Here is a 230686-nt window from a genome sequence, read left to right on the forward strand (position 1 = left end):
CTTCCTTTCTTTTCTCTCTCCCTTCCCTTTTCTTTCTTTCACACCCGGGGGGGGTGTTGCGCAGGAGGGTTTTTTTTTTTTTGTGTTGGGGGGGGGGGGGGGGTTCTTTAAGAAGGCGCCCCCCACCCTTGGTTTCCCGGGTTTTTTTTAATTTTTTAAAGAGAAAATTGGAGGAGATATGGAATTCGCGCCAATTTTTTCGGGGAAAATGGGGGGTGTTAGAAATTGGGGAGCCTTTTCCCCCCCAAAATTTAGAAGAGTTTTATTTTAAAATAAAATCCCAAAGCCTTGGCTGTGTTTATGAGGGCTTAGAAACTTTTTTTAGATAAAGACTAGGGTTTTCAGGACACCCCCCCCAGGGTTCATTTTGGGGGGGGAAAGTAAAAAGCCGAATTTTTCCTAAAATTAAGGGCCCTTAAACATAGCAATCCATGATGGCAATGGGTGAAGACAATCGGCATTGCTGGTGACCGAGTAATCCTAGGATGATGGTCAATTTTAACGCCGCCCTAGTATAAGGGACGGGTTTTGACTAGCTGGTGAATGTCGTATCCGTTTCCGATGCGAATGTCCATGGGGCCCTCTCTACTGCTACGGTTTTTATTATCGGCTAGTTTGTTGATTAGATGCGATCGCCCATCAGTCCCGCTAGAGGATAAACCCTTGATTTGACTCGGTTTCGGCGGTTGGCGAATTTTTTTTTCAGAAAAGCGTAAAGAAATGTTGCAAAGTTGGTGGTAAGTGTGTTAAGTTTTCTTTAGTTGAATCAAGCAAACCTATCTAGGAGTAACTCACAATGGAAAATCAAGGAACTAAGGTGGGGTTCAAAGAATACGCGGAAACCTGGAACGGTCGCCTCGCTATGCTTGGTTTCGTCATCGGTGTTGGTACCGAGTTACTGACCGGCCAAGGTATTCTGTCTCAATTAGGATTAATGTAGTTTTCCTCAAGTGACGGGGATCTATTTTTCCTAATTCTGGGGATTCGGCTCTATAATTAACTTCTAAGGATTCTGAGGCTATAGCTTCGGAATCCTTTAATTTTTGTGGTTTTTGGTATCAATGAAGCTCACCCCACCTGCCCAAGGCAGGTGGGGGTGTCAGTGCTAACCTGAGACTGTACGAGTCCACAGGTCACACAAACAAGCCCAGCTTCTAGGCGAGGAGCCCTCGAACGTTGGATCGAGGGCTCCTCGCTGTCCTTTCGGCGAGTGAGCTGAAGAATACCTCGTGCAGCAATATTGAGCGCCCCATTGAGGTCTGCATTGTATCGCTTGCCCGAGGAAAATTTAGCCAGAGCATAGTTGTTGGAGTCTCGCCCTTTCGACTCCACTACCGTCATAAGCCAACTTTTAGGTGGAGCTACGACATCAATGACCTTACCGCCTATCTCTTGCCACTTCATCTCAGTCAAATCTCGAATCATCCCTTTGAGCCATCCATGAAAGCGTTGGCGCAGTAAGGAGCGTTTTCGCCCTCCCTTAGCCTTCCATCCTTTCAGGTTCTCAAAGACAATAGCATCGGCATTGAACTGTTGGGCAATCTGCACGATACGCTTCGAGACAATCTGCCCAATTTGACGGTTGATATTACGGCATTTACGGTAGGTATGAGAGCAAAAGCCTTTCTGGAGACTTCCGCCATGTCCCATCGTTTGGCTGGCTCGTTTAGATACCGATTTCAGCCACTTATCCCGACGGTCGCCGTTCCGCTGGACGCAGGTTCCAGCGGCTGCGGCGACTTCGTCTATGTCTCTGGCTGGGTGAATAAACTCCCGATAGGTTACAGTGCCGTCAAAATTCACGACTGCCACAGTAGCGGTGGTGTTGATACCCAGGTCAACACTGACGACTCTACCCTCTCCTTCCCGTTGAGGTGGATGGCACTCAAATGGAACTGAGAGATGACAGGCCGAATTTGGCTCATTGAAGATAAGGGACGGTGACAGCAGCTTGTTGCTGTCCACGGTATGCCGTTCTCGTAGGCTGGGTATGCCAACGTTTGTCCAGACCCAATCAGTTCCGTTAAAGACCTTGATTTCGATGCGGTCATAGCCATGGAGTTTATAGCACTGACCCTTATACAGGGTCGGATAACAGCCACTGTTGGGATTGAGGGCGGGAGGTTTGGCATCCCGACGTTGACGAGTTCCCGATTGCCATTTCCGATATCGGGTCATGTAGCTACTGACTTGGCCAGAGCGCGAAGACGATGGCAGCCCTCCGGTAATAGCTGGGGAACTTGTAAAAGGTTTGGTCAGATTGCCGGTATTTGGGGTTGGGGTTCTTCGCGGTTTGGTGAATGAGTTTTTCGACGGCTAGAACCCGTTTTTGAGTCGATAACCCTCCTAGAGATGGCCAATGAGTTAAGAGAATTCCCATCAAATGCCGACAGACACCTAGGGAGACCTCAACCGTTTGGATTAGCAGCACTCGCGCTGCTGCTGTCGGGTTAAGATTCCATCGGTCTGTATGGATGATTGATGTGGGTTTGTTGGTTAGCATGGTGTCATGTTAACCCATGGTGAACTAAATGTCAAAAGCTCTCAGGTCTTTCTCTCACACCGTTGCCAGCATCAAGATTCATATAGTGTTTGTCACCAAATACCGTCATCCCGTCATCTCTGGGGAGATAGAAGAGGACATGAGCGAACTTTGTCGGAGCATCTGCGAGAAGAATGATTGTCTCCTAGAAGAGGCGAAGGCAGATTTAGGGACTAATGACCATATTCATTTATTGGTTGACCTAGCTCTAATGGTCTCTATTTCTAAGCTCTGCAATACTATGAAGACCGTTACCAGCCGCGAAATCAGGAAGCGTTTTGTGCGACAATTGAAACCGTACTATGGTCGTCCGGTTTTTGGGAAGCGTGGATTTAGTGTCGTCTCGGCTGGTTGCGCCTCGTTGGATGTCCTCAAAGCTTACATAGAGGGGCAAGGCTACGATGATTGACCTGACCGATCCTTGACCACCACCTGCTGACGCGAGGTGGGGGAATGCGTCGCTATTTTTGTTCAATGAAAAGGAGAGATTAGCAAATTGCCAAAAAATGAGCAAACCAGCTTCCGAGATTATCAAGAAGATGGTCATCTTTGGATCACGTTATTTGCTGGTGAATACTATCCAGATATCCTATCATTAGCCTGTGAACTTTATCAACCTGTACTGGTCACATTTGGTCATCTGTTAAAGTCGTCCCATTCTTCAACGGATCTATTTTTGGCAATTACACAAATCCAACCCGTTTAGATGCGGATACAACTTGGTCGAGTATTCAGAAAATATGTGAGTCCAGAAACACCTGTAGAAATGCTCAAAAAAAAATCAAATGCTGATCAAATATGTAATCGATTTGGCAAGGGATTTCGTTTAATTACAGAAGTTCAATCCCAATTTTTGTCGAGACCTATGCCTGATGAGGCTTTATGTGCCGTGCTTTGGGAATATAAGGAGCGTGGTAAAAAAGGATATGATCTAACAGAAAGGCTATTTAAAATCGTTCGTGAACAATATTCAAAACTGGAGATTATCGGCCCTCAACGTGCTGGCAAAGATGTAATATTAGGAGAATTTTTGTGATAATTATCCTCGACCAAATCGCCCAGTAGACTTTGTTTTATTACATAATAATCAGCCAGTTGCTGTGGGTTTAGCTAGGTATGATTCAGACCGAGGTGGTACTCAAGAAGATGATCGAACAGGCCAGTATCGTGATTGTGCTAGTGAGATTCTGAAATATGCTCAAACTAATGGATTAAATCTTAAAGTCATATTCCTTAACGATGGCCCCGGCTTACTTCTGGGTTCAATGTGGCGAGATTATGCGGATCTTGAGGATGCTTGGTATGGTAAAGTTAAGGTGGTTACTCTCCGAATGTTTCCAGAACGCATAAACATCGAGTGGTTAGTATCATAACAGTTAATTTATGGCAATTGGAATACCTAAAAAAGATAAATTGCTTGACGATAATCAAGTTGAGCTGGTCTATGCCCATAAAAAATCATACCAGGAAATTATTAATAGTGATTTAGTCGAATATCAAAGTATTTATTCTCATGCTTCACCTAAAAGGTTATATTTTGGCGATAATTTAGATGTTCTTCGTTTACTGGCTACGGAACCCGAAATATGCGGGAGTATTAATTTAATCTATATAGACCCACCCTTTGCGACAGAAAGCCATTTTTTGTCACGAAAACAGTCGAAGGCTTATGATGATACCTTAACGGGTGCTATGTTCGTGGAATTTTTACGAGAACGTCTGATATGGCTGCATCAATTACTGTCAAATCATGGCTCAATTTATTTACATCTTGATGAAAAGATGATTTTTCATATCAAGCTAATAATGGATGAAATTTTTGGTGCTGAAAACTATCGAAATATGATAGTCAGACAAAAATGCAATCCCCAAAATTATACTCGTAGAACTTATGGGAAAACCGCAGATTTTATATTATTTTATACCAAGTCAGATACATATATATGGAATCAACCCAAAGTCCCCTTGTCGGAAAATAGTAAAAAGGAGTATCAATATATTGAACCAGAAACTGGTCGTCAATTTATGAAGGTTCCACTCCATGCACCAGGTGTGCGTCATGGTGAAACTGGGAAGCCTTGGCGGGGTAAAATGCCGCCTCCGGGTAAACATTGGCAATATCCCCCAAAGACTCTGGATGAAATGGACGCACGAGGTGAAATCTTCTGGTCTAAAAATGGTAATCCTAGAAGGAAGGTTGATCTCAATGAACATTCAGGGGTGGGAGTTCAGGATATTTGGCTAGAGTTCCGGGATGCTTATAATCAAAATGTTAAAATTACGGGATATCCAACTGAAAAAAATCCTGATTTATTGAGAATAATAATTGCGGCTTCATCGAATCCAGGAGATTTGATACTTGATGGTTTTGCCGGTTCGGGGACAAGTTTAGCGATCGCTGATGAAATGCAACGTAATTGGATTGGTGTAGATCATAGTATAGAAGCGTTTAAGACAATTTTAAATCGATTTGAACATGGTATTAAACCTATGGGTGATTTTGTCAAAAGTAGTGGGAGTAATTCAGAGGAAGTTTATATACAACCAACATTATTTGACCAAGGCGCTTCTGACCAATTAGATAATCGGGCTAAAAGATTAGATAATCAGGACACTAAAATCACGGATTTCTCAATTTTTGTACCTAGCCCCATCCCCGCACAAATTGAGGATATTGTGAAGACATGGCAGGGTAATGGATAATTATTCTGGTTAGATGGAATCAGGGTCATGGGAGATAATTTGCTATCACTAGAAAATTAATTAGTTTGGGTAAGACGATCGCGGTCATGGGGTTGATGTAGATCCAGGTCAGGACCGAGGGGGATAATTCCGCCGGGGTTGAGGGGAAATAAATTGCCGTAATAGTCTCGTTTAATAACTTCTAAGTTGCAGGTTTCGGCGACTTCGGGAAGTTGATATATATCGCGCAAATAGGGGTAGAGATTTTGATAATCCACTAGGCGGCGACGGTGGCATTTAAACAGGCTATAATAAACGGTATCAAATCGAAAGAGGGTGGTAAATAATCGGACATCTGCCAAGGTAATGCGATCGCCACATAAATAACGGGAATTGGCTAGGGTTTGGTCGATTAAATCGAGGGTATCAAATAGCTGATTACAGGCGGTTTCATAGGCGGTCTGGGTTTGGGCAAAACCACAGCGATAGACACCATTATTAACATATTGATAAATTTGCTCATTCCAAGAGTCGATCGCTTCTTTTAAGGCGGGAGGATATAAATCTAGATCGGGGTATTTCGCGAACTGCTGAAACTCGGAATTTAACATAACAATAATTTCGGCGCTTTCATTATTGACGATCGCCTTTTGCTGCGTGTCCCACAAGAGGGGGACAGTAGCTCGCCCCTGATAACCCGGTTTAGCATTATGATAGAATTCAGGTAGGGTGTTAAATTCGACTTCTGGCTGGTCAAAAACCCACATTCCCGAGTCGGGGGAAGGAGAAACGATATTTATGGATATCGCAGAGGACAACCCCTTTAAAGCCCGGACAACTAGGGTTCTGTGGGCCCAAGGACAACCCCAGCCCACAATTAACTGATAGCGTCCCGCCTCTGGGGGATAGGCTGCTGTCCCTACCTGGTGGCGAAATTGGCTTTCGGGGCGGATATATTCCCCAGAAGAATTACGGGGGGCTAACTTTGACATCATCAACCGCCACATAGTAGTCCAGGCGAACTTTCCTAAACGGACGATCGCCCCTGGGGGGAGGGGGCTACCGCTTTTTTTGGTGGGAGTGGGAGTGGGGGCCATAATTAGTGAACAGGAATTGTTGTAGTGAGACTAATTTAACTATTATAACCAAGTTAGAGATTATGGAAAATAGCGATTGGTTAAAACAACTGAAAACCCATAAAGCGATCGCTGTAATTCGCCCCCCCAGTTGGGAACTAGGTTTACAAATGGCTGGGGCTGTTAGCCGGGGCGGTATTCGCTTAATTGAAATTACCTGGAATGGTGAAAAGGCACCGGAAATCATTAGTAAACTTAGGTCCGAGTTGCCGGATTGTTTAATTGGGACTGGCACAATTTTAACTGAGCAAAATTTACGGGATGCTGTCAATTGTGGCGCACAATTTATATTTTCTCCCCACATTAATTTATCATTAATTCAATTAGCACAAGCCAGGACAATTCCGATAATTCCGGGGGCTTTATCGCCGACGGAAATTGTGACTGCGTGGCAAAATGGGGCGAGTTGTGTTAAAGTTTTTCCGATTTCAGCGGTGGGAGGTGTTGATTATATTAAAAGTTTACAGGGTCCCCTAGGTCAAATACCCTTGATTCCTACTGGGGGAGTAACTTTAAACAATGCTATGAAGTTTATTCAAGGGGGGGCTATAGCGGTGGGATTATCAGGAGATTTATTCCCTAAACAGGCGATATCCCAGGGTAACTGGCAGGAAATTACTGGGCGCGCGCAACATTTAATAGATATCCTGAACTCTGGGGATAAATCAGAAAACGGGGACAAATCCCATGATTCAGAAGGGGTAAAATTCTTCTAAAATGGATTTAGTCATGCACAGACTCTAGGAAGGTGAAATCATGAAAAGTTCAATTCCATGGCGTAAGCTGGGACTATTGGTAGCGGGGCTGAGTCTAGGGGTAACACTGCTTTACGGGGACTCAACTCCGGTACAAGCCCAAGAATTTCATAACATGATAGCGCGGCGGATGTTGGATTTACAACAGTCTTCGGAACGTTGGATTCAAATTGATCTGACTCGCCAACGGTTGATCGCTTGGGAGGGAAATAAAGCCGTTTATGCGGTGATTGTTTCTACTGGAAAACCCTCAACTCCTACCCGTGTTGGTAATTTTAGGGTTCAAACTAAGTATCGTAGTACCCGTATGACTGGCCCTGGTTATGATGTGCCGGATGTTCCTTATACAATGTACTACGATGGCGGCATGGCAATTCATGGCGCTTATTGGCATAATATGTTTGGAACTCCAGTTAGCCACGGTTGCACAAATGTTGCTGTAGACCATGCTAGATGGCTGTTTGAGTGGGCATCAGTTGGCACACCTGTTATAGTACATGAGTAATAGGATTTACAAGCCTAAACGAACTTTGGCAATTGGTGATATTCACGGTTGTTCGGTGGCTTTTGATACCCTAATTAGGGCGATTAAACTGCAACCAAATGACCAGATTATCACCTTGGGTGACTATGTGGATCGCGGCCCAGACTCGAAGGGAATTATCGATCGCCTCATCGATTTACATGACCGAGGACAATTGATTGCTTTGCGGGGAAATCATGAAATTTTGATGTTGCGATCGCGTTCTTTGGGTTGGGATGCCTGGTATCATTGGCAGGCTTCTGGAGGGGAAGAAACTATCGCTTCTTATGGTCATAATGGCGGGTATAAGGCGATTAATTCTATCCCTGAAAAACACTGGTATTTTCTCGAAAAGGTGTGTCGAAATTGGTGGGAAAACCGATCGCATTTTTTTGTTCATGCTAATGTGTATCCCAATTTACCTTTAAATAAACAACCGGAAAGGATGCTATTTTGGCAATCATTTGATCATCCTTCTCCTCACTATTCTGGAAAAACTATGGTTTGCGGTCATACTACCCAAAAAACTGGTCAACCTCTTAATATTGGTCATGCTATCTGCATTGATACTTGGGTTTGTGGTCAGGGTTGGTTAACTTGTTTAGATGTCAATAGTGGCAGAATTTGGCAAGCTAATCAAAAGGGGGAAAAACAAACTGGCTGGATTGATGATTTTGAGATTCCCTACGTCCCGATTCGATTTAGGATGCGCCTAAATCGGCGTTAAAATAGTAGCAAAATATCTCAATTAATGTTTATGCGAATTTTGGCGATTGGTGATATTCATGGCTGTTCAAAAGCCTTTGATACTCTCATAGATATGGTGAGTATTCAACCAGATGACCGCGTGATTACTCTGGGGGATTATGTCGATCGCGGTCCTGACTCTAAGGGGGTAATTGATAGGTTAATTTATCTGTATAATCAGGGTCAGTTAATCCCTCTACGGGGAAATCATGAAATTATGATGTTAGCAGCGCGATCGCATCCTAATAGTTTAGATACCTGGAAAATTTGTGGCGGTCAACAAACTATATTATCTTACCAAAATTCATCCCGAAAAAAACCTAAAATTAACCATATTTTACCTGAACATTGGGAATTTGTCGAACAAACCTGTTTAGACTATTGGGAAGAAGAAACTCATTTTTTTGTTCATGCTAATGTTGCGCCCAATATCCCCCTATCTAAACAATCCAATGACCATTTATTTTGGGAAAAGTTTTATAGTGCTAAACCTCACTATTCTGGTAAAATTATGGTATGTGGTCATACTAGCCAGAAAAGCGGAAAACCTGTAAATTTTGGCTATGCAATTTGTCTTGATACACGGGTATATAGCCCTAAAGGGTGGCTAACTTGTTTGGATATCAACACAGGTAAAATTTGGCAAGCTAATCAACAGGGAAAACGACGGGAAAGCTGGATTAATGAATTTCTATCTAGCCCCCGCCATTTTAATTATGCACCGTGAAAGATAATCACTAGCCTAACTCCCTGGTGTCAGCTTAATTGGACGACTGTTTGATTATTTAATAAGGTTTGACTGGTCAATATATCCTCGACTGTAATTCGTAAAAAACGCTGTTCATCAATCTGAAATTGTACCCGAATACGATCGCTACCAGGATTTCCCGGAGGGGTTAATTTAGCAATACTGCGTCCGGTGTCAGTATCATTTAAAGGTTGGACAGTAGCTTTTCCAGTGTTGAGACTGCGAGTAACTAGGCGATCGCCATCAAAAAAGACTTCTGTTCCCCCAGTTTCGTCGCCTAATTCACCAATAACTAATTCAATACTGGGTTGATTTTCTAAGGAAGCGCCTAACAATAATTCTACCGCTTCTGTCATGGGGTAGGGTTGACCAGATTTAATAATTGGATGCCAATCATGACAATTATCCCGGCGATTCCAATAGCGAACACCATAGCTATGATAAAGAAAGTCCTCAATTTTAGTGCCTAAACTTAGTTGTAATGCACCATGAGAAATCGCCTCAAAGGGTTTTTCGCTGCGAATTTGACTAGGGTTAAAATATTGCTTTACCCAGTCTTGAACAGCCGGAATTTGTACAGTCCCCCCTACTAATAAAACCGCGTCAATATCCCCCACTTCTATCCCTTGGCGACGCGCCTGCTGTAAAACCTGACCCATGGATTTATCTAGGTTCTCAAAAAATTGGTTTTGTGTCAAGATTTCATTGAAGCGATCGCGAGTCATTTCTAACTCGTAACTCTCGAAGGTTTCCTCATTAAAATAAACTTCACTGGCTTGGGTTTTTAGGGATAACTGAATTTTCAGCTTTTCGGCTAAACGGGTGGTTAAAGCATTTTTGACTAATCCCTGGGTTTGGGCGAAATCATCTACCAGCCAATAGTCGATATCTGAACCTCCTAAATTCTGACCTGATTTGGCGATAACTCTCGCGGTTTTGGCTTTTTGTCCAGAAGATTCCGCTAAGGATTTTTGACCCCATTTCAGAATAAAACCTAGGGGATTTTTGGCGGTCGTGGCATCTAAACGGACTAGGGATAAATCCAGGGTGCCACCACCAAAATCTATGACTAGCAATAATTGGCGATCGCCTAATCCATAACCCAACGCCGCCGCTGTCGGTTCATCTATCATCCTCACTTGTGGGACTTCCAAGGACTCGCAGATACGACCTAACCAGTTGCGATAGGTTTCAAAACTATCTACGGGTACTGTAAAAATTAGGGAATCTACCGTTAGGGGAATGTTGCTGATAGCGGCGATCGCATTTTTTAAAAACCATTCTCCTGCGGTTTCAAAGGTGATTATCTCACCGTCAATTTCTGGTAAAAATCCCTGAATATTACTACCAATTCCCCGTTTAAAGTTACGGAAAAAACGCGGATCGTTGGCTAAATCATAACCGCGATCGCGCACTTGTTGACCTAATAAAACTTGTTTTTCCTTGGCATTTTCTACATAAAGCAGACTAGGAATTAATGGGGGATTTTGGGCTGAAATTTGTGACAAACCAGGTAATTTTAGGGTTTCCGGTTGTTCAGTAACTGGGTTCCAACGGGAAATTACTGTGTTACTGGTTCCCAAATCGATCGCGATCGTCATTGGATACTATATCAATAATATTGGCCTATAGTATATTATAGGACAATCAACCCCTACAGATAATTGTTATCCCCTAACCCACCCTCACCAAACCATACAGACCAGTATGCGGTAGTAAAATGTGACATTTCTCTTGTAACCTTGTTACAATGCTGGGCAAAATTTGTAATGGGAGTCGAACCCAGAATACGCCCAGTATCCAACCATGTTTTTTTTGTTTGATGTTCCCAACTTACCGAGTTGGCGGTTCACACTCGCTTCTGAAGGTTTGGCTACCAACAATTATCCGGGTTTATTCAAGTCTCAATTAGATCGGTTGCCCAATTTAAAGCCTGAATTTTTGTATCTAGTTGTCGATGATTTTGGGCTAAACTATCGGTCAATTTTTGCACCTCAGCCACATTAATCGTAGTTAATACTTTCAGTTCTCCTCTGGTATAGCGATCGTAGCGTTCTGATGCTGCTTCAACTGCCGCTTTATAAACACTGCGCTTGAGTTTGAGTGTATCCCTTTCTGCTAAAGCATCTGATAGAGATTTTCCCTCTAATTGCGTGACTGAGTTAGTCCGATTGATTTGCTGAATTAAACGCAGCAGTTCAGCGCTTAGATTTTCTAACTCCCCCATTAAGTCTTGGGGATCTTCGGGAGGTTCTTCGCCTTCCTGAACTTTCAGAGTTCGCAACAACCGCTGTTGTAATTGAGCGATTCGCTTCTGCAGATCAGCGCGTAAAATTAAGGCTTCTGCTAATTTCACAACCATCACCTCCCCCAAATTAACGGTATATGGTTTAGGACATTTTCCGACAATACCCCCATTTTAAATCTAAAATCAATTTTTGTCAAGACTTAATTTTGCTCTCTAGCAGTCATGGTTACTGTGACAACCTCAAGCCCGACTGAACTCGCCATAAGCCGTTATAAACTCCCTGTTTTTCCAGCAATTCCTCATGTCTTCCCCACTCGACTAATTGACCATCTTCCATCACATAAATACAGTCAGCATTGCGGATAGTGGAAAGACGATGAGCGATCGCAATAGTAGTACGATTTTGGGTGATGTATTCCAGCGATCGCTGAATGGCTGCTTCCGTTTCATTATCTACCGCTGATGTCGCTTCATCTAATATCAAAATGGGGGGATTTTTCAAAACAGCACGAGCGATCGCAATTCGTTGTCGCTGTCCTCCCGATAGTTTCTGACCTCTTTCTCCCACAATTGTATCATATCCTAGGGGAAAACTATTTATAAAACCATCAGCCTCAGCCACTTTCGCTGCACTAACAATCTCATCAAAACTGGCATCAAAAGTGCCATAGGCGATATTTTCGGCTACAGTCCCATGAAACAGAAACACATCCTGACTGACTAAACCGATCGCTTTTCGTAAGTCCTCCAGTTTAATTTGTTGTAATTCTATGCCATCTATCAAAATGGTTCCTGACTGGATTTCATATAACCTTAATAACAGTTTGACCAACGTACTTTTACCAGACCCAGTAGCCCCGACAATAGCAATGGTATCTCCCGCAGGAATATATAGGGATAGGTTTTTAATGACTGGCATTTGAGGGTTATAGGAAAAAGTGATATTTTTAATGTCAATTTCTCCCCTAACTTCCTGACTATTTAAGGCAATATTTCCGGGGTGAGTAGCAATGGGGGTATCTAGTAAATTCATCACCCGATTGGTAGAAGCCATCGCCCGTTGATATTGGTCAAAAGTTTCTCCTAGGCGAGTTAAAGGCCACAGCAGACGCTGAGTAATAAACACCAAAACACTATAGCTGCCTACTGCTAACCGTCCTTCTATGGTTTGTAAACCGCCAACAATTAAGGTGGCAGTAAAACCAAAGAAAATCAAGAATCTAATCAGGGGAATAAAGGCGGCAGAAAAAGCGATCGCACGTCGATTAGCTAGTCTATAGCCTTGACTTTGCTTGCCAATTCTTTCCGCTTCATATTCTTCGGCGGTAAAACTTTTAATGGTGGTAATACCCGTCAAATTATTAGACAATTGACCATTCAGAAAACCAACTTTTTCGCGGACTTCTGCATAACGGGGCGCTAACCTTTTTTGAAACAGTATGGAACCCCCAACAATAAACGGCATCGGTAGCATAGCCAACCAAGCCACTTCGGGAGATATAATGAAAAAACCACCGCCGACAATTAATATTGTGGTCACTACTTGCAGAATTTCATTAGCCCCAACATCTAAAAATCTTTCCAGTTGATTAATGTCATCATTCAGGATAGACATTAAACTGCCGGTGCTGCGTTCTTCAAAATAGGATAACTCCAGATTTTGCAGGTGTCGATAAGCATCTAAACGCAGTTCATGTTGAATGGTTTGGGCGAGGTTACGCCACAGTAGTTTATAAATATATTCAAATAGGGATTCTAAACCCCAAATTATGCCACTGATAATCGATAAAACAATTAGTTGACTTTGGACATTTTCAATACCCCATCCGGCGATAAATGAGTCCTGTTCATTAACTACCACATCCACCGCCGCACCAATGAGAACCGGAGGCGCTAGGTCGAAGATTTTATTGAGAATTGAGCAAATACTGGCCTGCCAAATTTGCAGACGATAGCGATCGGCATATTCAAATAACCGCCTCAGAGGGGACTTAGAAATAGTAGGATTTTTGGTCACAATTTAAAGGTTGTTAAGTTTTGTAGAGATATGATAATTTTTTATTTTATGCACATAGCCAGCTTTTTGTCAAGGGTATCTGGGGATGGTCCAAATATTCTGGGATGTGGTAGTAGCCTAAAAAAAGGTGGGTTTTGGAGGTTTTGGGGGGAGGCAAAAGATTTATAAAGTGGGTTTTGTGGGTAATTTTATTAATCAGTTGATTATCTTGGTAAGCTGGGTTTAAATGGTAGGGCAATTATTAATCATTAGCCTTAGTGAAAATTGAGGGAGGATTGAATATTCAGTATATTTGATCACTGTTTATAGCTGGGTCTAAGTGATTTTTAATGCGATCGAATATTTATTTTTAGCCAATCATCATCAAGATTAATTGGATTGGCTTGCATAGCCTGGAGTGATTGAGATGAAATACCGTCAATTGGAAATCCAAGAAACGCTCGAAGACCTGAATTGTTTAATGTCTCAAACCATAGCAACTGAGGGGTTTGCGAAAGTTAAAGCACTTTATCTGCTCAAGTCTAATAAGGTTAGTAGTATTACTAAATTAGCGGTAGTATTAGGGGTGAACCGAATTACGATCCATCGCTGGTTAAATCGCTATAAACAAGGTGGAATAGATCGTTTAATTTTTAATGAATATAAAAAAGGACGTAGGCAAAAAATTCCCCCGGATGCGTTACAGGAACTCAAGTATAAGCTGACTCGCCAAGACTCTGGCTTTAAAACTTATTGTGATGTCCAAAGCTGGCTACAAGAAAAATATGGGTTACAAGTCTCATATAATGTGGTTTATGCTACTATTAGATATAGGCTCAATATGCAAATTTAGTCTGGCTAAATTGTGGAGAGCTGAAACTGGCAGTGCGGGCTTATCCTAGGGGGCTTTCATGAACAAATTGCCGATTCCGGTTTTCTTTGATAGTCATAAACTTGAGGAAGTGTGGAAAGTACCCTATCAGCAGCGGGAGAGAGAGGCACGGCTTTGGGCGCAGGAACATGACATTCAACCTGCAGCTAGGGATACTAAACGGATCGGTTTATTACTAATTGATGTTCAGAATACATTTTGTCTTCCCGGATTTGAGTTATTTGTAAGGGGTGCAGTACAAGATAATCAACGATTATGTGAGTTTATTTATCGCCATTTGGGTGTAATTACTGGAATTATAGCCACCCTAGATACTCACACTGCTATGCAGATTTTTCATCCGATTTTTTGGGTGAATGATAGTGGTGAATATCCCGAACCGGGAAGGACTATTACTGATGAGGATATCGCTAAAGGTCGATGGCGGGTTAATCCAACGATCGCCCCAAATTTTAGGGGTTGGGATGAACAAACCTTAGCACAACACGCCCGCTATTATACCCATCAATTGACGGAAGGGGGGCGCTATCCTCTGACGATTTGGCCCTATCATGGTATGGTGGGCGGTATTAGTCATGCTTTAGTTTCAGGAGTAGAAGAAGCCCTATTTTTTCATAATATCGCCCGTTACAGTCAAACTCACCTAGAATTAAAAGGTCAACATCCCCTCACGGAAAATTATTCAGCCCTAAAGCCAGAGGTTTCAGTGGCTAGTAATGGCGTGAGTATTGGTAACACAAATAAGGGGCTAATTGAGCAACTGCTGAACTTTGATCTGCTATTTATTGCGGGTCAAGCTAAGAGTCACTGTGTCGCCTGGACTGTGGAGGATTTACTGACAGAAATTCAACAGCGCGATCGCACTTTAGCGCAACGGGTTTATGTGTTAGAAGATTGTACTTCTCCGGTAATAGTTCCAGGTGTAGTCGATTTCACAGAAGCCGCAGAAGCCGCATTTCAAAGGTTTTCTGCCGCCGGAATTAATCTAGTTAAATCCACCGATGCGATCGCCTTATAATGGTTGTGCGGTAATAGCTTCCCAGAAGTGGAGGGAGAAGGCTTGAGGAGTAGCTGTAACCCGCATTTTTTGACCCCAACTGTAAACTTGAAAATCAATTAATTGGGGAGAATTAGTATCAGTGAAATCCATAGCACTGACCACCGCCACCCAATGACTAGGATAAGGTATTAAAGGCGGCTTATTTTTGAGTAAAGCCTCAGCATTTATCAAAGCCAACACCACCCCACCTTGGTCTAAAACAGCAGTGGCATTTTCCATAGCTTGGAGATGACCAAATAAATAAGGTTTGGTGAAATTAACATCAGCAAAGCCGAGAAGTTCCTGAGTCCATCCCACAATTTCCCAGGGCTTAGTAATTCCCGCCAAGTTACGGAGAATATCCGGCGCATTAGGCTCAATAGGAAGCCATAAATTTTGAGATTCTCGCAGGGTAGAAAGTAGCATCCAATCAGCTTGAGGCATCAGAAAGTTGCCGTGGGTATTTCGCAGACGTTCCGACGCAGAAATCCAGGTATTTTTGAGGGTATGAAAGCCGCCGATTTGAAACAAGTTACGACAAATTTTGACATATTGTTGGGGGTGATGTCTAATCAGTTCAAAAATCATCACCGCCGGACCACAAAAAGGCTGTCCTCCCTGACTGAGACTAAAGGGGTTTTGAAGGCGCGATCGCATTTCACTAATCACCTGTTCCCGATCCAAGCCTAGCCAGACCCCAGGAACAGGAGAGGCCTCAAATTGAGCGATCGCATCCATAGCCATTTGTAACTGTTGAGGGTCTGGAAATACCTGCACCCGTCGTCTATCCTCCCTTACCGACACCAATCAAATATAATAAAGCCATCCTGACCGCAATACCGTTAGTAACTTGCTGAGAAATCAAACTGCGATCGGGATTATCCATCAACTCCGAACTAATTTCCACACCGCGATTAACCGGACCGGGATGGAGAATTTTGACATCAGGACGACATAACTTTAAGCGTTCTGTAGTCATCCCATAGAGTTGATGATACTCTCGCAGACTCGGCAATAAATAATTAGTCATCCGTTCTTTTTGCAAGCGCAAAGTCATGACAAAATCAGCATCAGCCAGAGCCTCATCTAAACTCCAATGTAAAAACAATTTTCCCGGGCGATCGCTACCCAACCCCGCAAACCATTTAGGTAGCAAAGTCGGCGGACCAGCTAAATGCAACTCCATTTCCGTAGCCGTCAAACTCCAGATATTAGACCGCGCCACCCGAGAATGCAAAATATCCCCAACCACCGCAATTTTCTTACCCCGCAATAAATCCAGGCGGGGATTTTCCGGGTCAAAAACCCGACAAATAGTAAACAAATCCAATAATCCCTGGGATGGGTGTTCATGTTGACCATCTCCCGCATTCAAAATCGCCACCTGAGTATTAAGGCGATCCATCTCCGAGGCGATCGCCAAAGGAACCCCCGCTTCACGATGTCGGATCACCATCATATCCGTTCCCATAGCCAAATAAGTTTTAGCCGTATCCAAGATAGTTTCACCCTTAGTAAGCGAAGAAGTCCCCGGCGCAAAATTCAACGTATCCGCCGACAGACGTTTCGCGGCCAATTCAAAACTATTGCGAGTCCGGGTCGAAGGTTCAAAGAACAAATTAGCCACCACCTGACCCTGTAAAGCCGGGACTTTTTTAGTCCTACGTCCGAGAACCTCCCGGAAACTAGCAGCAGTTTGCAAAACCGTATCATATTCAGCAGCAGTGAAATCAGCCAGAGATAGGATATGTCGGCGATTCCAGTTTGTCGTAACCATTTAGCCTCATTCAAGAAATATTTATCGATCGCGCCGGAGAACGGGGACAGGTGACTGCTATTCGGAGTCAAGCCTTTTAGCCTTGAATGATTAACTATACCCCATACCCATATACCAGCCATGATTAGTATCCAACATTTGTTACCCCCTGTTTTGACTACAGTGATGATTGTCGCCTTGACAAGCTGTAGTGTCCCCGTTGAGGAAAGTTCCGAAACCCCCATCAACCAACCCGACCCCCAAACCAGCAGCGCCCAAAGCAAACCAGAAACCCCTCCCGTGCCGCCGCCCCTAAAAGAACCCACCGTCCCCACAGCAAACACTATCCCAGTCACCCTTTATCAAGCCGACAGCACCTGTCAAAACCTAGTACCAAGAAGCATTACACTTCCGGCGGAACAGTCCCTAGAATTGGCAGTCAAGCAGGTTTTAGACAACCAGGAATCCGCCGACTTTTCCTTGGGGTATCGAATTATCCGCCATCAGCATACCATCACCATAGATTTTCGGGTTCCCAGCAATAGCCCCCGCGTGTTTACCTCCCTGTCCTCCTGTGAACAACTAGCGCTGTTCGGTAGTTTACGCCAAACCCTAACTAGCAACCCCGTTTGGCAAATCCAACAAGTCCACTTTACCAATAGGGGCCAGGAAATTGTACTGTAACTGTGACCCGTTGTATGGTATAATTGGATCCGACAAAAAACACCACTAACTTGGGGTTAACCAGTTGGTATCATTAACTACAGTTCCCGGACGGACTCAGCCCCTTATCATCAGAGGTGTTAGAGCAGTTGGGGCTACAATTTGTGCTATTTGATTCTTACGATCCAGGTGATTTCTACGATGAACTATTTGCCTCTCCAGGGGAACCGAGACCCGAAGGCAAACTGTTAATAGATAGGCTTAATTCCCTGTCCCCAGAAGAAATTAGGATGCGACAACAGGCGGCGAAAACCGCCATGATGAAACTAGGGGCAACGTTTAACGTTTATAGCGATAGTGAGGGGACCGAGAGGATTTTGCCCTTTGATATGATTCCTCGTATTGTTTCCGCGCAGGAATGGGCGTATTTAGAACGAGGACTAATCCAGAGAATTCAGGCTCTCAATTTGTTTATATCTGACATTTACAGTGATCAGAAAATAGTCAAAGATGGTGTGATTCCTGAAGATTTGATTAACTCATCTAAAGGCTTTCTTAAACCCTGTATGGGAATTGAAGCCCCTAAAAATATTTGGTGTCATATCACGGGGACGGATTTAGTACGCGATCGCGATGGTCAATGGTATGTTTTAGAAGATAACCTACGCTGTCCCTCTGGGGTTTCCTATGTTCTGGAAAACCGCCGGGTAATGAAAAGCACCTTTCCCCAAATCTTCGCTACCCTAGGGATTCAACCCGTTGATGAATATCCCAGTCATCTCCTAGATACCCTGCTGAATTTAGCCCCTTCCCACATCGATGACCCGACCGTGGTGGTTCTGACTCCGGGGATTTATAATTCTGCCTATTTTGAACATTCTTTCCTCGCCCAACAAATGGGAGTAGAATTGGTGGAAGGACGGGATTTGGTGATAGCAGATGGTTATGTGCAAATGCGAACCACAAAAGGTTTACAGCGGGTTGATGTAATTTACCGCCGCATTGATGATACCTTTATTGACCCCCTGACCTTTAATCCTGAATCACTTTTAGGAGTTCCTGGTATCACTGAGGTCTATCGCAATGGTCGCGTCGCCCTGGCTAATGCTTTGGGTACCGGTGTCGCTGATGATAAGGTAATTTATGCCTATGTCCCCCAGATGATTCGCTACTATCTGGGAGAAGATCAGATTTTGGCTAATGTTCCTACTTACCTATGTTGGGAACCTCAGCAACTTGAATATGTGGTGGCTAACCTTGATAAATTAGTCGTTAAAGCCGCTAACGAAGCTGGTGGCTATGGGATGCTAGTTGGGACTCAAGCCACAGAAGAAGAACGACTAGAGTTTGCTGGACGCATTAAGGCGAACCCCCGCAATTATATCGCTCAACCTACCCTTTCTTTATCCCGCGTTCCTACCCTGCTAGGCGATAGCTTTGAGGGATGTCATGTCGATTTACGACCCTATATCCTTTACGGTCCTCAAGGGGTTTATGTTCATCCAGGCGGCTTGACCCGCGTGGCTATGAAAAAAGGTTCTTTGGTGGTGAACTCTTCCCAAGGGGGCGGCAGTAAGGATACTTGGGTTTTATTCTAATCTTGGCGGTAACTTTGTTAGCCACAATTGTCGTTACATTTTGAGTCGAAAAAACTATGCTCAGTCGTGTTGCTGATTCTATCTATTGGCTGAATTGCTATATAGAAAGGGCCGAAAATATTGCCCGGTTTGTTGATGTTAACCAAAATTTGTTGTTGGATTCTCCCTCGGGAATGAAGCAACAATGGCGACCTTTGGTGTTAACTACTGGGGATTTAGAACTGTTTAAAGAACGCTACGGAGAGGCGACCGCTGAAAATGTGATTCAATTCCTGACTTTTGATAATCAGTATCCTAACTCGATTTTATCTTGTCTGCGGTTGGCGCGACAAAATGCGCGCTCTGTCCGGGAAATTATTTCCTCGGAAATGTGGGAACAGGTCAATGAGTTCTATATGATGGTGCGCGATGCTGCTATGGGAGATAGTTCCTATTATTTGCCAGAGTTTTTTAATCAGGTGAAGCAGCAAGCCCATTTATTTGCTGGGGTTATGGATGCGACTATGACTCACAATGAGGGCTGGCATTTTGGACGTATGGCCAGAATGCTAGAAAGGGCTGATAAAACTTCTCGGATTCTGGATGTTAAGTATTTTATTTTGCTGCCTTCTGTGGAGGATGTCGGAACTACATTAGATGAAATTCAGTGGATCGCTTTGCTGAAATCTGCTAGTGCTTATGAGATGTATCGTAAACGCAGACAACACCGGATTACCCCTTTTGGTGTGGTAGAATTTTTGATTTTGGATCGGGAATTTCCGCGCTCGATTCAGTATTGCATACTACAGGCAGAGCGATCGCTTCAACATATTACCGGAACTAGACCGGGAACTTGGAAAAATCCTGTAGACCTGGAGTTGGGACGTTTGCGATCGGAGTTGGACTATATCATGATTGATGAGATTATGAATCGAGGATTACATGAATTTCTCGATAATTTGCAAACCCGGGTTAATGGGATTCAAGAGAGAATGTTTGAAACATTTTTTGCCCTGGAACCTATACCGGAGACAGTCAGTCAAAGTCAAGTAGGTTGACATTGACATAAGTATTCCTCTCTCCTTCCCCACCTATTCCTACTAACTGGTAGGTGGGGTGCGGCTGTACCTCGTCAGCCCTATTGCTCGTTGAAATACCCCGGACACAGTGATGATTTATCAGATTGCTCATACCACTACATACACTTATACTAAGTATGTAGAATTAACCCCCCATATCGTCAGGTTACGACCCCGTTCAGATGCCTTTCAGACTCTACAGGATTTTGCTATTGATGTGGTTCCCGAACCTAAAGGAATTTCGGCAATTGTTGACCTCAATGGTAATGATGTCCTGAAATTGTGGTTTGATGAACCGACGAAAGAATTAAAGATTAAAGTCAGTTCCCAAGTAGAAACTCATTGTCATAACCCCTTTAACTATTTGCTGGAACCTTGGGCGATGAAATTGCCGATCGCTGACTATCCCGCACCGATTTTAAGGCATTTACAGCCTTATATGGAAGGCAGAGTTGACCCGGCGGCTGTGCAATTGGCCCAAGAAATTTGGCATGGTTCCCGGGGGGAGATTCTCACGTTTTTAAGTGATTTAAATCAACGCATTTATCGGACTTGTCGCTATACTATTCGGGAAACTGGGGCGGCTTTCCCCCCTGGGATTACTTGGAGACAGCAAGCGGGTTCCTGTCGAGATCTGACGGTTTTGTTTATGGAGGCTTGTCGGGCCATGGGTTTGGCCACTCGGTTTGTTAGTGGCTACCAGGAAGGGGACCTAAATAATAGCGATCGCCATCTTCACGCCTGGGCTGAGGTTTATCTTCCGGGGGGGGGATGGCGCGGTTATGACCCGACTCAGAATTTAGCTATCAGCGATCGCAATATCGCCCTGGTTTCTAGTGCTATTCCTGAATATGCTAGTCCCATAAACGGCAGTTTTCGAGGGCGAGGAGCATATTCTCAGATGAAATATGATTTATCCATTGAAAAACTCTGTTGATTAAGTATCTTAGCGGTCACATCAACAACCGATACCACTGCTATACTAGATAAGGAATTCAATTGTCCTGAACTTTTCCATCCTTTTCGCCTCTAAATGGGCATCAGATACCATAGCCATCACCTGAAAATCCTGAACTTATTGCGATCGACAGAATCAGTGGAATAGAAGATGCTAATCATATAGCCTGTATGTTGAGTCACTATAATTCTGCAAATGAGGGTGAAAATATGAAAACTGTTTTAGTAGTTGAAGATAATCCGATTAATTGGCAGATATTTAAAAGAATTATCACCCGTAAAGGTGGGATGCTTGCCTGTCATACTGAGGATGTGGAAACTGTGATCAATATGGCAACCTCTAAACAAGCTGATCTGATTTTGATGGATATTTATCTAAACAATAGTTATTATGAGGGTCAACCCATTGATGGCATTAAAATTACCCAAATGCTCAAAGCTAATCCTGAAACTGCTAATTTACCAGTGATTTTGGTGACCGCCCAAGGGGATGAAAGCGATCGCGAATATTTCTTAGCCCAAAGTGGCGCTGATGGTTACATCCCCAAACCTATTATAGATCATCAAGCCTTTATTGACCAAATTAAAGCCAAAATAGCGGGGGATGTCCTAGCCGAAAATGACCCCAAATAGAGGTCGCCAAATACTCCATTAATCCACCTGTTGAGCATTACGAATAGCCGTATCCGGTAAAATGCTAGGGGGTGGAGAAATCTCGATCGCCTGTATATTTTCCATGGGAATTACTAACAAACGATCCTCCAACTCTATAATAATTTCATGGGAACCCAAAATCTGTTGCAGAGGACTGACAGCGCTACCCTGCAAAGTTTGCTGAGGCATAAACTCAAACTCGTAGGACTCCCCATTAATATAATGAACCGTTAAGGAAATCGGAGTTAATTTACTCATTGACGACGTGCTTCTAACTGTTCATAAACTTTCCGTAAATCCACCTGATGATAAGCCAGAGCCACCAGGGAATGATAGAATAAATCGGCTACTTCCGAGGCGATCGCCTGCGGCTCATCATCCTTACAAGCCATAACTACTTCCGCCGCCTCTTCTCCGATTTTCTTGAGAATCTTATTATCTCCACCGGCGAATAACTGACAGGTATAGGATTGGGAATTTGGATGATCACGGCGATCGCAAATTACCCGAAACAAACCCGCCAAGGTATGTCCACCAGAGCCATTTAACTCCGAGGGACAATAGGCCACTCCAGCCACCAGAAAATTGCCCCGGTAGTCATAGCTAATGGACTCCAGTATAATATCAGGATGCCAAAGTTCAATCTGTGACTGTTGAACCCACCACAGTTGTTGAGTCGCCAGGGTTTTCTGTAGTGCTTCCCGGTTCATCGACCCCAAAGCCAAAACCCCACCATTTAAGATATCTTGAATGGCGATCGCTACCAGGCCCTGATCATCGTAACGAATTTTATCAATATCAATCAGATTCCCCAATTCTGGGGGTTTCCCGGCTGCCATAACTCCACTAAATTTCATAAAAAACACCACTACTGTTTAGAATATCATTTTGTGTCTCACCGTTAGCAAATTTGGCACCACAGCATCCAAACATATTCAGCATAAGGAGATTAAAGTGGTAAGCACCCCATTAAAAACAACAAAATCTGAGGAAATCTTTAGCGCCGCCCAAAAAATCATGCCAGGGGGGGTTAGCTCCCCAGTGCGTGCATTCAAATCCGTTGGCGGTCAACCCATAGTTTTCGATCGCGTCAAAGGAGCATACGTTTGGGACGTTGACGGGAACCAATATATTGACTATGTTGGCACTTGGGGGCCAGCTATTTGCGGTCATGCTCACCCAGAAGTAATCGCCGCTCTCCACGAAGCGCTAGAAAAAGGGACCAGTTTCGGCGCACCCTGCGCCCTAGAAAACGTTTTAGCGGAAATGGTGATCGACGCTGTTCCCAGCATCGAAATGGTAAGGTTTGTCAACTCTGGTACGGAAGCCTGTATGTCCGTACTGCGACTAATGCGAGCCTTTACGGGTCGCGAAAAAATCATCAAATTTGAGGGCTGCTACCACGGCCACGCGGATATGTTCCTAGTCAAAGCCGGATCGGGTGTGGCGACTCTCGGCTTACCCGATTCTCCCGGCGTACCTAAAAACGTGACTGTAAACACTCTCAACGCCCCCTACAATGACCTAGAAGCGGTCAAAAAACTATTTTCGGAAAATCCAGGTCAAATCGCAGGTATCATCCTAGAAGCCGTTGTAGGCAACTCTGGCTTTATTCCTCCTGATGCGGGTTTCCTGGAAGGTTTGCGGATGCTGACCGAGGAAAATGGCGCTTTACTGGTATTTGATGAGGTGATGACTGGCTTCCGCATTGCTTACGGTGGCGCTCAAGAAAAATTTGGTGTTACCCCAGATTTAACTACTTTGGGTAAAATTATCGGTGGTGGCTTACCTGTGGGAGCCTATGGCGGTCGTCAGGATATTATGGCTATGGTCGCGCCAGCAGGTCCCATGTACCAAGCGGGAACCCTATCAGGAAATCCCCTAGCCATGACGGCGGGAATTAAGACTTTGGAACTATTGCAAAAGCCGGGGACTTATGAATATCTCGACCAAATTACCAAAAAGCTGAGTAATGGCTTATTGGAAATTGCTAAAGAAACAGGTCATGCAGCCTGTGGTGGCCAAATTAGCGCGATGTTTGGGTTCTTTTTTACGGAGGGACCTGTTCATAATTATGATCATGCTAAAAAGTCGGATTTGGCGAAGTTTGGTCGCTTCCATCGAGGTATGTTAGAACGGGGTATTTATTTGGCTCCTTCACAATTTGAGGCTGGTTTTACTTCTTTTGTGCATACTGAGGAAGATATTGATCAAACTCTGGCGGCGGCGCGGGAAGTTTTATCTGGTCTGTAGATAATTCTGACAGTCAAGAACTGGGTTTTTTATGGAATTGATGGTTAAGTCTGTCTGGAATTCCCATAGAAAACCTGGTTTTTGCTGGGGTTTATCGGGCTAATCTTAACCTATTAATTTGGATGAGTAATTACTGTAAAAAAATCTTGATTTTGGGAGGAACGGCGGAAGCGACAGCCCTATATGATAGGGTTCAAACTATGGCGAATATAGAGGCGATCGCTTCTTTTGCGGGTCGCACTCAACAGCCAGTTACCCCGAAAGACCCGGCGGCTTTTCGGATTGGCGGTTTTGGCGGTGTTCAGGGTTTAATCGACTATTTAAAACAACAAAAAATTGATATTTTAATTGATGTTACCCACCCCTTTGCTGCCCAAATTTCTGACCATGCGGCTATAGCAGCTAATGAATGTGGAATTAAACGGTTAATGGTTGTCCGTCCGGCTTGGGAAAAAGTCCCCGGCGATAACTGGGTTGAGGTGGATAGTCACTCACAGGCTACTATGGTTTTATCAGGGTTAGCTGAACGGGTATTTTTAACTATTGGTCGTCAGGAACTTTCCGCCTATGCTGAACTAAAAGATATCTGGTTTTTAATGCGGATGATTGACCCACCTCAGCCGAATTTACCTATACCTAGGGGGGAATTATTGTTACAAAGGGGGCCTTTTTCGGTGATAGATGAACTGTCAATTTTACGGGAATATCAACTGGGTGCAATTGTTAGTAAAAATAGCGGCGGTGATGCTACCTACGCCAAAATTGTGGCGGCGCGAGAGTTGAAATTACCTGTGGTTATGGTGCAACGTCCTCCCATTCCTATGGGGGAAACAGTGGCTGATATTGAGTCGGCGATCGCTTGGTTACACCAACAATAAACCGCCTTTTTAGTTATGGTTTCAGCACTGACCATTGAGTGACAGTAGCTAAGGGTTTCCAGCCTAAAAAATTGCCAATGGCTGCAGTTCTTTCAATGCCAATTCGGGTAAGTTCCCCCCCTAATTGATTATGCCATTGTAACAGAATTAACTCACTCTCAACTGTGACTGTATTAGCCACTAGACGACCTCCCGATCGCAATTTTTTCCAACAGGTTTCTAATAGACCTGGGGTGGTAATACCACCACCAATAAAAATGGCATCAGGGGAAGGTAAATTAATTAATGATTCGGGTGCTTTTCCGGCTATTATTTGCAGGTCTGGAGTCCCTAAAGCTGTGGCATTATCAGCAATATATTCTAAGCGTCTGGGATGCTGTTCTATGGCGATACTTTGACAACGGCGATCACTTCTCATCCACTCAATACCAATGGACCCACAACCTGCACCGACATCCCATAAAAGTTGTCCCGGTAGGGGAGATAATCGACTGAGAGTAATCGCTCGGACCTCCTGTTTAGTTAACTGTCCGTCGTGGTGGTAGGCGCTGTCAGGAAGTCCCGGGAAACTAGGGGAAAAGTTAACGGGATTAGAACTAATACACTCTACGGCGATCGCATTTAAATCAGCCACTTCGTCAACATCCCAAGAGGAAGCGATACCCGAAATTTGTCTCTCTTTTTTGCCTCCCAAATGTTCCAACACCACGATTAAACTATCACCAAATCCTTGATGTGTTAGGAGTTCAGCCACGGCGGCGGGAGTGCGACGATTAGCACTTAAAATTAACAGATGCGCACCCCCATAAATTACCCGATTTAATAAAGCCAGGGGACGACCACATAAACTCAGGGTTTCTACATCGGTTACAGACCAACCCAAACGACTACAAATTAGGCTAAATGTAGAGGGAGAAGGAATTATAGTAATTTCCTCAAGGGGTAGGCGACGGGTAAGGGTAACGCCAATACCATACCACATCGGATCGCCACTAGCTAAAACACAGACGGGTTGACCACGGCGGCGGATAATTTCTGCGATCGACTCATCCAGAGGAGAAGTCCAGAGGAGTTTTTCTCGTTTATCCTCCGGGGGTAACATTGCTAAATGACGTTGACCACCGACAACTACTGAAGCCATAGATAAAAGCGATCGCGCCGTGGCGCTTAACCCTTCTAACCCATCTTCCCCAATTCCTACAATTGATAACCATTTGTGGGAAAAATCCCTGCTGACCATGATTTATAGTTAAAATACCAGTATTCATGATATAGTATTTGGGCTTGTAGTTGGGAAAGTTCGGTGAGATTCCGACACTGTGCCGCAACTGTAATACAATTTTCTGAGTCAGAATGCCAACTACAAGTTATTGATGAGTTGTCAAAATCAGCTAATTTTGCGGCTCATTCTCTGCGTCGCATGGAGAAACAAATCACCATGAATTGGTTAGTTAAAGCAAATGTTTGTCCGGGTCTATTTTATGGAACCCACGCCCAGGATGGTTTTTTAATCCGCATTCGGACTCCGGGCGGATTAATTAATAGTAAACAGGGTAAATTATTGGGTTATTTATTAACGGAGTGGGGAGGGACGCTACAAGTAACTAATCGCGCTAATTTACAAATTCGGGGAGTGCAAAAACCACCAACTAGCGCCGTTTTTGAGATGCTGCAAAAATTAAATTTAGCTGCTCAAAATCCCCACATAGACCACCTACGCAATATTATGGGTAGTCCGACGGCGGGAATTGATAGCCAGGAGTTAATTGATACTAGTCCCCTGATTAAAGCCCTGGATAATCTGATTCAAAATCACCCGTTAATTGGCGAACTTAGTCCTAAGTTTAGCATCGGAGTTGATGGGGGGGGGACTGTGGGAATTGGTATCCGTTCTCCGGTGGCTTGGGAACATCGATATAATGAGATTCAGCTTAATGCGATCTCGGTAGATGATGGGAATAATAGCATTAATTTTCAGTTGGCGATCGCCGGAGATAAAAAGCTATATAATACCCAACTTGTCATCACGCCAGAACAATGTTTATCTGTAGTCGCTACCCTTATTAATGTCTATGGGGAGTATGTCCGAAACAACCCCTTAGATACCGGGAAAAAGCCTCGGATGAAACAGCTAATTGACCATCTAGGATTAGATACATATATCCAGCAAGTCAACAGCCAACTAACCCAGCCCTTGCCGATATTGTCCGCTGAACCTACCCCCAGCCAACCCTATCATCATTTAGGAATTTATCCCCAAAAAAACGCCGAATTGTGTTATATTGGGATATCATTACACCTAGGACAAATTAATGCACAACAATGGTTAGGATTAGTCGAACTTTCAGAAACCTTTGGTAATGCCGAGTTAAGATTAACCCCTTGGCAAACAATTATAATGCCAGATATTCCCCATCAACAAATCAGCCAATTATTGCCGAAACTATCTTTATTAGGCTTCGCGGAAATTGAGTCAAATCAAGTGGCGATCGCTGCTTGTGGTGGTAAGCCTGGCTGTGCCGCATCACTTACCCACACTCAAACTCACGCTTCCCAATTAGCAGAATATCTCCACCAGCGATTAAATTTAGATACTCCTATTAATATTCATGTAACTGGTTGCCCTAAATTTTGCGCTCAACCCAGTCCCGCAGAAATCACCCTTTTAGGGCATACAATTAATCAAAATGGGAAAACTATCGAAGGCTACCAAGTGTATCTTGGGGATGGTGAACAATCCTTAAAACAAAAAATTTTTGAGGGAGTATTTACCGAAATACCCGAATTTTTAGCCAATTTTTTGACCCAAAATCGCCCACTTAATTAATCACTAATTACCTGCAAATTTGCTGATGATAGACTACCTGCGTGACGGCAACCAAATATATCAGAAATCCTTTGGAATAATTCGGGATGAAACCAACTTTCAAGGTTTATCAGATGATTTATCTCATGTAGCAGTTAGGTTAATTCATGCCTGCGGAATGACGGATATTGTCGGAGATTTACAAGCCTCAGAAAATGCCGTTAAAGTCGGACGGGAGGCACTACAACAGGGAAAAGCCATCTTTTGTGATGCCATGATGGTGGCTAGGGGAATTACTAAAAAACGCTTACCTAAAAATAACCCGATTATTTGTACCCTAAATCATCCAGATGTCCCTAATATCGCTCGCCAGATTAATAATACTCGGTCGGCGGCAGCATTGGAGTTATGGGGGGATAATTTACAAGGCGCAGTGGTAGCCATTGGTAATGCACCGACTGCCCTCTTTCACCTGCTGGAAATGTTGGATGATGGTTTAGTGAAACCTGCACTGATTTTAGGGTTTCCGGTCGGCTTTGTCGGCGCGGCAGAGTCGAAACTTGAATTGGCATCTAATAGCCGTGGTATTCCATTTATGACACTCCATGGGCGGCGCGGTGGGAGTGCGATCGCAGCGGCGGCAGTAAATGCGTTAGCAAAGGAAAATGAATTATGACTAAATTAGGGCGACTTTATGGGTTGGGAATTGGTCCGGGAGATCCGGAATTACTAACTTTAAAAGCACATCGTATTTTAACAACTGTTCCCGTCATTGCCTATCCCAGTTTGGAAAATGGCAAGGTTTTAGCTAGGGCGATCGTCGCCGATTTTATCTCCCCTGATCAGATCGAAATTCCTATCCCCCTACCCTTTAGTGTGCAGCGATCGTCACAGCCTTATTATGATATCGGGGCGGAAAAAATTGCCGAACATCTCAGCCAGGGGAAAGATGTGGCGGTTTTGTGTCTGGGAGATCCGATGCTTTATGGTACGTTTATGTACATTTTTAATCGCTTATCAGGGCGGTTTTCAATTGAGGTCATACCTGGGATTTCTTCAGTGATGGCTAGTGCGGCTATGTTGGGAGTACCGATAACTTATCGCAATGATGTCTTTACCATTCTTCCGGCTACATTAGAGGCGGATATATTACGCGATCGCCTCTCGGTAGCTGATGCAGCCGCCATTATGAAATTAGGTCGGCATTTTGCTAAAGTTTATCAAATTTTGGCAGATTTAGGACTACTACAAAGGGCTTTATATATCGAACGCGCTACTTGGAAAAATCAGGCAATTATCCCCATTACAGAAGTTGACCATAACTCAGTTACCTACTGGTCATTAATTTTAGTACCTAGTCAGAACCTGCCCAAATAACCCCGAATTAACCCTTAATTCCCCCTAAGTTATGAACCAACCAGCCATTATTGTTTTAACCGAAAATAGTCTTGATGTGGCTAAGAACATCCAAAAAGCGCTAGGTAATGGGATTATCTATGGTTCCCCAAAACGCACCCAGTCGGCTGATTTAACCTATGATAATTTTGGGGATACCCTGCGGGAACTCTTCCAAACAGGAACCCCCATTATTGGCATTTGTGCGGCGGGGATTTTAATTCGCACTTTAGCACCATTATTAATCAATAAATGGCAGGAACCTCCGGTTTTAGCTGTGGCTGAAGATGGTAGCGCCGTCGTGCCACTTTTAGGGGGTTTACAAGGGGTTAATGATTTGGCGCGTAAAATTGCCCAATTCTTGCAGGTTTCTCCAGCTATTACCACCACAGGAGAAATTAGATTTAAAACTGCTTTATTATCTCCCCCCAAGGGTTATCAATTGATTAATCCTGATGATGCCAAAACCTTTATTTCCGATTTGTTGGCGGGAGAACAAGTTAAATTGATAGGAGATGCACCCTGGTTACAAAATAGTAAATTGCCCTTTGATGAACAGGGAAAATTGACTATTCAAATCGTAGATAAAGCAGATATAGACACTCTTCAACCTAGGGGCGATCGCTTAATTTATCAGTTAGAGAGTTCACCAGAAATCACCGGTAAATTAGCCATAATTGGCACCGGACCCGGAAGCCATGATTGGCTATCTCCCCAAGTTCGCGAGGTCTTAGAAAATGCTAGTGATTGGGTAGGTTATAAAACCTATTTAGACCTAGTTGAATTTTTAAGAAAACCCGAAATTATCCGCCATGAATCTGATAATAGGGTAGAATTAAATAGGGCGGAGACTGCCTTAAATTTAGCCGCTAAAGGGCGTTCAGTGGTGCTAATTTCTTCCGGCGATCCAGGCATTTACGCCATGGCTTCAGCGGTATTTGAAGTATTAGAAACCAAAGCCAAACCAGAATGGGAGGCGATCGCTATCCAGGTCTGTCCAGGTATTTCCGCCATGCAAGCCGCCGCCGCCAGAGTTGGCGCACCATTAGGACACGATTTCTGCGTCATTTCCCTATCAGATATTCTCAAACCCTGGGATGTCATTATCAACCGCATTGAATTAGCCGCCAAAGCCGATTTAGCCATGGCATTTTATAACCCTGTTTCTCAACAAAGAACCTGGCAACTTGACCAAGCAAAACAGATATTATTAAAGTGGAGGTCTCCCCAAACTCCCATTATCTTAGCCCGAAATTTAGGCAGAAAAGGAGAAACCGTCACCGTCAAAATACTCGAACAATTAACCGCTCAAGATGCCGATATGCGAACCATAATTTTAATTGGAAACAGCCAAACTCGCATCATTAACCAAAACCAAAACCAGCAGTGGATTTACACCCCACGCCATTATCCCTCTCTCCCCAAAGGACGGGTTTATTAATCCTCCGGTTGGGAAACGAGAAACTAGCAGAACCCCCCGACAATTAACAATTATTAATTAATCACTGGCTGGGGGCGGGTTTATTAATCCTCTGGTGGCGAGACGAGAAACTGGCAGAACCCGCCCCTACAATTATCAATTATTAATTAATCACCGGGTGGGGGCGAGTTGATTAATCCTCCGGTTGGGAGGCGATAAACTGGCAGAACCCGCCCCTACAATTATCAATTATTAATTAATCACCGGGTGGGGGCGAGTTGATTAATCCTCCGGTTGGGAGGCGATAAACTGGCAGAACCCGCCCCTACAATTATCAATTATTAATTAATCACTGGCTGGGGGCGGGTTTATTAATTCTCTGGTGGCGAGACGAGAAACTGGCAGAACCCGCCCCTACAATTATCAATTATTAATTAATCACTGGCTGGGGGCGGGTTTATTAATTCTCTGGTGGCGAGACGAGAAACTGGCAGAACCCGCCCCTACAATTATCAATTATTAATTAATCACTGGCTGGGGGCGGGTTTATTAATTCTCTGGTGGCGAGACGAGAAACTGGCAGAACCCGCCCCTACAATTATCAATTATTAATTAATCACTGGCTGGGGGCGGGTTTATTAATTCTCTGGTGGCGAGACGAGAAACTGGCAGAACCCGCCCCTACAATTATCAATTATTAATTAATCACCGGGTGGGGGCGGGTTTATTAATCCTCTGGTGGCGAGACGAGAAACTGGCAGAACCCGCCCCGACAATTATCAATTATTAATTAATCACCGGGTGAGGGCGAGTTGATTAATCCTCCGGTTGGGAGGCGATAAACTAGCAGAACCCCCCGACAATTATCAATTATTAATTAATCACTGGCTGGGGGCGGGTTTATTAATTCTCTGGTGGCGAGACGAGAAACTGGCAGAACCCGCCCCGACAATTATCAATTATTAATTAATCACCGGGTGAGGGCGAGTTGATTAATCCTCCGGTTGGGAAACGATAAACTAGCAGAACCCGCCCCGACAATTAACAATTATTAATTAATCACCGGGTGAGGGCGGGTTTATTAATCCTCTCCTAGGCAAACGATAAACTGGCAGAACCCGCCCCGACAATTAACAATTATTAATTATTAATTATTAATTATTAATTATTTGCGTTTTCGATTATTAAGAATCTGTTACCCTAGAGTGTACCCATTCCACAATAGCATCAGCCAAAGTAGTCGCTAATTTCCGCTGTTCAACCGGGTTAATAATCCATTCAAACTCTTCGGGATTAATCATAAACCCTAATTCCAATAATACCGAAGGGGTAACAGAAGGACGAGTTAGGGCGAGATTATTCCAAAAGACACCATAGGAAGGTCGATCCAATTTTTCTACCAAATAATTATGCAGAAAAACCGCTAAATTGTGGGCTTGGGGATGAAACCAAAACATCCCAACTCCCTTGGTATTGATGGCATCTCCATTATCCGGTAAGGCATTATAATGAATCGAAAAAGCCAGATCCGGCTTTTGTTGATTAATCATTTCCACCCGTTCATGAGGCCATAAATCATCATCACCCTCGCGGGTCATAAACACCGTTGCACCCCGTTTAATTAACTCACTTTGCAACAGAGAAGACATGATCAAAGCGACATCTTTTTCCGGGTATCCTGTCGGTCCTCTCGCGCCTAAATCCTCATCACTACCATGTCCGGGGTCTAGTAAAATTTTCACCCCGGTTAGAGGTCTTCCCCGGCGAATAGATGCCAGAAAACTCTGATCATCTAACGCACCCAATTCGGGGGGATGTTTAAGGGATAAAACCAAAGTTGTGCCAGCATAATTAACTTCATATCCCCACTGCTGAGAAGTTCTAAAATGGAAAGTATATTCAACCGCTGCTTGAGTTTCTCCCATGGGTGAGAGAACAGGTTGCCAGTCCATCCGTTCAATTAATGGGTTATCATCAAAGCGGATAGTATCAGTTTGGGCAGTTGTATTATGCAGAGTAATAGTTAAAGTCCGATCGCCCTGTTTAATACTAATCGGAACCGGAACTTGTAAAGGAAAATAAACCTTAGTCCATTGTCCATCTCGGCGCGCACTAGCGCTGCGAATCATGGAATTAGGAGGAATAGAACCGGAGAAAATCCGGGTTTCATCCGCTTTTATCCATCCGCCATAGTCCAGACGTAAATAATCTCCATCCCTACCAGTAATGCGCGACCGGGTTCCTTTGGGAAGGGGAGTTAGACGGGAATAAGTAGTGCTAGGTCCGGTTCTGGCGACCCCTGCATCGACAATTACTTCGGCGATTTCAAATTGAGTCGGAGACAAAATAGACACGGTTCCGGTGGCTGTTTGCGTGACGGTTTCACCATTGAGAATAAGTTGATATCGGGGTTGACCTAAATCGATCGCCTTCCGATTATTAGCAAAATCAGTATCTGGGGAAATAGTGGCGCATCCCCCGAACTTTCCCCCTATATTTATAGGTTCGTTGGTGCCAGTCAAAACCGCCTTATTATCAGGAAGTTGCCGACTTTCAGTTTGCTTAAATAGCGGGATAGTTTCCCCCCCAATATTCACGGAAACTTCGGCGTTAGGAGGTGCGATCGCACTAAAACAAAGAATTTCCCCTGGCAGTCGGGAAATGGGGCTAGAAGGGGTCAAGGATTCCGGCACAAACGCTATTCCATCGGGGATAGGTGGTTGATTAGAAACGCGGGTAATAGTGCGGCGAATTTCCTGATCACCGTGGCGGAGGATAAATTCATTTTCCCCTAATTCCAGAGGAAAAGTGGGGGCGAAATGTCCCCCTTGACTGCGATCGATAACTTGACCATTGATTAATACCTCACCATGGGGGGCGGCGGTGCCAATTAGAAAAATGCGATCGGATATAGTCCTATGTTGGTTAGGAGGATACGCTACAAATAAAGGCTGTTCTGCTAATGCTGGAGTGATCATCACTAAAGCAAAGACTATTAATCCTAATATAATTTTTTTCATCAGTGCTAATTATTCTAATGGTCTCACTGCTATGGATTTTGTCAAAAGGCGATCGCCCTTTCCGGGGCTGATTAACCCCCCTGTTCATAGCAAATCCCTACTGCTATCCTAAATTCTAGCAGCAGGGAGTTAAGATGACCACTGTTTAGTTAATAGTTAATTCCGCAGAACCCCATTCCCCATTTACGCAATCGGTCGCGCATAGAATGAAACCCCTTGACCGTCGAAATTAGGTAAATTATTAGCAAAGGCTGCTTGATTGGGGTCAATCGTATAGAAATGACCATTAGTATCCAGATTAAAAGCTCTGAATACGGGTAATGCACCAGGCACGGGAGACGAAAAAACCCGAATCGGAGTTCCGGGATCATCCGGTACCCATTCTTGCAGAGTTTGCACAAAACTAATTTCCCCGGGATTGCTGGCATAGAAAAAACCACCCTGGGAGTTTCTAAAGCGTTGTAGGACTGTATCTCCCTCTGATACAAATTCAAACCCCTCATTCACAAATCTTTGTGGATTGCTGGCTAAGGTGTTTTTTTCCATTTGATCAGCCGTAAAAATATGGGAACCCGCCTCAGCATCCCAGAATCTAGCTACACCTGTCAAAGGATCGACATCGGGGCCGGCAAACTCATTAGGTCCTAAAATTCCCCCATTAGCAATATCTGGAGGGTTTAAACTTCCTAAATCAACACTAACCGCTAATTGATAGTCTTGGGGTAGTTCTCCCGTCGGGGGAAATGTGCTATTATCCGGCAGAGGATCATAACTTGTTACCCGCACTAAATACCGGGAAACCCCATCGGCTCTCAGGGTACTCGGTGCCCCTAAACCTGTACCAAATTCAATCTGACCTGGCGCAATAGTGGCGTTCCGGTTTCCCAAGGCGCGATCGTCATTGGCTGCGATCGGACTTTGACCAGGGAAAGGAGCAGTATCATTAGGCCCAAGTTGAAAAACTTTCACAATTGGGTCATATTGCATTGTATTAAATGCGTCTACAGCGATCGAAACATTCGCATTGGGAAAGGTAGGCTGAATAATATAATCATCGTAGCGGGTCAGTAAGGCTGGATTACGCAGAGAGGGACTAGCCGGATCGGTGGCGCTTAATTGTTCTCGGACAACTTGAGCATTAGTCATTTTTTACGACTCCTCATGATAAATATTGCACCGAATAATAGCCATAATACCGACACCTGTGGGGAGTTGGTAGTTTTAGGGATTCCATAAACTATGGCTTATACAATCATTTATACCATATTTTTGATCAGGTGAAGATTAAGTTTTTCTTAACTAACCTGACCCGCCAGTGGTTATGGTTTTCCCTGACTATGCACTCCCGTAGTCCCTGGGGGAAATGCACTATTGTTACTCCCAGGTAGTTAGTCAGGGTTTCTCAACAACTAATCACGATTCACTCAACCTCGTAAACCATCCCCACGTATGCGATCGCACTGTGAGTAAACTGTGAGTAAACTGTGAGTAATGCTCAGTGATTAGACAGCTACCAAAATCTGCGATCGCACTTGTGCAATCAACTCATTTAAACCATCAGAATTTAACCGATAGCTGAGGGGATGAGCAATCAGTTGAGCCGTACTTTGAAACAACACCTCAATTTCCACTAAGCCATTTTCCTGTAGCGTGCGACCCGTTGACACCAAATCCACGATCGCCTCAGACATTCCCGTAATCGGCCCTAATTCAACCGACCCATAAAGTGGTATAATCTCCACAGGTAAATCAATGCTCTCAAAATATTCACTCGCACAGTGAACAAACTTAGAAGCAACTCGGCTATGGGGGGGGAGTTGGACCGGACGACTATAGGGGCTAGATTTTTTCACAGCTACCGACATCCGACATCCTCCGAATTGGAGATCAACCACAGAAGCCACCTGAGAACGCTTTTCCCGCAGAACATCATAGCCCACAATCCCCAATTGCGCCTGACCATATTCTACATAAACAGGCACATCCTGGGCTCGTACCAGCAAAGCCTTAGCCGTTTTTGTCGGATCTTCAATCTGTAATTGGCGATTAGCCGAATCCAGAAAAGCGCTAAAATCCAGTCCAACCGCTTTGAACAAACGAATACTATCTTTCAGTAAAGCGCCTTTAGGAAGTGCAACAGTAATCATAATAACTTCGGAAATTTATCTAACCATGAGTTAGCTTAACCTTACTGGAACAATATTGATACAATCTTATTAAATCTTTCCGTTGCAGCCTCGCCCTCAAAGACCCTTTTCCTCTTCCTTCCCCATGTACTGTTTTGGGGTTGACAGGGAGACCTAGACCCGAAACCATGAGGCGAGTTGCTATGAGTCGCCCAGAATCACCGCTGCTTTAGCGCCGTGAGTACGTCAATATGTCAACAAATTTAGCTTAATATTCATGCGGATTCTACTTGTAGATGATGAAGTGGAATTAACCAATTCCCTCAGTCGCGCCCTCAGTCGAGAAGGTTATACAGTCGATAAGGCTTATGAAGGTATACAAGCCGGGACCCTCGCCCAAAACCATCACTATGACCTATTGATTCTTGATTGGATGTTACCCCATCAATCAGGATTAGAAATTTGCGCCCAATTGCGATCGCAGCAAAACCGCACCCCCATACTATTTCTCACCGCCAAAGATACCCTAGACGACCGGGTAAAAGGACTAGACGCAGGCGCAGACGACTATTTAGTTAAACCCTTTGAACTGCGGGAACTACTAGCCAGAGTCAGGGCGCTATTGCGTCGCCCTCCTATTTTAGATGTCGCAGTCACCTCTAACCGCCTAGAATTCGGTGATCTGCAATTCGATTGTGAAACTCAATTAGCCTATCGTGGACAAAGAGCGATCGAATTATCAGAAAAGGAAAGCCAATTACTAGAGTATCTCATGCGCCACCCCGGACAACTCCTCACCCACACCGAAATTCACCAACACCTATGGGGAGAAACAGATAAAAAACCCAGCAGCAACGTCCTAGCTGCTCAAATTCGCCTCCTGCGGCGCAAAATCGAACTACCCAACGAAGTCCCCCTCGTCCACACTGTCTATGGAAAAGGATATCGATTTGGGAATTAGTTTTTCTTGGCCTCCCCTGACTACTTCTGTTCAGGATGAGATGCACCTGGTAAATTTTGCCCCATCTTATTGATAGCAGCAATCATAAGATATAAACGCCCCACGTCCCGTTGATTAAAATAAAAAACTAAGCGGGGTAGATGTTCCGTTTCATCTCCTAATTCCTTGGGAAGGGCGGGGCTTTTTTCTATGCGTCCCCGCGAGAGAATATCCTGAAAATCTTGATTAAGATATTCTACCTGTTCATCACTCAGTTCACAATTTAGGCGCATCACAAATAAATCCCCCACATAGCGACTAGAGTGATACACCTGGTAAAAATCAGCGATCGCCGCCTCTGCTACAGCCAAACTATCTGTAATCGTGTAGATACTAGGGTCATCCTGGGAAATCAAACCCCGTCGCAAAAGCTGTTTTCTGACAAATTCTTGCCAATCATACCAATAATCTCCCCCCGGATGGTCAATCAAAATCACCGGAGCCGGACCAAACTTTCCCGTTTGAGCCAAAGTCAAACCCTCAAAAGTTTCGTCCAAAGTGCCAAAACCACCCGGAAACATAGCCAAAGCGTCACTTTCGCGCAGAAAAAACAATTTGCGGGTGAAAAAATACTTAAACTTAATCAGCTTAGGATCTCCCTCAATGTAGGGATTAGAAAACTGCTCAAAGGGGAGTTTGATATTTAAACCAAACGATCGCTCTGCACCCGCGCCCAAATTAGCCGCTTCCATAATTCCGCCGCCAGCGCCTGTTAGCACCATAAATCCCTGCTGAGTCATCGAACGCGCTAACTCTACCGCCATATCATATTCTGGGGCTTTTGGTGAAGTTCTCGCCGAACCAAAAATGCAGATTTTGCGAACATGGCGATAAGGATAAAAAATCTCAAATCCCTGTTCCATATCCAACACAGCAGCCGAGAGAATTTTCCAGTCCAAGGACTCAATCTCCGATTGTGCTATACGCACCAGGCTAGAAAGCGATCGCAAAATCCATTTTTCGTGCTTTAATTCCGGTAGCTCATCAATGAGTTCGTTAATCTCTCTCTTGAGAGATGCCAGCGTATCTCCATTTCCAGAAGCATTCATAAAATCAGAACAACTGACAACAATTCGCCCTATATTCGCAGTTTGACCGGGCTATCTATCTACAAAATTCCACCAATCATAGCTGAAAATTCCAGGAAAAGGGGCAGGCGGGACAACCCGCTTGCCGACTCTCCACCTTGGACCTGACAGACAGGCTTTTTATTTATTGACACTCCCGCCGCCTTGACTAATGGTGCAGGTAGGATAGGGATAGTTTGCCTCATGGCGGGAAATTTCCGTAACACCTTACGCGCATTAATTAGGGGTCGAGATAGGTTGGAGAACCTTTAATCCCGCTCAAACCTGATTCTTTGGGAGCCTATCACATATAAAGCCCTTAATCTCAAGTTTCGGGTCTAGCCCATGGTTTAAAGGTACTTTTCTAATGTATTAGCAAGGGTACTTTTAGGAACCGCTCCCACCACCATATCGACCTTCTGGCCGCCTTTAAAGATCATTAATGTGGGAATACTGCGAATTCCATATTGGCTTGCTACCTGGGGATTTTCATCGGTATTGAGCTTAACAACTTTAATCTGTCCATCGTACTGCTCTGCAATTTCCTCAACTACAGGGGCGACCATGCGACACGGGCCACACCAGGGAGCCCAGAAATCCACCAGCACCGGAAGTTCGCTTTCCAGTACATCCTGCTCAAAGGTGCTATCAGTAACTTCTACGGCTGTTGACATTCCTTCCAATCCTTAATCTAAATCGTAAATCATTCTACCACCAAACCAACTGGGGCAGAATTAGCAATTTTGTCCCGATGGTTCTGATACCAGGCTGTACAAAAGACTACAGCATATCGAAGTTAATCATATCAGGCGATCGCCAAAAATTTTGGCTAACCTAAACGATTACCCAATTAAGAAACCGCCCGAACCGTAGGTCCAGGCGGAGTGTGGTGTGAGGAGTGAACGGAAACATTTGTCTCCGCCACTTCTATTGTGGCACTTTTTCCCAAATAATTCCAGTGGGTAACACTAAATTTTACGATACTTAATCAGACCACCCCCCGGAAAAATCAGCCAGTCGGGTACAGAAAGCCCAATAATTGCTACTTACCCATTCCCAATTGTTGTGCCTTTTGATAGACCTTACCCTCAGTCAACAGCGAGGGAGCAATCACCACCTCTACCTGCTGCATTTCTTTGATAGTCTTCGCTCCCAAAGTTCCCATACTCGTTTTTAAAGCTCCCAGCAGGTTGTGTGTCCCATCATCCAACTGAGCCGGACCCCGGAGAATTTGCTCTAATGTTCCCGTAGAACCCACCTGAATCCGTGTTCCCCTGGGAAGCACAGGACTAGGAGTAGCCATACCCCAGTGAAATCCCCGTCCTGGAGATTCTTCAGCACGAGCAAAGGGAGAGCCAATCATCACACCATCAGCACCGCAAGCAATACACTTACAGATATCGCCCCCAGTAATTAATCCTCCATCAGCAATCACAGAAACATAACGCCCAGTTTCCTGATAAAAATCATCACGAGCCGCAGCACAATCAGCCACCGCCGTCGCCTGGGGAACTCCCACCCCTAACACACCACGAGAAGTACAAGCCGCACCCGGTCCAATACCTACCAATATTCCCGCCGCTCCGGCTTTCATTAGGTTGAGCGCCACCTCTAATGTGACACAGTTACCTAAAATCACCGGGATAGGCATATTTGCACAAAACTGAGCCAAATCTAAGGGAGTCACCGATTCCGGGGACAGAAAAGCCGTTGAAACCACCGTAGCTTGTACAAAAAATAAGTCTGCTCCCGCTTCAGCAACAGTACCGCCATATTTACTGGCTCCGGCTGGAGTAGCACTAACCGCCGCAATACCGCCCTGAGCCTTAATTTCGGCAATCCGTTTTTTAATCAGTTCCGGCTTAATCGGTTCAGCATAGAGTTCTTGCATCAACGTCACAAACTCCGTTTTTCCCACCGAGGCAATCCGATCTAAAATCGGGTTGGGATCTTCATAACGGGTCTGGATACCCTCTAAGTTCAGAACCCCCAACGCACCGATTTGGCTCAGTTTCACCGCCATATTCACGTCTACCACGCTATCCATGGCACTAGCAATAATCGGAATTTCTCGGTTAATATTGCCAATAGTCCAACTGGTATCCGCTAAACTTGGATCAAGGGTTCGATGGCCAGGAACTAGGGCAATTTCATCAATTCCGTATGCTCGACGAGCCTTTTTGCCACGCCCAATTACAATATCCACTTCTTTACAGGTTCCTAACACTATTTAGTTAGCCTATCAAATTATCAAAATTGGTGGCGCATATCAACCAGGAAATCTCACCTGACCCCGGCTCACTCCTCCTAGTCCCCCCGGCTACAACCCATCCTTACCACTCTTCACAGATTAATTTTGGGTTAAGTTTTGCATTTAGTATTGAATATTTGGGGATATATCGCTAGGCTAATTATAAGTCAATCTTTTCTCTTGATAAGCTATCCCTATGAGTACCACCCGCACTGACCGCAACCACACGACTCTCCCTAATTCTAACCATGATCAAAATTTTGACTTTGACCAGTGGGTGAAAGCCGTCAAACCTCAGCTTATGGCTGCATTGCGCGCTAACCACCCCATTAGTGATATTCATAAAAATGGTAGATATCACCAAAAAAGGTAACCATTGATAACAGGGTATTTTGATGAAAATTTATTCTGTTTATATGTGAAGACAAACTGACTCCCCAAACCGCAACTTATCAGTTGAAAATGGGGAGTTATACTTATGTCAAGATTATCGAAATGACGAAAATCTATTGCTACACTATTTATTAAATACCATAAACTCAGCCTAAGTCTTTATTTTTGGTAATTTTGTAGCCTAGGCTACAGATTTTTTGTTTATATGCACTTACCACATCCAAAAAATGTATAAAAAGCATAATATCCTGAAAGTCCAACTGATTACTCGATTCTGCACCTGTTCCCTGGGACTGTTTTTGGTGTTTCCCCTACTATCAACTATGTATCCATCCTCCCCGGCTTTAGCAGAGTTTCCGCGCGCGGCTTCTGTCAGTTCGTCCGCGCGCCAAAAGATTTTAGAATCTCTCAAAACGGCTAACATCATCTATCTGGGGGAAACCCACGACAACACCCTGGACCATCAAGCCCAATTCGAGATTTTGCAAATATTGCATCAGCACAATCCCCAAATAGCGATCGCCATGGAAATGTTCCAGCGTCCCTATCAGTCAGTGATAGATCAATATTTAGCGGGGGAGATCTCAGAAACCCAACTGGTCCGGGACACGGAATATCTGCAACGTTGGGGTTTTCCCTGGAAATATTACGCCCCCATTGTTAGATTTGCGCGGGAGAATCAACTTCCGGTTTTAGCCATTAATACCCCCACGGAGGTGACGCGACAAGTGGCGGCGGGGGGGTTAGCCAGCCTACAAACTGAACACAAACGCTACATTCCCCCCATTGAGGAAATCAAGACGGATAATGAAAACTATCGGCAAATGCTCTACAATGTCTATAGGCAACACCAACATCAAGGCAGTGAGGGCGGGTTCGATCGCTTTGTGGAAGCCCAAGTTCTTTGGGATGAAACGATGGCTGATGCGATCGCCAATTTTGTCCAAGCTAACCCAGACTTTACCGTGGTAGTTATTGTCGGAAAGGGTCATGTAGTCTACAACTATGGCATCCCCTCCCGCGTGGAAAGACGATTAGCTGATGCCAATATCGTTCAGCGATCGGTTTTATTTCAATCTCCCCACCAAGACAGTCTACCCACAAATATAGCTGATTTCATCTGGAAACACGATACACCACAAACCAAAACCACCCAGCGATATTATAGCTGAGGCGTTCAAGTGGACCTGGGGGGAATTTAAGGCTGTACAGGCTCAAAATTTGTAGCCCCTGGGACTATAAGCCTCTATGCTGTGGTGTTGTAAAGTTTCAATAAGGATATAGTTCAGATATAGTCATATCTGATAACATACGGACGCGGGAACTGTCATAACCCAGAAAAGAAGCAGGAATCAGTTATCAAACTGCCTGGTGGTTAAAACCAGGAAATTTGACGATTCATCAATTGCCGTATTTTAGGATTATCATAACTTAATAGGCGATTGAAAGCCACTTGAATATACTCTACTTTTAAAAACTATTAACCCCGAAAACATTGACCCCAGGAATTTGAGACAATTCAGATGATTAATCAACCCCGTTTCCCGGCGCATATAGGTCAAGGATTGGCTTTTCCACTGTTCGTAAATCAGCAAGGCAATTGGGCTTTGAGTGCAGGCGATCGCAACGTCCGAGAGTCGATCTTACTAATTTTGATGACCAATATTGGGGAGCGAGTCAACCGGCCAGAGTTCGGCTGTCGTTTGTGGGAACTCAGCTTTGCACCAATCAACTCGGAAACCCTGATGTTAATGCGAATCTTCGTGCAAGAAGCCTTAGAACAGTGGGAACCGCGCATCATGCTGAGAGACGTAGAAGCGATTCCCGACCCCGATGGTGGGAGAGTAGATTTAGTGATTAACTATAGTCTCAAACCCAGTGAAGATAAGAGGAGCCTAGTCTATCCTTTCTATCTACAAAAAGATCCGGAATAAGCTGCCATGGTATTCGACTTTTTACCCAACCTTCCCAAAGCCAGCCTAGATGATCGGACCTATGAGGATCTGCTGCAAGAATGCTTGTTAAGAATCCCTCGCTATTGTCCCGAGTGGAGTAACTACAACCCCAGCGATCCAGGGATAACCTTGCTGGAACTGTTTGCATGGTTGATGGACCAGATGCTGAGTCGCTTCAACCAGCTTCCCAGGCGAAACTACGTCCTATTTTTAGAACTGCTAGGAATTCGCCTACAGCCTCCCAACCCCGCCCAAACGGAAATCACCTTTTATCTGGTATCAGATCTTCCCGAAGCCTATACCATCCCCGAAGGCATCGAAATAGCGACCACTAGGCTACCTGATGCGGAATCAATCGTATTTAGTACGGCTCGCCCGTTAGTTATTGGCAGACCCCTGATCGGACACATTCTGCACGCTGAAACCCCAGAAGAGACCCCAAAAATGTTGCGCGATCGGTTAACGAACTGGTGGACGAGGACAGAAGATGGCACATGGTCTGGCCCAGAACTGTCCTTGTTTAGCGATCGCCCCGAACCAGGGCAATGTTTTTACCTAGTCTTTCACCCTGACAGTACCATTGAAGGCAACGTCATCGCTATCTCAGTCAGAGGCCAAGCAGCCACACCCACAGGGATAAACCCCGACCATCCCCCTCGTCGTTGGGAAGCCTGGAATGGGAGATACTGGCAATTAGTCCTACTGACAGAAGCAGACGACGAAAGCCAAGGCTTCAGTTTTCAAGATGTAGTCAAACAGGGTCGAAACCCCCAAGGCGGATCGGATATTATTTTGCATTTACCCGTAGAATTTCCCGTCGCCCAGTTCACCGCCTATCAAGGTCGCTGGCTGCGCTGCGTCTACACAGAACCCACCCCTGACGAATCCCCTTATAGTGCATCCCCCCGCATTGTCGGCATCAGTTCCCGTGCGATCGGAGGAAGCACCATAGCCACCCAGTGTGAAGTAATCAGCGACGAATTACTAGGAGTGAGCGACGGGACTCCAGGCCTAGCATACCGACTCCAACGCACCCCGGTGCTGGCTCGCCTCCCCGGAGAATACCTAACTGTTACCCCGACCGGAGAACTACCTCAAACTTGGGAAGAAGTCCCGGACTTTTCCAATTCCCGACCGGACGATCGCCACTATGTGATCGACTCCCTAACCGGAATAGTACAATTTGGACCCCAGGTGAGCGAACCGACTCAACTGGTGCGAGAAACCGAGTATCGCGCTCTGTGGCAAACCACAGGCAACTCTAGGGCAGTTTTACCGGCCGACCATCAAAAGCGACAGTATGGTGCTATACCCCCAGCCGGAGCCGCTGTGCAAATGGTTCGCTATCGTACCGGAGGAGGAGTCAAGGGGAACGTCCAACCCGGAACCATCACCGTGATGAAAACTGCTGTACCCTACGTCGGGGCTGTGGTCAACCATATTCCAGCCCGATCTGGTTCCGATGCCGAATCCTTGGAGATGGCCGCCATTCGCGTCCCCCAAATGTTGCGAACCCGCGATCGCGCTGTCACCCCCGAAGACTTTGAAACCCTAGCAATAGTAGCAGGACAAGGAGCGATCGCCCGCTCTCGCTGTCTCAGGGCAAGTCCTGGGGAAGCGGGAACCGTTGAATTGCTGTTGATACCCCGCACCAGTTTGCTAGGTATCGAACAAGGAGTCGGCATTTCTCCCGATGAATTAGCCATCAGTTCCGAACTCAATCGCCAGGTTCTCAGCTACCTTGATGAACGTCGCCTGCTGGGGATACAAGTAAAATGTCGCGAACCAGAGTATGTGGGAGTCGTCGTCGCCGCCGAAATCACTATCGGAGCGCAATACAACAACCCCAACGCCCGGGAAGAGATGCGATCGCAATTGCAAATAGCTCTGTATCGGTTCCTTAACCCCATCATTGGCGGCGCTCAATCCCAAGGTTGGCCTTTTGGTCAGCCCCTGTATACAGCCGATATCATCGCCCTACTACAGAAATTTCCTACTGTGATCAGCTTGGGGACTGTGCAACTTTTTGCTATCCGCCGTCAGGGCGGGCGGTGGGTGCGGGGACAACCTACAGCCATCATTGACCCTGGTTCTAACGGCACTATCTGTTCCTGGTCTGATGTGGCAGGGGGTTGGAGTCACATTATCAATATTATCTATTAAGATGCTATCTGAATTATGGCTCTAGTTCCTGATCAACAATCTGTCCTATTAGATATTGTCTCGATCGACTTTCCCGAAACAGAACCCGCTCAGTTATCTGAATTTAATGGTACTTTCTCTGAACTGGACCGCAGAAGTCCCGCGATCCAACTCATTCCTGGAGAAACCAGCCAAATCGTCATTGACCTGGAAAACTTAGATACCCAGCCATTACATCTCACCTGTAGCTTGTCGGGGAATTTTCCCCACCACTGGGGTAGGAGTGAATTTCCCGAAGCCGTGCTGTCACCCGGAGAACGGCGGTCAGTAGTTCTCTCTTTTGGAGTCGATCGCAATTTTTTCGAGACAGAGGAGCTTTCTATGAATACCGAGGGACTGCAACTCAACTATTCTGGTCGCTTTAATGTTTATGGCAGTTATGTTAATAACCAGTCGGACACCAATGAGCCACTTTTGGAATTTATCGAGTTTGACCTATTTGTGCGACCGCGATCGCCATATATCAACCTACTACCGCAAATTTATCGGGAAATCGATTTGGTCGGTCGATTCCTGAAAATTATTGAAACCACTCTCGACCCAGATTTGCAAATATTTGGCCATCTCTGGGCCTACCTAGATCCCCTCACCGCCCCTGAAAGTATGTTGCCATTTTTAGCCCACTGGGTTGGTTGGCAGAACATCCCAACTCTGAGTCTCCAACAGCAACGCCGTTTAATTCGCCACGCTTTAGAGATTTATCGTGCTTCGGGAACTAGGCGGGGGCTGCGGTTTTACCTACACCTCGTAACTGGTTTACCTCTTGATGAAGATTTGCCGGAAGCGTCCAAACACATTTCAATTCTGGAAAACTTTACCCAGGGGGCGGTCATGGGCAGCTCCTATCTGGGTATAGATACCATTTTAGGCGGTGGCAAACCTTTTCACTTTCAGGTCCGCCTGCTGTGCGATCCTGATACTATTGACGAGAAATTGGTTCGCACTGTTATTGAAGCACAGACACCAGCCTTCTGCACTTATGACCTAAAAATAGATTCGGACAATAATATATGATCATCACTGAGAGAAATTCCTCTGATTACCCGCCGCCAGAAATTTATCCCCTCCAACGTTTGATAGTTGACGATGGATTGCTGTTAAATGCCCAGCGTTGGCGACAATCGCACGAATACCACCGAGCGCGACAAAATCTCCATTATCAATCTCTTTACCAACCGGGGATAGTTAGGGGGTTAGGGGTGTGTGTAATCGATGCCCCAGAGAGTATATCTGCCCAATATCGAGATAATCGCTGGGTGCAAATTCAACCGGGAATTGCCATCGATTTGACCGGAAATCCGATTATTGTCGATCGCCCTATCGAGTTTCGGATTAGCTCCGAGTGTCGGACAGAACCAATTACTGTTTATTTAGTTCTCCGCTATGTGGATCCGGAAACCCTCTACCGTGCGTCAGAGCAAGTATTGGTGCCAGAAAGTTTTAGGATAGATGAAAAAAATACCCCCCCCTCAGCCCAGGAAATCGAACTGTGTCGGATCGCTATTTCTGCTAATTTCACCGAAATTCGACCCGCCACAGATGTTTTTTCTCCTGATGTAAATGAGTTGGATTTACGATACCGGGTGCGAGTCCGACCGCGCTCCCAAAAAACTCGGATACGGGTAGGGGTTTTACAGGGTACTGCTGAAGATTTTTATGTAGGGGAGAATCTATTTTATCTATTGCGATCGCTTTCAGTTTTAGCACCGATGACTATGGATGCTGAACCAGTTGAAGAAATCACCTTAACTTCCCAGGTGGCTGATATTCCGCGAGACTATAGCTTGCTATATATGAGATATTCTCAGATGCTGTCTTGGGGAGAAACAGAATACAATCATCTCAAATATTACAGCGATCGAGGCACCATACTGTTGATTGAAGCCTCATCGGTCGAAGTCAATATTGCTGATATTAATTCAGCGATCGGCGAACTTAAACAGGCTCTGAATGATATTCAATTTGCCCAAGTTTCCGAATTCAGAAGGGAATTATCCTCAGAATTAACTATCTGTGAATCTGAACTTCAAAACCGCCTAGAATCCTCCTTAGAGCCTCTGCAAAATATAGCCTATCAATATCTGGGGATTAATATATCGAGTATTGCACCCATATCGGCTCAAGACCCGATTAAAATCCATCCGTTTTTATTTGATGAATTACCAATAATTAATGGAGAGCCAACCCGACTGATAAATTGGGGCAAAATTATTATATCCATAGGCTGTCTGTCTTCGGGTTGGGGGTTAAATAGTCATCAGGGATTATCCCGAGAAACCATCCGCAGCGCCCAAGAATTAGGGATTAATATTCTTAATTTTGCCTCGGAAAATTATCATTTGTCCAACAGTCAAATAAATGCAATTAGCTAGTAATTTAACCCCAAGAAAAGCCATGAAAAAATTTATTTCTATCCGACATTTCATTCCCGCATTAGTAGTATTACCCTTGCTTTGGGCTACCATTACCACAGGAGTTTTAGCTTTTTATAGTGGCAGAAAAGCTGTCAATAGTCTCATGTCAGAATTGAGCCAAAAATCGATAAATTCCATTGAAAAACACATAGATAACTACCTGAAAGTTCCAGAAATAGTCAATACCATAAACCTGATCACGATTGAAAATAACTTAATTGATATCAATAATCGGGAACTATTAACCCGCTATTTTCATGATCAGGTTGATGCTATCGATGGGTTATATTACATTTATCTAGGAACTGAAACCGGGGATTTTCTCGGTGTTCAAAAGCAGCCTGATGGAACCCAAGCATTGGTTATTGGAAATGCCGCCGAAGCTGCCGGTCGAAGTGTTTATCAGCTTGATTCAGCCGGAGTTCGTGCCGAAAAAATCAGAACCTTAGAAGCCCAGTACGATGCTAGACAGCGCCCTTGGTACAGATCATCTCTAGAAATCGGTGAAATAAGTTGGAGTCCCATTTATATTTTTGGCTCCACATTAGAACTAGGAATGACCTCAACAATTCCAGTTAAAAGTCCTGGAGGTGATACTATGGGAGTTGTGGGTATTGACTTGGGCTTGAAAGACCTCAGCAATTTTTTGAGAAGTTTGGAAATCAGCCCCCAGGGTATCGCATTTATTATGGATCGCGCCGGAAATTTAGTAGCCAGTTCTACAGACGAACAACCCTTTTTGAATGAAAATGGTCAACAACGACGATTACTCGCCCTCGAAAGTCAAGAACCGGTGATCCGCTCTACAGTCCAACACTTACTCGATACTGAGTTAAGCCTGAACCAAATTCAACAACCGATTTCCTCTCGCTTTCGATTGAATCGTGAACGCCAATTGCTACAGGTGACTCCCATGGAAAGTATGGGTTTGGATTGGCTAATTGTTGTGGTGATTCCCGAATCCGATTTTATGGAACTGATTTATAACAACCTTCGGTTTACGATGATTATCGGCTTGGGTGTGACGGTGGTAGCGATTACACTGGGGGGGATCGCCTCTTGGTGGATTATCAAACCCATCGATAATCTACACGCGGGAGCGAAAGCTATCAAAGCTAATTCCTTCGACCCAGAAATGCTTGAATCTACTATTTCGCGCTCTGATGAAATGGCCGAATTGGGTCAAGCCTTTGTGGAAATGGCAGCAATTGTCCAGGCTCGTGAGAAAAGCATGAGCGAGGAGTTAGTGGAATTGCATCGCCAGCAAGAACAATGGCGACGCGCGAGCCATCAAAACCTTGATCCTACTGTGCGCTTTCAGGAATTGATGGAGCGAGCCAGACAGGCTAGACAAAACCGCGTGTAGCAGTGCCACCAGCAATTATCAATTCTTCTAGCGACCTGATAACGTGAATCATGAACACAGATATCTCTACTAAGGAATTAACCCTAGACCCTTCTGGAGAGGGTACTACATTTGATGTGGTGGTGATCAATGACAGTCAATTCATGAGTAGCTTTCAACTAGAGATATCAGCCGCAGGAGTCGAATCCGATCGCCAATGGCTTTGGTATCAAGTTACACCGGAAGTCTGTAGCAAAAAACCACCAGGGGACCAAACCAAGTTTCAGGTAAAAGTGCTACGATCGCCAATTCCCGGATTTGTGGGGTTAGTTAATCTCACAGTGAAAGTATTTTCCCTGGAACTTGGGAAGGAAGAACGTCACATTCTCAGGCTGAATGTTATGCAGGGATTGGGAGAATGTCCCTTTCGAGTGGAACTCCCCACCAGCCACATTCAGACTCTGCCCAATAACGAAGTGGAAATTTTAGTCGGTATCCACAATAACAGTCAAAAGGCGATCGCTCTAATTTTATCGGTTATTAGCCCTAAGCGGGAATGGTTGCTGTTGGATAATCAAACCCCCCTCAACCTTCCCCCCCAGCAGAGTCAGAATTACTCCTTTACCTGCAAAGTTCCCGAAATTTTACAAGCTCTAGCGGGAGTCTATCCCTTTACCATTAGGTGTGTTTCAGCTAACCATAATTCACCCGTAGGGGCCGGTTCAAGCCTCAGTCAGTTGAGCGCGAGGACAACCACAGAAGCCTCCTGTACTGGCAGTATAGAGGTTTTACCCACAGGAACCTTAGAATTTGACGCTTTTCCTAAACAGCAACGACAACCAGCACTTCGGCCATGGCTACCTCAGTGGGGTATAGATCCCGCAGTTTACCAATTGGAATTTACCAATAATTCTAATTATCCCCAAGGGGGAACCGTAGAAATTATCAACAATCCCCAGACCCAAGATCCGATTATCAATGAGTTTTCGATTATTCCCGAACAGGTAAGTTTGGAGCCTGGAGAAATCCAAACTGTGGAACTTCTCGCCTATAGCAAACGACCTTGGTGGGGTTTGGGTCGAACACAGACCATTGAAGTAGGCTGGGAAGGCAAAGTGGGGGCTGGTTCTCTGGCGGTCAGACCTACAGGGGAGTTAACCGACCCACTCCAAAGGTTAGAAACCAAAATTTCCCCTAGGGTAGGGGGAATTGATGAATTGACGACGACCAGACCTTCAGAGGATTATGGTTCCGACAGTGAGCATCCACAACCATTGCCAATTCTGGAGTTGAGACTGTTACCCATTATTCCCCGGTGGTTACAGGTGGCGATCGCACTACTGATTTTAGGTGGTATTTGGTGGTTTTTGTATGCTGCTTTCCGGCTTAACTACCATACTGCTCCCGTCAATGTGGTTAGGTTTAACGGTTTGGGGGATATGGCGATTAGCACCTCCAATGACCAGACTCTGCGGGGGTGGCGGGTTCAGGGAAATAGACTGCGACATAACGGTTGGTTGCGGAATTTGGGGAAAGCGGGGCGCACAGGTTTGTATCGCCCTGTGGATAATGATCAGGTGGCTGTGGGGTTGGAAAACGGCGAAATTCAGATTTGGGACTTGCTCCGCTCCACTGACAGCCCCCGGCGCTCCCTGTCCTATCGCCGGGATGATCGGGTCATGGCTTTGGCTTATAGTCAAAATTCCCAGTATTTATTCAGCGCCCACGGCAGCGGTTTAATCTTGCAATGGTATGTGGGACCCACGGTAAATCTCACTAATGTTGAGGAACCTCAGTTAATTCAGGAATTTGATTTCGCTATTTATGATATCGCCCCCGTAGGGCCACGACAGGAAACTCTGGCGATCGCTGGTCGCTATAACCAATTGGTGCTTTGGGATACCACCGGCGGTAATGAAGGGTTGCGAACTGTTCCCTACCCAGCAGGGGGACAAGATGAATACATCACCTCTCTAGCTACAGCAGCAGATCAACCTTTTTTGCTGGCTACAGCAGACGATCGCGGTTCCATCAGTCTCTGGAATCTCAGAGAATGCTTAACCAACCAGTCCGCCACTTGTCAAATTATAGATCAGTGGCAAGCTCACGGGGGCCAGCCCATCCGTTCTCTAGCTTTGACCGCTAATGGCTGCTATTTAGCCAGTACCGGAGATGACGGAGAGGTTATGCTGTGGCTATTGCAGCGCTCTGGAGAGCGATCTACCCAAAATCTCGCGGGTGAGGCGATCGCGCGATCGCGTTACCCAAAAAACAGTCTAGATATGATTGCCATTGGCTCCTACCTCCACATGATCACAGGAAGTAGAGATCACCAAGTTAACCTTCACCGCATTCAACAACCTGCCACTCTCTGTAATTAGCACAGGTAGAACAACTATTAATTATCTATTATTCTTGATTGACTGAGCCATGAGCAGTACAGAACTTTCATATAACGGCCGACAACAACCTAACCAAATCGTCGAGGGGGTTCTGGAACCCGACCTGCCGACTTTGGGAAAATCCCTAACCCTAATTGCCAACCCATCTGGGGATTTTGCTATATCCGCAGGGGAAACCTTCGAGCTGCATATCACCGTAGTTAATCAGGGTATTATCGGTGCGATTATTGACCTTTATATTGATCAAACCTCTGCATCAGTATGGGAATGGTGTCGCACGCCTCAACAACGATTAGCCCTAAGTCCTCAGCAGAGTGCGGAAGTAGTCTTTGAATGTCCTATTCCCCCCCAGGCGACTCCCGGAATTTATAGTTACTTGCTCGTTGTAGATGCACCATTACACTACCCAGAAGATACCCCCATCCACCACCAAGCTAATCTTCAGGTACTCCCACAATTAGCGTCAGCGGTGCAACTCGATGATCCCACTTTTAGCCTGATACCACACACCACATCAACTGAACCAGCGATCGCCATACCAGGACAGCCGTTAACCGTCAGTGTAATAGTCAATAACCGCACGCGGCGAGTGGATCGGTTTCGGTTGCACTGTACCGATGTCCCCCCCGAATGGGTAGAGATCGAATACCCAGAAGGCTTGAATGATTTGGGTTTAGTAGTCGTCACTGATAGTTTAGCCCTCAATCCTGGGGCGATCGGAGAGATTAAGTTAAAGTTAAACCTACCCGTGGACGTTCATGGGGGGCGATATGCCATCACCTTGTCACTGAACTCGGAAAATCTTCCTGATTTAGCCCTGTTGGATATCCTCCACTTTCACATTAAGCCTAACTATGATTTGGTGTGGGATCTACAGACCATCGTGGGTCGCATTCGCAGCGGAAGCGGACAGTTTCAACTGCAAATCCAAAACCGAGGTAATACCGATCGCCAACTGCGGTTTAATCCCAGAGAAGAGGGAGAGGTAGAAAATTGTCTGTATACTCTGATGCCAGATGAGTTTCGGCTACTCCCAGAGGAGAGTGTGGAAATGTCTGTCGAGGTCATGCCAAAACACTGGTGGTACAGACCTTGGTGGGGACGGGGACGGCTATTTGAGTTTTATTTGGAACCCCAAGATTTGCACCGCTTACCCCTCCCTCAAGATCGTATCAATGGTACTCTAATTTGGGAGCCTCGCCCCTGGTGGCAGTTGTTGGTTGCCTGTTTGCTGGGACTCGGAGCGATCGCTGCCTTGATTTTCGCGATCTGGTCCGTTTTTTTTAAGCCTCCCACCCCCCCTCGGATTTTAGAGTTTAGATCCGAGTCCCTCAACTACGCCGCCGCTAATGACGATTTTATTTATTTGGGTTGGGTAATTGGACCGCCGACTCGGGAAATCCGTGCTATAGAAATTGTTGGCAAATCTCCTGATGGTAGTATTTCCAGTGCTGCCGTTACCTATGATTTTAGTCGGGGTATTCCCGATGAGTTGGCTTCTTTGTGTACCCTAGAACAGGTATTGCGATGCTACAACATTCGCACTGATGCTCGTCGTCCCGGAGAGTATATTTTTGAGTTAAGGTTGTTTCCTAAACAGGATATTGACAAGATTCAATTAGCAAAGACCAGTTTAATTAGGATTGAACCTCTACCTATTCCCCAAATTACCAATTTCACAGCCAGATTAAGTAGTCAGCAGCGCCGAGAATTGCCACCAGAACAGGTTGATAATCCGCGCGCCAACAATAACAGCCTTCCTAACAGTGGTTTTTTCTCTGACCCCGAGCCAATGATCGCACAATTGAGTTTTCAGGTTCTCCATGGCGCGCAAGTCGAAACCTTAACATTGGTGGGTCGCTCTCCTGATGGCTTCGTTAATTTTCCCCAGAAAACCTATACTGTCAGTCCTGATGAATTTTCCGAAGATTTACTCGGTCCCTGTCAGGTTGATTGGGATGGGATTTTGACCTGTCGGGGGTTATCGCTACAATTGGAAAAACCCGACACTTATATTTTTGAATTACAGGTCATTTCTTCGGACTCCCCCGCAGAGGTAGCCGACAGTCGCAAAGCTGACCCCATTGTGTGGGAACCGCCACCACCGCCACGGATTACTACTTTTGCTTCCCGCAAAGCTACTTATCGCGTTGGTGAACAGCAACAAATTGAGTTTCAATGGGTGATTGATAATGCCGCACAACTTCAACAGTTGGAGTTACGGAGTTTATCCCCGGAAGGGTTGGTTAATTTCCCCAAGATTACATATCGCTTTGATGGACAAATTCCCCAGGCCTTACAAGATAAATGCCAAGTTACCGGGAAACAATTGGTTTGCGATAATATCGCGATCTCACTACCAGACCCAGGACGCTATAATTTTGAGTTGACAGCTATTCAGCGTTCCCACCTGGCCGAAACAGAGCCATCTCGACAAATTCATGCGATCGCTATTCAACCACCATTAGCCCCAGAAATTACCAATTTTCAGGCAGAAACATCCAACTCTCAGACGGGGACAAATCCTATTCGTTTAAATTGGAACATCAAAAATCCTCAACATTTACTAGGTGTTCGGATCATCGGGCGCTCACCAGAGGGAATTGTCACAGTTCCCGAAGTTCTCTATCCTTTTAATGGTAGTATTCCCCCAGTTCTTCAGAATAACTGCCAGTTAAATGCTGAACAGCTTACCTGTCGTAATGTTCCCACTTCCGCCCAAGAACCCGGAGATTATATCTTTGAGTTAATACCTGTTAATCAGAGTAATTTAGCCGCCAATGCCACATCTGTTAAAAGCGATCGCATTCGTATCCGACCACGCCCCGTTGCTCCTCCTCAAATCAATAATTTTCAAATTAATGGTGAGGATGCTCCCCTAAAATATGTCGTTATTATAGACCCTGAAACTTCTCCATCACCTTTGAATTTATCATGGGAAGTTAGTGGTAGTGGCGACCTACAAACCGAGTTACTCCCGGTTCCAGGTGTGGTTCCTAACCGTGGAAATTTGACCTATCCCATTGCGCCTCAGTCTGGACAAGATACCCTGACTCTCAGAGTCACTAATACTGACGGGAAACAGGTTCAACGTTCAATTTTGATTGAAAGGGTGCTTCTTCCTCAACCAGAACCTGCACCTTTGATCAGCCCCGATTCAGACACCCCCGATTCAGACACCCCCGATTCAGACACCCCATCAGGTAGACAATTAACACCCTTTTCTCCTGAACTAGAATCTAATCCTTGGGATCTGATTGATAACCCACCGCCATAATTAAATGTCTTTATTCCTAATTATTACATGATTTCAATGAACAATCAACCTATCTTTCAACAACAAGCTATCCCCGGAATTATTGGCGGATTGGGTCCTTTAGCACATATAGAATTTGAACGGCTATTACTGGCTTTAAATTCCACTCGCGGTGCTTGTGGCGATCGCCAACACCCGATTTGGTTTTTAATTAATGCTACAGACCTTCCCGATCGCACCCAAAGTTTACTAGGAAATCAGCCAAGTTGTGTGCCTTGGTTGGTCAAATATGGTAAAATATTAGAAGTGGCTGGGGCAGATTTTTTGGTGATTACCTGTAACACTTCCCACGGATTTTATAATCTGGTACAGTCTCAGTTAAATATTCCCTGGATTCATATTATGCAGGAGACAGTTAGATTTATTAAACTCCATTATCCTGGACTTAATCGCGTGGGAATTTTGGCTACCGATGGCACTTTACAAGCCCATCTCTATCAGGATAGTTTAACGGCGGCGGGATTGACAGCGATCGCCCCGGTTTTAAACTCGGAATTACAGCAAGATATTATGAATGCTATTTACCATCCAATTTGGGGGATTAAATCCACAGGAGTTCAAATTTTGCCCCCCCCTATTCACATCTTAGAAACCGCTATAAAATGGCTTGAAATACAAGGTTCAGAATTATTAATTGCTGGATGTACAGAGATTTCTGTAGCCTTAAAATTACTGGATAAAACTTCATTAATAGCAATAGATCCCTTGGAAATTCTGGCTAATTTGACATTAGATTTAGCATTTGGCTATGAGAATATTCCCGAAATATCAAGTCCCCTTAAATAGTTACCAATTATTCGATAGTAGTATCTTGAGAAAGCGCTAAGGTTCTGGTTGTCTCAGTTGGTAGAGGGTGAGTATCAGCGATCGCTGCTGTCGCTGCTATTCCCGTGTGTACAATAGTTAAAGTTCGGAAAGGGTCAATAATAGGGTCGATCGCAATTAATAATACCAGTATAGCTTCTAGGGGTAATCCTAAAGGTTTTAAAATTAGATCCAACAGGGTCAGCGTTAAAATTCCTGTCGCCCCCGCCGTGGCCATTCCTGCTAAAATAGAAGCGATAATGATAATTACAAAACTCGACAGGTTAAATTCATAGTTATAGAGTTGCGCCACAAACACCGAAGTTGTCGCAAAATAGGCCACCGGACCAAATCGACACACCGTTATCGCTAGGGGAATGACTAAATTAACTGTTTGTTTATCGAAGTTTAAGTGTTCATCTAAAGCCGAAATAGCAGAAGGTAAACAGGTAAAACTACTACGAGTTGCTAAAGCTAAAATTGTCGGTTCTTTTAAGACCATCAAAACCTGACCAAAACCATAGCCAGACTTATGCCAAATTACCAGGGTACTGATAATGTATATAATTATAAAAGCTACAATGGCAATCACTACAAAATTTTGCATAGCTACCAAAATCCCAAAACCAGTAGTTGCCATTTGGGAAGCCAACAGGAAACACAAACCAAAAGGGAGGAATAAAATAATCCAATCAATTAACTTTTTGGATGTATTAAATAAGGTTTCTAAAATCTTAAATACATCCTCCTTGGCGGGTGATTGTGAATATCCCATAGCGATACCAAATACAATGGAAAAAAATAGTATTTCCAGAGAATTACCCTGGCTTAGAGAGGCAAAAATATTCTCAGGAATTAAGTTAAACAAAAAAGATATCAGCAGTGATTCTTCCCTATTTTCGATAATTTTACCCGTCAAAGATAACTCAAAATCTAACTCAGAAGTATTCACAACTACCCCCAAAGCTGCGAGGGTAGAATCCTCTAAATTACCCCCAGGATTAGTTAAAAATGCGGCTGTTGCGCCGATGATACTAACCCCGAATAAACTCACCGAAAATGCTATTAAAATCCGTTTCACATATTTATTGGCTTCATGACTAGAAATCAGCTTACCCACACTCATTGTTATGGCTGAAAATAACAACGGTAAAACGCACATTTTGAGGAGAATTAGATATAGTTCTCCCAACGGGGTTAACAACAAGGCAATATCTTTATGAACAATGCCAATATATAAACCCAGAAGGATAGAAGGAACAATCGACCAGGGATTTTGTAGGATTTTAATTAACTGCTTAGAGACGCTGTAAAAATTCATATTTTATCAATGGGTATTTGTGTTAATTTTGTGAGTTGAGTTGACGAGACTGAGAGGGGGACACTAACAAATCAGAATAATCTTCTAATAACTGACTAACTGTATATTGTTTTTCGTTCATTGTCAGATACAAATTCACAAACTTTAACAGGTGATTACTAGACCACGGTAAAGCGATCGCGATCGGATCTTGGGTATCTGTTAACGCGACAGTTTGAAAATTTAAAGCTACATTGGGGTAATTAATCAGAATCTTTTTAACCTCCAACTCATCCCGGTATGCTGCTAGTATATCTCCCATCATTGCACCTTTAATTAAATCGTCCCAATTGGAATATCTGATAATGGTAGCTTTGGGAAATTTGTCCATGGCAAATCTCTCATAAGAAGAGGCATTAATCACACCCATCCTTCCTTCAAAATCTCTCAAAAACTCAACTAAATCTCTATTTCTTAGCGCTTGAGTTAATTGCAGGCGATTTAATAAGAGACCATGGCGCATAGTTAAATAGGGATGAGAAAATGAAACAATTTTTGCCCTTTCTAAGGTTTGACTCAGTTTAGAAATCGCCATATCTGCCTCACCTTGAGAAACTAAATTTACCACTTCATTAAAGGTATTGGCACGACGATTAAAGGTAACTTTTACTCCTAAATTTCTGGCGATTCCTTTGGCGATCGCCACATCTAATCCGATTAATTCACCGTTGGCATCTTCCGCAAAAAAAGGCGGCGAATCTTCTTGATTTATCGCGACGATTAACTCTCCTCTATCCATGATTTTTTGCAAGTCTGGCGACATGGAGTTTAATGACTGGTTTGCCTGGGAAACTGCCGCAGAATTTCCTAGTAAAGAATCCCAGGTTTCTTGATTCACTATACCAGTGCTTTCTAAGCCTATACTGAGTTGAAAGTTAGAAATAGCTTCTCTGGTTTTTTCCCCATAAATGCCATCGATCGCCCCTAGATAATACCCCTTTTCTTGTAAGCGTTTTTGCAGTTCAATAATATCATAATCTGCCCCAGCTTCAGTCAAGTCTAAATCCCAACTATTACTATCAGGCGAAGTTTCAGCACTGCTTAATTGTGCCAGATTTACTAGAGATTCTGAAGAGACAAAAATGGGCGCATCTTGAGTTTTTACTGAGGGGGTAAAAATCAAAATACTTGCCAAGCATATAGCTACTAATATCAGAACTTTGTATTGCCAGTTAGAGAGTATTTTCATATTAAAAATAATTGCTTTGCTGTTCCTTTCACATCAATTTAGGTTGACAGTTTTCGGAAGTTGTTTTTATCCCCCCCAAACCTTCAAGACTAAATTTTGAGTATTCAGCGATTCAGTTAGTATTCCTAGCTATAGGATTATGGTACTTTACGGTTGTTGCCAATCTTTTCCGGATTAAATCCGAAGTATACAGCCCTTTCAGTAATTATGCAATACGTCTTCACTCGTCTCTCTACCCGGGTGGGAGAGGGATTGAGGGTGAGGGGAATCTTTGAAGCGAACAACCTGTAGCAGCTTCTACAACGGTCTGTATGCAGGTATCCCTAATCCAGCGACACACTTGGACTCTACCATTATACATCATGCGATCGCCATTACCATCATTTTCAGCCAACCCACAGACCCTAAGTAATATAGCCAGTTGGCAGAAATCAGGTTTTTAGGTAATAATTAAAGTATCGCCGATATTCTCAAGTAGTTTCGCACTCATTAACAAATCATGTCTAATCAAAAACGAGAACCTGGAGGCTGTGGATGTGCCAGTATTCCCTTTTCAGTAATTCTGCTGTTTTTAGGTGGAGGTTATTGGCTATTTACACAGCGAGATAACTTGGAAATTAGTCGGTTTTTAAATCATGAGATTATCGCCGATATTCCATTTTTGAATACTTGGGCAACTTCCACTGATAAATCACCGCCTACTTTACCCAATATTCCAGAAATTCCTCAGACTACCAATCCTGAACCGAAACCACAACCCCAACCACAACCGGAAGCCCAACCGGAAACGCCACCCAAATCACCAACCATCAAGCCACCTTCCCCTATACCATCATCCCCACTCAATACCTGGGAAGGTAAACCCATTAGAGGCATTTATTTAAGTCGTTATCAAGCCACAAATAACGCTAGCGAAGAAACCATTAGGGCTAGGGTTCGCTACTATCGCGATCGCGGTATTAATACCATTATTCATGGGGTATGGGGTAACGCTTGTACCATGTATGAAAGTCAAGTAATGCAGGCAAAATTTGGTTATAGTAGCTGTCAAAATTTGTTTGAAGAAGAATGGATTGATTGGTTGATTGATGAAGCCCATAAACACGGCATGGAAGTTCATGCTTACTTTGAAAAAGGCATTAAAATAGATGAAAATAGTCACGCCTTTGATTGGGCAGTCCAGAGAGGTTGGATCGTCCCAGGAGTCGATCGCACTCACCCAGGAGTTGATCATTATGTCTTGAATGTGGGTATCCCAGAAGTTGCTCAATTTTTTACTGATATTGTGGTTGAATTTGTCCAAAAATACCCCACCATTGATGCTGTACAATGGGATGATTATTTGGGTTATCATGATGAGTTACCCGGTCAAATCGATCGCACTCCTAAATTAACTAATTTTGTCCGCAATATGATTGCACAAATGAAAGCCGCTAACCCCTCAGTTAGTTTTGATATCTGCCACCATAACCCCTATTGGGCAAAACAGTATTTTGCCGCAGACCTAGAAGCATGGGGGGTCGATCGCTTTTTTATCCAGGTTTATGCTGAAGAAAATTTTGATGATGAAATGGTCTATGTCGAAGCCTCTGATGGTATTTCCATTACCGAGAGACAATTGAATCGATTGCCCGAGTTGATTGATAATCCTAACATCCCTAATATTTTGCTATTTCCTCTCTCAGGAGAACCCGAAAGACTCGCCGACAAGGTGCATGAATTGACCATTTGAATAAACTTACAAATTAGGTGAATTATCATCATTTCCTCCTGTGGCTTCCCTGCTTCTATTCTACAGTTAAATTATCTCGGGTTGATTTTTTGGTCAATTTTTTTAAAAAATAGCCCGCCGAAATCGGCCAGAGGGGTTGACAGGCGGCGGCGATTAGTGATATCATATTTACATAATCTTAAATAATGGTCATTATTGCAAAAAAATAATTTAGTGCATATCTGTATTATATAATATGATAGCATCAGCCGCTAAAAAAAGCAAGTATCGCCACTGAGGGAGGAGGGATTTTAATTTTTGGAGGTAATCAGTTACAATTATTACAAATATTAAAATTATTGCCATGATTGCCATTGTATAGACTTTTTTTCGATCAGGTCAGCCCTCAAGGCATTTGCTAATACAGATGAATAATCAACCCTTCAGAGATTTAAATAGTAAATGGGCCGACCAGGTAAGGAATGGTTGTCAGGAACTGCGCGACAGCTACGAAATCAGACAGACTTGGGATCATATCATCGCGACTATGGCCCTGCGGATTCGGCGATCGCTGAAACTCAAGGAAATTCTACAGACCACAGCGGATGAGGTGCAAAGATTACTAAAATGCGATCGCGTTTTATTGTACGAAATCGACTTGCATGGGAATGGTGGCATTGTGGTAGAGGCGGTAGAGGATGAGAGGTGGTCCTTAGAGGGTTATATTGTAGAAGACATCTGTTTTCTAGAGTTGGGCAAACCATTATATAGCGAGGGAGAATTTAGAGCGATCGCCAATGTTAGCACAGCGGATTTAGTCCCTTGCTACCGGGAATTTTTGCAGAACTTGCAAGTGGAAGCCAACCTAGTAATTCCCCTATTTCAGGAATCGGATTTATGGGGATTATTAGTTGCCCATCATTGCACGGAACCCAGAGTTTGGGAACAGCCAGAAATTGACGGTTTACAACAAATAGCCATTCAAGTAGGCATAGCCCTAAATCAAGCGAATTTAATAGCCCAATTAAAAAAGACCAAAGCGGAACTACAGCAGCAAGTAGTAGCCCGAACTGCAGAACTTTCCCAACTGAATCAACAACTAAAGCAGAGAAACGAAGCCCTACAAAATGCAGTAGTTGGCATTTCCCAACTAGATCCCCAAGGTCGGTATACCAAGGTCAATGCAGCTTATGCGGGTATCTGTGGCTATGAACCAGAAGAGATGATCGGCAAACCTTGGCAATACACAGTTCATCCCGATGATATCCCGTTACTAGAAGAAAAGTATCAGATTATGCTGCATCGGGGGAAAGTGGAAACGATCGCTTTGGGTGTGCGCCGGGATGGTTCAGTATTTTATAAGCAGGTGATGATGATTGCTAACTATAGCGCCCAGGGGGTGTTGTTGGGGCATCACTGCTTTATGAAGGATATTACACAAGAGAAACAAGCCGAGATAGCCCTACAGGAAAAAACAGAAGAACTCGATCGCTTTTTTTCCGTCACCCTAGACTTACTCTCTATTGCTGATACAAAGGGGCATTTTTTGCGTTTGAATAGCCAATGGGAAAAAACCCTAGGTTATCCAATAGCACAACTGGAAGGCAAACAGTTTATGGATTATGTACATCCAGAAGACCGCCAAAAGACCCTAGAAACGATAGAAAAATTGCGATTAGGAGAGGAAGTGATTAATTTGGTCAACCGCTACCGTTGCCAAGATGGGTGCTATCGTTGGTTAGAATGGCGATCGGTTGCAGTTGGCGATCGCATATATTCAGCAGCCCGTGACATCACCCGTCGCCAACAAGCGGAAGCCCAATTACAAAACCTGTCAACCCGCCTTTCCCTCGCCCTAGAAGCAGGTCAAATTGGGGCTTGGGATTGGGATCTCAAAGATACGGTAAACTGGGATCAGCGGATGTATGAGATTTTTGGGTTGCAAGGTTGGCCGCGTAAAGTAGTCTATCAAGACTGGGCTAATCTCGTCCATCGAGATGATATTACCGAGGTTGAAAAGGCTATCAAAGCAGCCATAGCCCAAGATAATTTTTTTAATGTAGAATTTCGTATTGTTAGACCCGATGGAATCAAGCGTTGGTTGCGAGGGGCAGGCATAGTCCAGCACCATAGTGACGGTACCCGGAGCGATGACGGGGATTAATTACGATATTACCGATCGCAAACAGGCGCTCATTAGCCCTCAAATACAGTGAAGCCAAATATCGCACCATTATTGAAACCACCCAGGAGGGAGTGTGGGTTTTAGATAAGACAGATCACACCAGCTTTGTCAATCAGCAAATGGCAAAAATGCTAGGCTATTCTGTCACGGATATGCTGGGAATGTCTTTCCTAGATTTGATCGACACAGAAGGATCTTCGATGGCTGAAATTTATCTAAACCAGCGTCATCAGGGTATAATGGGTCAACATCGCGCCAAGCTGTGCCACCGTGATGGTAAAGTGGTCTGGGCTTTGGTTTCTGCTACACCTTTGTTTGATGATATGGGGCAATATGACGGCTGCATTAAACTGGTGACAGATATCACCCACATGGTGGAAATACAGGAGGCTTTACAAACTTCTGAGGCGCAGTTGGCTAGTGTATTAAATAGTTCCCTTGATGGGATTATGGCTTTTCGTTCTCTGCGGGATGAGACTGGGGAAATAGTGGATTTTATCTGGTTGTTGACTAATCCCACGGCTGGCAAATTGGTGGGGCGATCGCCTCAAAAATTAATCGGTAAACAATTATTAGAAGAAATGCCGGGAAATAAAACTGATGGTTTATTTGATGCCTATGTCCAAGTGGTGGAGTCCGGCGAACCTTTCCAGTATGAGTTTCATTATCAACATGATGGCATTGACTGTTGGTTTGAAAATGTGGCGGTTAAATTGGGGGATGGTTTTGCGGTCACTTTCCGGGACGTGACCCGAACTAAACAGTCAGAAAAGGCTCTCCAACAAGTTAATCAAGAGTTGGAACAAAGGTTAGATGATCTCAAGCAGCGTCACCAAGAGATGGTGATTTTGGGTGAAATTAACGAATTTTTGCAGGCTTGTAACAATGTCGATGAGGCTTATGAGGCGATCGCCCGCCCAGTCGCACCTTACTCTTCCCTGAGTGTTCGGGTGGTCTGTTTAGAACCTGTAGTTCCCACAACCGGGTTGAAAATGTGGCTCGGTGGGGGTCTGATTTACATTCAGCAGTTGATTTTGACCCTAAGCATTGTTGGGGACTGCGCCGGGGTCGTCCCTATGAAGTAGGAAATCAACGCTCAGGTCCTCGGTGTCAGCATATCCAAAACACTACAGAATTGGCGGTTACCCTTTGTATTCCCATGGTAGCTCAGGGGGAAACTTTGGGATTATTTTATCTAGCTACCAAAACCGCCACGGCTTTATCTGAACCAAAACAGCAATTAGCCCGCACTGTATCGGAACAGTTAAGTTTAGCGATCGCTAATTTAAACCTCCGAGAAACCCTCCAAAATCAGAGTATCCGAGATCCATTAACTGGATTATTTAACCGCCGCTATTTGGAAGAATCCTTTAATCAAGAGATTCTCCGCGCCCAACGTCAACAGCACCCCATTGGTGTGATCATGCTAGATATAGACCATTTTAAGCAGTTTAACGACACCTTTGGTCATGATGCAGGGGATTATGTCTTACGGGTGGTTGCTGAAGTATTGAAAAACAGTGTGCGCGGTTCAGATATTGCTTGTCGCTATGGCGGCGAGGAAATGACTCTAATTATGCCAGAATTGTCTTTACCCGCTATCTGCGATCGGGCTGAAGCTATCCGCACTGCTATTAGCCAACTCCATCTCAACCATAACGGTCAAAATTTAAACACCCTCACCGCCTCTATAGGAGTTGCTTGTTTTCCTCAACATGGAACTACCCCAATGGCTGTAATCAAGGCGGCTGATGGGGCTTTATATCGCGCTAAGGCTAACGGACGTAACTGTGCGATCGTTGCCACCTTATCTTAATTTATTCTACCTGCTTCTGGGAGAGTTTGTCAACCTTGCCTAAAGGGTGAAGTTAGAATAAGAAATAGCGCTGCGCCATGGGTAAAACTGTGGCGGGTTCACAGGTTAGTAGTTCCCCGTCTGCCGTGACTTCGTAGGTTTCTGGATCTACTTCGATCTGGGGTAAACTATCGTTTAATTTCATGTCTAATTTGCTCAAATGGCGGGTATTAGATACGGGAACTGTTGCTTTTTTTAAACCCAGTTTTTGCATAGTTTTACCCTCTAAAGAAGCCTGGGAAACAAAGGTTAAGGATGTGGCAGATATCGCGCCTCCAAAACTAGCAAACATCGGACGCATATAAATGGGTTGGGGTGTGGGAATACTGGCGTTGGGGTCTCCCATTTGTGACCAGGCGATCGCCCCCCCTTTAATCACGATTTCCGGTTTAACTCCAAAAAATGCCGGTTTCCATAGACATAAATCTGCTAATTTACCCTCTTCAACCGAACCGACATAATCATTAATTCCATGGGCAATAGCAGGATTAATGGTATACTTAGCAATGTAGCGTTTAGCCCGGAAATTATCATGGGTTTCTGCCGCATTTTCTGGGGATGGTAATAACCCCCTTTGTACCTTCATTTTATGGGCGGTTTGCCAAGTGCGGATAATGGTTTCTCCTACCCTTCCCATAGCTTGGGAGTCCGAGGCTATCATACTAAATGCGCCTAGGTCGTGAAGGATATCTTCGGCGGCGATCGTTTCCCGACGTATGCGGGACTCGGCAAAGGCGACATCTTCGGGAATATGGCGATCGAGATGGTGACAAACCATCAACATATCTAAATGTTCTTCTAGGGTATTTGCAGTATAAGGACGGGTGGGGTTCGTCGAGGAAGGCAGGACATTTTTATAACTACAAACTTTGATGATATCTGGCGCATGACCACCCCCCGCGCCTTCCGTGTGGTAGGTGTGAATTACCCGGTCTTTAAACGCGGCTATGGTATTCTCTACAAAGCCCGCCTCATTCAGGGTATCTGTGTGAATAGCTACTTGAATATCATATTTATCCGCAACTGTTAAACAAACATCGATCGCCGCTGGTGTAGTTCCCCAATCTTCATGAAGTTTTAAACCCATTGCGCCCGCCATTACCTGTTCAACTAAGCCCTGGGGTTGGGCGCTGTTTCCCTTCCCTAAAAATCCTAAATTCATCGGGAAGGCTTCCGCCGCCTGTAGCATTCTATGAATATTCCATGGTCCGGGAGTACAGGTGGTGGCATTAGTTCCGGTGGCGGGTCCAGTCCCACCCCCTAACATGGTGGTAATTCCAGAGGCGATCGCTGTTTCAATTTGCTGGGGACAAATAAAGTGAATATGGCTATCAATTCCGCCAGCAGTTAGGATTTTACCTTCTCCAGCAATCGCCTCTGTAGACGGACCAATAATAATATCAACGTTGTCTTGAATATAGGGATTTCCCGCTTTACCAATTTTGCAGATTTTACCGTCTTTAATACCCACATCAGCTTTAATAATTCCCCACCAGTCTAAAATTAGGGCGTTAGTAATTACCACATCAACCGCGCCATCTTCCCTGGAAATGGGAGATTGTCCCATACCATCCCTAATTACTTTACCACCCCCAAATTTGACCTCATCTCCGTAGGTAGTTAAGTCTCTTTCAACTTCTATAAATAGTTCTGTATCGGCTAATCGAATGCGATCGCCTACCGTCGGTCCGAAGGTTTCCGCGTAGGCTTGTCTATCCATGCGATAACTCATTTTTAGCTCCTAATTAATCACAATATAGCTATTTTCAAGCTGGCGGCGGGTTAACTCACCAGATTTACTTAGGCTTTTTTTTAGACTTATCTTTTTTGCGTTTTTCCCGCTTAACTTCGGGTGATAATGTGCCATTAATTAACCCATTAAAACCGTAAATTTCACGACTTCCGGCTACAGTCACTAATTCGACTTCCCGGTTATCTCCGGGTTCAAATCTGATGGCTGTACCAGCGGGGATATTTAACCGCATTCCCCTAGCCGTTTCTCGGGCAAATTCTAAGGCGGGATTAACTTCGTAAAAGTGGAAATGAGAACCGACTTGGATGGGGCGATCGCCTGTATTAGCTACATGAATTTTCACAGTTTCGCGACCCGAATTAAGTTCGATTTCTCCTGGTTTAACGATTATTTCTCCGGGAATCATAGTTAATTAAATAGTGATTGTTTTATTGGATGGGATTATGAACTGTTACCAATTTCGTACCATCGGGAAACGTCGCTTCTACCTGTACCTCGTCCACCATTTCCGCTACCCCTTCCATCACATCATCTTTAGTTAATAGAGTCGTTCCATAACTCATTAAATCCGCCACAGTTCGACCATCTCGCGCCCCTTCTAAAATGGCAGCAGATAGGTAGGCGACAGCTTCGGGATAGTTTAATTTAACTCCCCTGGCTTTACGTCTTTCCGCTACTAAGGCGGCAGTAAAAATTAGTAGTTTATCTTTTTCTTGGGGTGATAGTTGCATTCACAACTCCTTAAATGAGTCCAGTTATTAAACATTCCAAACTCGCGGTTTGGTGATGTTTTTTCCTGATAAATTGGGGCGTAATAACTGCCAAATTTCAGTAAACCAGGCGATCGCTTCTTGGCTAGACGGACCACGATAACGACACAATAACCCTGATAACAGTTGAGTCGCCCCGGCTTCCCCTTCCCTTTGGTGTTCACCCCACAGCATTCTAACATGGTTTAGGGTCTCTTTGGAAACAGGTTCACCTACCCAGGTGAGGGTAGCAACCACAGGCCATCCTCCTAAGCCGTGGGGACTCTCTAAAATGGTTTCACCCCCAGGAAGCCATTGTCTATCTATCCATAGGGGTTTCTCATTTTGCCATATTTCCGTGTGCGATCGCCACTCTCCCTCCATAAATTTTTCCCCCCTGGCTGAACGACCAAACCGGGTAATTTCCCATCCTAACCAGGTCGCTTCTGGGGCTAATTCTACCCGTAAATCTTGACGATAAATAGCACCATTAAAAATGATGGTTTCTCGGGGCAGATATTCTAAATAAGCGCCTTTTTCTAGTTTAATCTTAACATTTTGGCTGGCAGTTTTTCCCGTGCTACGATAAACTCTACTCGCCGCCGCCGTAGTTAATAAAACTTTCGTATCCGCTTGTAAATGCAGGTTCTGCGATAGGCGATCGCCCCCCACCATTCCCCCCGCTGTATGTAATGCTACACTCTGGCAAATTTCCTCCCCTGGCGGATAAAAAGGGCGTTGGATTTTATAGGGCGCGATCGTATACTTATTAACTACTTGGGTAATTCCATTATTTTGGGAATATTTCAGGTTAAGAATACCATGCCATTCCGACCGGTTAAAGTCACTCATTAATTGATAATTGATAGAGGAGTTATATCAAAGTCCCCCCACTGGGGATAGGGATTTAGGGTGAGGGAAACCATTAAGCTGGAAATAGATAGTTGACTGCTAATTATTTTTGATGGTTTTTTGATGCTTTAACACCGCATCTCTCAATTGTCCTTGACATTCATCAAGCAGTTTAATTCCCCCTGACGCATCTAAATCAGTCCAATACATTAATAGGGCTAATTTCACCGATTTATTACTGCGTTCTAATAATTCTGCCGCTTGTGAGCGAGTCATACCTGTTAAATCAATTAAAATACGCATCGCCCGATCGCGTAATTTATTATTCGTCACCGCCACATCAACCATGCGATTACCGTAGACTTTTCCTAGCCTCACCATCACACTGGTTGAGATGATATTTAATGCCATTTTGGTGACAGTTCCCGCTTTCAGACGAGTCGAACCCGCCAGGATTTCTGGACCTACTAAAAGGCGGATATCTACATCAGCATCAAAGGTCACTTGTTCCCTGGGAACACAAGCCATAAATATCGTTTTTGCCCCTCGACTTTTCGCTGCTTGTAGCGCCCCATAAACATAGGGAGTTGTGCCGCCAGCCGTAATTCCTAGGACGATATCTAACTCCGTGATTTGGCGGTGGGCGATCGCTTTTTCCCCATCTGTCGCCCTATCTTCTAATTCTTCCGAACTACGAATTAATGCCCCTGCGCCCCCCGCAATAATCCCCTGTACCAGTTCCGGGGGACTACAGAAGGTGGGCGGACATTCAGCCGCATCTAACACCCCTAAACGGCCACTCGTACCCGCCCCGACGTAAAATAACCTCCCCCCTTTTTTTAGGGATTGTGTAGTTATGTCGATGGCTAGGGCCAGGGATTCGCGGGCATGGGCGATCGCCAGTAAAGTTCTGACATCCTCGCGGTTGAACAAATCCACCAATTCTAGGGAAGTCAGGCGATCGAGGTTTTCGCTACTCGCATTAGCCTGTTCCGTCAATAAATGGCCCCGCGTTTCCAAATTAGTCATGTTTTGCTGTTGGTCCTTCACAAGTTATCAGGCTAAAGTAAACCTTCTAGGCGACGGCGAATGCTGTCGAGTTCGTCTGATGGGAATTCTGAAGATTCCTCTGAGTCCCTTTCGTCTTGGGTTTTGCCTTGCTTTTCCCACTCCAACTCCTCCACATTATTTTCTGGAGGAATCGCTAAAGCCCCAGACGGAATCAGCTCCCAATCATAATCTACACTGCGACAGAATTCTTTGATTTCATCATCATCAATTCCCTCAATACAGGGACTGGGGAAATCTTGGGCTTCCAACAAACCACCAAAGCGGATGGCATCGTCTTCCTCCTCAAACATTAACACCTTATTGCGATCGCCCATCTGAATTGTATGGATTCCCTCATTATCAGTCCCGGCATTGAACAGCAAGACATAGACTTTCATGATCTTGAATCGGGTTGTTAACAACAGCTTGATCTTATCTTACAACCTCCGATCACCTTTTTTCTCAACTCCACCATGGATCCCCATTCCAGACCCAGCCCCTTCCGGTTGAGATGTGCTAACCAGTCTGCTAGACTGTCTCCACCAGCTAAATATCACAATATTGGAGGATTATCTTGTATGAATTATACCATATCCGGTGCTGAAATGCCAGCCATTAAAACATTTGTTCACAATCAAGTTAAGTTTCCTGATCGCTTTAATTCAACCATTGACAATCAGGATGAGATGTATTTATTCGCCCTCCAAAATCAAGGCAGCCCTGAACGCGCTATAATTCGTTACTATAGCAATGGCATTCGCATTTTTGATGCCGTCAAACAAGTCGTTGATTGGCATTTTGGCAGCTTTCATAAAATCAGTGCCTTTTTAGACTTTGCTAGTGGCTATGGTCGCTCTACCAGGTTTTTTGTGCAAGAAATACCCTCAGATAAAGTCTGGATTTCTGATATTTATGCCGAGGGGGTAAAGTTTCAGGTTGAACAATTTGGCGTTAATGGTATTGTGTCTACCTCTCAGCCAAAAGACTATCTTTGTAGTCAGAGTTTTGATGTGATTTTGGCTTGTTCCTTTTTTAGCCATCTCCCTAAAGCTACCTTTTCCCAATGGTTAAAGGTGTTATATAACTTACTTAATCCCAACGGTTTATTATTATTTAGCGTCCATGATCGCAGTTTATTACCATCTCATTTAATGATTGATGATTCCGAGTTATTATTTTGTCTGAATAGTGAAAGCAGAACTTTGGACTTGGGGGAATATGGAACCAGTTATGTCGGCGAAAATTTTGTCGCTAATACCATTGCTGATATTTCCGACCATCAGGCTGTTTATCATCGCATACCGCAGGGAATTTGTCGGTATCAAGACCTATATATTTTGGCGAAAAATCCGACCATGACTTGGGAGAATTTTCGATATTATCATCATCCTATAGGAAAAATTGAACATTGTCATCTTACCGCTGATGGGGTTTTGGAATTGGGGGGTTGGGTTTCCGAAATTAACCCTGGTGGTCAGGTTTCCGAAATTTTGGTTTATCTAAATACTCTCTTAGTTTATCGGCAAACAATTACCTGCTCAGATAATTATGACCACCAATGGCATTTTAGCTTAAAGTTAGATCAGGTTAATTTGGACGATATTATTTTAGTCAAAACTATTAATAATTTTGGCTTAGAATGGGTGTTTGATTGTGCGCCACTGGAGTTTTGGTTGAGGGGTAACTAATTGCTATGATGAAAATCACACAGTCTCCAGTTTTAATTATTACCGAAATCCATAAATATGGGACTTTTGGGCATTCCTCAAAGAAGTAATGATGCCTTGTGGCGATCGATAAAATACCATTAGGCACTAATGTGATTCTGCCAACACTTGGAAAAGGACAAGGCCTTGCCTACTAAGCGAGACACTCCTTGCCTCAAGGTATTGTTAAACCCCCTTTTTTTTGAGCCTTACCTGGACTTGGCGGCGTACAGAGACATATTTCTGATTAACGTAGTTTGGCAGCCAGGGTTCAGGCACTTGGACGGCTCCTGCTATTCCAGCCTGGGGAATTCCCTCAGTCCGCAAACGGTCAATCAGAGACCGTGTTCCTTGGTGAATCACCTTTTTGGTGGGGTTTTCAACAAACTGTGGTCCACAATCACGACACTTGAACCGTTGTTGGCCGCTTTTGAATCTGTCTTCAACTTTGGTACAGATACCTAATACTAGCACCGAGATGATGATACCATTTACGGAGGTCAAGGTAATGACTCTCGTAGGTGAAACAGGTAGCGACCTGTTATTGGGTGATAGGGGGGATGATACTTAATGGGTATTAGCGATCGAGTTCCTGGTTATACATTAATTGATCACTTTGCTCTGGATGAGGATATCATCCAGTTAACGGACTTCCGAGGAACTTTTCGACTCTAACCTTCCCCCGAACAATTACCCCCCGGTACAGCAATTGTCGACCAAAATCGCCAAGGAGATTTTGACTTAATTGCCCTAGTCAAGGACGTTTTCTGCTTTGATTTAGAGGAAAATTATTTTATATTTTCTTAATAAATCGCCAGAATGTTCATGTTGTACAAGTAAATGACCATGCCGACCCAAATATCGGATTTTTAGCCAAATTTCCTGAGCTAAAATCAGGGTAGCAGAAAACATAGTCCAAGTCCGAGTTGTTGTTTATTTTTTATACCCATGGAAGACCTAATTCTAAATCTAACCAATACCGAAACCCCGTCAACCCCGTCAACCCCTGTACCTCCCCGTGTATCGACAGATGAGATAGATACCTTATTTGGTGGTCCTGGCAATAATGTTTTCCTGCTTCAGAATCATTTTGATCAATTGCCTCCCCTGAGTCCAGCCACGACTCAAATTGGTACTAACAATGACGATGAGTTATTTGGAACCAATGGGAATGATGTCATCCTAGGTCGCGGCGGTAATGATACCATTTACGGATTTATGGGTGATGATTTCATAGATGGTCAAGGGGGAGATGACCTGATTTATGGCGGTCAGGGTAATGATATCTTATCAGGGGCTGAAGGTAGAGATACCATATTCGGCGATATCGGTGATGATATCATTTACGGTGGCGCAGATGACGACCTGTTATTTGGCAACCAGGGCAATGATACAATTTATGGTGACGGCGGTAATGATACCATCTATGGCGGTCAGGGAGACGACTACCTAGTAGGCGGTAGTGGTAATGATCTGTTATTTGGTGACCAAGGAAATGATACCCTAGTGGGAATAAGTCGCGCCGGAAGAGGTTACACCCTGATCGGTGATTTTGACCCAGAGAAAGATACGGTGATGTTACGGGGACGCAGAGAAAATCATGAATTAGTTCCATCCCAGGAGCTATCTGTTGCTACCAATGTTAGTCTACCAGAAGGAACTGCAATTATTCAGACCACCCTAGATGGTACTCAGCAACTGTTAGCCGTTATTCAGGATAATTTCTTTTTGGATATTGACGCGAGTTATTTCGACTTCTTATGACGGTTTCAGGGCGCTAATGATTAGTCATAGCGCCCTTACCATCATCCCCTTAATTATTGTCCAGTTTCGCACTACAGGTTAAAGCTACATCCACCAATTCATCTGGGGCTTGTCCAGTTTCCTGAAGTTGCTGTACGATGTCCACAAACTCCTCAATCGAAAATCGATCTTGATACTCAAAAATGGTACACTGACAGATAGTTTGCGCTTGTTGGGGGGTTAGCCCTGACCTCTGCGATCGCTCACGACAATTGCTCACATAATTGCTGACAAACTCTTGAGGATAAGCATTCCTGGGTTGTTGTTGGTAACTAGGAGATTCAGCAGCAGCCATCGTAGAGACAGTCACCGTGAAACTTAGGGAACCTAAGAAAAAAAATTGTTGCCAAATTTTGGGTATGCTCATGCTATTAATTGGATTCCGTATCAGCCTGCGGAAGTCTCCACAACTTGACATTATAGCAGTAGGATTTGGTACGCCTTAGATGAGTAAGCCTCAGAACACCCCCAGGTTGATTAGACAAGGCGCGCGCCGCCGAGTCAAAATTTTGCTCATAGCAGCGTGCGCCTTAATGTTATTCATGAGTCTAGGACTGGTCAATCACCTGTTAATAATGCGATCGTCCGCTAGAGAACCCGTTGATACCTTCTTAGTATTGGGGGGAAGTATCCGCCGAGAAATCTATGTTTCCCAACTAGCCACAGAATATCCACAAATCCCCATTATCATTTCTAAAGGTTCCGACGATCCCTGCATTGTCAAGCTATTTGAGCGCAACAAAGCCCCCAGCCAAGGAGTTTGGTTAGAAAAATGTGCCAACTCCACCTTCGGGAATTATATGTTTAGTCAACCCTTACTCACCCAATGGGGTGCGCGCCATGTAAAAATCCTCACCTCAGATACCCACCTTCCCAGGGCCCAATGGATGGCTAAAATCATGTTAGGAGCCCATGGGATTTGGCCTGAAATGGAATTAGTAGAAGAATCCGGGATACCCGGGAACACAGAATCTCTGATCAAAACCATATTAGACCTCAGCAGAGCCATACTTTGGGCTTTTTTTAGCCAGATCTGGCAACCGAGTTGTTCTGATATTGTTCACCTTCCAGAAGTCGATATGGCTTCCTGGTGTGTAAATGGTTTTACCTGCGAGTATCAGGGGGGAGTTGATCCCGAATCCCTATGCAATTAGAAAATCAGCAGAAGTAACCGCCGATCTCTAAAATGGAGTCCAACCAGTTCGCAGCATTAGAGTGGGGTGCTTTTCTGTGTCTGTTGGCCAACCAAGACCTACAGCTTTTTTGTTGAAATTTCCCTGGGAAATGCTATAATGATTAATGAGCTTGGAAATGCCTGGAGAGGTGGCAGAGATGGTCGATTGCGACGGACTCGAAATTCGTTAGGGGTGCAAGCTCCTCGTGGGTTCGAATCCCACCCTCTCCGGTTTTGCTCAGGCTCAATCATGACCAGCCCTGGCGCTAATCCCTACCTGTGCGAGCGATCGCGCGCGAGGGGTTAGGGCAGGGTTTGGCTGTTTTTATGGCTGCTGTGGATATCTGTGTAACGGATCTTTACGATCGCTACTGAGAAGGTATTATCAGTGATAGGATCCCGTAAAAACCTTTGAGATAATTTTCTATGGTAGAAACACTGACAGGAAAAGCTCCCAAATTCGGTGGTAGCACAGGTGGTCTTCTCACCAAAGCCCAAGTTGAGGAGAAATATGCCATTACCTGGACCAGCACCAAAGAACAGGTGTTTGAAATGCCCACAGGTGGCGCAGCTATTATGAACGAGGGAGAAAACTTGCTCTATCTGGCTCGCAAAGAGCAGTGTCTCGCCTTGGGAACCCAACTGCGGACTAAATTCAAGCCGAAAATCGAGGATTTCAAAATCTATCGGATTTTCCCCAATGGCGAAATGGAATATCTCCACCCCAAAGATGGCGTTTTCCCTGAGAAAGTTAACGAAGGTCGGGAGTTCAACGGAAAAATCGATCGCAAGATTGGTGACAACCCCAACCCAGCTAGTGTCAAATTCAGCGGTAAAGCCACCTACGAGTCTTAGGGGTCTATGGGTAGGGGCGGGTTCACCGGACTTTTCATTCAGATAATGAGCTTTTGTAGCACCCACCCCTACAGTACAGGTAAACTCCCTATAAGATCAGGTTTGCTGGTTCCTGATTTTTCACCAAAAACCAGCATTTTCTGTTATTTTTGATACACCGTAGCATTAAATTCAGCTACCAATTTTCCCAAAAATTACAACGATGATTTTTCCAGATTTCTCCCAATTCTGCCAACTACAGGCTAGGGGTAACTTCATTCCTGTCTATCAGGAGTGGGTGGCGGACTTGGATACACCAGTTTCGGCGTGGTATCGGGTTTGTGCAGGTCAACCTTACAGCTTCCTGTTGGAGTCAGTCGAAGGTGGGGAGAAAATTGGGCGTTACAGCTTTCTGGGTTGTGATCCTCTGTGGACTTTATCCGCCCGCGGCGATCGCATGATTCAAAAATTTAGGGACGGTCAACAACAAGATTTTCAAGGCGATCCGTTTAAGGTATTAGCTGACTGTCTTAAACCCTATCAACCTGTCAAATTGCCAGAACTACCGCCGGGAATTGGGGGACTGTTCGGGTTTTGGGGTTATGAATTAATCAACTGGATTGAACCACGAGTCCCCATTTATCCCCTTACAGACGATGATTTACCCGATGGCCTATGGATGCAGCTTGATAGTTTACTAATTTTTGACCAGGTGAAGCGCAAGGTTTGGGCTATATCTTATGCTGACCTGCGGGAAACAGACCCAGAAACAGCCTATCAACAGGCTTGCGATCGCGTTACTCAATTGGTAGATAAACTGAGATCTCCCCTATCTCGTCAGAGTACCCTATTACAATGGACTCCCCCCGATAGCAACAAATCTGATGATACCGAAACATCACGCCAATACAGCAGCAATTTCTCCCGCGACCAGTTTTGTGCTGCTGTTGACCGGGCGAAGGACTATATTAGGGCGGGAGATATCTTTCAGGTCGTCATTTCCCAACGCCTGGCGGCACAATACCAAGGCGATCCTTTCTCCTTGTATAGATCCCTGCGTTTAATCAATCCTTCCCCCTATATGGCTTATTTTAACTTTGGGGATTGGCAGATGATTGGATCTAGCCCGGAAGTGATGGTCAAAGCCGAAAAAAACATTGACGGAAAGGCGCGCGCCACCGTTCGCCCCATTGCTGGAACCCGCCGCCGTGGTAAAAACTCCCAGGAGGATCAACACCTAGAGCAAGATTTGCTACAGGACCCCAAAGAAATCGCCGAGCACGTTATGCTAGTAGACCTCGGACGTAATGATTTAGGGCGCGTCTGCCAAAATGGAACCGTAATGGTTGATCAGTTGATGGTCGTCGAACGCTATTCCCATGTTATGCACATTGTTAGTAATGTGGTGGGAGACTTAGCAGATGATAAAACTGCTTGGGATTTATTAAAAGCCTGTTTTCCCGCTGGGACTGTTAGCGGTGCGCCGAAAATTCGGGCTATGGAAATTATTAATGAGTTGGAACCTAGCCGCCGAGGTCCATATTCCGGCGTTTATGGCTATTATGATTTTGAGGGACAACTAAACACGGCTATTACGATCCGCACTATGATTGTCCGTCAGGGGGAAGATGGTATAAATCAAGTTTCTGTACAAGCGGGGGCTGGACTTGTGGCTGACTCCCAACCGGAAAAGGAATATGAGGAAACCCTCAATAAGGCGCGGGGGTTATTGGAAGCCATTAGCTGTCTGAAAACTTCTCAGAGTTAGTTTTTATGAATTTCTACATCGTTGATGTTTTTGCAGAAGCTAAATATGCCGGAAATCAACTCGCTGTTTTCTTCGGTGAGGGTGTTTCCTCTCTGTCCGATGAGGAAATGTTAGAAATTGCCCAGGAAATTAATTATTCAGAAACTACTTTTATCCGTTCCGAGGGAATGGTTGATGGTGGCTATGATGTCAGGATTTTTACCCCTTCCAAAGAATTGCCTTTTGCGGGTCATCCTACCCTGGGAACTGCTTATATTATTCAACGGGAAATGATTAAAAAACCTGTTGATCAGGTGGTATTGAATTTGGGAGTCGGTCAAATTCCGGTGACTTGGAGTAATGGTAACACTGACCAAGAGTTGTTATGGATGCGCCCCAGTAATCCCGTTTTTTATAATTGTTTAAATCCGGCATATGTCGCCCCGGTTTTGGGTTTGGAAATGGCGGATTTTGACGATAACTTTCCCATTCAAGAAGTGTCAACGGGGATTCCTTTTTTAATCGTCCCTCTCAAAAATCAAAGGGCTTTAAAACAGGCTAAGGTTAATTTAGACCATTATGGTGAGTTTATTAAAAACACTAATGCTAAGGAGATTTTTGTTTTTTGTCCTGAACCCTATGACATGGAAAATGATATCAGCGCTAGGATGTTCGCCCCGGCTTTAGGAATTGCCGAAGACCCAGCCACGGGAAGCGCTAATTCTTGTCTGGCAGCTTATTTGGTGCATAATTCCTATTATAATAGGGATGAGATTAATGTGCGTGTGGAACAGGGTTATGAGATTAATCGCCCTTCTTTACTATTTTTAAAAGCCCAAAAAGTTGGGGATGAAATTGATGTCATGGTGGGGGGAAAAGTGGTGGCGATCGCTAAGGGAGAATGGTTGAATTAACTTAGCTAACTGCGGCTTCTAGCATTTGGATAGTTCCGCGATCGCTATTAATTTCTACCATACCACCTATGGCTATGGTAAATTGGTCGCGAATATGACCTATGGCTGAACCATACCAGGCGGGTATTCCTAGGGGTTGAATATGATCTACTAACACTTCCCATAAGCTAAAAGATGATTCCCCTTCCCTCCCCGGTGAACAACGGCTACATTGTCCGAAAATAAACCCCGATAATTGATCTAAAATTCCGGCTAGTTTTAATTGGGTCAATAGGCGATCGACCCGGTAAACATCCTCGTTAATATCCTCAATAAATAGAATTTTTCCCGACCAATTCGGTAGATATTCCGAACCCACCAACCCCGCTAAAACTGATAAATTACCCCCCACCAGTTGACCCCTGGCGCTACCGCTGGTAATAGTTTCTACCCGAATATTCCCAGGATTTTCAAACGTAACAGCTTCCCCTGTCAACAAAACTCGCTTTAAGTAATTCACCGAAAAACTCCGCCAATGAGAAGTGCCTAATAATCCGTGAAATGTGATAAAATTGCACTGGGAATATATCGCCAATAATAATGATGTGATATCACTATAACCAATAATCACCTTGGGATTGTTGCGGATTATGTTATAATCTAATAAGGGTAAAATACGGGCAGCCCCCCAGCCACCGGCGGCGGTAATAATTCCCCGAATATTCGGATCAGCAAACATGGTATTAACATCGGCGGCGCGGTCTCGATCTAATCCGGCTAAATAACCATATTTATCCATCAGGTGAGGTGCGGCTTTCGGATTAAGTCCTTGTTGCATTAATTGCCAAGTTACAAATTTTAACTCCTGTGTGGTAATCCATCCAGAAGGCGCAATTATTCCCACTGTATCCCCAACCCGCAAACGGGGTGGTTTAATAGGATTAGGAGAAGATGCTAATACCGGAAATCCTGTTGCTAAAAGTGTCAAACCTAACTCACTTATAAATTGGCGGCGATTTTTCATAGATCTAATTTTCATACCATTGTTAAGATTATGAACCTAGATTATTCCCGAATGCAATCAGTCCAATCCCCAATTATTCCGATTATTGGAAAACTAATTAACAATCATCCCGGGACAATTTCCCTAGGTCAAGGGGTAGTTTATTATGGCCCGCCACCTGTGGCATTTGACCATATATCCGAGTTTTTAGCTAGTCCAGAAAATCATAAATATAAACCAGTAATTGGTATCACTCCACTACTTGAGATAATCGCCGATAAACTGCAAACAGAGAATCATATTAATCTCAGCGATCGCCAGAAAATTGTCGTCACTGCTGGTAGTAATATGGGGTTTATGAATGCGATTTTAGCTATTACCTCACCTGGGGATGAAATCATTATACAATCTCCTTACTATTTTAATCATGAAATGGCGATTATGATGGCAAGTTGTCAGCCTGTAGTTATTCAGACCGATGACAATTATCAACTACGAATTGATGCCATTCAAGCCGCCATCACTGATAAAACCAGGGCGATTGTTACCATTTCTCCCAATAACCCCACCGGGGCGGTTTATTCCCCAGAAGCATTACAAGAAATTAATCAAATTTGTAGCGATCGCCACTTATACCATATCAGTGACGAAGCCTACGAATACTTTACCTATAATAACATCAAACACACCTCACCCGCCACCTTTCCTAACAGTGAATCCCACACAATTTCTCTCTTCAGTTTATCCAAAGCCTACGGTTTTGCATCCTGGCGCATTGGATATATGCTAATTCCTGAACACTTACTAATCCCCATCCAAAAAGTTCAAGATACCATCTTAATCTGTCCTCCCGTCATCTCCCAATATGTAGCTTTAGGCGCGTTAAAAGTAGGTTATGAATATTGCCAAAATCATATTAAAACCATCACGGAAGTTCGGGATATATTTCTCAATGAACTCAGCCAATTATCAGATTTTTGCACAATTCCGCAAGCTGATGGCGCGTTTTACTTTCTGCTGAAAATAGACACAGAGTTAGACTCAATGGAATTAGCCCAACAACTGATTAAACAGTTTGGGGTAGCCGTAATTCCGGGGACTACCTTTGGTATGTCACAAGGCTGTTATTTACGGGTAGCTTATGGGGCGTTAAAACCAGACACCGCCGCCGAAGGAATTGGGCGTTTAGTCAAAGGTCTGAAAACCTTAGTTATTTAGATTAACCTATCAATCATCTATCCGGGATTATCCCCCCAAGGGAAACTAATAGCCAGCCATAATTGCATTATACCAGCCCCCCAATTTTGTACCTATACCATTTTAGCCCAAATCCTAATAGCTGCATAGGTCAGTCAAAATCCCCAAATTAACCAGCTATGATAGAAAACAGACTGATTTGAGATTAACCATAAGATTATGCCTTTATACCGCCTTTTCATCATCATTGTGGGTGTTTGTGTCATCCTGGGTTTAATGATTTGGCTAGTCACATCGATTTCTTGGTTATACAGTCAAGTGGCGTGGATGGCTAACCCGATTTTAGCAAATTTGTTGCTAGTTGTGTTAATAGGTTTGCTAGGGTTATTGATGTATACGTTTTTCTACTATTTGAGGCTGTTTCAATTTGGAAGTAATGGGAGGAAAAAACGCCGCCATAACTTGCGTATCCCTTTGGATAAATCCGAGGCGGCTGAAACGTCTTTAAAAGCTATCCGACAACAGGTTAATCAAATTCAAGATGAAGTAGCACGTCAGGCGTTAATAAGTCGTTCTCAGGATATACAAGCTAACCTATCTCAAGGTAGCATTCAGGTGGTGATATTTGGCACAGGTTCCGCCGGGAAAACATCTCTGGTTAATGGGTTAATGGGGGAGATGGTCGGGCGGGTTGACGCACCCATGGGAACTACCATAAATGGGGAAACTTATCGACTCGAATTAAAGGGGTTAAATCGGGAAATTTTAATCATTGATACTCCGGGAATTGGGGAGGTTGGAGAAGGGGGAGTAACTCGTTCAGAAATGGCTAGAACCCTGGCTACCGAGGCAGATTTATTATTATTTGTGGTGGATAATGATTTGCGTCAATCCGAATTATATCCTCTGCGTAATTTGGCGGAAATGGGTAAGCGATCGCTATTAATTTTTAACAAAACCGACTTGTATACAGAAGCTGATAAAAATCAGATTTTAAATCGATTAAAGCAACGAGTGAGCGGGTTTATTTCTCCGGAAGATGTCATAGCGATCGCCGCTAATCCTCAACTAATTAATCTGGACAATGGAGATACATTTAAACCTGAGCCTGATATCATGCCACTTATTCATAAAATCGCCACAATTCTACGCGCCGAAGGGGAAGAATTAATAGCTGATAATATCCTTCTCCAGTCTCAAAGATTAGGCGAAGAAGCGCGGCGTTTAATTGATAATCAACGTCTACGCCAAGCCGAACAAATTGTCGATAGATATCAGTGGATTGGGGCTGGGGCTATTGCTGTTACGCCGCTTCCGGTGGTAGATTTATTAGCGACTGCGGCAGTTAATGCCCAAATGGTAGTAGAAATTGGCAAAATATATGGGTGTAAATTAAATATGGATAGAGGGCGAGAGTTGGCGTTATCTCTCGCGAAAACTTTAGGCAGTTTAGGCATTGTTAAAGGTGCGATTCAATTAGTAGCTACCGCCCTACATTTTCACATCGGTACTATTGTAGTTGGTAAGGCGATTCAAGGGATAACTGCCGCTTATTTAACCCGAATTGCGGGGCGTAGTTTTATCGAGTATTTTCGCCAAAATCAAGATTGGGGAGATGGGGGTATAACAGAGGTGGTGCAGCGACAATTTCAACTTAATCGGCGAGATGAGTTTGTGCGAGGATTTATTCAAGATGCGATCGCCCGCGTGATTGAACCATTGAACCTCGATCAATCATCAGCAGAGTCCGATGATGAACTAGAATTAGAATTAGACAAACCCTCAGATATTGCCCCCTATTTAGATCAAGATTCATCTCAAGATGATTGGGATAATCCCCGTCATCCTCGAGAGAATTGGTAAAAATTTACTACGGAGAATCTTCCCATTCTGGAGTCAAAAGACGGAAGTTATAATCAGATGCACCCGGATGACAGGTTTGGCAATTATGAATATTAATGGGTTCCGTAAATTCTACGCGGGGATGTAGCGCCCTAAAAAAGCGCGATCGCTCAATTCTAAAAGGGATACCCTCTTCAGCCACAGTCATAGAACGGGAAAAATGGCGGAGATAATTCCACACCAACAGGCGAGCCGGATCCACTAAAGGTTCAATTTGAGTGCCATAATGTTGACTATCCTGGAGAATTTGTTGCCAAGTCTGTCTCGGTAAAACTGACGGCGGAATAGGAATATGGCAAGTAGCGCAGTTTTCTAAATAGAGTTCCTGGCCCAGTTGAAATTCTGGCGGTACAAAATCAACAGTACCGATCGCACTAACAGAATACTGACCTATACTTGGCGTTGTAATGCCCAAGGATATCAGGACAGCAACCAGAATCAAACAGCATCGAATCAATAGAGAATATCTCCTTTCGCTGCGCCGATTGGAGAGTCTGGAATTGAACATATTATAGAAGTTAGCTTATTCTAGGGTAATGACCATACCTTCTCTGGCAACAACCCCCTGGGGGAAAGCAGCCTTAAGTTCAAGTTGGACGCGATCGAGAAAATCATCATCGTGGGATGGGTCATGTTGATACATGGCTATCTGCTTAACACCCGCTTTTTTGGCAATTTCTACCCCTACCTCCCAGGTAGAATGTCCCCACCCGATTTTGGGACACTTATGATCATGATACTCCTCATTAGTATAGGTAGCATCATAAATCAGCAAGTCGGCATTGCGAGCCAAGTGCAGAACATTATTATCAAAGCGATCGAGAAAATGCTCTGTATCACTACAGTAAACCGCTGTACGGCCTTCCCAAGTAACCCGATAGCCGACCGCCATATTAGGATGATTTAGAGGAGCCGTTTCGATTTTAATGCCATCGGACAAAGCAATCACATCCCCAGGGATCAGATCATAAAATTTCAGATCTGATTGCATGACGTGCATGGGAACCGGGAAATTAGGATGTACCATTTGATCAGACAGGCGTTCCTTAATCGTTGAGCCATCAGGAGCGATCGCCCCATAGATATGAAAGCGATTAATCGGGATAAATGCTGGCACAAAGAAAGGAAACCCCTGGATATGGTCCCAGTGGGTATGGGAAAAAAAGACAGAGGCTTCAACGGGCATTTGTTTGAGCAGATCCAAACCCAAAACTCTTAACCCAGTCCCTCCGTCAAAAATAAAACGTTGATTTCCCAGACGCATTTCGACACAGGAGGTATTCCCCCCATATCGAACAGTTTTATGGCCAGGGGTAGCAATATTTCCCCTCACCCCCCAAAACTGTACAGAAAACTCCACAGGAGCCGAATTATCATTCATCGCATTATTATCGGAAACTTGAGGATTTTTAACAGGTCGATCATAAACTGGCATTTTAACTGATACAGAGGTTGAACAGCAGTGAGATAAGCAACACTTGAGACCCAATACTCCCTAGTTACTGTTATGACTGATTGGTTATGGTCGAAAGAGAAGTCACCTTCCCCAACTCCACTTCAAAACCGTGCTTGCGAGTTTCCCAGCACACGGCTCCTGATGTAGATACCCTAATTGTCAATAGGAACAGGGCTACTACCCCCCGCTTTGTGACCTCAACTTTGGGAGCTAAATACAACACGTAGTCTTTAAACTCGCTTTCGTCATCAAACTCTTACTTGTCGCGGTCTCTATATCCACACCGTGACTAGTGGGCATATCCTAACCATTACAGTTAGGCATTGGCTTTCAGTCACATCCTTTCCCCTTAAAGGTATACGCTTACACTTTCACTACTCCGCAGGTACATCCTGCCACTTGAGAGCCTAAAAGGGGTTTAAACGTTCCGTTTATACGGGCATTCCATCTTTAGACTTGTCCTCTCCACCGGGGTACTTTTAAAGGTCTGTGTAGGTATTGATAAGATTATCCTACTTTTCCCCTTGCCCATTTGGACGCAGCGTATCAACCTATTTCGCTACCAAACTATTACGATGGTTCAAGTCGGAACATTCAGATTTCCTTAGTCATGGATGGTTGGCAGTGGTCGGATTTTGGGAATAGGTTTTCCCTCACGCCTTCCGTTCCCCGCTTCAGTCTGACGGGTTGTGATTCCTAAAACTGGGGGTGGCTATCGCCGTTACTCTCAACTTCCTGCTATACTAGGTGGGTCACTACTTCCACCGTTCAAACGTTCTGTCTTGACCTTGGGTCTCCTGCCTTGCTTAGATTTCTCCAAGCGTCGGGACATATAAACAGTTATGGGATGGTCAGAGATGCGACTCCCTATATTCCACCAAGGGGTGGAAGTCCCACCATGCGGTGATTTCGGGTATTGCAACCTTATTTCATGCCTGAACGTCTCGCACATCATCCATAATTTCAACACAGTTTCGAGAATTTCTTAGACCCAAACAAGTTCCACAACCAGAACTATTCTAGCGTTTCAGTTAAAATAGACAGATGTGATCATGTTTATCCAACCCTTTTTAAAGGATTAACGTTTAGCAGCCACTCCCTATCCCCAAGGGGTCTCTTTGACACTCCCCAGCCTAAAGGCGTGGGGATTCTTGGGCTGAATCCTGCCTCCACTAACCCTCGTTAGTTTTGGTCTTACAGTTTCATGTCGTATCTGAATTAGGGGTCGAGAATGGAGTCACCTCCATCCCCTCCCATTCAGAACCGTATGTGAGACTTTCCTCAGTACAGGACAAAAAAGCTGAAAGTCTTAGCCAAAAGGGAATCTAGCCGAAAATGCTGAAGGGGGCGCTCCGGGCTGAGGTGAAAGTCGAGGGGTGGGGGGGGTAGCGCCAAGTTGGGGTGAGAGGGTTACATCGGAATTACCACAAACCAAACTTCCCTCTCATGAACGAGCTTAACCGATTACGAGACACTTTGCGCCCTCACTTGCCCTGGCACGGGGCGAGATTAAACTTTGTCTGCCTGTTCCTGATGGCGCTATTCCAAACAAAGACGGTTAATCTGATGGAAATAGCGACTGTATTCGCAAATCCTGTGCAAATTTCCTCAAATTACCAGCGATTACAACGTTTTTTTCGGCAATTCAAATTTGACCGGGCAGAGATTGCCCGTTTCGTCGTTAGCCTCATTGACATTCCCCAACCTTGGACTCTTAGTCTCGACCGCACCTGTTGGTCTTTCGGTCAAACCCATTTCAACATCTTGATGTTGGCAGTCGTCCACGAGGGGATTGCCTTTCCCCTGCTGTGGACGATGCTTGACAAAAAGGGCAATAGCAACAGTGGCGAACGCATGGACTTATTCGACCGCTTCGAGGCACTATTTCCTGACGTGGAGGTGGCTTGTCTGACCGCTGACCGGGAATTTGTGGGGCGAGATTGGCTCTCGTATCTTCTCATCGACCCCGAGGTTCCTTTCCGCCTACGCATCCGCCACAGCGAGCTGATTAGTCCTAAGTTAGGAGGAACTCGGCGTAGCGGCGAACGAATGTTTGATTCTCTGCGACCCGGAGAATTTCGCCAGCTTTCGGGTCGCCGTTGGGTTTGGGGACGGCAGGTTTACGTCATTGGCTCTCGTCTGGCTGATTCGGGGGAGTTGTTGATTCTCATCACTAACGCTTGCCCCGAAACGGCCCTCCCCGACTATGCTCGGCGTTGGGGTATTGAAAACCTCTTCGGAGCCTTGAAGACTCGGGGCTTCTGTCTCGAATCGACTCACTTTAAGGACCCTGAGCGCTTGAGCCGTTTATTGGCTTTGCTTAGCCTGGCTTTTACTTGGGCTATGAAGGTGGGTTTGTGGATTCACCAAGGTTCACCCATTCCTTTGAAGGCTCACGGACGACGCTCCCAGAGTCTTTTCCGCACTGGCTTCGATTTTCTACGCCGCACTTTCTCTAATCTGCCTTTGTTTTCAGGGCGGTTTCACCAGGCTCTACAACTTTTGTCCTGTACTTAGGAGACTTTCACCTCATACGGCTCCTAGTTCGGTTATGGTCGAAAGGGAAGTCGCCTTCCCCAACTCCACTTCAAAACCGTACTTGAGACTTTCACCTCATACGGCTCCTGATGTGGATACCCCTTTGTCATTGGGAACAGGGTTACGATCCCCTGCTTTATGACCTCAACTTTCAGAGCTATAGCACAAGACAGGAAAGTTAGGACGTATAATGGAGAGGACGAGATGACTAAGAAGACCAAAAATGCCAGCCCCCTATAGTTACGACCTCAGACAAAAAGTTATTGATGCAATTGAACTAGACGGTATGCCCAAAACAGAAGCCAGTCAAGTTTTCCATGTCAGCAGGAACACCATTAATCTCTGGCTGCAAAGAAAAGCACAGACCGGAGACTTCCTCCCTAAACCTAATCACCCACCTGGCAATAACCACAAAATTACCGACTGGCAGAAATTCAAGGCTTTTGCCCAAGAGCATGGCGATCAAACCTCCGCTCAAATGGCTGAACTTTGGGATGACGACATCTCTCCTCGCACCATATCCAGAGCCTTGAAGAAAATTGGCTTCACCAGAAAAAAAACTTACGGCTACCAAGAACGTTGGAAGCAACAGCGAGAGGAGTTTATGGCTCAGATTGAACAGATGGAGCCACAAGAAGTGGTCTACCTCGATGAAGCCGGCATGAATAGTCAGGACTCGGATTACCCTTATGGTTACTGCGAGGAAGGAAAACGCTTCCATGCCCTCAAATCAGGGAAGAGGCAGGGCAGGGTGAGCTATATAGCCGCATGGTGTTATCAACAACTCTTAGCCCCCTTTAGCTTTGAGGGTTGTTGTAATCGGACAGTGTTTGAGTTGTGGTTGGAGTTGATCTTAATTCCAACATTGAAGCCAGGTCAGACTCTAGTGCTAGACAATGCAACGTTTCATAAAGGGGGACGGATTCCTGAGCTAGTGGAGGCGGCTCAATGCCGTTTGCTCTATCTACCACCTTATTCGCCAGACCTCAACAAGATAGAGAAATGTTGGTCGTGGTTGAAAGCCCGCATTCGCCATTGTATTGAGCAGTTTGATTCTCTCCATGATGCCATGGATTCCGTTCTCAAAGCTGCGTCCTAACCACCTTAACTAATGCTATACCTCACTCGAATGCTCTAACTGTGGTGCAGTGGTCAAAAAAGCCCTATCCACTCGAACTCATGTTTGTCAATGTCGGTTCAACTTGGATAGGGATTGGAATGCTGCGCTCAACATCCTGAAGTCAGCCTTGTCTACGCTAGGGCATAGCGGAACATGTGTCTATTACCCGAACGCTTCAGGAGATTCGACCTCTACTCTGGCTGGAGCAATCCTGTCAAAGCAAGTTGGGTCTATGAATGAAGAATCCCCTCGCCTTTAGGCAGGGGAGTGTCAACCCAAAGGTTTAGGACTAGGGTTGAACAACCGACGACCAATCAGAGTGAGGATTTAGGTATTGATTGCGTGGGGGTCTCCACGGAGCCAGATTAATAAAGGTAGGAGTTATCAATTAGGGGATTTGTTATACAGCCTTTACACAAAACACAAAGTACAGTATAATGTATGGCTATTGTATAAGTTATCACAACCAACTACCATGAGCCGTTACTCTTTAGATTTTCGGAAAAAGATAGTAGAAGCCTATGAAAAAGGAGACACTTCTATCCGAAAAGTAGCGAAACGCTTTTTGGTGAGTCCAGACACGGTAAGGCGACTGGTCAAACAGTATCGATTAACGGGAGACTTATCTCCTCGTAAATGTGGCACTAAAAAGAAAAGCATTTGATCTAAGCATGAGGAAGCCGTGATAGATATTGTAGAAGCCCACCCCGACCTGACCTTATGGCAATATAGTGATAAGCTCAGAGACAAGCTGGGCATAAATGTCAGTACGACCATGATAGATAGATTTTTAAAGCAGCACGATATAAGTCTCAAAAAAAAACATACAGGAGCGAAAAAGTAGTAACTGAAGAAGCACAGAAAGCGCGAGTAGATTATTGGGAAAGAATTAGAGATGTCGCTCCTGAAAAGCTTGTGTTTATTGATGAAAGTGGGTTATGGGTAGGGATGAGCAGACCGTTAGCCAGAGCGACGAAAGGGAAAAAAGTCTATGAACTGCGGAAATCCTATCGAGGTCAAAAAATGACAATAATTGCTGCAATTAAGCTCTCCGGAGTGGTGGCGACTCAAACATTAGAAGGGTCAATGAAAAAAGAGGATTTTCTCCAATTCATCAAGTTAGATTTATTGCCAAAATTAAAAAAAGGAGATGTAGTGGTAATGGATAACTGAAATTCTCATCATCGAGAAGAAGTCAAAGAAATGATAGAGTCAGTAGGAGCCAGGGTAGAATATCTGCCGGTGTATTCCCCTGAGTTTAACCCGATAGAGATGATGTGGTCACAGCTCAAAAGTTGAGTGTGCAAGTTCAGGACGGAGACCATGGAATTATTAGTGAGATTGGTAGAAGTGGCGGTAAGCCTTGTGGATTTACAGTGTTTGAATAACTGGTTTACCAAGTGTTGTTACTGTGCTTAATGATTGAGATAAAGGCTGTATGTTGTATTAACCTGATACATTTCAGCTTTTCCATGGCAATATAAGGGCAGGTTCAAGATGGTTAAGCTATCCTCCGCCCTAGGGTTTCTATGGTTGGTTTCTAACTATCATCTCTAGTTTCTTCAGAAGAACCGGGGGAAGATTGATAAAGGTTATCTAGCTGAGTTCGCGCATCTTGGACTGAGAGGGAACGCATCACCAGCAAAGGTTCTTTGAGTACATTTCCTGACTCATCTAGTAATTCTGGATGGATGTTCTGGTAATTTCGGGAATCCGCTGACCTAAAGCCACCCGCCGAGTGAGAATTATAGCGCTGAGACTCCATACCAACAGTCAACAGGCTACGAATTAAATTGCGTACTGCTATAAATGCCAGAGTGGTAAAAGCCAGAATATAAAGCAGATGTAACATGATTTACTCCTTGGGGTAGGGATAATTGATGAAAACTGGGCCTTGTTAAAAGCTAATGAATCGAGGCTAAGATTTTGTTCTATTTACCACAACCTTACCGTAAATTAGGGAGCAACCGCTACAGTTTCTCTAAAAATCGAAACCGGGAAAGGAACAGTTGAGAAAACCTACCTATAGCCTGGGGTCCCTAGAACTTAACTGGGATTTCCATTTTCGATCTGGGGTTTCGATTCCAAACGAAAGCGGTTAGCAATGCGCCAACAATCAGTTAAGAGTTGATGCCACGGCATTAGCACCTTCATTTCAATCCCGGCTTGACATCCGGTGGCGTGAAACAGTGTTTTAGCGGTGTTGACCTCTTCCTGGGCTTGTTTAATGCGATCTAGGACTTCTGATTGTTGCTGTTCACTCAGAAAAGGGATGTTCTCAGTTTCCAGGAGTTGTCGCGATCGCCCAAACCAATATTGGAAGTCTTCCAACATCGGCTCCAGAATTGCCTTGAGCAACTCAGTTTCTGAGGAGTTATGATTCGGCATAGCATCGAGATGAAAGTTTATTAATTAGGGGTCGAGAGTGAAGTCGCCTTCACCCCCTCCCATTCAAAACCGTGCATGAAAGTTTCCCTTCACACGGCTCTAGTGGTGCTTCCACATCCCGATAATTGGCATAGACAGGAAAAACTTCCTGATGTGACGCACGCGCAGACTGCTCCATTGTTAAGGATGCAGCGTTGGCGTTATCGAGCGCCGTCTTATCATCGCGGGTGTGGCGGTGTAATAGCTGAAGGTTCTTGTATTCATCCTTTCCGCCGAGGCTTCTAGGTACAATGTGGTCTACTTCAACTAAGTCTGATGGGGTGAAGTATTGCCCGCACCAGGTACACTTGCCTTTTGGCTTTTTGAGTAGTTTTGCTACCCTGTTTGGCGTGTCGATTGCTTGTCCTTTCCTGGTTGCCCAGTAAGTCCAATTACCGTCATAAAGTGTTGCGTCTGGGCGGACTAGGGTATGTCTGACAATTGGTGTCCAGTTGTGTTTATATAGACGTAACCCGTCTTTGGTTTGGAACATCGATTTTTCATGTCTTTCTTTCCTATTACTGAGCGTGACCGTTCCAGGTCTGAAATAATTACTCAGTTTTTCATGATTTGCCTTTCCGCATCTTGAAACTGTCCATGCCCTTAACATTTGCCAAACTATATTATCTAGTTTGTTGAAGGTTTCGGATGAAACAACCCCTGAGTAGTAGTTTGACCATCCCCGAATAATCGGGTTTAATTTGCTAACCAGGGCAGATTGGGGTGTTGTCTTATGTTGTTGAATTACACCCTTAATCACTTCTGTATGGGCTGTAACTGCTTTCTTACTGGGTTTGATGAGGGTTATATGTCCGATTAATCGGCTTGCTATCCCACCTGTTTTTCCAGATTTGTATTTTCCTACTGGATATTGCCTGATGTTGAATCCCAGAAAGTCGAACCCTGGTTTCTCAAGTTTTCCATCATATTCAATCGTATTGAGCGTGTGACAGATTCGAGTATTTTGGGGTTTGATTTCTAGTCCTGTAGGTTTTAACCATTCGGAAATAGCAGTTTTGCACTGTTCAATGATTCCTAAGTCTTTGGATATGACTACAAAATCATCGGCGTATCTTATCAAGTCAACTTGGGTAGCCGTTCCTTTATTAGGATACATTCCTTTAACTAGCCTTTCAATTCCATCCAGTGCGATGTTGGCTATAAGTGGACTTATTACCCCTCCTTGAGGTGTCCCTGCTTCTGTATCCTCAAATACGCCGTTATCTAGCACACCCGCTTTTAACCATGGTTTTAGATCTCTTTTCATGATGCTTGGAAAATGAGTTTTGGACAGTAGATAATCATGGTTTATTCGGTCAAAGCATTTCGCTATATCTGCATCTAAAATGTAGTAACTATTCGTTTTTATGGCAACGTAGATTCTACCAATTGCGTCTTGGGCTGACCTGCCTGGTCTGAACCCATAGCTTGTGCTTTCAAATCTCGCTTCCCATTCGGGTTCGAGAGCCGACTTAACCAAGGCTTGCCTGGCTCTGTCTTGGATTGTGGGTATTCCCAGCGGTCGTTTTTCATCCCTAGCGGGTTTAGGTATCCACACCCGTCGCAGTGGTTTTGCTTTGAGATTTCCTTTTATTCTCTCGGTCATTTCCAGCCTGTGTTTGGGGGATAGCGCTATCACACCATCTACCCCAGCCGTTTTCTTTCCTTGATTGTCTTGGGGGGCGGGTTCATTAAGCTGACTGTTGGCAAGCATGGCTGACCGTGGAACCCACCCCTACAGCCGCAATGCTAGGAGCCGGGTTATGGTCGAAAGGGAAGTCACCTTCCCCAACTCCACTTCAAAACCGTACTTGAGACTTTCACCTCATACGGCTCCTAATGTAGATACCCTTTTTGTCACTAGGAACAGGGTTACGAACCCCCGCTTTATGATTCCAACTTTGGGAGCTTGGCATACAACTCGTAGTCTTTAAACTCGCTCTCGTCATATTACTCCTACTTGTCGCAGTCTCTATATCTACACCGTGACTAGTGGGCATATCCTAATCATTACAATTAGGCATTGGCTTTCAGTCACATCCTTTCCCCTCAATGGTATACGCTTACACTTTTCACTACTCCTTGTGAGTAATATTGCTCACTTTTTTGATAAGGAGAACCAATGAGGAGTTTAAACGTTCCGTTTATATGGGCATTCCATCTTTAGACTTGTCCTCTCCACCGGGGTACTTAAAAAGGTCTGTGTAGGTGTTTTATGCAAAACCCTACTTTTCCCCTTGCTCTTTTGAGCGCAGCGTGGCAACCTATTACGCTGCTAAATCATTACGATGGTTCAAGCCAGACATTCGGTTTCCCTAGTCATGGATGGTTGGCAGTGGTCGCATTTGGTAGTAGGTTCTACCTCACGCCTTCCGTTCCCCGCTTCAATCCCAGAATCGTGTATCCTGAAATTGGGGGTGGCTATCGCCTTTACTCTCTACTCCCTGATTTCTCAGTTTGTTTATGACCTTGAGTCCCCTGCCTTGCTCAGATTTCTCCAAGCGTCGGGACATATAAACAGTTATGGGATGGTCAGGATACGAGTCCCTTATATTCCACCAAGGGGTGGAAGTCCCACTAGGAGGCTATTTCGGGCATTGCATCCCTATTTCACTCCTAAACGTCTCGCACGCATAATATGATTTCACCAATAGACGTTGCCACCTTCTAGCCTTTGCGTCCTGTCCCGATTTAGCTGCTTGGTATATCCTCTTTTGGAGCTTAAAAACGTACCGCTGAACCTTAGCCCAGTTGATACTTTTCCATACAAACGCACGTCTTAGTAGGTTTCGGTTTTCCGAATCCTTTACCATCTCTCGATTTCGTCATCTTGACTCCTACTAAACTCTATCCTTGCAATCAAACCGTGACCCGTTAGCATATCCCGTCCATTACAGCCGGGCGTTGGCTTTTGGTCACATCTCACCCCCTCAAGGGGGTAGGGTCGAACGAGAAGTCACCTTCCCGAACTCCCATACAAAACCGTGCTTGATACTTTCACATCACACGGCTCCTGATGTGGACACCCCGTGTCATGGGAACAGGGTTACGACCCCCTGCTTTGTAACTTCAACTTTCAGAGCTGTATACAACCACGTAGTCTTTAAACTCGCTCTCGTCATAATACTCCTACTAATCGCAGTATCTATATCCACACCGCGACCTGTGGGCATATCCCCACCATGACAATTGGGCTTGGGCTTCTGGTCGCATCCTTCACCCTCAAAAGCATACGCTTACACTTTCACTACTCCACGGGTACATCCCGCCACTGAGAGCTAATGAGGGGTTACAACGTTCCATCTATGCGGGCATTCCATCTTTAGATTCGTCCTCAGAACCGGGGTACTTTAAAGGTCTGTGCACAACTTTCGTTGTTTTTAGGTAGTTGCATGAGCCCCCTACTTTTCCCCTTGCCCTTTTGGGCGCAGCGTGTCAACCTATTTCGCTGCTAGTGTATTACGATGGTTCCAGCCGGACATTCGGTTTCCCTAATCATGGATGGTTGGCAGTGGTCGAGTGAGAGGTAGGTTCCTCTATTACGCCTTCCGTTCCCCGCTTCAATCTGACGGGTTGTGAATCCTAAAACTGGGGGTGGCTATCGCCGTTACTCTCAACTTCCTGCTTTACTAGATGGGTCACGACTCCATCGTTCTAGCGTTCTGTCTTGACCTTGAGTTTCCCTGCCTTGCTTGGTTGTTGAGACCAAGCGTTGGGACACATAGATAGTTATGGGATGGTCAGCAATCCTATCTATATTGCTATAGCTAGAATGAGACATTCCTTATATTCTACCAAGGGGTATAAGTCCCACTGGGAAGTGATTTCAGGCATTGCAGCCCTATTTGGTCTCCCAAACGTTTCGCACCTTGCGCTTACACTTGTCACTACTGACTACTTCGACCAGATAATCAGAGCCTAAGAGGGGTTAAAACGTTCCGTTTATATGGGCATTCCATCTTTAGATTTGTCCTTTCCACCGGGGTACTTTAAAGGTCTGTGTAGGTAGTTAAAATATCCTCCTACTTTTCCCCTTACTCTTTTGAGCGTAGCGTATCAACCTATTTCGCTACTTTATATTGACGATGGTTCAAGCCGGACATTCGGTTTCCCTAATCATGGATGGTTGGCAGTGGTCTCGATTCTGGTGTTGGGTTACACCTCGGAGCCTTCCGTTCCCCGCTTCAATTCTAGGGTTGTGGGTCCTGAAACTGGGGGTGGCTATCGCCGTTACCCTCATCTCTGTTTCGTCACGTTTCCGTTATGTTAAGAATTGTTACGAAATGTTACAGAGTGTATTGACCTTTGGTTCCCTGCCTTGATTTTGTATCGTAGGATACTAATCGTTGGGACATATAAACAGTTATGAGGATGCTCAGGAGTGCGTTCCTTATATTCAACCAAGGGGTTGAAATCCTCACCAGGCGGTTGTTTCGGGTATTGCAACCCTATTTCATGCCTGAACGTCTCGCACTTAGTCAATATATTAACACTCTTTACAATTCTTAACAATTTTCTTAACAAAAGTTTTAGGATATGGTCCCACAAACTGTCAAGATAAATTTGAGCATATCTACCCTAGTTTAGCTACAATAGGCTCATCCGATGGGAAGGCTAGAGCCTGGTCCGATGGCGATCGTCTCCTTCCCCGAAAGGCTTGGAGTCTGGGTCAAGCTGACCAGCAACCTAAGCCGGTACAAACAACCAATTCACAAATTGATGCTCGATGGCTATCGAAAATTCACAGGCAACTTCAGAACAGCCCCAAAAAATCCATCTTCCCAAAACCAGCCAATCTGATCAACTAAAAAGGATTCGCCACACCACTTCTCATGTAATGGCTATGGCAGTCCATAAGTTGTTTCCCAAGGCTCAAGTAACTATAGGACCATGGATTGAAAACGGCTTCTACTATGACTTTGATAGCCCGGAACCTTTTACGGAACAAGACCTAAAAGCCATCAAAAAAGAGATGGTAAAAATCCTCAAGCGGAAACTACCCGTTATCCGGGAGGAAGTTAGCCGGGAAGAAGCCCAACGGCGCATTGAAACCCTAGGAGAACCCTACAAGCTAGAAATCCTGGCTGACCTAACGGAACCAATTACCATTTACCATCTGGGCGATCAATGGTGGGATTTATGCGCCGGACCTCACGTTGAAACTACCGGAGATATTAACCCAAAAGCGATCGAATTAGAAAGCGTGGCGGGAGCCTATTGGCGGGGAGACGAAACCAAAGCTCAACTCCAACGCATTTACGGTACAGCCTGGGAAACCCCAGAACAACTCGCAGAATATAAACGCCGGAAAGAAGAAGCTCTCAGACGAGACCACCGCCGTTTAGGGAAAGAATTAGGACTATTTATATTTTCCGATCAAGTGGGTCCGGGGCTACCTCTGTGGACTCCTAAAGGTACAATTCTGAGGACAACCCTTGAGGACTTCCTTAAACGAGAACAGGTGCGGCGGGGATATCAACCAGTGGTTACCCCCCATTTGGGGCGGGTCAATTTGTTTAAAACCTCTGGTCACTGGCAAAAATACCGCGAAGACCTCTTTCCCATGATGGGAGAATCAGAGGACGAGGGGTTTGTCCTCAAGGCTATGAACTGCCCCTTCCATGTACAAATTTATAAATCTAGTCTACGCTCCTATAGGGAATTGCCCATCCGTTTGGCTGAATTTGGGACGGTTTACCGCTACGAACAGTCGGGGGAATTGGGAGGATTAACCCGTGTGCGCGGCTTTACCCAAGATGATGCTCACCTGTTTGTTACCCCGGAACAGTTGGATGATGAGTTTCTCAAGGTGGTTGATCTGATTCAGTCTGTCCTCAAAAAACTCAAGTTGGATCAGTCCTTTAAAGCCCGTTTGAGTTTCCGTGACCCTAATTCTGATAAATATATCGGTTCAGACCAAGCCTGGGAAAAGGCAGAAAATGCGATCCGCCGCGCGGTGGAAACTCTGGGAATGAATTATTTTGAGGGTATTGGTGAGGCTGCCTTTTATGGTCCTAAGTTGGATTTTATTGTTCAGGATGCTTTGGAACGAGAATGGCAGTTAGGAACGGTTCAGGTGGATTATAATTTACCAGAAAGGTTTGATCTCGAATATGTGGCCGAAGATGGAACCCGCCAGCGCCCGGTGATGATTCACCGCGCCCCCTTTGGGTCCCTGGAACGGTTGATCGGGATTTTGATTGAGGAGTATACGGGGGATTTTCCCCTATGGTTGGCTCCGGTAATGGTGCGGTTGTTACCTGTTAGTGACGAGTTTTTTCCTTTTGTGGAGTCTGTGGCTGAAAAATGGCGATCGCTTGATATTCGTGCGGAAGCTGATCACAGTCACGATCGCTTGGGTAAAATGATTCGTAATGCAGAAAAGGCTAAAGTCCCAGTTATGGCTGTGGTGGGGGCTAAGGAAGTGGAGTCTAATAGTCTCAGTATCCGTACCCGCGCACTAGGAGAATTGGGGACCTTGACGGTGGCGGAAACCCAAAGCCGACTACAATTTGCGCTCGCTAACTTTGCTGATTTTTAGCCGGGAACGGTTAAAACCTGCTATGATTTAATATCAGGGGTGCGAGACGTTCAGGCATTAAATAGGGTTGAGATACCCGAAATAACCGCCTGGTGGGGACTTCAACCCTTTGGTTGAATATAAGGAACGCACTCCTGACCATCCCCATAACTGTTTATATGTCCCGACGCTTGGAGAAATCTAAGCAAGGCAGGGAACTCAAGGTCATAAACCAACTGAGAAATCAGGGAGTAGAGAGTAACGGCGATAGCCACCCCCAGTTTTGGGAATCATAACCCCAGGATTGAAGCGGGGAACGGAAGGCTCCGAGATACAACCTATAGCACAAGACAGAAAAGTTAGGACGTATAATGGCAAGGATATCTACAGAAGACCCAAAATGACAGCCCCCTACAGTTACGACCTTAGACAAAAAGTTATTAATGCAATTGAACTAGACGGTATACCCAAAACCGAAGCCAGTCAAGTTTTCCATGTCAGCAGGAACACCATCAATCTCTGGCTCCAAAGAAAAGAACACACCGGCGACTTCCTCCCTAAACCTAATCGCCCACCTGGTCATAGCCACTAAATTACCGACTGGCACAAATTCAAGGCTTTTGCCTAAGAGCATGGCCACAAAACCTCCGCTCAAATGGCTGAACTTTGGGATGACGACATCTATCCTCGCACCATATCCAGAGCCTTGAAGAAAATTGGCTTCACCAGAAAAAAAACTTACGGCTACCAAGAACGTGATGAGCAACAGCGAGAGGAGTTTATGGCTCAGATTGAACAGATGGAGCCGGAAGGGTTGGTTTACCTCGATGAAGCTGGCATCAATAGTCAAGACTCCGATTATCCTTATGGTTACTGTGAGCAAGGACAACGCTTCCATGCCCTCAAATCCGGGAAGAGGCAGGGCAGGGTGAGCATGATTGCGGCATGGTGTCATCAACAACTCTTAGCCCCCTTTACCTTTGAGGGTTGTTGTAATCGGACAGTGTTTGAGTTGTGGTTGGAGTTCATCTTAATTCCAACATTGAAGCCAGGTCAGACTCTAGTGCTAGACAATGCAACGTTTCATAAAGGGGGACGGATTCCTGAACTAGTGGAGGCGGCTCAATGCCGTTGGCTCTATCTACCACCTTATTCGCCAGACCTCAACAAGATAGAGAAATGTTGGTCGTGGTTGAAAGCCCGCATTCGCCATTGTATTGAGCAGTTTGATTCTCTCCATGATGCCATGGATTCCGTTCTCCAAGCTGCATCCTAACCACCTTGACTAATGCTATAGTATCAGAAACGAGACCACTGCCAACCATCCATGATTAGGGAGACCGAATGTCCGGCTTGAACCATCGTAAGAATCAAGTAGCGAAATAGGTTGAAACGCTGCGCTCAAAAGAGTAAGGGGAAAAGTAGGAGGCTCCTTATACTACCTACACAGACCTTGAAAGTACCCCGGTTCTAAGGACAAATCTAAAGATGGAAGGCCCATATAAACGGAACGTTTTAAGTCCTCCTGGACTCTGACTATCTGGTCGAGGTAGTTAGTAGGGATAAGTGTAACCGCAAGTCCTAGAGGATGTGAGATGTGACCAAAAGCCAACGCCCGGCTGTAATGGACGGGAAATGCTAACAGGTCACGGTTTGATTGTAAGAATAGAGTCTAGTGGGTGTTTAAATGACGCAAGCGAGTTGAAAGAAAGGATTCGAGAAATCGAAACCAATCAAGGGTATTGCACAGTGAGGAATGATTAAGAGAACGGAGGAAGTTGTCCATGCTTCAAATAATAGATAAGTAAGCGAATTGATTTGTACAACATCTCAGTGGACTTGGAATCACACAAAGTTTTGCGATGTAGCCTGGCTAAATAGTGCCTCAGACGGCAGTTTTCTCCTTCTACTCTTGTCATAGCCGTTTTGCTGACTAGATGATTGCAATCCTCAATTAAGCAAGGATAAACTTTGTATCCGTCCGTAATATATAGAAAACCAGCCCAGCCCTGAATCATTTGCCATAATGTGGTAAAAGTAAGCAATGAGGTGCGAGACGTTCAGGCATGAAATAAGGTTGCAATACCCGAAATCACCGCCTGGTGGGACTTCCACCCCTTGGTGGAATATAGGGAGTCGCATCTCTGACCATCTCATAACTGTTTATATGTCCCGACGCTTGGAGAAATCTAAGCAAGGCAGGAGACCCAAGGTCAAGACAGAACGTTTGAACGGTGGAAGTAGTGTTATGGTCGAAAGGGAAGTCACCTTCGCCAACTCCAATTCCAAACCGTGCTTGATACTTTCACATCACACGGCTCCTAATGTGAATACCCTATTGTCAGTAGGAACGGGACTACAACCCCCCGCTTTATGACTTCAACTTTCAGAGCTATATGAGATACGTAGTCTTTAAACTCGCTTTCGCCGTAGGACTCCTACTTACCGCAGTCTCTATATCCACACCGTGACTAGTGGGCATATCCTAACCATTACAGTTAGGCATTAGCTTTCAGTCACATCCTTTCCCCTTAAAGGTATACGCTTACACTTTTGACTACTCAATAGACACAACACTACTGAGAGCCTAAAAGGGGTTTAAACGTTCCGTTTATACGGGCATTCCATCTTTAGACTTGTCCTATCCACCGGGTTACTTAAAAAGGTCTGTGTAGGTAGCGTGCTCAGACTCCTACTTTTCTCCTTACTCTTTTGAGTGCAGCGTATCAACCTATTTCGCTACTTACTATTGACGATGGTTCAAGTCGGAACATTCAGATTTCCTTAGTCATGGATGGTTGGCAGTGGTCGAGTGAGAGGTAGGTTCCCCTATTACGCCTTCCGTTCCCCGCTTCAACCCTAGGAGTGTGAATCCTCAAATTGGGGGTGGCTATCGCCGTTACTCTATCCCATAATCGCCCCAAGTGGGTTTAATACTCCTCCTAGGTATACTTGGACGGTATATTGCGATTTCTTAAAATGGGATTGACCTTGAGTTCCCTGCCTTGCTTAGATTTCTCCAAGCGTTGGGACATATAAACAGTTATGGGATGGTCAGGGTACGAGTCCCTTATATTTCACCAAGGGGTGAAAGTCCGACTAGGAAGTTATTTCAGGCATTGCAGCCCTATTTCACTCCTAAACGTCTCGCACGACCCACCTAGTATAGCAGGAAGTTGAGAGTAACGGCGATAGCCACCCCCAGTTTTAGGAATCACAACCCGTCAGACTGAAGCGGGGAACGGAAGGCGTGAGGGAAAACCTATTCCCAAAATCCGACCACTGCCAACCATCCATGACTAAGGAAATCTGAATGTTCCGACTTGAACCATCGTAATAGTTTGGTAGCGAAATAGGTTGATACGCTGCGTCCAAATGGGCAAGGGGAAAAGTAGGATAATCTTATCAATACCTACACAGACCTTTAAAAGTACCCCGGTGGAGAGGACAAGTCTAAAGATGGAATGCCCGTATAAACGGAACGTTTAAACCCCTTTTAGGCTCTCAAGTGGCAGGATGTACCTGCGGAGTAGTGAAAGTGTAAGCGTATACCTTTAAGGGGAAAGGATGTGACTGAAAGCCAATGCCTAACTGTAATGGTTAGGATATGCCCACTAGTCACGGTGTGGATATAGAGACCGCGACAAGTAAGAGTTTGATGACGAAAGCGAGTTTAAAGACTACGTGTTGTATTTAGCTCCCAAAGTTGAGGTCACAAAGCGGGGGGTAGTAGCCCTGTTCCTATTGACAATTAGGGTATCTACATCAGGAGCCGTGTGCTGGGAAACTCGCAAGCACGGTTTTGAAGTGGAGTTGGGGAAGGTGACTTCTCTTTCGACCATAACCGGTCGCCTATGACAAACTTCAGAATTCCAGGCAGTTTGGTATTCACAACTGTCCAGACCCAGATGGTTTTTTTTGAACCCACAAAAGTCTGAAGCTCATCAATTTGAGCTATTTCAGGAATTTCATAGTTTTCCTCATCAATGTGGGTTTCTGCAACTCTAACCCAGTTAAGTATTGTGTTGTGAGAAATACCAGTGACTCTCTCAATGGCTCGAAATCCCATGCCATTGAGGGAAATTTTCACACAAAGCTCTTTGACATCAGAACTGTAACCTCCAGGACAGGGATTTTATCGAAATTGGCGACCACATTCACGGCACAGGTAACTCTGTTTTCCATGACGATGACCATTTTTGACTACTTTATGGCTTTGGCAATAAGGACAATCCATCTTGATTTATTTGAGAATATCATTTTCTATTATGCAACACCCAATCAAGACTATGAATAACGTATGGAAAGCTATCCCATGGGCTAAGGTTCAGCGGAAAGTTTTTAAGCTCCAAAAGAGGATATTTCAAGCAGCTAAATCGGGACAGGACGCGAAGGCCAGAAGGTGGCAACGTCTATTGGTGAAATCATATTATGCCCGGCTCTTAGCAGTGCGGCTGTAGGGGCGGGTTCCACGGTCAGCCATGCTTCCCAACAGTCAGCTTAATGAACCCGCCCCCCAAGCGGGTCAAGGCCAAAAGACAGCCGGTGTCGATGGAATGATAGTAATATCTCCAGAACAAAGACTGACTTGAGCGGAGAACATTCAAGGAAATCTCAAAGCCAAAGCACTTAGGAGAGTATGGATACCAAAACCTGGCAGGGATGACAAATGCCCCCTGGGAATACCCACAATCCAAAACAGAGCGAGGCAAGCCTTGGTTAAGTCGGCACTTGAGCCTGAATGGGAATCAAGATTTGAAAGCACAAGCTACGGGTTCAGACCAGGCAGGTCAGCCCAAGATGCAATAGCTCGTATTTTCCTGAGTATAAACCAAGGGGAATACTATATACTAGATGCGGGTGCGAGACGTTCGGGTATGAAATAGGGCTGAAATGCCCGAAATAACTACCCGGTGAGGATTCCAGCTCCGAATCTGGATATAAGGAGACCTCTCCTGACCATCCTCATAACTGATTATATGTCCCGACGCTTAAGTAACTAAGCAAGGCAGGGAACTCAAGGTCATAAACGAACTGAGAAATCAGGGAGTAGAGAGTAACGGCGATAGCCACCCCCAGTTTTGGAAATCATAACTCCAGGATTGAAGCGGGGAACGGAAGGCGTGAGGTAGAACCTACTACCAAGACGCGACCACTGCCAACCATCTATGATTAGGAAGACCGAATGTCCGACTTGAACCATCGTAAAGCACGAGCAGCGAAATAGGTTGACACGCTGCGCCCAAAAGGGCAAGGGGAAAAGTGGGGGATTCTGCATTCTACCCACACAGACCTTTAGAAGTACCCCGGTGGATAGGACAAATCTAACGATGGAATGCCCATATAATCGGAACGTTGTAACCCCTCTAATGCTCTGCCCATAAACAAGTGAGTAATGCTATTCACAAGGCAGTAGTGAAAAATGTAAGCGCATGGTGCGAGACGTTCGGGTATGAAATAGGGCTGAAATGCCCGAAATAACTACCCGGTGAGGATTCCAGCTCCGAATCTGGATATAAGGAGACCTCTCCTGACCATCCTCATAACTGGTTATATGTCCCGACGCTTAGGGAACTAAGCAAGGCAGGGAACTCAAGGTCATAAACGAACTGAGAAATCAGGGAGTAGAGAGTAACGGCGATAGCCACCCCCAGTTTTGGAAATCATAACTCCAGGATTGAAGCGGGGAACGGAAGGCGTGAGGTAGAACCTACTACCAAGACGCGACCACTGCCAACCATCTATGATTAGGAAGACCGAATGTCCGACTTGAACCATCGTAATACACTAGCAGCGAAATAGGTTGACACGCTGCGCTCAAAAGGGCAAGGGGAAAAGTAGGGGGTTCGTGCGACTACCTACACAGACCTTTAAAAGTACCCCGGCGGAGAGGACAAATCTAACGATGGAATGCCCATATAATCGGAACGTTGTAACCCCTCTAATGCTCTGCCTATAAACCAGTGAGTAATGCTATTCACAAGGCAGTAGTGAAAAATGTAAGCGCATGCTTAGAGGGTGAAGGATGTGACCAGAAGCTAAAGCCCAATTGTCATGGTTGGGATATGCCCACAGGTCACGGTGGGGATATAGATACTGCGGTCAGTAAGAGTATAATGGCGAGGACGAGTTTAAAGACTACGTGGTGCATATAGCTCTGAACATCGAAGTAAAAAGCAGGTCTCTTGATTCTGCTCCTTTGACAAAACAGGGTATCCACACCAGGAGCCGTATGAAGGGAAACTTTCACGTATGGTTCTGAATGGGAGGGGATGGTGGTGACTCCATTCTCGACCCCTAACACATAGCGAAATGTTTTGACCGAATAAACCATGATTATCTACTGACCAAAATTCATTGTCCAAGTAGCCTGAAGAAAGACCTGAAACAATTGTTAAAAGCGGGTGTACTAGATAACGGCGTATTTGAGGAGACAGAAGCAGGGACACCCCAAGGAGGGGTAATAAGTCCAATACTCGCCAACATCGCACTGTTGGGAATGGAAAGGTTAATTAAAGAAATGTATCCAAACAAAGGAACAGCTATTCAGGTTAACCTTATGCGATCTGCCGATGATTTCGTGGTCATATCCAAAGACTTAGGAATCATTGAACAGTGCCCCATTGCCATTTCTGAATGGTTAAAGCCAGTGGGATTAGAAATCCAACCTGAAAAGACTCGAATTGGTCATACACTCAATAGGATTGAGTATGATGGCAAAACCCAAGAGCCTGGGTTTGATTTTCTCGGATTCAATATCAGGCAATACCCAGTTGGAAAACACATATCTGGGAAGACAGGCGGGATAGCAAGCCGATTAATCGGACACCCAACCCACATTAAACCCAGCAACAAAGCAGTTAAAGCCCATACAGAAGTGATAAAAGGTGTAATCAAACAACATAAAACTGCACCCCAATCAGCCTTGATTAGTAAGCTAAACCCGATGATTCGGGGATGGTCTAACTATTACTCAGGGGTAGTCTCATCTGAGACCTTCAGAAAACTAGACCACATAGTTTTTGAAATGTTACGGGCATGGACAGATTCGAGATGCGGAATGGCAAGTTACGAAAATCTAAGAAACTATTTCGGACACGGAACGGTCAAACTAAGCAACGGGAAAGAAAGCCATGAAACTTGGGTATTCAAAACCAAGGATGGATTCACATTATGGAATCATAATGTGAATCCAATTGTCCGACATACCCTAATACGCCCCGACGCCACACTTGATGACGGAAACTGGACCTACTGGGCAACCAGAAAAGGACAAGCAATTGAAACGCCAACAAGGGTAGCCATACTACTCAAAAAGCCAAAAAGCCTATGCGCCTGGTGCGGGCAATACTTCACCCCATCAGATTTAGTTGAAGTAGACCACATTGTACCTCGAAGCCACGGCGGAAAGGACGAATACAAGAATCTTCAACTACTACACCGCCACTGTCATGATGATCAAACGGCGCTAGATAACGCCAATGCTGTATCCTTAACAATGGAGCAGTCAAATTAGGAGCCGTGTGCTGGGAAACTCGCAAGCACGGTTTTGTATGGGAGGGGGAGATGGCGACATCTCTCTCGACCCCTACTCGGTTACGGTTCTCCCATGAAGTTTGCATAACCCAATAGTTAACCTAGTTGGGACTAACAGTATTTCCGGGGGAAGTGCGATCGCACCCTCCGGTATCTGCCGATTAACAGTGGGCTATCCCCCACGCCACTCTATCAATATCCTATACTCTCCCTAAATTACATCTTTTTGAGCCGACAAAATTATTATGGCTGCTCTGGAAATTGACGAATGTTAGTAGGTATTTTCCATTTACTATATAATAGACCGAGACTAACTAAATTAAAAGAAACCTTATTTATGAATACCGTCAAACAAGAAATTGAGTTGTTGCTGAAAAATTTACCGGAGGATTGCAGTCTTGAGGATATTCAATATCATCTTTATGTTATAGAAAAGTACCGCCAGGGTATTACTATTGCAGATAGTGAACGAAGATTAACACAAGAGGAAGCGGAAGGTTTAGTAAGTAAATGGGTTATCAAGTAGTTTGGTCACCGACAGCCATTGATGATATCGATGCGATCGCGGCTTATATTGCGCGAGACTCAGTTTCCTATGCGGCGGCGGTGGTACAGAGAATCATTGAGGCTACCAGAAATCTGAGCAAGTGTCCCCTCTCCGGTGGTATTGTTCAGGAGTTTGGTGACGAAACCGTTAGAGAACAGTTTGCTTACACTTACCGGATTATCTACCGTATTCAGGGAGATGTCGTAACGGTTGTGGCTGTGGTTCACGGTAAGCGATTGTTAAAGCTGGATTTGAATACTCACTAGATCCTATATACTGAGGAGAAACCACAGAGACATGAGTACACAGAAGTTTTATCTGTTCTGTCTTTTCTGTCTTTGTGGTTTATTTCTGCTCAGACCATTTATAGGATTAGTCAAGGTGGTTAGGACGCAGCTTTGAGAACGGAATCCATGGCATCATGGAGAGAATCAAACTGCTCAATGCAGTGGCGAATACGGGCTTTCAGCCACGACCAACATTTCTCTATCTTGTTGAGGTCTGGCGAATAAGGTGGTAGATAGAGTAAACGGCATTGAGCTGCCTCCACCAGTTCAGCAATCCGCCCCCCTTTATGAAACGTTGCATTGTCCAATACTAGAGTCTGACCTGGCTTCAATGTTGGAATTAAGATGAACTCCAACCACAACTCAAACACTGTCCGATGACAACAACCCTCAAAGCTAAAGGGAGCTAAGAGTTGTTGATGACACCATGCGGCTATCATACTTACCCTGCCCTGCCTCTTCCCTGATTTGAGTGCATGGAAGCGTTTTCCTTCCTCGCAGTAACCATAAGGGTAATCCGAGTCCTGACTATTCATGCCGGCTTCATCGAGGTAGACCACTTCTTCCGGCTCCATCTGTTCAATCTGAGCCATAAACTCCTCTCGCTGTTGCTCATCACGTTCTTGGTAGCCGTAAGTTTTTTTTCTGGTGAAGCCAATTTTCTTCAAGGCTCTGGATATGGTGCGAGGAGAGATGTCGTCATCCCAAAGTTCAGCCATTTGAGCTGCTGTTTTGTCGCCATGCTCTTGGGCAAAAGCCTTGAATTTTTGCCAGTCGGTAATTTTGTGGTTATTGCCAGGTCGGTGATGAGGTTTAGGGAGGAAGTCTCCGGTCTGTGCTTTTCTTTGCAGCCAGAGATTAATGGTGTTCCGGCTGACATGGAAAACTTGACTGGCTTCTGTTTTGGGCATACCGTCTAGTTCAATGGCATCAATAACTTTTTGTCTGAGGTCGTAACTATAGGGGGCTGGCATTTTTGGTCTTCTTAGTCATCTCGTCCTCTCCATTATACGTCCTAAGTGTTCTGTCTTGTGCTATAGATATAGCACTAGTCAATACGGTTAGGACGCAGCCTTGAGAACAGAATCCATGGCATCATGGAGAGAATCAAACTGCTCAATACAATGGCGAATGCGGGCTTTCAACCACGACCAACATTTCTCTATCTTGTTGAGGTCTGGCGAATAAGGCGGAAGATAGAGTAAACGGCATTGAGCCACCTCCACCAGTTCAGCAATCCGCCCCCCTTTATGAAACGTTGCATTGTCCAGTACTAGAGTTTGACCTGGCTTCAATGTTGGAATTAAGATGAACTCCAACCACAACTCAAACACTGTCCGATTACAACAACCCTCAAAGGTAAAGGGAGCTAAGAGTTGTTGATCACACCATGGGGCCATATATAGCATGAGTCAAGGTGGTTAGGACGCAGCTTTGAGAACGGAATCCATGGCATCATGGAGAGAATCAAACTGCTCACGTGCAGTGGCGAATACGGGCTTTCAGCCACGACCAACATTTCTCTATCTTGTTGAGGTCTGGCGAATAAGGCGGAAGATAGAGTAAACGGCATTGAGCTGCCTCCACCAGTTCAGCAATCCGTCCCCCTTTATGAAACGTTGCATTGTCCAATACTAGAGTCTGACCTGGCTTCAATGTTGGAATTAAGATGAACTCCAACCACAACTCAAACACTGTCCGATTACAACAACCCTCAAAGCTAAAGGGAGCTAAGAGTTGTTGATGACACCATGCGGCTATCATACTTACCCTGCCCTGCCTCTTCCCTGATTTGAGTGCATGGAAGCGTTTTCCTTCCTCGCAGTAACCATAAGGGTAATCCGAGTCCTGACTATTCATGGCGGCTTCATCGAGGTAGACCACTTCTTCCGGCTCCATCTGTTCAATCTGAGCCATAAACTCCTCTCGCTGTTGCTTCCAACGTTCTTGGTAGCCGTAAGTTTTTTTTTCTGGTGAAGCCAATTTTCTTCAAGGCTCTGGATATGGTGCGAGGAGAGATGTCGTCATCCCAAAGTTGAGCCATTTGAGCGGAGGTTTTGTGGCCATGCTCTTGGGCAAAAGCCTTGAATTTCTGCCAGTCGGTAATTTGGTGGCTATGACCAGGTGGGCGATTAGGTTTAGGGAGGAAGTCGCCGGTGTGTTCTTTTCTTTGCAGCCAGAGATTGATAGTGTTCCTGCTGACATGGAAAACTTGACTGGCTTCGGTTTTGGGTATACCGTCTAGTTCAATTGCATTAATAACTTTTTGTCTAAGGTCGTAACTGTAGGGGGCTGGCATTTTGGGTCTTCTGTAGATATCCTTGCCATTATACGTCCTAAATGTTCTGTCTTGTGCTATACAATTGGTGATAGGGGCAGCCTAACCATCCCTCAAAATTGCGCTGCTGTTCCGGGGTGGGTTCTTCAACAGAGGTAATTTTATAAGCACTAGGACGGGGCGATCGCAGTATAGCTTCAGAGGTTCGCAATTCGTCTTGATGGAAGAAACTTATATGGACTTCATCTCCTGGTTTAAAGTCTAGCAAGCGATCGCTAATGTTTTCAACGCTCACCCGAAAACCATTGATAGCTAATAATTCATCCTCAGCATCAATTCCCGCTAATTGTGCTGGACTTCCTGCTTCCACAAATTTAACTATTGTCTTTCCATTTTCCGCCGCCAGTCGCCAACCCAAATCAGGAACAATATCATTATTTTGAGGTTTAATTACTAACCCAAAGGGTTGTAAATAATCATTTAAAGGCAGTTCTTCAGTACCATGAAGATAGCGATTAAAGAAATCGTCTAAATCCATTTCTGCCACCGAAGCGATCGCCGACTGTAACTCCGTCGCCGTATAGCCCTTTTCCGATTTCCCGAATTTTTCCCACATTAGCACCATCACATCATCAAGCGATCGCCGATTTCCATGACGGTTACGGATCAACAGTTCCAGCATAAATGACACCAATTCCCCTTTTAAATAGTAGGACATTTGATTGTTGTCACTATAAGCATCCCGGCGATACAACTTAATCCAAGCATCCCAACTCGACTCACCCAGGGGTTGAACGAACCGCCCAGGAGTCGTCAAGAATCGGGAAATATCCTTAGATAAACCATTCAAAAAATCCTTAACCTCAACAATACCAGATCGGTAAATCATCCAGCCATCATAATAGCTAGTTGCTCCCTCACAAAACCACAAAGAAGTCGTATAACATTCGGATTCATAGTTAAACACTTCCAACTCTTTCGGGCGTAAGCGCTTAACATTCCAGAGGTGAAAAAACTCATGAGCTACCAACTGCATAAAGCGGTTATACTTATCCCGGTCTCGCAATCCTAACCGAGGATAATTAAGAGAGCAGGAATTTTTATGTTCCAGTCCTCCATAACCCTGACTGGACAAATGCAATAGAAACACATAGCGGTCATAGGGAAGACCCGAAAATAGATTGCTAACCTCGTGAATAATTTTCCGACAATCTGTAATTAAGCGATCGACATCACCATTTCCTTGGCCCCAAATTGCCAATTGATGAGGTTTTCCAGCCGCTTCAAAATCATAAACCTGATGGGTGCCAATCTCAAAAGGACTATCAACCAAGGTATCAAAATCCGTCGCCTCAAAGGTATTTTCGACCCCTGAAACGGACGGTAAACTGGTAGTAACCCACCAACCCTTTGGAGGTGCGATCGCCACTTGGATCGGCAAATTTTCCCATCCAGGAACATAAAAGAACAGAGCCGCCCCATTAAAATAGCCGTGGGTGCTATCCAAATGGTTAGTTCTTACCGTCAACTCATTGGCATAGATACGGTAGTGGACTATGAGCGAGTCTGACTCTCCTGCTTGTACCCGCCATGTATTTTTACTGACCTTAGACCAAGACAGAGATTGATCATGGCGATCGCATACCTGAAAATCCTGCAAATGTCTTGCATACTCCCGCACCATATAAGAACCCGGAGTCCACACCGGCATTTTCAAATCAATCACCCCGGAGTCCACCACCGGACCCGCGCCATAGTGTCGAGAGATTTGGAACCGCACCTCAAACAAATGAGACCCCGGTTGAGACATAGAAACCAGGTAATGGGTGGCTACCGTCGAGTCAGCGCCCTCTAGGGAGGGGGTTCTAATAGCTTGAGTCATTAAACAGAAAAATAGCGACAAATTAGGGCTGTTTTAGCTCAAGCCCCAAGAGCAAAGGAGCCAGCTACCAGAGGACTAGCCTACTGATTAGCCAATTGATTAAGGTGCTTGAGGTTAATCAAATGGATCACCTGACGTTCCGTATCAATATTAATCCAACCCTTGCTATTGAGTTTTTCCATAATTTTGCTAGTCTCTTCCAGACTGATATCAGTAACATGAGCCAAATCTTGTTCAGGAATGTTAAAAATATCAGCCCCTTTTTCTGTCAACTGGCCATAATTTTCCGCCAACTCCACCAAAGTATTAGCCAGCTTAACCGCCGGAGGGCGGTGTCGGATCTGATAACGCTGGTTAGTTTGGCGCAAACGTCGCACCATCAGTTGCAACATTCGATGATGGAGTTGTGGGTCTTTAAACAGCGTTTGAATAAATCGTTGAGCCGAGACACTAATCAATCGTACAGAGGACAAAGCAATCACATCATTGGATCGGGGAGACTCATCGAGAATCGCCATTTCGCCAAAAAAATCACCTCGCCCCAAAATAGCCAGGGTGACTACATTATCGCCCGACAGTCGCCGTACCTTGACCCACCCGGAAACGATGAAATAAACTGCATTTCCCCAAGCATCCTCCATCACGATCGCGCGATTAGCTGGATACTCGTGCTTCACAGCCACCGACAACAACCATTCCAGAGTTTCTGGGTTTGCCCCTTTAAAAAGAGGAAAAAGCTCACTAAAAGCCTCAGTCTGCATGAGAACTCGCGCTAAGTCAGAAGTTTTATGTTGACACACCACCTCACAAACTGCAAGGGGCTTCGAGATTTCGATCACTAGAGATTTGAAGTTACCCACCGTTAAGGCTCAGGCCCACAACCTGGGCATCGGTGCTTCTCAGGCTATGTTGTACTCCCCCACCAACCCCGTCGGTAAGCGCGAGAGACTTCCAGTAGCATTAAAGGAAGGCAAATCTAAATCTAATTATACCAAGGGAAGTTCCCTATAAAGCCCACTAACTTGTAATCAGCCTTGTAATCAGCAATGACAGTTAGTGCCAACAAACACAGATAGAAGTGGCAATCCAGTGCAACACTTATATATAGCACTAGTCAATACGGTTAGGACGCAGTCTTGAGAACAGAATCCATGGCATCATGGAGAGAATCAAACTGCTCAATACAATGGCGAATGCGGGCTTTCAACCACGACCAACATTTCTCTATCTTGTTGAGGTCTGGCGAATAAGGCGGAAGATAGAGTAAACGGCATTGAGCTGCCTCCACCAGTTCAGCAATCCGCCCCCCTTTATGAAACGTTGCATTGTCCAATACTAGAGTCTGACCTGGCTTCAATGTTGGAATTAAGATGAACTCCAACCACAACTCAAACACTGTCCGATTACAACAACCCTCAAAGCTAAAGGGGGCTAAGAGTTGTTGATGACACCATGCCGCAATCATGCTCATGCCCTGCCTCTTCCCGGATTTGAGGGCATGGAAGCGTTGTCCTTCCTCGCAGTAACCATAAGGATAATCCGAGTCTTGACTATTGATGCCAGCTTCATCGAGGTAAACCAACCCTTCCGGCTCCATCTGTTCAATCTGAGCCATAAACTCCTCTCGCTGTTGCTCATCACGTTCTTGGTAGCCGTAAGTTTTTTTTTCTGGTGAAGCCAATTTTCTTCAAGGCTCTGGATATGGTGCGAGGATAGATGTCGTCATCCCAAAGTTGAGCCATTTGAGCGGAGGTTTTGTGGCCATGCTCTTAGGCAAAAGCCTTGAATTTGTGCCAGTCGGTAATTTGGTGGCTATGACCAGGTGGGCGATTAAGTTTAGGGAGGAAGTCGCCGGTGTGTTCTTTTCTTTGCAGCCAGAGATTGATGGTGTTCCTGCTGACATGGAAAACTTGACTGGCTTCGGTTTTGGGTATACCGTCTAGTTCAATTGCATTAATAACTTTTTGTCTAAGGTCGTAACTGTAGGGGGCTGGCATTTTGGGTCTTCTGTAGATATCCTTGCCATTATACGTCCTAACTTCTCTGTCTTGTGCTATAATTATCAGCAAAATCCTTGGCAAATTGAGCAATCGGCTACAATGGCCATAAACTGATAAACAGTTGTATATGTCCATGCTTGGGAAAGGTCTCATCCTAATTTCAACTATCTGAAACCGATTGCCCCTGAATATGAGCAAAGATCCAACCTGTTGGTAAAGGTTTATGAAATCCGCATCTTCAAACAATTCGATGCCTCAAAATCCTGCTGTATCTGCTACCGTTGATGTCGATGTCATCGATGGAGACGGAAACATTTTCACATCTTCCCGTCGTCCGGCGGGCAACTCAGCAGGGGGTAAAGCCCCCCATGGTAATAACCCATCATCTTCTGGGTTAGCCCGCACCAGTGGGAATTTCTCTAATTTTTTAGCCCCCCTAAAAAAAGAAACCTTTGTTGAAGTTGTTAAAGATGTTGAAAATAAACTAAAAACCGTTAACGAAACCCTGTCGATGCTCGACAATCTCCTGGATGCCCAGGGATTCGAGGCAATTCTTAACGAAATGTTATCCTCGATTACCTTTAAAACAGGAGAACTTCTCAACGCCGATCGCACCACGATCTGGCTGATGGACGAAGAAAAGCACGAACTCTGGTCTATAGTTGCTAAAGGAGAAGACGGAGAACCCTTAGAATTAAGGATTCCGGCTAGTGCTGGCATTGCCGGGGAAGCAGCCACCCATAAGAAAATCGTTAATATTCCCTACGATTTCTATGATGATCCGCGCTCGGCGGCCGCCAAAAAATTTGATGAAAAAAATGGCTATCGTACCTACACTATGATCGCCATGCCTCTCCTGAATGAGAATGACGATTTAGTAGCGGTAGTACAACTATTAAACAAACTCAAACCCGATATTAATCCATCATCCCCCCTCCAGGAAAAAGTCGATACTATCGGCTTTACAGGGGAAGATGAACAGGTGTTCCATGAGTTCGCCCCGTCCATTCGGCTGATCCTGCAATCGTCTAAATCCTTCTATTCAGCCACCCAGAGACAGCGAGCGGCTTCCGCGCTGATGAATGCCGTTAATGCCCTCAGCAAAAGCAGTCTCGACCTCCAAGAAACCCTCACCAATGTGATGGATCAGGCTAAAGAGTTAATGAATGCCGATCGCAGCACTCTGTGGCTACTAGATGAAGACCGAGACGAACTGTGGACCAAAATTCCCATTAATGGCAATCTGACCGAAATCAGGATTCCCCGAAATGCAGGATTTGCGGGAACTGTTGCCGAAAGTGGTGAGCCTTTACTGATCCCCTTCGATGTATACACAGACCATCGCTCTGAACAATCGAAGAAAACCGACCAAAAAACCGGGTATCGTACCTGTAGCCTCTTGTGTATGCCCGTTTATAATGCTGACAAGCAACTAATCGGTGTTACCCAACTGATTAACAAGAAAAAACAGGGGGAGTACGCCCCTTACGACCCGGCTAGTTGGCCAGAGCCTCCTGAGCAATGGAAAGCCAGCTTTAATAAAAATGATCTCGAATTTATGCGGGCTTTTAATATCCAAGCTGGGATTGCTCTTCAGAATGCCAAACTCTTCCAAAAGGTCAAAGAACAAGAGCAAAGACAGAAAGACATTCTCCGCAGTCTGACTAATGGAGTGATTTCTTCCGACAAGGAGGGTCGGATCATTGCTACCAATGAATGTGCTATGGAATTACTGGGACTCACTGAATCCCAGGTAACTCAAGGCGTATCGGTACGAGAGTTAATCCACCTGAAAGATGGTGATTTCGCCCGGTGGTTCGATTTGGCTTTGAAACCTAAAGATGCTAAAGACCGCCAACAATATTATCCCGATCAAACCCTGTTATCAGGGGCTTCGGAAATTCCCCAAAGTATTAACCTGTCCATCAATTCCATGTCTGACATTAATGATCCTAAAAAAGTCAGCGGGGCTTTGGTGGTCATGGAGGATATTAGCGGGGAAAAAGAAGTTAAGAACTTGATCTATCGGTACATGACCCCTGCTGTGGCGGAATCTCTGTTAGCTAGTGGTGAGATTAAACTAGGGGGAACCCGTAAGGATGTTACGGTTTTATTTAGTGATATCCGTGACTACACCACCCTCACCGAAAAGTTGCAGGCTGAGGAAGTAGTTAGTATGCTTAACGAATATTTTGAGGAGATGGTCGATACAGTCTTGAATCATCAGGGAACCCTAGATAAGTATATTGGGGATGCTTTGATGGCTGTATTTGGTTCTCCTGCGCCTCTACCAAATCATCAGTGGATGGCAGTGCAGGCGGCGGTGGAAATGCGTTACCGTTTGATAGAGTTTAATGATCTGCGTGTGTCTAAAGGACTGATGCCTATTAAAATTGGTATGGGTTTGCATTCTGATGAGGTAATCAGTGGTAATATTGGCTCTAGCAAGCGGATGGAGTTGACATCTATTGGAGATGGCGTTAACTTGGCTTCTCGCTTGGAGGGTACCACCAAGCAATATGGAACTGATATTGTAATTAGTGAAAATACTTATCTCCCTAATGCCGATCGCCTGATTGTTCGCGAACTTGATTTGATTACGGTTAAGGGTAAAAGTCAGCCCGTTAGGATTTATGAGTTGGTTGGTATTCGGGAAGGAAAACAGGCTAGGCCCATTCCTGATGAACAACAACAAATTATCGACCACTACCATCGGGGTCGGGAATTTTACCTGAAACCCGCCATGGAAAAACTCACTGATACCGATATCGTTCCACTTTTGGCACAACTGGAAGATTTTTCTCAGTCCCAACTTAAACAACTCTCCTACAATGAACGTGAACTTATAACACAAATGTTGGAAGAGATGTCCCTTCTCCAGTTGGAGGAGATTCTTGGCTCAAATACTGTCCGACGATTATCTCTGGCCCAGTTACCAGCTACGCCACCGGAAGAAATGGCTGACCGGATGGAGGAAATTCTTAGTGGTTTAACTCCCCGCGAAACTAAAAAAATGCTGGTCGCTAAACTTCAGCAGTTTACTGCTAATGATGAAACTAAGCAGATGTTAGCTGATGAAGGGGCGCACCTGGCTGTTAGTGCTGTGCGTAAACTGATCGATCTGTGTCGCAAAAAATTTGCATCGAAGGCTAAGGAATCCTTTAGAAATGCTAAACACGAATTTTTGGCGGTTTTGGCGATCGATGCTCAAAATAAAGCAGCAAAACTTCATGTCGATCGGTGTATACTATATGAGACCACCAAGCCCCCCAGTGAAACCTGGGATGGTGTTTGGAAGCTCACAGAAAAATAGTGCAGGGGGCTGTTTTCCCTCACCGTTTCTCTGTTGGGGCTTTGGGTCTCACAACTAATCAGAAAATCCCTAAGCCTCATCAAGGCTTGGGGGTGTGTCAACGGAGAGGTTTGCGCCTCCCCATCTCGGAGATGGCGGGTTGGCTATTGATGGGTAGTGAGGAAATTGGTCGTCAACCCCGGATCTTAGATTTCAGCCTGAACCAAGTTTAGATTAGATAATGACTGAGTTAAACGGACCGTATTCTGACCGACAATGGATAGAACAGGTGAATGACCTGTTGATTGAAGTTGCTCGCGCCGCTTTAGCTGATATCCCTAAATTACCTGGTACTGTTTCGACTTCTGCACTACCTCTGGCGCAACAGGCGATCGCTATCAAAAATCAAGCGGGTCTCTACCAGTCTACTAATTGGCAATGGCAAGAAGCAGATCTTGAGTGGGTGGGCCAGGTGCGAGAGTTTCTGTTGGAATTGTCTCGCATTGCTTTATCAGATCGCCCATCACTTCCTGAAAATATTGCCCATCGTGCTTTGATGTTGGCGGAAACATCCCAAGATATTCAGGAAGCCTTGGAAAATAGCGAACCTATTGCCACTTCTCCTACAGATGAAACTGGGGAAGGTTCCGACAAGATCGATGTTAATGGTCGGTTTAACCAATTGCGAAATCAGCTCAAAACTGAGTGCAGTACTAGTGTTAATCCCCATGACCCTCTATGGCAGCAGATCTTAACATTGTTGGATGTGGCTCAAACTCAATATAATGATTTGCCAAAAAACTAGCTCCCTGACCCTTGGAGATGATGGATAAATTCTCCGGGAGAGGGTTGATTTTTCGATGTTTTTATGGTAAAATGTAGGTTGCGTATCTTAGTAAACCAAGTCTGACCTGTTTTTTTAGTGTGATCAGTTTATATGGAATCAGACGGTCAACCTGCCAGTTTATCAGGAAGTCCTACCTACGGATTTTCGGATCTGGTGGGTGCTGTTATTGCATTATTCACCCTCATTTTTCCGTTAATAGCGATCGCTCGCTACTCCCCGAGTCAGTTACAAACGCGACCATCGCCACAGCCTGGGCAGATTAGTACAACCCCATCAGTCAAACCGGCTCCCGAAGGGCTATGATTTGGGCATTAGGATATATAGCATTAGTCAAGGTGGTTAGGACGCAGCTTTGAGAACGGAATCCATGGCATCATGGAGAGAATCAAACTGCTCAATGCAGTGGCGAATACGGGCTTTCAGCCACGACCAACATTTCTCTATCTTGTTGAGGTCTGGCGAATAAGGTGGTAGATAGAGTAAACGGCATTGAGCTGCCTCCACCAGTTCAGCAATCCGTCCCCCTTTATGAAACGTTGCATTGTCCAATACTAGAGTCTGACCTGGCTTCAATGTTGGAATTAAGATGAACTCCAACCACAACTCAAACACTGTCCGATTACAACAACCCTCAAAGCTAAAGGGAGCTAAGAGTTGTTGATGACACCATGCGGCTATCATACTTACCCTGCCCTGCCTCTTCCCTGATTTGAGTGCATGGAAGCGTTTTCCTTCCTCGCAGTAACCATAAGGGTAATCCGAGTCCTGACTATTCATGCCGGCTTCATCGAGGTAGACCACTTCTTCCGGCTCCATCTGTTCAATCTGAGCCATAAACTCCTCTCGCTGTTGCTCATCACGTTCTTGGTAGCCGTAAGTTTTTTTTTCTGGTGAAGCCAATTTTCTTCAAGGCTCTGGATATGGTGCGAGGAGAGATGTCGTCATCCCAAAGTTCAGCCATTTGAGCTGCTGTTTTGTCGCCATGCTCTTGGGCAAAAGCCTTGAATTTTTGCCAGTCGGTAATTTTGTGGTTATTGCCAGGTCGGTGATGAGGTTTAGGGAGGAAGTCTCCGGTCTGTGCTTTTCTTTGCAGCCAGAGATTAATGGTGTTCCTGCTGACATGGAAAACTTGACTGGCTTCTGTTTTGGGCATACCGTCTAGTTCAATGGCATCAATAACTTTTTGTCTGAGGTCGTAACTATAGGGGGCTGGCATTTTTGGTCTTCTTAGTCATCTCGTCCTCTCCATTATACGTCCTAAGTGTTCTGTCTTGTGCTATATAAGCATTAGTCAAGGTGGTTAGGACGCAGCTTTGAGAACGGAATCCATGGCATCATGGAGAGAATCAAACTGCTCACGTGCAGTGGCGAATACGGGCTTTCAGCCACGACCAACATTTCTCTATCTTGTTGAGGTCTGGCGAATAAGGCGGAAGATAGAGTAAACGGCATTGAGCTGCCTCCACCAGTTCAGCAATCCGTCCCCCTTTATGAAACGTTGCATTGTCCAATACTAGAGTCTGACCTGGCTTCAATGTTGGAATTAAGATGAACTCCAACCACAACTCAAACACTGTCCGATTACAACAACCCTCAAAGCTAAAGGGAGCTAAGAGTTGTTGATGACACCATGCGGCTATCATACTTACCCTGCCCTGCCTCTTCCCTGATTTGAGTGCATGGAAGCGTTTTCCTTCCTCGCAGTAACCATAAGGGTAATCCGAGTCCTGACTATTCATGCCGGCTTCATCGAGGTAGACCACTTCTTCCGGCTCCATCTGTTCAATCTGAGCCATAAACTCCTCTTGCTGTTGCTCATCACGTTCTTGGTAGCCGTAAGTTTTTTTTCTGGTGAAGCCAATTTTCTTCAAGGCTCTGGATATGGTGCGAGGAGAGATGTCGTCATCCCAAAGTTCAGCCATTTGAGCTGCTGTTTTGTCGCCATGCTCTTGGGCAAAAGCCTTGAATTTTTGCCAGTCGGTAATTTTGTGGTTATTGCCAGGTCGGTGATGAGGTTTAGGGAGGAAGTCTCCGGTCTGTGCTTTTCTTTGCAGCCAGAGATTAATGGTGTTCCGGCTGACATGGAAAACTTGACTGGCTTCTGTTTTGGGCATACCGTCTAGTTCAATGGCATCAATAACTTTTTGTCTGAGGTCGTAACTATAGGGGGCTGGCATTTTTGGTCTTCTTAGTCATCTCGTCCTCTCCATTATACGTCCTAAGTTTTCTGTCTTGTTCTATATATCTACACCGTGACTAGTGGGCATATCCTAACCATTACAATTAGGCTTTGGCTTTCAGTCACATCCCTTCCCCTTAAAGGCATACGATTACACTTTCACTACTCAACAAGATGTACTTGTCGAGAGCCTAAAAGGGGTTTAAACGTTCCGTTTATACGGGCATTCCATCTTTAGATTTGTCCTATCCACCGGGGTACATTAAAGGTCTGTGCACAACTTTCGTTGCTTCTGGGTATTATATACAAACCCCCACTTTTCCCCTTGTTCTTTTGAACGCAGCGTGTCAACCTATTTCGCTACTTTATATTGACGATGGTTCAAGCCGGACATTCGGTTTCCCTAATCATGGATGGTTGGCAGTGGTCTCGTTTCTGGTGTTGGGTTACACCTCGGAACCTTCCGTTCCCCGCTTCAATCTGACGGGTTGTGAATCCTGAAACTGGGGGTGGCTATCGCCGTTACTCTCAACGTCCTGATTTCTCAGTTTGTTTATGACCTTGAGTCCCCTGCCTTGCTTAGATTTCTCCAAGCGTCGGGACATATAAACAGTTATGGGATGGTCAGGAATATGAATTCCTTATATTCCACCAAGGGGTGAAAGTCGCATTAGCAGGTTATTTCGGGCATCGCAGCCCTATTTCACTCCTAAACGTTTCGCACGTATATTTCTATACTAGACGTTGGGACATATAAACAGTTATGGGATGGTCAGGGTATGAGTCCCTTATATTTCACCAAGGGGTGAAAGTCCCACTAGGAGGTTATTTCAGACATTACAGCCTTATTTGACTCCTAAACGTCTCGCACCACGCCAAATAATGTAGCCAAACTACTCAAAAAGCAAAAAGGTAGGTGCGCCTGGTGTGGGCAATACTTTACCCCATCAGACATAATTGAAGTAGACCACATTGTATAGCACAAGACAGAACACTTAGGACGTATAATGGAGAGGACGAGATGACTAAGAAGACCAAAAATGCCAGCCCCCTATAGTTACGACCTCAGGCAAAAAGTTATTGATGCCATTGAACTAGACGGTATGCCCAAAACAAAAGCCAGTCAAGTTTTCCATGTCAGCAGGAACACCATTAATCTCTGGCTGCAAAGAAAAGCACAGACCGGAGACTTCCTCCCTAAACCTCATCACCGACCTGGCAATAACCACAAAATTACCGACTGGCAGAAATTCAAGGCTTTTGCCCAAGAGCATGGCCACAAAACCTCCGCTCAAATGGCTGAACTTTGGGATGACGACATCTCTCCTCGCACCATATCCAGAGCCTTGAAGAAAATTGGCTTCACCAGAAAAAAAACTTACGGCTACCAAGAACGTTGGAAGCAACAGCGAGAGGAGTTTATGGCTCAGATTGAACAGATGGAGCCGGAAGAAGTGGTCTACCTCGATGAAGCCGGCATGAATAGTCAGGACTCGGATTACCCTTATGGTTACTGCGAGGAAGGAAAACGCTTCCATGCACTCAAATCAGGGAAGAGGCAGGGCAGGGTAAGTATGATAGCCGCATGGTGTCATCAACAACTCTTAGCTCCCTTTAGCTTTGAGGGTTGTTGTAATCGGACAGTGTTTGAGTTGTGGTTGGAGTTCATCTTAATTCCAACATTGAAGCCAGGTCAGACTCTAGTATTGGACAATGCAACGTTTCATAAAGGGGGACGGATTGCTGAACTGGTGGAGGCAGCTCAATGCCGTTTACTCTATCTTCCGCCTTATTCGCCAGACCTCAACAAGATAGAGAAATGTTGGTCGTGGCTGAAAGCCCGTATTCGCCACTGCACGTGAGCAGTTTGATTCTCTCCATGATGCCATGGATTCCGTTCTCAAAGCTGCGTCCTAACCACCTTGACTAATCCTATACAAGCGATTACAACGTTTTTTTCGGCAATTCAAATTTGACCGGGCAGAGATTGCCCGTTTCGTCGTTAGCCTCATTGACATTCCCCAACCTTGGACTCTTAGTCTCGACCGCACCTGTTGGTCTTTCGGTCAAACCCATTTCAACATCTTGATGTTGGCAGTCGTCCACGAGGGGATTGCCTTTCCCCTGCTGTGGACGATGCTTGACAAAAAGGGCAATAGCAACAGTGGCGAACGCATGGACTTATTCGACCGCTTCGAGGCACTATTTCCTGACGTGGAGGTGGCTTGTCTGACCGCTGACCGGGAATTTGTGGGGCGAGATTGGCTCTCGTATCTTCTCATCGACCCCGAGGTTCCTTTCCGCCTACGCATCCGCCACAGCGAGCTGATTAGTCCTAAGTTAGGAGGAACTCGGCGTAGCGGCGAACGAATGTTTGATTCTCTGCGACCCGGAGAATTTCGCCAGCTTTCGGGTCGCCGTTGGGTTTGGGGACGGCAGGTTTACGTCATTGGCTCTCGTCTGGCTGATTCGGGGGAGTTGTTGATTCTCATCACTAACGCTTGCCCCGAAACGGCCCTCCCCGACTATGCTCGGCGTTGGGGTATTGAAAACCTCTTCGGAGCCTTGAAGACTCGGGGCTTCTGTCTCGAATCGACTCACTTTAAGGACCCTGAGCGCTTGAGCCGTTTATTGGCTTTGCTTAGCCTGGCTTTTACTTGGGCTATGAAGGTGGGTTTGTGGATTCACCAAGGTTCACCCATTCCTTTGAAGGCTCACGGACGACGCTCCCAGAGTCTTTTCCGCACTGGCTTCGATTTTCTACGCCGCACTTTCTCTAATCTGCCTTTGTTTTCAGGGCGGTTTCACCAGGCTCTACAACTTTTGTCCTGTACTTAGTGATTCTCTCCATGATGCCATGGATTCCGTTCTCAAAGCTGCGTCCTAACCACCTTGACTAATGCTATATTTCGTTATAAAAAGAGTGCTTTTGTAGCTACCTCATGCCAGCCAGGTAAGTCTTTAAAAACTCAAGGATTTAAGTCGGGCGAATCCCATTTTTTTAAAAATGTAACCTTGCAAAAATTTGCACCTATTCAGGGATTTAACCTAGGAGTTTATTGGCAAAAAATTCACCGAGGAAAAAAGGTAAAATAACCGTGGTATTTACTAACTAGGCTTGATAACCCCAAGCTGGTTAAGCAACTTTATCAAGCACGGTGGGGTATCGAAATGATGTTTAGAGATTGTCAAAGTGGGGGCTATAATATGGAATCTACTCGGGTGGATTCAACCCGATTTTTAGCCTTGGTTTTGTTGATTACTTTTGCTTATTGGCTGGCGACACTAGGAGGTCATGAGTGGGAAGCTAATCACTTAGTAGCTTACCTCGGTCGAAGCGAAAAAACTCCTAATAATTTTCCCCATCATATCAAGTCCGGATAATCAATTATAGTAAAGTCTCGGTTTGAGGCCACCAATGAAAACTGGTCAAGCCTCGAATTAATTCGCGCTGTTTCCACAAACTTCGGCAGCGAGCACACAAGAGTTCCTCTAGCTGATCAAGATTCTCAAATGAACGATTGGCAATGGGTTCATCTACCAGAGGCCACAGTCTTTCTGCTGGTTGTATAGCATTAGTCAAGGTGGTTAGGACGCAGCTTTGAGAACGGAATCCATGGCATCATGGAGAGAATCAAACTGCTCAATACCGTGGCGAATACGGGCTTTCAGCCACGACCAACATTTCTCTATCTTCTTGAGGTCTGGCGAATAAGGTGGTAGATAGAGTAAACGGCATTGAGCTGCCTCCACCAGTTCAGCAATCCGCCCCCCTTTATGAAACGTTGCATTGTCCAATACTAGAGTCTGACCTGGCTTCAATGTTGGAATTAAGATGAACTCCAACCACAACTCAAACACTGTCCGATTACAACAACCCTCAAAGCTAAAGGGAGCTAAGAGTTGTTGATGACACCATGCGGCTATCATACTTACCCTGCCCTGCCTCTTCCCTGATTTGAGTGTATGGAAGCGTTTTCCTTCCTCGCAGTAACCATAAGGGTAATCCGAGTCCTGACTATTCATGCCGGCTTCATCGAGGTAGACCACTTCTTGTGGCTCCATCTGTTCAATCTGAGCCATAAACTCCTCTCGCTGTTGCTTCCAACGTTCTTGGTAGCCGTAAGTTTTTTTTCTGGTGAAGCCAATTTTCTTCAAGGCTCTGGATATGGTGCGAGGAGAGATGTCGTCATCCCAAAGTTCAGCCATTTGAGCGGAGGTTTTGTGGCCATGCTCTTGGGCAAAAGCCTTGAATTTCTGCCAGTCGGTAATTTTGTGGTTATTGCCAGGTCGGTGATGAGGTTTAGGGAGGAAGTCTCCGGTCTGTGCTTTTCTTTGCAGCCAGAGATTAATGGTGTTCCTGCTGACATGGAAAACTTGACTGGCTTCTGTTTTGGGCATACCGTCTAGTTCAATGGCATCAATAACTTTTTGTCTGAGGTCGTAACTATAGGGGGCTGGCATTTTTGGTCTTCTTAGTCATCTCGTCCTCTCCATTATACGTCCTAAGTGTTCTGTCTTGTGCTATAGTTCCGGGGAATGGGACGGTAGAAACATTAAATGCAGTCCTTCGGGTACTTTCAGATTCTTACTGATATGCCATCCGGCTTGATCAACCACTAACATAATGTGTTGATTTGGACCTAATTTAAATTCGGCAGCAAACTCCTGTAACACTCGACTAAATAGAGTTGTATTGACGTAAGGTATAATCCACCAATAAGTCTCTCCCGTTTCCGGTCTCACAAAACCATATAGCCATAACCACTCGAATTTCCAATTAATATGGGCGAGTGGTTGACAATCTTCCGCTACATAAATACGTCGCATCACCGGTTTGAGTCCCAGACGGTGTTCATCTTCGCTCCACAATTGCACCTGTGCATCAGGGTATCTCCGGCGAAGTCCCTCTAACTCCGTTACCAGTTTTTTTTCCAGGCTTGCTGCTCGTCTTCGTCACTTTCGATGTGAGCCGGTCTCGGTACACGAAGCCGAAATGTCATTTGTCGCAGAATCTCCCATCCCCTTTGTCGGCTAATTTTTCGTCCAGTTACTCCTGTCAACCAGTCTGCCACCTGGCGACCGTTCCACAGTCCCCCATCCGGCGCTGTTCCTTGCAGGGCTTGCCATAACTGAGCTTGAGTCACATCATCAATTAACGGTGGATGTCCGGGATTTCCTTTTCGGCGCGCACCCAGCCCTTTTAATCCCAATTGGTTGTATCTCTTTACCAATTCATAAATCCAGATGCGACTGTAGCCCGTAATTTCTTGGACTTCCTCCGTGGTCTTCCCCTTAGCCAACAACCAAATAATTTGATATTGGCGACTTTCCAAGCCCTCTTGGGCTTGGTGATCAGCCCGGCCAAGTTCTTCGGTACTTAAGTGGGGAGCTATACTAATTCGTCTGGGCATAACGCAAGTTTGGCATTGGTCACTGATATTATAACCGATTAAGCGAACTTGATATCACAGTATTTTTGGGCTCGGATTATCGGGTTATGCTTGGAGCCAGTCGCTAGTTTTCTGGCAAGAAGAGATGTTAGCATTGATGGCTCTCAAGCCTCATAAAGCTCAGAATTTTCGGCAAGGACTAAATGCTCTATCCCTTGTACAGCAATCAGTCTAGCTCTCTTGTCACCCTCTCAGCCACATTGCACCTCGAAGCCAAGGCGGAAAGGATGAATACAAGAACCTTCAACTATTACACCGCCACTGTCATGATGATAAGACGGCAATTGACAATGCCAACGCTGTATCCTTAACAATGGAACAATCAAATTAGGAGCCGTATGAGGTGAAAGTCTCAAGTACGGTTCTGTATGGGAGGGGGAGATGGTGACATCTCTCTCGACCCCTACTACGATTTGTTACAGAGTTTGTTGACCTTGGGTTCCCTGCCGGTATTTGGTATCGTATGATACAAATCGTCGGGACATATAAACAGTTATAGGGATGGTCAGAAGTGCGCTTCTTGTATTCAACCAAGGGGTTGAAGTCCCCACCAGGCGGTTATTTCGGGTGTCTCAACCCTATTTCATGCCTGAAGGTCTCGCACCTACACCTTTTACAGTAAGCACTCTTAAAGACTACTCCCCAAGCGTAAATTCGGGTATGCCCTACCCTATTTGATTTTGACTTCGCTCTGGCCATTTGAACTGACGATGAAAGCTTTTCTACCAGTGATGGCTAGAGTTTTAGGGATTACGGAGTGTCTCTTGTTTCCGGCGTTCCCAAAGTCAACGACTTCAATTTATGTTCACACCAAGTCGCCCTAAAAGGACGAGGTTTTCAACCCATTTTTTCTGATAATTTTGTTAAACTATTCATGGCCGCGAATTTCGATCACTTGATTTTTTTCGTCCACAAGAACCACTTTCGGCTGATGAGTGGGGACTTCTTCCGGGGTCAACTGCCCATAGGCCATAATTATCAGGCGATCGCCTGGAATGCCTAAACGAGCCGCCGCCCCATTCAATTGAATTTCACCAGACCCAGGTGGGGCAGGAATGACATAGGTAATCAGTCTAGCCCCGTTAGTGGTGTTAACCACCTGTACCTGTTCATTAACCAAAATTCCGGCAGTGTCCAGTAAGTTTTGGTCAATACTTATACTGCCGACATAATTAAGGTTAGCCTCAGTTAGGGTACAGTTATGAATTTTAGCCAACAACAGGGTTCGATACATATTTTAAGGTCTCATCAGATCACATTGACATCCTCCCCGTAACCGGAAGGGGATTCCCAAACCTAACAATTTGGGTTTCTGGTTCTTTCCCCCTTTGGGGTTTTGAGCACCACTCCCGCAACTCCGGCTGTGTTCTGGTCTTCGGGTCGCCACCCAGACCGACACCGCCAGCCAGGCAGCTAAGATGTTGATCCTGGCGTTTACGTCTGTCTCGGTCGTGATCAGTTTCCCAGTCGGGACATTCCCACTCCCGGACTTTTAACGGCATTTTTAAGGGCGATCGTATCCGCAGTTTAAGCATCCCCTGTAGGGGCGGCCTCCACCGTCAGCCATGCCCAACACCAGCCCACTGGATAAACCCGCCCGATTAAAAGCCGCTTTGGTCAACTCAGCCCTTCCGCCCTTCCTCCTCTTTTTAAACTTCGGGTACTTCGTCCTTCCCGCGAAGAAGTTGGAAAATGCGGACTGCCAATGCCTGAGTCTCTGCGATCGCCGAACCGAACTGACCTGCTTGATCAAGTCCAGCCCTTCCGTCTTGTTCCACCTCCTCAGCATCGAAGAAGTCTCGACGTAATCAATGCCCTCTTGTTCCTCGTACCAACCTTGGTTGGTGAGCGAAGTCCAACCATCAGTCCCCGTGGCTAATGGCTTGTTATACACCAGGCGAACACAACCCAAAGTCCTCCGCAACAGGTTTTCCTGTTCCGGGTAAAATCGGTATCGCTAGGCTTTCTCCGTCATCCTTGCAGTATATCTATAACCTGGTAATTACCTGACAACTCAGGAAAATTTATACAAATAGCCATCTCTTCTCAAAACAGGTTTCAAATCTATTGGTTTGACTGAAAACTGAGTTTTGTCAGGTTTGGTTAAAACAAAACTGCCGCGACTCGACGGGGTTATTCTACCGATTCCATGTGCCATCTGCTTGGCTATATCCCCGGTAAGCCATCCCTTAATTGGTTTTAATGGGTTATGGCGAATCGGAAGCCTCTTGTTAGGAGCCGCTTTTGGACGGTCACCGCGCCCAAAACAAGTAATTAGTAATGGCTGGTGAGTTTTGATTGTCAACCGGGGGGTGGGTGCTTTTTCCCACACAATCAGCGGCATCTAGCCAATGAGTTTTCGGTAGTCCTTGAACCGTCCGATTATATTTTGTTAAACCTCCAGTGCCAATTTCAATGGGTAATCCAGTTGGCTTCAGGCGGTTAAACAATGCCCATCGGGTAGAATTGACGGCTGCCGCATTTTTCAGGGGGGCTTGGGCCTGCACGCTACACCGCTTCAAGATTTCCGGTTTCGGCAAAAGAAACTGCTCGACCGGCTGAGAACCTTTTTTCTGATTGCATTTATGGCAAGCAATACCCAGATTGCTAACTCGGTCGAAACCACCCTGGCTTTTGGGCTGAATGTGTTCGATTTCTAAAGGGATATTTTGGCCACCACAGTAGGCACACTGGTGTTGCCATTTCGTCAAGAGATATTCTCTCAACTCGTATCCAAATAAAACCCCTTGCTGGTATTCAACTCCAGATATTTCCGGGTTGGGCAGCTTTTGGGTGTCAAATCGTACCAACTCCATGGATATGTCCGTTATCGGGCGTGAGGAAATCAGTCGATTTACCCAGGTCAAGGTGGTTTCAACTCGATGTTTGAGGCTGGGAGCCAACCATCCTTCTTGGCGCTTTCTGTTATTGAATCTGGCTTGACGGTAACGAGTTTTTCGGCAACGACGGTGGCGGCGAACCACGCGACGTGCAGTTAACTTGGCTCGGATTCTATCTCCTCTATGAGTCAATTCAGCCGCCCAGATAACTGTGTCCCGACTTTGATTAACTAAGGCAATACCCGTCACTGATGCCCCTGGGTCTAACTTGATCCGACTAGGTTCATTGCCCGGGTTCTCAACAGTTTTCTTGAGTATAATTGTAAATGGATAAGTCCTAAACACTGCGGCTAAACCCTTCTTCAAAAGCTTTCTGGCTCTGGCCGGATGAGTGGGACTTAACGGTTGCCCCAGTGTGTCAACCACAAAAACGTAATTTTGGTAATTTGGCATTTAAGCTATCTCCCAGATGGGGTAATGTTTGCCTCGGTCATGTTAAAGGGGCTTTTTACGTCTAGCTCACTCGAGCTGACAAATCCACTCATGTCGTTCCTTAAAGATAGACGACAGAGCAACAGGCTCGTGTTCACCCGATGGTGTCATCACCCCCTTAACGTAGGTCTAATCCTGGACCTGCATCTTACATCTCCTTTGAGGAGTAATTTCCGGCTCCTGCCGGAAATTACCGGATTTTATGCAAGAGGCTTGCACTATAGCTTGTACCTTGTCCACATCTTGCCAACCCAGAATTTCTGTGACTTTTTTCTCAAGATTTTTGTAGGTTCTGAAAAATTCCGCAATTTCCTCTAGGCGGTGAGGTGCGATATCTTTCAGAGATTTTACCTCACTATAGCGGGGGTCTTTGGCAGGAACACAGAGAATTTTCTCATCGCGATCGCCACCATCAATCATTTCTAGCATACCAATGGGCCGCGCCGCAATCACACAACCAGGAAATGTCGGTTGATCCATCAACACCATGCCATCAAGGGGGTCTCCATCATCCGCTAAAGTATTCGGGATAAACCCATAATCATAGGGGTACTGGACAGAGGAGTATAAAACCCGATCTACGGCGAAGGCTTGTAAATCTTTGTCAAATTCGTATTTATTTTTACTCCCCGCAGGAATTTCGATCAACACATTGACCAATCCTGGTTTCGGTTCCGGGGGAATAAGTGATAAGTCCATATTTGTCGTTCTCCAAGTTGATGTTTCATACTTCCCACTAAGGGGATTTATTCAGAGGCTAGGCTGGCTGAGATAGGATTACCCTTACCCCAGTGCTTGCCAAATCTTGAGTGCTTGCCAAATCTTGATCAGGGTTGACCCAGAAACTTAGCTTAACCGCCGATAAGCCCCGCGCTATAGCCGTAAGGTTAGCGTCCGGTTGACACTCTAGCGCCGTAGAAGGCGGAGATTTTTAAGAGATTTTCACTCTTAACGGCTGTGCCAAACAACCCCCAGACACTCCGCTTAAAGCATTGTGCTTACTTTTCCTCAATATATTAGCCGCCCCGTTACAGTCCGCGTTAACCAGAAAACCATCTTTCGTTCGATACAGCCCCCGTTTAAGCCGTTGGCTAGAGAATTTAGACTGATACATTTACGCGACATTTATCCGGCTATTGCCTGACAATGCGACGATAGCACTATTACCCGTTAAGGTAACAGAGGCGGTATCCCGCAAAGCTTTTAGAAAGATTCCAAAAGCACCGTTCCAGTCCCTGGGTAGAGTGAACCCACACTCAGGACATCGGAACACTTTTGAGCCACCTAGCTGGGAATGCATCTGACCACAGTGAGTACAGGTTTTGCTGGTGTATTCTTCCGTCACATCTACAACTGTGGTTCCAGTTATCTCGGCTTGATGTCTCAGGGTTAGTTTGAATCGATAATGCGCCCATGTCAGCATGGCTCGGGCAGTCTTGGATTTGATTTTCCGCTTGGCTTTGGCAACCATGTTGGAAGTCTCGAAGGTGGGCAGAAAAATTATGCTGTAGTTGTGAGTCAAGTAGTGAGCAATTTGTTTGTGGGCTTCATCAACTAGATTGCGGATTTTGGTTCTCATTCGTTGAGCCGCTTGCCTCATCCGTCGCCTCCTTGAACGACAGGGTTCCTTGGCGATTCGGCTCATCAAATCATCCAAATGTTGACATAGCCTAGTAATGCGTCCTATATCCCCGGAGCCCAATTCCAGAAACCGAGAGCCATCAAACCCAGTTATGAAAGTTCGCACACCCGGGTCTAATGTAATTACGCCATTCGCTTCAGTTGGGGTAACGGCAACTGGTTCAGGGAAAATCGCCAACCATCGACCTTTGGTAAACACCAACTGAGTCCCTTGCCCGCAAGTTTTAGGGATGGGTTCGGAAACCATGAAAGTTAATCCTTTCGTGAGTCTTGGATACCAACTCCCTGAAGAGAAATTAGTATTATTGAACTTAATCGCTTGAGAGCTGTCACGACAACTTCTAAACCTTGCACCAGGACTGGCGGTCAAAGCCTGATAGGCATCAAAGATGGCATTTTGCCGAATGTGGCAGGGTGTTTCTTTGACCCATTCGGGTAAGTCACTCTGCATCACTTCCGCAGCGTAACTTTAACTTGCTTAGTCATTTACCACTCCGGGATAATGCAATTGCTTGGTTGTAGCAATACCGACAAGCAGCCAGCCATTTACGCCAGACTTGATTTAGCTCTAGGCTGGGGTAAATCCGGATCTTCTTTGACCTGAGTTTTGTATTTACTCCGTCCGTATAATCGGGAACTGAAGCAGTGGAGGATGGCGAGGATGTCCTCAACCATTTCTGGTTCTGGACTGAGACTTGTCTGGTTGAGAACCATGAGTGAGCACCTGTTTTGCTCACAGAGCCATCGAAACAAGTCAAATCCCCATATTGCCAATCGGTCTGGGTGGGCAACGACAACCATGCCGACATCTCCTGACAAATGATGTCCCAGTCAGGCCAGCATTTTCTTTCCCTTGAAGTTGAGCCCGCCTCGGATTTCTGAGACGACTTCTGCTTCGGGGTAGAGGTTGGACAGTGCGGCCACCTGTCGGTTGAGGTCTGACTGCTGGGCGCGGCTACTAACTCTGGCATAGATAACGACTTTGCATTTGTCACTGCCTGATATGGAATCAGAATATGACTCAACGTTGTATCGTCGTTGCCCAGCGGGGGTTCTGATGGTCTCGATTGAGCCATTGGAGTCCCATCTGCGGAGTGTTCTTTCATGGACTCCAAGGATTTTGGCTCCTTCCTTGGGTTTGACATATCTGGCAATAGGTTTATCCTCAACTCTTCTCGCTTATTATACCATATTGCCCTAAAATATTAACCTAATTTGAGATTAAATCATACTCTCTCGGTTTATCGGTGTTTCGGCAATTTATCCCCCAATAGGAAAACTAGCTTTAGAAGTATACGATTCCTCCTGTTCAACGTAGGAGATACCGTATCTCCCCCGCAATGCTTTCAGTTTAGCTCTAAAACTGGCGTGGGGAATTTGAAGGAAGTTCTGGTTATTGGGGCTGGCGATATTAATCTCCGGCTTGATACCGACGTTAAAACCTACCACAATTTTCGCGATTCGGTTCTCGATACAGTGATTAACAATGTAACGGGCGGCTTTGTTGAGATAATCCCTAACCTTGCTATGGCGATTCCGCGTTACCCTAGTCTGGCGCTCCTTTATTCCCTCGATTTTCTGCAAATCTTTAATCGATTGCAGTCGGGCGTTCTCTTTGTTGTACCAACGGTTAAGGGATTTCAGTTTTTTGCCATCCACGATAAAGGATGCCCCGTTGGTATCGACGCAAGTAGCCAGATTGTCAAGTCCGATATCGATCTCTAGAGCCGTATCGGGTTCGGTGGGAACGGGAGTTGCTTCCACCTCGTAAATAAACTCCACGTCAAAAAAACGGGCGTTATATCGAGGGTGAATCCGAACTTCCTTGAGAGTGTCGGGAGCGATTCTTTCCGGGAAAGGAATCCAAATTTCGCCCCGCCAGTTGCCCAAGTCGAGAGACACGGGAACTCTAAATTTTCCGTCCTTGATTTTAACCCTCGGCCTAATCCGGACGAAATAAGCGTCTTTGGGCCGGTAGTGAGGGAGTCTAACTTTCTGTGGAAAGGTCTCCTCTTTGAGGGCCTGGCTCAAACGGTAGAAGCTCCGAAAAGTGCGATCGACTACTTTAAGAGTTTGTTGGGCTATATCGGTGTTCAACCGTTTATAGTTCGAGTTTCCCTTACAGTAGTGATAGTTGGACTCGTAGCAAAGATGTTTCCCATCTTGGAAGTAATACTGCCATTGAGTGTAAATTCCTACATTGTAGAGATTTTTACTCAGTCGGCAGAGTTCCCCCAAGGCTTTCAACTCTCGCACTGGAAGTCCTCGTATCTGGTTCTTTTGAGTCAGGTACATAGCTTCTCACTAGAACTATGTGTATTTTAGTGAGAAGTGTCTCCAATGTAAAGCCGTGCTGGAAGCACGGGGTTGGAAACCCATGATTTACTATGATAGTTGTGCGAGACGTTCAGGCATGAAATAAGGCTGCAATGCTGAAATAACTGTCTGGAGGGTACTTCAACCCCTTGGTTGAATATAAGGAGTGCACTCCTGACCATTCCCATAACTGTTTATATGTCCCGACGCTTGGAGGAATCTAAGTAGGGCAGGGAACTCAAGGTCAATCCCACAAAGAAATCGTAATGCTCAATTATACCATAAGGAGGAGTATTAAAACCACTTGGGCGAATGTGGGAAAGAGTAACGGCGATAGCCACCCCCAGTTTCAGGATTCACAACCCTGGGATAGAAGCGGGGAACGGAAGGCGTGAAGTAGAACCTACTACCAAAAACGACCACTGCCAACCATCCATGACTAAGGAAATCTGAATGTTCCGACTTGAACCATCGTAAATAGTAAGCAGCGGTGCGAGACATTCAGGCATTAAATAAAGTTGCAATACCCGAAATAACCCCCTGGTGGGTATTTCAGCCCCTTGGCTGAATATAAGAGGCTCGACTCTGACCATCCCCATAACTGTTTATATGTCCCAACAGCGAAAGCAAGGCTGGGAACTCAAGGTCAATTCCGCAAATCAAATCGAATACCCAACGACTACAAGAAGGAGTATTAAAACCAATTAGGGCGATTGCGGGAAAGAGTGACGGCGATAGCCACCCCCAGTTTCAGGATTCACAACCCTGGGATAGAAGCGGGGAACGGAAGGCGTGAGGGAAACCTATTCCCAACAATCCGACCACTGCCAACCATCCATGACTAAGGAAATCTGAATGTTCCGACTTGAACCATCGTAAACTATACTATAAGTAGCGAAATAGGTTGACACGCTGCGCTCAAAAGAGCAAGGGGAAGAGTAGGTGTTTCGTTGTATAGCATTAGTCAAGGTGGTTAGGACGGGACGCAGCTTTGAGAACGGAATCCATGGCATCATGGAGAGAATCAAACTGCTCAATGCAGTGGCGAATACGGGCTTTCAGCCACGACCAACATTTCTCTATCTTGTTGAGGTCTGGCGAATAAGGTGGTAGATAGAGTAAACGGCATTGAGCTGCCTCCACCAGTTCAGCAATCCGCCCCCCTTTATGAAACGTTGCATTGTCCAATACTAGAGTCTGACCTGGCTTCAATGTTGGAATTAAGATGAACTCCAACCACAACTCAAACACTGTCCGATTACAACAACCCTCAAAGCTAAAGGGAGCTAAGAGTTGTTGATGACACCATGGGGCCATATATAGCACAAGACAGAACACTTAGGACGTATAATGGAGAGGACGAGATGACTAAGAAGACCAAAAATGCCAGCCCCCTATAGTTACGACCTCAGACAAAAAGTTATTGATGCCATTGAACTAGACGGTATGCCCAAAACAGAAGCCAGTCAAGTTTTCCATGTCAGCAGGAACACCATTAATCTCTGGCTGCAAAGAAAAGCACAGACCGGAGACTTCCTCCCTAAAGCTCATCACCGACCTGGCAATAACCACAAAATTACCGACTGGCAGAAATTCAAGGCTTTTGCCCAAGAGCATGGCCACAAAACAGCAGCTCAAATGGCTGAACTTTGGGATGACGACATCTCTCCTCGCACCATATCCAGAGCCTTGAAGAAAATTGGCTTCACCAGAAAAAAAAACTTACGGCTACCAAGAACGTTGGAAGCAACAGCGAGAGGAGTTTATGGCTCAGATTGAACAGATGGAGCCGGAAGAAGTGGTCTACCTCGATGAAGCCGCCATGAATAGTCAGGACTCGGATTACCCTTATGGTTACTGCGAGGAAGGAAAACGCTTCCATGCACTCAAATCAGGGAAGAGGCAGGGCAGGGTAAGTATGATAGCCGCATGGTGTCATCAACAACTCTTAGCTCCCTTTAGCTTTGAGGGTTGTTGTAATCGGACAGTGTTTGATATCAAGTTCGCTTAATCGGTTATAATATCAGTGACCAATGCCAAACTTGCGTTATGCCCAGACGAATTAGTATAGCTCCCCACTTAAGTACCGAAGAACTTGGCCGGGCTGATCACCAAGCCCAAGAGGGCTTGGAAAGTCGCCAATATCAAATTATTTGGTTGTTGGCTAAGGGGAAGACCACGGAGGAAGTCCAAGAAATTACGGGCTACAGTCGCATCTGGATTTATGAATTGGTAAAGAGATACAACCAATTGGGATTAAAAGGGCTGGGTGCGCGCCGAAAAGGAAATCCCGGACATCCACCGTTAATTGATGATGTGACTCAAGCTCAGTTATGGCAAGCCCTGCAAGGAACAGCGCCGGATGGGGGACTGTGGAACGGTCGCCAGGTGGCAGACTGGTTGACAGGAGTAACTGGACGAAAAATTAGCCGACAAAGGGGATGGGAGATTCTGCGACAAATGACATTTCGGCTTCGTGTACCGAGACCGGCTCACACCGAAAGTGACGAAGACGAGCAGCAAGCCTGGAAAAAAAAACTGGTAACGGAGTTAGAGGGACTTCGCCGGAGATACCCTGATGCACAGGTGCAATTGTGAAGCGAAGATGAACACCGTCTGGGACTCAAACCGGTGATGCGACGTATTTATGTAGCGGAAGATTGTCAACCACTCGCCCATATTAATTGGAAATTCGAGTGGTTATGGCTATATGGTTTTGTGAGACCGGAAACGGGAGAGACTTATTGGTGGATTATACCTTACGTCAATACAACTCTATTTAGTCGAGTGTTACAGGAGTTTGCTGCCGAATTTAAATTAGGTCCAAATCAACACATTATGTTAGTGGTTGATCAAGCCGGATGGCATATCAGTAAGAATCTGAAAGTACCCGAAGGACTGCATTTAATGTTTCTACCGTCCCATTCCCCGGAACTACAACCAGCAGAAAGACTGTGGCCTCTGGTAGATGAACCCATTGCCAATCGTTCATTTGAGAATCTTGATCAGCTAGAGGAACTCTTGTGTGCTCGCTGCCGAAGTTTGTGGAAACAGCGCGAATTAATTCGAGGCTTGACCAGTTTTCATTGGTGGCCTCAAACCGAGACTTTACTATAATTGATTATCCGGACTTGATATGAGTTGTGGTTGGAGTTCATCTTAATTCCAACATTGAAGCCAGGTCAGACTCTAGTATTGGACAATGCAACGTTTCATAAAGGGGGGCGGATTGCTGAACTGGTGGAGGCAGCTCAATGCCGTTTACTCTATCTACCACCTTATTCGCCAGACCTCAACAAGATAGAGAAATGTTGGTCGTGGCTGAAAGCCCGTATTCGCCACTGCATTGAGCAGTTTGATTCTCTCCATGATGCCATGGATTCCGTTCTCAAAGCTGCGTCCTAACCACCTTGACTAATGCTATAGCTCACCCTGCCCTGCCTCTTCCCTGATTTGAGGGCATGGAAGCGTTGTCCTTCCTGGCAGTAACCATAAGGATAATCGGAGTCTTGACTATTCATGCCAGCTTCATCGAGGTAAACCAACCCTTCCGGCTCGGCTCCATCTGTTCAATCTGAGCCATAAACTCCTCTCGCTGTTGCTTCCAACGTTCTTGGTAGCCGTAAGTTTTTTTTTCTGGTGAAGCCAATTTTCTTCAAGGCTCTGGATATGGTGCGAGGAGAGATGTCGTCATCCCAAAGTTCAGCCATCTGAGCGGAGGTTTTGTGGCCATGCTCTTGGGCAAAAGCCTTGAATTTTTGCCAGTCGGTAATTTTGTGGTTATTGCCAGGTGGGTGATGAGGTTTAGGGAGGAAGTCTCCGGTCTGTGCTTTTCTTTGCAGCCAGAGATTAATGGTGTTCCGGCTGACATGGAAAAGTTGACTGGCTTATGTTTTGGGCATACCGTCTAGTTCAATTGCATTAATAACTTTTTGTCTGAGGTCGTAACTATAGGGGGCTGGCTTTTTGGGTCTTCTTAGTCATCTCGTCCTCTCCATTATACGTCCTAACTTTCCTGTTTTGTGCTATACCTCGAAGCCTAGGCGGAAAGGATGTATACCAGAACCTTCAATTATTACACCCTACATTCCGCAGGTTGATAGGTAATTAACCGGATGCGTAGTAATAGCGCTCAACGGGTGGACCGAAGAGGTGAATAATCAATCGCCGTTCATCATTGAGATTGCTAATCTGCCTTTGCCCATCGAGATTAACCCAGTGGATTCCTTGAAACTTCTGCATAATCCAGCGAAAGGTCGGTTTAGCGGTGGGTTGTTGGCGTTGGTCGCGCACCGTTTGCTTCTGAGCATCTAGCGCCTGTCGCAGTTGGCGTTCGGCGAGGGTATACACCATAAGGGTTAGGGCCATGATGAGAGCTAAGGCCTCGACCCGCTGCGGCTTTTTGACAAAGACGCTACTGGCAAAGAAGAGGGGGTCTTTGAGGAAGCGAAAGCCTCTCTCGACGGTCTGTTGCCCTTTATATTCGCTCAAGCAGGTCTGAGCCGGCCAGAGGGATTGCTCCAGTTGATTGGTGGCTAGAATAAAGCGACTACGCTGACGGCTAAAGCGGTCTTCCGCCGTGGCGGTCTGCTGTAACGTGGCCTGGAGCCGATAGCCCTGAACTGGGGTGGGTTCGGCGGATTTGGCGGGACGACCGGGGGGTCGCTTGGCCCGCACCGTCTCCAGGGAGACCTGAGTGAGCTGATGCACCTCGAGTCCATCTTGAAACTGCATCAAGGCCTCGAGGGCATCGGGTTTGCAAGCAAAGACCCGCTGGGTCAGCTTTTTCAATTGGCGGTTGAGGCGGTGTTCGAGCTTCTCTAATTCGGGTTGCCAGAGGTCGGCATTGGCTTTGCGGGTTTGGCTTTCGACGAGGCGCCAGCGCTGGCGCACTCCGGCATAGGTCTGCTCAATCTCCCACATCCGGTAATCCTTGGAGTTGCAGGGGACTTCAGTCAGTCGGGTGACATCGCTGTGCACCAGCTCTTGAGCCGCTTTTAGGGTCAGCGGCACCCGTGATAGCCACCCCGTGGTCTCCATCTGCTGCAGATTGGCTGCTGTGTAAAAGGCGGCATCCATCACAACGATACCGTCGCTAGTCCATTGGTCACCAAACGCCTTGAGCACCTCTGCAAACTGCTGAGTGTCCTGTTCATTGCCACTGGCCAACTGCAACCATAGCGGCACGCCACCGTCGGCGGCACAGACTAGAGTCATCAAAAACTGTTTCAAATCTGGACGATGGTCTCGGGAATAGCCTCGACACAGCCGAATTGGGCTGGGTTCTGCTGATGTCTCACCGGGGGGAGCTGACTCAAGTCCTACCTCGGATTTCCCCTTCGAGCACCGCTGATACTTCCCTTCTACTGAGATCGAGGTGGCATCGAGATGACGCTGTTGAATATCAATTCCAAATCGTTCCACAGCCTGGAGCGCCACCTGGAGAAAAAATGATGTCGTCCCTTCTGCGTAGAGTTCATCCAACACTCGACCTAAGCGGTCGTCATTCAAGTGACGAGCCTCTACCCCTTCCCCGAGCAGATGAGACACCGCTTTACTCTCAAAAAACTCGCTGAATAAATACAACGGTGCACTGAGAAAGCCTAGGGCGTTCAAAATCATGGCTTTAACCACTTGTCCGGCACTCACATGCTCCAAGCTATGAGGTTCAATCCGCTTATCCGTCAACTCGACCAGGCCAAGTTCGTCAATCACTCCAGCCACTAAACCCAGATGGTCTAAATTTTTAATCTGCATCGCCAGAGCCTACCGCTCGAAGGAACCCTTTCTAGCCTAGACTAGCACCATATCTTTTATTCCCTGTCAACCTGCGGAATGTAGGTTACACCGCCACTGTCACGACGATAAAACGGCGTTAGACAACGCCAATGCTGTATCCTTAACAATGGAACAATCAGACTAGGAGCCGGATGAGGCGAAAGTCTCACGTCCGGTTCTGAATGGGAGGGGGTAGAGGCGACTCTACTCTCGACCCCTAATTGCTATTGCGTCTTGGGTTGACCGTCCTGGACGGAACCCATAGCTTGTGCCTTCAAATCTTGACTCCCATTCGGGCTCAAGTGCCGACTTAACCAAGGCTTGCCTTGCTCTATCTTGGATTGTGGGAATTCCTAGAGGGCGTTTTTCATCCCTGCCAGGTTTTGGTATCCACACCCGTCGCAGTGGTTTTGCTTTGAGGTTTCCCTTAATGTTCTTAACAAGCTCAAACCTTTGTCTTGGAGAATTAGGGGTCGAGAATGGAGTCACCTCCATCCCCTCCCATTCAAAACCGTGCGTGAAAGTTTCCCTTCACACGGCTCCTAGTTTGACTGCTCCATTGTTAAGGATACAGCGTTGGCGTTGTCTAACGCCGTTTTATCGTCATGACAGTGGCGGTGTAATAATTGAAGGTTTTTGTATACATCCTTTCCGCCTAGGCTTCGAGGTACAATGTGGTCTACTTCAATTATGTCTGATGGGGTAAAGTATTGCCCTGCCCACACCAGGCGCACCTACCTTTTTGCTTTTTGAGTAGTTTGGCTACATTATTTGGCGTGTCGATTGCTTGTCCTTTTCTGGTTGCCCAGTAAGTCCAATTACCATCATATGGTGTTGCGTCAGGGCGCACTAGGGTATGTCTAACAATCGGAGTCCAATTATGTTTCCATAATTGATATCCATCCTTAGTCTTGAATAACCAAGATTCATGCTTTTCTTTCCCATTGCTAAGTTTAACCGTTCCCTTATGGAAGTAGTTTCCTAGCTTTTCGTGGCTTGCCTCTCCGCATCTTGATGCTGTCCATGCCCGTAACATTACCCAGACTATGCTATCCAGTTTATTGAAGGTTTTTGTTGAAACTACCCCTGAGTAGTAGTTTGACCATCCCCTTATGATTGGGTTTAGTTTGCTAATCAGGGCTGATTGAGGTGCTGTTTTATGTTTTTCAATTACACCTTTTATCGCTTCAGTATGGGCTTTAACTGCCTTTTTACTGGGTTTAATGTGGGTCTTGTGACCGATTAATCGGTTTGCTACCCCACCTGTTTTCCCAGACTTATATTTTCCTGTTGGGTATTGCCTGATATTGAATCCTATAAAATCAAACCCAGGTTCTTCAGTCTTGCCATTATACTCAATGGATTTGAGTGTGTGACAAATTCGAGTTTTTTCGGGTTTTATTTCTAGTCCCACAGGTTTTAACCATTCGGAGATAGCAGTTTTGCACTGTTCAATGATTTCTAGGTCTTTTGAGATAACCACAAAATCATCGGCATATCTTATGACCGTCGCATAAGGGCGATTGTCTGTTTTCTGAGGGTACAGTTTTTCTATGAACCTAACCATGCCATCCAGTGCGATGTTGGCTAGGAGTGGACTTATTACCCCTCCTTGGGGTGTCCCTGCATCTGTATCCTCAAATACACCGTTATCTAGCACACCCGCTTTGAGCCATTGTTTCAGGTCTCTCTTCAGGCTGCTTGGACAATGAATTTTGGATAGTAGGTAATCATGGTTTATTCGGTCAAAGCATTTCGGTAGGGGTCGAAATGGAAGTCGCCTTCCCCAACTCCCATTCAAAACCGTGCTTGATACTTTCGCATCACACGGCTCCTGATGTGGACACCCTATTTGTCATTAGGAACAGGGCTACAACCCCCTGCTTTGTGACTTCAACTTTGGGAGCTATATACACCACGTAGTCTTTAAACTCGCTCACGTCATAAGCACTCTTACTTATCGCAGTCTCTATATCCACACCGTGACTAGTGGGCATATCCCAACCATTACAGTTAGGCATTGGCTTTCAGTCACATCCTTTCCCCTTATAGGGTTAGGGGTCGAGAGTGAAGTCACCTTCACCCTCTCCCATTCAGAACCGTGCTTGATAGTTTCCCATCACACGGCTCCTGGTGTGGATACCCTATTTGTCAAAGGAGCAGAATCAAGAGACCTGCTTTCTACTTCGATGTTCAGAGCTATATGCACCACGTAGTCTTTAAACTCGCTCACGTCATAAGCACTCTTACTTATCGCAGTATCTATATCCCCACCGTGACCTGTGGGCATATCCCAACCATGACAATTGGGCTTTAGCTTCTGGTCACATCCTTCACCCTCTAAGGTTAGGGGTCGAGAGTGAAGTCACCTTCACCCTCTCCCATTCAGAACCGTGCTTGATAGTTTCCCATCACACGGCTCCTGGTGTGGATACCCTATTTGTCAAAGGAGCAGAATCAAGAGACCTGCTTTCTACTTCGATGTTCAGAGCTATATGCACCACGTAGTCTTTAAACTCGTCCTCGCCATTATACTCTTACTGACCGCAGTATCTATATCCCCACCGTGACCTGTGGGCATATCCCAACCATGACAATTGGGCTTTAGCTTCTGGTCACATCCTTCACCCTCTAAGCATGCGCTTACATTTTTCACTACTGCCTTGTGAATAGCATTACTCACTGGTTTATAGGCAGAGCATTAGAGGGGTTACAACGTTCCGATTATATGGGCATTCCATCGTTAGATTTGTCCTCTCCGCCGGGGTACTTTTAAAGGTCTGTGTAGGTAGTCGCACGAACCCCCTACTTTTCCCCTTGCCCTTTTGAGCGCAGCGTGTCAACCTATTTCGCTGCTAGTGTATTACGATGGTTCAAGTCGGACATTCGGTCTTCCTAATCATAGATGGTTGGCAGTGGTCGCGTCTTGGTAGTAGGTTCTACCTCACGCCTTCCGTTCCCCGCTTCAATCCTGGAGTTATGATTTCCAAAACTGGGGGTGGCTATCGCCGTTACTCTCTACTCCCTGATTTCTCAGTTCGTTTATGACCTTGAGTTCCCTGCCTTGCTTAGTTCCCTAAGCGTCGGGACATATAACCAGTTATGAGGATGGTCAGGAGAGGTCTCCTTATATCCAGATTCGGAGCTGGAATCCTCACCGGGTAGTTATTTCGGGCATTTCAGCCCTATTTCATACCCGAACGTCTCGCACCATGCGCTTACATTTTTCACTACTGCCTTGTGAATAGCATTACTCACTGGTTTATAGGCAGAGCATTAGAGGGGTTACAACGTTCCGATTATATGGGCATTCCATCGTTAGATTTGTCCTCTCCGCCGGGGTACTTTTAAAGGTCTGTGTAGGTAGTCGCACGAACCCCCTACTTTTCCCCTTGCCCTTTTGAGCGCAGCGTGTCAACCTATTTCGCTGCTAGTGTATTACGATGGTTCAAGTCGGACATTCGGTCTTCCTAATCATAGATGGTTGGCAGTGGTCGCGTCTTGGTAGTAGGTTCTACCTCACGCCTTCCGTTCCCCGCTTCAATCCTGGAGTTATGATTTCCAAAACTGGGGGTGGCTATCGCCGTTACTCTCTACTCCCTGATTTCTCAGTTCGTTTATGACCTTGAGTTCCCTGCCTTGCTTAGTTCCCTAAGCGTCGGGACATATAACCAGTTATGAGGATGGTCAGGAGAGGTCTCCTTATATCCAGATTCGGAGCTGGAATCCTCACCGGGTAGTTATTTCGGGCATTTCAGCCCTATTTCATACCCGAACGTCTCGCACCATGCGCTTACATTTTTCACTACTGCCTTGTGAATAGCATTACTCACTGGTTTATAGGCAGAGCATTAGAGGGGTTACAACGTTCCGATTATATGGGCATTCCATCGTTAGATTTGTCCTCTCCGCCGGGGTACTTTTAAAGGTCTGTGTAGGTAGTCGCACGAACCCCCTACTTTTCCCCTTGCCCTTTTGAGCGCAGCGTGTCAACCTATTTCGCTGCTAGTGTATTACGATGGTTCAAGTCGGACATTCGGTCTTCCTAATCATAGATGGTTGGCAGTGGTCGCGTCTTGGTAGTAGGTTCTACCTCACGCCTTCCGTTCCCCGCTTCAATCCTGGAGTTATGATTTCCAAAACTGGGGGTGGCTATCGCCGTTACTCTCTACTCCCTGATTTCTCAGTTCGTTTATGACCTTGAGTTCCCTGCCTTGCTTAGTTCCCTAAGCGTCGGGACATATAACCAGTTATGAGGATGGTCAGGAGAGGTCTCCTTATATCCAGATTCGGAGCTGGAATCCTCACCGGGTAGTTATTTCGGGCATTTCAGCCCTATTTCATACCCGAACGTCTCGCACCATGCGCTTACATTTTTCACTACTGCCTTGTGAATAGCATTACTCACTGGTTTATAGGCAGAGCATTAGAGGGGTTACAACGTTCCGATTATATGGGCATTCCATCGTTAGATTTGTCCTCTCCGCCGGGGTACTTTTAAAGGTCTGTGTAGGTAGTCGCACGAACCCCCTACTTTTCCCCTTGCCCTTTTGAGCGCAGCGTGTCAACCTATTTCGCTGCTAGTGTATTACGATGGTTCAAGTCGGACATTCGGTCTTCCTAATCATAGATGGTTGGCAGTGGTCGCGTCTTGGTAGTAGGTTCTACCTCACGCCTTCCGTTCCCCGCTTCAATCCTGGAGTTATGATTTCCAAAACTGGGGGTGGCTATCGCCGTTACTCTCTACTCCCTGATTTCTCAGTTCGTTTATGACCTTGAGTTCCCTGCCTTGCTTAGTTCCCTAAGCGTCGGGACATATAACCAGTTATGAGGATGGTCAGGAGAGGTCTCCTTATATCCAGATTCGGAGCTGGAATCCTCACCGGGTAGTTATTTCGGGCATTTCAGCCCTATTTCATACCCGAACGTCTCGCACCTTGCGCTTACACTTATCACTACTGACTACCTCGACCAGATTGTCAGAGCCTGAAAGGGGTTATAACGTTCCGTTTATATGGGCATTTCATCTTTAGATTTGTCCTGTCCACCGGGGTACTTTAAAGGTCTGTGTAGGTAGTTAGAATAGCCACCTACTTTTTCCCTTGCTCTTTTGAGCGCAGCGTATCAACCTGTTTCGCTACTCAATTCTTACGATGGTTCAAGCCGGACATTCAGTCTCCTTAATCATGGATGGTTGGCAGTGGTCGAGTGAGAGGTAGGTTCCCCTATTACGCCTTCCGTTCCCTGCTTCAACCCTAGGAGTGTGAATCCTCAAATTGGGGGTGGCTATCGCCGTTACTCTATCCCATAATCGCACCAAGTGGTTTAATACTCCTCCTAGGTATATTTGGACGGTATTTTGCGATTTCTTAAAATGGGATTGACCTTGAGTTTCCTGCCTTGCTCCTCTGCTCGAGCGTTGGAACATATAAACAGTTAAGGGGTAACTGGGTTGAATCAGTTGATTCCCCTCTAGGAGGTTATTTCGAGCATTGCAGCCCTATTTCACTCCTAAACGTCTCGCACGCTATATCAGCATCTAGTACATAGTATTCACCTTTGCGGATGCTTAGGTAAATTCGTGCTATTGCGTCGTGGGTTGACCGTCCGGGACGGAACCCGTAGCTTGTGCCTTCAAATCTCGATTCCCATTCAGGTTCGAGAGCCGACTTAACCAAGGCTTGCCTTGCTCTGTCTTGGATTGTGGGTATTCCCATTCCCGCTTTTTTCATCCCTTCCAGGTTTTGGTATCCACACCCGTCGCAGTGGTTTTGCTTTGAGATTTCCCTTGATGCTCTTGACAATTTCAAACCTTTGTCTTGGAGAGATTGCTCTCATTCCATCAACACCGGCTGTTTTCTTGCCTTGATTATCTTGGGTCACTCGCCGGACTGCTATGTTATGGTCGAAAGGGAAGTCACCTTCGCCAACTCCAATTCCAAACCGTGCTTGATACTTTCACATCACACGGCTCCTAATGTGAATACCCTATTGTCAGTAGGAACGGGACTACAACCCCCCGCTTTATGACTTCAACTTTCAGAGCTATATGACATACGTAGTCTTTAAACTCGCTTTCGCCGTAGGACTCCTACTTACCGCAGTCTCTATATCCACACCGTGACTAGTGGGCATATCCTAACCATTACAGTTAGGCATTAGCTTTCAGTCACATCCTTTCCCCTTAAAGGTATACGCTTACACTTTTGACTACTCAATAGACACAACACTACTGAGAGCCTAAAAGGGGTTTAAACGTTCCGTTTATACGGGCATTCCATCTTTAGACTTGTCCTATCCACCGGGTTACTTAAAAAGGTCTGTGTAGGTAGCGTGCTCAGACTCCTACTTTTCTCCTTACTCTTTTGAGTGCAGCGTATCAACCTATTTCGCTACTTACTATTGACGATGGTTCAAGTCGGAACATTCAGATTTCCTTAGTCATGGATGGTTGGCAGTGGTCGAGTGAGAGGTAGGTTCCCCTATTACGCCTTCCGTTCCCCGCTTCAACCCTAGGAGTGTGAATCCTCAAATTGGGGGTGGCTATCGCCGTTACTCTATCCCATAATCGCCCCAAGTGGGTTTAATACTCCTCCTAGGTATACTTGGACGGTATATTGCGATTTCTTAAAATGGGATTGACCTTGAGTTCCCTGCCTTGCTTAGATTTCTCCAAGCGTTGGGACATATAAACAGTTATGGGATGGTCAGGGTACGAGTCCCTTATATTTCACCAAGGGGTGAAAGTCCCACTAGGAAGTTATTTCAGGCATTGCAGCCCTATTTCACTCCTAAACGTCTCGCACAAACAAAATAGTATAACATAAAAAGCCGTCCTTCTAGGACGGGGCTTTAGACCCAGGATCTTTGGTAAATGGGGCGACATTGTTATGATAAAATGCGAGCAGGCTCTGTGTAATGCTGACTGGAACATCCCGATTGTGGGTCTGCCACTTATGTCATATAAAAGAAAAACATCAATTGCTACCTTGGCGTTGGTCTGTATCCTTGATCTCGCTCCTAAGTCTTTGGCGACTTCTAGGTTGGTCTCTGCTCAATTATACCCAAATCGTTCGAGAACGGCTTTGACCTCGACTGGGTTGGCGACCAATGAAGTGGTTTTATCTCAGGCTGAACCTTTATCGGAGAGTTCAGAGGGAAGGTCTGTAGAATCAGCACCTAGTAGGACTGACCCCGCAGGATTGGTGGCTGCTTCATCGTCGGGACAGTTTCTCCTGTGGTTATTAATACTATTATCTATTGCTGTCTTAATTGCTTTTCTGCTCTGGAGAAAGCGCGATCGCTATTTGAGGTCAGCACAGGCTAAAACTGAGGGTTTAGGACAATCCCTTCAACCTGAACCAACCCCGGATTTAGCATCGACAACCTTATCGCAGATGTCAAAGGATACATCTACAACGCTAGCATTACATGAATCGGCAAAAACTTCTATATCCTCTGATACTAAACCTGAAGAAACATCAACGCTTATTTCTCCAGAACTATCAGCCAAAACTTTCGATTTCCAAACAGTCTCAGAAACTGTCTCCCAATCCGAGGTGGTGGAAGATGTGGAAACTGAGGAGAGTTACCAGGTAGCAGATATTGGGGATTCGGATTCGGAAAGGGTCTCGGAATCAGAGGTGGTGGAAGATGCGGAAACTCAGGAGAGTCAGGAGAGTTACCAGGTAGCAGATATTGAGTTGGAGGAAGTTATCTCCCAATCCGAGGTGGTGGAAGATGTGGAAACTGAGGAGAGTTACCAGGTAGCAGATATTGGGGATTCCGACTCAGAAAGGGTCTCGGAATCAGAGGTGGTGGAAGATGCGGAAACTCAGGAGAGTGAGGAGAGTTACCAGGTACCAGATATTGGGGATTCGGATTCAGAAAGGGTCTCGGAATTAGAGGTGGTGGAAGATGCGGAAACTCAGGAGAGTGAGGAGAGTGAGGAGAGTTACCAGGTAGCAGATATTGAGTTGGAGGAAGTTATCTCCCAATCCGAGGTGGTGGAAGATGTGGAAACTGAGGAGAGTTACCAGGTAGCAGATATTGGGGATTCCGACTCAGAAAGGGTCTCGGAATCAGAGGTGGTGGAAGATGCGGAAACTCAGGAGAGTGAGGAGAGTTACCAGGTACCAGATATTGGGGATTCGGATTCAGAAAGGGTCTCGGAATTAGAGGTGGTGGAAGATGCGGAAACTCAGGAGAGTGAGGAGAGTGAGGAGAGTTACCAGGTAGCAGATATTGAGTTGGAGGAAGTTATCTCCCAATCCGAGGTGGTGGAAGATGTGGAAACTGAGGAGAGTTACCAGGTAGTAGATATTGGGGATTCGGATTCGGAAAGGGTCTCGGAATCAGAGGTGGTGGAAGATGCGGAAACTCAGGAGAGTGAGGAGAGTTACCAGGTAGCAGATATTGAGTTGGAGGAAGTTATCTCCCAATCCGAGGTGGTGGAAGATGTGGAAACTGAGGAGAGTTACCAGGTAGCAGATATTGGGGATTCGGATTCGGAAAGGGTCTCGGAATTAGAAGTTGTGGAAGATGCGGAAACTCAGGAGAGTGAGGAGAGTTACCAGGTAGCAGATATTGGGGATTCGGATTCGGAAAGGGTCTCGGAATTAGAAGTTGTGGAAGATGCGGAAACTCAGGAGAGTGAGGAGAGTTACCAGGTAGCAGATATTGGGGATTCGGATTCGGAAAGGGTCTCGGAATCAGAGGTGGTGGAAGATGCGGAAACTCAGGAGAGTGAGGAGAGTTACCAGGTAGCAGATATTGAGTTGGAGGAAGTTATCTCCCAATCCGAGGTGGTGGAAGATGTGGAAACTGAGGAGAGTTACCAGGTAGCAGATATTGGGGATTCGGATTCGGAAAGGGTCTCGGAATCAGAGGTGGTGGAAGATGCGGAAACTCAGGAGAGTGAGGAGAGTTACCAGGTAGCAGATATTGAGTTGGAGGAAGTTATCTCCCAATCCGAGGTGGTGGAAGATGTGGAAACTGAGGAGAGTTACCAGGTAGTAGATATTGGGGATTCGGATTCGAAAAGGGTCTCGGAATCAGAGGTGGTGGAAGATGCGGAAACTCAGGAGAGTGAGGAGAGTTACCAGGTAGCAGATATTGAGTTGGAGGAAGTTATCTCCCAATCCGAGGTGGTGGAAGATGTGGAAACTGAGGAGAGTTACCAGGTAGCAGATATTGGGGATTCGGATTCGGAAAGGGTCTCGGAATTAGAAGTTGTGGAAGATGCGGAAACTCAGGAGAGTGAGGAGAGTTACCAGGTAGCAGATATTGGGGATTCGGATTCGGAAAGGGTCTCGGAATTAGAAGTTGTGGAAGATGCGGAAACTCAGGAGAGTGAGGAGAGTTACCAGGTAGCAGATATTGGGGATTCGGATTCGGAAAGGGTCTCGGAATTAGAAGTTGTGGAAGATGCGGAAACTCAGGAGAGTGAGGAGAGTTACCAGGTAGCAGATATTGGGGATTCGGATTCAGAAAGGGTCTCGGAATTAGAGGTGGTGGAAGATGCGGAAACTCAGGAGAGTGAGGAGAGTTACCAGGTAGCAGATATTGAGTTGGAGGAAGTTATCTCCCAATCCGAGGTGGTGGAAGATGTGGAAACTGAGGAGAGTTACCAGGTAGCAGATATTGGGGATTCGGATTCGGAAAGGGTCTCGGAATTAGAGGTGGTGGAAGATGCGGAAACTCAGGAGAGTGAGGAGAGTTACCAGGTAGCAGATATTGAGTTGGAGGAAGTTATCTCCCAATCCGAGGTGGTGGAAGATGTGGAAACTGAGGAGAGTTACCAGGTAGCAGATATTGGGGATTCGGATTCGGAAAGGGTCTCGGAATCAGAGGTGGTGGAAGATGCGGAAACTCAGGAGAGTGAGGAGAGTTACCAGGTAGCAGATATTGAGTTGGAGGAAGTTATCTCCCAATCCGAGGTGGTGGAAGATGTGGAAACTGAGGAGAGTTACCAGGTAGCAGATATTGGGGATTCGGATTCGGAAAGGGTCTCGGAATTAGAAGTTGTGGAAGATGCGGAAACTCAGGAGAGTGAGGAGAGTTACCAGGTAGCAGATATTGGGGATTCGGATTCGGAAAGGGTCTCGGAATTAGAAGTTGTGGAAGATGCGGAAACTCAGGAGGTTTCTGAGGTAGCGGAAATTGAGTTAGGAGATTCCTCCGATGAGGTGTCGGAAAGGGATGGAGAGGCGGATGAGAATTTGAAGCAAGCAACGCTAACAGGTGGTCAAGCATGGGTAGTGGGAGGAGGAGACGATCGCAGTCAGTTAGATGTGGAATCGAAAAAATTCAATGTAGGTCAACAGGATGATGGCGAAATTATAGGTTTGGATGTAGATGAAGGACTCCCGGATTTACCGGGTGGCTATAATCAGAAATGTATCGTGTTGTTGCCACGAGATCCCAGTTGGGCTTATGCTTATTGGGATATTGGTAATGAGTATCGAGAACCCTTGCGACAAAAAGGAGGTAAACAACTGGCGCTGCGGGTTTACGATGTCACCTGGATCGATATGGATAAGCAGCGTCCCCACAGTATGAAACAATATGAGTGCGATGAGTTAACGCAGGAATGGTATATTCCGGTACCGATGAGCGATCGCGACTATATTGTAGAAATTGGCTATGTGACGGAAAGTGGTCATTGGCTGTTGTTGGCGCGTTCAGAATCAGTACATATTCCCCCAGTTTACCCCTGTGACCATTATGGCGATCGCTTTTATACAATTTCCTGGGAAGAAAATCTGCGGGGGAAAAATATATGAGCATTTCCATGTCAATTCTAGCAGAATTGGTGCAGTGTCAACCACAGATTAGACCTCAAATATACTTTAAATCTTCCCTAATTGCTCTCTCTCATGCTATGGAAGATCAGGTGTTGGCGGGGTCAGATTCTCCGTTGGTGATTGCTACATTTCAGCGAGAAAGGTTTTATCGTCAGGAAGCACATAGATATCGGCGAATTGCTGCTTTAACGTCTCAAGTTTATGTGATGGCTGCACCAGAAACTGAGTTTAAAAATGCTTCTGATGCTTATGAAACTGTGGCTTTTCCACCGGAAGATATATTGAGTAAGGAATGGAATTTAGTGGTGTTAGGGGAGAATTATGCAAGCTGTCTGGTTTGTATTGAACGTGAGGATTTAGCGGAAAATTCCGAGATGTCAGAACAGTTGACGATGGACCAAGCGCGTCCCTTTGAGGGTGTATGGACTTCTCATCGTCAGATTTGTTCCCAAGTCGCGATCCTTTTACTAGGAAGAGTTAAGTATTATCGACCGGAAATACAAGGCAAAATTGAAGAGGCTGTTAATAGCTTTAATTTACCGAAAAAGCTGGATAAAAAAGGGAAATCCACAACTCGCAAATCTCGGCACAATCCGAAGGAGGAAGTTGAGCTAGACTCGCCACTAAATGATCCGTTTGCTCATCGTTTGGTAACTTATTTACAAGCAGGTCAACATAAGTTACTGCGGGTTTATCGTTCTTTGGCGGTTCAGGAGTGGAAGGAGCGATTGGTTAATTCCATCACAGCGGCTATTCGTCAATCTCTTGACCCGGAAGAAGTTCTGGAAATTGCTACTCGTGAATTTGGGGAAGCAATGCAGGCTCATCGATGTTTAATTTATCGGTGTAAGTCTACTGATAAAAGTGTTGTTATTGAACATGAATATCTGCGATCGTGCCCTGAACAACCGGAGGGAACAAAGGTTAAATCTTTACGGGGGGAGACTTGGTGGCTGGAAAATAACCCTTTATTTATACAGGTTCTACAACAACAACGTTATGTGTATTTGGGGGAACCGGGGGAGGTGGATTATGGGATAGATGAGGGTGAGAATATTTTGGCTAAACTGGCTGAAAAATGGGAAATTGGCGGCTGGTTGATGGTGCCGATTTTGTCGCAAGGTCGGCTTTTGGGGATGGTAGAATTGCATCAGTGTAATTCGGTTTGTCGCAGTTGGGAAGATGATGAGCTGTCTTTGATGGATGCGATCGCTACTCAGTTGGCTGCGGCTTTAATTCAGGCGGAAACTCATGCAAATCTTGAGGAATTGAATCGGCAATTGGAAGCGTTAGAAAGGACTCGCAGCAATTTGATTGCCATTACAGGTCATGAATTAAGGACTCCTTTATCTACAATTCAGGTCTGTTTGGAGTCTTTGAGTCAGGAACCAGATATGCCTTTGGAAATGCGAGAGGTGATGTTAGAAACGGCTCAAGCTGACGCGGAACGTCTGCGGAAATTGGTGCAGGATTTTCTAACTTTATCCCATTTAGAAAGTGGTAGAGTGGACTGGAACCCGGAATCTTTGCGATTGGAAGAATGTATTGATTTGGCTATTAGTGGTGTGAGTGCTAGATATGCGGAAAATAAGCCTAAAATTGAGGTAGAAATTAATGATAATTTACCGTTAGTTAAAGCTGATGGTGAGTGGTTGGTTGAATTGCTGACTAAACTGTTAGATAATGCTTGCAAGTTTACCAGTTCTGAGGGTAAGGTGACTATTAAGGCTAAATCTAATGGCGATCGAATGTTAGAGGTGACTGTGGCTGATACGGGACGAGGAATTGAGCCTAACCGCTTGGAGGAAGTTTTTGATAGGTTTTATCAGGAGGAGGGTTCCCTACGCCGCACAGTGGGGGGAACGGGTTTAGGATTGGCGATAGGTAGGCAAATTGTCACGGGTTGGGGAGGCCGTATCTGGGCTGATTCTTTGGGGAAAAACCAAGGCAGCCAGTTCCATTTTACCATACCTTTGGTGGAAAGTGAGTTAATAATTAATAATTAGTAATTAGTAATTGATAATTAATTGGGAAGGGAGCGGGATGCTCCCAGTACAATTAGGATTAAAGAAATTAGGATGGCGGAATGCGATCGCAATTTTCTAGGGTCAAACCGGAACAGGTCCGCTTAATTAATCCAGTCAATACTTGACCAGGACCGACTTCTATCACTTTTTGAATACCCTGTTCTGAAAGTTGTAAACAAATTTCGCGCCAACGCACCGAACCCGTCATTTGTTTAACCAGACGTTCCTTGAGAATTTCCCCATCAGTAGCGGGGGTAGGGTCTACATTAGACAAAACCGGAACGGTAGCCTGTTGAAAATGAACTAAGTCTAAAACTTGTTGAAATTGGGTAGCAGCATCAGCCATTAAAGGGGAATGAAAAGCGCCCGATACATTCAATTTAACGGCTCGTTTGACCTTGATTTTACTGAGGAGATTATCAACGGCTTCTGGGGTTCCTGAAATCACGACTTGAGCGGAACTATTATCATTAGCCAAAACCACATTGTCGGTTTGTTCTAGTTGTTGATTGAGTTGTTCAGCATTAAAGCCAATGAGAGCAGCCATTTGTCCCCCCGCCGCCTTATCCATGAGTTCGGCGCGATGTTTAACCAAACGCAAACCCGCCTCAAAATCAAAGACTCCAGCAGCATAAAGAGCGACATATTCTCCTAAACTATGACCCGCGACTAAATCGGGAGTTTGACCTTGTTTTTTGAGAGCATCAACGAGGAGAGTTTCGACTACATATAAACAGGGCTGAGTGTAGAGAGTGCGAGACAATTTATCAGCCTCCCCCTGACACAAATCAGGTAGAGACCAACCGAGGATATCAGCAGCTTGATGTAACTTAGGTTGTGCGTCTGGTGAATCAAATAAATCGGCACCCATACCGACAGCCTGTGAACCTTGTCCAGGAAAAACCCATGCGGTTTTAGTCATTATTGTTTGCTTGTTAACCTTAGCTAAATAGGACAGTAAAAAATGGGGTTTAACTTTTAATTAGTTTCCCCATTTAAAGATTGCCGAACCCCAGGTTAAACCTGCACCAAATCCGGCTGTAGCAATTATATCACCGGATTGTATTTTTCCCGATCGCACTACTTCATCAAGAGCCAAAGGAATAGAAGCGGCGGAAGTATTACCATAATTAGCGAGGTTACTAATCACCTTATGGGGGGGGATTTTTAGCCTTTGAGCGACAGCATCAAGAATCCGTTGGTTAGCTTGGTGAAGGATAAGCCAATCGACATCATCAGCAGTTAAGCCGGAGTTAAATAGAGCTTTTTCGACCACTTCCGGGACTTTTTTAACAGCAAAGCGATAGATATCTTGACCATTCATAGTAATGGGTAGATACTTACCTTGATTGATAGTAATTTCGGGAGTTAAAGCCTTAGCTTCTGGTTGAAAAGCCAGGTTAAGGGAACTATTGAGACTACCATCACTTTTGAGTTCAAAACCCAATAAATTATCGCGATCGCTGGCTTGTAAAACCACCGCACCCGCGCCATCTCCAAATAAAATACAAGTGCGGCGGTCCGACCAATCAACCCATCTGGAGAGAATATCCGCCCCCACTAAAAGCACATTTTTATAAACTCCGTTACGGATAAACTGACTAGCAGTGACCAAGCCAAAAACAAAGCCAGAACAAGCCGCCGTCAAGTCAAAAGCCACCGCTTTGGTCGCGCCAATTTGTGCTTGTATTTGACTAGCACTACCAAATAAATCATCAGCGGTGGAAGTAGCGAGAATAATTAAATCAATATCAGTAGGTTGTAAACCAGCCATAGCGATCGCATTTGCGCAAGCCGATGCCGCCATGTGACTAAGTGTTACCTCTGTAGTCGCCAAGCGCCGTTGACGAATACCTGTGCGGGAACTAATCCACTCATCGGAGGTTTCCACCAGTTGAGAAAGTTGGTTATTATCGAGTAAAACCGACGGAGTAGCCGCGCCACTACCTGTAATAGCTATACCTGTGGTTGTCATTTATCCTTAATTATTTTCTATGAAAGGGGTCAAAATGTGAGTGGTTAGGGTGCAGGGGGGGGGTAAAATCGATAATTGACATTAACAATGATCAATTATTAATTTTCCCCAGAGCATATAGCTGATCACCAAATCCGACGATCGCCAGATTATGAGTCTTGTTCAATCGCCTGTTTTTGGTGTTTTTGATACTGTAAATTAATGCGTTCTAGCACTTCATTATTAACCGCATCTCGCGCCATGCGAATAGCATTACAAATAGTCGGGGCTTTAGAAGACCCATGACCAATAATGCAAATTCCGGCTACACCCAAAAGTAAAGCTCCCCCATGTTCAACGTGATCAACCCTTTGTTTAAAGCGTTTTAAACTAGGCTTCAGCAGAGTAGCCCCCAGTTGCGATCGCAGTCCCGAAGATAACTCCTCCCGCAGCAATTGGAGAACCGCCTCTCCGACTCCCTCGGCAAATTTCAATAGTACATTACCCACAAAGCCATCACAAACTATCACATTAAACTTACCAGTGAGTACATCTCGTCCTTCAGCATTTCCAGCAAAAGAAATCAGAGAATTTTCTTGTAGCATCTGATAAGTCCGCACCGCCAGATCATCACCCTTAGAAGATTCTTCACCAATATTGAGTAATCCCACAGTCGGGTTATCAACACCCAAAACATACTGGCTATAGATGCTTCCCATAACAGCAAACTGTTCTAGGAACTTAGGACGACAATCAACATTAGCCCCCACATCCAGAATCAGAACCGGGGAAGAACGCACCATAGTAGGTAACACAGCACCAATGGCGGGGCGATCAATACCCCGAATGCGTCCTACCCGCAATAGTGCCGAAGCCATCGCCGCCCCAGAGTGACCAGCAGATACAACCGCATCAGCTTTTTTTTGTTTAACCAAATTCATGGCAACATTAATAGAAGCATTAGGCTTGCGTTTAATCGCCCCTAATGGTTCTTCGTGCATTTCGATTGTCCCTTCGGCGGGGACAATTTCTGGCAATGGTGAGTTGCTGTGGTGTTCTTTGAGGGATGCCTCAATCTGCTGAGGATCTCCCACCAGTATGACATCAACCCCAAATTTTTCCTGTGCCATCAGCGCGCCCGCCACTACTTCTGTGGGGGCATGATCTCCACCCATCGCGTCAATTGCAATTCGTGCGCTAGTTAAGCCCATTGACCCAAGTTAGAGAAACCTTGAAGATTTTACCAAAAAACGGGGTTATAACCCTTATCCATAAAGCAAGGGGTTTCGCGCTAAGTGTCTCAGTACGCGATATCCTCTTGCATAAAATCCGGTAATTTCCGGCAGGAGGCGGAAATTACTCCTCACAGAGTCTGCAAGATGCAGGTCCAGGATTAGACCTACGTTAAGGGGGTGATGACACCCACAGGTGAGCGCCAGCCTGTTGCTCTGTCGTCTATCTTTAAGGAACGACATGAGTGGATTTGTCAGCTCGAGTGAGCTAGACGTAAAAAGCCCCTTTAACATGACCGAAGCCAACATTACCCCATCTGGGAGATAGCTTAAATGCCAAATTACCAAAATTACGTTTTTGTGGTTGACACACTGGGGCAACCGTTAAGTCCCACTCATCGGGCCAGGGCCAGAAAGCTTTTGAAGCAGGGTTTGGCTGCAGTGTTTAGGACTTATCCATTTACAATTATCCTCAAGAAAACTGATTCTAATGGTCCGGGAAAATCCTAGAATTGCGGTGTTGATAATTATCTGATTTTTGTTTGACTTTGAGGAAACAGCGGCCGATGTTAGATGTGTTTACTTCTGGGATTATGTCTGTATGGTTGGAGATGGCTGGGATGAATCGCGACCAATTGAATAGGACTTCCCAGCAAATGTGGGAAAGCAGCCTATCGGATATTATCTCTATTGAACGCCCAGATCCAGCAGTAGAGGCGATCGTCCAACAGTATTTGGCGCGTTTATCCAGTCGTGGCATATCCAGCGCCTCTCAGGGGGTATGGATTGAGGCGGGACCTTTTACGGTGGCTAATCATCGGGGGGATATTCCTTTATCGGCCGCTTCGATCACTAAAATAGCTACATCTTTGGCGGCGTTGCAAACCTGGAGTGTTAACCATCAGTTTGAAACCATCATTGGCGCAACTGGTCCCATTGAAAATGGGGTATTGCAAGGGGATTTGGTGATTGTGGGGGGAGGAAATCCCTTTTTTGTCTGGGAAGAGGCTTTTAGTTTGGGATATGCTCTCAATCAGTTGGGTATTCGTCAGGTGCGGGGAAATTTGACGATCGCTGGTAATTTTTCGATGAATTATGAATCGGAACCGCAACTGGTGGGTAATTTACTCCGTCAATCCCTCGATTCCCGGCTGTGGGAGTCAGAAGCAGCTACTCAATATGTCCGTTCAGGGTCGGGGTTGCCAAAACCACAGGTACAAATTTTGGGCTCGGTGCAATATGTCACCTCCCCGCCTAATCTCCAACCCCTAATCCGCCATCGGTCTCTGAGTTTGGCTGAGATTATTAAACAAATGAATATCTACAGTAATAATCCCATCTCGGAAATGTTGGCTGAAACTTTGGGCGGTGCTGAGATGGTGCGACGATTGGCGGCTGAGGCTGCTGGGGTTTCCGTTGATGAAATTCGCCTGATTAATGGTTCTGGTTTGGGTCATGAAAATCAAATTTCTCCTAGGGCTTCGGTGGCTATGTTTATCGCTTTGGATAGACATTTGCGAGATACAGATTTAACTGTGGCGGATTTATTACCTGTTTCGGGACGAGATTTGGGAACTTTGGAATATCGCCGCATTCCTCCAAATTCGGCTGTCAAAACTGGCACTTTGTTTGATGTTAGTGCTTTGGCGGGGGCTATCCCAACTCGCGATCGCGGTGTGGTCTGGTTTGCTATCATTAACCGCGCTACGGGTTTGGATGCTTTGCGTGATGACCAGGATTGGTTATTACAACAGTTGGTAAATTACTGGGGTGCGTCGGATGTTTTGCCAATTACTTTGACAACTAATATTGATGGGACTCGTCCGGCTTTGGGGGATCTAGCTAGAATTGATCGGGTTAATTAGCTCGATTTTTCAGATGCTGCTAACAATGCTAATCAATTATGGGATATTATCAAGAACGCGATCGCTCTATTACTAACTACCAAATGTTTGAGTTGGGAAACACTGGATTATCTTTTCGTGGCCCCCAACCTCACACACTCGCTCAGGGTGATTATTTTACCTGTTTAGGCGCGGCACAGACTTTTGGCTGTTTTTGCGATCGCCCCTATCCTAATTTGTTGGCAAATTGGCTGAAATTACCAGTTTTAAACTTGGGATATGGGGGGGCGGGTCCTTCTTTCTTTCTCCACAATTCTGCCTTAATCGATTACATAAATCGCGGTAAGTTTGCCATTGTTCAGGTCATGTCTGGACGCAGTGAGAGTAACTCCCTATTTGATACCGGAGGCTTGGAATATATCCGCCGACGTTCTGATGGTGAACAGTTGGGTTCAGAACCGGCTTATCAGGAGTTATTGACTACCTGCGATCGCGATTTTTTCAATCAGATTATCGCCGAAACTCGACAAAATTGGGTCAGCAGTTATCAGCTTTTATTGAGCAAAATTAAAGTCCCGAAAATTCTGCTTTGGTTTTCCGAGAGGGAACCTGATTATCAACTTACATACAATAATATTTATTGTCTATTTGGCAAGTTTCCCCACTTGATAAATGCTCAGGCGATCGCTCAAATCATCCCCTTCGCTAATGATTATATTCAATGTGTTTCTACCCGAGGAATGCCACAACTATTAATTAACCGACTCACCGGATACCCTACCACCCTGAATTTAGCCTATCAGCGCCCGGATTTGGGCGATAAAACCTCTTTTTACAATGATTATTATTTTTCTCCCGAAATGCAACGAGACGCGGCTACATTGCTAAAATCAGCCTGTCAGCAATACCTATATTGACATACTCCCCCCTAGGATTCGGATTGAGGGAAAGGGTAATGTTTGCTGTAATTGATAATTAATTCCCCCGGCTTCCCTAGAAAGGAAAAAGCATGGGGGGAAAGAGGTAACGAATGGCTGAAACTACCGACACATAATTAACGTATTAGCAGAGATATATCCAGCCACCGGAGTGGTAATTTTAACCCAATTGCGACGCTCACCATCAGGGTCAGGAATTAAGCGATAGTCAGATGCTAATTGTACCCGTTCTCCCGAATCGACACCACCGCGACGAGCAGATGAGCGGGAAGGAGCAGCCCTGACCGCGACACCTTCTGGAGCCGCCTCGCGATCGACTTGACGACAAAGACTCCCTGATGGTCGTGTGGGTGGAGTTTCAGCCAAATCGGTAGAACAGTCCACCAAATTACCGGAACTATTGGGAAAGCCGTTAGAAATAAAACCCCGGACGGGATTAGTGATTTCCACCCAGGAGCGACCACCAGGACCAGTTATTCCCTGTGCATTAGTGGCTAAAGTCACTTGTTGAGCATAGGAAACCTGACCGACGACGGGAGAATTGGGAGTAGGTCGCGCCCGAACTACTAAACCCCGAGGTTCAGAAATTTTACGACAGCGATCGCTGGTGGTTTGGGCGATATTAGAGTTAGAGTTAGGCAATATTTGAGCGCGCGCCCCCAATTGTGCAACTGAGAGCATCAACAAAACTATAGCTAACCCAGAAACTGACCGATTAAAGGATTTCCCAACTGCCAAAAACATAAAATCCACACCCACCCTAAGAACCTTTAGAATTGTCGCAGAAAGCGCAGATCACTAGCATAAACCCGCCGAATATCATCCAATTGGTGTAAGACCATAGCAAAGCGTTCTACCCCAAACCCCGCAGCAAATCCAGTATATTTTTGAGGATCATAACCCACAGCTTCGAGAACATTCGGATCGACCATACCACAGCCTAACACCTCCAACCATTTACCCTGCCATTCCAAATCCACCTCAGCGGAGGGTTCTGTAAACGGGAAATAACTAGCGCGGAACCGAATTGGTAGATCACCAAACATTTGACCCAGAAACTCTTTAATAGTGCCTTTGAGGTCTGTAAAACGGAGATTTTCCCCGATCGCTAATAACTCCAGTTGATGAAATACCGCCGCATGGGTAGCATCCACAGTATCGCGACGATAAACCCGACCCGGTGCGACAATGCGAATGGGGGGCTGATGTTGTTCCATGTAGCGAATTTGCACCGAAGAGGTATGAGTCCGTAACAGATTCCCATCAGGTAGGTAGAAGGTATCCTGCATATCCCGCGCCGGGTGGTCTGGGGGGGTGTTTAATGCCTCAAAATTATAGTAGTCGCTCTCCATTTCTGGCCCGGTAGCCACGGTGTAGCCCATACCTACGAAGATATCTAAAGCCCGGTCAATTACGGCATTGAGGGGGTGAATTTTGCCCTGGGGACGATACACAGGGGGCATGGTAACATCTATGGTTTCAGTTTTTAGTTGAGCTTCAATGAGGGCGAGTTCTAGGGCTGTGCGACGCTGGTCGAGTTGAGTTTGCAGGGCTTGTTTAACTTCGTTGGCGCGCGCCCCAATACGAGGGCGCGCTTCCGGTTCAAGTTTACCCATTCCCCCCAGAACTTTGGAGAGTTGGCCTTTTTTGCCTAGATAGTTAATCCGCAACTGTTCCAGTCCTGAGAGGGTTTCACAGATGGCGATCGCTCTGTCAGCCTCTTGGCGTAGGGATTCGATTTGGTTTTCTAACGATTGAAGTTCGGTAGTCATTTGAGTGAGAGCATGATTTAATCACAAATTCGGTTAATATTTTAGGGCAATACGGTATAATAAGCGAGAAGGGTTGAGGATAAACCTATTGCCAGATATGTCAAACCCAAGGAAGCCGCCCAAATCCTTCGAGTCCATGAAAGAACACTCCGCAGATGGGACGAAAATGGCTCAATCGAGACTATCAGAACCCCCGCTGGGCAACGACGATACAACGTTGAGTCATATACTGCTGCCAAATCAGGCAGTGACAAACGCAAAGTCGTTATCTATGCCAGAGTTAGTAGCCGCGCCCAGCAGTCCGACCTCAACCGACAGGTGGCCGCACTGTCCAACCTCTACCCCGAAGCAGAAGTCGTCTCAGAAATCGGAGGCGGGCTCAACTTCAAGGGAAAGAAAATGCTGGCCTTACTGGGACAAGTCTTGTCAGGAGATGTCCGCATGGTTGTCGTTGCCCACCCAGACCGATTGGCAATATGGGGATTTGACTTGTTTCGATGGCTCTGTGAGCAAAACAGGTGCTCACTCATGGTTCTCAACCAGACAAGTCTCAGTCCAGAACCAGAAATGGTTGAGGACATCCTCGCCATCCTCCACTGCTTCAGTTCCCGATTATACCGACGGAGTAAATACAAAACTCAGGTCAAAGAAGATCCGGATTTACCCCAGCCTAGAGCTAAATCAAGTCTGGCGTAAATGGCTGGCTGCTTGTCGGTATTGCTACAACCAAGCAATTGCATTATCTAGGAGTGGTAAACGACTAAGCAAACTGAAATTACGCAACGAAGTGATGCAGAGCGACTTGCCTGCATGGGTCAAAGAAACACCCTGCCATATTCGGCAGAATGCTATCTTTGATGCCTATCTCGCCTTTTCAGCCAGTCCTGGCGCCAGGTTTAGGAGCTGTCGGGATAGTTCTCAAGCCATCAAGTTTAACGATGCTAATTTCTCTTCAGGGAGTTGGTATCCAAGACTAACGAAAGGATTAACTTTCATGGTTTCCGAACCCATCCCTAAAACTTGCGGGCAAGGGACTCAGTTGGTGTTTACCAAAGGTCGATGGTTGGCGATTTTCCCTGAACCAGTTGCCGTTACCCCAACTGACGCTACTGGCGTGATTGCATTAGACCCGGGTGTGCGAACTTTCATAACTGGGTTTGATGGTTCACGATTTCTGGAATTGGGCTCCGGGGATATTGGACGCATTACTAGGCTATGTCAACATTTGGATGATTTGATGAGCCGAATCGCCAAGGAACCCTGTCGTTCAAGAAGGCGACGGATGAGGCAAGCGGCTCAACGAATGAGAACCAAAATCCGCAATCTAGTTGATGAAGCCCACAAACAAATTGCTCACTACTTGACTCACAACTACAGCCTAATTTTTTTGCCCACCTTCGAGACTTCCGATATGGTTGCCAAGGTGAAGCGTCTAATCAGGTCTAAGACTGCCCGCGCCATGCTGACATGGGCGCATTATCGATTCAAACTAACCCTGAGACATCAAGCCGAGATAACTGGAACCACAGTTGTAGATGTGACGGAAGAATACACCAGCAAAACCTGTACTCACTGTGGTCATGTGCATTCCCAGCTAGGTGGCTCAAAAGTGTTCCGATGTCCTGAGTGCGGGTTCACTCTACCCAGGGACTGGAACGGTGCTTTTGGAATCTTTCTAAAAGCTTTGCGGGATACCGCCTCTGTTACCTTAACGGGTAATAGTGCTATCGTCGCATTGTCAGGCAATAGCCGGATAAATGTCGCGTAAATGTATCAGGGCGGGGATTCTCGGCCGTTAAACTCAAAAAAGTTCAAATTGTAATGCGCGGAAATGGTGGTCGATGAAACTGTTAATCAGCAATGATGATGGGGTTTTTGCCCTGGGTATTCGTTCCCTAGCTAATAGTTTAGGGGAAGCGGGACATGATGTTACTGTTGTCTGTCCCGATCGCGAACGTTCAGCCACTGGTCACGGATTGACCCTACATCAGCCCATTCGTGCGGAAGAGTGTTCATCAGTCTTTCACCCGACTGTAACCGCCTGGTCTTGTTCAGGAACCCCGGCTGATTGCGTAAAATTGGGGTTGTTTGCTTTACTTGACAGTATGCCAGATATGGTTTTGTCAGGTATCAACCACGGCCCCAACCTAGGAACGGATATCCTGTATTCGGGAACGGTATCCGCTGCTATGGAAGGGTTGATTGAGGGTATCCCCAGTATTGCATTTAGTCTAGCCAGTTATTCGTCGGTTGAATTTGACCTGGCCGCAGGTTTTGCGACCACCCTGGTTAACGCTTTAGAAAATCAGGGATTATCGGAAGCATTTTTGCTTAATGTTAATATTCCTGCTGTTGGCGAACAGGAAATCGCTGGAGTGGCGATCGCTCGCCAAGGTATTCGCCGCTATGTGGATATTTTTGAGAAACGGGTTGATCCGCGCGGTAAAACCTACTACTGGCTTGCCGGAGAACTTCTCGAAGACGTGGAAGAAGTTATCGACCATCAAAATTTTGATCATGCACCCACAGATGTAAGTGCCGTCCGCAGTAACTATATTACCATTACCCCCCTTCAGTACAACCTTACCCAATTTAAAGCCTTAGAACCCCTTGCGGATTTGGTGGCCGCCGTGAGACACTGGAGACAGTAGACTAGAATAGTAGATAGAGAATCATAGCAAGTCCGATCATGGGGGTTGATTAAAGCCAAAGGCTTGGTAGATCCTAGTCAGCACCCCCGGCTGAAGCACGGGGGCTTCGTGCCCCCCTTTCAGGTAGCTGACCAGCTATAGCCTTAACTGGCTCCGTTCAGAGCAAGAGTTAAAGTTCCTACCCTGGAATGCGTGCTAGTTCCAGGCTCTAGAACCGAATCGTTAAACATCTCTAAGGGGTTAAGGACGTGCGATTTGGATAGTACCGACTCTGAACATTGGCGAAGCAAACATTACCCCGCAAGGGAGTCGGAGCCAACCATAGCTCCATGGAGGGGCAACCATACCCCTCCACCCCGCAAGGGGGTGCTGGCGGCGGTCAGCCGCTTGAGTCGGTTTTCCTCTCCGTGATCAATCACGGAGCTTCCAACCCTCCCAGGAGTTTTACGTGATAAGTTCGTTCACTCACACACAGTCATCTATGAATGCTGATACTTTTAACTCTCACTCAGTTAATTGTCCCATTTGCCACCACACTAGCGTTTTGCCTTCAGTAGGGGTGTTTGGCGGACTGTTTACCTGTCCTAACTGCCATACTCATCTGGTAATTAGCAACAGTGGTCATTATGTGCGAGATCCTTTTTCTTGGCAACATTGGGCGATCAGTAGAATGCTAAGGCGGCAGAGTCATCCGTTGGCTAGAATTGGTCGTGATGTTTGTTCAACTAAACCGTTTTCTTTAGTGGCGATCGTTAGTAGTCTGCTACTGTTAAGTTTGGCAGTGGTGGTAAGCGATCGCCTAAATTATCGCCATCAGATACTTGACCCCAATATTACCGAATTTGAGCAAGATGCAGGCGATTACCCTTTTCCCTAAATGGCTTTAATCCTTTGATGGGTTTGGGGATTTCAGAAGGCATAATTAGAGTCCACCCTTCTATAGTTCCCAAAACTCTGCTATCTGGGAGTTGGAGGTTATGGAGGGTTTGCTGATCAACCAGAAAATAGGCTGAGGGTGAGTTGTGCCAGTAATGCTGTAGGGCTTGGCTATCTACGGGACGTATTTGCCGTCCGCTATAAAAATCTAGGGAAGGTCGCGAGTAGGGGTAGGATGTGTAAATCTTTGCCTCCGGGGCTGTATGTTGTTGGATGAGACTAGCAACGGGTTTGACGGGGTAGGACTCGCCCAACTCCCAAACCCAGTGATGTGAGGAAACAAATAGCAGCAGGGATAAATACATCCCCCAGCACAGAATGACTAAAAATTGGCGATCGCATTCGACTAACAATAGGGTACTAACAGCCATGGTTAATGCTACGGAAGCACAGGTTAACTGAAGGTTAATGTCTAAAGTAGTGGTATCAGTTAGGGTTAACATTCCGCCAAAATATAGCCCTCCTAGCCAAGCTACAAAGGCTAAGATACTAAATAGGGGCCAGAGGCGATCGGGACGGGGACAGAGATAATCTGGGGTTAGCAACTGGTCTGGGGGGACGCTGGGGGAAGGCTTTGTTTTTTGCCATCTACCAATTTCATGATCTCCTTCTTCCCAAACTAGGGCTAGATAACTTCCTACCGCTAGGGCGAAGGCTGGATAAATGGGCATAATATACCAAGGGAGTTTGGTATTCATCGCAGATACCGCGATTAAATAAACTCCTGTCCACACTAATGTTAACCGCGCCCAACTTAAATTGCGATCGCGCCAAGCTAATCTTAATCCTCCTAACCAGAATAATAGCCAGGGGGCGCTCAATTTAATGATTTCCAGTAAATAATACCAGGGGGGTCCTTTGTGGTTTTCCACCGACTCCCAAATTCTAACTAGGGACTGATCTACTAGGTTGGCGATTATGAAGTCAAAGCCATAATATTGCCATTGGGAAGCATACCAAAACGCTACGGGTACTAAGCCTAGCCCTAAGCCCCACCACAGGAATTTTGAGGTCAACAGTCGCGGGGTATCCCACAACAAAAATCCGAAGGCGATCGCTCCTAATAATACCCCTAATAGCACTCCTTTGGTGAGACACAATAACCCAAATGCTAACCCAGACCCCAAGGCGTAGCGCAAATCTCGCCGCGCGCGCAATACGCAGACCATCATTAGGACTAGGAAAAATAATACCGCCCCATCTAACATGGCTAAACGACCGTGACGGACTACTGGAATTAGGGTTAAATAAACTAGGGCCGAAAAAATGGCCTGGGTGCGACGGTGGAAAATTTCCCGCCCTAGAGTGTATAATAGGGGTACGGATGTGGCTGTTAATAAGGCTCCTGGTAGACGGGCTGTCCATTCGTTTACGCCCCCTATTTGATAAAATAGGGCGATGAACCAATGGATTAAGGGGGGTTTGTTTAAGTAAGGGTCTCCGTTTAGGGTCGGGTGTAACCAGTTAGCATTCCCTGTGATTAACTCCCGCGCTACTTGGGCGACAATTCCTTCGTCCCAGTCTCTGATGGCCACTCCCCCTAAATCTATGGTAAATAATAGTAAGGCGGTGAGCCATAATCCCCATCCCCATAGGCGATCGGCTTTTTGGTAGGTAGTGAATATTGGGCTTTTTGGTGTTCGGTGTGCGGAAATTCGATGAAACATAGTCCCCCATGCGATCGCTCAGTTTGACGGTATTTGTAGAGTTCTTTCTAGTTGGAAATCTTCCTTAACTAGCTGAGTTGGTGCTGATTTTAACACAATAACTCAGATTTTGGCACTCTGTCGCGATTCTATCTTACTTGGGGAGGCGGCGGGGGGCGATCGCTATATTAATATAGGATTCAGGAATTATTGGGAAACTTTGATGACTGGGAAGAGTCTCGATATGGGTAGTCCGAAAAAAAACCATGGCTTTCAGATGAGAACATTAACTATTGATGATCTCAAAGCCTTTAATGAATTATTGCGCTATGTGTTTCAAGTTACTAATCATGATTTGCATAAGATTGGTTGGAATGAAGAGGAAATTGAGCGCGAAAAACGACCTATACTTGAGGCTGCTCATGTTTTGGGATGGTTTGATCATGATAAGTTAATATCCCAAATTGCTATATATCCTATGAAGGTTAATATTCATGGGGTGATTTATAATATGGGTGGTTTGACTGGCGTGGGAACTTATCCTGAGTATGCACAACATGGTCTGGCTAAGTCTCTGATTATGCAAGGATTACTTGAGATGAAAGCTAGGGGTCAAACTATTTCTTATTTGTACCCCTATTCTATCCCCTATTATCGAAAAAAGGGTTGGGAAATTATTAATGACCAGATTAAATATACTATTCCTGACCATAAATTGCCGCGCATTACTGACGTTTCTGGTTATGTGCGGCGTGACCACGCCGAGGGAGATATTATCAAAGCTGTTTATCAAAAATTTGCTGAACAACAGCATGGCGCATTGATTCGTGGGTCCCTAGAATGGCAGGAATATTGGCGCTGGGATCAAGATGATTTGCGTGCTGCTGTATATTATGATCAGAATGATCAACCGGCGGGTTATGTGCTTTATTACATTGCTAATGATATCTTTCAAATTAAGGATATGATTTATCTGGATGAAGATGGTCGCCGGGGTCTATGGAACTATATTAGCGCACATCAATCTATGGTGGAAAAGGTCATAGGTTGGCGGTATACTAATGACCCCTTGGCTTTTCTACTGGATGATTCCGAGATTACTGAGGAAATTTCACCTTACTATATGGCGCGCATTATTGATGTCGAAAATTTGCTCAAGTTCTATCCTTTTCAGCCTCCGGTTAATGCGACTTCTCTCTCTTTCATTGTGCGCGATGATTTGTTGAATGATAATAATGGTGTGTTTACGGTGGAATGGCTGGATGATGGGACCACTAACATTACCCGTAAAAAAAGCTGTCATGAGGCGAGAATGAGTATTCAAACTCTGGTTTCTTTGTTGATGAATTATCGCCGTCCTAGCTATTTCTATAAGGTGGAAAGGTTGCGCGCTGACCCTCAAGTGGTGGATTTGCTGGAAATGATTATCCCTCGTAATGAACCGTTTTTCTCTGACTATTTTTAAGGGGAACTTTATCGGCATTGATTTTATAGTCAAGTGTATAGACATACTCCGCCTTCCAGTCCAATTATAACCAAGAAATTTTCAGTTGTCAACCCCCAATTCAGAGAATTTCTGATCAATGGTGATTTTGAGAGAGAATGAGATTGAGGATATTTAATTCTGTGGAGGTAAGCAGATAGCGATCGCTAAAAACCTTAGATCGCATTTGTTCAAGACTATAACTTCTAAAGATGACAAAAGGGAATTCTTGATAGCGATCGCCAATAGGTAGGACTTGTTCACATGGGTAGAGTAGATTAATATATTGACTGAGGATATGACGGAAACTGTTATTGTCCGTTTCATGTATTTGGGACTGAAAATAATGGCGGATTTGTTCTCCGACAATAAAGGTAAATAAAGGAATCGCGTAATATTGACAATCCCAGGAGTTGTGTTGTTCAAGTATTTGAGTCCGATAGTGGTGTTCTTGGAGTTGATCAATTAAATCGATCGCACCTTTAATACTAGCGGTGAGACTAGGAGGATATTGGGAACTCTCACGAATCGCAATCATTTTTTTTAAAAGTTCCGTATTCGCATATTCCGCAATTTCCCTTAATCTCATTTGGTAAGACTCTTTTAAACCAGAGTTAATATTAACCAAGATTAAGCTACCACATATATGACCAAGTTCTGGTTTTTTCAGTTCTAGCAAACCTGTCAAGGGGTCACAATATTTAGCAAACTCAGCATTAAATTCTCGGATAAGTGTTAAATAGGAGATGCTGGAATTATCGCGGCTATATTTAGATTCATCACTACCATTGAGCAAAAACTCACACCGATTCAGCAATTCTTGGATATGTGTAGAGACAGTGTTTAAGGTAGTGTTTTTAGGATTTCTTTTGTATTCTTTGTCTAATTGCTTAATTAAGGTAGATAACTGACCCGTGAAACTTTGACCAGAAGCAGAAACAGATTTTCCTCCAATGGGAATCATCAAAAAGTTACCCCTTCCCACTTGACCATATCCTTGTATTCTGGTCATGATCGCAGTTTTGAGAATAACTAGCAAGTTTAACATACTGATCAGACTTTCTTGAATGGAGAGATTAGGGTCGCTATCATCTCCGTAGTAAATAGCGCGATCGCATAAGTAAAAAGTCAAGAATTTCTGGTGATCATCAAAAGTCTGCAATTTTCCTTCTTCCCAAAACTGTCCGCGACAGCGATAAATAACTTGGATAATTTCCATTAAGTTAGTTTCGACTTGAAACCGAGGAACTTCCACTAAAATATGAGTAGATTTCGGGAAGGATAAACCCCGACTAGCGGAGGAAGTCATAAATACCACTTTGACCTGGTTTTGATATTGATGGATTTCTTGTCTTTCCGTATCGCTGAGGTTAGCGTGAACTTCTAAGTAGTCTTGATTTTTGACAAAGGTTTGCTGTTCTTGGATATCTTCAATTAGCAGTTGTAGTCTGGTTTTGTCTTGGATATAAACTAAAATCTGACCCGTATTTGGTTCCTGAATGAGTTGATTAATATCGGTAAAAATCTTAGATAATACAGTTTTGGGAAGTTTGGCTTTGGTTTCCGATAGTTGGTCTTGATTAAATTGGACAGATTCAATAAAGGGTTTATAGGTGATAGTCAGATCTTTCGCGGGATAGGAGTTAGCGTTAATAGCGATCGCCGACTTTTTGTTAAATTCAAATTCCTTAGACGAGATAGAATCAATATCTGGTTGAGATACCCGACGGAAGAAAATTTTATCAGGTTCGGGAGACGTTTCTGATAGGTGTTGTGTAATCACTTCCGGGTCAACAATGGAAGCATCTGCGACAATTACCTTAGTATTGAATCCATATTCACGATTAGTTAATTGGTATTTATTAATAATTTTGCGAATCCCGTCGAGAAATTCAACCCCGCTATTATCTCCGGTAATTTCATCAATCATAATAAATATATTTTTGATGCGTTGGGAGAGAGACTGCATTTTTTTAATATCAACTTTATTAGTTCTTTTGCTGTATGCTGTCTCAAAAATTTTCTCGAAGTTTTCTAAAGTATTCTTACCAGTATTAGTAATGCGTAAAGATTGTATACAAGCTGTAGCCACAATATGATTAGAGAAATCATCATTAATTAAATTAGATATGGCTTCACACAGGGTTGATAATACCCCATTAACCTTATGTGGAGATGGTTTTAGGCGATTATCGGCGATGCGTTCAACTGATTTATAACCGGGATATGAATGCGGTTTTTCTCTTTGGTTAATCGGGATAAATTTAACTGAGTGAAGGATAAACTCATCTTGATGTTTGGTGGCGAGATAATTAACCGTTGAAGAGGGTGCGTTATTTTGGAGAAGGATAAAGTTAGTGGTAACACAAAATAGGCGATCGTCGCTAAGATGATCAGTTTCTGAGTTTTTGAATTTTTCGATAATATCTAGGTTAACTTGTTTGCGAGGACTGACATAAAAGAAGAGAAAACCCTCATCAATATGAGATTTCAAAAAATCCACGATCGCCGTAGTTTTTCCAATTCCGGGATTTCCGGTCAGAAAGATATAAGTATGGACTGAGTTTAGGTATTTTTTGACGGCTTCCGCGTGGGGTTGTCTCAGGTCTAGGGTACAACTAAAATTATCAATAATTTCTGTGTGGGGGGGGATGATATTAATGCGATCGCGACTAATATTAGATAGATTTTTCAGGAAGGATTTACCATTTTTAAAACTTTTGGCGACATTGCGGCGAATTAGATCCATTACCTGTTTTCTCGCTGCGGTAATTTCTGCATCTTTGGGTTCATTTTGATAAATATTCGCACAGGTAGCGAGTAAATCCCAATGGTGTTGACTTTGGGGATTTAGGGATAGGTTGCTAAGACTGCGATCGCTATATCCGACTACATTAATCATCGTAGAGTTTTCGGGTTTGACTATTCCGAATTGTTTTAAAAAACCATAAAAGCTATAAGCATAACTAGCAGCTTGAATTAATTTAACACATTCCTTATCTTGTCGCTTAAATGCGGTAAAGTATCGTTTGATATCCTCCGAAAATTCCACATCAAGATTTTGCGGATCTCCCGTATCCAGCCGCAATTTTACGAAAACACTTTTCGATTTCAGATAATTAATCTCTCGTTTGAGTAACCGACGTTGGTTGTCTAGGTTTTTATCGGTTAAATCCATTAAATCTTCAATCGCTTTCACCGAAAATATGGATAAATCTACCACTAATATTCTCAGGTTATTTCGGTGTCTCAGTAACATTAAAGTGTCAGCTTTCAAAAACTCACCTTTCTGGCTGTATTTTTCCCAATTGATATTCGGTGGTCTAGGTGAAAATTCATCTTTTAACTGCGACGACCACCCCTCAATCTGTAGCCGTTTATCTTTGGGAAATAGGTTGATACTGTTATCATCAGAAAAGCTACACTGATTATAAATAATATGATACTTATGGTAATTTTTTCCCAAGGATTTCAGATATTCTCGAAAAAAGTTCAACCCCGATAACCAACCTTTCTGAATCAAAAATAATCCCCATTTTTGCAGGTTATTCCTAATGGCTTCCTCGTCGGTTATGTTGGCATCTTTGATAATTTTCCGTAGCATTTCTGAGAATCGCAATTTTTGCAAATCCCGACTATACAAATCAGCGAAATTATTGTCAATTTTAGCTTCCGATATCGCTGATAAAATCCCAATATTGAAACCTACCTCAAATAATCTTCCGAAATTTTCTGCGACTTTCATCTGTCAACCTCAATCATTATCGTGATTATTCAACTTATTGATCAACCAGGTTATTGGTGGAATCCGATTGGGGTCTCCGTCGATTCTGGGGATACAAAATCGAGTTAACCTCACTCAAAAAAGCCAAACTATTAAAATTGGCTTTTCCATTAATATGATTAAAAACAGATTTTTTTCGTAAAGAATCATCACCAATAACGCGATCGTAGGGATCTAGTTTAATCTGGATCTTGTTTCTAACTAATTTTTTTTCTAATCTGTAAAAGTGGAAAAAAGTCAAATATTGCAGAATGTCTTGTTTCAGAGAGTTATTATGAATCAATCCCTCCCGAATATGCTGATCGTCCAGGACTCCTTGATAGATATTTAATAAAGTTGCGTAGGACATCACCCCATTATAAAAGCGATCGTCCTCGTTTTTGGTTTTCACAGATAAACCATTAAAGAGATTAAAAAATACCACCACGTTTTTACTAGGGTCCTCTACCAAGTTTAATAATTTAGCAGTATCCTTTAGACTATAGGAAACCTGGTCTAAGGTTTTCATTTTTCTTTTTCTGACATAATACTTATTAAAGAAAACCGGATATATTTTAATATCTGGTAATCCTGATTGGAGAGATTTAATTAAAGTGGGTGACATGAAATAAAACTCATCTTCATTATCCACTTGTTTGGTTAGGTTTAAATTATCAGTAAATGGCGCTTTGGCTATATACAAAAAGTGACGATATCCTAATTCCTCGTAAAGATAATCTACTACATCCATTAAAATTGAGGGTTCTGTATATAAATTGCGAGAGAGATAATTTTCCGAAAAGGTTTTTAATAACTGTACGACAATTTGATTCTCTGACTGCTTCCTAATTCCGATCGCTTCACCGAATACAGTAGAAATCCGGTCTTGGCGATCGCCTTTGAATAAACCATCACTTTCAACACTAGAAACCACAATTAAAGCCAATTTATCCAGGGAGAAACTGGGACGATTAGCAGATTGATCTAGGATAAACTTGCGCGGTAATACCGAATATAACGAACCCAAAGCATTTCCCTTGGTAAAACTTTGGGTCAGATTTTTAATCCGCAACCCTTGAGAATTGGCGCGATATTTATTATTCAATAAATGACTAATTACTTTCGATAAATTAGCCATAAACTTCTCTGATTCAAAAGGTTTATTTTCGCTACCTTCATGAAGTCGAAAAATTGGTAAAAATACCAGTCCCCAACCTTCCAGAATTATCAGCAAAATGATATAAATCAGCAGAGACATGGTAAACCGATAAATAAAACTCTGTACCGAAGAATTATCATGCTCCTTATTTAAGGATTCTTTATTGTAGTGAAAAATAATTCCTGGAATATTGCTAAAAATTTGTTCTGTTTGTTGGCTATTTGGGTTACTTTTAGGAAGGAAGAAAACCGGAAGACATTTTTGAATTTTATCAATCCCATGATAATTGATGGTAAATTGCTGATTTTCTGATGTCTGATAATAGCGGATATCTTCGATTTTCAGATTACCCGGAAGTTGACAAAATATTCCCGTGTCGGGACTAGAATCGCCAATAGTAATGTACTGAAGACACTCTTTGGTATTGCTTTCTACTAGATGATTAAAAAACAAACCATTGCTAATTTTATCAATATCTGATTCTAATATACCCTTATATATGCCAATTTTAATAGGAAAATTTTGGGGTTCTAAAATAGTGGATTGTTTAAGACAATGATGAAGTAGCGATTTGAGTCTATTAATTTTTTTTAATACTTTATATTTGTAAAATCCTTTAATGACACGCTGCAAAAAATTAGACTTTTTATCTTCATCTGTACCCTGAAAAATTGGCAAAAAATAGGTCTCAAAACTCTCGCGAACATTATAAGTTAGTTCCGATTGTGGATCATAATCTTCTTGGTCAGGATTACTGTGAGTCGCAAATGCAAAATAGTAGACAAAAGCTAATTTCAAGACCTTTTGATAATACAGAGATTCCTGATAAAATTCTGGTTTTTTTGCTTCGGCTTTATCAGGATTAATCGTATCAAGATGATAGTCAAATGCTGGTTTACCTCCCCTAGCTTGAACCGGGTTGTTAAATTTAAGTTTTAAGCCAAAAGTAAAGGTTCTCTCGCTTCCGTCTGGACTGGTGGTTTCCCCTAAACTCTCGCTAATTATCGGAATAATGGGGAGAGAGTCAAACACCTCTGACCGGGAAAACCAATCCCGATAATTAATGGTTTCTCCACCATAACTAACTCGATAATCTCCATCCTGTTTGTCATGGTCATAAATATAAGCCACCATATCTTTTAGTCGCCGAATTAAATCCTGTAAATAAACTAAATCGCGATTATTATTAGTGGCTAAATTGGCGGCTAAATATTCTAAATAGCAGATTTTAGCGTGTTTTTTGAGTTTCCCTAGGGATTCGCTATCGACTACTTTCTGTAATTTATAAAAATCAGAAGATTTATCATTAGTTAAATTATCTAGGATTTCCAGAGTATCTTCTACATCCTCGCTGGATTCTTGGTCCAGTTTTTCCTCAATATAGTTACGGAGTCCCTGTTTTAAATCTTGGGTAAATTGATTGATGTTTCTTACGGAAATTGTCAGTTTATGAAACTTGAGGATAGAATGACTACCCACATTCTCATTAACCCGTGTTTCTAACTCTGAAGTTTTGACGTTTTGGATAGCAGGAAAATTATAATATAAATCGAATTTCTGATTGTTGATTTGCTGTAAAGTTCGGATAAAGCTATGAGTTAAAGAGTTGATATCTGGGTGATTATTATCTCTGGCTAATTCCTGTAACTTGTCTTTTAATAAATCCCGAATTTGTCTGATTTGTTGGTTAAATATATTTTGAGTATTACTATTAAAATTAACTGTGGCTGATTTGATGATACCCTTGGAACTAATGGGGTTAGCAATATTTTGTTTAATTAGTTGCTCAGTAATAGTCTCTAGGTCGATAATCAGATGATTTTTATTTTGGGAAATTTTGAATGGTTGTTGTTGGGTAATTTGCTGGATAATTTTATTTAATATATCGCTGTAGTCTACGGGTTCTAAGTTGCTGTCAGCTATTCCTAAAATGTTCATGTTGACTCCTGATGATAAATAATAGTAGCGATCGCCTTAGTAATTATCGGGGTGATTCGCCTTAGTAATTATCGGGGTGATTAAATAGGTGATGACTGAGGCTTGCCTTCACCTATATTGATGTGTGATAATAGACTAGAATGCTTGAATCCACTCTTTCACGTTGTACTCAGTCCAGATCCCATTTTTCCAGTAGGGGTCAGCTTCCACCAAGCCGCGAACGATCGCCTCTGATTCAGCCTCATAAATCCCCAAAACCTGAGTTAGATCTTTGGTGGGTCCAATAGTAATTAAAACCCCCGATTCTTTTTGTTCCTTTAAACCCTGTAAATGTTCTGGTCGGTAGGGTTCCCGTTTCGCCAAAACGTCTTCACAGTAGCTACCCAACATGATATATTTTGCCATAACCTTCTCAATGTCGTCAACTAATCACCACCATAGATATTATCACATTATACCAGAGCCATGGTAATAGGTGTCTATGTGATTTTGAGGAAATTCTCAGAAGTGGGTGGTTATCGACAAGAGGAGTCAACCTCCCCCCAAGAAGGGAAGGAGGGGGGATAAAGGGAGACTAACTAACTTCTCAAACTGACCTGAAACTCCTTAACCAAAGCATCCCTAATTTTTTGCTGTAAGGGTTCTATGTCCTCATCAGTAAGGGTGCGATCGCCAACCCGATAAACCAAACGAAAAGCCAAACTTCGCTGATTTTCGGGAACATTTTTGCCACGGTATTCGTCGAATAAATCCACCGATTCCAGGATTTTACCACCATTTTTAATCATGGTTTTTTGCAAGTCAGCCACCGACACCGAATCCGCCACAAAAAAGGCCAGGTCGCGGTCACTAGCGGGGAAAGTAGAATAGGACTGAAAAGGTCGCTTTAAGTAATCCTTAGCCGTAATAGCAGCCGTGAGTACCGGGAGACGAAACTCGAATAAATAGACAGCTTCAGGAAGTTCTTTTTCCCGTTGAATTTGGGGGTGTAGTTGACCAAAAATTCCCAGCCGATCGCCATTTAACCATAACGTAGCCGTCCGTCCAGGATGAAGCATTTTCACATCAGATTCTTGGCGATATTCCACAGACAAAGACAACCGCTCCCACACCGATTCTAACACACCTTTAGCCTCAAACCAACTCATGGGATTATCCTTGCCACTGTTGACCCAACGACCCTGAGACGGGTCGCCACCAATCACCCCAGCGATCGCATCTTCTTCCTGGTAAACTTCTCCATCACGCCGAAAAATCCGGCCAATTTCCAACCCATTTAACGGACCGTTACCATTTTCCAGGTTAAACACAAAAGCATCAATTAACCCAGATAACATCTCAGTTCGTAAAGCCGAATACTCCACGAACAGAGGATTAGCAATTACCACCTGATTATCCCCTTGTTGTTTAACTAGGGAATAGTGCATCAACTCAGTCAAACCAGCAGCGCGAAAAGCCGATCGCAAGTCTCTTTTAGCCGCTTCTTCTGGTGGTAAATAACCGGGGACACTCTGAGTCGGAAGAGTATCAGAAAAGCGGTCATATCCATATAATCGCGCCACCTCTTCAATCAGGTCAATTTCCCTTTCTAGGTCCCGTTGACGATAGGGGGGAACTGTCACCGTCCAGACTACCGATTCCCCCTCTTGGCGGCTAGTACCACATCCCAAAGCAGTTAAAATACTTTCAACCTCTGGGGGCTGTAAATAGGACTCGACCTCCGTATCTTCTCCCCGCTTGAGGGGTCCTAAAATAGCATTAAGGCGATCGAGACTCAGGGAAACTTCCTGAGTCATCCGCATTTGGGTAGCACCGCTGGCGGATTTCTGAACCGTAGCAGTTCCCCCAGCTAGTTCCGAGATTAATAATATAGCACGACGGCAAGCCAGAGCCAGTTCAGCTTGATTTATGCCGCGTTCATAACGGGTAGACGATTCCGTGCGGATACCCTGAACACGCGCCGATCGCCTAATAGCCACCGGAGAAAACACCGCCGCCTCTAGGATTAAATTAGTCGTCGCGTCGTGAACTTCCGTATCCTCGCCTCCCATAACCCCCGCTAAAGCAACCGGTTGATCATTAGCGGTAATCACCAGATTTTGGTCTTGTAGCTGGCGGGTTTGACCATCAAGAGTTTTGAGAGACTCAGAAGCCTTAGCAAAACGCACCCCGATAGTCAGGTTTTGAGATCCAGTCAGGTTAGTGAGCCGATCGCGATCGAAAGCGTGGAGAGGCTGCCCCCATTCTAGTAAAATGTAGTTGGTGACATCGACGACATTGTTAATGGGACGAATTCCCGCCGCCTGTAGCCGTCGTTTTAGCCAATCAGGAGAGGGGGCAATTTTTACATTGGCGATCGCACCTCCGATATAGGTAGGACAGGCTTGGGATTCCATAATGTCAATTTCCAACCCACCTGCTGGGTCTTGGTCGCCAATTAATACCCCCGCCGCGTCAGGAATTTTCAAACTCCCGCCAGTCAAAGCCGCCACTTCTCTAGCAATTCCTACCATACTCAACCCGTCCGCGCGATTAGCGGTAGCTGTGACATCCAGGATCACGTCATCGAGTCCGATTAGGGGTCGGACATCACTTCCCAGCACAGGGTTGTCTAAATCAAAGCTATGGATACCTGGTGATTCTTTTTCTAAACCCAATTCTGATAGGGAACAAATCATTCCCATAGAGGGGACACCCCGCAGCTTAGTTTTTTTTAGCTTCAGGTCAATGGCGGGGAGATAAGTCCCAATGGTCGCTACAGCCACAATCATATCTGCTGCTGCATTAGGGGCCCCACAAACGATATTTAGGCGATCGCTTTGTCCTATGTCTACCTGACAGACTCGCAGTTTATCCGCATTAGGGTGGGGTGCAATTTCCGCGATTTTCCCTAATACCACACCATCGGCCCAAGTGCGGCGATCTTCGATATCTTCTACTTCAAATCCCGCTACCGTCAGGGTTTCCGCTAATTGTTCGGGACTGATACTGATGTCTACCAGTTCTCGTAACCAGTTTAATGAGATCCGCATATCACTTCAATTTTTTTGTCCGATTCTCCATTCTAAGGAGTCAACTAGCCTAGTGGCGAAACTTTTTTCTGGGGACCTGTTAGCCGATGATGGTAGCAATTACTGGATTTTGGGGTTGCGATCGTTGATAATAGTCGTTAATTCCCCTGATTACAGGTTCCCATAGAAAGTTAGGCAATAATGGGTATACATAGAGATAGAGCAGACCCACCATGTTAATTGTCTTAGAATGGTAGTCTTAGAATGGTAGTTAGGTCTACAGAGTGAGGAGATCGACTATTATTCCTGAAATATCCAAGATCAAATCCTTTGACCTGCTGTTAAGAGCATGATTTAATCTCAAATTAGGTTAACATTTTAGGGCAATACGGTATAATAAGCGAGAAGAGTTGAGGATAAACCTATTGCCAGATATGTCAAACCCAAGGAAGCGGCCAAAATCCTTGGAGTCCATGAAAGAACACTCCGCAGATGGGACGAAAATGGCTCAATCGAGACCATCAGAACCCCCGCTGGGCAACGACGATACAACGTTGAGTCATATTCTGATTCCATTTCAGGCAGTGACAAACGCAAAGTCGTTATCTATGCCAGAGTTAGTAGCCGCGCCCAGCAGTCCGACCTCAACCGACAGGTGGCCGCACTGTCCAACCTCTACCCCGAAGCAGAAGTCGTCTCAGAAATCGGAGGCGGGCTCAACTTCAAGGGAAAGAAAATGCTGGCCTTACTGGGACAAGTCTTGTCAGGAGATGTCCGCATGGTTGTCGTTGCCCACAAAGACCGATTGGCCAGATTTGGATTTGACTGGTTTCGATGGCTCTGTGAGCAAAACAGGTGCCAACTCATGGTTCTCAACCAGACAAGTCTCAGTCCAGAACGACAAATGGTTGAGGACATCCTCGCCATCCTCCACTGCTTTAGCTCCAGATTATACGGACGGAGTAAATACAAAACTCAGGTCAAAGAAGATCCGGATTTACCCCAGCCCCGAGCTAAATCAAGTCTGGCGTAAATGGCTGGCTGCTTGTCGGTATTGCTACAACCAAGCAATTGCATTATCCCGGAGTGGTAAACGACTAAGCAAGTTAAAGTTACGCAATAAAGTGATGCAGAGTGACTTACCCGAATGGGTCAAAGAAACACCCTGCCACATTCGGCAAAATGCCATCTTTGATGCCTATCAGGCTTTGACCGCCAGTCCTGATGCCAGGTTTAGAAGTTGTCGTGACAGCTCTCAAGGGATTAAGTTCAATAATACTAATTTCTCTTCAGGGAGTTGGTATCCAAGACTCACGAAAGGATTAACTTTCATGGTTTCCGAACCCATCCCTAAAACTTGCGGGCAAGGGACTCAGTTGGTGTTTACCAAAGGTCGATGGTTTGCGATTTTCCCTGAACCAGTTGCCGTTACCCCAACTGAAGCGAATGGCGTAATTGCATTAGACCCGGGTGTGCGAACTTTCATAACTGGGTTTGATGGCTCTCGGTTTCTGGAATTTGGCTCCGGGAATATTGGACGCATTACTAGGCTATGTCAACATTTGGATGATTTGATGAGCCGAATCGCCAAGGAACCCTGTCGTTCAAGGAGGCGACGGATGAGGCAAGCGGCTCAACGAATGAGAACCAAAATCCGCAATCTAGTTGATGAAGCCCACAAACAAATTGCTCACTACTTGACTCACAACTACAGCATAATTTTTCTGCCGACCTTCGAGACTTCCAACATGGTTGCCAAAGCCAAGCGGAAAATCAAATCCAAGACTGCCCGCGCCATGCTGACATGGGCGCATTATCGATTCAAACTAACCCTGAGACATCAAGCCGAGATAACTGGAACCACAGTTGTAGATGTGACGGAAGAATACACCAGCAAAACCTGTACTCACTGTGGTCATGTGCATTCCCAGCTAGGTGGCTCAAAAGTGTTCCGATGTCCGGAGTGTGGGTTCACTCTACCCAGGGACTGGAACGGTGCTTTTGGAATCTTTCTAAAAGCTTTGCGGGATACCGCCTCTGTTACCTTAACGGGTAATAGTGCTATCGTCGCATTGTCAGGCAATAGCCGGATAAATGTCGCGTAAATGTATCAGTTCCCTGTGCCTTGCTATATACATAGCTACTTACACGAATTCGCGGTCTGACGTTAATCTTAAATTGAGTTATCTCCAACCGCCATGAGTTACTGTACCAATCCCAGTTGTCCTAATCCCGAAAACCCTAACGAGGCTGTCAAGTGTCAGGCTTGTGGTTCCCGGCTACGGCTACGAAATCGCTACCTAGTCGTTAAACCCATTGGTAAGGGGGGTTTTGGGGCCACATTTCTAGCGCGGGATTTATCCCTTCCCGGCTATCCTGCTTGTGTAGTTAAGCAATTGCGACCTTCTGCCACTTCTAAAAAAGTCCTGGAAATGGCACAACAGCTTTTTCAGCGGGAGGCGAAAACTCTGGGGAAAATTGGTGATCATCCCCAAATTCCCCGTCTTTTAGATTACTTTGTCGGGAAAAAACAGTTTTATTTAGTCCAAGAATTTGTTGATGGTTTGACCCTCAAACAAGAAGTTAGAGCCAATGGACCATTAACCGAAGCACAAACTCAGGAGTTTCTGCGGGATATTTTACCACTACTCGATTATATCCATTCTCAAGAGGTCATTCACCGGGATATTAAACCCGCTAATATCATTCGTCGCCGTCAGGATAATCGTTTAGTTCTCATTGATTTTGGCGCGGTTAAGGATAAAGTAAATCAAGCCACCATGATGGGAACTGGAGAAACCGCTTTTACTAATTTTGCCATTGGAACTTCCGGATTTGCTCCCATGGAACAGATGTCTTTACGACCTGTTTATGCTAGTGATATTTATGCCGTGGGAATGACTTGTATTTATTTACTGACCGGGAAATCTCCCAGCGCTTTGGAACATAACCCCACCACCGGGGAAGTTCACTGGCGAGAACATACCCATGTCAGTGATGCTTTTGGTTTGGTCTTAGAAAGAATGTTGGCGGTGTCCGTTTATCAGCGTTACCAGTCCGCCAAAGATGTTTTATATGCTCTTGATCATCAGGATGATGCAGAAGATGATTTATCTGCTAATATGTCCGTTCAGCCTATAGTTACAGAATTCACACCTGAACCCAAACCAGAACCACCCGAAGAACAAACTATTTATAACGATGATAAAACCTCCATAATGATGACTGCTCCCCAAAGGGAAGTGAAATTGATTCGGGAACGCCGAGAACGCAAAAAACGACAGGAAATGACTGAAATCTCTACCCCTAAACGACCTGTCCGGGGGGGATTAAGTGCTACTCGGGGAGCTCCCGTAACTGCGATTCATAGTGATGGCTTATCTCAGAAAACCGTAACTTCTACTTCCCATAATTGGAATGAAAATAATTTCCGTAGTGCTTTTAGTCAGGGACACCGAGATTTTGGCGATTGTGAATTGAGTGGCTTAAATTTGTCCGGGGGAAAATGGAGAGGTGCTAATTTCTATCAGGCGCGACTTAGTAATATTAATTTTCAAAATGCTGACTTGAGAGATGCGAATTTTGGCCGCGCACGATTGACTCAGGCTAAACTCAAAAATGCTAATCTGGAAAATGCCTATCTGAGTACCGCTAATCTGGAAAAGGCGGATTTGAGAGGTGCTAATTTGCAGGGTGCATATTTGACTCGCGCTAATTTGCGAGGTGCTAATTTATGCGGCGCTAATCTTAGAGGTTGTATTGTGGGGGATGAACAGTTGGCTTTAGCACGCACTAACTGGCGGACTATTTTACCTAATGGAAAACGCAAATTTTGCTTGTGGTAAAATTGCCTATTTATTGCGGTCGATAGGGGTCTGTGGGTTTGGTTTCACCAATTAATGCGGGGTCGGAATTTATGCAGCCTGGTTTTTTCACAAACTGACACACCCGCGCCCATAATCTGGCTCTGGTTCCGGGGGCTCCTACTGAAAATAAAACACGATCGCCTCCGGGTGCTTTCACAATTTTTACGCCACAAATTGGGCAGACCTGGGATGGTTCGTTAGTCATCTTATCTAACCATATCTTTTGGGTCAAGCCAGCACATTATATCACAATCGGAGCAATTTGGCAAGCCCCTTTTACCAAATCAACCCGGTTGCTTATTGGTCAAAATTCCGGGGTATTTCCGATTTATTTGACTCTGTAGCCAGCCTAACCACTGATTGAGATGTTTATAAATATTCACCAGACCTCTGAGATGGGAATATTCAGATCGTCCATAGAGGAAATCATATAGACTCATTTGATAGTTGTCCTGAATGGCTAAATCTAACCACAGACTATGAAAAGGTGAGTTATGGTGGTAGTCGGGAATGGATTGTTGATAATAGGGAAAGGCGGTCAGACAGGTATTAAAAAAGTTCTTTCTCCCTCGATGTTTTAAATAGCTTAATCGGGGTTTAAATAATCCCGGATTTGCTAAGACTTGATGAATGGTATCTGCTAGGGATTCGGGGTCAAATTGGGCGCATAAACCCGCCGCTTCGGGAAAAAGGCGATCGCTTCCCCTCGCGTATTGATTAAACTCCTCAAAACAAATCACCGGAATATTGCAACTCATCGCCTCACTCAGGCTGCGATTTTTACCCTCTAATAATGACCCCAAAATATAAGCCCTTGACCGTGAATAATATGCTGGCATTTCTTGATAATTGTTGGCATACTTGATAAAATTAATATAATCCCAGGGATTCCCTAGTATTGACGTGATTTCTGCCAAAATTTTCCGGGTAATCTCATCATTATTATCAAAGTTATTAAAGTCTAGGTGGCGATCGCCCGCAATTAAAGATAGTTTAATGTGGTGTTGATATTTTTGCCGATACACTTTTAAACCCCTAGCAATCATCGGCAAATTCTTTTCGGGAGCAATCCGAGAAACACAAAGCAAATCAATATCTTTTGTCTCTATGGGTTTCGGGGCGATAATATACTCATTAATAAAGTCCGAATTGTAGCAAGTCATCAACACTTTATCAACGGGATTATTTCGGAAAAACCACCGGGCGCGATCGCGGTTATTATACAAACAGGAATAGGCATCAGCCGTTTGTGACCAAGGATAGGAACACCACATCGAGTAAGCCAACGAGAAGAAATAACGGGATAAATTCGGCAAGACATGATTCAGCAAATCCACCGACTCACTATAATAAAATCCTTTGATAAATCTCCCCTCATAAAAAACTGGGGGTAACACTACATAAAAGCTGACAGTATTAAATCTTGATGGTTGGCTTTTGTCAATCTCATAAGTCCAGCTATCCAAATCAGCATAGATATCCTCAATGGCTTTATCTACCTTGGGATCATGGAAATATGGTTGTTGACGACTATAATCTCCTTGTCCCATGGTTTAACTTATAGCTAATTGAACTTAGGTCAGTATACCAGCCCAGTAACACTTGGGAGGCAATTGCAGTGTCATAACCACCCAGCAGGGATCAACCCCTCCATGGTTACTAACAGCCTGAGTCCCCTGTGAGGAATGGTAACCAAATCTCGCGCCCTTAGTCATAAAATTTAATAATTTCTCTATAGACTTATGATTACTCAATGATTGAGGATGTCAGTTAGGAAAGATTAAGAAAATACTTAAATTTGAAGTTAGTCATTATTCCTGGCTAAAATAAATCAGTGGGAGCAGTTCCTCTGAAAATTGACTCTCATAGGTATCTGCGACCAAACCAGTTTGGGGTTCAAGTTTTTTCATGTTTTCTCAAATCTCTCTTCCGACAATAATCAAGAGGGTGCCAGTTTGTGGTCAGGATATCACCGTTGATCAGTTGTGGTCAGTATTCTCAGAAGGTGATCATGATTGCGTTGTGGTTGTTAACCAACAGCAATATCCCATTGGGGTAGTGTATCTGCGTAATTTAACTACCTATTTATTTTCGACAAAAAATAAAAAGCGGCCATTAACAAAAGCCATCCTAGCCGATCTAAGCGATCGCCTCATTAAACCCTTGCTTCTAATTCCCGCTTATTTAGATTGGCCAGAATTTTGGGCTTATTTGCAGCAAATTGGTTATGATTTAGGATGGCATCCCTATTATTGTCAATCCGGTAATAATCATCAAACAGAGGGTCTGTCCCCTCTGGCTATCATTAATCAAAAACAGGAATTTTTGGGGCTGATTGACTTAGCCAAACTACTGCCATATCTAGTTAGTCAGCCAGTCCAATTGGCGGAATATCAGTCACCCGTCCAGAAAGGGGGGTTTGATTCGTTTCTCGGTTCCCTGTTGCAACTCCTAGACCAATTGCCACTACCCATGATGATTCAAACCCAAAACGGGGAAATCTTGGGGCAGAATACGGCTTGGGTGCAACAGGTCGGAAATCAACCAGAAGTCTTGCAGCAAGCCGCTGAAACAGTCAACCAATGGGTTACTACCTCCACTACAACCCATGTCGATATCAGCAGCAACTCGGACGATTATACCATGGCGAACCCGGTACCAGAGTCCTCCATCTCCCCAACTACAGCCGTTAACCCCAACACCACCCAGTTAGACGAGTGTAGCTCGGATATGCCTAAGTGGTGCGATAATAGCTCAAATTCGGAAACATATATCTGTATTTGTCCACAATCCAAACAGCAGCGAGTGTGGCAATTTACCCGCCGGACTTTGGTACAGCCAAGTTTAACAGAATGCTTTGATAAATGGTGGTTAATTATTGCTCAGGATATCACAGAACAATATCGAGTCGCCCAAGAGTTGACCGCTAAAAATGCGGATTTAATCCAACTAAATCGACTCAAAGATGAGTTTTTAGCCTGTATTAGCCATGAACTGAAAACTCCCTTAACAGCAGTTTTGGGGTTGTCTAGTTTGCTGAAAGATAAAGCCTTGGGGGAATTAAGCGATCGCCAAGCTAAATACGCCAAACTGATCCACCAAAGCGGACGACATCTGATGATGGTGGTTAATGATATCTTAGATTTAACCCGCATTGAGACCGGACAGTTAGAACTAACTCCCGAAGGTGTGAACATTCAAACCGTATGCGATCGCGCTTTAGAAGCCGTCCTGCACCTGCACCAGCAGGGTGATATTAAGGATAGTCAATCTAGCTTAGGTAGCCAAAAATTTAGCATCGAAATCGAACCCGGACTAGAAACTATTGAAGCCGACGAATTGCGTCTACGCCAGATGCTAATCAACCTAATTTCTAATGCCTTTAAATTTACTCCTGATGGTGGTTATATGGGTTTACGGGTTAACCGTTGGGAGGATTGGATCGTGTTTACAGTTTGGGATACAGGTATTGGCATTCCCGAGCAAAAACAACATCTGATTTTTGAAAAGTTCCAACAGCTAGAAAGTCCCCTAAATCGTCAATTTGAAGGCACAGGTTTAGGATTAGTTCTCTGTCAAAGATTAGCCCGGCTTCATGGTGGAGATATTAGCTTTATTTCCCACCAAGGAAAAGGCACTGAGTTTACCTTACTTTTGCCTCCCGTCCCTCCCGTAAACGGCTGGAAATCAGATAAATTAGACTGGGAAAAAGCCGACGTTTATCCATCCTCTCCATACCCTAAAACCAATTTATCTCGTCCCACTACCCAGGGACAATCTCGGTTAATTTTGATTGTCGAAGCCGTCCCCAAATATATTGATGATTTGAGTGATAAACTCTCCAAATTGGGTTATCGAGCCATCGTCGCCAGGACGGGAACCGAGGCTTTAGAAAAAGCCAGAAGGTTGCAACCTCGGATGATTTTTCTCAATCCTTTACTGCCACTTTTATCAGGTTGGGATGTGCTAACCTTGCTGAAAGCCGATGTAGATACCTGTCAAATTCCCGTATTTATTACAGCTACTTTAGGGGAAAAAAAGCGGGCTATGAAAGTAACCTGTGATGGTTTTCTGAGTTTACCTGTCGAGAAGTCAGATTTAAAGTTAGTGATTAATCAACTGGAAAAAACCCCCTCGATCGCACCAATTAAGAGATTAACAGTCCTGTGGTTAAATCCAGTTGACCACGACGAATTAAACCAAGGCTTAGCAGGTAGTTTAACCGACAAAAACTTGCCATCACCCATTAACGACACTTCTCAAACTTCCCCTTGTCGGATTTTGGAAGCTGATGATTTGGGTCAGGCGGAACTACTGGCGAGAATTTGGCATCCTAATGTTATGGTTTTAGAGTCTATTAATTACCTTGATGACCCCATGGCATTTTTGCTGGAATTGAAAGATGAAAAACATCTAGCTAATCTTCCCATAGTCACCCTAGACACACCCACAACTCAAGCAGCCAATCAAATTCAAGGATTATCCGTTTTCCCCTGTCTATTACCTCAAATTAGCCAGACTTATATGGGGTCTAGGAGGCGACAAGCTGACCCAGGTCTTTTACAGGTGATTCAAGTGGCGGCGGGGATGAGTTGGAAATCTCATATTTTGGTGGTGGATTTGTTGACATTACCAGACTTAGTAAACCTAGATGATGATGGAAGTAATCAAAGGGCGAATTTTTATCCCCCGGCTGACCAAACCAGCAAAATTGAGCAAGCCTTGATTCAGTATCTACAAACAGCAGGATTTCGGGGAACTATGGGGAGAACCTGGGAAGAAATTATGCAACAATTACAGTATCAGAGTGTCGATTTATTGCTGATTTGTGTGCGCCATCAAACTTCCCCCATTCTCCGAAACGCTTTAGATGCTTTAGTTAACCTGGGTAATTCTCAGCATGATGATTTAACAATTCCGCCGATTCTGGTTTTAGACAATTCTGGTTTATTTAAAACTTCTCCTGATACCAAACCTAACAGTTCCCCCATTCAACATATCCCCACAGACTTACAGGGTTTAACTCAACATCTCACCCTCAAATTTCTATCGGGTCGGATTTCCATGACTGAACTATTGGATCAGATTCGAGAGTTAATGTAAAGTTTTGTAAAATGATTCCTGATGGCTGATTAAATGTGGGATAATGGGAGTGTTTGGTAGTAATTTTAGCCCGCAAAAAAAAATATGGATGGGCAAGTTAGGCAGGAACTCCCAGATTTGGTCTATGCTGAAGCTGTAGTGCGATCGCGATCGGGAGAGTCTCTGCTGTCAACACAAACGTTAGTTACCAGTGAAAATGTCACCCTGTTTGACGCTGATCCACGGCTGATTGAATACACAGAAGAAAGGCTCAGGGATACCGGATTTAATGTCCTATGCAAAGGTCGCGGTTCTATTAGTATTTGCGGCTCTCCTGAGCTTTATGAGCAGTCTTTCCAGACGACTCTCACTAATGTTGAATATCAGGTAATTAAAGAGTTGGGTCAGCCTAGCACGGCTCAATTTATTGATGCGGTTGATGATAAACCCCCTGGGGAAATTGATATTTCTCAGAGCAGTTGGAATACAGAACTGGTAGGGGTAGCCATTAACGAACCTGTTTCTTATTTAGGGTCAGGTGTTCCCTCTGCTTTTCCGCCGCCAGCAGTCTCGCAATATTTATCTGTACCCGATTGTTTAGCCAAGGGTCTAAATGCAAAACAGGCTCATGATGGGGGAATTGACGGTCGGGGTGTGAAAGTAGTAATGGTGGATTCTGGGTGGTATAATCACCCCTTTTTTACTCACCATAACTATCAGGGTCAGGTGATTCTCGCCCCCGGTTCTACGGATAAACATATTGATGCAAACGGTCACGGAACTGGAGAATCTGCTAATTTATTTGCAGTGGCTCCGGGAGTTGATTTTATCATGGTTAAAGCTGATGTGGCGATCCGTGGTAAATTCCGGAATGTTAATTCTATTGCCGCTTTCAGGACAGCGATCGCCCAACGACCTGATATTATCTCCTGTAGCTGGGGTTCAAATCAGAGAAGTTCGGAACTTTCACCTTATAATAAGGTCTTAGCCACCTTAGTAGCCGATGCGGTGCGGCGGGGAATAATTGTGATTTTTTCGGCGGGAAATGGTGATTGGTCTTTTCCTGGTCAACATCCCAATGCGATCGCTGCTGGGGGAGTTTATAAGCATCTTGACGGACCCACAAAGGGAGAGTTAGAAGCGAGTAACTATTCCAGTGCTTTCCACAGTCCGGTTTATCGAGGGCGACAGGTTCCCGATGTCTGCGGGTTGGTAGGACAGCGCCCCCACGCCGCCTATATTATGCTACCTGTGCCGCCTGGGTCTTCCACTGATATCAAATGTGCTGAGTTTGAGGATGGCACCGAAGCCAATGATGGCTGGGCGGCTTTTAGTGGTACATCGGCGGCTGCGCCCCAAGTGGCGGGGGTTTGTGCGCTATTAAAACAGTTGGATCCGGGTTTATCTCCGGTGCGTGCTAAGAGAATTTTAGAGAAAAGTGCGATCGATGTAGTCAAGGGTTTTTCTAATTACTATTTCAGCCGACCAACAGCCGGTCCGGGTCGCGACCTAGCCACGGGTTACGGCTTAGTTGATGCTGGGAACGCCATTGCTACCCTCAGACAGGTAAATAATCAGGAAGCATCCCACTCTCAAATCATCGATTATTCCCAGGCTGATGATACTTTTAATCCCGCTTTATCAGCCCCTATCAATTGTGATTGTGACAGTCCATCAGCAGCCAGTTATGTACCTGATGCAGCCTCAGATCATGGCTTATCAAATACTTGGCACAGTCACAGCATAGAACCGGAAACACCTCAATCAACTTTACCGACAATTTCAGCAACTAGGAGTCAAGTCACCATGTCTAACAATTATCCCAAACTCAACAATAAATTCGATGAAATTTTAAATGATTTCGACAATATTTTAAAGGGCAAAATCGAAGCCGAAGAAATCGAAGCCGTTGAACTAAATATCTCCCTGCGACATTTTAGCGATCGCTCTCCCCGGACCGAAGGCATACTGGCTCTGGTAGCTTGTTTACAGCAACTAGAGAAAAGTTGGGACGACCCAGAAACAGTTAAGGAATCCCTTGTCAATGATATCCTAAAATCCGCCAAAACCACCCTAGCACAAGCTGGTTTTAACTTGAGAAATCAAGAGATTATTGAGCAAATCAAATCATCATATATCAACAACCTAGCCAGTGTTGAACCCCAACCCATTCAGAAAAAGCACGTTTCCGCCGCCAAAAGCCTGCTCAGGATTCAGAAATATCAAAAGTTAGCCACACGCATTTTAATTAAGGCTATAGAAGAAGCAGACGAGAAAGTAGCCGCCTTAGCAGCCGAAGCATTAGGAGAGTTTCACACCACACAATCATCTCAATATATCGAGATAGAAAGTTACGATTTTCAGGCACAAATTGCTGATGGTATATATCAACTTCAAGATGGCAGAAAAATTGAAATAAGACAGACAAAATTTAATAGTAGTTCTCCACGCTATGTTAAATATTTGTGAAATTAATCATAAAAAGTTTGTTAATTGAATCTATGACAATCTCTATTTTCCAGATGTTTTGATTCTGCTGACAACAAATAATCAGGTAATTTTGTGTCACAAAGGATAGCTGACTCGATTTGATGTTGGCTAAGACCTTTAGTTTGTGTTAAGTCTACTCCTCGTAAATCGGCATTCCGTAAATCGGCATTCCGTAAATCGGCATCCTGTAAATCGGCATTGTGCATTATTGCAGATTCTAAATTAGCTAATTCTAAGTTAGCACCTATTAGGTTAGCACTAATAAGAAAAGCATTATATAAATCTGCTTTGTAAAGTCTTGCTCCCTGAAAATCAGTATCTAGTAAAACTGCTCCACGCAAATTAGCACCATTTAGCCAAGCATCTTGAAAGTTAGATCTTGAAAGTTCTGCTCCTTCAAAATTAATCCCATTGAGAGCCTTACCACAGAGATGAATTCTCTCCCAATTAGTTCTACCGTTTTCCCGTTGATGTTCTAATAAATCTTTTAATTGGGGAGTAGGCTCACAATTTCTCTGAGCTAACAGTATTTCTGTATGAATATTTACACGCATATTTGTAATTTGTTCATCAAATATCAGATAACCAGCAATCATCACAGTAGGAACCAGAGCTAAAACTCCCAGATTTTTAAATATTTTGCGCCATTTTTCAGTCTGACTCGCCTTAATAAATTCCGTGGCTAACTCAGATAATGCCACTTCCTGAGCCGCCGTTTTATTAAACTCCCGAGCATCCCGAAGAATGCGACTTTGTAACAAATAATCTGGGGATTTATTTTGAGAACGCCACTCCTCTGCATATCGCTCAAATTTCTGCTTTTGATGCAATTGTTCCCGACGTTCACTTAACCAACCCTGTAGCTTATCCCAATGGTGAATTAACGCTTCGTGGGTGACTTCCAGAGTTTCACCTCGCTGGGGGTCTTGGGAAGTAGACAGGAAACGGACACCTCTGGCGGAAAAACGCCTAATAATTGATTTGATGGCGGGTTCTTCCTGTTTATTGCTAATTAATTCGGAGACCGGAGCGCGGCGACGGGTGGTTTTGTCGGACTCGTCTGGGTTGACTAAAGCTAGAAAAATGCGACGCGCTAATATTTGGTCTTCTGGAGTTAGGGACTCATATAAACGTTGTACTTCTCCCGCTAAAGCACCCCCGACACCCCCAATTTTTTCTAAGGTTTCTGCGGGGTCTATACCATCTTCTAACCCTTCCCAAATGCGTTGTAATGCAAACTGAAGCAATGGGAGAGCGCCTTCCCTTCCCTGGGTTTGTTCAATTAATAGTTGAATGATTGCAGGTTCGAGGCTATGTCCGGCGAGTTCTGCGGGTTTGGCGATCGCCATTTCTAACTCTTCTCGCTGCATACTCGGCACCAAAAAGCCATTACTAGAAAATAACCCATCTAACCCCGGATATTGTTGAGTTTCCCGCAAGAAATCACTCCGCATGGTGACAATAACCGAAGTATGTCTATCTGCATCCTTCGCCGCACAGAGTAAATTAGCAATAAAAGCCTTCCTTTCTTCATCGTCTTTACAGAGAGTAAAAACTTCCTCAAATTGATCCACTACCACCACCAGAAGCGACTCATGAATATTCGGGATTTGATTCGCAATGCGTCGTAACCCTTCATACTCTCCCCTATCGCTGGGGTTTTTTAACACCCGTTCAAATTCTGCGGTTTTTTCCACTGGTGAAGGGTCATTGGTCACAATTCGCGCCAAAACCGTCGCCAAGGACTCCAGGGGATGAGTAGTCGGAAATAATACCGCAATTTGAGCTTTTTGATAACCGAATAAAGGTTTTTTATCCAATTCTGGAATTAAACCCGATCGCGTCAATGATGATTTCCCCGAACCAGAAGTTCCATAAATCGGCAAAAATCGACAAGCCGATTCATCTTCATTCAAATCGCGGAATTTTTCCCACAGTCGCTCAATTTGCTTTTCTCTCCCAAAAAAGTACATAGAATCTTCTTCTCTAAATACATCTAATCCCCGATAAGGATTCTCCCCCAATTGAGTCGGCTTAGTTTCCTTCTCCGTGGGTATCGTATAAGCAGAAGCAGATAAATAAACAGTTACCGAACTCCCTTGAATAACATTACCATTAACCTCCCAGGTACGTTGATTAAACCCCCCAGTAATATGAGTTTCATCTTCAAGGGGATTCTGATTCAGTTCTGATGATTTTACCATGATTATTTACCTGCAAATTACTCGGTTTTACTATTCATCTTCGGAGTCATTGGTTTTCCGTTGTTTCGCACCGATAACCACATCTCGCTGTGATTGAATCACATCACCGCCAACCTTCCAACCCGGTTGATTAAACCCCCCAGAAATATGGGTTTCCTGTTTCCCAATTTCTCCCACATTTCCAGCAATATTAGTTTGATTGTCAACGGTTTGGTCTTTTTGGTCAAACACCACCGAAGGTTGAGACTTAGCCGCCGTTTCGGTTTCCGGTTCTTCTGTCGCTTGCGGAAATGGCAACCCTTTGGGTTCTATGCTTCCCCCCGCATAATAAGCCACCACAAAATTATCAGCATTTTCATAGTGTAAAACCGGGTGTTGTCGGTCTTGGGTGCGGGTGGGGATGACCTGGCGAGTATGTAAGGCTAAATCGGCGACCCTCACCGAACCATCTTTTTTAGCGACCCCAGAACCACAAAAGGCTTCCATTAAAGCCATGGTAAATTCGCTATTATGTTTGTGTTTATAAAGATATGAGAGTTCATCTTCCTTACAGGAGGCAATCAAGGCTTTTCCTCGACCTTCTTGTAATAACTTGATGGCTTCAGGCGGTAAAGGAGAGGCAGCCATTTCTAGTCCTGGTGCTTTGGCTTCTCCCACGCCTCCCGCATGGCAACAGTCCAATAAAATTAACAGTTTTTGGGAGGTAATAGCTTTAAGTTTTTCGGAAAATTCCTGACCACTAATAGCAGTTTGATAGAGTTTATTAATGTTGTAGCCATAGGGCATGAAATAATAAAACTCCCCGGTAGGTGAGGCGACTTGATAGCCATGACCGGAAAAATAGATAACTACAGTTGACTCGGAATTGGTGGTTTTAGCGAGTTGATCTAGGGCTTCTAATACCTGAGAGCGATCGGCTTTTTCATTAACTAATAATGTCACCTGTTCGGGTGGATAGGCGCATCTGGACGGGTCGGTGAGAATGGCAACTAAACCCTCAGCATCATTAACGGTGTTGGGTAAATCTTGACCAACCCCAATTACTAAAGCGTGTCCGTTTTTATAAGTGCTAGACATAATTTAATGGAAACTATAAATTGCCCTTCTGATACCTATAGGCTAACCTCAGATCCGGAAAGTGGCGAAGAATTTAATTATTGCTTAACACGCTATGACCCTCAGCGCCCAATTCCCATAAATAACCCCTCTACCCGGTAATCAGATGGGTTAAGGGGGGATAGGAATTTAGGAATTTTTGATGCTCTACCGACCAGGAGGCGGACGGCGACGACGGAGAAAATCGGGAATATCAAGTTCCTGGGGCTGAGGTTGTGGCTCAGGAGCAGGAGTCGGTATAGTGCGCTGCTGAGGAATAGAAGTTATGGGTCGAGACAAAGGAACCTCTCTGCCGGATTGGGGAACAGTAGATTTAGATTCACCGGTGAACCCGGTAGCAATGACGGTAATTTTGACTTCACCCTGCATCCGTTCATCAATGACGGCCCCAAAAATAATATTAGCATTAGGATCGACGACTTCATAAATGGTCTCGGCGGCAGCATTGACCTCATGCAAGGTCAGGTCTGTGCCTCCAGTAATATTAAATACAACTCCCCGCGCACCCTCAATGGAGGATTCTAATAAAGGCGAAGAAATAGCAGTTAAGGCAGCTTCCCGCGCGCGTGACTTACCAGAACCAATACCAATACCCAATAAAGCGGAACCGGCATCAGCCATGACGGCACGGACATCAGCAAAGTCCACATTCACCAATCCGGGAATGGTAATAATATCAGAAATACCCTGAACCCCCTGGCGCAATACATCATCAGCATAGCGGAAGGCTTCCTGTACAGGGGTTTGCTCATTAATGACGGACAGGAGCTTATTGTTAGGAATCACAATGAGGGTATCAACGCGAGTTTGAAGGGCGGCAATTCCCTCGTCAGCCTGGGAAATGCGTCGCCGTCCCTCAAAGGTGAAAGGACGGGTAACTACGCCAATAGTTAAGGCTCCAACTTCTTTGGCGATTTCGGCGACAATGGGAGCGCCACCAGTACCGGTGCCGCCACCTAGACCAGCGGTAATAAAGACCAAATCGGCACCGTCTAAGGCTTGGGCGATTTCATCCCGGGACTCTTCAGCGGCTTTTTGACCGATCGCCGGATTTCCGCCAGCTCCCAAACCTCTGGTCAGTTTTTGACCAACCTGAAGGCGTTTAGATGCTTTAGACTGAGTAAGGGCTTGGGCATCGGTATTGACGGCCCAAAACTCGACACCGGAGACCTCGCTATCAATCATCCGGTTAATGGCATTTCCGCCACTTCCCCCTACACCAATAACTTTAATTTTGGCAGCGTTGCTAGGCACAATATCACTACTCCAGGACTGTTCATTAGGGACGGCGTTACCATCATTATTATGATTATTTAATCCTTCATTATTTTGGCGAAAGGGGTTAGCCGATTCTGCTGCCGTCCACAGGCTGGCTTTTCCTTCAGGTTGGTTGTTATTTGGGGTAGATCCCAGATTGCTCTTATCAAGCATCATTTTAAGTATTTGGGGTAGATGAATCAGTTTTAATATTTAAACAAGTCCAAGTCAACTAAGTTTGTTTAAGTTGAGCTAACAACCCAAAACGCTAATATAGCAGTTATCAGGACAGTAGGACTTAGATAGTTAGTGACACCTAGATGGTCAAGTCTTTCCTTTTGGTTCCAGTTAAGCTGTTCCCGGCTCTGAATACTGACCCTAGGAATCTCTCCCCGGTCCTGGTTAGTTTAATAATGATTTAAACTATACAGGGATGTAGTCAAGGGTTCACTTAGAGAAGGAGGCTTCTGATAGTGATGACTGATCTGAGATCATTAACACCAAGGGAGAGTTGGGATTTCTGAGATCAATATAGTCCACTTGACTCACATCAACTTGTTCCGGCAATTTTCTCATGCGATCGATAACCTGCAACTGTTCCCAAAAGTGTGTACTGTATGAGCCAATATGCACCTCGCCGATCTCAGTCATTAAAATAATATTAGCTGGATTTTGCCAGTCAATTTCATGGATGTCAACCGGGGAGCGACTCAGATCACTATACATCTGCTGCCAATGGGGTCGATACATCTCAAAGTTACCGATCACTCTCAGATTTGGCAGTTGACCCGTTTGTTCTAGCTCAGTATAACTTGATAATGGCATCCAACTACCTTCAGCATCCAACCAGCCAACGATCGCCTCAGTTCCTGGGGTAGTAGTTCCTATGGGAGGTTGAGCGATCGCCACAGGTTCTCGTTCAGTCACTTCTATAGTAAGGCGGGGAGGAAATACCTGCCTAATCACGATCGCTTCCGATATGGGAGCATTATCGATCAAGGCTTGTTGAATAGCGGAAGGTTGAATTTGCCATACTGATTGAGGATAGGACAAAGGCAGGTGTGAGCGAATATTGTGCTGAGAAAGTAACTGATTACCCTTAATCTCGACCTGTTCAGCTTCTTTAATTAACCAAATCGGCTGACTAATTCCCCAAAATACCCCCCCAGAAATACCTCCGACCGCCAGAACCTGCCAAATCACCCGAACCAATTTTAAACGTCGCTGACGGCGAAGTTGTCGTCGGCGAGTCCCTAATCGATTGCGAGAAGTAAACACAATATTGGCCATTCCTAATTTTTGTCCCTTCTAATTCCCTTATCTAAAAGACTATCCCCCTTGACTGCTATTCCCCTAGTGGGGGGAGAAACCACATCCCTGGCGTATCAGCATCATCCTACACTCAAAAGGAGGCATCGTAACATAAGTGAGTCAATTATGGTTGGACTTAACCTGAACCAATTTTACAAAGCCTGCAATCCCAGCAAAACCATTGATATGGCGAATCTGGAAGATCAGCAGTATTATATCGATTTTTCGTCGGTTCGCGGCAGCAATATTGTTCGCGAGTTAAGCCGCACTATCACATTGCTTTCCAGTGATGAACCCACCTGTCAGTTATTTTCTGGACACATTGGCTGCGGAAAATCCACAGAACTGTTTAGACTCAAAGATAGTCTGGACCAACAAGGATACCATGTAGTTTACTTTGAGTCATCCCAAGATCTGGATATGGCTGATGTTGACATCAGTGATATTGTACTGGCGATCGCTCGTCAAGTGAGCGAAAGCATTCAAACTGCCGCAGTGCAGTTAAAACCCGGATACTTCGGCCGCCTGTTTACGGAGATTGGTGATTTTTTGCAAACCCCCATTGAATTATCTGGTGAGGCGGAAATTTCCATTGGTATTGCCAGAATTACCGCTCGCACCAAAGATTCCCCTAAACTGAGATCTCAACTGCGACAATACCTTGAACCGAGGGTTAGCACTATTTTAGAGGCGATTAATGAGGAACTACTTAAACCTTCTAACGAGACTCTCAAAAAGAGAGGCAAAAACGGGTTAGTAGTGATTGTTGATAATTTAGATCGGGTAGATAATTCCCCCAAATCCTGGGGACGTACTCAGCCAGAATATTTATTTGTTGATCGGGGTGAGCAACTCAGACGGCTACATTGTCATGTGGTCTATACAATTCCTTTAACTTTAATGTTTTCTAATGATTATGGTCGGCTTTCCAGTCGATTTGGGGTGAAACCAAAAGTCTTGCCGATGGTTCCGGTATGCAATCGAGATGGTTCCGAGAACCCCCAAGGTCTGGCTTTATTGCAACAGATGGTTTTAGCGCGTGCTTTCCCGACTTTACCACCCGAAGAACGGATTTCTTATATTCCCGAATTGTTTGATACCCCCCAAGTTCTCGATCGCCTCTGTCGGGTTAGTGGTGGTCACATGAGACGATTACTAATGTTAATGTACAGTTGTCTACAACAGGATGATCCACCTTTTTCGGCTGATTGTTTAGAGACGGTAATTCGGGAATATCGCGATGACCTATTAGGAGCTATTACCGATGACGAGTGGGATTTACTTTTGCAAGTAGTCGAAAATCAAAGCGTGCGCGGGGAAGATGAATGTCAAACCCTCTTGCGGAGTATGTTTGTCTTTGAATATCGCGATCGCTCTGGTCGTTGGTTTGGCATTAACCCAGCTTTGATAGATACACCCAAATATCAAAATTGGCAACTTAATAAATCTCCCACTCATCCACCAGCAGCCATGAATTAATTAGTATCTGCTCAATATCTGCCAATAAGTCCTAATTAAGACCATCTACCAGCCGATATTATGGTCAGACATATCGGTTATTTTTTGCTGCCAATTTTACCGGAAATCTCGGCCAAGATAGCGACTAGTTTTTCGGGTTTTCTCGCACAAAAATTACGGGAAGTGTTAAATTTTTATTTTTTTTTTAAATTTATCATTATCATGTATAATAAGTAGGAGTCAGGGTGTAGTTTAGTCAGAATGCCAGCATACTATAAGTCAGATTGTAGTGATAGCGTTGAGCATTGGGGGGCCACAGCCACCAGTGTTAATCAACCACAGAAATCACGCTATAGTATTTTGACTAATGAAAAATTGATTGAGTATTGCTATCTGTACTGGATGGTAATTTTCAATTAATTGTGAATATTTAATGATGTCTAAGCCACCGACTGGATAGGCATCTATAATCTCAGGGAATCAGCCACAATTGGAGCCGGGGAAACTCCAAAATTATCAATCCTCACCTAACGAATACTGATTAAATAGCCACCCTCAACTCACCGGGTTAAATTCAGCCATGACTAATCAATTAACGCCTCAGAAATTCGAGAGCCAAAATCAGCGATCGCTACAAAGATTAGCCCGCGCTATTTCTTTTTCCAAAGGTCAATTTTCTCTAATTTTAGTAAGCTGTAACTATTCCTATCTGCAAACGAAAGTGATCAAGCAATTACGGGAAAAATTACCAGAAGCAGAGACCATTCAAACCATCACGCTTTCCCCGAAAGTTACCACCCTCTACACCACATTATTAGATCGCATAGCCACCCCTACCCCTAGCGTCTTAATGGTCATGGGTTTAGACACAGTAGAGGCTTTAGAAACCCTGCTAAGTTCGACCAACCAAGTCCGGGATGAATTTCGGAAGAATTTTTCCTGTCCTTTAGTATTGTGGACTACAGATATCCTAGCCAAAAAACTAATCCGACTAGCGCCAGACTTTAAAAGTTGGGGTGCAGCTACGATTAAATTTGAAATGGCGACCCCAGACCTGATTAAATCACTGACCCTGCAAGGTAACACGCTGTTTTCCTTAGCGGAATTACGAATTAGGTCAGGAGAACTGCAAAGCCGCAAATTTGATGGCAGGTCAAAATCCCCGAAATATGACCTAAGTATTGGTTCGAGTCGTCGCCGGGAATTAGAATTTGCTTGGAAAGATTTACAACACAGGGGAGTGGAACTTAACCTTTTTCTCCAAGGGACGAAACAATTTATTTTTGGCTTAGATAAAGATGCTCAAGACTTAGGAGAGGAGGCGCGCGTTCATTATCAAAAAAGTTTAGCGGATCTGGAAAATTGGATCTCTCCGACCACAACCAGTGCTGACCCCTATCAATTTGCCTATCCTATTTCCTATCAAGTTATCCGGGGGATTATCTTATTTCACATTGCCTTAAACGATCGCCTAAAAGCTATGCGATCGCGACACATTCCCCATGCCAAATCCCCAGGTACTAACGTCAAAGTGCTGCATTCAGCTAAAACCCACTTAGAACAATCCCGACAGGCTTTTGAAATGGCGGGAAGACCAGATTTAGTAGCTGGAATTCTCTGTTATTTAGGGGATGTTCTGAAGGGATTATACCAATGGGAGGATTTACAGAACCTAGCGGAAACGGGAATAAAAATCCATTTAGCATACGGTTGCGATCGCCAATTAGCCCAAGATTATGGATTTATGGCTGAAGTAGCTCTTCAGCAGAAAAAATGGCATAAAGCCTTAGAACTAACTAAACTAGCCCTAGCAATTATTGACTCGGAAAAAAGCCCAAATGAACGGGGAACTTATCTGCTGCTATTGGCTCGCAGTCATAAACATTTAAATGAATGGGAAACAGCGATTAGGGAACTAGAAAAAGCCCGCCAAGAAACCTCCCCCAGTTATGATCCGCAATTGTATATTGATATTTTGGCGGAATTGCGTAATCTCTACTACGAACAAGGTCAATATATCAAAGCATTTCGGATTAAACAAAGACAACGAGAAGTTGAGCATCAATACGGATTTCGTGCTTTTATTGGAGTCCATCAATTGCAGCCATCTAAACAGGCATTAAACCCGGTTAGTTGCTCTCAAAATAATACCTCAAAAGCGGCTATTAGCCCGGGTTTTGAGATGACTAATAATAGCCGTAATCAAGATATTAATAATCTGATTCACAGGTTAGGACGAGATGATCATAAATTAATTGTCCTACATGGTAGTTCTGGAGTCGGTAAAAGTTCGTTAATTAATGCGGGTTTAGTCCCAGCTATGGCGGAAATTAGTTTAGGGGCTCGTAATGTTCTACCCGTGGTAATTAATAGTTATACAGACTGGGTGCGAGAACTAGAAGCAGCCTTAGCTACAGCCTTAATTAATCAAGATAGTCTGAATATTAAAGCCAAGAATTTAAAACGGCTTTGGTATCGGACAATTATCAAGGCTTCCCAAGGTAGTAATGCTATGTATAATAGCATGGATATTGACTCTTTGAATCATCGCGATCGCACCTCATATATTTTGCATCCCGATTCATTTATTAACAGTCGTATCCAGGAAAATACCGATCACAATCTCCTGACTGTTCTGATTTTTGACCAATTTGAGGAATTCTTTTTTCTCTGTCGCGATCGCTCACAACGCCAGACATTTTATGAGTTTTTAAATCTCTGTCTAAACGCGCCTTTTGTTAAGGTAATTATTTCCCTGCGGGAAGAATGTTTACCCTACTTGCTAGAGTCCGAATACCTATCGCCTTTGGGTGCCATAAATAACAATATTTTAGATAAACATATTCGCTACCATTTGCGAGATTTTACCAAGGCGGAAGCTCACCGAGTTATTCAGGCTTTAACCAAACGTGCTAACTTTCATTTAGAACCGGCTTTAATTGATAAATTAGTAAAAGATTTAGCGGATGAAAGCTCCGAAGTGAGACCAATTGAGTTACAGGTAGTTTGCTCGCAACTCCAGGAAGAAGGACTAAGAGGAATCACGACCTTAGCCGAATATGAGAGACTCGGAGACCATCCCAAAAACCAACTAATCGAGCATTTTATTAATGGTATTATTCAAGACTGCGGCCCCCCCAACGCCAATGCAGCATGGGATATTTTATTTGCGCTTACGGATGAAAAACTCGCCCGTCCCATGAAAACGCGATCGCAATTAATCGCGGCGATTAGACCAGATCCATCTACGGTTACTCCCGGTAAATTTGGGGATAATAAACCCAGCGATAATCATCATAATTTTATTGATATTATCCTAGAATCAGGTTTGCTACTCCGTCAGCATGAGCAAACAGAAGACCGCTATCAACTCATGTATGATTATCTCGTATTTCCCATCCGAGAACGCTATAGAATTCTCGCCGCACAGCGCCAGGTAGAAATCGAAAAGAAACTGCAACAAAGTCTGAAAGCAAAAACCCAAGCCGAAGCGGCTCAAAGCGAAAGCGAAAAACAACTGATACACCGGAATCGACTCTTAAAACAACTGCTTTGTGTGTCAATTATTGCCACTCTCGGATTAGGGGTATCAACCAAAATTGCTTACCAACAAAAACGCCTATCTTATATCACCTCATTAACAGCATCTTCCGAGGCACTATTTTTCTCTAATTATCGTTTTGATGCTTTACTGGAAAGTTTAAAAGCGGCTCAAAAAATCAAAAAAATTAAGTCCTTATCTCTCAATGCTAACAGTTTCCATGAGGCGGAAATTCGGGTAGCAGCCACCCTAGGACAAGGAGTTTATGGGATTCATGAACAGAACCGCCTAGAGGGTCACGCGGATATAGTGTGGGATGTAGTTTATAGTCCCACGGGGGATATATTAGCCTCTGCTAGTACAGATAATACTATCAGATTATGGACTCCTGAAGGGAAGGCGATCGCCACTTTAACCGGACATCATCATAATGTAACTAGCCTAGATTTTAGCTCCTGTGGTCAAATGTTAGTTTCGGCTTCCGATGACCATACAGTTAAACTATGGAGTCGGGACGGTAAACTGTTAAAAACATTCATCGGACATACAGATAGAGTAAAATCTGTTCGCTTTTCTCCTGATGGTAAAATGATAGCCTCGGCGGGGAGCGATCGCACCATCAGACTATGGAATTTACAGGGAGAAATCATCCGCACTATTCGTTTTCGCCATACCGCACTCACCTGGATTAACTTTAGTCCTGACGGGGAAATATTAGCCGCCGCAGCCAATCAAGGAGACGTGCAATTTTTCAACCAACAGGGTAGAAGATTAATGAGTATCACCCACACCAAAAATCGGGACTCAGTAATTTATGCAGTTAATTTCTCCCCCAATGGTCAATTCATAGCCACCAGCGGTACAGATGGCACGGTTAAACTCTGGACTCGCCAAGGGGAATTAATCAGGACTTTACAAGTAGATGAAGATATTGTTTTCTGCGTCTCATTTTCTGGGGATGGTCGGACTTTAGCCACAGCCGGATCTGATAAAACCGTCAAAGTCTGGAGTTGGGAAGGGGAATTACTCCAAACCTTTCGCGGTCATGGAGATAAAGTAACAAGGGTACGTTTTTCCCCGGACGATCGCACCCTAGCTTCATCAAGTTATGACAAAACCGTGAAGTTATGGAATCTCCACACTAACCCCAGAGCCACCTTAAAATCTCATAATGATCGAGTTCTCGATGTTAGCTTTAGTCCTGATGGTCAAATCTTAGCTTCTGGGTCTCAAGATACAACCGTGAAATTATGGAGTAGTTCCGGGAAACTCCTACAAACTCTATCAGGTCATAGCGATCGCGTTTCTTCCGTGAGTTTTAGTCCTAACGGAGAATGGTTAGCCACAGCATCCTATGATCACACAGTCAAAATCTGGAAACGCCTTAATCCCCAGTCCGACTTGTCCCGCAATTGGCCCAGTAAACTGCAGCTTTCCAAGTTTAACGGTATTGGGGTCATGCCAAAATCTCTGTTTGTACCCTCTCCAGTCGCCACCTTAGTAGGTCACACTGATAGCGTCATGACTGTGACTTATAGTCCAGACGGTGAGTATATCCTCACCGGAAGCAAGGATGGAACCATTAAACTCTGGACTGCTGATGGTCAATTCCTACGCACCATCAGAGGACATCAGGAATGGGTTAATCAGGTGAGTTTTAGTCCCGATAGTCGGACAGTGATTTCCGCCAGTGATGATGGGACTTTAATTCTGTGGAAGTGGGACCCAGCCAATACTATGCTTGATCGCCTCAAAACTATCCAGGCTCATGAAAGTTATGTCTTGGGGGTTAACTTTAGTCCCGATGGTAAAGTTATAGCCTCTGCTGGATACGACAATACAGTTAAATTGTGGACTCAGGAGGGAGTTTTGCTCAATACCCTATTAAAAGGGACTAGCGATAGTGTCACTCGTGTAGTCTTTAGTCCTGATGGGTCTTTAGTGGCTTCCGCTAGTTATGATAGTCATGTTCGCATTTGGAGCGCTAAGGACGGAACTTTGCTAAAAACTTTGATGGGACATGGTGATAGTGTTATGTCTCTGACTTTCAGTCCAGATGGCCGAACATTAGCCTCCGCTAGTCGCGACCACAGCGTGATTCTGTGGAATTTGGATCTCGATAGTCTCGTAGACAAGGCTTGTGAGTGGGTTCGCAACTATCTTGACCATAATCCTAATGTTAGGGATAGCGATCGCCAATTGTGCGAGAACACCTACCAGAGGAGTTAACAAGCCTCCTTACCCTGATCAGGAATCGTCATAGACACTGGCTGCATTTCTCCGATTTTATGATAAGGTTAACAATTGTAACGAATATGAGTTGGCATTATCTGTGGGTTAAGCAACATCTGCCGTCGTTCACATTTGATTATTTGGTATAAAATATCTATGCAACAAATCTGGTCGCACAAACTCTTCCGATTCATTGCTGTATTCTGTGTCGTGCTTTCCACCTGGGCGATCGCACCTGTAGCAGGCGCTTACAACAACCCTGAACTTTTACCCGAAGTCCAAACCCCGATCATAGATTTAGCTGAACTGCTGACAGACGTTCAAGAAGACCTTTTAGCCGAAGACCTGAAACAGTTTGAATCCCAAACTGGCTGGAAACTCAGGGTCCTAACTCAGTTCGATCGCACTCCCGGTCGCGCCGTTAAGCAATATTGGGGACTTGATGAACACAGTGTCCTATTGGTAGCTGATCAACGCGGCGGTAATATTCTTAACTTTAGTGTCGGTCGGGATCTATACGACCTGCTGACCCGAACCTTTTGGGTGGAACTTCAGACCCGCTACGGTAATCAATACTTTGTCCGCGATAATGGTGAAGATCAATCAATATTGCAATCTATCCAAACCATTGAAACCTGTTTACTCAAAGATGGTGGTTGTCGAGTAGTTCCCGGTCTTCCCAGAGAACAATGGATTCTCACCTTAATCACCTCCGCCTTGGGTGGGGTGATTTGTGGTATTGCGGCTATTCCCCGTAAACCCGGACAAATTGTGGCTTGGCAATGGGCCTTAATCTTTTCTCCCCTGTGGGGCATTTTATTTATAGCCTTCGGTCTGGGTCCGGTAATTAGTCGCACCTCCGACTGGGTTCCGGTAATCCGCAACGTCTCGGCTTTCTTAATCGCTGTTTTGGCGGCTTATCTAACTCCCGCCTTTAACCACTCTTCCACCTCGGAAACTTAAACCTTTGACGATTCCTATAAATTAGGGCGGGTTCAGCAGTTTATTGTCAATTAACCGTGATTTTCTAACCCGCCCATATCTACAAAAACCGCCTTTTTAATTAAAAAGAATTATGGCAGTTTAATCACTCCCAGCAGTCATTTCCACAATTACCCCCCTTGTTTTTACTCAACAAAAACAGCCAATTAACTAATAATTAATTGTTGGCAATTAACTGTTGTTTAATTTGGTCAGCCTTGGCAATTAGATCAACTTGATTGAAGACAGTTTGCTCGCCACTTTTCAACCATTTGAGGTTCACAGTTCCGGCGATCGCTTCAGCATCTCCCAACACCAAACAAGCCACAGCACCACTGCGATCGGCTCGTTTAAACTGTTTACCAAAAGCACTACCACTCAGGTCTAATTCAACCCTCAACCCCGCTTGACGCAGTTTCTGAGCCAAAATCAGACCATTAGCCTCCGCTTTTTCTCCGCGAGACACCAAATATAATTCTGGGGTAACTTGTGGAGGTTGGTGCAATTGCTGAAGCAGAATAATTAAACGTTCCAAACCGATCGCCCAACCCACTGCCGGGACTTCCGGGCCGCCAAGTTCCTGGACCAAACCATCATAGCGACCACCGCCGCAAACGGTAGCCTGAGCGCCAAGGTCATCAGAAATAATCTCAAAAGCAGTATGGGTGTAATAGTCCAAACCGCGAACCAGTCGAGGATTGAGGGTGTAAGAAATCCCCAATTCCTTAATCAAATACTGGACTCGTTCAAAGTGAGATTGCGATCGCTCTCCCAGATAGTCCAAAATACTGGGAGCGTCGCGGGTAATTTCCTGGGTGCGTTCATCCTTACTATCCAAAATCCGCATGGGGTTACGGGTAAGGCGATCGCGAGAGTCTTGATCAAGTTCGTCCTGAAAGGGTGTCAGATAATCCACCAAGGCTTGACGATAATTTTGGCGATCGGTGCGATCGCCTACTGAATTAAGATTCAAATGCAGATTGGTGACTCCCAAACTCTTGAGGATATCCACCGCCACCGCGATCACTTCCACATCAGCGCGGGGGTCATCACTACCGAGAACCTCCACCCCAAGTTGATGAAATTGTCGTTGTCGTCCCGCTTGAGGACGTTCGTAGCGAAACATCGGCCCCATATACCATAGTCGTTGTACACCAGGGTTAGCGAATAGTTTTCGCTCAATATAAGCTCGGACTACCCCGGCTGTACCTTCAGGACGCAGGGTAATAGAGCGATCGCCGCGATCGCAGAAAGTGTACATCTCCTTTCCCACCACATCCGTAGCCTCACCGATACCCCTTTCAAACAAGGCAGTTGGCTCAAAAATCGGTGTTCTGATTTCTTGATAATTACCTCGCGCCAAAGTCTCCTCAGCCACAGAAGCTACCCACTGCCAATAACCGACTTCCTCTGGGAGGATATCACGGGTTCCTCGTAAACTTTGAATTGATTCCATCTCTAATATATAAATCCGTGCCAAAATATGACTCACCGCTAGGAGCATGATCCCCATACTCAGGGAAGTTGTGAGCCTTCTGTACTGATCAATTTCCTGGTGATCAATTTATGTTGATGGTGTCTAAAGATTGCCAAGAACCATAGCGATCGCCATAATAAGCTAAAATCCGTTCAACTTGCGAGTTAATGTCCCCGTCAGATGATTCCGAATATTCAATTGATAGGGCTGCGATTTGACTCTCAATGGGGTCAAATTTCGGCAATTCCCCGCCGTCGGTATCTTTAGACATAGGCACTAAACCCGTCTGTACACCCTCCACCTGTCGCAGGTGAGCAGCCACTTCCCGATAAACCGCTAAAGGTAATCGCGGACAGCAAAGGTGATAACAGATTTTTGAGTCACAACTTGCCATGATGATCAGTGATCTATATTTACTCAACTATAGGAGAGGATACAGTTTCATCAACACTATCAGTTAATTCTGCTGATGATTCTGGTTCTGGTAGGGTGCAGCAATTGATATTATCAATGCAAACTTTACCCCATTGCAAAGACCAGCGGACCAACTCCACCCGATTACCTGTCGAGGTTTTAGTCAGGATGTTACTTATGTGGTTATCTACTGTACGTTTGCTGATTTCCAGCTTTTCGGCGATTTCCTGGTTAGTCAAACCGATCGCCACCAGTTCCACAACCTGTAGTTCTCTTTCCGAGAGGGAGACAGGGGATTTGAATTTACTGTCGGACATAGAGGTATCCTATCTCTGCATATTTACTTACTTATCACCATTTTAAACTGTACAATCCATTTGCGTCTTCTAACCTCAGATGCTTCTGCCCCAGCGCAGATTCTGTGAACTCTATTTTTGACAGTCAAGATGAATCATTCTCGCGTTATTTGCCTCGGTGAAATTTTATTTGATTGCTTGGCAGACGAGCCTAACCAGTCCTGGGGAGAAGTTAAGTCTTGGACGGCTCACCCGGGAGGGGCTCCGGCTAATGTCGCTTGTGCTTTGGTGAAATTGGGAACCTCTGCCGGGTTTATTGGGGCGGTGGGTTCTGATGAAGGCGGCGATCGCCTCCTGGGGTTTCTTCAATTGGTCGGGGTTGATACTACAGGCATTCAAAGACACCCATCAGCACCCACCCGACGGGTTTATGTGTTGCGTTCAGGCACTGGTGAGCGAGAGTTTGCCGGATTTGGGAATCTCAATACTATCGATTTCGCTGATGCCTATTTGCAAGCCGAAGCTATACCAGAGTCTTTGTTTGTAAATGCTGACTTCTTGGTGTTGGGTACATTGGAACTCGCCTATCAGCAAACCCGCCATGCTATTACTCATGCTTTGAGGTTAGCCGATCGCTATAATCTCAAGATTTTAGTAGATATTAACTGGCGACCGAATTTTTGGCCAGACCCGGAAGCAGCCAAACCCCTAATTATGGATTTGCTTAAACAGGTTGATTTTGTCAAATTATCAGAGTCTGAAAGTATCTGGCTATTTGATACCACTGATCCTGGTACCATTAACTATCGCCTAAACTCCGTGGAAGGGGTGTTAGTTACTAAAGGCGATCGCGGCTGTTCTTACTGTCTCGGAGATCATGAGGGTTATTTTCCCGGATTTTCTGTCCCAGTTCAAGATACCACTGGCGCAGGTGATGGCTTTGTGGCTGGCTTTATTCACCAAGTTTTGCAGTTGGGTATCCCTAGCCTCCATAACCCCGAAACCGCTAGGGCGATCGTTACCTATGCTAGTGCAGTGGGAGCCTTGGTTACTACTGAATTAGGAGCGATCGCTGCCCAACCCACCGCCGCCCAAGTTGAGGAATTTCTAAAACAGCAGCCATAGCCACCGAAAATTGATAAGTCTTATTACTGGGGGCGGGTTCAGTAATCAGTTTTGATTCTCAACAGTCCAACTACTCAACCCGCCCTTATTCAATAGGTGCGAGAATTAGAGCCTAGTCAAAGCCGAGATTTTCGCTAATTTATCTTGACCCAAAACCTGTAATTCTTCCAGGCTTAACCATCCCTGTTTAACTAATGTGGCTAACACAAACACACTGGCAGCATCTCGATAGTCATACTTACCATCAATATCGTGTCTTCTGGCACTCAAAAAATCATGCAATTTCCACACCTCGTCAATTTCTGTCAGATTAAACGCTTTTTGTTTAACCTCATCAATCAGAATCTTAACCTCCCGCTCATAAGCCTTGTGTAAGGCATCTACAGCCGCGTTTTTATCCTGTTCAGACCAATTAATTTCACTCACTTATCATTACCTAATTGAGCATTACCACAGCCGATATTTGCTCGATATTTAGTGCGCGAGTACCGTATGAATATATCTAGGCAATAAATAGGTGCTATCAATCATCATATAGCCATCAGAAATCTTCGATAAATCATTATGAACTTTATCTCCTGTGGTTGTAATTTGATCTGAACCGCTGGTAGTTCACAAATCATTTCATAATGCTATATTAAACACGGTCTTCTTTCTCCTATTAACCTCAAGTAACTTTTTACTGCCCGTAACACTACAATCATCGCCACATTCAATCGATGGGGAATCGACTTTATCCCCAGCAGAAAAGGGAGCGCTTTTGTTGAGAAAACGCTCGCCTATATAATTTCTAGGTGAACTCCATTCTAGCGCACCAAGTTCAACAACTCTTTGGGAGATGCTAACAAATCGATCGCCACAAAGAAAACCTTATTTTCTGGGTTCAGCAAGAAGCGCCAAGCAATATTCATCCCCACATTACCACCAAACCAGGGAGTTTGCACTTTACCAGTAACCTTAATCTGAGTATAGCCATCTTCCGTCGGTTCAGAAACACCTCGTTCTGGGATTAACTTCAAGTTCTGGCATTCTTCCCGGAAAAACCGCAGCACATTATCGCGACCAACAATTGGTTTTTGGAAAGGAGGTTGTAACGCTCCATCTTCTGCAAACAGACTAATTAAGTTATCAAAATCGTTAGCATTCAAGTTGTCCATGTATTGCAGGACTGTGGAATTGGTCACACCTTCGATTTGAACTTTAGTCCGTTGGGACATCTCTTGAGGAGGTACAACAGGTTCTGCTACCCGTTGATAGCTGCCTAATTTGCTGGTATCGAACCCCATATCAACAACACAATTACGCAGCACCGTGATTTGTTGACCTGGATCAATACCTTGAATCGTCACTAGGATAGCGTTGGCGTTAGCTGAGAGTTTGTAGCCTTCGGGAATGGGCGCAACAAGTCCTTGATCCATGAAACGCCCTAGTTCATACCAGAAACCCAGCTTGATATTAGGAGACCAACTAGCATAGGTACGACAAATGGGAGTATCTGTCCGGTTCGCCAGGTCACACATAGCTTGGGTTTGCTGTAGGGGAGTCATCTGCCGAATTTCCTCTAGGGTTTTTTCAGCAAACTGCATATTCGCCGCCCCGGGAGCCGCAATGGTGATGGTTTTACCCATTTCCAGATACGCAAACCAAATGAGAGCCAGTTGATCTTCGGCACTAAGCTGCTTGAACCGAGCGATCGTCGCCGGAACTACGTCAGCCGCTAGGGTTTCTGGAAAAATGCTACGAGCCGAGTCAATGGTGAATGGCATTATGTGTACCTCTACTTCAATTTCTGTTAAAGCAACTTTACCATACTTAACAAAAATTTACAAGTTTAGGTATCTCAGAATGCAGAATTTTTTTTATACCACCGATTAGTCAGGGGAGGGCTTAACTTTTCACTCTTGACCCGGATAGCGCGATACAATAGGCGCACAGCTTGGTAAATTGGGCAAATTGACTAAAATATGGCAGTTGAGATCGAACGTAAATTTTTAGTGCGCGGGGACCAGTGGCGATCGCTTTCTGTGGGAGTGGTTTACCGTCAGGGCTATATCACCACCACCCCAGAAAAAACCGTCCGAGTCCGCATCGCCGGAAATCAGGGCTATTTGACCATTAAGGGCGCTTCTGAGGGCTATCAGCGCGCCGAGTTTGAATATCTGATTCCCATTGAGGATGCCGAACAGATGTTATCTAGTTTATGCGTTGGCCCTCTCATTGAAAAGAAACGCTATAAAATTCCCATCGGTGATCTGATCTGGGAAGTTGACGAATTTTTCGGGGATAATCAGGGGTTAATTTTAGCCGAAGTGGAATTAAACAGCCCGGAGCAGGCTGTGGAGTTACCAGAGTGGATCGGGGAAGAAGTTAGTCACGATTACCGATATTATAACGCTAATTTAACCAAGTTTCCCTATACTCAGTGGGCATATCAAGTGAGGACAACAATCATGGAATTTCAGACCCAAGTTCAACGAGAATGTTATGAACAGGTCGCTATCTGGATGGAGGAGATGTTCACTCAGTATCCTTGGGAAAAATTAGACGATCCTGGCTTTGGTTTATTTCTGGGTTCCGCGTGGGTGGAAGTGCGAATTTACCCCTGGCACGAAGATGCTGTCATTGAAACGCGATCGCTCGTAGTTCAAGGGGCAGAAATTACCCCGGAATTGATGCAATTTTTATTATTGAAAAATTCTCAAATGCGCTTTGGTGGTTTTGCGATCGATGACCATGATCATATTTACCTTAGCCATACCATAGTCGGTTCAACCTGTGACCCCGGAGAATTAGAGTCCTCAGTTTTATCTGTCTTAGAAACAGCCGACGATTTTGATGATCAAATCATCCAGAAGTGGGGCGGTAAACGGGCTTTAGACATTGTACCATAATCGTTTTGCTACCAACCATCAAACTAGGGCATTATCCCGAATCTTAACAATTAAACCGCGATCGCCCTTGTTGAGTTGCCGTTAAATACTGTTCTAAAGTCTCCCAGTCTTCCTGTTGAATGGCGAGTGTAATTTTATCTAAACTTTCGCGATAATTAGACAAAGACTTTAACACAGCTTCCCGATTATACTTAGCCATCATCACCCCTAACTCTGGGTTCCCACCACCCACCCGGCTGGTGTCTCGAAACCCAGAACTTGCTAGTTGATAAGCCAGATCCAGGATATCCTGATTTTCCTCAGTAGCCGTCGCAGCAATGAGACTAGCGCTAACCATGACCGGGAGATGAGAGATCCAAGCTACCGCCCGATCATGGTCCATGGGGGAACATTGATAAACCCTCGCGCCTAGTAAATTAGCGATCGCCACCACTACCTCCGTCGCTTCTGGGGGGGTGGTTTCCGTGGGAGTAATTACATAGGGTCGCCCTACAAATAACTTGAACTGTGCCGCATCAATACCACTATAAGCTGTTCCCGCCATGGGATGTCCTCCCACAAAGTTCCGCCTTATGGGAGATATAATATCAACAATAGGAGTTTTTACCGAACCTACATCTGTTAAAATGGCGTGAGGATTCAGGTGTTCCAATAGTTGTTCAACCGTAGAAGCGATCGCCCCTATTGGGGTACAAATAAACACAAGATCCGCCCTAGCCATCAACGACAAACTACAAGAGGCTTCATCAACCGCCCCCATAGCGATCGCCCTTTCACAGGTAGACTGGCGGCGAGAAACCCCCAACACCCGCCCCCCCTGTAGCACTGATTCTCCCAGGGGTTCAGTTAATCCCTCCCCCTCCAACAAAGAACGCAAATCCAAGCCTAGGGAACCGCCAATCAAACCCAATCCGACAATACCAATATTCATTAAATATTATTAAGTGCGATCGCTGCCCTGAGTTTACCAGTGAGAAAAACTGGCAGCCCCAATGCACAACCAAATAACTTTAAATTAATTCCCAATCAAGCAAACTTTTGGCAAATTGTCAACCCAAAACCCCATAGAGATTTATGACACCAGCTCAACGAATTGACATATCCCCCCCAAATTTTGATAGAATAACAGTTTAATTTGCCGACATTAAACTGGAGCGAAAAAGGCATGGATGCCGAAGAACTGCTGCTAGAATACCAATCCGGGAACCGTGATTTTAGTGCCATTCTGCTATGTGAAGCCAATCTGAGCCGGGTCAATCTTAGTCAGGCTAATTTTACCGAAGCCGTTTTGAGCGTTACCAACTTTAGCGGAGCCAACCTAACAGGCGTTAACCTAACTCGAGCCAAACTGAACGTTTCCAAACTTAGCGGCGCTATTCTCCAGGGAGCCAACCTCAATGAAGCAGTTCTCAACGTCGCCAACCTGATCAGAGCCGATCTCAGTCAAGCCAACCTCGTCGATGCGTCCTTAATTCGCGCCGAACTAATGCGAGCCGAACTCAGCGAAGCCATAGTCAATGGGGCGAATTTAACCGAAGCAGATTTAAGAGAAGCCACCCTCAGACACGCCGACCTCCAACAAACCAATTTATCCGGCGCTAACCTATCAGAAGCCTGTTTAATTCTCAGTAACCTAGAAAGATCCAACCTAACCCGTGCTGATCTTACACGAGCCGATCTCAGGGGGGTTAATCTCCGTAACGCTGAACTGCGACAAGCTGAACTAAATGGCGCAGATCTTCGTGGTGCTAACCTGAGTGGCGCAAATCTCCGCTGGGCGAATTTAAGTGGTGCTAACCTGAGTGGCGCCAACTTAGAAGCCACCCAATTAAGTGGCGCAAGTTTACGCGGTGCTAATCTTAGTGGCGCAAGTTTACTCAATTGTAGCGCCATTCATGCTGATTTAACCCAAGCTAATTTGATAGACTGTGACTGGACAGATGCTAACCTGCGAGGTTCCGCATTGACAGGAACTAAACTTTATGGATTGTCCAGATTTAGTTTAATTGCAGATGAGATCACCTGCGATTGGATTGATCTGAGTCCTAACGGTGATGGTAGCAAAATACAGCGTTTTAGTTCCCAACAAGCTCATCAATTTTTTAACGTTGAATCTCCCACCGTTCAAATCCGTATTAATGCCCCCCTAGACCCAGATACCCACTGCATTTTAGCTTCCATATATCGGCAAATTATCCAACACTATCCCTTTATCAAATCTCCCCCTAGCATTGATATAGGTTCGCGCCGAACCCTCTTATCGTTTAGAATAGATGATGAGGAACAGCTATTTCTGACAGCTTATGTAGTGATTCTACCCTTTGCAGATGTCGCCAAAACCAGAGAGTGTATTCTGGAATCATTGCGGATGCTCACCTTGGAAAATAGTTCTCAAATGGGAGTCAGATTATCTAACCAAGTGATTCAGTTTGGCATCGATATAATTAAAAAAATCAGCCGTTTAGAAGACCATTTGTTATCCGAAAAGTTACAGGAAGAAATTGACGGCAATCATCCATTTTTTCACCATCCTACTCAAACCATTTTAAGTAACTTAGTCGGGGAATATTTAGCTATTCATAGCCATCCCGAATTTGGGAGGAAGTTTAGTCATATTCCTGGGTTGATGGATTTATCCAAAATCACACCCGAAAAATATCGGCAAATGGCAATGGCAACACCAGATATTTTCACCAGTTTTGTAGCCAGTTTTGATTCCCCATAATTATGTCATCAAAAATCCTCTAGCTCCCTCGTTAATTGCTCTCTTAATCATTTTAACATCAACAGTGAATTTTCCACAGAATGACAGATACTAACAACCATCAAAATTCTGAGAGTGACGTTCTTAAAGTTTATGAAATTGTCAAAAAATATCGAGATGGAGAACGAGATTTTGAGGACATCAATTTAAACGAAATCAATTTGAGTCGAATTAACCTAGCCGGAGCTAATTTAAGTGGTGCATCCTTGAGTGTAGCTAATTTAAGCGCCTCGGATTTAAGGGAAGTGAATTTGAGTCGTGCTAATCTGAATGTAGCTCGATTAAGTAATGCTAATCTCACCAAAGCTATTTTAAATCAAGCCACCATTAATGTAGCTAATTTAGCAAGAGTAGATTTGACGGAAGCACAGTTAATTAACTCCCTATTAATTCGAGCTGAATTAATTAGAGCGAAACTCACTAAAGCTAACTTCACCCAAGCCAACTTAAATGGGGCGGATCTGCGTGAAACCAAACTTCAGCAGACTAACTTTAATGGTGCTAATTTAAGTGGTGCGAACCTGCGAGGCGCTTCTGGAGCTTTGACTAAATTTACCAAAACCGACCTACGAGGAGCGGATTTAGTTAAAGTTAATTTACCTAAAGCTGATTTTAGTAATGCGGAATTAAGACAAGCAAATCTGACCTATGCTAACTTGAGTAATGCTGATTTTAGTGGTGCAAATATGCGCTGGATTGACCTACAAGGCGCTGACCTCAGTGGTGCTAATTTGACAGAGGCTAACCTCAGTGGCGCTAATTTATCCGGTGCTAATTTAAGCAGCGCGGTGTTAGTAAAGGCTAGTTTAGTTCACGCTGACTTGAGCCAAGCTAACTTAATTCGAGCCAATTGGAGTGGCGCAGACTTGTCGGGAGCCACATTAACTGGCGCTAAACTTTATCAAGTTTCTAGGTTTAATCTAAAAGCTGATGAGATTACCTGTGAATGGGTGGATTTGAGTGCTAATGGTGATCATAGTCAGGTTTATCATTTTGATCGGGAAAGTCTCCGAAAGTTTTTTAATCAAACTCGACCTATAGTTGAGATTCTGGTTAATTCCTCCTTAGATCAAGATGCGAATATGGCTTTAGCCAACATTTACCACAAAATTGCTCAAGAGTTTCCCGTCATGGAACGTCCCCCCAGCCTAGAAGTAGGCGATCGCACTACCAAAATCACATTTATTGCTAACCAAGAACAAGAACTATTTGCTATTGGCTGTCTGGCTATTTTACCCTTTGATGATGCTCCCCAAACCCAGAAAAATATCGTTAATTTACTGCGTCAGATTCAAGATTCTGCCCTGAAAAAGGAGCGGCGATCGCAATTGTTAAGCGCTATGAGTAAAGTCATTGCCAAAGTTAATGAGATGAAAAAAATAGCCCGCACCATTCGCTCAGAATTCAATCCGCCATTTTTTAGTAAACCGACCCGCACGCAATTAACCAATGGCGGCCAGAAAATGATTATGGTTCATGAAAACTCGCAAATCAGCAAACTCAATCCCTCTCCTAATAGTGGTTCCGATGCCAATTCCACCCCTAATTTTGACCAAGTAATGGCTTTTATTAACAGTTTCAATGATATGCCCTAACAGTAGCATCAAATCTCCAGGTTAACCATTAATCATTCATGGGTCCGGGTTCGATGCTGTGGGTTGGTCGGTGTTCTGCTCACTACAAGCTAAACTAGAAGTCGATGGGCTGAAGTTGAGAACCTCTGGCACCATTACTAAATATTTGGCTTGATAACCCTGTGATTGAAGTAGAAGCACATAATCTGGTTCGTCGTTTGGTGCAGTCCGTTGGTGACATGGACTGGCCACACTATTTGACAATGACAAGATTAGTGGCGCGCGCCTTGCGTTTGGGACGTAGTGCATTAATTCAAACCGGGGTGATGCCAAAAGTCCTCGATCATCCCTATCGGTTTAGTTATCTAATTCCGGTTTTAGTTGGGAAAAAAGCCACTGTCATCGTCGCCTCCGAATCGGTAATTGAGCAACTCTTGACCGTAGAAGTTCCCAAAATTCAGGGTATTACAGATGCAGATGATCAGAAATTACCCCTGATGGCGATTCAAAAAGGCGATCGCTGGCCAAGTCAAGATTTTCAGGGTTTGCTACTAACCACCCCTCAAATATGGTTAGCAGATAGACTAGGCGAAAACCAGCACTTTCCCCCACATATTCCCACCATTATTGATGGTGCCGATGATTTAGAACAGTGGAGTCGCGATCGCCTCACCGTCGCCTTAGAATGGTCAGACTGGACCCTATTAACCCAGAATCGACCAGAATGGCGAGACACCCTCCAGTTAACCCAAGTGCGTCTAATTCGCTCAATTTTCGCGCACCCAGCTAATCTTTATGGTTGTCATCTCCTCGACTCCGAAGAACAGGATATTCTCCAAAATCTGTTTGTGGCTCTTACACAACCCACAGAATCAACTACTACCTCAGCCGAAACCTCTAGTCAAGGCTTAGACTCTCGGTGGCACGAGTTTTACCATCAATGGTTATCTGAAAATCAACTAAAGTGGGTAGAAGTTGACCGCGCGCAGGGTTCATTCAAATTATATTGCAGTCCCCTAGAAGTAGCTTCAGCCTTGAGTCCCATTTGGGAAAAACAACCCGTAGTCTTGATTGGCGGCGCTTTAGACTTGGATAAAAACGCTCCCATTTATCGTCAGAGCATGGGATTAGGGGATTTAACCTGTGTGAAATTTACACCCGATCGCCAAAGCCAATTAATCCAACTTTATCTACCTTCTCGGATACCCATGCCAAATACACCCCAGTTTGAGAAGGCATTAATTGAGCAATTGCGGACCTTACTATGTATGAGTATCAATATTAGTGGTTTGAAAGTTATATTGGTTGAGGATATTCCCCTCAAAGGAAGAGTGGCGGCGGTGTTAGCTTCTGAGTTTGGTTCCCTAGTACAGGTGGAAACCACGGCTATCAGCGAAACAGGGGTTTTAGTTACGGGTTGGCAATTTTGGCGAAACCATCAGCATCAGTTAGTTTCTCCCCATTTGTTAGCGATCGCCACTTTACCCTTACCCTCCCTAGAAAATCCCCTAGTAGCCGGGACCGTCGCCTACTACAAACAGCAGCGCCAGGACTGGTTTCGGCTATATTTACTCCCCGCCGCCTTAAGAGAGTTACAGGGTGCTGTCGCTCCCGTTCGCCACAAACAAGGTATCGTAGCCCTATTAGATAGTCGGGTAACTCGTCGCACCTATGGAAAACAGGTACTAACAGCCCTGAGTCCCCACGTTCAAATCGATTATCTCGACACCACCTGGTTAAATATTTAACTGGCTTGATTGTCCTTGCCAACAGTGCTATGATACCATCAATTTCCTTTCCCAAATTGGGCCAAGTTTTTAACTCGGTTTTTTTGATAATCGCCCACCATTTAAATTAGATCTATGAATCAAAAATTGGCAATTCCCCTACTTAGCTTAATCCTGAGTGTGGGCTTTACTGGATATGCAGCGGCGGAAACTGTTTTAGAACAAATTGAACGAACTGGAGTCCTGCGGGCGGGTGTACGGACTGATGCGGTTCCCTTTAGCTATTTAAACGATAATGGCGAGATCGAGGGATATTCTGTCGATTTGATTAGGTTGATTCATGGTCGCCTTGAAGAGAAGCTAAACCAGCCGATCCGGTTGGAGATGACTACTGTTACCCTACTCGATCGCTTTGAACAAGTCCAAAAGGGAAACCTAGACCTGGTGTGCGAGGCTACTAGCATCACCGCTGAACGGGAAAATGGGGTGGATTTTTCTACTCCCTTTTTTGTAACGGGGATTCAGATGTTAGTCAAAACTGAAAATCGCGATCGCCTTGACCCCACCCAACTATCCGAAACAGACATTTCAACCGTTAGCTTGGAACGGGTTACCATTGGATTTTTAGAATCTACCACCGCTGATAGCGAGTTGCGCCCAGTTTACCCAGAAGCCCAATGGGAAGCCGTCCCTAGCCGCGCTGAAGGTATCCGCCGCTTACAGGCAGGGGAATTACAAGGCATTGTTAGTGATGGTATTCTGTTGCTTGGACAGTTGTGGAAAGATGGGAGCGATCGCCAGAACTTTCAACTGGTTCCCAGCCAACCCCTGACCTTCGAGAATTACGGATGTATCCTACCCATGAACAGCCGGGAGTGGAGCCGAGTAGTTAATTCAACTATTGCCAGCCCAGAAAACACTACCCTTTGGAATCAATGGTTTGATACCAACCAAGGTAGGTTCCCTTATCGTAAATTTGAATAAGTATTGACCGAGAATATGCCGATCAACAAACCGGGAAATCTGGAGGGGGTTTCTCGTGTTTTGGGGAGGCGAAATTAATCGTATATTCTGCCTGCATGAGTTTTGACATCCGCCTATCCGTCCCGGCGTGCGCTAACGGGGCTTTCCATCTATTTCAACAAATCAAAGATTGACAATTGTTGAAATGCTGGACGGGTTGACGCTTCATTGAGATGTGCTTTCTTTACAGAAAGTCTGACCCTCTCTCCACATCCGTTTAAAGTCTCCAAATGCCCTCCGGCGACCTTAATATTAATCGCAGCGTTAACATCTCTATCATGAGATGTGCCACAATTTAAACAAGTCCACTCTCTCATATTTAATTCTTTTTTGCCACCGCGAAAACCGCAGCCAGAACCGGTTTGAGAAGTGGGAATCCATCTATCAATGACACGAAAATCACGCCCGTACATAACAGATTTAACTTCTAGCATTGTTCTCAAACTGCGCCAACCCAAATCCGAAATAGCACGGGATAGTTTTCGGTTTTTAATCATCCCTGAAACCTTTAAATCTTCCAAGACTATCGTTTGGTTTTCACGAATAATCCGAGTTGACAATTTCTGAAGAAAATCGTTTCTGGTATCAGAAATCTTGGCGTAAAGTTTAGCTAATTTCTTTCTAGCAACTTCCCTTCTTTGACTGCCTTTCTGTTTCCTCGACAAATTACGTTGTCATCTTCTTAAACGCTTTAGTTGTTTCTTTAAAGGCTTAGGAGATTTAACTTTCTCACCATTGCTTAATGTGGCAAAATCAGTGATTCCTAAATCAATTCCTACAGAATTTTGGTTTTCCGGTAAGGGTTGAGGATTAAACTCAACAACAAAACTGACAAAATACCTATCAGCACTGTCTTGGATTAAGGTGGCACTAGAAGGTTTTGTGGGTAACTCTCTACTCCATACTACTTTAATATCACCAATTTTAGCGATGTAAATGTAATCGGAATTAAGGTAGAGTTTAAAACCATTATCCATAAATCTAGCGGATTGCTTAGATTTACGCTTTTTAAACTTGGGAGGTTTAACTTTCTTACCTTTTCTTTGTCCTTTACAGGATTTGAAAAAGTTAGAGTAAGCCTGCTCTAAATCTCTTAAAGACTGTTGTAAGGGAATAGAAGAAACTTCTCCCAACCAGATTTTTTCCTCGGTTTTTTTGAGTTCTGTAAGTCTTTGAGAAAGTTCGTTGATATTAGGCTTTTTGTTACCCGCACGGTATTGTTCTTGACAATATGCTAAGGCATCGTTAAATATTACCCGACAGCATCCGAACAATTGAGACATCAATCTCTATTGTTGGTCTGTTGGGTAAATTCGATATCGATATCTTAGCTTCATACTGTAAAAATGTATGAGTCTGCATTAATTATAGCTAGGAGTCTGGTAGATGTCAACCCTTTGACGAAAAGAGCGTCTGTTTCGGATTTAAAGATTCATTTGGTCTGTGTGACTAAGTATCGTCGCCAAATCTTGACAGTGGAGAGCCTGATGTTAATCCTGAAGTATTTTCGAGAAGTGGCTGAAAAAATGAATTTTCAAGTGCTGGAATTTAATGGGGAGTCAGACCATATTCATACCTTAGTTGAATACCCTCCTCAACTCTCTATTTCTGTCATAGTAAATGCTTTAAAAGGATTTGCCAGTCGTAGATATGGGCAAGCCAGATTCCCTAAACTCTACGGAAAAGAATCTTTATGGTCGCCTAGTTATTTTGTATCTTCAAGCGGTGGCGCACCATTAGAGGTTCTGAAGTCTTACATTAAAAACCAAGAAAAGCCGTCGTAGAACGACGGGGTTTTCAACCAAAAATTTTCGATAATTTACTCAACAACGTGGAGTAATCCCCGACGTAGGCGATCGAATACTTCGTTAATGCAGTCGTGTTCTTCATCACTCAGACATTCCTTGGATAGAAGCAAGTACATAAGTTGCTTTTGGTCCTCGCGGGTGATCTTGCGAGAAACAAAAATGCGATCAATTAGAGCATCGAGATTGTTAGATGAGGGTGAGAATTGCGCCAGCATGGGAACTCATATAACGCTATGTAGCTATTATCTTACGTTCTGGGGATTATGGAAGTGATAGAGCGCGTCAGCCATTGTGATTGTGATCAATATTAAACCTGATTGAGATCACAATTGCCGCATATATACCACCCAAGTCATGGGCGGAAAATGGTATAGAATAAAGGTTCATGAACGCTTACTCGCTACCGGAGATCTTCGATGAAATTCCCAATTCTAACGATGATTACCCTGTCGATTGCTATCCTACCAATGGCTCCGGTCCAGGCTAGTAATTTACAGGAGATCCGACAACTCCTATCAACTAAAGAATGTCCAAACTGCAATCTGACTAATGCGGGCTTGGTGTTAGCAGATCTCAGCGGCGCGAACCTCAGCGGGGCTAACCTGACTGGGGCTAACCTGAGTCGTGCTAACCTGACTGGGGCTAATCTGACTGGGGCTAATCTGACTGGGGCGAGTTTATTTGGGGCGAACCTGACTGGGGCGAACCTGACTGGGGCGAACCTGGCGGGGTCGGATTTGCGAGGCGCTTATTTGGCTAATGCGATCGCCCTTGAGGCTAATATTACTGAGGCTCAATTAATTGGAGTGGTGGGACTCCCGACTAATATTGGCAACGCCGAGGATTTCTATCGCCTGGGAGTTAAAGAAGCCTTGGCAGGAAACTACCAAAATGCCATAGAACACTACAACCGCGCCCTGAGTCTCAATCCTAACCTGGCGGCGGCTTATTTTGCTCGCAGTATGGCTTGGGCTGATAGTGGTGATTTAAATAGAGCCATGTCGGATGCTAAACAGGCTCAAGAACTATATAATAGATGGGGGAGCCAGGAAGGGCAGGAAATTACTGCTCAGTTGATTGAAATTATCGAATTTCGTCAAAATCCCCAGGAACTTAGAGCCCGTAATGGCGGGGTTATGGGACTTCTGGAAAGTGCTACTCCCCTACTGTTAAGATTTCTGTTCTAAGAAGCAGAAATAATTGAGTGAAGACTACTGTTGGTTTAATGCGAGTTGTGATGGAGTTGTAGACTATGGGCGATCGCCAAAATCAATCTTTTTGGGATTCCGTAAACCAGAAAGTATCCGGTCTGCCTAAAAATTGGAGTCAACCCGCATCAGGGTTGGGTAAATCCCTGAGCGATCGAGCCACGGAAACAGCTCGAAAAACAGCAACTGAGATAGGGGATTCGATTACTCATCGCGCTTCCGAAGTGGGGAAAGCCGCAATACATACAGCCACCAATTCTGGGGCTTCTGTGGTGAAACGCGCTCAAGGATGGGTGGAAAATATTTATCCAGAAGCCGAGGACGAAATCCCCACTAATCCAGAATATGACTGGAGTACAGATGAGCTTTATCATATTTTTGTCCCGGCTCCAATTGCCACCAATGGGGGGACTCAAATGGTTATGGTAAAAACAGGTAAAAGATATGAAGTGAAAATCCCACCCCATAGCTCAGAAGGTGCTAATCTGCGTCTGAAAGGGTGTGGATTGCAGGGAGAGGATGCCTTTTTAATTTTGCATACTTTACTCAACCAGCCCTCTGATAATATTGACCGTAAAATCAACAACCTGATTGTACAATCTCCCATTCATGACCGCAGTAAAGTTAGATGTTTTCAGGCTTATAATAATCTGCAATCAGGCTCGGCTATCACAGACCCTAATACCCTCAATTTGCTGGATTATTTGTTTCTGTCTTCTCCTGTATATTCCGAGTTAAGTCAGCGCTATCTTATTGCTAGTTATAATTCCCGATTAATGGCTATTGAAAAATCTATTGAGTCAGCCTTAAATGCAGGTCAATTAGAACTAACAGAACAACGAGATATCCGCAGCACTTATCAATATTTGCGTGCCGGGGAGATGGTTACTAATTTAGACAACCTCACTCGTCTGGATGCGATAGTTTTGCATTCCTCCCTCCCTAAGATTATCAAACAATATTATCTGAGATCTAGTGCAATGGCTTGGTCAATGACTGTAGATGCCATAATTATTAGTAGTATTAATACCTGCCAGACCATTGCACAGGAAGAACGACCAGATTTTTTATCTGTATTTACCAAGTTTCGTCAGGGAAAAAACATTCAGAATCAGCCCCTATTCAAACGCTTTGAGGCTTGGATAGCACAAGCTGAAATTCCCCAAGTGTGTCAGGTGATTTTTTACCTATGGCGAGAAGGTAGCTTTCAGCTGCACAGTGAATTACCATCAGACCATTGGGAACAGTCCTGGAAAGCGATCGCTACTGCTAAAGCCTATATAAACGAGACCCAACCCCAACAGAGACCTTCAGCCAACTTCCCACCCATTGAAGTTTTACCTGGAACTCTAGCCGAGTCGGCTTATAACAGTGTCTCCCGTGGTGGTTTGGGTCTGTTATCGGGAATGCCAATGCTAGAGGGGATAACTGGATTAATTGGGACAGCAGCCCTGGTGGCGATCGCCCAAGTAGCCTTACTCCCCGCTACCGAAAAAATGGCCTTGGGTATAGGTCATAATAGCGATCGCACCACCACAGCCACAGGTAAAAATTGGCAAGCTGTGGGTTCCTTTGGAGACACACCCAACCCTCGATCTAGTAAATTATCTGGCTTACCCGCCTATAGAGACATGATCACAGAACTCCAAGGCTTACAAGCCATAACTCAGCCGGGGGAGTGGCTGCCGGAAAGAGTGTTATCTTCTCAATTTGATGTGAGACAATTATTTACATATCAGAAAACCCGCCAGCAAACCATCAAAGTCTTGGAAACCCAGATGTATGCCTAATCATACAGCCCCCTGCCATGCCACTGATCAGTACAGGGATAAATACTTATCCCTTAAGCTATCCACTTGTCAACTACATATAATGTTAAAATAAACAATCCCAAATAATCATTTAAGTAGTGGCGATTTGAGGATAGCTACAGCATTTGGTATTAACTTCCTAGTTGGTGAGGTGTTTTTTGTGAGTCAGCCTATCTCTAAAACCCATAGAGAATCTAAATCTCTAGTCTTTTATCTCCAGTTCCTATGCCTTTGACACTTCTAGTCGTTGATGATGATTTGGGAACTCGCCTTTCGATTAGCGATTATCTGGAAATGTCAGGATATATGGTCATTTCTGCCACCAATGGTCAGGAAGCACTCGAATTGGTAGAAAAGCATCAACCACACCTGATAGTAACAGATATTGCCATGCCAGAAATGGATGGTTTTGAGCTAGTCAAGCGAGTTCGTTCCCAACCTGGTTTCCGTTTGTTACCAGTGATTTTTTTAACCGCTCATACCAGTACCGAAGAGCGGATTCGGGGCTATCAACTCGGGTGTGATAATTATCTCCCTAAGCCTTTTGAATTAGATGAGTTAGGTGTAGTGATTAGGGCGCTTTTAGAGCGATCGCAACTCATTGAAGCAGAATGGAGGTCTCGGATTAATGAACCCCTATCAAACCATACCAGTCCCAGTTATAAACGGCATCATTTTCACAGTTTATCAACTACCAACATTCATCTCACCGAACGAGAACAACAGGTTTTGAACCTACTTACAGAAGGGTTATCCAACGTCAAAATCGGAAATTCTCTGCATCTGAGTTCTCGCACTGTCGAAAAGTATGTTAGCAGTTTACTCCGCAAAACTGACAGCAGTAACCGCGCTGCACTGGTACGGTTTGCCTTGGAAAATGACCTAATTAATTAACCGATGGTTGATTAACTACAAATTCTAGTAAGCCTTCACAGGCATCTAGTAGCAAATCAATCACCTGATTAAAACCTTCCGGACCACCATAGTAGGGATCGGGAACTTCTTTCAAGGTATGATGGCTACAGAAATCGCACATTAGCTTAACCTTATCACCATATTTTTTCCCTCGATCAAGATACAGAATTTGCTGATAATTGTCCTGATCCATCGCCAAAATTAGATCGAAATTATCAAAATCGGAGGCGGTGAACTGACGAGCAGAACCCTTGAGGACAATGCCTCGTTTTTTCGCAGCCATAGTCATACGAGGATCAGGGGCCGAACCAATATGATAGCCTGATGTCCCCGCCGAATCACAGACAATGCGATCGCTCAAATTAGCCTCTTCGATCAGATGATTCATAATATTCTCGGCTGAAGGCGATCGACAAATATTTCCCAGACAAACAAATAACAATCTATAGGACATAGTTGGAAACACGATTTTTGACTATGGCACTAACGCCATAATTATATAATTTCACATAATTTCATTCGGATCAATTCCCAATTCCTGTAAACGAGCTGCTAGGCGATCGGCTCGTTGTCGTTCCCGTTCCGCTCGTTCTTCACCAGATAACAGTAAATTACCATCACTATCCCACCAACGCAACCAAGGTAATTCCACGTTCTGATATATTCCCGACCAGATACCTAACTCTACTCCCATTTCGGGAATTGGGTAATGATTGCGGTTATTTGGGGTTAGCAACTCATAGAAACTACCCTCTAAACGATACACTTCTACCTGAGATTTTTCCACTTCATAGATGGCATAATACGGCGTTCTTATTACCGTTTCATAAATCCAAAACTTGCCTTTCCAAGCGGTTTTATCCTCGTTCTTCTGAACCATCCCCAGATACAAATTCGATGATGATTTGGGGACAGGATTAATTCTTGCCACAATACATAAGACCGTCGCAGTTTACCATTGAGGGTCGGGGGAACATTCGCCACATAAAACCAGTCCGGTGCTTCCGCTCCTTTCTCGGGTGGGTCTGTAATGCGCCAGTAAATCCCACTATCTTGACCAATGCAATATTGTCCGTCTGGATGTATTTGATTAAGAACCGGACGAATAGAATCGGTTAATAGGATACTTTGGGGGTGTTCTTGAAAGTTTTTCACAAAGGTTCCGTCTTCACAGGGAAGTTGGGTATGATCCGGTAGAGTCGTTAAAGATTCGGTGGCAGTCATATACAAGAGAACCGATAGTTCTGACTTGACTATAGCATATCTGACAAGGCGATCGCTCCTCTCCTTTCCTTCTCTTCTCTACTTCCGGGGATCCACAGATATTTTACCAAGTGAATTAGCAACCAATAAACCCGCCATACTATTGAAGGCGGGTAAATTATCAGTTTTTGGTGGCGCAAAACCTATCGCCTATTGTTGTGCTTTCTCCACGTTTTCTTTAAAGCCAAAGTTGATGGTAGGTGGTTCCAAATTGGGAACAATGATATCCATACCCGGAGGAAGGGGAGGCAGTTGAGGCAAACCAGTTTCCCAGTTCCTCGTTTGGTTAGGTAAGGCAGCAATAAATTCCTCTGCTGGTACCTCAGCCACGCGCAGAGTATTGATTAGTTGAGCGAGGGCAAATTCTATCTGTAATAGTGGATCAATCGCTACCCAGCCTTCATTAGTCAGCTTCCGTAACTCAAAGTGCAGGTGAGGTCCTGTAGACATTCCCGTACTTCCTACCCGTCCAATTACCTCCCCTTGTTGGACAAATTCTCCCGGTTTGACAAACAATTCTGATAGGTGAGCATAAAGGGTTTCTTTCGATTTTTTCTGGTGGTTAAGAACCACGGTTAAACCATATCCCCCTAACCAGTCAGCCAGGGTAACTTCCCCTGAATAAGATGCCACTACAGGAGTTCCGGTATCTGCTCCGAAATCAATACCTGTATGGAAACGGCCAGTTCCCAAAATTGGGTGTTGTCGCCAACCAAATAATGAAGTAATTGGGGCGGGAATACTGAGGGGGAAAAGCAGGTGAGTATCTGAATTTCCGGGAAGTCTGGGGGGTCGCATGGTGCGCTTATAGTAACTCAAACCTGAATTACTCATCGCACTCATGCTGATGGGTCCCACTTGCACCGGACTTAATCCGGCTACAGGGACCTGATAGGAATAGTCTGGAGAGCCACCATAACTGGCGGCGACGTTTGTAGTTCCCCAGCCTCTGCTGTGGGCTGAGTGAGTTCTTCCTGTTGCTTGTTGACCGAATGAATGGGAAGGCTGACGGTGCTGAGTAACTGTTTTCCCTCCCCCGGTGGGATATCCTGTCCCATAAGTAGGCTGACCAGGAATTCCAGCAATAGGTGCGGGTGGCGGAACACACAATCGATCAACAGTTTGACCGACTCCAACCGCTGTTTCACAACCTGTCTGGCGCTCGGAAAAGATGACGGTTGAAGGCGCTTCATAACCACCGCCTCCTGTAGCCCCAATACTGTAATCTGTAGGGTCGATAAAGTTATGATCTGGGTTATTAAATGGTGTTCCCTGGGCTGTGGATGCAGATGGGGGAGAAATATTCTCATAAGAGGGTGGCGATGCCGTTTGGTGCTTTTCTGGCAGATAAATCGGCTGTTCTGGTGGGGCGATGTAACCACCTGAGCTTTCTATGGGTGGCTCATAATAGGGTTCTGGTTCGTAATAGGGTTCTGGTTCGTAGTAAGGTTCTGGCGCTATATAAGATTCCTGAACTGGCGGCGCGTAATAGGGTTCTGGTTCGTAGTAGGGTTCTGGCGCTATATAAGATTCCTGAACTGGCGGCGCGTAATAGGGTTCTGGTTCGTAGTAGGGTTCTGGCGCTATATAAGATTCCTGAACTGGCGGCGCGTAATAGGGTTCTGGTTCGGGGGTGTAGGTGTTGTAGGATTCTAGGGGTTCGTTATCAAAGGGGATAGAAAATTCTTCATAGGCGATCGCACGATTTACCAATAATCCTACCCCACTCAAACAGCTTAATCCCAACGCCAGGGAGCGCCAGGACAGTCTACTATTATGGGAAATAGGCTGGGTAGATTTTACATTAGATTTAGAGTAACTGGATTCTGTCATTTCCTCACACAACCAGATGATAAATTGGGCAATTGTAGAATTGAGTTGTTTAGGCTTTAACCGAGTTTCATTCTACAGAGCCTGACGTACAATGGGGAAATAATTTCCCAGGGGGATGCTACTGCGTAGTCGCTCCGCGAAAGGGTTAAGAGTCCGATGAGTTCAGAAGAAGCAGTTGCATATAGGATGACATCAGACCCTTACTTCCCCTCTGTGCATAGTGCATTAACCCTAACTCGATACCCCAGATCACAATAGCTGCCAACATTTCTCGTGAGTTTACCCCAGGCGTAGTGGGATGTGCATTGAAAAATTCTTGCAGATTAATGCCAGTGGGGGGTACAGAGTTACTCCAATTCAGACCGACTCCAATCACGGCTTGGCTGATTTTTCCCTTGTGGACTTTAGTTTCTGTTAGGATACCACCCAATTTGCGTTTTGTCAGGAGCAGATCATTAGGCCATTTCAGCCATACGGGAATACCGCGCGAGCGTAAAACTGTAGCAATACCCCAAGCACTACATTGGGTTAACCAGGCTATATAGTTATGCTGTGGGGTAGCAGCATCTGTGATAGTCTGATGGAGGGCGAGGGCATAAGACAAGTACAATCCCCCCAATTCTGACTGCCACTCACGCCCCCATTGTCCCCGTCCTGCTGTTTGTTGGAGAGCGATCACTGTGGTTCTAGGGGCGGCTTTACCAGTGTTCAACAACTCCCACAGGGTTTCATTAGTGGAACCAAGCTGATCAAATATGAGGATAGACGGAGAAGCATCAAGGTCAAGGTAGGAGACCGTCGGCGAGCCAACAGCCACGGCGTTTTCTTGTAAAGCCTGTAAAGCACCCAGTATGCGATCGCAATCCATTTAATCAAATATCCCGGTAAGTTAAATCAATAATTGTCGCGCTTTCCCGGTTAAGCTGTTCCCTGAAATCTCTTTTCACTGACACAATGCACATCTGGACTTGGTATCAGTGGCAACAACTGCCCTATTTAACCTGTAGTATCTTAAAAGACTGGCCACATGGTTTTTTTTCGCGACGATTTAGCCCCCGTTCTCCTGTTGATTTAGTGCAGGTTCTGGAACCATCCGCCCAGGTCTACCGTCTCAAACAGGTTCATGGTAACCAGGTTTTCAAAACCACTCAGGTTTCCCCTATACCAAAAACTGAAACCAATAGCGAGGAAATATCCTGGTCGGAAGCTGATGGCTTAATAACCAATAAAGGCTTAGAATCCGTCTGGGTAGCCAGTGCTGACTGTGTTCCTGTGCTTATAGGTGATGTGGTAACCGGGCGAGTAGCTGCCATTCATGCCGGGTGGCGCGGTACATCTACCAGAATTCTACCATTGGCGATCGCTCAATTTCAACAGCAAGGCAGCCAGATTGCTAATTTACGAGTCGCCATGGGTCCAGCTATTTCCGGGGAATGCTATCAAGTCTCACAGGATGTAGCAGTCAAACTAGGCGCTACCCTACAAATGATTGATACAGCCAGCAGTATCTCCGAAATTTTAGAACCCTTATTCCACCTACCAGACCCCCCTCTATTGTCTGACCCGGAACCCGATCGCCTACGGGTCGATATTCGCCGTTTTAACGCTTTGCAACTCGAAGCCGTTGGTTTAGACCCTGAGCAAATAGCTATCTGTTCTGAGTGTACCTACAGCCAGCCTGAGCTATTATTTTCCTATAGGCGCGATCGGCTGAAATTGGTTCAATGGTCTGGAATAGTTAGTTTTTCCTAATCTTGTTGCATCTGCCAAACCACCCCAGCCACACAATTCCAGAGAAGATTGTGTTAAAATCAACCCATCATCTCATCATCTCATCTCTATGAGTTTTGATCGACTCATCACAACCGCAGGGCTGGCGGGGATGGTCTGGGTCCGGACTAGAAGACCAGAAACTCCTTGAGGGTAGAGGTGGGTGCGATGAAACAGTAAACCTAAATCGTCAGGTTTGGGAATCCCCGTCCGTTTGACGGCGGGTCCAATGTCAATTGATTAGACTCCAGTTAAATTAAATGCGATGAGCCAGCAAAGTCCTTATGAACAGCTTGGGGTTACGATTGACGCATCCTTTGATGAAATTCAGGATGCCCGCGATCGCCTGAGAGAACAGCACACCGGTGAGCGCCAGGTGATAGAATCTATTGAGGCCGCTTATGATGCCATCCTTATGGATCGCCTCAGAATGCGCCAAGAGGGTAAAATCAAAGTACCTGAGCGGATTCGCTTTCCTGAACGCATCGCGGGGCCGCCTGCGAAGGAAGTTCAACCCCAGACCACTCCTAAAGCCTCCTGGTTGACTGGAATGTTCGATACGCCTTCTCGTGCGGAGTTGATGTGGCCGTCATTCATTTACCTGGGTTTGGGAGTTGTGAGCCTATATCCAGCTATTGAGATCTCCCTGCTACAACTTCCCCTCGCCTTGGGGGTGGCTACCTCTCTGTATTTTCTCAACCGCAAAGAGAACAAATTTGGTCGCTCGGTTCTGCTGACCGTGGGGGGATTAATTCTGGGATTAATCTTGGGAAGTTTACTTAGCCCCATGGCGGGAGCTACCCTATCAGTTGAACGGTTCATTACCTTAGTCACGCTGATAGTTTTGTGGTTAGTTAGTAGCTTTCTCCGGTAAAGGTGGATTAAGCAAGGTAAGCCTGGATATAGCCTGATTTTTCAGGGTTCACTGGACATTAGATAATCATGGCTTTAAATCAGCAATATCCCTGGATAACCAGGGTATATTTTTTCGTGTTCTGTTTATTGACCATTACGGGATGGGGTGAAATAGGGCGATCGCAAACTTTACCCAATTGGGAATTTAATAAAACCGCCAAACCCTGCTTTCCTCAACGCGCTATCTTACCGCCACCACCCCTATCTCAAACAGAACTAAGTATTCCCAGCCTTTGGTTAGCTGAAAAACGCTACGGCGGCGAAACACTCAATCAGTGGTTTATAGGATTCGATTCTACCCCGATTCTACCAAATGTATATCTGGACAGGTTTATCACTTTAGTGGTTAACCGTTTCCAATGGAACCAGAAACGCTATCTCGAACAGTTTATATTTATCCATCATTTTGCCGAATTTACCCGCCACTATGGATATAATTTGCGGGTGTGTAACGATAATGGTAATTTAGTGGGATATTACATCTGTGATTTCCAGGTCTCTCCCATGAACTGCCAAATTCACCTAGAATCTAAAGGGTGGCGTATTCAGGATTTTCGAGTATTTACTGACTAATCCAACCGTGAACCTATCCACTTTCTGGTTTCGTCAGACAGTCCACAATTGTTCCCAAATTTGGCACCTGTTATATGGGCTTCAGTCAGATTACTACCAAATAAATTTGCACCCAATAAATTAGCATTGGAGAGGTCTGCTTGTGCGAGGTCAGCATGACGAATAGCCGCCCGAAATAGATGGGTATGGCTAAGATTGCTACCAGCTAAATTAGCACGGGTTAAATCAGCATAGCTGAGATTAGCACCCATTAGATTAGCGTGGCTTAAAATACTATAGCGCAGTTGAGCATAAACCAACTTAGCACCAACTAAATGCGATCGCTCTAAACTAGCCTGATTAAGTTTAACATAGGAAAGATTAGCTTGCTCCAGCATCGCTCCCGTCAAATTAACCCTGTCTAGTTGCGCCCCCTGCAAATTGGCACCCTGGAGATTAGCCCCCGTTAAATCAGCTTCCGTCAGCGCCGCCTCTCGCAAACAAGCCCCCCTTAAATCCACACCTCGCAAATTAGCCGATCGCAGTTGAGCGCCGCGTAAATTAACCCCCTGTAAATTAGCTTGACTTAAACAAGCACCATTGAGGTTAGCAAACTCCAAATTTGCCCCTTGTAAATCGGCATTTTCTAAATTAGTTGAGCATAACTTAGCCTCAGTCAAATCAACTGCTGTTAAATTAGCCCGATGAAGATTAGCCCCTGTTAAATCAGCACGATTTAAATTAGCCTGCTGCAAATCCGCCCGGGCTAAATTAGCATCTAGCAGACTCGCTTCTAGCAAATTACTCTGTTTTAAATTAACAATAAATAACTGAGTTCCATTAAGATTAGCCTGTTGGAGATTAGCACCCTCTAAATTTGCCAACCGTAGATCAAGCTCACTCAAATCCATTTGAATCATATTCACACCTCTAAAGTCTGCTCCCTTGAGATCCAGACTTTTTAAGTTAAGATTATTCAGATTAGCTTGACGCAAATCAAGTCCTTTACATTGAGAGAAAACCCGGTAAGCATCCAAGTTATCAGTCAGAGGTCCTGATACATCATCTTGATCCATCTTCACCAGGTGATATTGGACGTTTTCCGTAAAAATTGTCAATACCAGATTGAAAATTTCCAAAAACAATATAAACTGACGACATCGTTCTTCTTCATATTTTTGATAAAATTGAATCAGTTGAGCCACTTTTAACTCTAAGTGTACTTTAGACGAGTGGTCTAGTAAAATAACTTTTAGCATCAGAATAGCCAAGGTAAAAATACTACCATGATTAATCATAAATGTAAAAATAAAAGAGGGGTTCTCTCCATCCTCTATCGTCAAAAAGTCGATGAGACTATGACAGGTCCGAATTTTTAAATCGTCATTGATAATTCTGTAATCATGGAAATTATACAAATCTTTCAGTTGGGCGGAAATTTTTTCCCGCAAAATACGGGTAGTAGATTTTTCCCCGCTCTGAATCATTAAGTATTCAGGTAAGGCATTTTTAAAATCTCTATAAGTAACCTTATTAGTTTGTTTTAAAAACAATTCAGCTTGATGGGTATAGCTGTAAACGCGCTGGGTGGAAATGGTTTTTTTAAGTATATCTAAAACTTGATCTCCTAGCTGAGTAGGGTTTTTCATGTTGGTTTCATTTTGGAGTTGAGTTTTTGGTGATGAGTGAGCCAGATACATCGCCAGGTCAAATTTATACTGTTCTCGGAGTTGTTTAGATATATTTCGCGCTACCTCTTGCTGTTCCTGAGAGTTATTTGGGTCAATATATTGGTTAACTAATAAATAACTCTTATAACGACTACTCCAGCCCTGAGAATGCTGTAATACACAATGACGAATATCTTGAATATCAGCACTTTGCAGAAAATATTTAACCTGAGTTCTGAGTTTTCCTAATTCAGGATCGAGAATGTCATCTTCATCACTTTCGGTATTTTCTAGCTGTTCTAGCAGTAACTCAACGGCTTTATAATTGCGACTAATATACCAGTTATTGGCTAAAATATAACAACTTCTTTTCAGTATCGGATGAATGGCGGCTGTTGATGATGGCTGCTTCAGTTGAGTTCTCAAAGCATGATTAGCCTGTTCATCGCTACAGTTCAGATACCAAAATAATCCGATAAATTCTTCTAAGACTGTCTCGGAGTCATATTTTTTTACAATTTTAATAAAAAAATCAAAGATGATATCTGGTAAGTCTCTACTATCTTGAGCAGAATCCAGATTACCAGAGGAGTCTACCAGGTCAGTACCGGAATTATAAGTGTTGCTCATAAGATTGTATTTTCGGAATGACAAGAAACTAGAGCAAGTCTGTTGAATTACTTAGCCAGTTAGCGATCGCACTTTTTCAGCCGAGGGGATAATAGGGTATAATATAGTGCCAATTATATCCAAACCCACAATTAATGTCAATAATTCCTAAATTACATCATCCCTATTGTGCAGTCGCCGACTGTAATTTGAAAGGATATGCAGGATGTGGGGCTGACTGATACCCGTGGTTTTTTAAATTAAAATAAAGTTTTGCCCGATTGAACAAGAACTTAGGCACAATTGCAGTTAATCATATTGGAGATTAGGAAATTATCATGAATTCACAAGAACTGCTCAACCTTTATGCAGCAGGCGATCGCAATTTCCGGGATACAGACCTATTCCGGGCGGACCTGAGTAATGCTAACCTGAGTGGCGCGAACCTATTTCGGGCGAACCTATTTCGGGCGAACCTATTTCGAGCCAATTTGCTTGGTGTTAGCCTATTCAATGCTAACTTAATAGGAGCAAACCTGTATTGTGCCAACCTCAGCGGAGCCGACCTCAGCGGAGCCAACCTGACCCGGGCAGATCTAACAGGTGCCGATTTGAGTGGGGCCGATTTGAGTGGGGCCGATTTGAGCGGAGCCATTCTCACCCATGCTAACCTTAGTTATGCCGATTTGAGTCGAGCTAACCTCATGCGGGCTGAACTCGTAGATGCAGCACTGAGTCACGCCAAATTTCAGGGTGTCAACCTCAAGGAAGCTAACCTAACCGGGGCATTGTTGCAAAACGTCAAATTTAAACAGGTTACCGGGTTAAATGCTGCTCGTATCCAGGAGTTAAAAGAACAGGGAGCCATTTTTGAGGAAGTTCCTAGTCCCACCCTCAACTCTAAAGTTACTGCCTGAGACAGCGCCCAGTCAAATTAATTGATGATTAACAACTATCAACTTGCCACTCTTGGCGGTTTTCCGCTATAGGTTAAATAGTTCCCCCTGCTGAGTCGGAAGATGGAAGTAGGGGTAACTTCCCGCTTTAGTATGTTATTGAGTAATGAGTTATGGCCCCATATTCGGGAAATTTTGATAGGAAATCGTCTCATAAGAATCGGATCGCTTACTCAGAGTTTGGCAATTCTTCTAATTCCGAAGCTATGGAACCAGGAGTGCCGGACTTACCCCCCCAACAGCAAAACTTAAAAGTGCAGGCAACTCGTAAGGGACGGGGCGGTAAAACAGTCACGGTTATTTCCGGCTTTCAAAGCAATGAACAGACCCTGAGTAAGTTATTAAAACAACTGAAAAATCAGTGCGGCACTGGAGGAACCATGAAAGACCAAACTCTGGAAATTCAGGGTGATCATACTGATAAGTTACTGCAAATACTTACTCAATTGGGATATAAAGCTAAAAAAAGCGGCGGATGATTACAATTCCAGTACATGAGACTTTTCAGCAAACCATCCAAGGGGAGGGTTATTGGGCGGGAACTCCTGTAGATTTTATTCGGTTGGCGGGGTGTCCGGTGGGTTGTCCTTGGTGTGACACCGGATATGCTGATGGCGGGAAAGGTTTACCCCGGAATATGCGTAGCTTTGATGAACTGTTGGCGGAGTTGGTGTCGCCCAGGGTGGTAATTTCTGGGGGTGAACCGTTTATATATCCTCAGTTACCTGATTTGGTGAGGGTATTAGAAGAAACTGGGAGGCAGGTTTCTATTGAGACATCGGGGGCGTTTTGGCAAGATGTTTCTGATCTATGCTGGATTACTCTGAGTCCCAAGGAACATATCAGCCCCCGTTATCCGGTGGTATCACAGATGTGGCGACGGGCTTCCGAAATTAAGTTGGTGATTGATGTGGGGGATGAGTTGGAGTTTTATCGATGCCGTTTGGCGGAAAATTCTACGATTCCGGTTTTTTTACAACCGCAGTGGACTGATATAGACCGCACTTTGCCTTTGGTATTGGCAAAATTAAAACAGTTTCCAGGTTATCGGCTTTCGGTTCAGCTTCATAAATATATTGGTGTGGAATAGATTGATTGATATTTCTTGGCAAACTGTAGTTTAGATAACAGGTTCTTGAGCGATTTTGATAAACAATAAATCAAGTGAGCTCCAGAGGTTTGTCATGCCGATCAAAAATTCTACTCCATCGACTTGTCGCAATTGCCTCCACTATAAATCTGAGGGGCGACGAGGCGGTGTTTGCCAGTTGTTTCACGGTTCTGTGCAAAGTGATTGGGCATCTTGTTCGCTGGCAAGTTCTCCCTTTATTTACTCTTGGGAAAAATTAGACACGGCTATTTCCGACCAGCGGTTAACTGTCAGTCAATCTGCATAGCGATCGCGATCGCCTATTGTCTATGTAACTAAGTAATTTTACCGAGTCTGTTTGTGTGAAGAATATTTCATCATAGAAAAGACCACTCCGCCAAATGGGAGTGGTTGTTTTCAGCGAATTAATGATCGGTGATCAATATAACTAAGAGCGAAAGCGAGAAAATCGCGCTGCTGTATGTTTAGCCACCATCAACAGCAAATAAATAGTCAACACATAACCGGTGGCGAGTAGGGGAATCATTAACGGTAATTCGTGGTAGTTCATAGGTGGTGCGGCTAGTCTGTGTGTGAGAGAGGAGCATATATGGGAGTTTAAGAGTAGCTACATATACATAGGGGCAGGTTTCCCACGCCAGGTTATAGCTGGGTGGCGATCGCTATCTAATCAGGGATACCACCAGGCACATCAACAAAAACTAACCAGAGATTTGCAACTCCAGAAAGTTTCCCTAATACCTATGCCAAGTTACCAGACTTCTACAGCAAGTCCGCCGCCTAAATATAAGCCTAGACCGTGCTGATTGGTCTTGAACCCACCAAGCCGCCACACCATAATCTGATGCCAGCTTAGGAACTTCTAAAATCGCCCCTAGCTATCCCCTCTTCTGTGGATAACCTGTGCAACAACAGCCAGTTAATATTTGGCTGCCACACCTGTTGCCCTTAATGTGTAGAATTTTCTTAAACTCTTAACAATTAACCTAACACAAAATTAACGAATTGTACCAATTATGAGAAAAAAATTTTCAGGGGCAATGGACAACGGATCATGGACAATAGGTGATGGGGGAGAGGGCAGAGATCATCTAGGGGTAGGCCCGTCTAGTAGCTAATTTGGCATAGTCCAAGATTAATCAACCCGCCCTGTAGGGGGTTCACGGTTAATTAGATTTGATGCAGGTGTGGTGAAGATCTCAAGTTGATGCTCTGGTGGGGTATAATCCCAGTTGAGAGCATGATTTAATCTCAAATTAGGTTAATATTTTAGGGCAATAGGGTCTAATAAGCGAGAAGAGTTGAGGATAAACCTATTGCCAGATATGTCAAACCCAAGGAAGCCGCCCAAATCCTTGGAGTCCATGAAAGAACACTCCGCAGATGGGACGACAATGGCTCAATCGAGACCATCAGAACCCCCGCTGGGCAACGACGATACAACGTTGAGTGATATACTGCTGCCAAATCAGGCAGTGACAAACGCAAAGTCGTTATCTATGCCAGAGTTAGTAGCCGCGCCCAGCAGTCCGACCTCAACCGACAGGTGGCCGCACTGTCCAACCTCTACCCCGAAGCAGAAGTCGTCTCAGAAATCCGAGGCGGGCTCAACTTCAAGGGAAAGGGAAAGAAAATGCTGGCCTTACTGGGACAAGTCTTGTCAGGAGATGTCGGCATGGTTGTCGTTGCCCACCCAGACCGATTGGCAATATGGGGATTTGACTTGTTTCGATGGCTCTGTGAGCAAAACAGTTGCTCACTCATGGTTCTCAACCAGACAAGTCTCAGTCCAGAACCAGAAATGGTTGAGGACATCCTCGCCCTCCTCCACTGCTTCAGTTCCCGATTATACCGACGGAGTAAATACAAAACTCAGGTCAAAGAAGATCCGGATTTACCCCAGCCCGGAGCTAAATCAAGTCTGGCGTAAATGGCTGGCTGCTTGTCGGTATTGCTACAACCAAGCAATTGCATTATCTAGGAGTGGTAAACGACTAAGCAAACTGAAATTACGCAACGAAGTGATGCAGAGTGACTTACCCGAATGGGTCAAAGAAACACCCTGCCACATTCGGCAAAATGCCATCTTTGATGCCTATCAGGCTTTGACCGCCAGTCCTGATGCAAGGTTTAGAAGTTGTCGTGACAGCTCTCAAGGGATTAAGTTCAATAATACTAATTTCTCTTCAGGGAGTTGGTATCCAAGGCTCACGAAAGGATTAACTTTCATGGTTTCCGAAGCTATCCCTAAAACTTGCGGGCAAGGGACTCAGTTGGTGTTTACCAAAGGTCGATGGTTGGCGATTTTCCCTGAACCAGTTGCCGTTACCACAACTGACGCTACTGGCGTGATTGCATTAGACCCGGGTGTCCGAACTTTCATAACTGGGTTTGATGGCTCTCGATTTCTGGAATTGGGCTCCGGGGATATAGGACGCATTACTAGGCTATGTCAACATTTGGATGATTTGATGAGCCGAATCGCCAAGGAACCCTGTCGTTCAAGAAGGCGACGGATGAGGCAAGCGGCTCAACGAATGAGAACTAAAATCCGGAATTTAGTGGATGAGGCCCACAAACAAATTGCTCACTACTTGACTCATAACTACAGTATAATTTTTCTGCCCACCTTCGAGACTTCCGATATGGTTGCCAAGGTGAAGCGTCTAATCAGGTCTAAGACTGCCCGCGCCATGCTGACATGGGCGCATTATCGATTCAAACTAACCCTGAGACATCAAGCCGAGATAACTGGAACCACAGTTGTAGATGTGACGGAAGAATACACCAGCAAAACCTGTACTCACTGTGGTCATGTGCATTCCCAGCTAGGTGGCTCAAAAGTGTTCCGATGTCCGGAGTGCGGGTTCACTCTACCCAGGGACTGGAACGGTGCTTTTGGAATCTTTCTAAAAGCTTTGCGGGATACCGCCTCTGTTACCTTAACGGGTAATAGTGCTATCGTCGCATTGTCAGGCAATAGCCGGATAAATGTCGCGTAAATGTATCAGTTTGGTGAGATGATAGCCTTAGCTTAAAATCGAACTATAATATGTAAAATTTTGTTAATCATCCAGCCTGAGTTGGCAAACCCATGACCTCTCGCACTCTTCTATTTTCGACCGTTGAAGCAGACCTAAAACTGCTAACCGATAACCTGAAACAACTGGTGGGCGCTCGTCACCCGATCCTGTATGCAGCAGCAGAGCATTTATTTAGCGTACAGGGAAAACGGGTGCGTCCGGCGATCGTGCTGCTAATATCTAGGGCAACCATGCCCGATCACGAAATCATACCTAAGCACCGCCGTCTGGCTGAAATCACAGAAATGATCCATACTGCTAGTTTGGTTCATGATGACGTGGTGGATGAATCAGAACTGCGGCGGGGTGTCCCGACAGTTCACAGTTTGTTTAATAACCGGGTGGCGGTTTTAGCCGGAGACTTCCTATTTGCCCAGTCCTCCTGGTATTTAGCCAACCTGGATAACTTAGAGGTAGTTAAACTTCTGTCACAGGTGATCATGGATCTGGCAGAGGGAGAAATTCAACAGGGACTAAATCGATTTGACACTAGCTTGTCCATTGAAGCCTATCTCGAAAAGAGTTACTACAAGACAGCATCTTTAATCGCCAATAGCTCTAAGGCGGCTGGTCTGTTAAGTGGAGTGTCAGCAGAACTAGCAGAAGATTTGTATAAATATGGTCGTAATATTGGCTTGGCGTTTCAAATTGTCGATGATATTTTAGACTTTACAGGTTCGACGGAATCTCTAGGTAAACCGGCTGCTTCGGATCTCAAAAGCGGAAACCTGACAGCCCCGACGCTGTTTGCTTTGGCAGAAAAGCCTTTTCTGGAAACTCTGATCGATCGCGAATTTGCTCAAGATGGGGACTTGGAACAGGCGATCGCCTTAATTCAAGAAAGTTCTGGGATTGAGAAATCCCGAGAACTCGCCATCCACCACGCCCAAGTCGCCGTAGAACATATCAAGCAGTTACCCCCTTCGGAGTCTCGTCAAGCTCTGGTGGAATTAGGGGACTATGTGGTGAGTAGAATATACTGATTTATTAGGTTCGGTGGGGGTGGCGACATCTCCCCCATCAGGGATTTGGTATCAATTTCCATGGTGAAAATTGCCAGTTGGGGAGACTTTGGTTATACCAAAACCCGGAGAGTATGGGCCGCCTGATTCAGGTTTTGAGTACCGACTTGGGTTTGTTGAATGCCACTAGCGGTTTCCACTGCTGCATGATTAATAGCATTGGTAGCTGTGACAATTTGCTGAATAGCGATCGCCTGTTGTTCAGAGATTTGAGCAATTTTTTGATTACTCGCGACCACATTTTTAATGCCATCAGCCACCTCTACAAATACATTAGCAGTATTTTCCGTCATTTTCATACCCACCTTAACGTTTTCTGTTCCCTTTTGTGCAGCTTCAATGGTAGATTTCAGGGAATTTTGAATCAGACCAACCAAATTATCAATCTCCCTAGCTGAGTTTCGGCTTTGGTCTGATAACTTACGAACCTCCAGCGCCACCAAACCAAATCCGCGACCTGCTTCTCCTGCACGCACAGCTTCAACAGAGGCATTCAGAGCCAATATATTAGTCTGATTAGCTAAACTAGATACTAAATTAGATATAGTGCTTATTTCCACTGTATGCTGTCTCAAAACCTCAATTTGTTCTGAGATATTTTCGACATTATCAGTTAATTCGGCAATACTTGCCAAGTTTTGTTGGACTACTTGATTGCCATGTTCACTGATGTCTAAAACCTGTTGAGCCTTTCCTAAAGCGTGATCAGCATCCTCCGCTGATTGTTTAGCCCCTTCGC

At 44.9% G+C, this 230686-nt stretch carries 174 protein-coding genes, 1 tRNA gene, 32 pseudogenes and 1 riboswitch (1 of these 208 running past the window's edge); of the genes and pseudogenes, 113 read left to right on the top strand and 94 right to left on the bottom strand.

The window, feature by feature from the left end; all coding sequences use genetic code 11:
• Positions 1 to 796 precede the first annotated feature (796 nt).
• Positions 797 to 940 (top strand): CAB/ELIP/HLIP family chlorophyll-binding protein, encoded by a 144-nt coding sequence (locus XZ46_RS10505; RefSeq protein WP_048895048.1) that lies wholly within the window; start codon positions 797 to 799, stop codon positions 938 to 940.
• 128 nt (positions 941 to 1068) lie between these two features.
• Here XZ46_RS10505 and XZ46_RS29065 read toward each other — a convergent pair whose 3' ends face one another.
• Entirely contained in the window at positions 1069 to 2178 is a 1110-nt protein-coding gene (locus XZ46_RS29065; protein WP_048895049.1) for an IS200/IS605 family element transposase accessory protein TnpB, read from the bottom strand.
• A gap of 4 nt (positions 2179 to 2182) precedes the next feature.
• Positions 2183 to 2503 (bottom strand): hypothetical protein, encoded by a 321-nt coding sequence (locus tag XZ46_RS38545; protein WP_008052705.1) that lies wholly within the window; start codon positions 2501 to 2503, stop codon positions 2183 to 2185.
• A 28-nt stretch (positions 2504 to 2531) separates the two neighbouring features.
• On the opposite strand from XZ46_RS38545, the gene tnpA (XZ46_RS10520) reads away from it, so the two are divergent.
• The 5 genes from tnpA (XZ46_RS10520) to XZ46_RS10535 all read left to right on the top strand — a co-directional run bounded on the left by tnpA (XZ46_RS10520) (position 2532) and on the right by XZ46_RS10535 (position 5245).
• Positions 2532 to 2951 (top strand): IS200/IS605 family transposase, encoded by a 420-nt coding sequence (gene tnpA / locus XZ46_RS10520; RefSeq protein WP_006669042.1) that lies wholly within the window; start codon positions 2532 to 2534, stop codon positions 2949 to 2951.
• An 87-nt stretch (positions 2952 to 3038) separates the two neighbouring features.
• Complete coding sequence (locus tag XZ46_RS36515) at positions 3039 to 3248, top strand: hypothetical protein (protein ID WP_008050354.1); 210 nt, start codon at positions 3039 to 3041, stop codon at positions 3246 to 3248.
• Between the two features lie 36 nt (positions 3249 to 3284).
• Entirely contained in the window at positions 3285 to 3578 is a 294-nt protein-coding gene (locus XZ46_RS36520) for a hypothetical protein (protein ID WP_008050355.1), read from the top strand.
• Positions 3579 to 3642: 64 nt separating this feature from the next.
• Entirely contained in the window at positions 3643 to 3915 is a 273-nt protein-coding gene (locus tag XZ46_RS36525) for a hypothetical protein (protein ID WP_008050356.1), read from the top strand.
• A gap of 10 nt (positions 3916 to 3925) precedes the next feature.
• Positions 3926 to 5245 (top strand): site-specific DNA-methyltransferase, encoded by a 1320-nt coding sequence (locus XZ46_RS10535; protein WP_008050357.1) that lies wholly within the window; start codon positions 3926 to 3928, stop codon positions 5243 to 5245.
• Between the two features lie 56 nt (positions 5246 to 5301).
• Here XZ46_RS10535 and XZ46_RS10540 read toward each other — a convergent pair whose 3' ends face one another.
• The gene (locus XZ46_RS10540) at positions 5302 to 6321 is read right to left on the bottom strand and encodes a glutathione S-transferase family protein (protein ID WP_008050359.1); all 1020 of its coding nucleotides are present in this window, start codon (positions 6319 to 6321) and stop codon (positions 5302 to 5304) included.
• A gap of 62 nt (positions 6322 to 6383) precedes the next feature.
• Here XZ46_RS10540 and XZ46_RS10545 point away from each other — a divergent pair, with 62 nt between their 5' ends.
• From XZ46_RS10545 to XZ46_RS10560, 4 genes are read left to right on the top strand one after another with little or no spacing between them, the layout of a single operon-like run.
• A complete protein-coding gene (locus tag XZ46_RS10545; protein ID WP_006626055.1) occupies positions 6384 to 7076 on the top strand; it encodes a bifunctional 4-hydroxy-2-oxoglutarate aldolase/2-dehydro-3-deoxy-phosphogluconate aldolase in 693 nt (230 codons plus the stop codon).
• A 40-nt stretch (positions 7077 to 7116) separates the two neighbouring features.
• On the top strand, positions 7117 to 7620 hold the full coding sequence (locus tag XZ46_RS10550) for a L,D-transpeptidase (RefSeq protein WP_006669039.1): 504 nt from the start codon (positions 7117 to 7119) through the stop codon (positions 7618 to 7620).
• On the top strand, positions 7613 to 8365 hold the full coding sequence (locus XZ46_RS10555; RefSeq protein WP_006626053.1) for a metallophosphoesterase family protein: 753 nt from the start codon (positions 7613 to 7615) through the stop codon (positions 8363 to 8365). The genes XZ46_RS10550 and XZ46_RS10555 overlap by 8 nt, the downstream gene beginning before the upstream one ends.
• Before the next feature lie 24 nt (positions 8366 to 8389).
• Positions 8390 to 9112 (top strand): metallophosphoesterase family protein, encoded by a 723-nt coding sequence (locus tag XZ46_RS10560; RefSeq protein WP_008050361.1) that lies wholly within the window; start codon positions 8390 to 8392, stop codon positions 9110 to 9112.
• A gap of 29 nt (positions 9113 to 9141) precedes the next feature.
• Here the strand turns inward: XZ46_RS10560 and XZ46_RS10565 are convergent, their stop codons facing one another.
• The 3 genes from XZ46_RS10565 to XZ46_RS10575 form a co-directional block, all read right to left on the bottom strand.
• Positions 9142 to 10734: an Hsp70 family protein gene (locus XZ46_RS10565; protein ID WP_008050365.1), complete on the bottom strand. Its 1593-nt coding sequence runs from the start codon at positions 10732 to 10734 to the stop codon at positions 9142 to 9144.
• Between the two features lie 296 nt (positions 10735 to 11030).
• Entirely contained in the window at positions 11031 to 11495 is a 465-nt protein-coding gene (locus XZ46_RS10570; RefSeq protein WP_006619497.1) for a DIP1984 family protein, read from the bottom strand.
• Positions 11496 to 11607: 112 nt separating this feature from the next.
• Positions 11608 to 13398 (bottom strand): ABC transporter ATP-binding protein, encoded by a 1791-nt coding sequence (locus XZ46_RS10575; RefSeq protein WP_008050367.1) that lies wholly within the window; start codon positions 13396 to 13398, stop codon positions 11608 to 11610.
• 406 nt (positions 13399 to 13804) lie between these two features.
• On the opposite strand from XZ46_RS10575, the gene XZ46_RS10580 reads away from it, so the two are divergent.
• Together XZ46_RS10580 and XZ46_RS10585 are read left to right on the top strand one after the other, a co-directional pair.
• Positions 13805 to 14230, top strand: a complete 426-nt coding sequence (locus XZ46_RS10580; protein WP_006669038.1) for a helix-turn-helix domain-containing protein — start codon at positions 13805 to 13807, stop codon at positions 14228 to 14230.
• Between the two features lie 58 nt (positions 14231 to 14288).
• Positions 14289 to 15287, top strand: a complete 999-nt coding sequence (locus XZ46_RS10585; protein WP_008050368.1) for a cysteine hydrolase family protein — start codon at positions 14289 to 14291, stop codon at positions 15285 to 15287.
• On the opposite strand, the gene XZ46_RS10590 is transcribed toward XZ46_RS10585, so the two are convergent.
• On the bottom strand, positions 15282 to 16085 hold the full coding sequence (locus tag XZ46_RS10590; protein ID WP_008050369.1) for a hypothetical protein: 804 nt from the start codon (positions 16083 to 16085) through the stop codon (positions 15282 to 15284). The genes XZ46_RS10585 and XZ46_RS10590 overlap by 6 nt on opposite strands.
• A gap of 7 nt (positions 16086 to 16092) precedes the next feature.
• Positions 16093 to 17085: an aspartate carbamoyltransferase catalytic subunit gene (locus XZ46_RS10595; protein ID WP_006626044.1), complete on the bottom strand. Its 993-nt coding sequence runs from the start codon at positions 17083 to 17085 to the stop codon at positions 16093 to 16095.
• A 120-nt stretch (positions 17086 to 17205) separates the two neighbouring features.
• Between XZ46_RS10595 and XZ46_RS10600 the strand changes: the two genes are divergently transcribed.
• The 5 genes from XZ46_RS10600 (at position 17206) to XZ46_RS10620 (ending at position 21973) form a co-directional block, all read left to right on the top strand.
• Positions 17206 to 17748, top strand: a complete 543-nt coding sequence (locus XZ46_RS10600; RefSeq protein ID WP_006626043.1) for a hypothetical protein — start codon at positions 17206 to 17208, stop codon at positions 17746 to 17748.
• A 143-nt stretch (positions 17749 to 17891) separates the two neighbouring features.
• Positions 17892 to 19325 carry a circularly permuted type 2 ATP-grasp protein gene (locus tag XZ46_RS10605; protein ID WP_048895401.1) on the top strand — a complete coding sequence of 478 codons (1434 nt, stop codon included), beginning with the start codon at positions 17892 to 17894 and terminating at the stop codon, positions 19323 to 19325.
• A gap of 56 nt (positions 19326 to 19381) precedes the next feature.
• Positions 19382 to 20362, top strand: coding sequence for an alpha-E domain-containing protein (locus XZ46_RS10610; protein ID WP_006626041.1), 981 nt, complete (start codon positions 19382 to 19384; stop codon positions 20360 to 20362).
• Positions 20363 to 20474: 112 nt separating this feature from the next.
• Positions 20475 to 21320, top strand: coding sequence for a transglutaminase family protein (locus XZ46_RS10615; RefSeq protein WP_008050372.1), 846 nt, complete (start codon positions 20475 to 20477; stop codon positions 21318 to 21320).
• 230 nt (positions 21321 to 21550) lie between these two features.
• Complete coding sequence (locus tag XZ46_RS10620) at positions 21551 to 21973, top strand: response regulator (RefSeq protein WP_006669035.1); 423 nt, start codon at positions 21551 to 21553, stop codon at positions 21971 to 21973.
• A gap of 18 nt (positions 21974 to 21991) precedes the next feature.
• Here XZ46_RS10620 and XZ46_RS10625 read toward each other — a convergent pair whose 3' ends face one another.
• Both XZ46_RS10625 and hisE read right to left on the bottom strand, forming a co-directional pair.
• Entirely contained in the window at positions 21992 to 22252 is a 261-nt protein-coding gene (locus tag XZ46_RS10625) for a hypothetical protein (RefSeq protein WP_006626038.1), read from the bottom strand.
• Positions 22249 to 22851, bottom strand: coding sequence for a phosphoribosyl-ATP diphosphatase (gene hisE / locus XZ46_RS10630; protein WP_081593251.1), 603 nt, complete (start codon positions 22849 to 22851; stop codon positions 22249 to 22251). Before hisE ends, XZ46_RS10625 begins: the two co-directional genes overlap by 4 nt.
• A 97-nt stretch (positions 22852 to 22948) precedes the next feature.
• Here hisE and hemL point away from each other — a divergent pair, with 97 nt between their 5' ends.
• The gene (gene hemL, locus XZ46_RS10635) at positions 22949 to 24247 is read left to right on the top strand and encodes a glutamate-1-semialdehyde 2,1-aminomutase (protein ID WP_006669033.1); all 1299 of its coding nucleotides are present in this window, start codon (positions 22949 to 22951) and stop codon (positions 24245 to 24247) included.
• A gap of 122 nt (positions 24248 to 24369) precedes the next feature.
• On the top strand, positions 24370 to 25125 hold the full coding sequence (locus XZ46_RS10640) for a cobalt-precorrin-6A reductase (RefSeq protein WP_006626035.1): 756 nt from the start codon (positions 24370 to 24372) through the stop codon (positions 25123 to 25125).
• A 13-nt stretch (positions 25126 to 25138) separates the two neighbouring features.
• Here the strand turns inward: XZ46_RS10640 and XZ46_RS10645 are convergent, their stop codons facing one another.
• Complete coding sequence (locus XZ46_RS10645) at positions 25139 to 26365, bottom strand: bifunctional cobalt-precorrin-7 (C(5))-methyltransferase/cobalt-precorrin-6B (C(15))-methyltransferase (protein WP_008050379.1); 1227 nt, start codon at positions 26363 to 26365, stop codon at positions 25139 to 25141.
• Between the two features lie 43 nt (positions 26366 to 26408).
• A riboswitch (adenosylcobalamin-variant (AdoCbl-variant) riboswitch) is annotated at positions 26409 to 26492 on the top strand.
• Between the two features lie 11 nt (positions 26493 to 26503).
• On the opposite strand from XZ46_RS10645, the gene cobG reads away from it, so the two are divergent.
• The 7 genes from cobG (at position 26504) to XZ46_RS35345 (ending at position 31712) form a co-directional block, all read left to right on the top strand.
• Positions 26504 to 27952 (top strand): precorrin-3B synthase, encoded by a 1449-nt coding sequence (gene cobG, locus XZ46_RS10650; RefSeq protein WP_228116533.1) that lies wholly within the window; start codon positions 26504 to 26506, stop codon positions 27950 to 27952.
• A 25-nt stretch (positions 27953 to 27977) separates the two neighbouring features.
• Positions 27978 to 28607: a precorrin-8X methylmutase gene (locus XZ46_RS10655; RefSeq protein ID WP_008050381.1), complete on the top strand. Its 630-nt coding sequence runs from the start codon at positions 27978 to 27980 to the stop codon at positions 28605 to 28607.
• On the top strand, positions 28604 to 29308 hold the full coding sequence (gene cobI, locus XZ46_RS10660; protein ID WP_008050382.1) for a precorrin-2 C(20)-methyltransferase: 705 nt from the start codon (positions 28604 to 28606) through the stop codon (positions 29306 to 29308). The genes XZ46_RS10655 and cobI overlap by 4 nt, the downstream gene beginning before the upstream one ends.
• Positions 29309 to 29339: 31 nt before the next feature.
• On the top strand, positions 29340 to 30767 hold the full coding sequence (gene cobJ / locus XZ46_RS10665; protein ID WP_008050383.1) for a precorrin-3B C(17)-methyltransferase: 1428 nt from the start codon (positions 29340 to 29342) through the stop codon (positions 30765 to 30767).
• A gap of 450 nt (positions 30768 to 31217) precedes the next feature.
• On the top strand, positions 31218 to 31358 hold the full coding sequence (locus XZ46_RS35015) for a hypothetical protein (protein ID WP_006626027.1): 141 nt from the start codon (positions 31218 to 31220) through the stop codon (positions 31356 to 31358).
• 37 nt (positions 31359 to 31395) lie between these two features.
• Positions 31396 to 31536, top strand: a complete 141-nt coding sequence (locus tag XZ46_RS35020; protein WP_008050385.1) for a hypothetical protein — start codon at positions 31396 to 31398, stop codon at positions 31534 to 31536.
• Positions 31537 to 31574: 38 nt separating this feature from the next.
• Entirely contained in the window at positions 31575 to 31712 is a 138-nt protein-coding gene (locus XZ46_RS35345; RefSeq protein WP_006626028.1) for a hypothetical protein, read from the top strand.
• A 218-nt stretch (positions 31713 to 31930) separates the two neighbouring features.
• Here the strand turns inward: XZ46_RS35345 and XZ46_RS10670 are convergent, their stop codons facing one another.
• The 3 genes from XZ46_RS10670 to hisG all read right to left on the bottom strand — a co-directional run bounded on the left by XZ46_RS10670 (position 31931) and on the right by hisG (position 35913).
• Positions 31931 to 33766: an N-acetylmuramoyl-L-alanine amidase gene (locus XZ46_RS10670; protein ID WP_006626026.1), complete on the bottom strand. Its 1836-nt coding sequence runs from the start codon at positions 33764 to 33766 to the stop codon at positions 31931 to 31933.
• Positions 33767 to 33949: 183 nt separating this feature from the next.
• Positions 33950 to 34912 (bottom strand): hypothetical protein, encoded by a 963-nt coding sequence (locus tag XZ46_RS10675; RefSeq protein WP_008050386.1) that lies wholly within the window; start codon positions 34910 to 34912, stop codon positions 33950 to 33952.
• Between the two features lie 356 nt (positions 34913 to 35268).
• Positions 35269 to 35913, bottom strand: a complete 645-nt coding sequence (hisG, locus tag XZ46_RS10680; RefSeq protein ID WP_008050387.1) for an ATP phosphoribosyltransferase — start codon at positions 35911 to 35913, stop codon at positions 35269 to 35271.
• Between the two features lie 256 nt (positions 35914 to 36169).
• Between hisG and rppA the strand changes: the two genes are divergently transcribed.
• Positions 36170 to 36853: a two-component system response regulator RppA gene (rppA, locus tag XZ46_RS10685; protein ID WP_006626022.1), complete on the top strand. Its 684-nt coding sequence runs from the start codon at positions 36170 to 36172 to the stop codon at positions 36851 to 36853.
• A 20-nt stretch (positions 36854 to 36873) separates the two neighbouring features.
• Here the strand turns inward: rppA and XZ46_RS10690 are convergent, their stop codons facing one another.
• The 3 genes from XZ46_RS10690 to XZ46_RS10700 all read right to left on the bottom strand — a co-directional run bounded on the left by XZ46_RS10690 (position 36874) and on the right by XZ46_RS10700 (position 40165).
• The gene (locus XZ46_RS10690; RefSeq protein ID WP_006669025.1) at positions 36874 to 37941 is read right to left on the bottom strand and encodes an LOG family protein; all 1068 of its coding nucleotides are present in this window, start codon (positions 37939 to 37941) and stop codon (positions 36874 to 36876) included.
• 368 nt (positions 37942 to 38309) lie between these two features.
• Complete coding sequence (gene trxA / locus XZ46_RS10695) at positions 38310 to 38633, bottom strand: thioredoxin (protein WP_006626020.1); 324 nt, start codon at positions 38631 to 38633, stop codon at positions 38310 to 38312.
• Between the two features lie 368 nt (positions 38634 to 39001).
• Complete coding sequence (locus tag XZ46_RS10700) at positions 39002 to 40165, bottom strand: GuaB3 family IMP dehydrogenase-related protein (RefSeq protein WP_035760216.1); 1164 nt, start codon at positions 40163 to 40165, stop codon at positions 39002 to 39004.
• A gap of 241 nt (positions 40166 to 40406) precedes the next feature.
• On the opposite strand from XZ46_RS10700, the gene XZ46_RS35350 reads away from it, so the two are divergent.
• From XZ46_RS35350 to XZ46_RS10745, 10 genes are all read left to right on the top strand, one after another.
• Positions 40407 to 40583: a hypothetical protein gene (locus XZ46_RS35350; RefSeq protein ID WP_006626017.1), complete on the top strand. Its 177-nt coding sequence runs from the start codon at positions 40407 to 40409 to the stop codon at positions 40581 to 40583.
• Between the two features lie 247 nt (positions 40584 to 40830).
• A complete protein-coding gene (locus XZ46_RS10705; protein ID WP_006626016.1) occupies positions 40831 to 41775 on the top strand; it encodes a ChaN family lipoprotein in 945 nt (314 codons plus the stop codon).
• A 351-nt stretch (positions 41776 to 42126) separates the two neighbouring features.
• A complete protein-coding gene (locus XZ46_RS10710) occupies positions 42127 to 42537 on the top strand; it encodes a GPW/gp25 family protein (protein ID WP_008050396.1) in 411 nt (136 codons plus the stop codon).
• A gap of 6 nt (positions 42538 to 42543) precedes the next feature.
• Positions 42544 to 44721 (top strand): putative baseplate assembly protein, encoded by a 2178-nt coding sequence (locus XZ46_RS10715; RefSeq protein ID WP_008050397.1) that lies wholly within the window; start codon positions 42544 to 42546, stop codon positions 44719 to 44721.
• 15 nt (positions 44722 to 44736) lie between these two features.
• Complete coding sequence (locus tag XZ46_RS10720; protein WP_008050398.1) at positions 44737 to 45774, top strand: phage tail protein; 1038 nt, start codon at positions 44737 to 44739, stop codon at positions 45772 to 45774.
• Entirely contained in the window at positions 45771 to 47132 is a 1362-nt protein-coding gene (locus tag XZ46_RS10725; RefSeq protein ID WP_008050399.1) for a hypothetical protein, read from the top strand. The genes XZ46_RS10720 and XZ46_RS10725 overlap by 4 nt, the downstream gene beginning before the upstream one ends.
• Positions 47119 to 48540 (top strand): PDC sensor domain-containing protein, encoded by a 1422-nt coding sequence (locus XZ46_RS10730; protein ID WP_048895050.1) that lies wholly within the window; start codon positions 47119 to 47121, stop codon positions 48538 to 48540. The genes XZ46_RS10725 and XZ46_RS10730 overlap by 14 nt, the downstream gene beginning before the upstream one ends.
• A gap of 50 nt (positions 48541 to 48590) precedes the next feature.
• Entirely contained in the window at positions 48591 to 50900 is a 2310-nt protein-coding gene (locus XZ46_RS10735; RefSeq protein ID WP_008050411.1) for a hypothetical protein, read from the top strand.
• A 49-nt stretch (positions 50901 to 50949) separates the two neighbouring features.
• Positions 50950 to 54198 carry a COG1470 family protein gene (locus XZ46_RS10740; RefSeq protein WP_008050412.1) on the top strand — a complete coding sequence of 1083 codons (3249 nt, stop codon included), beginning with the start codon at positions 50950 to 50952 and terminating at the stop codon, positions 54196 to 54198.
• Positions 54199 to 54234: 36 nt separating this feature from the next.
• Entirely contained in the window at positions 54235 to 55023 is a 789-nt protein-coding gene (locus tag XZ46_RS10745) for an aspartate/glutamate racemase family protein (RefSeq protein ID WP_008050413.1), read from the top strand.
• A 7-nt stretch (positions 55024 to 55030) separates the two neighbouring features.
• Here the strand turns inward: XZ46_RS10745 and XZ46_RS10750 are convergent, their stop codons facing one another.
• Together XZ46_RS10750 and XZ46_RS10755 are read right to left on the bottom strand one after the other, a co-directional pair.
• Complete coding sequence (locus XZ46_RS10750) at positions 55031 to 56362, bottom strand: dicarboxylate/amino acid:cation symporter (protein ID WP_008050415.1); 1332 nt, start codon at positions 56360 to 56362, stop codon at positions 55031 to 55033.
• A 22-nt stretch (positions 56363 to 56384) separates the two neighbouring features.
• Entirely contained in the window at positions 56385 to 57590 is a 1206-nt protein-coding gene (locus XZ46_RS10755) for a transporter substrate-binding domain-containing protein (RefSeq protein WP_008050416.1), read from the bottom strand.
• A gap of 271 nt (positions 57591 to 57861) precedes the next feature.
• Between XZ46_RS10755 and XZ46_RS34150 the strand changes: the two genes are divergently transcribed.
• The 5 genes from XZ46_RS34150 (at position 57862) to XZ46_RS10780 (ending at position 63302) form a co-directional block, all read left to right on the top strand.
• Complete coding sequence (locus XZ46_RS34150; protein WP_157234388.1) at positions 57862 to 58002, top strand: hypothetical protein; 141 nt, start codon at positions 57862 to 57864, stop codon at positions 58000 to 58002.
• An 87-nt stretch (positions 58003 to 58089) separates the two neighbouring features.
• A complete protein-coding gene (locus XZ46_RS10760; protein WP_008050418.1) occupies positions 58090 to 59322 on the top strand; it encodes a family 10 glycosylhydrolase in 1233 nt (410 codons plus the stop codon).
• 406 nt (positions 59323 to 59728) lie between these two features.
• Positions 59729 to 61465 (top strand): PAS domain S-box protein, encoded by a 1737-nt coding sequence (locus XZ46_RS34155; RefSeq protein ID WP_008050419.1) that lies wholly within the window; start codon positions 59729 to 59731, stop codon positions 61463 to 61465.
• Positions 61466 to 61479: 14 nt separating this feature from the next.
• A complete protein-coding gene (locus XZ46_RS10775; protein WP_228116576.1) occupies positions 61480 to 62571 on the top strand; it encodes a PAS domain-containing protein in 1092 nt (363 codons plus the stop codon).
• The gene (locus XZ46_RS10780; protein ID WP_111893656.1) at positions 62481 to 63302 is read left to right on the top strand and encodes a sensor domain-containing diguanylate cyclase; all 822 of its coding nucleotides are present in this window, start codon (positions 62481 to 62483) and stop codon (positions 63300 to 63302) included. Before XZ46_RS10775 ends, XZ46_RS10780 begins: the two co-directional genes overlap by 91 nt.
• A gap of 52 nt (positions 63303 to 63354) precedes the next feature.
• On the opposite strand, the gene ureC is transcribed toward XZ46_RS10780, so the two are convergent.
• From ureC to XZ46_RS10810, 6 genes are all read right to left on the bottom strand, one after another.
• Entirely contained in the window at positions 63355 to 65073 is a 1719-nt protein-coding gene (gene ureC / locus XZ46_RS10785) for an urease subunit alpha (RefSeq protein ID WP_006625997.1), read from the bottom strand.
• Between the two features lie 64 nt (positions 65074 to 65137).
• A complete protein-coding gene (locus XZ46_RS10790) occupies positions 65138 to 65500 on the bottom strand; it encodes an urease subunit beta (RefSeq protein ID WP_006669016.1) in 363 nt (120 codons plus the stop codon).
• A gap of 22 nt (positions 65501 to 65522) precedes the next feature.
• Positions 65523 to 65825, bottom strand: a complete 303-nt coding sequence (ureA, locus tag XZ46_RS10795) for an urease subunit gamma (protein WP_006619200.1) — start codon at positions 65823 to 65825, stop codon at positions 65523 to 65525.
• A gap of 27 nt (positions 65826 to 65852) precedes the next feature.
• Positions 65853 to 66695 (bottom strand): urease accessory protein UreD, encoded by an 843-nt coding sequence (locus XZ46_RS10800; protein ID WP_006625995.1) that lies wholly within the window; start codon positions 66693 to 66695, stop codon positions 65853 to 65855.
• Positions 66696 to 66794: 99 nt separating this feature from the next.
• Positions 66795 to 67724, bottom strand: coding sequence for an N-acetylmuramic acid 6-phosphate etherase (murQ, locus tag XZ46_RS10805; protein WP_008050430.1), 930 nt, complete (start codon positions 67722 to 67724; stop codon positions 66795 to 66797).
• 32 nt (positions 67725 to 67756) lie between these two features.
• Positions 67757 to 68143 (bottom strand): DUF3110 domain-containing protein, encoded by a 387-nt coding sequence (locus XZ46_RS10810; protein WP_006625993.1) that lies wholly within the window; start codon positions 68141 to 68143, stop codon positions 67757 to 67759.
• A gap of 180 nt (positions 68144 to 68323) precedes the next feature.
• On the opposite strand from XZ46_RS10810, the gene XZ46_RS10815 reads away from it, so the two are divergent.
• The gene (locus tag XZ46_RS10815) at positions 68324 to 69433 is read left to right on the top strand and encodes a methyltransferase (protein ID WP_008050433.1); all 1110 of its coding nucleotides are present in this window, start codon (positions 68324 to 68326) and stop codon (positions 69431 to 69433) included.
• Positions 69434 to 69637: 204 nt separating this feature from the next.
• On the opposite strand, the gene XZ46_RS10820 is transcribed toward XZ46_RS10815, so the two are convergent.
• Positions 69638 to 69955 (bottom strand): hypothetical protein, encoded by a 318-nt coding sequence (locus XZ46_RS10820; protein ID WP_196797686.1) that lies wholly within the window; start codon positions 69953 to 69955, stop codon positions 69638 to 69640.
• A gap of 444 nt (positions 69956 to 70399) precedes the next feature.
• On the opposite strand from XZ46_RS10820, the gene XZ46_RS10825 reads away from it, so the two are divergent.
• Positions 70400 to 71215, top strand: a complete 816-nt coding sequence (locus XZ46_RS10825) for a calcium-binding protein (RefSeq protein ID WP_006625988.1) — start codon at positions 70400 to 70402, stop codon at positions 71213 to 71215.
• A 49-nt stretch (positions 71216 to 71264) separates the two neighbouring features.
• Here XZ46_RS10825 and XZ46_RS10830 read toward each other — a convergent pair whose 3' ends face one another.
• A complete protein-coding gene (locus XZ46_RS10830; RefSeq protein ID WP_006625987.1) occupies positions 71265 to 71621 on the bottom strand; it encodes a hypothetical protein in 357 nt (118 codons plus the stop codon).
• 79 nt (positions 71622 to 71700) lie between these two features.
• Between XZ46_RS10830 and XZ46_RS10835 the strand changes: the two genes are divergently transcribed.
• The 5 genes from XZ46_RS10835 to XZ46_RS10855 all read left to right on the top strand — a co-directional run bounded on the left by XZ46_RS10835 (position 71701) and on the right by XZ46_RS10855 (position 75923).
• Complete coding sequence (locus XZ46_RS10835) at positions 71701 to 72408, top strand: YdcF family protein (protein WP_046321757.1); 708 nt, start codon at positions 71701 to 71703, stop codon at positions 72406 to 72408.
• Between the two features lie 163 nt (positions 72409 to 72571).
• Positions 72572 to 72659: transfer RNA gene (locus XZ46_RS10840), tRNA-Ser, on the top strand.
• Between the two features lie 195 nt (positions 72660 to 72854).
• Positions 72855 to 73283, top strand: coding sequence for a photosystem I reaction center subunit II PsaD (locus tag XZ46_RS10845; RefSeq protein ID WP_006616635.1), 429 nt, complete (start codon positions 72855 to 72857; stop codon positions 73281 to 73283).
• 202 nt (positions 73284 to 73485) lie between these two features.
• Positions 73486 to 75030, top strand: coding sequence for an anthranilate synthase component I (gene trpE / locus XZ46_RS10850; protein WP_008050446.1), 1545 nt, complete (start codon positions 73486 to 73488; stop codon positions 75028 to 75030).
• A gap of 5 nt (positions 75031 to 75035) precedes the next feature.
• Complete coding sequence (locus tag XZ46_RS10855) at positions 75036 to 75923, top strand: PhzF family phenazine biosynthesis protein (protein WP_008050447.1); 888 nt, start codon at positions 75036 to 75038, stop codon at positions 75921 to 75923.
• Position 75924: 1 nt separating this feature from the next.
• On the opposite strand, the gene XZ46_RS10860 is transcribed toward XZ46_RS10855, so the two are convergent.
• Positions 75925 to 76926, bottom strand: a complete 1002-nt coding sequence (locus XZ46_RS10860) for a S66 peptidase family protein (protein WP_008050448.1) — start codon at positions 76924 to 76926, stop codon at positions 75925 to 75927.
• Positions 76927 to 76956: 30 nt separating this feature from the next.
• Here XZ46_RS10860 and XZ46_RS10865 point away from each other — a divergent pair, with 30 nt between their 5' ends.
• Entirely contained in the window at positions 76957 to 78123 is a 1167-nt protein-coding gene (locus XZ46_RS10865) for a pyridoxal phosphate-dependent aminotransferase (protein WP_008050449.1), read from the top strand.
• A gap of 198 nt (positions 78124 to 78321) precedes the next feature.
• On the top strand, positions 78322 to 79965 hold the full coding sequence (locus XZ46_RS10870) for a YcjF family protein (protein WP_006669013.1): 1644 nt from the start codon (positions 78322 to 78324) through the stop codon (positions 79963 to 79965).
• A gap of 7 nt (positions 79966 to 79972) precedes the next feature.
• Here XZ46_RS10870 and XZ46_RS10875 read toward each other — a convergent pair whose 3' ends face one another.
• Positions 79973 to 80419 (bottom strand): cytochrome c, encoded by a 447-nt coding sequence (locus tag XZ46_RS10875; RefSeq protein WP_006625980.1) that lies wholly within the window; start codon positions 80417 to 80419, stop codon positions 79973 to 79975.
• Positions 80420 to 80527: 108 nt separating this feature from the next.
• Positions 80528 to 81439 (bottom strand): MBL fold metallo-hydrolase, encoded by a 912-nt coding sequence (locus tag XZ46_RS10880; RefSeq protein ID WP_006625979.1) that lies wholly within the window; start codon positions 81437 to 81439, stop codon positions 80528 to 80530.
• A gap of 1467 nt (positions 81440 to 82906) precedes the next feature.
• Here XZ46_RS10880 and XZ46_RS10885 point away from each other — a divergent pair.
• From XZ46_RS10885 to XZ46_RS32325, 4 genes and pseudogenes are all read left to right on the top strand, one after another.
• The gene (locus XZ46_RS10885; RefSeq protein ID WP_006669216.1) at positions 82907 to 83977 is read left to right on the top strand and encodes an IS4-like element ISAtsp3 family transposase; all 1071 of its coding nucleotides are present in this window, start codon (positions 82907 to 82909) and stop codon (positions 83975 to 83977) included.
• A gap of 244 nt (positions 83978 to 84221) precedes the next feature.
• Positions 84222 to 85097, top strand: a complete 876-nt coding sequence (locus XZ46_RS10890) for an IS630 family transposase (protein ID WP_008050454.1) — start codon at positions 84222 to 84224, stop codon at positions 85095 to 85097.
• Positions 85098 to 85116: 19 nt separating this feature from the next.
• A pseudogene (locus tag XZ46_RS29095) lies at positions 85117 to 85377 on the top strand (zinc ribbon domain-containing protein); the annotation flags it as partial.
• 216 nt (positions 85378 to 85593) lie between these two features.
• Positions 85594 to 86537: pseudogene (locus XZ46_RS32325) on the top strand (IS630-like element ISAtsp7 family transposase).
• Between the two features lie 121 nt (positions 86538 to 86658).
• Here the strand turns inward: XZ46_RS32325 and XZ46_RS10905 are convergent.
• The 4 genes and pseudogenes from XZ46_RS10905 to XZ46_RS10920 form a co-directional block, all read right to left on the bottom strand.
• The gene (locus tag XZ46_RS10905) at positions 86659 to 86970 is read right to left on the bottom strand and encodes a DUF2973 domain-containing protein (RefSeq protein WP_006625974.1); all 312 of its coding nucleotides are present in this window, start codon (positions 86968 to 86970) and stop codon (positions 86659 to 86661) included.
• Between the two features lie 194 nt (positions 86971 to 87164).
• Positions 87165 to 87506: a DUF2605 domain-containing protein gene (locus XZ46_RS10910; RefSeq protein WP_006625973.1), complete on the bottom strand. Its 342-nt coding sequence runs from the start codon at positions 87504 to 87506 to the stop codon at positions 87165 to 87167.
• A 199-nt stretch (positions 87507 to 87705) separates the two neighbouring features.
• Positions 87706 to 89223 (bottom strand): annotated as a pseudogene (gene ltrA / locus XZ46_RS10915) (group II intron reverse transcriptase/maturase); the annotation flags it as partial.
• Positions 89224 to 90130: 907 nt separating this feature from the next.
• The gene (locus tag XZ46_RS10920) at positions 90131 to 90358 is read right to left on the bottom strand and encodes a reverse transcriptase N-terminal domain-containing protein (protein WP_081587722.1); all 228 of its coding nucleotides are present in this window, start codon (positions 90356 to 90358) and stop codon (positions 90131 to 90133) included.
• 1913 nt (positions 90359 to 92271) lie between these two features.
• Here XZ46_RS10920 and thrS point away from each other — a divergent pair.
• Positions 92272 to 94086, top strand: a complete 1815-nt coding sequence (thrS, locus tag XZ46_RS10925; protein WP_006625971.1) for a threonine--tRNA ligase — start codon at positions 92272 to 92274, stop codon at positions 94084 to 94086.
• A gap of 379 nt (positions 94087 to 94465) precedes the next feature.
• A pseudogene (locus XZ46_RS10935) lies at positions 94466 to 95341 on the top strand (IS630 family transposase).
• A gap of 484 nt (positions 95342 to 95825) precedes the next feature.
• Here the strand turns inward: XZ46_RS10935 and XZ46_RS29120 are convergent.
• Together XZ46_RS29120 and XZ46_RS29125 are read right to left on the bottom strand one after the other, a co-directional pair.
• Positions 95826 to 96113: pseudogene (locus XZ46_RS29120) on the bottom strand (IS1-like element ISArma2 family transposase); the annotation flags it as partial.
• Between the two features lie 1796 nt (positions 96114 to 97909).
• Positions 97910 to 98302 (bottom strand): annotated as a pseudogene (locus XZ46_RS29125) (IS1-like element ISArma2 family transposase); the annotation flags it as partial.
• Positions 98303 to 98333: 31 nt separating this feature from the next.
• Between XZ46_RS29125 and XZ46_RS10945 the strand changes: the two are divergent.
• From XZ46_RS10945 to XZ46_RS10960, 5 genes and pseudogenes are all read left to right on the top strand, one after another.
• Complete coding sequence (locus XZ46_RS10945) at positions 98334 to 98525, top strand: reverse transcriptase N-terminal domain-containing protein (protein ID WP_014276936.1); 192 nt, start codon at positions 98334 to 98336, stop codon at positions 98523 to 98525.
• A gap of 21 nt (positions 98526 to 98546) precedes the next feature.
• A pseudogene (locus XZ46_RS36530) lies at positions 98547 to 98788 on the top strand (HNH endonuclease).
• A 1581-nt stretch (positions 98789 to 100369) separates the two neighbouring features.
• A pseudogene (locus XZ46_RS10950) lies at positions 100370 to 101581 on the top strand (group II intron reverse transcriptase); the annotation flags it as partial.
• Between the two features lie 288 nt (positions 101582 to 101869).
• On the top strand, positions 101870 to 102127 hold the full coding sequence (locus tag XZ46_RS10955; protein ID WP_006625968.1) for a hypothetical protein: 258 nt from the start codon (positions 101870 to 101872) through the stop codon (positions 102125 to 102127).
• Positions 102112 to 102414, top strand: coding sequence for a type II toxin-antitoxin system RelE/ParE family toxin (locus XZ46_RS10960; RefSeq protein WP_006617129.1), 303 nt, complete (start codon positions 102112 to 102114; stop codon positions 102412 to 102414). The genes XZ46_RS10955 and XZ46_RS10960 overlap by 16 nt, the downstream gene beginning before the upstream one ends.
• A 119-nt stretch (positions 102415 to 102533) precedes the next feature.
• Here the strand turns inward: XZ46_RS10960 and XZ46_RS10965 are convergent, their stop codons facing one another.
• The 6 genes and pseudogenes from XZ46_RS10965 to XZ46_RS32365 all read right to left on the bottom strand — a co-directional run bounded on the left by XZ46_RS10965 (position 102534) and on the right by XZ46_RS32365 (position 108592).
• Positions 102534 to 103409 carry an IS630-like element ISAtsp1 family transposase gene (locus XZ46_RS10965; protein WP_008050487.1) on the bottom strand — a complete coding sequence of 292 codons (876 nt, stop codon included), beginning with the start codon at positions 103407 to 103409 and terminating at the stop codon, positions 102534 to 102536.
• An 87-nt stretch (positions 103410 to 103496) separates the two neighbouring features.
• Positions 103497 to 103835 (bottom strand): annotated as a pseudogene (locus XZ46_RS10970) (transposase); the annotation flags it as partial.
• A 21-nt stretch (positions 103836 to 103856) separates the two neighbouring features.
• Positions 103857 to 104734 (bottom strand): annotated as a pseudogene (locus XZ46_RS32360) (IS630 family transposase).
• Between the two features lie 37 nt (positions 104735 to 104771).
• Positions 104772 to 106595, bottom strand: a complete 1824-nt coding sequence (locus XZ46_RS10985) for a M61 family metallopeptidase (RefSeq protein ID WP_006625965.1) — start codon at positions 106593 to 106595, stop codon at positions 104772 to 104774.
• A gap of 80 nt (positions 106596 to 106675) precedes the next feature.
• Entirely contained in the window at positions 106676 to 107356 is a 681-nt protein-coding gene (locus XZ46_RS10990; protein WP_008050490.1) for a Crp/Fnr family transcriptional regulator, read from the bottom strand.
• Between the two features lie 362 nt (positions 107357 to 107718).
• Positions 107719 to 108592 (bottom strand): annotated as a pseudogene (locus tag XZ46_RS32365) (IS630 family transposase).
• Positions 108593 to 108845: 253 nt separating this feature from the next.
• Between XZ46_RS32365 and XZ46_RS11005 the strand changes: the two are divergent.
• From XZ46_RS11005 to XZ46_RS11020, 4 genes are all read left to right on the top strand, one after another.
• A complete protein-coding gene (locus XZ46_RS11005) occupies positions 108846 to 111908 on the top strand; it encodes a GAF domain-containing protein (RefSeq protein WP_006625960.1) in 3063 nt (1020 codons plus the stop codon).
• A complete protein-coding gene (locus XZ46_RS11010) occupies positions 111887 to 112120 on the top strand; it encodes a hypothetical protein (RefSeq protein ID WP_014276933.1) in 234 nt (77 codons plus the stop codon). Before XZ46_RS11005 ends, XZ46_RS11010 begins: the two co-directional genes overlap by 22 nt.
• 8 nt (positions 112121 to 112128) lie before the next feature.
• Positions 112129 to 112692: a hypothetical protein gene (locus tag XZ46_RS11015; protein ID WP_006625959.1), complete on the top strand. Its 564-nt coding sequence runs from the start codon at positions 112129 to 112131 to the stop codon at positions 112690 to 112692.
• A gap of 132 nt (positions 112693 to 112824) precedes the next feature.
• On the top strand, positions 112825 to 113037 hold the full coding sequence (locus tag XZ46_RS11020) for a TLTLP motif-containing protein (RefSeq protein WP_006625958.1): 213 nt from the start codon (positions 112825 to 112827) through the stop codon (positions 113035 to 113037).
• Between the two features lie 36 nt (positions 113038 to 113073).
• On the opposite strand, the gene XZ46_RS32370 is transcribed toward XZ46_RS11020, so the two are convergent.
• Together XZ46_RS32370 and XZ46_RS11035 are read right to left on the bottom strand one after the other, a co-directional pair.
• Positions 113074 to 113950 (bottom strand): IS630-like element ISAtsp1 family transposase gene (locus tag XZ46_RS32370; RefSeq protein ID WP_108614679.1). Its coding sequence is split into 2 segments (ribosomal slippage): positions 113074 to 113619 and positions 113621 to 113950, totalling 876 coding nucleotides; the frame shifts between segments, so codons are not numbered across the junction.
• Positions 113951 to 114034: 84 nt separating this feature from the next.
• A protein-coding gene (locus tag XZ46_RS11035) for an IS630-like element ISAtsp1 family transposase (RefSeq protein WP_249432977.1) occupies positions 114035 to 114911 on the bottom strand; the annotation gives its coding sequence in 2 pieces (ribosomal slippage) (positions 114035 to 114097 and positions 114099 to 114911; 876 coding nt in all).
• An 874-nt stretch (positions 114912 to 115785) separates the two neighbouring features.
• Here XZ46_RS11035 and XZ46_RS38270 point away from each other — a divergent pair.
• The 4 genes and pseudogenes from XZ46_RS38270 to XZ46_RS32375 form a co-directional block, all read left to right on the top strand.
• A pseudogene (locus tag XZ46_RS38270) lies at positions 115786 to 115890 on the top strand (HNH endonuclease); the annotation flags it as partial.
• 63 nt (positions 115891 to 115953) lie between these two features.
• Positions 115954 to 116830, top strand: a protein-coding gene (locus XZ46_RS11040; RefSeq protein WP_249432978.1) for an IS630 family transposase whose coding sequence is annotated in 2 segments (ribosomal slippage) — positions 115954 to 116766 and positions 116768 to 116830 — 876 coding nt in all. Because the reading frame shifts where the segments join, the coding sequence is not laid out codon by codon here.
• Between the two features lie 18 nt (positions 116831 to 116848).
• Positions 116849 to 117751 (top strand): annotated as a pseudogene (locus XZ46_RS11045) (IS4-like element ISAtsp3 family transposase); the annotation flags it as partial.
• A gap of 60 nt (positions 117752 to 117811) precedes the next feature.
• A pseudogene (locus tag XZ46_RS32375) lies at positions 117812 to 118282 on the top strand (transposase); the annotation flags it as partial.
• 19 nt (positions 118283 to 118301) lie between these two features.
• Here the strand turns inward: XZ46_RS32375 and XZ46_RS34180 are convergent.
• From XZ46_RS34180 to XZ46_RS29170, 3 genes and pseudogenes are all read right to left on the bottom strand, one after another.
• Positions 118302 to 118484: pseudogene (locus XZ46_RS34180) on the bottom strand (IS630 family transposase); the annotation flags it as partial.
• 17 nt (positions 118485 to 118501) lie between these two features.
• Positions 118502 to 119377 (bottom strand): IS630 family transposase, encoded by an 876-nt coding sequence (locus XZ46_RS11055; protein ID WP_008050515.1) that lies wholly within the window; start codon positions 119375 to 119377, stop codon positions 118502 to 118504.
• Positions 119378 to 119440: 63 nt separating this feature from the next.
• Positions 119441 to 120327: pseudogene (locus tag XZ46_RS29170) on the bottom strand (IS630-like element ISAtsp4 family transposase); the annotation flags it as partial.
• Between the two features lie 52 nt (positions 120328 to 120379).
• On the opposite strand from XZ46_RS29170, the pseudogene XZ46_RS34185 reads away from it, so the two are divergent.
• Positions 120380 to 120541, top strand: a pseudogene (locus XZ46_RS34185) (IS4 family transposase); the annotation flags it as partial.
• 15 nt (positions 120542 to 120556) lie between these two features.
• Positions 120557 to 120697, top strand: a pseudogene (locus XZ46_RS29175) (HNH endonuclease); the annotation flags it as partial.
• 537 nt (positions 120698 to 121234) lie between these two features.
• Here XZ46_RS29175 and panD read toward each other — a convergent pair.
• The 11 genes and pseudogenes from panD to XZ46_RS11115 form a co-directional block, all read right to left on the bottom strand.
• The gene (panD, locus tag XZ46_RS11070) at positions 121235 to 121600 is read right to left on the bottom strand and encodes an aspartate 1-decarboxylase (RefSeq protein ID WP_006615999.1); all 366 of its coding nucleotides are present in this window, start codon (positions 121598 to 121600) and stop codon (positions 121235 to 121237) included.
• A 19-nt stretch (positions 121601 to 121619) separates the two neighbouring features.
• Complete coding sequence (locus XZ46_RS36540; protein WP_006625949.1) at positions 121620 to 121901, bottom strand: hypothetical protein; 282 nt, start codon at positions 121899 to 121901, stop codon at positions 121620 to 121622.
• Between the two features lie 114 nt (positions 121902 to 122015).
• The gene (locus tag XZ46_RS37810) at positions 122016 to 122144 is read right to left on the bottom strand and encodes a hypothetical protein (protein WP_006625947.1); all 129 of its coding nucleotides are present in this window, start codon (positions 122142 to 122144) and stop codon (positions 122016 to 122018) included.
• 89 nt (positions 122145 to 122233) lie between these two features.
• Positions 122234 to 122311 (bottom strand): annotated as a pseudogene (locus XZ46_RS37815) (helix-turn-helix domain-containing protein); the annotation flags it as partial.
• Positions 122312 to 122618: 307 nt separating this feature from the next.
• Positions 122619 to 123659, bottom strand: coding sequence for an RNA-guided endonuclease IscB (gene iscB, locus XZ46_RS11085; RefSeq protein ID WP_006625945.1), 1041 nt, complete (start codon positions 123657 to 123659; stop codon positions 122619 to 122621).
• A 168-nt stretch (positions 123660 to 123827) separates the two neighbouring features.
• On the bottom strand, positions 123828 to 124397 hold the full coding sequence (locus XZ46_RS11090; protein WP_006625944.1) for an inorganic diphosphatase: 570 nt from the start codon (positions 124395 to 124397) through the stop codon (positions 123828 to 123830).
• 415 nt (positions 124398 to 124812) lie between these two features.
• Positions 124813 to 125790, bottom strand: a complete 978-nt coding sequence (locus XZ46_RS11100) for an RNA-guided endonuclease InsQ/TnpB family protein (RefSeq protein ID WP_006670006.1) — start codon at positions 125788 to 125790, stop codon at positions 124813 to 124815.
• Between the two features lie 31 nt (positions 125791 to 125821).
• Entirely contained in the window at positions 125822 to 125929 is a 108-nt protein-coding gene (locus XZ46_RS38015) for a helix-turn-helix domain-containing protein (RefSeq protein ID WP_228116579.1), read from the bottom strand.
• Positions 125886 to 126494 (bottom strand): annotated as a pseudogene (locus XZ46_RS29185) (IS607 family transposase). The gene XZ46_RS38015 and the pseudogene XZ46_RS29185 overlap by 44 nt, the downstream one beginning before the upstream one ends.
• 105 nt (positions 126495 to 126599) lie before the next feature.
• Positions 126600 to 127634, bottom strand: coding sequence for an RNA-guided endonuclease InsQ/TnpB family protein (locus XZ46_RS11110; protein WP_006625941.1), 1035 nt, complete (start codon positions 127632 to 127634; stop codon positions 126600 to 126602).
• A 981-nt stretch (positions 127635 to 128615) separates the two neighbouring features.
• Positions 128616 to 128981 (bottom strand): annotated as a pseudogene (locus tag XZ46_RS11115) (transposase); the annotation flags it as partial.
• Between the two features lie 57 nt (positions 128982 to 129038).
• On the opposite strand from XZ46_RS11115, the pseudogene XZ46_RS32385 reads away from it, so the two are divergent.
• From XZ46_RS32385 to XZ46_RS11140, 3 pseudogenes are all read left to right on the top strand, one after another.
• Positions 129039 to 129654 (top strand): annotated as a pseudogene (locus XZ46_RS32385) (IS630 family transposase); the annotation flags it as partial.
• Between the two features lie 50 nt (positions 129655 to 129704).
• Positions 129705 to 130772 (top strand): annotated as a pseudogene (locus XZ46_RS32390) (IS630-like element ISAtsp4 family transposase).
• Between the two features lie 18 nt (positions 130773 to 130790).
• Positions 130791 to 131060 (top strand): annotated as a pseudogene (locus XZ46_RS11140) (transposase); the annotation flags it as partial.
• Between the two features lie 20 nt (positions 131061 to 131080).
• Here XZ46_RS11140 and XZ46_RS29200 read toward each other — a convergent pair.
• Positions 131081 to 131581: pseudogene (locus XZ46_RS29200) on the bottom strand (IS630 transposase-related protein); the annotation flags it as partial.
• A gap of 181 nt (positions 131582 to 131762) precedes the next feature.
• Complete coding sequence (locus tag XZ46_RS11150; protein WP_006668501.1) at positions 131763 to 133412, bottom strand: IS1634-like element ISAtsp2 family transposase; 1650 nt, start codon at positions 133410 to 133412, stop codon at positions 131763 to 131765.
• 85 nt (positions 133413 to 133497) lie between these two features.
• Here XZ46_RS11150 and XZ46_RS38275 point away from each other — a divergent pair.
• Positions 133498 to 133578, top strand: a pseudogene (locus XZ46_RS38275) (HNH endonuclease); the annotation flags it as partial.
• A 77-nt stretch (positions 133579 to 133655) separates the two neighbouring features.
• On the opposite strand, the pseudogene XZ46_RS11155 reads toward XZ46_RS38275, so the two are convergent.
• From XZ46_RS11155 to XZ46_RS38550, 3 pseudogenes are all read right to left on the bottom strand, one after another.
• Positions 133656 to 133898 (bottom strand): annotated as a pseudogene (locus tag XZ46_RS11155) (group II intron reverse transcriptase/maturase); the annotation flags it as partial.
• A 77-nt stretch (positions 133899 to 133975) separates the two neighbouring features.
• Positions 133976 to 135195 (bottom strand): annotated as a pseudogene (locus XZ46_RS36555) (group II intron reverse transcriptase); the annotation flags it as partial.
• Positions 135196 to 138958: 3763 nt separating this feature from the next.
• Positions 138959 to 139331: pseudogene (locus XZ46_RS38550) on the bottom strand (reverse transcriptase N-terminal domain-containing protein); the annotation flags it as partial.
• Positions 139332 to 140389: 1058 nt separating this feature from the next.
• On the opposite strand from XZ46_RS38550, the gene XZ46_RS36035 reads away from it, so the two are divergent.
• Together XZ46_RS36035 and XZ46_RS11180 are read left to right on the top strand one after the other, a co-directional pair.
• Complete coding sequence (locus tag XZ46_RS36035) at positions 140390 to 144217, top strand: DUF4912 domain-containing protein (protein WP_052733666.1); 3828 nt, start codon at positions 140390 to 140392, stop codon at positions 144215 to 144217.
• Positions 144214 to 146244: a DICT sensory domain-containing protein gene (locus tag XZ46_RS11180; protein WP_006625927.1), complete on the top strand. Its 2031-nt coding sequence runs from the start codon at positions 144214 to 144216 to the stop codon at positions 146242 to 146244. Before XZ46_RS36035 ends, XZ46_RS11180 begins: the two co-directional genes overlap by 4 nt.
• 67 nt (positions 146245 to 146311) lie before the next feature.
• On the opposite strand, the gene fabD is transcribed toward XZ46_RS11180, so the two are convergent.
• The 3 genes from fabD to plsX all read right to left on the bottom strand — a co-directional run bounded on the left by fabD (position 146312) and on the right by plsX (position 149430).
• The gene (gene fabD / locus XZ46_RS11185; RefSeq protein ID WP_006625926.1) at positions 146312 to 147187 is read right to left on the bottom strand and encodes an ACP S-malonyltransferase; all 876 of its coding nucleotides are present in this window, start codon (positions 147185 to 147187) and stop codon (positions 146312 to 146314) included.
• Positions 147188 to 147247: 60 nt separating this feature from the next.
• On the bottom strand, positions 147248 to 148240 hold the full coding sequence (locus tag XZ46_RS11190; protein WP_008050529.1) for a beta-ketoacyl-ACP synthase III: 993 nt from the start codon (positions 148238 to 148240) through the stop codon (positions 147248 to 147250).
• A 149-nt stretch (positions 148241 to 148389) separates the two neighbouring features.
• Positions 148390 to 149430: a phosphate acyltransferase PlsX gene (gene plsX, locus XZ46_RS11195; protein ID WP_008050530.1), complete on the bottom strand. Its 1041-nt coding sequence runs from the start codon at positions 149428 to 149430 to the stop codon at positions 148390 to 148392.
• Positions 149431 to 149784: 354 nt separating this feature from the next.
• Between plsX and XZ46_RS29245 the strand changes: the two genes are divergently transcribed.
• The 3 genes from XZ46_RS29245 to XZ46_RS11205 are packed head-to-tail and all read left to right on the top strand — an operon-like array spanning position 149785 to position 152212.
• A complete protein-coding gene (locus tag XZ46_RS29245; protein ID WP_006617505.1) occupies positions 149785 to 149961 on the top strand; it encodes an RRXRR domain-containing protein in 177 nt (58 codons plus the stop codon).
• A 56-nt stretch (positions 149962 to 150017) separates the two neighbouring features.
• Positions 150018 to 151316, top strand: a complete 1299-nt coding sequence (locus XZ46_RS11200) for a D-alanyl-D-alanine carboxypeptidase (RefSeq protein WP_008050531.1) — start codon at positions 150018 to 150020, stop codon at positions 151314 to 151316.
• Between the two features lie 38 nt (positions 151317 to 151354).
• Positions 151355 to 152212 (top strand): DUF6473 family protein, encoded by an 858-nt coding sequence (locus XZ46_RS11205; protein ID WP_008050532.1) that lies wholly within the window; start codon positions 151355 to 151357, stop codon positions 152210 to 152212.
• A 123-nt stretch (positions 152213 to 152335) separates the two neighbouring features.
• Here XZ46_RS11205 and XZ46_RS11210 read toward each other — a convergent pair whose 3' ends face one another.
• On the bottom strand, positions 152336 to 152977 hold the full coding sequence (locus tag XZ46_RS11210) for an SH3 domain-containing protein (RefSeq protein ID WP_006669784.1): 642 nt from the start codon (positions 152975 to 152977) through the stop codon (positions 152336 to 152338).
• Between the two features lie 26 nt (positions 152978 to 153003).
• Positions 153004 to 154005, bottom strand: coding sequence for a phenylalanine--tRNA ligase subunit alpha (gene pheS, locus XZ46_RS11215; protein WP_006625918.1), 1002 nt, complete (start codon positions 154003 to 154005; stop codon positions 153004 to 153006).
• Positions 154006 to 154092: 87 nt separating this feature from the next.
• On the opposite strand from pheS, the gene XZ46_RS11220 reads away from it, so the two are divergent.
• From XZ46_RS11220 to XZ46_RS11235, 4 genes are all read left to right on the top strand, one after another.
• The gene (locus XZ46_RS11220) at positions 154093 to 154701 is read left to right on the top strand and encodes an IS607 family transposase (RefSeq protein WP_048895055.1); all 609 of its coding nucleotides are present in this window, start codon (positions 154093 to 154095) and stop codon (positions 154699 to 154701) included.
• The gene (locus tag XZ46_RS11225; RefSeq protein ID WP_230428099.1) at positions 154664 to 155773 is read left to right on the top strand and encodes an RNA-guided endonuclease InsQ/TnpB family protein; all 1110 of its coding nucleotides are present in this window, start codon (positions 154664 to 154666) and stop codon (positions 155771 to 155773) included. Before XZ46_RS11220 ends, XZ46_RS11225 begins: the two co-directional genes overlap by 38 nt.
• Positions 155774 to 155846: 73 nt before the next feature.
• Complete coding sequence (gene surE / locus XZ46_RS11230; protein WP_006625915.1) at positions 155847 to 156656, top strand: 5'/3'-nucleotidase SurE; 810 nt, start codon at positions 155847 to 155849, stop codon at positions 156654 to 156656.
• Between the two features lie 481 nt (positions 156657 to 157137).
• Positions 157138 to 157533 carry a hypothetical protein gene (locus tag XZ46_RS11235; protein ID WP_006669782.1) on the top strand — a complete coding sequence of 132 codons (396 nt, stop codon included), beginning with the start codon at positions 157138 to 157140 and terminating at the stop codon, positions 157531 to 157533.
• Here XZ46_RS11235 and XZ46_RS11240 read toward each other — a convergent pair.
• Entirely contained in the window at positions 157490 to 159259 is a 1770-nt protein-coding gene (locus XZ46_RS11240; RefSeq protein WP_006625913.1) for an ArnT family glycosyltransferase, read from the bottom strand. The genes XZ46_RS11235 and XZ46_RS11240 overlap by 44 nt on opposite strands.
• Before the next feature lie 109 nt (positions 159260 to 159368).
• On the opposite strand from XZ46_RS11240, the gene XZ46_RS11245 reads away from it, so the two are divergent.
• Positions 159369 to 160703: a GNAT family N-acetyltransferase gene (locus XZ46_RS11245; protein WP_006625912.1), complete on the top strand. Its 1335-nt coding sequence runs from the start codon at positions 159369 to 159371 to the stop codon at positions 160701 to 160703.
• A gap of 115 nt (positions 160704 to 160818) precedes the next feature.
• Here XZ46_RS11245 and XZ46_RS11250 read toward each other — a convergent pair whose 3' ends face one another.
• The 4 genes from XZ46_RS11250 to pheT form a co-directional block, all read right to left on the bottom strand.
• Entirely contained in the window at positions 160819 to 164466 is a 3648-nt protein-coding gene (locus XZ46_RS11250; RefSeq protein WP_008050534.1) for a helicase-related protein, read from the bottom strand.
• Positions 164467 to 164500: 34 nt separating this feature from the next.
• A complete protein-coding gene (locus XZ46_RS11255) occupies positions 164501 to 167581 on the bottom strand; it encodes a hypothetical protein (RefSeq protein ID WP_008050535.1) in 3081 nt (1026 codons plus the stop codon).
• 135 nt (positions 167582 to 167716) lie between these two features.
• Positions 167717 to 167986, bottom strand: coding sequence for a YciI family protein (locus XZ46_RS11260; protein WP_006620252.1), 270 nt, complete (start codon positions 167984 to 167986; stop codon positions 167717 to 167719).
• 173 nt (positions 167987 to 168159) lie between these two features.
• Complete coding sequence (gene pheT, locus XZ46_RS11265) at positions 168160 to 170613, bottom strand: phenylalanine--tRNA ligase subunit beta (RefSeq protein WP_008050537.1); 2454 nt, start codon at positions 170611 to 170613, stop codon at positions 168160 to 168162.
• A 403-nt stretch (positions 170614 to 171016) separates the two neighbouring features.
• Between pheT and XZ46_RS29250 the strand changes: the two genes are divergently transcribed.
• From XZ46_RS29250 to XZ46_RS11275, 3 genes are all read left to right on the top strand, one after another.
• Complete coding sequence (locus XZ46_RS29250; protein WP_071829334.1) at positions 171017 to 171625, top strand: IS607 family transposase; 609 nt, start codon at positions 171017 to 171019, stop codon at positions 171623 to 171625.
• Complete coding sequence (locus XZ46_RS11270; protein WP_230428100.1) at positions 171588 to 172697, top strand: RNA-guided endonuclease InsQ/TnpB family protein; 1110 nt, start codon at positions 171588 to 171590, stop codon at positions 172695 to 172697. Before XZ46_RS29250 ends, XZ46_RS11270 begins: the two co-directional genes overlap by 38 nt.
• Before the next feature lie 93 nt (positions 172698 to 172790).
• The gene (locus XZ46_RS11275) at positions 172791 to 174437 is read left to right on the top strand and encodes a serine/threonine-protein kinase (protein WP_008050544.1); all 1647 of its coding nucleotides are present in this window, start codon (positions 172791 to 172793) and stop codon (positions 174435 to 174437) included.
• 10 nt (positions 174438 to 174447) lie between these two features.
• Here the strand turns inward: XZ46_RS11275 and nblD are convergent, their stop codons facing one another.
• Positions 174448 to 174663 (bottom strand): NblD family protein, encoded by a 216-nt coding sequence (nblD, locus tag XZ46_RS11280; protein WP_006620255.1) that lies wholly within the window; start codon positions 174661 to 174663, stop codon positions 174448 to 174450.
• Positions 174664 to 174742: 79 nt separating this feature from the next.
• Positions 174743 to 176008, bottom strand: coding sequence for a glycosyltransferase (locus XZ46_RS11285; protein ID WP_008050547.1), 1266 nt, complete (start codon positions 176006 to 176008; stop codon positions 174743 to 174745).
• Positions 176009 to 176366: 358 nt separating this feature from the next.
• Here XZ46_RS11285 and XZ46_RS11290 point away from each other — a divergent pair, with 358 nt between their 5' ends.
• The gene (locus XZ46_RS11290) at positions 176367 to 179561 is read left to right on the top strand and encodes an ATP-binding protein (protein WP_048895056.1); all 3195 of its coding nucleotides are present in this window, start codon (positions 176367 to 176369) and stop codon (positions 179559 to 179561) included.
• 84 nt (positions 179562 to 179645) lie between these two features.
• Positions 179646 to 182009 (top strand): S8 family serine peptidase, encoded by a 2364-nt coding sequence (locus XZ46_RS11295; protein WP_008050550.1) that lies wholly within the window; start codon positions 179646 to 179648, stop codon positions 182007 to 182009.
• Positions 182010 to 182029: 20 nt separating this feature from the next.
• Here the strand turns inward: XZ46_RS11295 and XZ46_RS11300 are convergent, their stop codons facing one another.
• The 4 genes from XZ46_RS11300 to XZ46_RS11315 form a co-directional block, all read right to left on the bottom strand.
• Positions 182030 to 184234: an nSTAND1 domain-containing NTPase gene (locus XZ46_RS11300; RefSeq protein WP_008050551.1), complete on the bottom strand. Its 2205-nt coding sequence runs from the start codon at positions 184232 to 184234 to the stop codon at positions 182030 to 182032.
• Positions 184235 to 184264: 30 nt separating this feature from the next.
• Complete coding sequence (locus XZ46_RS11305) at positions 184265 to 185311, bottom strand: caspase family protein (RefSeq protein WP_008050552.1); 1047 nt, start codon at positions 185309 to 185311, stop codon at positions 184265 to 184267.
• 186 nt (positions 185312 to 185497) lie between these two features.
• A complete protein-coding gene (gene ftsZ, locus XZ46_RS11310; protein ID WP_006625893.1) occupies positions 185498 to 186784 on the bottom strand; it encodes a cell division protein FtsZ in 1287 nt (428 codons plus the stop codon).
• Between the two features lie 270 nt (positions 186785 to 187054).
• The gene (locus XZ46_RS11315; RefSeq protein ID WP_006669767.1) at positions 187055 to 187897 is read right to left on the bottom strand and encodes a cell division protein FtsQ/DivIB; all 843 of its coding nucleotides are present in this window, start codon (positions 187895 to 187897) and stop codon (positions 187055 to 187057) included.
• A gap of 147 nt (positions 187898 to 188044) precedes the next feature.
• Between XZ46_RS11315 and XZ46_RS11320 the strand changes: the two genes are divergently transcribed.
• The 3 genes from XZ46_RS11320 (at position 188045) to XZ46_RS11330 (ending at position 196112) form a co-directional block, all read left to right on the top strand.
• Positions 188045 to 189397 carry a P-loop NTPase fold protein gene (locus tag XZ46_RS11320; protein ID WP_006669766.1) on the top strand — a complete coding sequence of 451 codons (1353 nt, stop codon included), beginning with the start codon at positions 188045 to 188047 and terminating at the stop codon, positions 189395 to 189397.
• A gap of 559 nt (positions 189398 to 189956) precedes the next feature.
• Entirely contained in the window at positions 189957 to 195146 is a 5190-nt protein-coding gene (locus XZ46_RS11325) for a WD40 domain-containing protein (protein ID WP_008050564.1), read from the top strand.
• A 159-nt stretch (positions 195147 to 195305) separates the two neighbouring features.
• A complete protein-coding gene (locus XZ46_RS11330; RefSeq protein ID WP_006669763.1) occupies positions 195306 to 196112 on the top strand; it encodes a TPM domain-containing protein in 807 nt (268 codons plus the stop codon).
• Positions 196113 to 196308: 196 nt separating this feature from the next.
• On the opposite strand, the gene hisS is transcribed toward XZ46_RS11330, so the two are convergent.
• The 3 genes from hisS to pedR all read right to left on the bottom strand — a co-directional run bounded on the left by hisS (position 196309) and on the right by pedR (position 198338).
• Complete coding sequence (gene hisS, locus XZ46_RS11335; RefSeq protein WP_048895408.1) at positions 196309 to 197586, bottom strand: histidine--tRNA ligase; 1278 nt, start codon at positions 197584 to 197586, stop codon at positions 196309 to 196311.
• A 103-nt stretch (positions 197587 to 197689) separates the two neighbouring features.
• Positions 197690 to 198001, bottom strand: coding sequence for a hypothetical protein (locus XZ46_RS11340; protein ID WP_006625887.1), 312 nt, complete (start codon positions 197999 to 198001; stop codon positions 197690 to 197692).
• A gap of 19 nt (positions 198002 to 198020) precedes the next feature.
• On the bottom strand, positions 198021 to 198338 hold the full coding sequence (pedR, locus tag XZ46_RS11345; RefSeq protein WP_006625886.1) for a photosynthetic electron transport-dependent transcriptional regulator PedR: 318 nt from the start codon (positions 198336 to 198338) through the stop codon (positions 198021 to 198023).
• A 129-nt stretch (positions 198339 to 198467) separates the two neighbouring features.
• Between pedR and XZ46_RS11350 the strand changes: the two genes are divergently transcribed.
• Entirely contained in the window at positions 198468 to 199442 is a 975-nt protein-coding gene (locus XZ46_RS11350; protein WP_008050568.1) for a carbohydrate kinase family protein, read from the top strand.
• Between the two features lie 105 nt (positions 199443 to 199547).
• Here the strand turns inward: XZ46_RS11350 and frp are convergent, their stop codons facing one another.
• Positions 199548 to 199868, bottom strand: coding sequence for a fluorescence recovery protein (gene frp / locus XZ46_RS11355; protein WP_006625884.1), 321 nt, complete (start codon positions 199866 to 199868; stop codon positions 199548 to 199550).
• Between the two features lie 380 nt (positions 199869 to 200248).
• Positions 200249 to 201208 carry an orange carotenoid-binding protein gene (locus XZ46_RS11360; RefSeq protein WP_006625883.1) on the bottom strand — a complete coding sequence of 320 codons (960 nt, stop codon included), beginning with the start codon at positions 201206 to 201208 and terminating at the stop codon, positions 200249 to 200251.
• Positions 201209 to 201406: 198 nt separating this feature from the next.
• Between XZ46_RS11360 and XZ46_RS37820 the strand changes: the two genes are divergently transcribed.
• Positions 201407 to 202333, top strand: a complete 927-nt coding sequence (locus XZ46_RS37820) for a CYTH domain-containing protein (protein ID WP_008050571.1) — start codon at positions 201407 to 201409, stop codon at positions 202331 to 202333.
• A gap of 43 nt (positions 202334 to 202376) precedes the next feature.
• Here the strand turns inward: XZ46_RS37820 and XZ46_RS11375 are convergent, their stop codons facing one another.
• Complete coding sequence (locus XZ46_RS11375) at positions 202377 to 203264, bottom strand: prephenate/arogenate dehydrogenase (protein WP_008050572.1); 888 nt, start codon at positions 203262 to 203264, stop codon at positions 202377 to 202379.
• A 234-nt stretch (positions 203265 to 203498) separates the two neighbouring features.
• Here XZ46_RS11375 and XZ46_RS11380 point away from each other — a divergent pair, with 234 nt between their 5' ends.
• The 4 genes from XZ46_RS11380 to XZ46_RS11395 all read left to right on the top strand — a co-directional run bounded on the left by XZ46_RS11380 (position 203499) and on the right by XZ46_RS11395 (position 209382).
• A complete protein-coding gene (locus XZ46_RS11380) occupies positions 203499 to 205058 on the top strand; it encodes a pentapeptide repeat-containing protein (RefSeq protein ID WP_006625879.1) in 1560 nt (519 codons plus the stop codon).
• 80 nt (positions 205059 to 205138) lie between these two features.
• The gene (locus XZ46_RS11385; protein ID WP_008050580.1) at positions 205139 to 206692 is read left to right on the top strand and encodes a pentapeptide repeat-containing protein; all 1554 of its coding nucleotides are present in this window, start codon (positions 205139 to 205141) and stop codon (positions 206690 to 206692) included.
• Between the two features lie 161 nt (positions 206693 to 206853).
• Entirely contained in the window at positions 206854 to 208419 is a 1566-nt protein-coding gene (locus tag XZ46_RS11390; RefSeq protein WP_006625877.1) for a helicase C-terminal domain-containing protein, read from the top strand.
• A gap of 114 nt (positions 208420 to 208533) precedes the next feature.
• On the top strand, positions 208534 to 209382 hold the full coding sequence (locus XZ46_RS11395) for an amino acid ABC transporter substrate-binding protein (RefSeq protein ID WP_006625876.1): 849 nt from the start codon (positions 208534 to 208536) through the stop codon (positions 209380 to 209382).
• 149 nt (positions 209383 to 209531) lie between these two features.
• On the opposite strand, the pseudogene XZ46_RS34210 reads toward XZ46_RS11395, so the two are convergent.
• Positions 209532 to 210704: pseudogene (locus XZ46_RS34210) on the bottom strand (RNA-guided endonuclease InsQ/TnpB family protein).
• Positions 210705 to 210767: 63 nt separating this feature from the next.
• Here XZ46_RS34210 and tnpA (XZ46_RS11405) point away from each other — a divergent pair.
• Positions 210768 to 211205 (top strand): IS200/IS605 family transposase, encoded by a 438-nt coding sequence (gene tnpA / locus XZ46_RS11405; protein ID WP_006669757.1) that lies wholly within the window; start codon positions 210768 to 210770, stop codon positions 211203 to 211205.
• Between the two features lie 35 nt (positions 211206 to 211240).
• On the opposite strand, the gene XZ46_RS29255 is transcribed toward tnpA (XZ46_RS11405), so the two are convergent.
• The gene (locus XZ46_RS29255; RefSeq protein ID WP_006625873.1) at positions 211241 to 211444 is read right to left on the bottom strand and encodes a hypothetical protein; all 204 of its coding nucleotides are present in this window, start codon (positions 211442 to 211444) and stop codon (positions 211241 to 211243) included.
• 201 nt (positions 211445 to 211645) lie between these two features.
• Here XZ46_RS29255 and XZ46_RS11410 point away from each other — a divergent pair, with 201 nt between their 5' ends.
• The 3 genes from XZ46_RS11410 to XZ46_RS11420 all read left to right on the top strand — a co-directional run bounded on the left by XZ46_RS11410 (position 211646) and on the right by XZ46_RS11420 (position 215142).
• Complete coding sequence (locus tag XZ46_RS11410) at positions 211646 to 212416, top strand: pentapeptide repeat-containing protein (protein WP_008050591.1); 771 nt, start codon at positions 211646 to 211648, stop codon at positions 212414 to 212416.
• Between the two features lie 65 nt (positions 212417 to 212481).
• Positions 212482 to 214227: a hypothetical protein gene (locus tag XZ46_RS11415; protein WP_006625871.1), complete on the top strand. Its 1746-nt coding sequence runs from the start codon at positions 212482 to 212484 to the stop codon at positions 214225 to 214227.
• 246 nt (positions 214228 to 214473) lie between these two features.
• Positions 214474 to 215142, top strand: coding sequence for a response regulator transcription factor (locus XZ46_RS11420; protein WP_008050593.1), 669 nt, complete (start codon positions 214474 to 214476; stop codon positions 215140 to 215142).
• On the opposite strand, the gene XZ46_RS11425 is transcribed toward XZ46_RS11420, so the two are convergent.
• The 4 genes and pseudogenes from XZ46_RS11425 to XZ46_RS11440 all read right to left on the bottom strand — a co-directional run bounded on the left by XZ46_RS11425 (position 215135) and on the right by XZ46_RS11440 (position 219127).
• Entirely contained in the window at positions 215135 to 215617 is a 483-nt protein-coding gene (locus XZ46_RS11425) for a low molecular weight protein-tyrosine-phosphatase (RefSeq protein ID WP_006669755.1), read from the bottom strand. The two genes, XZ46_RS11420 and XZ46_RS11425, sit on opposite strands and share 8 nt — an antisense overlap.
• 51 nt (positions 215618 to 215668) lie before the next feature.
• Positions 215669 to 216387: pseudogene (locus XZ46_RS11430) on the bottom strand (Uma2 family endonuclease).
• 189 nt (positions 216388 to 216576) lie between these two features.
• Positions 216577 to 218259: a M23 family metallopeptidase gene (locus XZ46_RS11435; protein ID WP_048895057.1), complete on the bottom strand. Its 1683-nt coding sequence runs from the start codon at positions 218257 to 218259 to the stop codon at positions 216577 to 216579.
• 145 nt (positions 218260 to 218404) lie between these two features.
• Positions 218405 to 219127, bottom strand: coding sequence for a biotin--[acetyl-CoA-carboxylase] ligase (locus tag XZ46_RS11440; RefSeq protein ID WP_006669672.1), 723 nt, complete (start codon positions 219125 to 219127; stop codon positions 218405 to 218407).
• 86 nt (positions 219128 to 219213) lie between these two features.
• Between XZ46_RS11440 and pgeF the strand changes: the two genes are divergently transcribed.
• The 3 genes from pgeF (at position 219214) to XZ46_RS11455 (ending at position 221517) form a co-directional block, all read left to right on the top strand.
• The gene (pgeF, locus tag XZ46_RS11445) at positions 219214 to 220011 is read left to right on the top strand and encodes a peptidoglycan editing factor PgeF (RefSeq protein WP_008050597.1); all 798 of its coding nucleotides are present in this window, start codon (positions 219214 to 219216) and stop codon (positions 220009 to 220011) included.
• Between the two features lie 283 nt (positions 220012 to 220294).
• Entirely contained in the window at positions 220295 to 220903 is a 609-nt protein-coding gene (locus XZ46_RS11450; RefSeq protein ID WP_008050598.1) for a CPP1-like family protein, read from the top strand.
• Between the two features lie 68 nt (positions 220904 to 220971).
• Positions 220972 to 221517 (top strand): hypothetical protein, encoded by a 546-nt coding sequence (locus XZ46_RS11455; protein WP_008050600.1) that lies wholly within the window; start codon positions 220972 to 220974, stop codon positions 221515 to 221517.
• Here XZ46_RS11455 and XZ46_RS11460 read toward each other — a convergent pair.
• Positions 221514 to 223796 carry a pentapeptide repeat-containing protein gene (locus XZ46_RS11460; protein ID WP_008050603.1) on the bottom strand — a complete coding sequence of 761 codons (2283 nt, stop codon included), beginning with the start codon at positions 223794 to 223796 and terminating at the stop codon, positions 221514 to 221516. The genes XZ46_RS11455 and XZ46_RS11460 overlap by 4 nt on opposite strands.
• A 317-nt stretch (positions 223797 to 224113) precedes the next feature.
• On the opposite strand from XZ46_RS11460, the gene XZ46_RS11465 reads away from it, so the two are divergent.
• The 3 genes from XZ46_RS11465 (at position 224114) to XZ46_RS11475 (ending at position 225821) form a co-directional block, all read left to right on the top strand.
• Complete coding sequence (locus XZ46_RS11465) at positions 224114 to 224692, top strand: pentapeptide repeat-containing protein (RefSeq protein WP_008050605.1); 579 nt, start codon at positions 224114 to 224116, stop codon at positions 224690 to 224692.
• A gap of 152 nt (positions 224693 to 224844) precedes the next feature.
• Positions 224845 to 225210 carry a translation initiation factor gene (locus XZ46_RS11470; RefSeq protein ID WP_008050607.1) on the top strand — a complete coding sequence of 122 codons (366 nt, stop codon included), beginning with the start codon at positions 224845 to 224847 and terminating at the stop codon, positions 225208 to 225210.
• The gene (locus XZ46_RS11475; RefSeq protein ID WP_008050609.1) at positions 225207 to 225821 is read left to right on the top strand and encodes a 7-carboxy-7-deazaguanine synthase QueE; all 615 of its coding nucleotides are present in this window, start codon (positions 225207 to 225209) and stop codon (positions 225819 to 225821) included. The genes XZ46_RS11470 and XZ46_RS11475 overlap by 4 nt, the downstream gene beginning before the upstream one ends.
• 448 nt (positions 225822 to 226269) lie before the next feature.
• Here the strand turns inward: XZ46_RS11475 and XZ46_RS37515 are convergent, their stop codons facing one another.
• The gene (locus XZ46_RS37515; RefSeq protein ID WP_006625852.1) at positions 226270 to 226392 is read right to left on the bottom strand and encodes a hypothetical protein; all 123 of its coding nucleotides are present in this window, start codon (positions 226390 to 226392) and stop codon (positions 226270 to 226272) included.
• A 765-nt stretch (positions 226393 to 227157) separates the two neighbouring features.
• On the opposite strand from XZ46_RS37515, the pseudogene XZ46_RS11480 reads away from it, so the two are divergent.
• The 3 genes and pseudogenes from XZ46_RS11480 to sds all read left to right on the top strand — a co-directional run bounded on the left by XZ46_RS11480 (position 227158) and on the right by sds (position 229908).
• Positions 227158 to 227772, top strand: a pseudogene (locus XZ46_RS11480) (IS607 family transposase).
• The gene (locus XZ46_RS11485) at positions 227735 to 228844 is read left to right on the top strand and encodes an RNA-guided endonuclease InsQ/TnpB family protein (protein WP_230428102.1); all 1110 of its coding nucleotides are present in this window, start codon (positions 227735 to 227737) and stop codon (positions 228842 to 228844) included. The pseudogene XZ46_RS11480 and the gene XZ46_RS11485 overlap by 38 nt, the downstream one beginning before the upstream one ends.
• 92 nt (positions 228845 to 228936) lie before the next feature.
• Positions 228937 to 229908, top strand: coding sequence for a solanesyl diphosphate synthase (gene sds / locus XZ46_RS11490; protein WP_006625848.1), 972 nt, complete (start codon positions 228937 to 228939; stop codon positions 229906 to 229908).
• A 92-nt stretch (positions 229909 to 230000) separates the two neighbouring features.
• On the opposite strand, the gene XZ46_RS11495 is transcribed toward sds, so the two are convergent.
• A protein-coding gene (locus XZ46_RS11495; protein ID WP_008050613.1) for a CHASE3 domain-containing protein crosses the window boundary here: on the bottom strand, positions 230001 to 230686 show its final stretch. 757 nt of this gene lie beyond the right edge of the window; only the last 686 of its 1443 coding nucleotides appear in the window; its start codon lies off the right edge, out of view; the stop codon is at positions 230001 to 230003.

The organism is Limnospira indica PCC 8005 (genome assembly GCF_000973065.1).
GTDB classification, from domain to species: domain Bacteria; phylum Cyanobacteriota; class Cyanobacteriia; order Cyanobacteriales; family Microcoleaceae; genus Limnospira; species Limnospira fusiformis.

Bases quoted from the DNA above. Each gene is read 5' to 3' on its own strand.
- XZ46_RS10505 (WP_048895048.1), top strand. From the start codon at position 797: ATGGAAAATCAAGGAACTAAGGTGGGGTTCAAAGAATACGCGGAAACC.
- XZ46_RS29065 (WP_048895049.1), bottom strand. From the start codon at position 2,178: ATGACCCGATATCGGAAATGGCAATCGGGAACTCGTCAACGTCGGGAT.
- XZ46_RS38545 (WP_008052705.1), bottom strand. From the start codon at position 2,503: ATGCTAACCAACAAACCCACATCAATCATCCATACAGACCGATGGAAT.
- tnpA (WP_006669042.1), top strand. From the start codon at position 2,532: ATGTCAAAAGCTCTCAGGTCTTTCTCTCACACCGTTGCCAGCATCAAG.
- XZ46_RS10535 (WP_008050357.1), top strand. From the start codon at position 3,926: ATGGCAATTGGAATACCTAAAAAAGATAAATTGCTTGACGATAATCAA.
- XZ46_RS10540 (WP_008050359.1), bottom strand. From the start codon at position 6,321: ATGGCCCCCACTCCCACTCCCACCAAAAAAAGCGGTAGCCCCCTCCCC.
- XZ46_RS10545 (WP_006626055.1), top strand. From the start codon at position 6,384: ATGGAAAATAGCGATTGGTTAAAACAACTGAAAACCCATAAAGCGATC.
- XZ46_RS10550 (WP_006669039.1), top strand. From the start codon at position 7,117: ATGAAAAGTTCAATTCCATGGCGTAAGCTGGGACTATTGGTAGCGGGG.
- XZ46_RS10555 (WP_006626053.1), top strand. From the start codon at position 7,613: ATGAGTAATAGGATTTACAAGCCTAAACGAACTTTGGCAATTGGTGAT.
- XZ46_RS10560 (WP_008050361.1), top strand. From the start codon at position 8,390: ATGTTTATGCGAATTTTGGCGATTGGTGATATTCATGGCTGTTCAAAA.
- XZ46_RS10565 (WP_008050365.1), bottom strand. From the start codon at position 10,734: ATGACGATCGCGATCGATTTGGGAACCAGTAACACAGTAATTTCCCGT.
- XZ46_RS10570 (WP_006619497.1), bottom strand. From the start codon at position 11,495: ATGGTTGTGAAATTAGCAGAAGCCTTAATTTTACGCGCTGATCTGCAG.
- XZ46_RS10580 (WP_006669038.1), top strand. From the start codon at position 13,805: ATGAAATACCGTCAATTGGAAATCCAAGAAACGCTCGAAGACCTGAAT.
- XZ46_RS10585 (WP_008050368.1), top strand. From the start codon at position 14,289: ATGAACAAATTGCCGATTCCGGTTTTCTTTGATAGTCATAAACTTGAG.
- XZ46_RS10595 (WP_006626044.1), bottom strand. From the start codon at position 17,085: ATGGTTACGACAAACTGGAATCGCCGACATATCCTATCTCTGGCTGAT.
- XZ46_RS10600 (WP_006626043.1), top strand. From the start codon at position 17,206: ATGATTAGTATCCAACATTTGTTACCCCCTGTTTTGACTACAGTGATG.
- XZ46_RS10610 (WP_006626041.1), top strand. From the start codon at position 19,382: ATGCTCAGTCGTGTTGCTGATTCTATCTATTGGCTGAATTGCTATATA.
- XZ46_RS10615 (WP_008050372.1), top strand. From the start codon at position 20,475: ATGATTTATCAGATTGCTCATACCACTACATACACTTATACTAAGTAT.
- XZ46_RS10620 (WP_006669035.1), top strand. From the start codon at position 21,551: ATGAAAACTGTTTTAGTAGTTGAAGATAATCCGATTAATTGGCAGATA.
- XZ46_RS10625 (WP_006626038.1), bottom strand. From the start codon at position 22,252: ATGAGTAAATTAACTCCGATTTCCTTAACGGTTCATTATATTAATGGG.
- hisE (WP_081593251.1), bottom strand. From the start codon at position 22,851: ATGAAATTTAGTGGAGTTATGGCAGCCGGGAAACCCCCAGAATTGGGG.
- XZ46_RS10640 (WP_006626035.1), top strand. From the start codon at position 24,370: ATGAGTAATTACTGTAAAAAAATCTTGATTTTGGGAGGAACGGCGGAA.
- XZ46_RS10645 (WP_008050379.1), bottom strand. From the start codon at position 26,365: ATGGTCAGCAGGGATTTTTCCCACAAATGGTTATCAATTGTAGGAATT.
- XZ46_RS10655 (WP_008050381.1), top strand. From the start codon at position 27,978: ATGATAGACTACCTGCGTGACGGCAACCAAATATATCAGAAATCCTTT.
- cobI (WP_008050382.1), top strand. From the start codon at position 28,604: ATGACTAAATTAGGGCGACTTTATGGGTTGGGAATTGGTCCGGGAGAT.
- cobJ (WP_008050383.1), top strand. From the start codon at position 29,340: ATGAACCAACCAGCCATTATTGTTTTAACCGAAAATAGTCTTGATGTG.
- XZ46_RS10670 (WP_006626026.1), bottom strand. From the start codon at position 33,766: ATGAAAAAAATTATATTAGGATTAATAGTCTTTGCTTTAGTGATGATC.
- XZ46_RS10675 (WP_008050386.1), bottom strand. From the start codon at position 34,912: ATGACTAATGCTCAAGTTGTCCGAGAACAATTAAGCGCCACCGATCCG.
- hisG (WP_008050387.1), bottom strand. From the start codon at position 35,913: ATGATTACTGTTGCACTTCCTAAAGGCGCTTTACTGAAAGATAGTATT.
- rppA (WP_006626022.1), top strand. From the start codon at position 36,170: ATGCGGATTCTACTTGTAGATGATGAAGTGGAATTAACCAATTCCCTC.
- XZ46_RS10690 (WP_006669025.1), bottom strand. From the start codon at position 37,941: ATGAATGCTTCTGGAAATGGAGATACGCTGGCATCTCTCAAGAGAGAG.
- trxA (WP_006626020.1), bottom strand. From the start codon at position 38,633: ATGTCAACAGCCGTAGAAGTTACTGATAGCACCTTTGAGCAGGATGTA.
- XZ46_RS35350 (WP_006626017.1), top strand. From the start codon at position 40,407: ATGAGTACCACCCGCACTGACCGCAACCACACGACTCTCCCTAATTCT.
- XZ46_RS10705 (WP_006626016.1), top strand. From the start codon at position 40,831: ATGTATAAAAAGCATAATATCCTGAAAGTCCAACTGATTACTCGATTC.
- XZ46_RS10710 (WP_008050396.1), top strand. From the start codon at position 42,127: ATGATTAATCAACCCCGTTTCCCGGCGCATATAGGTCAAGGATTGGCT.
- XZ46_RS10715 (WP_008050397.1), top strand. From the start codon at position 42,544: ATGGTATTCGACTTTTTACCCAACCTTCCCAAAGCCAGCCTAGATGAT.
- XZ46_RS10720 (WP_008050398.1), top strand. From the start codon at position 44,737: ATGGCTCTAGTTCCTGATCAACAATCTGTCCTATTAGATATTGTCTCG.
- XZ46_RS10725 (WP_008050399.1), top strand. From the start codon at position 45,771: ATGATCATCACTGAGAGAAATTCCTCTGATTACCCGCCGCCAGAAATT.
- XZ46_RS10730 (WP_048895050.1), top strand. From the start codon at position 47,119: ATGCAATTAGCTAGTAATTTAACCCCAAGAAAAGCCATGAAAAAATTT.
- XZ46_RS10735 (WP_008050411.1), top strand. From the start codon at position 48,591: ATGAACACAGATATCTCTACTAAGGAATTAACCCTAGACCCTTCTGGA.
- XZ46_RS10740 (WP_008050412.1), top strand. From the start codon at position 50,950: ATGAGCAGTACAGAACTTTCATATAACGGCCGACAACAACCTAACCAA.
- XZ46_RS10745 (WP_008050413.1), top strand. From the start codon at position 54,235: ATGAACAATCAACCTATCTTTCAACAACAAGCTATCCCCGGAATTATT.
- XZ46_RS10750 (WP_008050415.1), bottom strand. From the start codon at position 56,362: ATGAATTTTTACAGCGTCTCTAAGCAGTTAATTAAAATCCTACAAAAT.
- XZ46_RS10755 (WP_008050416.1), bottom strand. From the start codon at position 57,590: ATGAAAATACTCTCTAACTGGCAATACAAAGTTCTGATATTAGTAGCT.
- XZ46_RS10760 (WP_008050418.1), top strand. From the start codon at position 58,090: ATGTCTAATCAAAAACGAGAACCTGGAGGCTGTGGATGTGCCAGTATT.
- XZ46_RS34155 (WP_008050419.1), top strand. From the start codon at position 59,729: ATGAATAATCAACCCTTCAGAGATTTAAATAGTAAATGGGCCGACCAG.
- ureC (WP_006625997.1), bottom strand. From the start codon at position 65,073: ATGAGTTATCGCATGGATAGACAAGCCTACGCGGAAACCTTCGGACCG.
- XZ46_RS10790 (WP_006669016.1), bottom strand. From the start codon at position 65,500: ATGATTCCCGGAGAAATAATCGTTAAACCAGGAGAAATCGAACTTAAT.
- ureA (WP_006619200.1), bottom strand. From the start codon at position 65,825: ATGCAACTATCACCCCAAGAAAAAGATAAACTACTAATTTTTACTGCC.
- XZ46_RS10800 (WP_006625995.1), bottom strand. From the start codon at position 66,695: ATGAGTGACTTTAACCGGTCGGAATGGCATGGTATTCTTAACCTGAAA.
- murQ (WP_008050430.1), bottom strand. From the start codon at position 67,724: ATGACTAATTTGGAAACGCGGGGCCATTTATTGACGGAACAGGCTAAT.
- XZ46_RS10810 (WP_006625993.1), bottom strand. From the start codon at position 68,143: ATGAAAGTCTATGTCTTGCTGTTCAATGCCGGGACTGATAATGAGGGA.
- XZ46_RS10815 (WP_008050433.1), top strand. From the start codon at position 68,324: ATGAATTATACCATATCCGGTGCTGAAATGCCAGCCATTAAAACATTT.
- XZ46_RS10825 (WP_006625988.1), top strand. From the start codon at position 70,400: ATGGAAGACCTAATTCTAAATCTAACCAATACCGAAACCCCGTCAACC.
- XZ46_RS10830 (WP_006625987.1), bottom strand. From the start codon at position 71,621: ATGAGCATACCCAAAATTTGGCAACAATTTTTTTTCTTAGGTTCCCTA.
- XZ46_RS10835 (WP_046321757.1), top strand. From the start codon at position 71,701: ATGAGTAAGCCTCAGAACACCCCCAGGTTGATTAGACAAGGCGCGCGC.
- XZ46_RS10845 (WP_006616635.1), top strand. From the start codon at position 72,855: ATGGTAGAAACACTGACAGGAAAAGCTCCCAAATTCGGTGGTAGCACA.
- trpE (WP_008050446.1), top strand. From the start codon at position 73,486: ATGATTTTTCCAGATTTCTCCCAATTCTGCCAACTACAGGCTAGGGGT.
- XZ46_RS10855 (WP_008050447.1), top strand. From the start codon at position 75,036: ATGAATTTCTACATCGTTGATGTTTTTGCAGAAGCTAAATATGCCGGA.
- XZ46_RS10860 (WP_008050448.1), bottom strand. From the start codon at position 76,926: ATGAAAAATCGCCGCCAATTTATAAGTGAGTTAGGTTTGACACTTTTA.
- XZ46_RS10865 (WP_008050449.1), top strand. From the start codon at position 76,957: ATGAACCTAGATTATTCCCGAATGCAATCAGTCCAATCCCCAATTATT.
- XZ46_RS10870 (WP_006669013.1), top strand. From the start codon at position 78,322: ATGCCTTTATACCGCCTTTTCATCATCATTGTGGGTGTTTGTGTCATC.
- XZ46_RS10880 (WP_006625979.1), bottom strand. From the start codon at position 81,439: ATGCCAGTTTATGATCGACCTGTTAAAAATCCTCAAGTTTCCGATAAT.
- XZ46_RS10885 (WP_006669216.1), top strand. From the start codon at position 82,907: ATGAACGAGCTTAACCGATTACGAGACACTTTGCGCCCTCACTTGCCC.
- XZ46_RS10890 (WP_008050454.1), top strand. From the start codon at position 84,222: ATGCCAGCCCCCTATAGTTACGACCTCAGACAAAAAGTTATTGATGCA.
- XZ46_RS10905 (WP_006625974.1), bottom strand. From the start codon at position 86,970: ATGTTACATCTGCTTTATATTCTGGCTTTTACCACTCTGGCATTTATA.
- XZ46_RS10910 (WP_006625973.1), bottom strand. From the start codon at position 87,506: ATGCCGAATCATAACTCCTCAGAAACTGAGTTGCTCAAGGCAATTCTG.
- XZ46_RS10920 (WP_081587722.1), bottom strand. From the start codon at position 90,358: ATGGTAAAGGATTCGGAAAACCGAAACCTACTAAGACGTGCGTTTGTA.
- thrS (WP_006625971.1), top strand. From the start codon at position 92,272: ATGGCTATCGAAAATTCACAGGCAACTTCAGAACAGCCCCAAAAAATC.
- XZ46_RS10945 (WP_014276936.1), top strand. From the start codon at position 98,334: ATGCAACACCCAATCAAGACTATGAATAACGTATGGAAAGCTATCCCA.
- XZ46_RS10955 (WP_006625968.1), top strand. From the start codon at position 101,870: ATGTTAGTAGGTATTTTCCATTTACTATATAATAGACCGAGACTAACT.
- XZ46_RS10960 (WP_006617129.1), top strand. From the start codon at position 102,112: ATGGGTTATCAAGTAGTTTGGTCACCGACAGCCATTGATGATATCGAT.
- XZ46_RS10965 (WP_008050487.1), bottom strand. From the start codon at position 103,409: ATGCCAGCCCCCTATAGTTACGACCTCAGACAAAAAGTTATTGATGCC.
- XZ46_RS10985 (WP_006625965.1), bottom strand. From the start codon at position 106,595: ATGACTCAAGCTATTAGAACCCCCTCCCTAGAGGGCGCTGACTCGACG.
- XZ46_RS10990 (WP_008050490.1), bottom strand. From the start codon at position 107,356: ATGCAGACTGAGGCTTTTAGTGAGCTTTTTCCTCTTTTTAAAGGGGCA.
- XZ46_RS11005 (WP_006625960.1), top strand. From the start codon at position 108,846: ATGCCTCAAAATCCTGCTGTATCTGCTACCGTTGATGTCGATGTCATC.
- XZ46_RS11015 (WP_006625959.1), top strand. From the start codon at position 112,129: ATGACTGAGTTAAACGGACCGTATTCTGACCGACAATGGATAGAACAG.
- XZ46_RS11020 (WP_006625958.1), top strand. From the start codon at position 112,825: ATGGAATCAGACGGTCAACCTGCCAGTTTATCAGGAAGTCCTACCTAC.
- XZ46_RS11055 (WP_008050515.1), bottom strand. From the start codon at position 119,377: ATGCCAGCCCCCTATAGTTACGACCTCAGACAAAAAGTTATTGATGCC.
- panD (WP_006615999.1), bottom strand. From the start codon at position 121,600: ATGTATCGAACCCTGTTGTTGGCTAAAATTCATAACTGTACCCTAACT.
- XZ46_RS36540 (WP_006625949.1), bottom strand. From the start codon at position 121,901: ATGCTTAAACTGCGGATACGATCGCCCTTAAAAATGCCGTTAAAAGTC.
- iscB (WP_006625945.1), bottom strand. From the start codon at position 123,659: ATGCCAAATTACCAAAATTACGTTTTTGTGGTTGACACACTGGGGCAA.
- XZ46_RS11090 (WP_006625944.1), bottom strand. From the start codon at position 124,397: ATGGACTTATCACTTATTCCCCCGGAACCGAAACCAGGATTGGTCAAT.
- XZ46_RS11100 (WP_006670006.1), bottom strand. From the start codon at position 125,790: ATGCAGAGTGACTTACCCGAATGGGTCAAAGAAACACCCTGCCACATT.
- XZ46_RS11110 (WP_006625941.1), bottom strand. From the start codon at position 127,634: ATGTACCTGACTCAAAAGAACCAGATACGAGGACTTCCAGTGCGAGAG.
- XZ46_RS11150 (WP_006668501.1), bottom strand. From the start codon at position 133,412: ATGCAGATTAAAAATTTAGACCATCTGGGTTTAGTGGCTGGAGTGATT.
- XZ46_RS36035 (WP_052733666.1), top strand. From the start codon at position 140,390: ATGTCATATAAAAGAAAAACATCAATTGCTACCTTGGCGTTGGTCTGT.
- XZ46_RS11180 (WP_006625927.1), top strand. From the start codon at position 144,214: ATGAGCATTTCCATGTCAATTCTAGCAGAATTGGTGCAGTGTCAACCA.
- fabD (WP_006625926.1), bottom strand. From the start codon at position 147,187: ATGACTAAAACCGCATGGGTTTTTCCTGGACAAGGTTCACAGGCTGTC.
- XZ46_RS11190 (WP_008050529.1), bottom strand. From the start codon at position 148,240: ATGACAACCACAGGTATAGCTATTACAGGTAGTGGCGCGGCTACTCCG.
- plsX (WP_008050530.1), bottom strand. From the start codon at position 149,430: ATGGGCTTAACTAGCGCACGAATTGCAATTGACGCGATGGGTGGAGAT.
- XZ46_RS29245 (WP_006617505.1), top strand. From the start codon at position 149,785: ATGCCAAATTACCAAAATTACGTTTTTGTGGTTGACACACTGGGGCAA.
- XZ46_RS11200 (WP_008050531.1), top strand. From the start codon at position 150,018: ATGTTAGATGTGTTTACTTCTGGGATTATGTCTGTATGGTTGGAGATG.
- XZ46_RS11205 (WP_008050532.1), top strand. From the start codon at position 151,355: ATGGGATATTATCAAGAACGCGATCGCTCTATTACTAACTACCAAATG.
- XZ46_RS11210 (WP_006669784.1), bottom strand. From the start codon at position 152,977: ATGTTTTTGGCAGTTGGGAAATCCTTTAATCGGTCAGTTTCTGGGTTA.
- pheS (WP_006625918.1), bottom strand. From the start codon at position 154,005: ATGACTACCGAACTTCAATCGTTAGAAAACCAAATCGAATCCCTACGC.
- surE (WP_006625915.1), top strand. From the start codon at position 155,847: ATGAAACTGTTAATCAGCAATGATGATGGGGTTTTTGCCCTGGGTATT.
- XZ46_RS11235 (WP_006669782.1), top strand. From the start codon at position 157,138: ATGAATGCTGATACTTTTAACTCTCACTCAGTTAATTGTCCCATTTGC.
- XZ46_RS11240 (WP_006625913.1), bottom strand. From the start codon at position 159,259: ATGTTTCATCGAATTTCCGCACACCGAACACCAAAAAGCCCAATATTC.
- XZ46_RS11250 (WP_008050534.1), bottom strand. From the start codon at position 164,466: ATGAAAGTCGCAGAAAATTTCGGAAGATTATTTGAGGTAGGTTTCAAT.
- XZ46_RS11255 (WP_008050535.1), bottom strand. From the start codon at position 167,581: ATGAACATTTTAGGAATAGCTGACAGCAACTTAGAACCCGTAGACTAC.
- XZ46_RS11260 (WP_006620252.1), bottom strand. From the start codon at position 167,986: ATGGCAAAATATATCATGTTGGGTAGCTACTGTGAAGACGTTTTGGCG.
- pheT (WP_008050537.1), bottom strand. From the start codon at position 170,613: ATGCGGATCTCATTAAACTGGTTACGAGAACTGGTAGACATCAGTATC.
- XZ46_RS11275 (WP_008050544.1), top strand. From the start codon at position 172,791: ATGAGTTACTGTACCAATCCCAGTTGTCCTAATCCCGAAAACCCTAAC.
- nblD (WP_006620255.1), bottom strand. From the start codon at position 174,663: ATGACTAACGAACCATCCCAGGTCTGCCCAATTTGTGGCGTAAAAATT.
- XZ46_RS11285 (WP_008050547.1), bottom strand. From the start codon at position 176,008: ATGGGACAAGGAGATTATAGTCGTCAACAACCATATTTCCATGATCCC.
- XZ46_RS11290 (WP_048895056.1), top strand. From the start codon at position 176,367: ATGTTTTCTCAAATCTCTCTTCCGACAATAATCAAGAGGGTGCCAGTT.
- XZ46_RS11295 (WP_008050550.1), top strand. From the start codon at position 179,646: ATGGATGGGCAAGTTAGGCAGGAACTCCCAGATTTGGTCTATGCTGAA.
- XZ46_RS11300 (WP_008050551.1), bottom strand. From the start codon at position 184,234: ATGGTAAAATCATCAGAACTGAATCAGAATCCCCTTGAAGATGAAACT.
- XZ46_RS11305 (WP_008050552.1), bottom strand. From the start codon at position 185,311: ATGTCTAGCACTTATAAAAACGGACACGCTTTAGTAATTGGGGTTGGT.
- ftsZ (WP_006625893.1), bottom strand. From the start codon at position 186,784: ATGATGCTTGATAAGAGCAATCTGGGATCTACCCCAAATAACAACCAA.
- XZ46_RS11315 (WP_006669767.1), bottom strand. From the start codon at position 187,897: ATGGCCAATATTGTGTTTACTTCTCGCAATCGATTAGGGACTCGCCGA.
- XZ46_RS11320 (WP_006669766.1), top strand. From the start codon at position 188,045: ATGGTTGGACTTAACCTGAACCAATTTTACAAAGCCTGCAATCCCAGC.
- XZ46_RS11325 (WP_008050564.1), top strand. From the start codon at position 189,957: ATGACTAATCAATTAACGCCTCAGAAATTCGAGAGCCAAAATCAGCGA.
- XZ46_RS11330 (WP_006669763.1), top strand. From the start codon at position 195,306: ATGCAACAAATCTGGTCGCACAAACTCTTCCGATTCATTGCTGTATTC.
- hisS (WP_048895408.1), bottom strand. From the start codon at position 197,586: ATGGAATCAATTCAAAGTTTACGAGGAACCCGTGATATCCTCCCAGAG.
- XZ46_RS11340 (WP_006625887.1), bottom strand. From the start codon at position 198,001: ATGGCAAGTTGTGACTCAAAAATCTGTTATCACCTTTGCTGTCCGCGA.
- pedR (WP_006625886.1), bottom strand. From the start codon at position 198,338: ATGTCCGACAGTAAATTCAAATCCCCTGTCTCCCTCTCGGAAAGAGAA.
- XZ46_RS11350 (WP_008050568.1), top strand. From the start codon at position 198,468: ATGAATCATTCTCGCGTTATTTGCCTCGGTGAAATTTTATTTGATTGC.
- XZ46_RS11360 (WP_006625883.1), bottom strand. From the start codon at position 201,208: ATGCCATTCACCATTGACTCGGCTCGTAGCATTTTTCCAGAAACCCTA.
- XZ46_RS37820 (WP_008050571.1), top strand. From the start codon at position 201,407: ATGGCAGTTGAGATCGAACGTAAATTTTTAGTGCGCGGGGACCAGTGG.
- XZ46_RS11375 (WP_008050572.1), bottom strand. From the start codon at position 203,264: ATGAATATTGGTATTGTCGGATTGGGTTTGATTGGCGGTTCCCTAGGC.
- XZ46_RS11380 (WP_006625879.1), top strand. From the start codon at position 203,499: ATGGATGCCGAAGAACTGCTGCTAGAATACCAATCCGGGAACCGTGAT.
- XZ46_RS11385 (WP_008050580.1), top strand. From the start codon at position 205,139: ATGACAGATACTAACAACCATCAAAATTCTGAGAGTGACGTTCTTAAA.
- XZ46_RS11395 (WP_006625876.1), top strand. From the start codon at position 208,534: ATGAATCAAAAATTGGCAATTCCCCTACTTAGCTTAATCCTGAGTGTG.
- tnpA (WP_006669757.1), top strand. From the start codon at position 210,768: ATGTATGAGTCTGCATTAATTATAGCTAGGAGTCTGGTAGATGTCAAC.
- XZ46_RS29255 (WP_006625873.1), bottom strand. From the start codon at position 211,444: ATGCTGGCGCAATTCTCACCCTCATCTAACAATCTCGATGCTCTAATT.
- XZ46_RS11410 (WP_008050591.1), top strand. From the start codon at position 211,646: ATGAAATTCCCAATTCTAACGATGATTACCCTGTCGATTGCTATCCTA.
- XZ46_RS11415 (WP_006625871.1), top strand. From the start codon at position 212,482: ATGGGCGATCGCCAAAATCAATCTTTTTGGGATTCCGTAAACCAGAAA.
- XZ46_RS11420 (WP_008050593.1), top strand. From the start codon at position 214,474: ATGCCTTTGACACTTCTAGTCGTTGATGATGATTTGGGAACTCGCCTT.
- XZ46_RS11425 (WP_006669755.1), bottom strand. From the start codon at position 215,617: ATGTCCTATAGATTGTTATTTGTTTGTCTGGGAAATATTTGTCGATCG.
- XZ46_RS11435 (WP_048895057.1), bottom strand. From the start codon at position 218,259: ATGACAGAATCCAGTTACTCTAAATCTAATGTAAAATCTACCCAGCCT.
- XZ46_RS11440 (WP_006669672.1), bottom strand. From the start codon at position 219,127: ATGGATTGCGATCGCATACTGGGTGCTTTACAGGCTTTACAAGAAAAC.
- pgeF (WP_008050597.1), top strand. From the start codon at position 219,214: ATGCACATCTGGACTTGGTATCAGTGGCAACAACTGCCCTATTTAACC.
- XZ46_RS11450 (WP_008050598.1), top strand. From the start codon at position 220,295: ATGAGCCAGCAAAGTCCTTATGAACAGCTTGGGGTTACGATTGACGCA.
- XZ46_RS11455 (WP_008050600.1), top strand. From the start codon at position 220,972: ATGGCTTTAAATCAGCAATATCCCTGGATAACCAGGGTATATTTTTTC.
- XZ46_RS11460 (WP_008050603.1), bottom strand. From the start codon at position 223,796: ATGAGCAACACTTATAATTCCGGTACTGACCTGGTAGACTCCTCTGGT.
- XZ46_RS11465 (WP_008050605.1), top strand. From the start codon at position 224,114: ATGAATTCACAAGAACTGCTCAACCTTTATGCAGCAGGCGATCGCAAT.
- XZ46_RS11470 (WP_008050607.1), top strand. From the start codon at position 224,845: ATGGCCCCATATTCGGGAAATTTTGATAGGAAATCGTCTCATAAGAAT.
- XZ46_RS11475 (WP_008050609.1), top strand. From the start codon at position 225,207: ATGATTACAATTCCAGTACATGAGACTTTTCAGCAAACCATCCAAGGG.
- XZ46_RS37515 (WP_006625852.1), bottom strand. From the start codon at position 226,392: ATGAACTACCACGAATTACCGTTAATGATTCCCCTACTCGCCACCGGT.
- sds (WP_006625848.1), top strand. From the start codon at position 228,937: ATGACCTCTCGCACTCTTCTATTTTCGACCGTTGAAGCAGACCTAAAA.